The following is a 226,612-nucleotide window of genomic DNA, read 5'->3' as shown; positions in this document are numbered from 1 at the left end:
GGGCGCTTGTCTTGCACGTGCTGGTATTTGGCATGCTGTTCGTCAGTTTCGCCTTCACACCGGAGCTGCCGCCGGCCAAGCCGATTGTCCAGGCGACCTTGTACCAGCTGAAATCGAAAAGTCGGGCGACCACCCAGACCAATCAGAAGATTGCGGGTGAGGCGCAGAAATCCGCCGCGCGCCAGACCGAAGTCGAACAGATGGAACAGAAAAAGATCGAACAGGAAGCGATCAAAGCCGCGGAACAAAAGAAGGAAGATGCGGCTCAAAAAGCCGAAGAATCCAAGAAGGCCGACGAGACGAAGAAAGCGGATGAGGCAAAAAAGGCTGATGAAGCCAAGAAAGCCGATGAAGCGAAGAAGACCGCCGAAGCCAAAAAGGTCGAAGAGAAACAATTGGCTGATATAGCCAAGAAGAAGTCTGAAGAAGAAGCCAAGAAAGCGGCTGAGGAAGAGGCCAAGAAAGCGGCCGCTGAAGAAGCGAAGAAAAAGATCGTCGAAGACGCGAAGAAGAAAGCCGCGGAAGACGCCAAGAAGAAATCTGAAGCTGAAGACGCGAAGAAGAAAGTCGCCGAAGACGCGAAGAAGAAAGCTGCTGCCGATGCTGCGAAGAAAAAATCGCAGGAAGCGGCGCGTAAATCCGTCGATGAGAAAAAGGCTCAGGCCCTGGCAGATTTGCTTTCCGACACGCCGCAGCGTCAGCAGGCCTTGGCGGATGAACAGGGTGATGAAGTCGCGGGTAACTTCGACGATCTGATTCGCTCGCGCGCTTCTGAAGGTTGGGCGCAGCCACCGTCGGCCCGCAAGGGCATGAAAGTGATCCTGCAAATCAACATGCTGCCTGACGGAACAATCTCCGGCGTATCGGTTGCCAAATCCAGCGGTGATGTACCGTTCGACAGTTCAGCGGTAGCGGCGGTAAAAAATATTGGTCGATTGACCGAAATGCAGGGTCTGAAGTCAGCTGATTTCGCACCCTATCGCTCATTCAAGATGACATTCACACCTGAGGATCTAGCCTTGTGAGAAACCTTCTTCGAGGACTGCTTGTAGTCATGTTCTGCTTTGCAGGACTGGCCACCGCAGATGAAAAAAATATCCTGGTCAGCAGTGGTAGCTCCCAGGCAACTCCGATCGCAGTCGTTCCGTTCGGCAACCAGGGCGGCAGCGTGCTGCCGGACGACATGGCCGAAATCATCGGTAACGACCTGCGCAACTCAGGTTACTACGCGCCGATTCCAAAACAGAACATGATCAGCCAGCCAAGCCAGGCCAGCGAAATCATCTACCGTGACTTCAAGGCGCTGGGTGCCCAGTACGTCATGGTCGGCAGCATTGCTCCTGCGGGCGGTCGCCTGCAGGTCCAATACGCACTGTTCAATGTCGCCACCGAGCAGCAAGTGCTGACCGGCAGCGTGTCGGGCAGCGTCGATCAACTGCGCGACATGTCGCACTACATCGCGGACCAGTCGTTCGAAAAACTTACCGGTATCAAAGGTGCGTTTTCGACTCGTCTGCTGTACGTGACGGCCGAGCGTTTTTCCGAGAAGAACACTCGCTACACGCTGCAACGTTCGGACTATGACGGTGCCCGCGCTGTGACCCTGCTGCAATCGCGCGAGCCGATCCTGTCGCCGCGTTTCGCACCGGACGGCAAGCGCATCGCTTATGTCTCGTTCGAGCAGAAACGTCCGCGTATCTTCATGCAGAACATCGACACCGGTCGCCGTGAGCAGATCACCAACTTCGAAGGCCTGAATGGCGCGCCAGCATGGTCGCCGGATGGTCAGCGTCTGGCGTTCGTGTTGTCGAAAGACGGCAACCCCGACATCTATGTGATGAGCCTGGGTTCGCGTCAGATCACACGTGTTACCAACGGTCCTGGCATCAATACCGAACCGTTCTGGGGTAAAGATGGTTCGACCATCTACTTCACTTCGGACCGTGGCGGCAAGCCACAGATCTATAAAACCAGCGTCGGTGGTGGCGGTGCGGAACGTGTGACCTTTATCGGTAACTACAACGCCAACCCTAAGCTTTCGGCTGACGAAAAGACCTTGGTGATGATCCACCGTCAGGATGGTTTCACTAATTTCAAGGTGGCGGCCCAGGATTTGCAGCGCGGAAGCGTAAAAATCCTCACTGATAGCACTCTGGACGAGTCGCCTACTGTTGCGCCCAACGGCACCATGGTAATCTACGCCACCCGCCAGCAGGGCCGGGGAGTCTTGATGCTCGTGTCCATTAATGGACGCGTAAGGCTCCCGCTTCCTACCGCACAAGGCGAAGTCAGAGAACCTTCCTGGTCCCCTTACCTGAACTGACGCGGCGCTACACGCTTTACTTAACACACTGGGGTTCATTAGGAGTTTCACGATGGAAATGCTGAAGTTTGGTAAATTTGCTGCGCTGGCTCTGGCCATGGCTGTAGCTGTAGGTTGCTCGTCCAAAGGCGGCGACAATGCCGGTGAAGGCGCTGTCGATCCAAACGCTGGTTACGGCGCTAACACTGGTGCTGTTGACGGCTCCCTGAGCGAAGAAGCTGCACTGCGCGCAATCACCACCTTCTACTTCGAATACGACAGCTCGGACCTGAAGCCAGAAGCCATGCGCTCCCTGGACATTCACGCCAAAGACCTGAAAGCAAACGGCGCTCGCGTTGTTCTGGAAGGCAACACCGACGAACGTGGTACTCGTGAGTACAACATGGCACTGGGCGAGCGTCGTGCGAAAGCCGTTCAGCGTTACCTGGTACTGCAAGGTGTTTCCCCAGCTCAGCTGGAACTGGTTTCCTACGGCGAAGAGCGTGCAGTTGCTACCGGCAACGACGAGCAGTCCTGGGCTCAAAACCGTCGCGTCGAACTGCGTAAGTAATTCGTCATGCGAACGTGCCGTCGTGCTGTAACTGTTTTGGCTCTCAGCCTTGCACCGCTTGCGGTGTGGGCTGCGGTTCCTGTGGTCGATAACGACTCCGGCTATAACAATAGCGGGACTAGTAATCCGCCTGCAGGTTACGGTACGAACGGCGCCTATGCCGGGGGAGGGGTTTCGGCCCCTGTCTCGGCACAGGGCGAGCTGTTCAACCAACTGCAATCCATGCAGGAGCAGATTTCACGCCAACAAGGTGTGATCGAAGTTCTGCAAAATGATGTAGCGCGCATGAAACAGGAGAACCTGGAGCGATATCAGGATCTTGATCGGCGCATAGGAACCGGCGTTGCACCAGCCGCGACTCCTGATAATTCTTCCACCGGTGGCAGTTTGAATGCCCCCGGTGCAGCAGCTGGCGCAGGAGCAGGAGCAGGAGCGACAGTCGCTCAAGCACCTGCCGCGGGTAGCGAGCCGGCTGATCCAGCGAAGGAAAAACTGTATTACGATGCAGCCTTCGACCTGATCAAAGCCAAGGATTTCGACAAGGCCAGCCAGGCTTTTACCGCATTCCTGCGCAAGTACCCGAACAGCCAGTACGCGGGTAATGCTCAGTACTGGTTGGGCGAAGTGAATTTGGCCAAAGGCGATCTGCAAGGTGCAGGTCAGGCATTTGCCAAGGTTTCGCAGCTGTACCCCAAGCATCCAAAAGTGCCTGATTCGCTGTACAAGCTGGCTGATGTAGAGCGCCGCCTCGGTCACACCGACAAGGTCAAAGGCATTCTGCAACAGGTCGTGTCGCAATACCCGGGCACTTCCGCCGCTCAGTTGGCCCAGCGTGATCTGCAAAAAATGTAAGGGCTGCTTGATCTGTTTCGAAGAAACCCGCGCTTGTCGCGGGTTTTTTCGTTAGAATTCACGCCCTTTTTATGAAACACGCTTTTTGGGATCTGCGCGGTGGCGGGGTTCCTTGAAGTGCCTGACGGAGGCGGACAGCCTGTTTAGCTGTTATGCCCGTGGCGACTATGCAAGACACATTGAGAATCACCGAAGTTTTCTACTCGTTGCAGGGTGAAACGCGGACTGCGGGGCTGCCCACTGTTTTTGTGCGCCTGACCGGTTGCCCATTGCGTTGCCAATACTGCGACAGCGCCTACGCGTTCACGGGCGGCACCCTTCGCCCGCTCGATGACATCCTCGAGCAAGTGGCCGGTTTTCGTCCGCGCTACGTCTGTGTCACGGGCGGCGAGCCCCTGGCGCAACCCAACGCCATCCCCTTGCTCAAGCAGTTGTGTGACGCCGGTTACGAGGTCTCGCTGGAAACCAGCGGTGCCCTGGATATCTCGGCGGTCGATCCACGGGTCAGTCGCGTCGTCGACCTGAAAACCCCGGGTTCGAAAGAAGCACATCGCAATCGTTACGAGAACATCGAACTGCTCACGCGCAACGATCAGGTGAAGTTTGTCATCTGCTCGCGGGAAGACTATGACTGGGCTGTGTCCAAACTGATTCAGTACGGTCTGGATCAGCGTGCCGGCGAAGTCCTGTTCTCGCCAAGTCACCATGACCTGAACGCGCGGGACCTGGCTGACTGGGTGGTGGCGGACAATCTGCCAGTGCGCCTGCAATTGCAGTTGCATAAATATCTTTGGAATGACGAGCCGGGGCGCTGAGATGACTGAGCAACTGAACACTACTGAAAAACGCGCAGTCATCCTGCTGTCTGGTGGCCTGGACTCGGCAACGGTCGTGGCCATGGCCCGGGCTGAAGGCTATAGCTGCTACACCATGAGCTTCGACTACGGTCAGCGTTCCCATGCCGAGCTGTATGCCGCCGAACGCATCGCTCGCGACCTGGGCGTGGTTGAGCACAAAGTAATTGGTCTGAACCTGAACGGTATTGGTGGTTCTGCGCTGACCGACAGCAGTATCGATGTACCGGAAGAGGCGGGTGAAGGTATCCCTGTAACTTACGTGCCCGCACGCAATACCGTGTTCCTCTCGCTGGCGTTGGGTTGGGCCGAAGTCCTTGGGGCGCGTGACATCTTCATCGGTGTGAATGCTGTGGATTATTCCGGTTACCCGGATTGCCGCCCCGAGTTCATCGAGTCCTTTGAGCGCATGGCGAACCTGGCGACCAAGGCCGGCGTTGAGGGCAATGGTTTCCGTATCCAGGCGCCCCTGCAAAACCTCAGCAAAGCGCAGATCGTCGAGGTGGGTGTGAAGCTGGGGGTCAATTACGGCCTGACCGTTTCCTGCTATCAAGCTGACGATAACGGCCGTGCCTGCGGTAAATGCGACAGCTGCCGACTGCGTGCAGAAGGCTTTGCGGCGGCCGGAATCAGCGACCCAACACCTTATTTTTGATTTATTTCAAATTAGGTGTTGAATAGTCCTTAAAAATCAGTATTATACGCGCCACCACACAGCGGGTCGTTAGCTCAGTTGGTAGAGCAGTTGGCTTTTAACCAATTGGTCGTAGGTTCGAATCCCACACGACCCACCATTTTTGTAGCAGTTTTAAAAGTCTGGAAGGCCCACGCAAGTGAGGATTTCCGGATTTTTTTTTGCCCGCGATTTGAGCTTGCCCAGTTCCGGGCTGCAACCCGTGACGCAAGTCAGAATCACCTTTTGCATCCACGGGATATTCTGTAGCCTTGCGCAGCTTCAACGTTGTCCGTGCCTGATAAAACTCACTTTCCCGGCGGTACCCTGAAGGGTCCGGAGCCGGGTGTATACTCGACTTTCGCGCGAAAGCGCCTGCAGGTCTTGCGAACATGACGCAGATTTCCGAACGCCTTCTGGTTCAAGCCCACCTCGACGCCAAGCAGCCCAAGCCGCTGACTGCCGAGGAGGAAGCTTATTACCGCGCCGCCATTGCTGCCGAGCTCAAAGCTCAGGACGCGGTGCTGGTTGCTCACTTCTATTGCGATCCGGTGATTCAGGCCCTGGCCGAAGAAACCGGTGGTTGCGTTTCCGACTCACTGGAGATGGCCCGCTTCGGTAGCGCTCACCCGGCCAAGACTGTGGTAGTCGCCGGTGTGAAGTTCATGGGCGAGACCGCCAAAATCCTCAACCCTGAAAAACGCATCCTGATGCCGACCCTGGAAGCGACCTGCTCGCTGGACCTGGGTTGCCCGGTGGACGAGTTCTCGGCGTTCTGTGATCAGCACCCGGAACGTACCGTGGTGGTGTATGCCAACACGTCGGCGGCAGTCAAAGCCCGGGCGGATTGGGTGGTGACTTCAAGCTGCGCGCTGGAGATCGTTGAAAGCCTGATGGATAACGGCGAAACCATTATTTGGGGCCCGGACAAACACCTGGGCACCTACATCCAGCGCCAGACCGGCGCGGACATGCTGCTGTGGGACGGTGCCTGCATCGTTCACGAAGAGTTCAAATCCAAACAGCTCGAAGACATGAAGGCGCTGTACCCGGATGCAGCGATTCTGGTGCACCCCGAGTCGCCAACCTCGGTGATCGAACTGGCGGATGCCGTCGGTTCCACCAGTCAGTTGATTGCGGCAGCGCAGAGTCTGCCAAACAAGACCCTGATCGTCGCCACCGACCGCGGCATCTTCTACAAAATGCAGCAGCTGTGCCCGGACAAGGTCTTCATCGAAGCGCCAACGGCCGGTAACGGCGCAGCGTGCCGCAGCTGCGCACATTGCCCGTGGATGGCGATGAACACCCTTGAGCGCCTGCTAAAGAGCTTGAAGGAGGGGGCAAATGAGATCGTTGTGGATCCGGCGTTGATTCCGCAGGCGATTCGCCCGCTCAAGCGCATGCTCGACTTCACTCAGGCTGCGCGGATGAAATTGGCCGGCAACGCCTGATCGTCGACAGTGATCCCAAAAAAAACGCCCCGATTCGATCGGGGCGTTTTTGCATCTGGCGGATTATTTGGTTTTCTTCGGAATCCGTACCAGCTGGGTATTGGAGTACATGTCATGCCAGCTGCGTTTCTGTTTGTCGAACAGGGGCCAGAAGAAACCCAGCCCGACACACAGCCAGGACGCGATCGACACCACAAAGCGCAGCAACGCCTGCCACAGGCTGATGGATGAGCCGTCGGCATTCTGCACGCGGATGCACCAGACCTGCATGCCCAGAGTCTGGCCGGACCAGGTCCAGAACTTGGCGAAGAAACCGAACAGCACGAACAGCAGCACCGTCGACAGCAATGGATCTCCATCCAGCGCACCGGCCTCGGTCAACGTGCGCATTTTGTTTTCGCCGATGATCGCCATCTGGATCATCTTGTAGAGGCCGCTGGTGACGATCAACAAAGCAATGCACAGCAGAAAGTCATAGAACATCGCTGCCAGACGACGACCCAAGCCAGCGGCAGGAAATTCGCCCTGGGGTTTCAGCAGGTGTTTCGACATGGCAGGGCTCTCGGCGGAAAAAGAAGCCATTTTACGGATTTACGCGCACAAAAAAGCCCCTGATGTCAGCATCAGGGGCTTTTTCGTTACAGAAGGTCAGGCTTCTGCTTGTACTTCGTCAGCCTGCATGCCTTTCTGGCCTTGCACAGCAACGAAAGTCACTTTTTGGCCTTCTTTCAGGCTCTTGAAGCCGTTGCCCTGAATAGCGCGGAAATGCACAAACAGATCCGGACCGCTTTCTGGAGTGATAAAACCAAAACCTTTCTCGTCGTTAAACCACTTGACGGTGCCGCTCTGACGTGTGGACATTTCTTATTCCTTTGACGCAAAAATTAATGACAGTCTCCTTCTTGTGAAAGAGTACTGGGGCTGGTTGCAGGAGAGTAAGAAGACGTCGAACGGGATGTAGCTAACTTGTAGGCTACTGCCCAGGTCACGATCCCAAGCGACCCATGCAAACACAGTGAACAAACTCTACGCCAACTTCGGGAGAAAAAACAAGCCCTGTGGAGGGCCCGTATTTGCTCGCGTTGGTGGCGTTCATGCGCCAACTAGTGCTGGCTTATGCGATAGAGGTGTTCAATTGTTTTCGAACGTTATAAACCAAGTTCGCAATCGAAGATATACACTGTTTTATGGCGGTTGCGTTACACATTAGTGCACTGTTAACGCAACCGCGTTACTTATAGAAACAGTCAATCAGCCGCGGTAGTAGCGTTGTGGAACAAATGGCATTTTGCTTACAAGCAAAGGCACCTTTTTCCCACGAACAATCGCCCAAACGGGTGTGTCGACAGCGATGTAAGCGCTGTCGAGGTAACCCATGGCCAGAGGGCCGCTCAGGGTCGGGCCGAAGCCGCCACTGCACACTGCACCAATGATGTCGCCTGCTTCATTGACGATTTCTGCACCTTCGCGCACCGGCGTGCGTTCCTGAGGCAACAGGCCAACGCGCTTGCGGCTGACGCCGGCTTGTTGCTGTCCGAACACGGTGTCAGCACCAGGGAAACCGCCAGCCCGCGCGCCGTCAGCGCGACGTGGCTTGGAAATGGCCCACAGCAGGCTAGCTTCGATCGGCGTGGTTTCGGTGTTCATGTCGTGGCCATAGAGGCACAGGCCGGCTTCCAGGCGCAGGGAGTCGCGAGCACCAAGGCCGATCGCCGCCACCTCCGGCTCGGCCAGCAGGGCGCGAGCCAGGGCTTCGGCGTTGGCGGCGGGTACGGAGATTTCAAAACCGTCTTCACCGGTGTAGCCCGAACGGCTGACAAAGCAGTCCACGCCCAGCAACTTCACGCGGGCGAACTGCATGAAGGTCATCTTCGCAACTGTAGGCGCCAGGCGCGCGAGTACGGTGACCGCGGCCGGACCTTGTAGCGCCAGCAACGCACGTTCTTCGAACAACGGCTCGATGGTGCACTGGTCGCCAATGTGCTTTTGCAGATGCGCCAAATCCTGATCCTTGCACGCGGCGTTGACCACCAGGAACAGTTCGTCATTACCGAGGTTGGCGACCATCAGGTCGTCGAGGATGCCACCGGTTTCGTTGGTGAACATCGCATAGCGCTGCGTGCCCGCCGGCAGGTCGATGATGTCGACCGGCACCAGGGTTTCCAAGGCCTTGGCGGCATTAGCGCCGGTCAGGCGAATCTGACCCATGTGCGAGACATCGAACAGCCCGGCCTGATCACGGGTGTGCTGGTGTTCTTTCATCACGCCCAACGGGTATTGCACCGGCATGTCATAGCCGGCAAATGGCACCATGCGGGCGCCGAGTTCGATGTGCAGTGCGTGCAACGGGGTTTTCAACAGTTGTTCGGTGGACATATTCAGCTCCTGAAAAAGTGTGCAGATGCAGATGAGCGCGCATCAGCACTCGATAATGTTGACCGCCAAACCGCCACGGGCGGTTTCCTTGTATTTGCTTTTCATGTCGGCGCCGGTCTGGCGCATCGTGCGGATGACCTTGTCGAGGGAGACGAAGTGCTGGCCGTCGCCGCGCAGGGCCATGCGCACCGCATTGATGGCTTTCACCGAACCCATGGCGTTGCGCTCGATGCAAGGCACTTGCACCAGCCCGCCGATCGGGTCGCAGGTCAGGCCGAGGTTGTGTTCCATGCCAATTTCAGCGGCGTTTTCCACCTGCTGCACGGTGCCACCGAGGACTTCGCACAGGGCGCCGGCGGCCATGGAACACGCCACGCCAACTTCACCCTGACAGCCGACTTCAGCACCGGAGATCGAGGCGTTTTCTTTATAGAGAATGCCGATCGCGGCCGCAGTCAGCAGAAAGCGTACGACGCCGTCTTCGTTGGCGCCGGGGATGAAGCGCATGTAGTAATGCAAAACAGCGGGGACGATCCCTGCCGCACCGTTCGTAGGCGCAGTCACCACGCGCCCGCCGTTGGCGTTTTCTTCGTTGACCGCCAGTGCATAGAGGTTGACCCAGTCCAGCACCGACAGCGGATCGCGCAGGGACGATTCCGGGTTTTTGCACAGTTGCCGATGCAGCGCTGCCGCACGGCGTTTGACCTTCAAGCCACCGGGCAAGATGCCTTCGTTACGGCAACCGGCGTCGACGCAGTCCTGCATCACTTGCCAGATTTTCAGCAGGCCGGCGCGGGTTTCCGCTTCCGGGCGCCAGGCACTTTCGTTGGTCAGCATCACCTGGCTGATGGACAAGCCGTAGGTGGCGCAGTGACCGAGCAGGTCCTTGGCGCTTTTGAACGGGAAGGTCAGTGGCGTGGCGTCTTCGACGATGCGGTCGGCGCCAGCGGCGTCTTCATCGACCACAAAACCGCCGCCGACCGAGTAGTACTCGCGGCTGCGGATTTGCAGGCCGGCAGCGTCGAAGGCGCGAAAGATCATGCCGTTGGGGTGATAGGCCAACGGTTTGCGAATCATCGCCAGGTGCAGTTTTTCATTGAATTCGATGGCGTGCTCACCGAGCAGGTTCAGACGACCGCTGCTGCGGATTTCTTGCAGGCGCGCGGCGACTGTTTCGGTGTTCACGGTGTCAGGGTGTTCGCCTTCCAGGCCCAGCAACACAGCCTTGTCGCTGCCATGGCCTTTACCGGTGGCGCCGAGTGATCCGTAGAGCTCGACTTTGACGCAGGTGGTCGCCGCCAGCAGCTCTTCACGGCGCAAACCTTCGGCGAAACGCGCAGCAGCACGCATCGGGCCGACGGTGTGCGAGCTGGAGGGGCCGATGCCAATCTTGAACAGGTCGAACACGCTTAACGACATGGTTGTTCTCCGGTTTCTTGTTATGAGGAGCACCCCGAACCTGTAGGAGCGAGGCTTGCCCGCGAAGCTTTTAGCGGCCCTGATGGCCTCTTCGCGGGCAAGCCTCGCTCCTACAGGTCATGGTGTCCGGTGGGGGCGAGCGAACCCGCCCCCTATGGTTTAAGCGTAGCTTTCGATCGATGGGCAGGCGCAGACCAGGTTGCGATCGCCAAACACGTTGTCGACCCGACCGACCGGCGGCCAGTACTTGCCTTCGATCAGCGACGCAACCGGATACACCGCTTGCTCACGGCTGTACGGATGCGTCCACTCGCCAACCAACTCCGCCGCGGTATGCGGGGCGTTTTTCAACGGGTTGTCGTCCTTGTCAAACGTGCCGTTTTCCACCGCGCGGATTTCTTCGCGGATGCGGATCATGGCGTCGCAGAAGCGGTCCAGTTCTTCTTTGGATTCGCTTTCGGTCGGCTCGATCATCAGCGTGCCGGCCACCGGGAACGACATGGTCGGGGCGTGGAAGCCGAAGTCGATCAGGCGCTTGGCGACGTCATCGACGCTGATGCCGCTGCTGTCTTTCAGCGGACGCAGGTCGAGGATGCATTCGTGCGCCACCAGGCCGTTGCTGCCGGTGTACAGCACGGGATAGTGCTCTTCGAGGCGGCGGGAAATGTAGTTGGCATTGAGGATCGCCAGTTGCGACGCGCGCTTCAGACCCGCGCCACCCATCATCCGAATGTACATCCAGGTGATCGGCAAAATGCTCGCGCTGCCGAACGGTGCCGCGCAGACCGCGCCTTCCTTGCGTGCCATCTGCGCATGACCCGGCAGGAACGGCGTCAGGTGCGATTTCACGCCAATCGGGCCGACGCCCGGGCCGCCACCGCCGTGCGGAATGCAGAAGGTCTTGTGCAGGTTCAGGTGCGACACGTCGCCGCCGAATTTACCCGGCGCACAGAGGCCGACCATGGCATTCATGTTGGCGCCGTCGATGTACACCTGGCCGCCATTGTCATGAATGATGCCGCAGATGTCGCGGATGCCTTCTTCGAACACGCCGTGCGTCGACGGATAGGTGATCATCAGCGCGGCGAGATGCTCGCGGTGCTCGATGGCCTTGGCGCGCAGGTCTTCGATGTCGACGTTGCCGCGAGCATCGCAGGCGGTCACGACTACGCGCATGCCGGCCATGTTGGCGGTGGCCGGGTTGGTGCCGTGGGCCGACGAGGGGATCAGGCAGATGTCGCGACGGTCTTCGCCACGGCTCTGGTGATAGGCGCGAATGGCCAAAAGGCCGGCGTATTCACCTTGCGAACCGGCGTTCGGTTGCAGCGAGATCGCGTCGTAGCCGGTGGCGGCGCAGAGCATCGCCTCCAGTTCATCGGTCAGCTGCTGATAGCCGGCGCTTTGCTCGGCCGGGGCGAACGGGTGCAGGGCGCCGAATTCAGCCCAGGTCACCGGGATCATTTCGCTGGCGGCGTTGAGTTTCATGGTGCAGGAACCCAGCGGGATCATGGTGCGATCCAGCGCCAGGTCCTTGTCGGCGAGCTTGCGCAGGTAGCGCATCAGCTCGGTTTCCGAGTGGTAACGGTTGAACACCGGGTGGCTGAGGATCGGCGATTGGCGCAGCAGCGCGGCCGGGATCGTGCTTTCAACATTCGCAGCCAATGCAGCGAAATCCGGCAGGGTTTTGCCGTCGGCCAGCAGGGCCCACAGGGTTTCGACGTCGGCCTGGCGGGTGGTTTCGTCGAGGGACAGGCCCAGACGTTCGCCATCGACCACGCGCAGGTTGATCTGCTGAGCGCGAGCCTTGTCGTGCAATGCGGCAGTGTTGGAGCCGGTCTTGATCGTCAGCGTGTCGAAGAAGCTCGCTTGCTCGACCGTCAGGCCCAGTGCATTCAAGCCTTTCGCCAAAATGGCGGTCAGGTGATGAATGCGATTGGCAATCTGGGTCAGGCCTTTCGGGCCGTGGTACACGGCGTACATGCTGGCGATATTGGCCAGCAGCACCTGGGCGGTGCAGATGTTGCTGGTGGCTTTCTCGCGGCGGATATGTTGCTCGCGGGTCTGCATGGCCAGGCGCAGGGCCGGCTTGCCGAAACGGTCGACGGAGACACCGACCAGACGGCCCGGCATGTCGCGCTTGAACGCATCCTTGGTGGAGAAATAGGCCGCGTGCGGGCCACCGAAGCCCAGTGGCACACCGAAGCGTTGCGCGCTGCCGATGGCGACGTCAGCACCGAACTCGCCCGGCGGGGTCAGCACGGTCAGGGCCAGCAGGTCGGCGGCCACCGCGACCAGCGCGTTGGCGGCGTGGAAGCGTTCGGTCAGTTCGCGGTAATCGAACAGGTCACCGTTGCTGGCCGGGTATTGCAGCAGGGCGCCGAAAAATGGCGTCACGTCAGTCAGTTCACGCTCGTCGCCAACGATTACGTCGATGCCCAACGGCTCGGCACGGGTGCGCAGCACGTCGAGGGTTTGCGGGTGGCAATGCACCGACGCGAAGAACGCGTGGCTGCCCTTGTTCTTGCTCAGGCGTTTGCAGAAGGTCATCGCTTCGGCGGCGGCGGTGGCTTCATCGAGCAAGGAAGCGTTAGCGATCGGCAGGCCGGTGAGGTCGCTGATCAGGGTCTGGAAGTTCAGCAGCGCTTCGAGACGGCCCTGGGAAATTTCCGGTTGGTACGGGGTGTACGCGGTGTACCAGGCCGGGTTTTCCAGCAGGTTGCGCAGGATCGGCGACGGCGTGTGAGTGCCGTAGTAGCCCTGGCCGATGTAGGTCTTGAACAGCTGGTTTTTGCCGGCGATGCTTTTGATCATCGCCAGGGCGTCGGCTTCGCTCAGACCATCGTCCAGTCCGAGGACGCTGGTGCCTTTGATACTGTCGGGGATGACGCTGGCGCTCAGGGCTTCCAGGGAGTCAAAACCGAGGCGGTTAAGCATGGCTTGCTCGTCGCCGGAGCGCGGGCCGATGTGGCGCGCGATGAATTCGTTGGCGGTCGATAGATTTACTTGAGTCATGTCAGCGCTCCTCAGGCTTCGGCGTTGGCTTTGATCAGACGGTCGTAAGCGTCTTGATCCAGCAGTTGGGCGACAGCCGAGGCATCGCTTGGCTGAAAGCGGAAGAACCAGCCTTCGCCCAGCGGATCTTCGTTGATCAGTTCAGGGCTGCTGTCCAGCGCCGGGTTCACTTCCAGCACTTTACCGTCCAGCGGCATGTACACGCCGCTGGCGGCTTTTACCGATTCCACGGTGGCGGCTTCAGCGCCTTTGTCGTAGGACTGCAGCTCAGGCAGTTGTACGAAAACCACGTCGCCCAGGGCGTTCTGTGCGAAAGCGGTGATGCCGACTGTGACGGTGCCGTCAGCTTCGGTACGCAGCCATTCGTGATCTTCAGTAAAACGCAACTCGCTCATGGAAACTCCTAAGGGGGGCCAGACTCGTCTGGTGGACGCGATGAAATGCTGGGCAAAGCCCTGCTTTATGAGTGGTTACTAAGCAAAATCGCGGCCAATGTTTTTTAATCGTTAAAAATCAACGTCTTAGGTGCTTTTGTAGCAAGCGTGACAGGGATATCTGTAGCGAAATCGATACAGCTAGGAGCAAAGAAAAAAGCCTAAGTGGATCAAAGCCTTGCACAGCGGTGATCGGAAGGATGTGTAGCGATATCGTTCCACTGTAGCGCTTTCAGTACAGGTGGAGGTCGCTTTCAATGCGCGCTCTTACGGCTTATTGGGAATGCCGTACTTGCGCAACCGATGGGCAATCGCCGTGTGAGATGTTTGTAGGCGGCTGGCCAGTTGGCGGGTCGAGGGGTAGCTGACGTAGAGTTTTTCCAGCAGGGTTTTCTCGAACTCTTCCATCGCCTGTTCGAGGCTGTCGACGTCGCTGTCGCTCTGGCGCGCCACCGAGGTGCCAGCGATATCGAGGTCGCCGATATCGACCAGGCTGCTTTCGCAAATGGCCGCGGCACGGAAGATCACGTTCTGCAATTGCCGCACGTTACCCGGCCAGCGATTGCCCAGCAGTGCCGGATAAGTGCCCGGCGCCAGGCGACAGACCGGGCGCTGGATCTGCGCGCAGGCTTGCTGCATGAAGTAGCGGGCGAGCATCAGGATGTCCTGGCCGCGTTCGCGCAGGGGCGGGACTTCGACGTTCAGGACGTTGAGGCGATAGAACAAATCTTCGCGGAACGAACCTTCGCTGACCATTTTTTCCAGATTGCGGTGCGTGGCGCTGAGGATCCGCACATTGACCTTCACCTCACGATCCCCGCCGACCCGGCGGAAGCTGCCGTCGTTCAAGAAGCGCAGCAATTTTGCCTGCAAGTACGGCGACATCTCGCCGATCTCATCAAGAAATACCGTGCCCTGGTTGGCCAGTTCCATCAGCCCCGGTTTGCCGCCCCGTTGCGCACCGGTGAAGGCGCCGGGGGCGTAGCCGAACAGTTCGCTTTCGGCGAGGTTCTCCGGCAATGCCGCGCAGTTCAGCGCCAAAAAGGGCGAACTGTGTCGAGCGCTGATGGCGTGGCAAGCGCGGGCCACCAGCTCTTTGCCGGTGCCGGTTTCGCCCTGGATCAACAACGGCGCATCGAGGGCAGCAACGCGCTGGGCGCGGGCCTTGAGGGAACGAATCGATGGAGACTCACCGAGCAGCGCATCGAAGCCTTCGGCATGGTCGTGGTGCAGTGCCGAAAGGCGTTCGCCGATACGGTTCGGTTGATACAGGGTCAGCAGGGCGCCGGCGTCGGTAATCGGTGTGGCGTCCAGCAGCAGCGTCTGGCCGTTGACGGTGACTTCCCGCAGCGGCAGGCGGAAGCCGTTTTCCAGCAAGGCTTCGAGCAGTGCCGGGTCGGCGAACAGGTCAGCAATGCTTTCGCCATCAGGCTCGCGCCCGTACAAGGCAATCAGTGCCGGGTTGGCCAGCAACACCTTGCCGGCACTGTCCAGCGCCAGGACCGGGTCGGTCATGGCCGCGAGCAACGCATCAAGCTGCAGGTGCCGACGCTGACCGGGAAGAATGTCGACCACCGTCACCGCTTGCACGCCGCGCACGCTGAACAACGCATCGCGCAGCTCTTCGAGGACTTCCGGGCTCAAGGTCGGGGCGTCGATATAGACGTTGGGCGGGACCATTTCCACCGCATCCAGATTGAGATTGCGCCCACCGAGCAAGGCCAGGACTTCCTGGGTAATGCCGACGCGGTCGATGAAGCTGACGTGGATACGCATGGGGCGTTTTTTGGTTCTGGAGTGCGAAGGGTGGCCAGTATGCCTTGGAGGAGGGCTGGGGTGAAATCTTGAGAGTGGAGTTTGCTGGAAGATTGACCCCTCACCAACCCTCTCCGCTCAGGGGTGGCCCCGCCATCGCTATTCCAACATCTTGCCGAGCAACCAACTCCCCGCCGGCCCCGGCGGATGCAGCCGCGACCACAGTGCATCGACGAACACCGGTTTCGGCCAGCCGCGCACGTCCAGTTCCTCCAGCGTCCCTGCACCAAACCGCTCCACCAGCCACCGGGGCAACGGCGCCCAGCCGAATCCACCCTGGGCCATTTCCAGCAGCATCAGATAACTCGGTGCCGACCAGACGCGTCCCTTCGCACGGCTTTCATACGGATTGACGATCGTCGCCAGACGCAGTTCCCGATGGTGTTGCAACACGTCTTGATCGATGTGGCTCAGCGCCGCCAACGGATGCTCACGAGACACGAACAGGGCAATCTCCGTCCGTTCCTCCACGGTCGAACTGACCAGGTCCGGCGGGTAACGGTCTTGTTTTTCGGCGAAGGCGACATGCGCTCGACCGCGTTGCACCAGCGCCACCAGGTCATCGCATTCAGCGATCAAGCATTCAAGCTCCAGGTCCGGATAACGCTGCTCGAAAGCGCTGAGCGCCGCTTCGAAACGGTCGGATTGATAAGTGTCGGAAATCGCCACGGTCAATTTTGGCTCAACCCCTTGAGACAGTTGGCTGGCGGTCATTTCCAGTCGGCTGGTGGCGGCCAGAATTTCCTCGGCCCGTTGCAGCATCACGTACCCGGCCGGGGTCAGGCTCGGCTTGCGGCTGCTGCGGTCGAAGAGGGTCAGGTTCAGATCGATTTCAAGGCTCGCCACCGCAGCGCTGATGGTCGACTGACTGCGACCCAGTTTGCGTGCCGCGGCAGAAAACGAACCTTGAGTCGCCGCTTGCACAAACGCCTGCAACACTTCTTGAGACGCCATGAACTATCGCCTTGATCGATGGTTATTGGTTATGAAGTATCGGTGCGAGGCTGGATCATGGCAACCACCGTCACTCAGGAGACTCTGGTCATGAACGTCAACAAATCCATCACTGAACGTATTTTCCAGGCCATCTGTTTCGAAGTGCTGGCCATCCTGATCTGTACGCCGCTGCTGGCGTGGATCATGGACAAACCGATGCTCGAGATGGGCGTCGTCACCCTGGTCATCGCCGCCCTTGCCCTGGCCTGGAACGTGGTCTTCAACGGCCTGTTCGACCGAGTGCTCAAACGCTTTGCCATCGTGCACAACGCCTGGGTGCGTGTCGCCCATGCGCTGCTGTTTGAAGGCGGTCTGGTTGCGGTCGGTGTGCCACTGATCGCCTGGTGGCTGAAGATCAGCCTGTGGCAAGCGTTCTTGTTGGACATCGGTGTGTTGCTGTTTTTCCTGCCGTACACCTACGTCTACCACTGGACATATGACGTGGTGCGGGAGCGGGTCCTGATGCCTCGCGCAGTTCGTTGAACGCGGTCATTTTTGTGGCGAGGGCGATACGTCGTTCCGACAAGCCCTCGCCACAGGTTTCAGGTTACAAAAACATCCCGCCCGACGCTTCGACGCGCTGCCCGTTGATCCACTGGCTACCCGGAGCCAGTAGCAACGCAATTGCGGCACCGATGTCGTCCGGCTGACCAACGCGACCCAGCGCGGTATTGCCGGCGACGTAGCTGTTCACGTCGCTGTTATCGCGCACCGTGCCGCCAGCGAAATCGGTTTCGATCGCGCCAGGCGCCAGGGTGTTCACGGAAATACCGCGCGCACCGAGTTCCTTGGCCTGATAACGCGTCAGCACTTCCATCGCGCCTTTCATCGCCGCGTAAGCGCCGTAGCCCGGCAAGCTGAAGCGGGTCAGACCGCTGGAAACGTTGAGGATGCGGCCACCGTCAGCCATCAATGGCAGCAGGTTCTGGGTGAGGAAAAACGGCCCTTTCAGATGGATGTTCATCAGCAAATCGAACTGGGCGACGGTGGTGTCAACGAAGTTCGCGGTCAGTCCGATGCCGGCGTTGTTGATCAAAAAGTCGAAGTGCTCGCGATCAAAACGGCTGCGCAATACATCGGCGACCTGCGTGGCGAAATCTGCGAAGCCTTCACTCTGGCCAACGTCGAGTTGCAGCATGGCGGCGCGACCGCCGAGGCTTTCGATCTGCGCGACCAGTGCGTGTGCCTCATCGGCCTTGCTGTTGTAGGTACCGATGACGTCGATGCCTTGGGCTGCCAAGTGCAGGGCTGCGTTTTTGCCAAGGCCGCGGCTGGCGCCGGTGATCAGTGCGATTTTACGGTTCATGGGACTTCCTCAAGAGCAGTGAGTGATGATGGTGAGGAAGTTTATTTGTCCGCCCTGAAGTGATAAACAAGCTTGAATCGGAATCACTGGTCGGTTAATCCGAACAATAGAAGGTCGGCTCATGAACAAACTGGAACTGCTGCGCACCTTCGTTCGTGTCAGCGAGATGTCGAGTTTTACCCTCGCCGGTGAAAGCCTGGGTTTGCCGAGGTCCACCGTGTCCGAGCACGTCCAAGCCCTCGAATTGCTGGTAGGCACGCGTTTGCTGCAACGCACCACGCGCAAGGTTCAGGCAACTCAGGACGGCCTGGTGTTGTACGAGCGCAGCAAGGATTTGCTGTCGCACATGGACGAAATCGAAGGATTGTTTCGCCAGGACGAGGCATCGCTCGTTGGGCGGATTCGCATCGACATGCCGAACATTCTGGCCCGTCGGGTGGTGATGCCGCGTCTGCCCGAGTTCATGGCTCAGCACCCCAATCTCGAGCTGGAAATCAGCAGCACCGACCGCCGGGTCGATTTGCTCAGCGAAGGGTTTGATTGCGTGGTGCGAGTCGGCGTGCAGCCGGATCAATCGGTGGTCGCTCGTCACGTATGCGATTTCGCGATGGTCAACTGCGCCAGCCCCGCGTATCTGCGGCGTTATGGCGTGCCTGAACGGCTCGAAGACCTGGCGCAGCATCGGCTGGTGCATTACGTCGGCGTACTGGGTTCGCGGTCAGAGGGTTTTGTGTACGAGCAAGAGGGCACGTTGCAACGAGTGCCGATGGCGGGCAGCGTCACGGTCAACAGCACCGATTGTTACGAGTCGGCGTGTCTGGGCGGCTTTGGTTTGATTCAGGCGCCGCTGATGGGCATGCAGCCCCACCTGCTCAGTGGCGAGTTGGTGGCTGTGCTGCCCCAGCTCAACGCTCCATCCATGGAGGTTTCGCTGCTCTATGCCCGGCAACGGCATTTGCCGTTGCGGGTGAGAGCATTTATGGATTGGTTGGGGCAGGTGATCCAGTCAACCACCTGACCTTAGAACAGCTGGGTGAACAACCAATACAAACTGCCCGACAACAGAATCGCCGCCGGCAAGGTCAATACCCAGGCCATCAGCAGATTGCGGATGGTCTTCATCTGCAATCCGCCGCCATTGGCGACCATGGTCCCGGCCACCCCCGAAGACAATACGTGCGTGGTCGACACCGGCAGACCGAACATGTCGGCGGCGCCGATGGTCAGCATGGCGACTGTTTCCGCCGAGGCGCCTTGCGCATAAGTCAGGTGGGTCTTGCCGATCTTCCCACGCTCTGCGTCACTAGTGTCCGGTAAACATGCTTCATAGTTGAAGGCTGCCTTGGGCAGCCTTCAACTTTTCTCGCTCCTGCCTTCGTCGATCCCTCAATACTGGGGTTCCGGGCCGTTCAAACAGGACATGAACTATGCGAACCGTCAGTTCGAACAACGAGCCGGTAAATCCTGAGCGACGATGGAGTATTTGCAGTAACAGATAGCTGATCAAGGCACTGTAAATCTGCAAACGCACCGCATTTTCGGAGTAGGCATAAAAGCGTTTGAGCTTCAGATGTTGTTTGATCCACTTGAAAAATAGCTCGATCTGCCAACGATCTTTGTACAAGGACGCGATTTCTTCAGCTGTCCTCGTGAAGTCGTTGGTCACCAGAACTAACGGCGTCGCATGCCCCTCGCGCTCAACCACGACGCGTCTTACCGACTTTTCCCAATAGTCGTTCAGGCGTTTGCCGGCCAAATGCTTTTTGCCAAACTGGACGACTTCATCGGTCATGACCGAGCTTTGCTCAGTCACGGTCGAGTGCTCATGCAGCACTTTGATATTGGCGTTTTTCTTCAGGCGGGTGACGAAAAAAGCACCTTTGGTCTGCAACTCGTGCCACCAGTTGTAATCGCAGTAGCCCTTGTCGAAAACATACGTCATGCCGGTCTGGATCGGCATTTCCAGTGCATCGCTCAGGTCGTTGACGTTGGCAGGCGTAATGTTCACGTACACCGGGGCCAGCTGCGCCAGATCCAGCCCGACATGCACTTTGAGGCCTTGGGTGATGCGGGTTTTCGTCGCGGCTGTCCAGCCATCGAAGTGAGGTCCGCGCAAGGTGATCGACGTGGAGTCAATCAGGCTAACCATGGCCCCGACCTCCTTGCGCTGCTGGCGGCTGACGGCGCTCATCAGGTACCCACAAAGGTCCTGTAATGGCCGGTAGTCACGCTTGTTCAAGGCATCGGACATTGTCGAGCGGGCAATAGGGCCGGCATTAAGATGGTAGCTATGCGGGCCGAAATTTTCGGAGATAGTCGCCAAGGATCGCAGGCTTGAGGCTCGGGTCAAATGGCCGCTGATCAGTGTCACCAGCAATTGCCAGGTCGTGCAGCGTTTGACGTAGCGATCAGCTTGGTGTGTTTCGATGGATTGCTGGAAAAACTGGCGCGGGATCGCACTGAGTAGTTGGCTTAAACGGGTGCTGGAAAACATAAGTCAAAATCGAGTCTGAAAAAACCGATTATGCCTCACAGCCGCCAACAGCAAGGGGGAGCAAGCTCCCCCCTCGCTTTTTACCGGACACTAGTGACGCGGAGCGTGGGAACGATCAACGGAGGCGGCTCAGTAATCCTGGCGCTTACGAAACGCCCAACGCCCGGCGATCACGGTAAACGTCGCGACCAATGCCACCAGAATCCAGAACCCCTCCGGATCACCGGAAAGCGGCACCCCACCGACGTTCATGCCAAAGAACCCGGCGATGATGTTGATCGGCAGCGCCAGCACCGTCACCACGGTCAGGGTGAACAGTGTGCGGTTGCTCTGTTCGTTGAGGTTGGCGGCGATTTCTTCCTGCAACAGTTTGATCCGTTCGCCCAGCGCTGTGAGGTCGTTGATGATCAGCGCGAACTCCTCGGTGGACTTGCGCAGCTCCTTGACGTCTTCCTTTTGCAACCACTGCGGCGGGCGATTGAGCAGGCGCAGCAATGAGCCCGGTTCCAGCGCCAACAAGCGTTGCAGGCGCACCAGCACTCGACGATTGGCACCCAGTTCGGCGCGATTGGTCGACAGCCGCGAGGACAGCAACTCATCTTCGATCTGATCGACGCTGAGGCTGGTCTTGCGCACGATCTGGGTCAGCACTTCGCCCTGATCGCGCAGCAGATGCACCAGCAATTCCAGCGGCGAGCGAAAACACTCACCGGCCTTCACTGAGGAACGCAACTTGTCTACCGAGTGCAGCGGTTGCAGGCGTGCGCTGATGATCAGCCGACTGCGGGCGCAGACCCACAGCGTCGAGACATCCGAGGAGACCATGCTGCTGAGGTTGAACACCACATCGTTGACCACTGCCAGCAATGCCGAATCCACATGCTCGATGCGCGTCGAACGTGAGCCCTCATGCAGCGCTTCGAAAAATTCGTCCGGCAATTCCAGATGGCTCTTCATCCAGCGTTCGCATGCAGCGTGGGCCAGGTTCAGGTGCAGCCAGAGAAATTCATCGTTGTCGCCGGGCTGTTGCAGACATTGCAGCGCCTTGGCCGAATCGATCTCCCGGCCGCGCTCACCGGGGCGAAAGCTGAAACCGTACAGCAGACCGAACAGGTCCGGGTCGCGATGGCAATGGTCGATGCTGTGGTTCATGAGGTCTCGCAAGGGGAGGCGCCTGTCGCGGGTTTCACAGGTTCACTTGAGCCGCATCATCGCAAGGATTTTTGATAATTTTGTGACAGCCTCATGGCGCTGAAAAAGTCACTCTACCGGTGGTCGGAAGCGCTCAAGAAAGGCGCTGGCACGCCGATGATGTTGATGATGAATTTCGCGGTGCGGTCTTGGGCCAGCGTCGCTGACAGGGATGTCCGGACACCTTGCACGCCTGCCGGGCGTGCCTTATCCCTGTCGTGAGATCACTCGATGTTTTTGCAAAAATCCCTGAGAGCACAAATCCTTGCCTTGTTGAGCGGCAGCCTGTTGGCCATGTTGCTAATCGCCCTGGCCTGCTTTCACTTTCTGTCCAGCGGTGTTCAGAACTACGCGAATCTGATCGAAGGCCCGCTGCATACCTCGCAATTGATCGATGAAGCCAACCTGCAATTCAAGGTTCAGGTTCAGGAGTGGAAAAACGTTCTGCTACGCGGCAAGCAGCCTGCGGACCTGGACAAATACTGGAAGCAATTCGAGGAGCGTCAGCGCGATGTGCAGGGCATCCTCGGTGAATTGGCCGGGCAGAAAGGCATTGAGCCGCAACTCAAGACTCGCATCGAACGCCTGCGGGACGAACATCGCCTGTTGGGTACGGCTTATCAAAAGGGCCGTGACGCCTACGTGGCGGCAGGGGCCGACCCTACGGCTGGCGATACGGCGGTCAAAGGTGTGGACCGTGCCGCCAGCGATCAGATGACCGAGTTAGTCAGCGAATTGCGCAAGCAGGGTGTCGAGCAATCGAAGCTGATCAGCGCCGACGCCGATCGCACCGTGTTGCTGGGGATCATTGTGATGCTCGCCTCGGGTCTGCTGATCGGCCTGTTGAGCCTGTGGCTGGTCAATCGCAACCTGGTGGAACCGATTCGCAAACTGATCGAATACGTGGCGCAACTCAGCCAGGGCAAGTTTGCTGAACGCGTGGCCAGCAGCCGACAGGATGAGTTGGGCAAGTTGGCGGTAGCGGCCAACACCCTGCGCGATTTCCTCGCCGAAACCTTCAGCCGTTTGCAGCGCAGTGCCAAGGATCTGGACAGCGCCAGCGGTGAACTGAATTCCATCGCCACCCTGATGGCGAGCGGCACCAACGAGCAGTTCAACCGTACTGATCAGGTGGCCACGGCGATGAACGAAATGTCCGCCACCGCGCAAGAAGTCGCGCGTCACGCAGCCGATGCCGCGCGTGCAGCCGACGATGCCGACCAGTCCGCTCAGCAGGGCGAAAAAGTCATGCAAGGCACCATCCACACCATCACCCAAATGCGTGGCGAAATCGCCAACACCGCCATGGTCATCCGTCGTCTGGAAACCGACAGCGGGCGCATCGGCAAGGTACTGGAAGTGATTCGCGGCATCGCCGAGCAGACCAATCTGCTGGCGCTCAACGCCGCCATCGAAGCGGCCCGTGCCGGCGAAGCAGGGCGCGGTTTCGCCGTGGTGGCCGATGAAGTCCGCAGCCTGGCTCAGCGCACGGCGGCGTCGATCATCGAAATCAACCAGATCATTCAAACCGTGCAAACCGGAGCGGTGGATGCGGCCCAGGCCATTGAAAGCGGTCAGTCGCGCAGTGAAGAAAGTGTCGAGCAAGTGACCCAGGCTGGCGCCATGCTGGAGCGCATCACCCATGCGGTGGAAGCCATCCGCGACATGAACCGCCAGATCGCCACCGCCGCCGAAGAGCAGACCTCGGTGGCCGAAGATATCTCGCGCAACCTCACAGAAATCACCAGCATCGCCAGTACCAACCTGGACAACGTGCAGCGCACCGAAGCGGCCAGCCACAACCTGCATGGGTTGTCGGGGCAGTTGAATGAAGTGACGGCGCGTTTAAGCGCGTAAAGCGATGCAAAAGCGGCGGACGTCGCGGCGGCTCAGTCGCAGATTGCGACGACTTCGGGCTCGTTGCAGACGGCAACGGCGGCGTTGTTGCAGGCGTTGCAGGAGTCCGATTCCAGCGCTTCGGGTTCTTTGGTCAGTACGACCGCTTAAATCCGTGCTGGAAGGCTGAAGGTAAATGTCGTGCCCTGTTGCTCGGTCGATATCACGTCCAGTTTTCCGCCATGGGACTGCGCAATCTGACTGGCAATGTACAACCCCAACCCGAGGCCCGCCTGCGGTGTACCGCTGGCCGGTCGCGAGTAGGGCCGGAACAGATGAGGCAGCGCATCCTCGGCAATCTGCCCCTGATTTTTCACACTCAGCACGAACTGACCTTCCTTGATCTGAGCGCCGATATCGATAGAACCGTCGGGATCTCCGTGGGCAACCGCGTTCGCCACCAGATTGGACAATAACTGCGCGACCCGCTCGCGATCGCAATGAATGCTGTGCAGGTCGCCGATGGACGACTTGATGGTGCGGTCGGGATGGACGCTCTGTACTTCTGAAATCACATGCCGCACCGCATCCTCAAGATCCGGGCACGGCTCAATGTTGACAGGAATGCCACGTCCCAAAGAGCCGCGAGCGAAATCCAGTACGTCGTCGACCAGTCTGCTTGCTCGTTGGGCGCTGGTGAGGATATGCCGCACCCGTTGCTCATTCGCCGGGTCAGGGAGTTTGCGCAAGAGCATTTCAGCGCCGGCGCTGATGGCGAACAAGGGATTGCGCAGGTCATGTCCGAGCACGGCGATGAACTGTTCGCGCAGGTCGGCGGTTTCGCGTTCCTGCCTCAGCGCTGCTTCGGTTTCTTGCAGGTTTTCTTCGGCCTCGATCTGCAGCGCCAGCATGCGGGCGAAGGATTCCATGGTGCTCTGGATCGTGCTGGATTTGAGTGGCGCAGGGTTGGGGTCGAGGGCGCAGATGGTGCCGAAAAAGCGTCCGTCGGTGCGGAAAATCGGCACGGAGATGTAACTTTCGAACTGATAGAGGCGAGGTGTGTGGTGGTCGCGGTAGAGCGGGTCTTCACTGGCCTTGTCGATGACCACCGAATGATGCGCCTGACGAATTTCATGGCACAGCGTCGTGACCACATCCAGTTCGCCACCGACTTGCAATCCGAAATCCAGTTGATCAAGCACAGCGCAAGCGGTCCAGGAGTCTTCGGTAACGCGAGCCACTGCGGCGAAGCGCAGGCCGGTCAACTCACGGATCACCTGAAGAATTGCCGGCACCGCGCCGATCCGACCGATCGTGGCGATGTCTGCAGCCGCTGCTTGCCCCATTTCAATCAACCTCTGCATGAACAGTATGGTGAGATTCTAGCGGGCTGGCGCTGCGTTGGCGCGACTTGATTGTCTGAATCGGACATGCAAAAAAGCCGCACGATCCGAAGATCGTGCGGCTTTTCGCGGTGTGATTACTTGTCTTGTTTGTTGCTCAGGACTTTGCCGGTCTTGGCGTCCACATTCACGTCCCACTCAACGTTTTTGGCGTCACGAATTTCCACCTGGTAGACGTAAGCGCCAGTGGCGGTCTGTTCCAGTTCGGTATCGGTGATGTTCGCTGCGGTGCTGCCTGGGTGTTCAGCGAGGGCGGCCTGGTTGAGTTTTTCCAGGTCCATGATGGTGCCAGCCTTGAGCAGACCCGGGATCAGGTCAGGACGAACATCAGCCTGGGCCAGGCCAGCGGTGAGAGTCAGTGCCGCGGCAGTGAACAGGGCAGTCAGGGTTTTCATGAGGTTCTTTCCTTGGGTGATCTGTTTAAGTGGGATCAGGCTAACCGGCGCAACTTAATTCACCCTTAATTCCTTCGAGAGCTTCTCGGATTGTTCAATAACCGTTGTTCTGCAGCAACTGCGCAACACTGGCAGCCGCCGGGCGTTTGTAGAACTTGAGCAGTTCGCTGGCGCGGTTGGTGAAGATGCCGTCGACGCCGGCGTCCGTGACTTTCTGGTAATCCACGGCATCGTCGAGGGTGTAGACATGCACCAGCAAGCCCTGATCGTGGGTGTACTGGTTCATCCAGGGTTCCACCAAGTCCGAGTAGCTCTGATCGCCACCCTTGGTCAGCGCGGCAGAAGGGCCGGTACCGATTGCGCCCTGGGCTTTGGCGTACTCGACCCATTGCTGGAATTCGGCTTTGTCTTTCGGTTGTTGTTTGGCGTAATAAGTGGCTTTGTCTTTGTCCCCGGAGTCAGCAAACGTCACCTTGGACTTCGGCTCGATGCTGCCTTCGCCGACCCACAGCAGGAGGATTTTTGGCACTTTCGGCATTTCCTTCTCGAGCAGTTCGAGGCTGCTCTTCTCGAAGGTTTGCAGCACGACTTTACCTTTGCCCTGGCCAACCGCCAGATTGCTCTTCGCCAGTTTCGAACCGGCCGGGCTCAGCCAGCCGCGGTCCTGCAATTTATCCTTGAGGTCGCGCTCGATCCCGGGGAATTGCTTCGGCTCTTTGGTTTCGATGTACAGGCCCGGCTTGTGCAGCGGGTTGCCTTGGGCGATGTCGATGATTTCATCGAGGGTCAGGATTTTCAGGCCAGCGTACGAAGGACGCGCGCGATCCGGGTAGGCGGTGTTGAACCAGCTGCCAGCATCGAGGGTTTTCAGTTCGGCAATAGTGAACTGGTTGGCCGGGCTGTCCTTGCGCTCAGGGAATTTGCTGGCGACGTCGGTGGTGCGTTGCAGGTTGTTGTCGTGCAGGGCGAAGAGCACGCCGTCCTTGCTGCGTTGCACGTCCATTTCCAGGTAATCGGCACCCAGGTCGCGGGCCAGTTTGTAGGCGGCGGCGGTGGATTCCGGTGCATCGAAAGACGCGCCACGGTGGGCGATCACTGCCGGATGCGGGATGCCCGTGCGGGTTGCCAGTGCAGTGGGGCTTGGCTCGCTGGCGGCCTGTGCCTGGCCGAGGCCCAGCATCAGACTCAGCAACAGGGCGCTCTTGGTGAAGGTAACAGGCATGGTCGAGGTCCTTTCGCAGATTTACAAAGACGTATCTTTTAACAACTGAGCGCCGCTTGCGCTATCGCCAGACCGACATAAACGTGTTTAAAGCTGATTTTTTCCGCGCTTTTGTGCGGTTCTTTGCAGTATTCTTGGCCTCGGAAATTTCCCCTGCAGAGGGAAATCCATTCGCTTGCCCTGCGTGTAAACCATCGATCACCGGTCCTTTACGACCTTTTGTGAGGTTTATCATGCGCATCACTTCCGAACTCATCTGCCAGGCCGCCGACCAACTCAGAGGCTTCGTCGGCCTCAATCGCAAGACCGGCCAATACATCGTTCGTTTCAGCGAAGACTCCTTCGGCATGGACGTGGCTGACGACGGCATTATTCCCACCTGTGAATTCGTCTGGGCCTCGGGTTCCGGGCAGGCCATGACGCTCAAGCGTGAGTTGATTCAGTTGTTGCTGGATCAGAACATTGATGACCGGATCAACATCACCGAACCGTTGCGGGTGTACATGAATCGGCGGGAGGTACCGGAGATTTCGGCGGTTCGCAGTCTGGTGCAGAGCTGAGTTTTGCGGTGGTCGCAGTGGTCTCTTCGCGGGCAAGTCGGATCGCCGCACCGCTCGCTCCAGGATGTAATGAACCCTCGTAGGAGCGAGGCTTGCCCGCGAAGGCGATCTCAAGAATGCGCAACCGGTTACTGCTGAAACCGATAATCCCGCTCAACCTTGCACACCCGCGTATGACACGCCGAATACCAGGTCGACCGCCCGCGCTCGCGAATCTCACGGTGCTCGGGATGATGTTTCCACGCCAGAATCGCCGCTTCGCTGGCCCAGTAGGACACCGTAATCCCGAGCCCATCTTCACCCCGAGCCGACTCCACACCGAGGAAACCGGGTTGCTCGCGGGCCAGTTCGACCATACGCCTGGCGGCCTGCTCGTAACCGTGATCACCGTCGGTGCGCAGGGAGGTAAAAATCACCGCGTAGTAAGGCGCTGGCGGCGTCTTGGCGATCATGATTTCTGCCTTGTGCAGGCTGCGATCAACGCACGGACCAGCGGCGGCAGTTTGCCCTTGAGCGCTGCGCGTTCAGGTTGGAACAGCGTCGCGACGAAGAATGGATGCCCGCGCAATTCCACCGCCCGCAAGTCGCCCGAAGAATCGTGTCCAACGGCGCACAGCTGTTGGGTCAATAACTCACGTTCGAACGTCGGATTAACGCCGTAGCGGCAGCGATACCCTTCGACAATCTCGGCGCTTTCGTACGCTTCGGCGATCAACGAGCCTTCAACCAGATGAATGCGGTCGACGGCCTCCACCAGCGAACAGGTCAGTGGCGTGAGCAGCGCTCGCGCCGCATCGGGCGATGTCTCGCCATGTTCGGCATCGTCCCAGCCCAGAACATGTCGTGCGTATTCGAGTACGGCGTGTTGAAACCCGCCACAGGTGCCAAGGAATGGTCGCTGCTGTTCACGGGCAAAACGAATCGCCCGCAACGCACCGTCCATTTCGCGGTAAGGGCTGGCGGGCACGCACCAAAAACCGTCGAATTCAGCCAACGGCGTATCGGCGCTGATGTGGTCGGTGGCCAACCACTGGAATTGCACGTCTCGGTGTGCGTGTTCGGCGGCCATGCCGAGGGCGATGGGAATGGCTTGGTGAGCGGTGACGTGCGGGTCGTAATCGCCGATCAGGGCGATGCGGATTGGGCGGGTTTCCATGTGTGCGCTCCACGCTTGTTGATTCCTGGCACCCACTATAGATTGGCGTTCACGCACTCAATATTGGCGTTACCCCAATTGATCAATGCACCAACGCACTATCGACTTGATTTCCCCGACCTGTCCCTGATCCTCGCGCTGGTACGCGGCGGCTCTCTGGCGCGGGCGTCGACGCTGTTGAAAGTCGACGTCTCGACGGTGTTTCGCGCCGTGCGCCGACTGGAAGCCGCGCTGGGCCAGCAACTGTTCGAAAAGAGCCGCGCCGGCTACTTGCCCACCACCTTGGCGCAGACCCTGGCCGAACAGGCTGAGCGGGCCGAACAAGCGCTGGAGGCGGCGCGCATTGGCGTGGAGCAGGGCGGTGAAGTCATCAGCGGCACCGTGCGCCTGACCTGCACCGATTCGGTCCTGCAAGGTTTGCTGTTGCCGGCGTTAGCGCGGTTCATGCCGTCCTACCCGGCGCTGACTATCGAGTTGAGTACTTCCAACGACTTCGCCAACCTCAGCCGCCGGGATGCGGATATCGCCTTGCGCCTGACCCGCACACCGCCCGAGCACTTGGTTGGTCGGCGATTGGCCCAGGTGTCGTATCGAGTCTGTGTCAGCGCGGCGTATCTGAAATCGGTCAATTGCGAAGACCTGGCCTCGCTGACCTGGATCGCCCCGGACGACTTCCTCCCCGATCACCCCACGGTCGCGTGGCGCCGTCAGCAATTGCCCGGCGTCACACCGGGTTATCGCTGCAATAGCATGTTGTCGGTGACTGAGCTGGTGCGGGCGGGGCTCGGTGTCGCGGCATTGCCGGACTTCCTCATCGGTGACGGGCTGCAACCGTTGAGCGAGCCGCTACACGGTTACGACACAGCGCTCTGGTTGCTGACCCGCCCGGACTGCCGCGCCTTGCGCTCGGTGGTGGCGTTGTTCGATGAGTTGGGGCGGGCGTTGAAATTGCCTTGATGTTCAGACCTTCGGCTGATCCTTACCCACGAAGTGCTTATGCATTTCCGAGGTCAGGCTTTCGATGCGTTCGGTGAGGGCCTTGGTCATTTCAGTGAGCCGGGTGTTTTGCTCGAGCAATTCCAGCAGTTGCGCGGTGTTCTGCGCCGCTTGCGCCTGACGTTCACTGTTGGCCACGGCGAGGGATTCTCGATGCAGGGCGTCGGCATCGGACTGGGCTTTGTCCCGCGCCGCCTGACGGGTCTGGGCCAGCAGAATCAATGGCGCGGCATAAGCCGATTGCAGGCTGAACGCCAGGTTGAGCAGGATGAACGGGTAGAGATCGAAGTGAGCGACGCCGAACAGATTGAGGCAAACCCATATCACCACGATCAGCGTCTGCGCGCCAAGAAAGGTCGGCGTGCCGAAGAATCGCGCAAAGGCCTCGGCGCGCAGGGCAAACTTGTCGTTGCCGAAGGTAGGCGCCAAGTGTGCGTGGGGGCGATGAAAACGCAGATGGTCGACGGGGGCGGCGGGTTTAGTGTCGCAAGTCTTGGTGGTCATGATGCTTCTCTGCATGGCGCTGGGACTGAGGCTCACTATAGCCTCAGCGCCAGTTTCATTCTGAAACACATTGCGGTGTTTTATTCAGAGCGACCTGGGATCGGTAAATCGATAGACCTTGTCATTTATTGCAGCTCGATTCAGTGCTGATAACAGGCCAGGAACATGTCCAGCGCCGACTCGACAACAGTGCTCTGCATTTCGGCTGACAAGCCGGGCAAACCCATGGAAATCTGCGGCCAGAACGCAAAGGATTTGAGCATTCCCTGAATCTGTTTCGCGGCGAATTCGGGGGCGACCGGTTTCAAACGCTTATCGGCCTGGGCGGCGCGGATCCACACGGTCAGGCCTTCTTCACGTTCGCCCATTCGGGCAACCATGTTCTGCGCGCGCTCGGGGGAATGGATGGTGGCGGCGATGGCCACTCGCGCCAGGTCGAGAAAATTGTCATCGCCCAGCATCTGCATTTTCGCCATTAGCATCAGGCGCATCTGGTCGCGCAGCGGCAGGTCAGGGTGGTAGGGCGTTTCCTGTTCTGCCGTCACCCGCGCCCACAATTGATTGAGGATTTCGGCGAACAACTCTTCCTTGCTGGGGAAATGGTTATACACCGTGCGCTTCGACACGCCGGCGGTAGCAGCGATTTTGTCCATGCTGGTGATGTCGAAACCGTTGGCACGGAATTCGGCAATCGCCGCCTGAATGATGGCTTCGCGTTTTCGGTCGGTGAGACGCTGTGGAGCTGTCATAAGTACGCTTCTGCAGGAAGAAGTGAGAATTACACTTGGCAGTTTACTTGTGATCGGCTTTGCTGCAACCTAGAAACTACACTGTGCAGTGTAATGTTTTGTTAATCCTGCGCAGTGAACAATAGAATCTCCGGCTGATGCGTGCGTGCCTTGGCCATTATCGTCCCAAGCGGAGAACCGCGAATCATGTGGTTTTCCTGGAGTCATTCAGTCATGGCCACATCACCCTCCCCATCGGATAACGCCTCTACGCCTGAAGCTTCCCGTCAGGTAGAAGGACTCTTTCGAAACCATGCGCAGGTAAAGCGCGAGGGCTTTCGCAAAACCCTGCGCATCATGTGGAGCATGATCTTCCACAAACCGCGTAACACCCGCCCGACCGCACCCATCCCGGTGCAAACCCTGACTCAGGCAGCGTTGATCGCCGCACCTAACCACAGCGTTTACCGACTCGGTCATTCCACCGTACTGCTGAAACTGCGGGATAAATTCTGGATCACCGACCCGGTCTTCGCCGAACGCGCCTCACCCGTGCAATGGGCCGGCCCCAAGCGCTTCCACCAGCCGCCGATCAGCCTCGAAGCGTTGCCGCCAATTGAAGCCGTGATCCTGTCCCACGATCACTACGACCACCTCGATTATCAAGCCGTGCTCAAACTGGCGGACAAGGCCAAGTACTTTCTGACGCCGCTGGGCGTGGGCGACACCTTGATCAAGTGGGGCGTCGACGCCATCAAAGTGCGCCAACTGGACTGGTGGCAGGGCACAGAAGTTGACGGCATCCAGTTCATCGCCACGCCATCGCAACACTTTTCCGGTCGCGGTCTGTTCGATGGCAACAGCACATTGTGGGCCTCGTGGGTGATGATCGACGGCGACACGCGGATCTTCTTCAGCGGCGACAGCGGCTACTTTGATGGCTTCAAACGCATCGGCGAACAGTACGGCCCATTCGACCTCACGCTGATGGAAACCGGTGCCTACAACGTCGAATGGCCGCATGTTCACATGCAGCCGGAGCAAACCCTGCAGGCGCACATTGACCTCAAAGGTCGCTGGTTACTGCCGATTCACAACGGCACCTTCGATTTGTCGATGCACGCCTGGTACGAACCTTTCGACCGGATTCTGGCATTGGCCTGGGAGCGCAATGTGTCGATTACCACACCGCAAATGGGCGAGGCGTTCAACGTCATGTATCCGCAGCGGGGGAGCGCGTGGTGGTTGGAAATGGAAAATACGATGAAGGAAGAAGGGCGTATAGCTTGTAGTGGCTACAAATCTGGATGAAGTTTCCTACATTGCTGGTTCCTTGTGGATGACAGCCGTTTCCCACGGCTTCGGTAGGCTATGCAGCGAGTGAAATGACTCACTCGTGATTAGCCATAACAAGGAAGCTGCAAATGAAGGACGTTTTAAAAAGCCGCATGACGGTACTGGCGCAGATCATTCTGCTATCGGCCACCGGGTCTGCATTTGCTGACAGCAAGGCAACGGCATCAACCACTCAGACGCTCGAATATGCGAGCGTCAGCGAGCTCGCTGAACGGATGGAGCGCAACGAACTCACCTCCGTAACACTGGTGGAATATTTGCAGGCGCGCATCGACACGTTGGATAAGCAAGGGCCGATGATCAACGCGATTATTGAGCTCAACCCTCATGCCATCGACATTGCCACCGCTTTAGACCAGGAACGTCAGGACGGCAAAGTTCGTGGTCCGCTGCACGGCATTCCAGTTCTGCTTAAGGACAACATCGACACTGCGGACCCGATGCAAACGAGCGCGGGCTCATTGGCCATGGTCGGTCAGCCTGCGGCAAACGATGCGTTTGTCGTCAAACAGCTGCGTGATGCGGGCGCCATCATTCTCGGCAAAACCAACATGAGCGAATGGGCTTATACCCGAGAACAGGGCTTGCCCCACGGCTGGAGTGGTCGAGGCGGCCAAGGTAAAAATCCCCACGTACTTAGCGGTGAAATCTGTGGTTCCAGTTCCGGTTCTGCTGCAGGTGTAGCCGCTGGCTTCGCACCGTTGGCCATCGGCACTGAAACCAACGGTTCGATCACTTGCCCGGCTTCGGCTAACGGTGTAGTTGGCGTCAAGCCAACGTTGGGACTGTTCAGCCGATCGGGCATCGTTCCAATCACGCGTCTGCAGGACACGCCTGGCACCCTCACTCGCACCGTTCGTGACGCCGCACTGATGTTCAATGCTCTGCAGGGCGTTGATGCCATGGATGCCGCAACCAGCGATGCTCCGATGGGAGTCGACTACACCACGCTGCTCGCCACGGATGCATTGAAAGGCAAGAGAATCGGTTACCCGACCGAGTATGTAGGCACGAACGGCAGCGTGCTTAGACCAGGGTTTGAATTCCTGATGGCATTGGCCACACTGGAAGAACAAGGCGCTACCCTGGTGCCGTTGAAAGTCCAACTGCCGGATATCGATGGCTACTTCAACACCCTCATGGCGGGCATGAAACATGAACTGCCCGAGTACCTGGCCAGCCGCTCAGGGTTGCCGATCCAGACGCTTCAACAGTTGATCGACTTCAACGAACTTAATCCGGGCGCTGAAGGCTACGGGCAGCAAATGCTTAAAAACATCAACGAACTGGACATGACCCACGCACAGGCAACCGAACTGTTCGGCACCCTCAATGCCAGCTTCAAGGCTGCCATTGATGAGCAATTGGCTGAGCATAATCTGGATGCATTGTTCGCCGATGCCGATGGCTACTCGCAATTCAGTGCGGCGGTGGCAGGCTACCCTGGCATTACCGTCCCGTCGGGCATGAACAGCGATGAGCTGCCGACCTCCGTGTTCTTTTTCGGTGCGCGTTGGAGTGAGCCCCAACTGCTGGCGTTGGCTTACAGCTATGAACAAGCTTCGTTAGAACGCCAAAATCCGGCTTTTAAAGAGCAGTAAGGTCTGAGGCCAGGCTGGTGATGTTGGCGTTACGGGTCTGGCAGCGCGCTCGAGCAGGGAAAGTCATCTCACCCTTCTAAAGGCGTAATCAAGTTACGCCTTCAGAACGCTTAATCCTCTGCCGTCGGGCCGCTCGCCATCGAGCGGCCCGCGATCTTCGCCACGGTCAGACCACGAGCGTTTCCACCGAGTATTTCATCCAGTTCCCCCGCTGACAGCCCAAGCCTTTGCGCCGCTTCAGCCTTACCCAACTGACCGGAGTCGAGGAGCATACCGATCTTCATCAGGTATTCGACTTTGGTCCTCATCTCCCCCGCATCGGCATCACCTGAAGGCGGATTACCGCGCCTGTCGCATTCATCGATCCCATTCATCTGCTGACATCTCACTCGACCATCGCGTAGTCCGCCCGACCCACCGGATCAGGCGTCGACCCTTTCACATTCATCCCTCTCCCCGGCGCAAATCCCGGGAAGAACACCAGACCCTCCGATTCAAACCGATACGCCAACGCCAGTCGGGTGACATCCAATACATCGCGTTCTGCCTCAAATCGCTGAATGGCGTCCACGGAGACACCGGATTCCTCTGAGAGCTCCTCCACACTCCAACCCAGCATCGCTCGGGCCTGAGCGCAATGCGCGGGGGTGAATTGGAAAAGGGTGATACGTTCCAGGGTGATTTTCATCGCAAGAGAGGCCATGGTGTTCTCCGGGCTCGAGAGTGTTGATCTAAAATATACTGTGTTTTTGTACAGTTGTTTTGAGTCCGGATCAAACTCATTTTTTGATCGGTTCTATTTTTTCTCTCAAGCAGGAGCGTCGGAGCGACTACGCTATTTCTATGCGGGATCCTGAAAGCTCAGTGGTTTTCAGCCCCCGTCAGCAGCAATGTTTGAACGTCAGCTTTCTGATTTTCAACACAAGGAAAGGTGGCGGTTCAAAGGCAAGCAGGTGGTATGCGTCACAGGGAAGGCAATCATGAAAAGATTACGTCTGCTGTGTGCCCTGATCGGTTTTACAAGTCTGCCGGTTCTGGCCGATATGGAATCGTCAAACAAAGATGCCTTTGTCACCCACCTGATAAATCAGATGACCCAGGAGGAAAAGATCGGCCAACTACGGCTGATCGCTATTGATGAAAAGATGACTCCCGAAAGGATGCGCCAAGAGATCACCGCCGGGCGAATCGGGGGTACGTACGGCTCTGTGAGCCGTTACGTAAACAGACCCATGCAGGACGCGGCTCAACAAAGCCGCCTGAAAATACCGATGTTTTTCGGCTGGGACGTGATACACGGCCATCGAACCATTTTTCCCATTGGCCTGGCGCTGGCCTCCAGCTGGGATATGGACGCCATTGAGTTGAGCGGTCGAACGGCGGCGAAGGAAGCCAGTGCGGACGGTATCGATTTGACCTTTGCACCGATGATAGATATCGCCCGTGATCCTCGCTGGGGGCGTACATCCGAAGGCTTCGGTGAAGACACCTATCTGGTTTCGCGCATTGCCAAAGTGATGGTTCAGGCCTACCAGGGCAAAAGCCTGAATGCACCCGACAGCATCATGGCCAGCGCCAAACACTTCGCGTTGTATGGTGCTGTCGAGGGTGGACGCGACTACAACAGCGTTGATATGGGCCTGGCCAGAATGCACCAGGACTACCTGCCACCTTATCGTTCGGCGATTGAGGGCGGCGCGGGAGCGGTGATGGTGGCGCTTAACTCGATAAATGGCGTGCCAGCCGCTTCCAATGCATGGTTGATGCAAGACCTGCTTCGCAAAGCATGGGGCTTCAAGGGGCTGGTCATCAGCGACCACAATGGGATCAACGATCTGGTTCAGCATGGTGTTGCGAAGAATTACCGCGAAGCGGCCAGGCTCGCGATCAGGGCCGGTGTTGATATGAGCATGAACGACTTCTCCTATGGTCCGGAGCTACCCGGGCTGCTTGAGTCTGGCGATGTTTCCCAGAGCAATATCGATAACGCAGTGCGGGAAGTCCTGGGCGCCAAGTATGACATGGGGCTGTTCGAAGACCCTTACCGGCGCATCGGCGTTGCCAGTGAAGACCCCGCTGATAACAATGCCGAAAACCGTCTGCACAGAGCACCGGCCCGTGAGGTGGCACGCAAGACATTGGTGCTGCTGAAGAATGAAAACGGGCTCTTGCCGCTAAAAAAAGAGGGTGTGATCGCGCTCATAGGCCCGTTGGCAAAAAGTACCGTCGACATCATGGGCAGTTGGTCTGCAAGCGGCGTGCCCTCGCAATCGGTGACGATCTACGACGGGCTGAAAAACGCTATGGATAAGGGCTCGCTGATCTATGCCCGAGGCGTCAATCTCACGGAGGATCAAGAGGTTATCAAATACCTGGGAGCGTCCGAAATCGAGAACGACGCGCGTCCGGCAGCAGAAATGATTGACGAAGCGGTCAAGGATGCACAACAAGCCGATGTTGTGATTGCAGTAGTGGGTGAGCCCCGCAGTATGTCTCATGAAGCGGCCAGTCGAACCAGCCTCGATCTGCCAGGACGCCAGAGTGAATTGATCACCGCCCTGAAAGCCACCGGCAAGCCGCTGGTACTGGTATTGATGAACGGTCGGCCACTTTCCATCGGCAAAGAGCAGAAGCAGGCCGATGCAATTCTGGAAACCTGGTACAGCGGCTCTGAGGGAGGCAACGCCGTTGCCGATGTCTTGTTCGGTGACTACAACCCCTCCGGCAAGTTACCCATCACCTTTCCACGCTCCGTGGGGCAGATCCCCAATTACTACAGCCATTTGAACACCGGCCGCCCCTACCTGCCGGGTGGGCCTCGCAACTACACGTCTCAATATTTCGATCAATCCCCTGGTCCGCTTTATCCCTTCGGCTATGGGCTGAGTTATACCGATTTCAGCCTGACCGACATGGCCCTGTCTTCGACCACACTGAACAAGACCGACAAGCTCGTCGCCAGCGTCATGGTGAAGAATATCGGCCAGCGCGACGGCGAAACAGTGGTTCAGCTGTATATCCGCGATGTCGTTGGCTCCCTCAGCCGTCCGGTCAAAGAACTGAAGAACTTTAAAAAAATCATGCTCAAGGCCGGAGAAGAGAAAGCGGTCCACTTCAGCATTGATGAGAACGACTTGAAGTTCTTCAACGCTCAGTTGGAATACGCCGCCGAGCCGGGCGAGTTCCAGGTGCAGATCGGTCTGGATTCTCAGGATGTGAAGGAGCAGAGTTTTGAGTTGCTGTAAGAATAAGGCAGTGGCTAAGACCGATCAGTAAAGAAAATGAAGTGCCAAGCGCAGTACCTGTGGGAGCGTGGCTTGCCCGCGAAGAACGATGACGCGTAATACCTGAAAAACCGCGGTGCATTCTTCGCGGGCAAGCCACGCTCCCACAGGTTCTGCACTAGGCGCGTGATTGGCTTTAGTGGTCGCGAGGTCCCTATTTCGCCCCCTCCAACCAGACGGTCGGCGCCTGCCCCAGTATGCGGCGGAACATTGTCGAGAACGCCGCCGGGCTGTCATAGCCAAAATCCAGGGCAATCCGCGTCACCGGTTCGCCCACCACCAGCCGCGCCAGAGCCAGCACCACGCAGGCCCGCTGCCGCCATTGGCTGAAACTCAGGCCAGTCTGTTGGCGGAACAGGCGATTGAAAGTACGCAAGCTTATAGGCAACTGATCGGCCCATTGCTGGGGCGACTGATGAGCGTCGGGCCGCTGCACAAAGCCCTGGCACAACGCGAGCAACCGCGCATCGACGGGCAGCGGAATGTGCAACGGCAGGTGAGTACTGCGCCCAAGTTCATGCAGCAGCAAGCCGATCAACGTACCGTCGCGCCCGCGCTCGTCATACTCCAGCGGGATTTCTACCGCCTCCATCAGCAAATGCCGCATCAACGGCGAAACGCTGATCACCTGGCAGCGATCCCCCAGATCCACCACCGCCGGTTCGATATACACACTGCGCGTGCTCACCCCCAGCATCAGCACCTCATGCGCCACCCCCGGCGGAATCCACACCGCCCGTTGTGGCGGCACCACCCAGCTGCCGTCGTGCGTGCTGACCTGCATCACCCCGGTGGCGCCGTATAACAATTGCGCCCGTCGATGCGTATGACGAAGTAACGAATGCCCGTGGGAATAATCCGTACCGATGGCCACCACCGGCCTTGGCGTGTGGTCCAGCAGATCAATCGAAACATTGCGCATCGAACAGCCCCAACGGTTGGCGTAAACGCAAACATTATTGGCTGACTTGCTGAAGCAGGCCAAGGCGCATTCGTTCTATCGTCGACCGCTCTCACCCAATGGACGACACGCAATGTTCTATCTCCTGCTGGCACTCTTCGGCTGCATGACCGGCATCACCGCGGTGCTGTTCGGCTTCGGCGGCGGCTTCGTCGTCGTGCCATTGCTGTACCGCTCGCTCATGGCCAGCCACGGCACAGACAACCCCGTCGGACAATCGGCAATGCACATTGCCGTGGCGACTTCGACCTGCGTCATGATCGTCAACGTAACGATCGCCACCGGCAAACACCGCCGCGCGGGAAACCTCATTCGCCATTACCTCTGGCCGTTGGGCGGGTTCATCGGCTTGGGCGCGATCGTCGGCGCCGTCTCGGCGATGTGGGTGAGTGGCGAAGTGATTCGCTATGCCTTCATCGCGTACCTGGGCGTGACCATCGCGGATTGTCTGTTACGACGCGGCTTTCTTACAGCGTCCGACACCGCAATCCCACGGCGATTGGGAAGGGCAGAAGTGTCTGGCGGCGGTGTAGGAATTGGCGCCATCGCCACGTTTCTCGGCGTGGGCGGCAGCGTCATGACCGTGCCGCTGTTGCGGCGTTGTGGGTTGAGCATGTCCCAGGCGACGTCCATGGCCAATCCGCTAAGTTTGCCCGTGGCGCTGGCTGGGACGCTGACTTACATGGCGATGGCCGGGTTCACCGAGTTTGACCTGGGGCCGTGGTTTATCGGGTATGTGGATGTGCTGGGGTTTGCGGTTTTGACGGTGGGATCGTTGGTGGGGATTCGGTTGGCCATGCCGTGGATTGGGCGGATACCGGATCGAATCCATGCGCGGGTGTATATCGGTTTGCTGGTGCTGGTGCTGCTGAGCATGTGGGCCAACTAAATCACCCCTCTATTTAGGGGTTGGTATTGGTAGGTTTTTTCGCAAGAATGAGTCTTTGCGCTGAGCACAATTCTTCGCGGGAGGATGTCATGTCCATCATCGAAAGTGACTGGAAGAAATTCAAGGAACTGCACAAACTTGCGCTCGATCGTTTCTGCCTGGGTGTGCTGGCTGATGCCAAGACAATTGCCCAGCATGACGCGCTCTCGGCTCATGCCAGGTATGGAATGATTTATCGCCTGATGCGTGATCGGGACAAGGACATCGTCCAGACTTTCGACCCCTACAGTCGTTCCAGTGCACCCATAGCTTTGCGATGGATGGTCAAGCACGACTTGCTGACCGATGCGGAGCTGTCGGTTCTTAGCGAAGCAATGTTAGAAGAGGTCGCTGACGTTGTTCGTCAACCCTATAAGCTTGAATGGGCTGAAGAGATCGTGCGAGAGGACTGAAAACGGTTATCAACCAGCCCTTTATAAGAGAACGATGGATGTGGATCTTCAATTGCACCGAAGCGGCAAGTAACTTCTTCAGCCGCGTGCACAAGGGTAAAAAAATCAGCCCGGTGCACAAACCGCCATCGTCCGTCATTGAAGATGATGTGCCTGATGAGTCCGCCGAACAGTGGCTGGTTCACGCTGTCACTGTTCAACGCAAGCATGTGTTGTACGTCATTCACGTAAAAACTCGTTATTGCATGATTTTTGCGGACGCGAAAAAAGCGGACATCAAAGGTTTCCTTCAACGTTTTTCCGAGCGTTGGATAAACGGAGTGATTCAGCATGCGGTGCAACACGACATACTTCGTTGGTTCAACGACCAACTGATAGCGGAGCGATTCCAAGAGAGTTGTCGCGAGTACGTGTTATACAAACGCGGACATCGCGGTGCGCAGAAACACATCAATGACATCGCCTGGGTGTTTGAGGGATGTGCTGCCGAACGAGGTTCTTTACCCCCTGACGAGTTCTCGGCAGGCCGCTTCGATACCGACATGAACAACTACCTGAGAGGCGGTAAAGAACACAAGAATTACTTCTACCCGGATGAGGAAATGATCGTTCACTGGTTAAGCCGTTACGGCGGCCTTGATGAGCTGGGCATTCAAGCCGCCCGTGAGCGGCACAAGGCAGCGAAACGAGAGATTCGGGAGGTCGTAAGGCAGCTTCAGCAAGCGCATGAGCCGTTGCAGTAAAGCTGTGGAACAGACTACTTACTCTCTAACCCTGGTGCATCCCGAACAATAAAGTGATCCAGGTTCTCGATATTCGCACTGAACACCCCGAACGTCTGCTCGGGGTTTTTCTTGCTCGGCACCTGCTTCAACTCCGGCGTCACGCCATAAAAAAAGCAAAACAACTCTTTTTCGCTCTCGATAGCGTGCTTGATCTCTTCCAGAAACGCTTTGCGCTTGCGGTAGTTGTCGATCAGCTTTTTGCTCAGGTAAACGTTGACCGAATAAGGCTTCTTCTTCGCCTCGTCCGCTTGCTTGAGCCAGACCTTTTGTTCGAAGTCGATGCGAAAGCTTTGCGTGTAGTCCTTGATCTCCTTGATCTTGCCCCAGTAAATCAGCCCCTTGTTGTCCTGCAGGAACTCGATTTTCTTGAAGAAAGAACTGTAGGGCGCCGTGTGCTCGCCAATCTTCAGCGGCATGCGCTTGAGCAGATCCTTGTCCTCGAAGTTCGACACAAAACACTCCACCGGGTGGGCGAAGACACTGGTCTTGTCCGGCGCCGACTCGCGAATCGGGTGCTCGACATCACTGACCGCTGAAGATTGTTTCGAGTCGTCCCGCATCACATCCGCCGCCACCGCTGGGCTCAACGGCTTACGCACATACTCGCGCCGAATCAGCAGCAACTCCGATGGGAAATGCTCCTCGCGATTGTCATTCGATTCCGCACCGTCTGCATCCACACCTGACGCCGACGCCTTGAGGCTGACATAAGGACAATCCGCAACATGGCGGGTGCTGGGCGTGTTCTTGAAGTGCGGGGTGCGGATGTAATTCACATTCTTGGCGTTGAACGTCGTCAACACATTCGCCGCATCAAACGCCGCCCGGCAGGCATCGTTGGGGCACTGGAAGTGTTCCTTGGCGGAATCGAACTCCATCGTCTCGTCGAAATTCAAATCGCGCACGTCATAGATCGACAGCTTGTCGTCGAGGCTGAGGCAGTAGGCGAAGTCGAATTTCATGGTGGGCTGGGGTCCTTGCAGGCGCGAGCTTGCTCGCGATGGTTGCTAACGATAACGCATAAAACCTGACACCTCGCGGCGTTCTCAGGTTTTCGTCGCAACGCCGCCCGGAGCAAGCTCGCACCTACACCCGTCAGCGCAATCCAATCCTGCCCACCCGGTGCTCAACCCTGGCGGATATCCACCAACCGGGGCTTGGCAATCGACAGGTAATCCTGCGTATCGAGCACCATTGATGCATCCAGCCGACCGGCGTTGAAGGCGATTTCGCCGTAGCCCGTGGTCAGGGATGGGTCGACGATCAATTGAATCCGCTCATCGAAGGTAAACGGAGGGATGGCGCCGATCTTGCACCCGGTCAGTTGCATGGCAGTTTGCGCGTTCACCAGCTCGGCTTTTTTTCCTCCCAGGGCCGCTCCGACTTTTTTCATGTCGAGCCTCTGGTCCCCTGGCAGTATCACCAGGGCATAGGGTTCGGCCTGACCCTTTAGCGCGCAGAGCATGGCTTTCGCGCCTTGGCCGGGTTCGGTGCCACGGAGTTCGGCGACCCGCGCCGACTGGCCCTCGGCATCGTGCATCAACACCCGATAGGAGGCGGCGTGGGCATCGAGTAGCGCCACCAGGCGATCAAACATGAGCTGCATGGGCTTTCCTCAGGTTTTCAGCAACAGGTCGTAGGACAGTTTGCTGATCAGGATCACCAGCAACACCAGAAACAGCGCCCGGACAAAGGGCACGCCTTTACGCACCGCCAGCCAGGTGCCGGTCAACGCGCCCAGGATGTTGAAGGCCGCCATGGGGAGGGCGATCAGGTACAGCACGTTACCTGTCGGGATGAAGAACATCAGCGCCGCCACGTTGGTCGCGATGTTCACCAGCTTGGCCGACGCCGAGGCGTGCAGGAAGTCGAAGGCGAAGCAGCGGATAAACAGGAAGATCAGGAAGGAACCGGTGCCAGGGCCGAACAGCCCGTCGTAGAAACCGATGGCGCCGCCGATGACGACCGCCAGCCACTTCTGCCGGACACCGATTTCCGTGGGGGCGTGCAGGGCGCCGAAGTCCTTTTTCCAGAAGGTGTACATCGCCATCAGCACGATCAATACCAGCACCGCCGGGCGCATGACTGACTGGGGCACGAACGATACCGTGGCCGCGCCGAAGAAGGCCATGACAAAGGCGGCGCAGGCGGCTGGAATCACCAGGCCCCAGTCGATCACCACCTTGCGCACGAAGGACCGGGCCGCGAAAGCGGTGCCGAACGCGGCCGCGACCTTGTTGGTCCCCAGCAGCGCTGCCGGTGGTGCGGCGGGTAGCACGTTGAACAACGCGGGTATCTGGATCAGGCCGCCGCCGCCCACCGCCGCATCGATCAGGCCGGCGGCGAAGGCGAATACACAAAGAATGACAATATCGACCATGAACATCAGGCTCTTGCGATGAAGGGTTGTTGGGGGTTCAGCGCCAGCACGCGGGCCGGGTCGTTGACCCCGAAAACGCGCAGCAGCCAGCGGTCGCGCCCATCGTAGCGCGGGGTAAAACCTTCCCTGGCATGCAGGGTTTGCTGGTTCTTGAAGATCAGCATATCCCCCGGTTGCAGCAGGATGGGGTGTGCGACATCGGGGTGATTGGCGGCGGCTTCAAACAGCTGCAGGGCCAACTTCGCAATGGAACTGGTGGCTGTGACACTGGCCTTGTTGTAACGGCAAAACAGCTCGTCGGTTGCGCTTTTGTACAGCAGGGGCACGTTTTCCAACACATTGCCTGCCTTGCCGAAGGACACCGGTCGGTGAATGGCGAACTGCGGTTGTGACAAAGCTGTTTCAACCCAGGCGGGCAACATGGCCAGCACCTCGCTAATGGCAACGATGCGGGTCGGCACATCCGGCTCGCAGCGCAGACCGGTCAGGCACAGGTACTCCGGACAGGCCGACAACGTTGAGACAGGTTCGCAGGTCAAGGGCAGGTGCGGGTTGTCGACGTGCATGCACAGGTCCATGCGCGACCCATAGGAGCTCTTTTCGGCTTCACGCTGGTGCTTGGGCGACACGTGGCGGAACACCGTGTCGTCGTTTTCACCCTCGTAGGCCACCGGATGGGTTTGCAGGGTCTGCAGCACCGCCAGGATAGCGCCGGCCACTACCGGCAGTTGCTCGATACCCAGCGCCATGTCGTAGGGGGTGGCGGGCAGGTGCGAGTCCAAGGGCAGTCCCCTGACGATCATTGCCTTCTCGGGGGCCTTGGGGAAGTTGCGCAAGCGATCGATTTTTTCACCACACAGGATGCTCTCAAGCAGCTGCCCCAAGGCCGGCATGCGACGGATACCCGAGGCGCTGTCGGTCACGGCCAGGGAGGTGAGGCCGGCGTGAAGCGCGTGCTGCTCTTCGAACGAGACATGAATCTGCGGTATCGCCTGTCGGGTTGAACTCGCTGAGTGACTGCGCTGCCAGTCACGAATATGTTCACCCTCAGTGGGCGTTGATGTCCCGATTATTGCTTCCAGCTTTGCCACGTCCATTTGCTCCCGTTTGCCTACATCCCTGTAAATTGAGCGCGAAGGTTAACGGAAGGGCCTTTTTTGTGTTGCAATACCGCGTTGCAATAAATGCAATGAGGTGATCAATGGCTCTGGATAAGTTATGGGCGCTTGAAGCCTTCGCGACCGTAGCGCGCAAGCGCAGCTTCGTCGCGGCGGCACGCACGCTGGGGCGCTCCCCCAGTGCGTTGACCCGCGCCGTTCAGGGCCTGGAGGAAAGTGCCGGGGTCAAGTTGTTTAATCGCTCCTCCAGCGCCGTAAGCTTGACGGAGGCGGGCGAACGCTTGCTGCCCCACGCCTGCAAAATGCTGGAATTGCAACGTGAGGCGGATGAAGACCTGGCCGGTCTCAGCGGCATGGCGAGCGGCTGGGTGCGTTTTTCCGCCCCCGAGTCCCTCGCTCACAGCGTTTTGCCGCAATTGATCGCGCAGTACGCGGAGGGTTATCCAGACGTGAACGTCGACGTGATCTTCACTGACGAGATCCTCGACCCGGTCAAGAGCAAGCTGGACTTCTCGATTCGCGGCGCGTTTGCGCAATCCAGTGACCTGATCGGCTATCCACTCTGGAGTTACGCGCGTCATCTGTACGCCAGCCCCGGCTACCTGCAGCGGCGCGGGACGCCTGAGGCCATTGAAGCGCTGGAGGCCCACTCGCTGATCCTGCACACGGCACCGCGCATCCTCAAGGAATGGAATTTCCGCAGTGAGCAGCAGGCCATCAGCGTTCGGGTCCATCCAGGGTTTCGTTTCAGCTCAGGCGTTGCGGTGTTCCAGGCCGCCCTCGCGGGCATCGGCATCGCCCGCCTGGCGGACTGGCTGGCGGAGCCCGAAGTGCAAGCGGGGCGCCTGCGCCGGGTCTGCCCCGAGTACCGGCTCACCTCCAGCAACGGTGACAGCCCGCAGATGCACGCGGTGTACCCGGCCGGGAACTTGCCGCTGCGGGTGAAGGCACTGCTGGAGGTGGTTCGCGGGTTTGGTCACAGCCTTGAGCGCAAAAATGGACCTTAAACTGCGGAATTTTGAAGGAGCACAATCGGGCCCTTGAATGGGGAAGAGCGGGAGGCGGGGCGGGTTGCACTGACTGTTTTCAATACACCGCAAAATCTGCGGCAACACACCAAACCTGTGGGAGCGAGCCTGCTCGCGATTCCCAAGATCAACACCGCAACTAAGCCAGGCACGAACCTGTGGTGAGGGGATTTATCCCCGTTGGGCTGCGGAGCAGCCCTAAAACTCAGCATGCGCGGTGAATCAGACATACCAGATTGTCTGCTTGGCGACTGCTCCCAAGATGCAACATAAACAAAATCCGCTGCCTGAAACCCAAGCAGCGGATTTTTTTGTGGGTGAAAAATCAGAATCCGCGCATCACCCGTGATGCTTTTCGCCACCAGGACTCTCGCCGATTGAATGGATCATCCGCCAACACGCACGGCATATCCCGCAACCGAATCCAAGGCTCATCCCGCCAATGCAACATGCAGAGCGACATTTGTGGCCAATCCAGCACGCTCAACGTTGGCCGCTCCACCGTCCGCGATGACCGCGCATCACGCAGCGCTGGTACTACCTGGTGCGTCAGCCACTCGCGTAGCAACCGATTCTCCGGGCAGTAGTGATAGACCAGCAACGCATACACACCCGACTCGCTTACCATCAAGCGTTCTTCCGCAACGTTATGGGCGTAGACATACATCATTTGCCGCTGATCAGCATCGAGCTTGCGCGTCGTGCGTTCATCAAGGTTCTTGCCCATCAAGCGCCCCAAGTCATGAGCAGAAAACCACGCCTGGTTCTCCACCAGAAGGACAGGAAGATAAATGTTATGACGGATGAACAGGGTCGATAGGAGTGGTTCAGGCATGGCGCACCTCCTGAAGCGGAGGTACGAGATCTAGTCGATGGGTACGGCAATTCACCTTCATCATGAAGGATGGGAATTCAGGCATTTCCATTACCTCTGGCTGCTTTCTTAGGGCATTCGTTATGGGTGTCGGGAGCTAAGAAACCCACCAGAGACGGGCCGGACATATTCCCCTTTCGGGTCTTGTATTCGCCCACTCCCGACATAACGGGGATTTTCTCGCAGGCGTAGAGAAACCGCAGACGAAAAAAAGCCGCATGACTGTCGGGTGCGGAGGGCCGCTCTGGTTGAGGCGTTTCTTAGGCGCCGAATCGAAAGCCTAGGGGGTCAAAGCAATACGGTCAACCCAATAAAATCGATCATCGAATTTGAGTCAGAAGCTTGTAGGCCTAAGCATCCGAACCGAGGGTAATGCGGATTTCGTTGCGTAATAATTCTCTGTCTTTCGTGTGGCATTCCCAAACAATCGCCACTCTCCACCCGAGGGCTTGCAGCGCTTGTTGAGCCGCCAGATCTCGTTCAACATTTCTCGCGAGTTTAGGGAGCCAAAAATCGAGTCTGCTCTTCGGTGTGTACGCATATTTGCATCCAGGATGCCGGTGCCAAAAGCATCCATGCACGAATATGCACAACCGGTGCTTGGGAAACACCAAGTCAGGTTTTCCCGGCAGATCCTTCCTATGCAGACGATAGCGAAGCCCCATCTCATGACACACCGATCGGACGAGCATTTCAGGCTTCGTGTTTTTGCCCTTGATCATCGACATGATCTTGGAGCGGCGTTCTGGGGAGACGATGTCTGCACTCATCCAATATAGGCACCCGCGCTAGTCTATAGATTCGATTTATTGATCGAGACTCTTGAGCGAACAGCAAACATGCCTTCCGACCTCCCAGATTGAAGGACGTCCTCACTCGCCTGCCGACACAGGGGCAAGTGGAATAGGCGAACTGTTACCGCGTCGCTGACAACCGGCCTAGTTACGCAAGGCGGTATGCCCGCCCGGACGCTCATGATGAGTTCTCACGCACGCGGCTGTCGACCTATGGCAAGAGTGTATTAGCAGATAATTTAACGGATCTTTGAAAAGGCTGAAAAGATATCGTTTTCTGACGGCGACGAAATATATGCAAGCAACGAAGGGCTTGTAATTCGTGACCATTCGGGAAAGGGGTTTTGCAAGGTTACCGGCGCTATGCCACTATCCCGATCCCTGACTTGGATGCAGGCGATATTCCTGATTCGAGTCGTCTTCCGAATACAGTAGGGATGCTAATGGCTGATTACATTATTGACCCAGCGTACGACAAATGTCGCGCGTTCATTGATGGTTGGCGCCTGAAAGGCAGGAGTTGGGAAGATATTGCCAAACTCGGCCGAATGGGAGAGTCACTTGATAAAGTCAATGACTGGCTCCTTTTACAGGAGGAAATGGACGACTGGCCTTCGCTAGGCAATAGCCCGGAAGAGCGCTTTGAATGCTGGAAGGAGATCGTTAGGCACAAGGAGCAGGCGGAACAGCAATCTGTCGCCGCGGCGAGCCCCTTGATCATTGTAGGGGCGGAAGAGGCCGAGCCCGGCATGGCAGTGCCACAAGACGGGCGAAGTGCATGGCAGCTCTACAGAAAATATCTGATCGCGCAGGGCTGGAAGGGAACCTCGGTCGATAATATTCAGAGATCTGCCGTGCGCGTCCTGCAGCACCTTCGGCAGACAACAAAAGATCGCATGCCTGTAAAAGGGCTGGTGGTCGGACATGTACAGTCTGGCAAGACAGCCAACATGGCGGGCCTGATTTCCATGTCAGCCGACTATCGATGGAACCTGTTCGTCGTGCTCACCGGGACACTTGAGAACCTGCGGGTACAAACCAGCAAGCGTCTAGTCGGCGACTTGTTCCAGCATGATGCAAACGTTAGTTGGAAGGCGATCGAGCATCCGTCGAGGAACAGCCCTTATGGGGCCCGTGCACAGGACATGCAGTTCGACGCTGGCCGACGAGACCGCCACCTTGTTGTTTGTTTGAAGAACCCGGCCCGGCTGAGGCATCTTATTGACTGGATCGAGGCGCACTCTTTGGGGATGTCGCAGATGCGGCTCGTAGTGATTGATGACGAGGCGGATCAGGCGGGTATCAATTCGAATGACGTTTCGAAGGATGAACGTACGGTCATTAATGAACTCATTCTGCGGTTGATCAGTTTGCCGCTTCAATGCGTGAACTACGTCGCGTTCACAGCCACACCTGCCGCCAACTTTCTGAATGAAGGACCTGGCGATACTCTGTATCCCACCGACTTCATCGCGGCTCTGCCGCAGGCGGACGAACATTTCGGTCCTGTGCAGATTTTCGGTTACGCCGAACATAACAAGGAGCCGCTTGGAATCGTTCGTGAAGTCTCCAACGAAGATCTGAAACAGATTGGTAGGCTTCACAAGGGAGAAAACCTGACACTGCCGCAGGCGCTACAAGAAAGTCTGATTTGGTACCTATGTTGCGTCGCCGTGATGCGATTGTCCGGCGCTGCAAAGCCCGTAAGCATGTTGATCCATACCAGCGCGAGGCAGCTTCATCATGATTACATGAGCGAAGCGGTACAGGCGGCGCTCGAAACGTGGTCGGAGTATGGTGATGATGAATTGGCCGATACTTTAATACCTGTGTGGGATAGGATTTCGTCAGGTCTGGATGTTGCGCAGTTTGCCGAGCGTTTTCCCGACTACGGACGGCTCTCCGAGCTTTGTGAACTGCCGACGTTTGATAATTTCTTTGCAGAAATCCGGACACTTCTCGATACAGTGACGGCTATCCAGCTGGATGCAGACTCCAAACGGACGTACCACCGCGGTATCCACGTGTGTGTCGATAACTGCGCCAATAACGGGGTGACAGATGAGAACGAAGTTCGGCGGTTGTTCTACCCTGACACGGCGCAAGGCCTTGATTTTTGTACGGCGTTCATTGTCATCGGCGGCGGGACGCTTTCCCGAGGGCTGACAATTGAAAATCTGGTCAGTACCTTTTTCCTGCGCGGCTCCGCGCAAGCAGATTCCCTCATGCAGATGGGGCGCTGGTTTGGTTACCGTAAGGGCTATGAACTGCTGCCTCGTATCTGGATGTCCGATGATACGAGAGTGAAGTACGAGTTCATGACAGTGGCGGAGGAGGAGCTTCGTGACGATCTGCAGCGCTTCATGCATGGCGGCGCCAAGCCTGAGGAGTTCGGGCCTCGCGTCCGTGTACATTCGCGGCTCGCCTGGATTCGCCCAACAGGCGCGAACAAGATGCAGCGCGCTATCAAGGCAGAATTCGACTTTTCGGGAATAAACCGGCAAACAACCGTTTTCCATGACGGCGATGATGCTGCCGCGGTGCTCGATGCCAATTTGTCGTCAACGGAGAGATTTCTGAGTTCGGCAGGTACAAACCTAGAAAAGTCCGAATTGAAGGGAGGCAACAGCCTTGTTTGGCGTAACGTTGACGTCAATCGGGTAGCCGATTATCTGGAAGGCCTGTCGTTCCATCCCGGGAATCAATTCTTCTCCGACATGAAAGCCTTTCTGAAATGGCTCGATGAGCACGCTGAGAACGCCAGCTACACGAATTGGAACGTCGTGGTGGCGGGCAGCACACCTAAGCCGGAAAACAGCTGGGAGGTTTCTGGCAAGACTGTTGGTCGGGTCAACCGTAGCCGCTTCGCTGACAAACGTTCGGATGATGGCGTGTCCATTGGTGCACTGCGAGATCCGAAGGATCTGCTGGCTGATGCCCAGGGCCTTGAAGAGCGTGACTTTTCGAAGGCAGGTTTCACTAATTTCGAGGTGGCAAAGCTTCGCTGCAAAGGTGGTGTCGGAACAGTACCTCAACTGCTGATCTACCTCATCGACAAAGACAGTCCCTATGATCGTTCTAGAAAAGTCGCCGCTGCGCCGCGCCGAGAGAGGGATTCGCTCAATGCCAAGGCGCACATCGTAGGCATCAGCCTTTATCTGCCAGGTTCGCAAGGCAAGCAGAAAAACTACGTCACTCACGTCACGGTCAATATCCCGGAAACCTTCACAGTATCGGAAGATAATCTCGAAGAAACGATAGACGGGATCTGACCCATGAAGTATCACAGCCTTCAACTGCAGCCCATGCAGGAATCTGGTGCATTCCTTCTTCGCGCGCTGCAGAACGAAGAAACGCCTCTTCTGGATCTGCTGGTACGTGAATCCATTCAGAATGCGCTCGACGCAGGACGCAACGGAAATCGAGCACTTCCGGTTTCGGTGGATTTCCATATTCGCGAGCATTCGCTGGACGCCATTGCCTCGACGTTCAGTGAAGGACTGAACCTGCAGATGCTCGAGAAACGTTATCCGCGTACTCCGAAACTGCTTGAAATTCGCGATTCGGGTACCGAGGGGCTGACTGGGCCGATGACCTTCGATAGCGTGGAAGCGAACGGTCAGCATGGCAACTTCCTGAAGCTTGCGTTCGAAATCGGTCGGACTCGCGCGGACGACGGTGCGGGCGGCTCGTGGGGATTGGGCAAGACCTGTTACTTCCGCATGGGCGCTGGCCTAGTTATCTACTACAGCCGGATCAAGACGGTCGAAGGGTATGAAGAGCGGCTGGTGGCTTCGCTGGTCGAAGATGAAAACCGTGTCGACCGCCTGCAGCTCACGACGCAAACCGGCATTGCCTGGTGGGTGGCGAATGATAGCTTGCGAGCAATCACTGCGCCGGAGCACATTCACGAAATCTTGGAGGCATTCGGTGCTCAGCCTTTCACCGGTAAAACAACTGGAACGGCAATCATCATTCCACTGCTCAAGGAAAACCTTCTGCCCGTGTTCGACGAAGAAAGAGGGCCGGCGCCATGGTGGTGCAGCAGTTATGAAGATTACGTGAATGTTGCGATCCAGCGCTGGTTCAATGCGCGGCTGGATAACCCCTTCTTCGCCAGTGGTAGATATCTGAGCGCATCGGTGAATGGCAAGGAGATCGCTAGTGCGGACATGTTGCCGATATTTCGAGTGAGTCAGTGCCTGTATGACCGCGCAGTAGGAGAGGCGCCTGAGGAGGAAGATTATCTGACGGCTAGAGGCGTCAAGAGTAATGATCTGCTCTGCAGACCTGTTCAGTTGCGCGGTGAATTTGTAAGTGGCAGTCAGGCGGGCTGGCTGCTTGCCTTGGCGATAACCCCGCGCCAGTTGCAAATGGATGCGCCAGACAACGCGCCCAGCCCAGAAACCTGCATCTTCTCCAAAACAGACAGCGGTGCGCCACATCGACCCATCATGACCTTCATGCGCTCGCCCGGTATGAACATCTGTTGGGATGACAGTATTGATTCGCGAGGCTGGGCCGGTGGATTCGCCGGTTTTGCGGACGGGCGATACGTTGTGGGGCTCTTTCTACCCGATTCGGAACAGCAGCTCCAGCCATCCGAAGCTCGAGGGTTACGTTCGACCATACAGAATCTCGAAGGGTATCTGAGGAGTTGCGAGCGTGCGGATCATGCAGAGTGGGTAGACGTAAACGGAGGGCGAGTCGTTGAAAAGATTCGTGCCCAGTGTGGCCGGGCCTTGAAGGATTTCGGCGTACCGTCCCAGCCCAGCGTGGCCGTCAAACCTTCGATGCGGATGTCACGCAAACTTGCCGAGCTCGTGCTGCCGAGCCGTGGGTTTGGTGCGGATGGGCGGTTTGGCAAAGCGGCGCCCCGTGCGGCCATCGGACAAGCTTCCAGAGGAGGTGCGGTGCCTACGCCCGAACTGGAGATAATGGAGGTTAGGCATACAGCATCCGCCATCGTCATGAAGTGGTGTTTGAGATGGGGGATGCTGCAGCCAAACATACCCAGGGAAATCACCGTTTCTGTAGATTCCGAAGTCGGGCCAATCACCTTTAATAACTGGCTCGATAGCGGACTCGGCACGTTCCCGTTTCAACTGGACTCACCCCGCATTAGTAGTGTGATCCCTTCTGTAAAAAGCACGGAAACTGCGAATGGAACCGGTGTCATGCTGAGGGTTGGTTCTGCGTTTATTCAACCGGGGCTCGTGCTGGAGGGGGAACTCCACGTCAGGATGACTGACTCAGGTGGCAAGTTGTTGCGGCCGGTGATCGGAGTTCGGATTTCGGATACAAATGGAGCGGCGGAGTGAGTACTCGACTGCCGCTATATCGAATGCTGAATGCGCCACTCGGCGGTGGAAGCGAGTCGGAAGTGAACTATGTCTTCCGGTCACATGACGGTCTTGATCCGGGCGCGACGGCGGTGAGTAACGATCAATATGCCTTGGGTAAGGATAGTGACTGGAACCCGGCTGAACATCCCTTGATGGTTGAATGTTTGATCGAGCGGGCGCCGCTTCTGGAGGCCATCTTTGGTCCCGACGGTGTAGCGAGCACGGACGCTAAGGTGTTGCTGGCGCTGGAATGGGCATCTGCAGATTCCTGCTGGCGAACGCTTGGGTCCGTTCATGACCTGCGGCACGACGAAGAGGGCGGGGCTGTGCTGCTCGACATCGAACTGGAGCCCGGGACTGTCAGAGGTAGCGGTTTTCTGTCGGTTCAAGCGTTTCTAGGCCAATACAAGGCAGCGTTCGCTCCCGGATTTGCGCATCAGCCAGGTTCACGACTAGGTCCGTTGGCACAACCAATCGAAATCGTCATTGACGGCGACGGCTCCCTTTTTCCGGTGCTAGAAGAGTCTTTGGGCGCAGAGGGACCACTGTGGCAGTTGAGAGCTTGTTGGAGTGATCCGCAGGACGAGCCATTCTCCAGCGACTACGTGGCCCTTGTACTTAACAACGCACATCCGCATTTCGAACAATTGCGCGACCGCCGGGCTTTAAATATCGAGCAGTCGCCGTTGATGCGTCAGGTGTTCGCAGCTTGGCTTGCGCTGGTCATTGCCCAAGTCAAGGAAGACATGGGCGCACAGTTCGATGCGTATCAGGGCGCGCCCGATGCCGATGAAGGTATCGCGAGTATCGCAGACGCAGTGCGCTCATTCATTCGATTGGGGAATCTGAATACAGGCTCACTTCCGGATTTGTTCATATCTACGCAATGCTGGCTTGATCACCGGGTCCGGGAACTGGAGAACGCGGCATGAGTTTCCCGACACTGAACCTTAAACTGTCGCAGCGCCACTTTGACGAGATGGTCAAAAGCGATGCGTTTCTCCCCGATATGTCCAACCCGGAACTGGAAAAAGTACGCCGCCAACTACTTGCCATTGTGTCGCTGTATGATCCAACTGCAAGGAGCAACGCTTCAGGTCCTGGCGCCTATGACATGAAAGTTGGCCTTGCCCTGTACCGAGTATTGGCAGAGGCTGGCATGGACATCCGCACCGCCGCAGATGATGGCTGGTGGCGCTTTCTTACCCTGCGCGTTCTGCCGGATTTGGTGAAAAGTCGTTGGGGCGGCACCCCGCCTGTGCGGTTCTGGAAGGGGCGAAGCCGCATCTGGTTACGGGCGATGTGGTGGACCGTTCACCTGACGTGGCAGGGCTCCGAGGAAAGCACTCGAAAAATACTGGAGAGTGTGACCACGGATACGGTCGTACAACTGGTCGAACGGCCTGGCAAGGGCGGTTTCAGGATTGATCTGACGCGGCTGATTTTCAGGATGCGAAGGTTGCGCAAACCATCTCAGGATCAGTTCAGGGCAATCATGAAGCTAAATACGGCGCAGATTGTGCTAAAGGAGCCCGTGTTCTGCGCAGGCGGTTTGTCTGGCTACGTCGACGCACTGTTTGCCGACGTGGGATGCGCACCCATCGATTTGAATAGTGATCATGACTGATTTACTGAAAGAGATTCAGGAAGGCTTCGCTAACCTTGACCAGAGTGGCCGTATTCTGCCCATCAAGGCGATGCCCGCAGCGTGCCCAGCGTGGGTCTTTCGTGAAGGTGACAGGTTCGGCGTTGCCGTTGAGTGCTCCGAACCCTTGGAGATTTCAGAAGGGTTCGCCGGCGCCAAGCTCCGGACAGTGGAACGGGTTGTCGCGGGAAAGCATCAGAGGTTCCTGCGGCTGGAGTCGTCCATTGAATGGCTCCGCAACGAGTTCGGTCTGATCTGCGAGCATATGATCAGCGTTGAATCCGGGATTGCTGTACGTCAAGCGCTGCTGGCAGACCCGTTAGCATGGTGGCAACGGTGGCGGCATTTGCTGGGCAATGCGTTGGTCGACAAGCATGGCTATGACGTGCTTGCTGAACTGCTGGCCTTGGAAGTGCTGGTCATCAAGGGAGCTACCTATGAGTGGAGCGGCCCCTTCGGCGGCGTAGTTGATATTAAGACTCCAACGACGGATTACGAGGTTAAGTCAACGATCAGTCGCTACGGGGCCGTGATCAACATCTCCGGGCAGTTCCAGCTGGCCGCCTCATCCGGTAAGCCGTTAAAACTGGTCCACTTCAGGTTCGAGCCGGTCAATGATGGTCTGTCGATCGATCTCATCTGTGATCGTCTCATTGCGCTCGGCGTCGACGCAGCCATGCTGGAGGGCGCGTTGCAGCGGCTCGGGATGGAGGCAGGATGTTCCGCTCGGAAAGAGGAATACAACCTGCTCGAGGCACGGTCCTATACAGTTGATGACAGCTTTCCCCGAATAACGCCTGCGAGTTTTATAGGTGGAGTGCTCCCAGAAGGCGTTGTTCAGTTTGAGTACAGAGTTGATCTTTCCGGTCTGAAGTCTCAGCCTTATTAGAGATTGACTTTAGTTTCGTCCCAAGTGGCGATTCGACGCTCCAGCCCGACTGTATTGAGGATGTGATCGTCGCGAGCGCGGCTGAAGTGCGCTGCTGTTCTAATCCTGGTAGAGTGTCGCGACTCGGCTGCCTACGCGGTTGCCATTCTTGATTTTTTGACCAATGATGCCCATGACTCAATACCAGAACCTTCTTTTCCCGCCGAGGGCGATCGCTGAGCCAGCTGTTGCAGTTGAGGACGCGATCCAGATCGTCGACCTTTTCGCTGGCCCTGGCGGTTTGGGTGAGGGTTTTTCATCCTCCGGTGATGGCCGTCATTTCGATATCATTGTTTCTGCCGAAATGGATCCTGTCGCCAGGAGGACGCTTAGACTGCGAGCTTTCTACCGCTTGCTCAAGCGCGAGTACCCTAAAGGACTCAAGGGTTACTACCAATACTGCAATGGCGAGGCAGCAGAGCCTAGCACCCCTGAAACAGCAGAGTTCTGGAGCCGGGCCGATCAGGAGGCACGGCAAATAACATTGGGTTCGGATGCAGGCGACAAGGAGTTGAATGGTCTCATCAACGACAGATTGAAAAAGGACGGGCGTCCGTGGGTCCTAATTGGCGGTCCTCCATGCCAAGCGTATTCACTCGCTGGTCGATCCAGAAACCAAGCCAAGCAGGGTTATGTTCCCGAGAATGATCATCGGCATTTTCTGTATAAAGACTATTTACGCATCATCAAGGATTATCGCCCTACTGTTTTCGTTATGGAAAATGTGAAGGGGATCTTGTCTTCAAAAGTTGGAGGTAAAGGGATCTTTGCTCAAATTTTGGAAGATTTGGTGGACCCTACAAAAGCATTAGATAACGCAGAAGGCGGCCAAAAATACAAGATTTGTTCTCTGGTTTCCGAAGAGTCATTCAGCTCTGCAGATTGCATGGACAGGGTAAATCCGAAGTCTTTTATTATCGAAGCAGAAAAATACGGAATTCCACAAGCTCGCCATCGTGTCATCCTTCTGGGGATAGCGCTCGACGAGCACGGTAATGTTCCGCCCCATGACCTTTTGAAAACAACCGACCCCGTATCGGTGAGGCAAGCTATTGGTGGTCTGCCCAAGCTTAGAAGCAAGCTGTCAAAGCGTTCGGATTCTCAAGAAGCTTGGTATCAAGCTGTTGCTGACGAAGTAGATGATTTGCTGCATCACGCAGAACTTGAAAGTGGCGAACTGATTGCGCCTCTGCGAGCTACTCGTCAAGCACTTTTCAATGCGCCAAAGAGTTCAGGTGGCGAACGAGTGCTAAAGGAGCAGGGTCAAGGTAGTACAGGTATACCATCCTTGGATGCTTGGTATCAGGATCCCAATATCAAGTATTGGATGAGTCACGATGCCCGCAGCCATATGCTGTCGGACCTGCGGCGATATGCGTTTGCGAGTACCTTCGCTGAGCACAACAAATACTCGCCCAAGGGGCATCAGCAATTTTCTCTTCCTGGTCTCGCTCCCGCTCACAAGAATTGGGAAAGCGGTAAGTTTAGTGACCGTTTCAGGGTGCAGCTTGCAGGGCTTCCTGCAACTACTATCACTAGTCATATCTCGAAGGATGGGCACTACTTTATTCACTACGACCCTGCGCAATGTCGAAGCTTGACCGTTCGCGAGGCCGCGCGACTTCAGACATTCCCAGACAACTATTATTTCGAAGGGAATCGAACCCAGCAATACCACCAAGTGGGTAATGCGGTACCGCCATTGTTGGCAAACAAAATAGCGAAAACTGTTTATGATGTTGTCTGTCGGCGGGTTGCCGAGTGCCTAGATGTTGCGGGTAAATGACCTGCGCAAAATGAATCACTCTTTAGTGCTGTAGAGTACTGATCGCATTTGGTCCCGAGTACGTAAAGCGCCTTTGCGAACACTTGCTATGATATCTAAGAGTTTCATCGCAGGGATCGCCAATGAAGCGCTTTATTCAAGAATAACCTCGAGACAAAGGTATCCTGCTTCCTGAAAGTCTCGACGACTACGTCAGCGATGCCAACCTGGTGCGCGTAGCAGAGTCTTCGTTGATGAACTTGACTGGTCAAAATGGGTTTGAAAGCGTTATACCAACCGACACTCGCCGACCTTCTTAGCGTCCCTCGGTCTTGTTGAAGATCTCCATCTACGGTTATCTCACCTCAGCCAGTCAAGCCGAAGTTTGGAGTGGGATGCAGAGACGCTTACATTGCTGTAGGCGTTTTAGTGGAGAAGGTTGAGTTGAGTAAGTATTTTCCTATTCAATAAAAAAGCCCCGATCAGATTGGCAATGCTGTTCACTTAAGGATTGTTGACTAATCCTCAGGCAGCAGGAAAATCCGGAATCTGATAAGGATTCCGGATTTTTTATGTCTGTTGCTCAGGATTTAAGCGCTGTTCTGGACTTCGCTGAACAGCCACTCTCACGCCTTGAGGTGTTCACCGATCACATTCCTCATGATTGGATCACCGCTGCGGCCGCTCTGGCGGACAAAGCGACTATCCGACGTCGACGCTTGCCTTCGGACATGGTCCTTTGGCTGGTAGTGGGGATGGCGCTTTTCAGAGGCGAGCCAATAGTTGAGGTCGCTCGCCGACTCAATATCTGCGCCGACGGCCTTGCCAATGAGGTGCTTTTGGCCAAAAGCGGCCTCTCTCAGGCGCGCCAGCGCCTGGGCAATCAACCTGTGGCTTGGCTATTTCAACAGTGCGCCAATGTCTGGGGATACGAGCGCTACCCGCAAGACGACTGGCACGGTCTTCAAGTCTTTGCCGTCGATGGTGCCTTGTTCCGAACAGCGGAAACGCCACAATTGCGGGAACACTTTGGCTCAGGAAACACCTCCTCTGATCGCCAGACTCCGTACCCGGTGCTGCGTCTTGTTGCGTTGATGAACGCCCGTTCTCACATCATCGCCAATGCTGCCATCAGCCCCTACCGTAAGGGGGAAATCCCACTGGCCAGGGACTTTGTAGAGAGCATACCCAGTCACTCGGTGACATTACTGGACAAAGGTTTTTTCAGTGCAGATTTGTTGTTGAGTATTCAAAACGTTGAGGAAAACAGGCATTGGATGATCCCGGAACGCAAGGGGACGGTTCGAACGGAGGTTGAACATTATGGCGATGGCGATTATCTGGTGCAGATGAAGGTCTCGCCGCAGGCGCGTAAAAAGAATCCGGTTTTACCTGAGTACTGGCAGGTACGGGCCGTTACCTACGAGGTCGAAGGAAAAGAAAAGACCGTCTTCACCTCACTGCCGGCTTCACACTTCAGCGCCGAAAAGGTCGCGACCCTTTATCACGAGCGGTGGGAAATCGAGTTGGGTTTCAGGGATATCAAAAGCTCGATGCAAGACAATGCCTTGACCCTGCGCAGCAAGACCGTGGATCTGGTGTATCAAGAGTTGTGGGGACTGTTACTGGCTTACAACGTGGTACGTCGGGAAGCCAGTCAGGCTGCTGTTGCTCACAAGCGAGCGCCGAGCGATGTGAGTTTCAAATTTGCCTGTCGGCACATCGCCAGCCATCTGGTGGTCATGGCTGGAGCAGTGTCGCCGTCACACACACCAAGACGTCTGGAGGAGCTTCGCGGCAGCATCGGTGTGCTTTTCATAACAAAACGCCCCAGACCGGCAAGGCCCAGGGCGGTGAAGATGTCAAAAACCCGGTATCCAGTTAACCGCAAGGCTGCTCCGCTTAAGTGAACAGCATTGCGATCAGATTGGGGCTTTTAGTATTTTGATTTGTCGATTTAATCGTCAAATCGCGGCAAGCTCAAGGGAATCAATCCCAGCTCAACGCACCGCCGGTTTGGTATTCAATAACCCGCGTCTCAAAGAAATTCTTCTCTTTCTTCAAGTCCATAATTTCGCTCATCCAAGGGAACGGATTCGTCGTCCCTGGATACTCTTCCTTCAAACCAATCTGGCTCAAACGACGGTTAGCGATGAACTTCAGATAGTCCTCCATCATCGCCGCATTCATCCCCAACACCCCACGAGGCATAGTATCCCGAGCGTATTCAATCTCCAGCTGAGTCCCCTGCAGAATCATCTGGCTCGCTTCTTCCTTCATTTCAGCATCCCACAAGTGTGGGTTTTCGATTTTGATCTGGTTGATCACGTCGATGCCGAAGTTCAGGTGCATGGACTCGTCGCGCAGGATGTATTGGAACTGCTCGGCGACGCCGGTCATTTTGTTGCGGCGGCCCATGGAGAGGATCTGGGTGAAGCCGCAATAGAAGAAGATGCCTTCCAGAACGCAGTAGTAGGCGATCAGGTTGCGCAGCAACTCTTTGTCGGTGTCGACGGTGCCGGTTTCGAACTTTGGATCGGAGATCGAACGGGTGTATTTCAGGCCCCAGGTGGCTTTTTTCGCGACCGATGGGATCTCGTGGTACATGTTGAAGATCTCGCCTTCATCCATGGCCAACGATTCGATGCAGTACTGGTAGGCGTGGGTGTGGATCGCCTCTTCGAACGCCTGGCGCAGGATGTACTGGCGGCATTCCGGGTTGGTGATCAGGCGGTATACGGCCAGCACCAGGTTGTTGGCAACCAGGGAGTCGGCGGTGGAGAAGAAGCCGAGGTTGCGCATGACGATGCGGCGCTCGTCGTCGGTCAGGCCTTCCGGGTCTTTCCAGAGGGCGATGTCGGCGGTCATGTTGACTTCTTGCGGCATCCAGTGGTTTGCGCAGCCGTCCAGGTACTTCTGCCAGGCCCAGTCGTACTTGAAGGGGACGAGCTGGTTGAGGTCGGCGCGGCAGTTGATCATGCGCTTTTCGTCGACAGCCACACGGGCGGAGGCGCCTTCAAGTTCGGCGAGGCCTTCGGCGATGTCGAGGTTGTCCAGGGCAGCTTTGGCACGGGCGATGGCGGCGGAGTCGGACGCGGTTACAGCGCGGGCTTCTTGAGCAGCGACGCCACCAGCAGTGTCGAGGCGGTCCATGTTGGCTTCAGTTGCGTGGCCGGCGTTGGCGCCTTTAACCACGGTTTCGCCGCTGTCTTCTTTGTCGAATTCGTCCCAGCTCAGCATGACGTGTCGTCTCCTGCGTGAGGGCCAGATGCCCGTGTGAAAACTGATAAGTTGGTTTTTCACACGACCGTACTGGCCGCATTGGATCTAAAGGAAATCGTTTTTTGCAGCAGTACAACGCAGGCAATAAACAGAATTTTGTACGGGTGTTCTGAGGCCACTGACGGGCGCAGAAAATGTGAACAGCTTCTGCGTGGGCTTCAGACTGGCTTGTTTCCCCTGTAAGGGAATATTGCAGGCCCGATTTACGCCGCATTATAGGGAAATTTTCGGCCGCGTGGTGCGACGAAGTGGCACTGAGAAGGGGAGGTAGGGGGCGTTTTTTGGCCGGAGTGAGGGTTTACAGGGCTTTGGCTGGATGTCGCGAGTGAAGATTTTTTTTCATAAATTTTGGCTAGCCATTTTTTTGTTCAAAAAACAGCCAAAAAACCGCGTAATTCACTACATGTTGTGTTTTGAGTCGCTTTTCTAAGGCTCCAGACACAACTAAACCCGACCGAAGTCGGGCTGTTAAGTCTCGCTTGATGATCAGCTGAGGCGAGCGGCACCCACGTGATCTGCGCCATCGGCAGCGACTTTGGCTGCGCCGGTGCGATCAAAACCGTCAGAAGCGACAGCCGCTTGCGTGGTGTAAGCACCCGAGCCAGTGCGGTCGTAGCCGTCAGCGGCGAAGGTGTTAGCGGCCAGGACAGAGAGGGTCAGGGCGAGGATCAATTTGGCTTTCATGGTAGTGGCTCCAGGTTCGTTGGCGTTTTGTGCCTTGGGTGTGGAATTCATATTACGCCAGATAATTTGATTAAAAAGCGCAAATAAATGCTTAAAACAATCGTATAAATCGATATGTAAGGTTCGGCGCTTCGTCTGCCTTAAACAGCGGGCGGGAGGGTCGAACCTTGGGAAAGTGAGAGCGGTTGATCAGCCGTTAGAGCAGCCGTTACCCATAACGCTGTAGCGCAGAATGTGGCGTTGACCTTTGGAATCGTCGTATTCCATTTTCGCCGGAACAACTTCGCAGACGTTCGGGATTTCGCTCATGGAGATAACTTTGGCGATGTCCAGATGAGTGGAGTAAGTGTATTCCTCGATGGCGGGTTGTTGCTGCGCGACATCAGTCGGGACCTCGTCTGCCATGGCGGTTGCGCACAGGCTGCTGAGGGCCAGAACTAATAAAGCTTTCATTTCAAATTTACCTTTTAGAGGTCGAGTGGGGTCACGCAACCTTTTTGGGGTTGCGTGTGGAACTTAAGTACTAGGTTTTGGATTAACTGCCTTCGTGGGGGCTGAAACTTGGTTAATCACGTTGCCTTGTTGGCGAGGCTGATTCTAGGCGGGGGGGCTGCATTCATATAGGTGGGCTTTTGATAAACACTATTGGCATATCCTGTAACAATCCCCGGAAAGCGATCTTTGGCTCGCTGATGAAGCCAATGATCGTTCCCACGCTCCTGCGTGGGAACGCCTCAAGGGACGCTCCGCGTTCAGTGACGCGGAGCGTCACGGGCTGCATTCCCACGCAGAGCGTGGGAACGATCAATGAAAGCCCCTGAAGTCACCGCCCTTGAGCGCCTCGACGCGGTATAGCCACATTTTGTAGGGGCTTGTTACTACCATCGTCGAATGGTTCTATAGGCCCAGCCCGGCTAAAACAGGGTCATACAAAAACAACTATTCCACCGAGGTAAGAAAGATGAGTGCGGCTTCTCTGTATCCCGTTCGTCCCGAGGTTGCGGCCAACACGCTGACTGATGAGGCGACCTACAAGGCCATGTACCAGCAGTCCGTCGTCAACCCGGACGGCTTCTGGCGCGAGCAAGCCAAGCGCCTCGACTGGATCAAGCCTTTCACCACGGTGAAACAGACTTCCTTCGACGATCACCATGTCGACATCAAATGGTTCGCCGACGGCACCCTGAACGTTTCCTACAATTGCCTCGACCGTCATCTGGCCGAGCGCGGCGACCAAATCGCGATTATCTGGGAAGGGGATGACCCTGCTGAAAGCCGCAACATCACCTACCGCGAGCTGCATGAAGAAGTCTGCAAGTTCGCCAACGCCCTTCGCGGCCAGGATGTGCATCGCGGCGACGTGGTGACTATCTATATGCCGATGATCCCCGAAGCCGTGGTCGCCATGCTGGCGTGTACCAGGATCGGCGCGATTCACTCGGTGGTGTTCGGTGGTTTCTCGCCGGAAGCCCTGGCTGGCCGGATCATCGACTGCAAATCCAAAGTGGTGATCACTGCCGACGAAGGCATTCGTGCCGGCAAGAAGATCCCACTCAAGACCAACGTCGACGATGCGCTGACTAACCCGGAAACCAGCAGCATTCAGAAAGTCATTGTGTGCAAGCGCACCGGTGGCGACATCAAGTGGAACCAGCATCGCGACATCTGGTACGAAGACCTGATGAAAGTGGCAGGCACTGTGTGCGCGCCGAAAGAAATGGGTGCTGAAGAAGCGCTGTTTATCCTTTATACATCCGGTTCGACCGGTAAGCCGAAGGGCGTGCAGCACACCACCGGCGGTTACTTGTTGTACGCGGCGATGACCCACGAGCGCGTATTCGACTACCGTCCGGGCGAAGTCTACTGGTGCACCGCCGACGTCGGTTGGGTTACTGGCCACACTTATATTGTCTATGGCCCTCTGGCCAATGGCGCGACCACCTTGCTGTTCGAAGGTGTGCCGAATTACCCGGACATCACCCGGGTGGCGAAAATCGTCGACAAGCATAAGGTCAACATTCTCTACACCGCCCCTACCGCAATCCGCGCGATGATGGCCTCGGGCAAGGCTGCCGTTGAAGGCTTCGATGGCAGCAGTTTGCGTTTGTTGGGTTCGGTCGGTGAGCCGATCAACCCGGAAGCGTGGGATTGGTATTACAAGAACGTTGGCCAGTCCCGTTGCCCGATCGTCGACACGTGGTGGCAGACCGAAACCGGCGCGACCCTGATGAGCCCGTTGCCAGGTGCGCACGCGCTCAAGCCGGGTTCTGCTGCACGACCATTCTTCGGCGTGGTACCCGCGTTGGTGGATAACCTGGGTAACATCATCGAAGGCGTTGCCGAGGGCAACCTGGTAATTCTCGATTCGTGGCCAGGTCAGGCGCGCACGCTGTATGGCGACCATGACCGCTTCGTCGATACCTACTTCAAGACGTTCCGCGGTATGTACTTCACCGGTGACGGTGCGCGTCGTGATGAAGACGGTTACTACTGGATTACCGGTCGCGTGGATGACGTGCTCAACGTGTCCGGTCACCGCATGGGCACCGCCGAGATCGAAAGCGCGATGGTCGCCCACCCGAAAGTTGCCGAAGCGGCCGTGGTCGGTGTGCCACACGACATCAAGGGGCAGGGCATTTATGTCTACGTCACTCTGATCGGTGGCGAAGAACCGAGCGAACAACTGCGCCTGGAACTGAAAAACTGGGTACGTAAAGAGATCGGTCCGATTGCCTCGCCGGATGTCATCCAGTGGGCACCGGGTCTGCCGAAAACGCGTTCGGGCAAAATCATGCGCCGGATTCTGCGCAAGATTGCTACGGCTGAATACGATGGGTTGGGGGATATCTCCACCCTGGCGGATCCGGGTGTGGTGCAGCATTTGATTGATACGCACAAGACCATGAACGTCGCTTAACCTGCCGTTCCTGAGTCATCGAAGCCCTGTCAGGTGTTGAGCCTGGTGGGGCTTTTTGTTGCTTGATGTTTTTGTGTTGGTAGTGCGGGCCTCTTCGCGGGCAAGCCTCGCTCCTACAGGGATTGAGGTATACATAAATGTGGTGATCAAATCCTGTAGGAGCGAGGCTTGCCCGCGAAGGCGATCTGTCAGACGCCACATCAACAACGCCCAATAATTATCGGCTTCATCTGTAGGCCTATTCCCACTGTTACCCATCACCTTTCAAGTAACTGAATGTGTAACCGCGCGCTCCCATACGGGGCATTGGGAAACGCGAAGCCCCGTCATTTGGCCTCTCCAGTCCACATAAAAATAAGACACAACGCTGCGCTTGCCGGATTAGAAGGGTTTGCCAATAATAGGCCCGCAATTTGCAGGATAGATCGGTTAACTGTCTTTTTCTCCTGCATGAAATTGCAAGGCTGTCAACGCGCTCAAGCGGCTTTCTCGGTGCTTCTGTAATTAGTTGTCGCATTGAAGAAATATCGGCTTCGGGCCTGTCGTTAGAATGCCGATCACTCGCTCGTTGTTGCTCGCGTTGAAACAAACGCGCGATTCCTACGACGCAGCACCGCTTTTCGGTTCCACTCATCTGCATATTGGGCTGTCGCTCACTCTGCCGTTTTAGCCCTTTACCGATGGAGTCCCAAGATGAAGAAACTCGTGCTGCTTGGCGCCCTGGCACTGTCCGTGCTGTCCCTGCCGACTTTCGCCGATGAAAAGCCTCTGAAAATTGGTATCGAAGCGGCTTACCCTCCGTTCGCTTCCAAAGCGCCGGACGGCAGCATCGTTGGTTTCGACTACGACATCGGCAACGCTCTGTGTGAAGAGATGAAGGTCAAGTGCGTTTGGGTCGAGCAAGAGTTCGACGGTCTGATCCCTGCACTCAAAGTGCGCAAGATCGATGCGATCCTGTCGTCCATGTCGATCACTGAAGACCGTAAGAAGTCCGTGGACTTCACCAATAAGTACTACAACACCCCGGCTCGTCTGGTCATGAAGGCCGGCACTCCAGTCAGCGACAGCCTGGCTGAGCTCAAGGGCAAAAACATCGGCGTGCAACGTGGTTCGATCCACGAGCGTTTCGCCCGTGAAGTCCTGGCCCCGCTGGGCGCCGAGATCAAGCCTTACGGTTCGCAGAACGAAATTTATCTCGACGTCGCTGCCAGCCGCCTCGACGGCACCGTGGCAGACGCTACGCTGCTGGATGACGGTTTCCTGAAAACCGACGCCGGCAAAGGTTTCGCCTTCGTTGGCCCAGCCTTCACCGACGTCAAATACTTCGGCGACGGCGTGGGTATCGCGGTTCGCAAGGGTGACGCGCTGAAAGACAAGATCAACACCGCGATCACTGCCATTCGCGAGAACGGCAAGTACAAGCAAATCCAGGACAAGTACTTCGCCTTCGATATCTACGGCAAGTAATACGTCCCGGTGACAAGTCCGAATGGCGCAAGCAACAGGATCTCTGAGGTTTGCGCCATTTTTTCATCCCAACTTTCGAGGACCTGAATCATGTTGAAAGGCTACGGGGCTGTCATCCTCGATGGCGCATGGCTGACGCTTCAGCTCGCCTTGTCGTCCATGGTCTTGGCCATTGTTCTGGGTCTGATCGGCGTTGCGCTGCGTCTGTCCCCAATTCGCTGGCTGGCCTGGCTGGGCGACCTGTATTCCACGGTGATCCGCGGGATTCCCGATCTGGTGTTGATCCTGCTGATTTTCTACGGCGGTCAAGACCTGCTCAACCGCGTTGCACCGATGTTCGGTTTTGACGACTACATCGACTTGAACCCGTTGGCCGCCGGTATCGGCACCCTGGGCTTCATCTTCGGTGCGTACCTGTCGGAAACCTTCCGCGGCGCCTTCATGGCGATTCCGAAGGGCCAGGCTGAAGCCGGCATGGCGTACGGCATGAGCAGTTTTCAGGTGTTCTTCCGGGTGTTGGTGCCGCAGATGATTCGCCTGGCGATTCCGGGCTTTACCAACAACTGGCTGGTATTGACCAAGGCCACCGCGCTGATTTCGGTGGTGGGTCTGCAAGACATGATGTTCAAGGCCAAGCAGGCGGCAGATGCTACCCGCGAGCCTTTCACCTTCTTCCTCGCAGTGGCGGCGATGTACCTGGTGATCACCAGTGTCTCGTTGCTGGCATTGCGTCACCTTGAGAAGCGCTACTCGGTAGGCGTAAGGGCGGCTGATCTATGATCTTCGACTACAACGTCATTTGGGAGGCCTTGCCGCTGTACTTCGGCGGCCTGGTGACCACCCTCAAATTGCTCGCGCTGTCGCTGTTTTTCGGCCTGCTGTGCGCCTTGCCGCTGGGCTTGATGCGCGTCTCGAAGAACTCGGTCGTCAACATGAGCGCCTGGCTCTACACCTACGTGATCCGCGGCACGCCGATGCTGGTGCAGTTGTTTTTGATCTACTACGGTCTGGCGCAATTCGAAGCGGTGCGTGAAAGCGTCTTTTGGCCGTGGCTGTCCAGCGCCACGTTCTGTGCGTGCCTGGCGTTCGCGATCAATACCAGCGCCTACACCGCCGAAATCATCGCCGGCAGCCTGCGGGCTACACCGAACGGTGAGATCGAAGCCGCCAAGGCGATGGGCATGTCGCGCTACAAAATGTACAAGCGGATCCTGCTGCCGTCGGCCCTGCGCCGGGCGCTGCCGCAGTACAGCAACGAAGTGATCATGATGCTGCAGACCACCAGTCTGGCGTCGATCGTGACCCTGATCGACATCACCGGCGCTGCGCGCACGGTCAATGCTCAGTTTTACTTGCCGTTCGAGGCGTACATCACGGCGGGCGTGTTCTACCTGTGCCTGACCTTCATTCTGGTGAAGCTGTTCAAACTGGCCGAGCGCCGCTGGCTGGGCTATTTGGCCCCGCGGAAGCACTGATATGGAACGCATCGATCATTCATTGCCGTGGAGCCACCTGGGTAGCGAACGCCAGATTTCGGTGTTCTGTTTCGGTAATAGGGAGCGCAGTGGCGGGCGCAAGGCCTATATCCAGGCCAGCCTGCACGCCGATGAATTGCCGGGCATGCGCACAGCCTGGGAGCTGAAAAAACGCCTGACCGAACTCGAAGCTCAAGGCTTGCTGAACGGTGTGATCGAACTGGTGCCGGTGGCCAATCCACTGGGCCTCGGCCAACTGCTTCAGGGCAATCATCAAGGGCGTTTTGAGGCGGGCAGCGGCAAGAACTTCAACCGGGATTTCGTCGAGCTGAGCGCGCCAGTGGCCGCCGAGCTGGAAGGGCGCCTGGGTGATGATCCGCACGCCAATATTCAGCTGATCCGTCAGACGATGAGCGATGTGCTCGCCGCATTGCCGCCCGCCGCCAGTCAGTTGCAAGGCATGCAGCGCATTTTGCTCAGCCATGCCTGCACCGCTGATGTCGTGCTGGATCTGCACTGCGATTGCGAAGCGGCGCTGCACATGTACGCCTTGCCGCAACACTGGCCGCAGTGGCGTTCGCTTGCTGCGCACCTGAACGTGAAGGTGGGTCTGCTGACGGAAGATTCCGGCGGTAGCTCATTCGACGAAGCTTGCTCGCTGCCGTGGTTGCGTCTGTCGCGTCAGTTTCCTGATGCGCAGATTCCCCTGGCCTGCCTGGCGACGACCATTGAATTAGGTGGTCAGGCCGACACCGGTCGCGCTGAAGCCTGTGCTTACGCCGAAGGCATTCTGGCGTTCCTCGCCGAACAAGGCTTGATCAGCGGCGAATGGCCAAAACCTGCACAAGACGCGTGCGAGGGCATGCCGTTCGAAGGCACCGAATTGTTGTTCGCGCCGCACCCTGGCGTGATCAGTTATTTGCGTAAACCCGGTGAATGGATTGAAGCCGGCGACGAGATTTTCGAAGTGATCGATCCGTTATCGGATCGGGTCAGCACGGTGTGTGCTGGTACGTCCGGGGTGCTGTTTGCCATTGAACGGCTGCGTTATGCCCAACCCGGTTTCTGGCTGGCCAAGGTGGCGGGGCGCGAAGCGCTGCGTCACGGGCGCTTGCTCAACGACTGACTGACTGTTTTTGTGAGAACCGACCGCATGTACAAACTTGAAGTCCAAGACCTGCATAAACGCTATGGCAGTCACGAAGTGCTCAAGGGCGTGTCCCTGAAAGCGGCGGCTGGCGATGTGATTAGCATCATCGGCTCCAGTGGCTCCGGCAAAAGTACTTTCCTGCGCTGCATCAACCTGCTCGAGCAGCCGCACGCGGGCAAGATTCTGCTCAACAACGAAGAGCTGAAACTGGTCGCCAACAAGGACGGCGCACTGAAGGCAGCCGACCCGAAACAGCTGCAACGCATGCGTTCGCGCCTGTCGATGGTGTTCCAGCATTTCAATCTGTGGTCGCACATGACCGCGCTGGAAAACATTATGGAGGCGCCGGTCCACGTGCTCGGCATGTCCAAGGCCGAAGCCCGCGAGAAGGCCGAGCACTACCTGAACAAGGTCGGCGTGGCACATCGTAAAGACGCTTACCCTGGCCACATGTCCGGCGGCGAACAACAGCGTGTCGCGATTGCCCGTGCGCTGGCGATGGAACCTGAGGTGATGCTGTTCGACGAACCGACGTCGGCGCTCGACCCGGAACTGGTCGGCGACGTGCTGAAAGTCATGCAGGCCCTGGCGCTGGAAGGCCGGACCATGGTGGTGGTGACGCACGAAATGGGCTTCGCCCGTGAAGTGTCGAACCAGCTGGTGTTCCTGCACAAAGGTGTCGTCGAAGAAAGCGGCAACCCGCGTGAGGTGCTGGTCAATCCACAGTCCGAACGCTTGCAACAATTCCTCTCGGGCAGCCTGAAATAATCAGGACTGCCGTTGTGCACAGGGATAGTGCATGCTTCCCAATTTAGAGGCTGACCCCGATCCCCTGTGGGAGCTGTGTTGGTTTTGAGATTTACGTTCATTTACGGGCTAGCATTGGCCCATGCCTTCATCACTGTTTTCGTTTCGGATTGCCCGCCATGACTGCCCATCGAATTGGTTTCCTGATCTGGCCCAGCACTAAAGCACTGACGCTTGCGCTGGCTGAGGAGGCCTTGCGTGTTGCCCAGCGTGTGCATCCGGACGTTGTCTACGAACTGTCGTTTTTGCAGGCCGAACCGCCGACCGAAGGTGCCTGGCAATTGCCGGGTGAGCCGTGGGCCGGCAAGCTCGAAAACTTCCAGAAACTGTTCCTGCTCGCCGACGAGCCACCGACCTCACTCGCGCCGGCGCTCAGCAGTTCGCTGAAACAACTGGTGCGTGCTGGCTGTGTGATCGGTGCTTTGTCTGCCGGTGTTTACCCGTTGGCTCAACTGGGTTTGCTCGACGGTTATCGCGCTGCCGTGCATTGGCGCTGGCAGGACGATTTCACCGAACGTTTCCCGAAAGTCATCGCCACCAGTCATCTGTTCGACTGGGATCGCGATCGCCTGACTGCGTGCGGTGGCCTGTCGGTACTCGATCTTTTGTTGGCGGTGCTGGCCCGTGATCACGGCGCCGAACTGGCGGGTGCCGTGTCCGAAGAGCTGGTGGTCGAGCGCATCCGCGAAGGCGGCGAACGCCAACGCATTCCTCTGCAGAACCGCCTCGGTTCCAGTCATCCGAAGCTCACCCAGGCGGTGTTGCTCATGGAAGCCAACATCGAAGAACCGCTGACCACCGACGAAATCGCCCAGCACGTGTGCGTGTCCCGTCGGCAGTTGGAGCGGATCTTCAAGCAATACCTCAACCGCGTGCCGAGCCAGTATTACCTGGAATTGCGCCTGAACAAGGCCCGGCAGATGTTGATGCAAACCAGCAAGTCGATCATCCAGATCGGCCTGTCGTGTGGCTTCTCTTCGGGGCCGCATTTCTCCAGCGCCTACCGCAACTTCTTCGGTGCTACGCCGCGGGAAGATCGCAACCAGCGGCGCAGCAGCAGCCCGTTCGAATTGTCGTCGGTGCCGTCCGAGCGTGGGTGATTCCTTACAAACGCGCCTTACTCGTCGACTTCGGACCCCTGCGAAGACGATATCTGCATCTCGCCGCGATTGATCACTTCTTCCACGCCGAAGTCCACGCCCGTATTCTGGTAGTAGTCGATCAGTCGTAGCAGGGCTTGCTCGGTAAACGGATTACCTCGAAGGCTAATGTTCTCCGCCACGTCCACCGGTAATTCCATGATGTCGCTCGGCACGTCGGTGATTGCGTTGCCGCTCAGGTCTGCCCAATCCAGCTCGGTGAACTTCAACAGGCCGTTGGGCATGTCGCTGATTCCGGTGTCGTGCAACAGGACTGTATCGAGGTCCGGCATCTGGCTCAGATCAGGTGTCTGCCCCAGTGGGTTGGAGCTCAAGTCGAGGTGGTCGAGGTGTTCCATTCCTGCCAACGCGTTTGCCGACTCCGCTGACAAACTGATGCGGCAATCGTGCAGCGTCAGCGAACGTAAGCGGCCCATTGTGAACACGGCGTCAGGAATGTTGCCCAGGTCACACTCGCGCAGCCGCAGACTTTTCAGATTGGGGAACGACTTCAGGAATTGTCCAATGCGCGTCACGCCGTCGGAACTTTCCAGTTCCAGCGCCGACACATGCTTGAAGTCAGCATTGAGGGTGGGAAGCTCCCCGTTGATCCGCGGGCTGATGATCAGTTCGAAGGTTGGCTCAAGTGCGTCGCCGAAATCATCCTGGTCCGTCTCAATACGCCAGCATCGCTCCAATAACTGTTTGAATTCGTCACGGTTGGTGTGCTCGATAAGCCGTTGCTGTTCACTGAACGGTTCACCGGTTTGTGGGTGCAGAGGCGGCAAGTCGGCTGTCCACGCAGCCAGATCGATGCTCAGCTGGGCGAGCTCCGCTTCCAGCCTTGTCAGCTCTATTCGGCCGTCTGCCAATGTGCCCGGCAGCTCGTACACATAGCCGCTCGCCTCTTCGTCTTCCAGGCTTGGAAACAGCGCCCTGGCTCGCGCTATATCTGCATCGGGTGCGCAAACGCTCAGATCGTAGGAGGTCTCGAAGTACTGCTGCTTGATCAGTTCTCGTGCCTGGTCGCTGAGCGGATTCTGCGAAAGGTGCACGCCGCGTTGCTCATACACCGGGCTGTCGAACAATCCGGGAGGCAACTCACTGATGTTGTTGTTCATCAACATGAGGGTGTTGAGCCTGGCATGTTGCAAGGTACTGGCGGGTATTTCCGTCAGGCCGGTATCGCTCAGATCCAGATGAACGAGGTCGGGCATTGTTTCGATGCTGGGTACGCCTTCCACCGGATTCCGGTAGAGATCCAGCATGACCAATTTTTTCATTGAGGACAGTTTTGACCAGGCGACGGCATCGAAATTGATTCCGCAATCGCTGAGGATCAATGTTTCCAGATTCACCATTTGCCCGATGGCATCGGGAAGCGTACCCAGGGTAAAACGGCGTAATTCCAATCGGCGAAGACCGGTGAAGTGCTGCAAAAAGCCGGGCACCCCATGCACGGCATGACTGCCGTCGAGGGCGAGCGACGACACGTGGCTGAACTCGGCCGTCAGGTTCGGCAGGTCGCCCGGGATCGCTTCAGTGAATCGCAGCACATACCGCTCGGTGCCGTCCGGTGCATCCAGTTCCCGATCGGACTGCCGTCGCCAGCTGCGCTGGATTTCCTGGGCCAGTAACCGCCGATTGTGTCGCACAGCCTGTTGCTCCAGATCGCTCAGCGGGAGCCCGGTTTCACGGTGGACGGTGGGGGCGTCACTTGTCCATCGCTCAAGATCTCCATGCAGTACGTGAAGTTCACTGGCCAGGCGTGACAGCTCCATGCGAGCGCCGTCGGGGTGACGTTGTAGCTGGGAGACGACGGAGCGCAGCTGTTCCTGAGTCAGGCTGGGATAAACTTCGCGAACCCTGTCATCGAGCGTCGGTGTAGATCGGTGGCTGCGACCGTAACCCTGCGTGCCACCGGGCAGGCGCATGGTCGTCGGGTCATAGAAGGGTTTTCGACGTGGGTTTTTTGCGAACAGCGTACGCAACTGCGGCCTATTCACCGCGTGCTCGACAATGCGTTGCTTCAACACTTGGCTGTCTTCGGCGCCGAGACCCAGCGCAGTGCGCTCCGCCTCCGGCAACGCCTGCAGGAGGGCGTGATAAAAATCGCCGGGTTGCTCATTGTTTTCATGGACCTGATAAGTGCCGTCGTCTGCCCGAACTATTGTTCTGACGGTCGGCGCTTCGGGCTGGCCAATGCTGTCGCGCAGTGAGCCGTCATAAGAAAAATCCTTGACTTCGATGCGCAGACCAGCGGGCCAGCCAGGCAACGATTCAAGGCTATGCAAAGCCAGTCGATGAGTGTCCGTCGTTTCCATGTCTTCCAGATAAAACCCTTCATAGGCTCTGGCGATACGCACGGCCTCCATGGCTTTGACTGCAACGTCCTTGAGGCGTTGAGGGATTCGACCGTTGTGCAACTGCTTTAGCTCGGTGCCGGATGCGTTGCTCACCAGTTCTTGTGCAATATCTGTCGGTAGTCTCTGAAATTCGCCGAGCAGAAGCTGGACCTGACGGTCATCGGTTTTTTCAAGTTCACGGTAGCGAGATTCGAACAGCGACAGGCGATGGTTCAGTGCCTGATAGCGTTCGGGATGGTCACTATCGGCCTGATCGATCAATGCCTGAATATCACGATCGATTTTGAAGCGCTTGATCGTGTCGGTCAGTAGCGAAGGCGGGCGATGGTTCTCGACGTGAATCTCGCGCACTACATTGTCGTGGAAGCCACTGATTCGCAGGACTTCTTCGCGCTCGGCTCTGTTGAACGACTCGACGCTGTGGCCGAGGCGGCGCATCACGGTTTCCCGGTCCCACGTCAAGGGTTGGTCCAGCGCTGTCTGCCAGGCGCCATGATCGTTGTGACGCAGGGGTGGCTGATAAGCATCGGTCCGGTGCGGATGCTGGATTTGAAACCGGCCAGTCTCGCTATCCGGTTTTACGGCATAAAGCTTATCTTCGAGGCGCAGCAGCGCTTTGCCCTGATGCTGATAAAGGCCTAGCTGATTGGGTTTGACTTCGGTTGGCAACATGACTGATTGCTCGTAAGGCGCGAGATCCGGCTTCCAGTACCGGGTTTGGCCTCCAGCAGTTTCGACGGGTTTGAGCGGCGAAATCAGCGCTACTGCTTCGCGAGATAACAGGCGGTTGAACGCACCGGCAGCCATGGCGCCGCCCACCGCGAATGTTCCGAGCTGAGTCACCGTCTCAACGATGCTCATCAAATGCCCGAAAGCTTCGGTTTTCAGGCTTTCTGTCCAGTCGACAATACCTTCGAAGGTGTCGTCCAGTACCTGATAGGCCATGTAGGCCAGCATCAACTCACCCATCAACGGAACAAATGGCAGGGCAATGAACGATGCCACTTCAAGAGTTGCAGTGGCGATTTTGCTGAAGGCGTCCCACCACGCCCATCGAGCGTTTCGATCGGCGCGGGCGGTGGAGACGGCGAGGGTGCGGGCATCATTGAGGATCTTGTTCAGTTGCTGGTGATAAAGGTGAGTCCATAGATTGGTTTTGATCGGGCTCACCGAAAAATCCAGTTTGGGCTTGTCGACCGGTGTGCCCAGCCAGCTGGGCAGGGGATCGCCGTGCTCGCGCTGATGCCAGGTGACGGTGCTGAGACGGTGGTCGAGATCGGCGAAAAAGTAAGCTCTTTCCTGATGACCGACGAATCGGCTGAAGAACGCCTGGTAAGCGGGGGAGCGCAGCTTGCGGGTCAGCTCTGTCAAGAATGCCTGTGCGTCAGGGTACTGTTTAAGCGGATGCTGCGGGTCGTCGGGGATATAGACGATGATCCGCCTTGCCTGCCGTGAGCACTCAAGTCTGGGCGAAAAAATGACGATGCCAGTCAACAATGAAGACATCATCGTCAGGTAATGACACTCCATTGGCTGGCCATCCAGCCGCATACCCGCGCGATCTTGTGCGATGCCGAGAATCGAACGGTAAGCGTCGATCGGCAGGTCCTTTCGAATGTGGGCCAGTTGCAGGGCCGTTTGCAGGGCAGCTTTTTGCGTCTTGATGACCTTCGATTTCACTACCGCGCCGGCCACGGGATTGGTCACCCCCAGATTATCGATGAGGTACGCCTCGTACTGACCACCGATATCCAGTTCCCGACATAACCGAGTGAAGCTCTGAATAGAAAGTTGGCGTTTAATCGCCGGCAACGTATTGAAGTGACCGGTGGGCGAGGGCTCGGTGATAAGCGTCGAAGCGGGCTCGTAAGCGTCCGGCTCGGTTTCTGAAGGCTGAAAATTGTGCAGGGCTGCATCGAGCAGCGATACCGTCCAGGCGCGCGCGGCGCCGGATTTGATCGGGAACCACGGGATGTTCTGAGGAACGTACAGACGCAGGAAAGTGGTCTTGACGTCCAGGTCGAGGCCGAAGCGGGATTTCAATGCGTCGCTCAGAAGCGGTTCGGCGAAGTCCCGGGCGTTTTGCAGTTTATTCAGCATCGCCTCCAGGCGATTGTGCAGGGTCAAGTGTTCCCCGCTGGCCAATTTCAGCGATTGATGTTGCTGACGGGTTGCAGTGGCATGCCAGTCAGGAAATTCCAGCGAGGCGTTCTTTAGCGCGCTGAGCGTCACAGGCGATGCTTTTAATACCCAGTCGGGCAGATTTTTGAACGCGTGGTGATAGTGCGCGTCCGGATGAGCGGCAAGCTCAAATTCGTGCAGATTCATCGCTAGTCCTTTAGCGTTTGGATAGAACCCAAGCAAAACAGACGATGAAGCAGGGCGTGCGGTACATATTTACCGCACAGCTCGACAACCCTGCCTATAACCTGTGCCGGCAGTTTAAACTGCGCCTTTGCGACGCTATTTGTCGCATTGCCGTAAACCCGGCTGAAACCGGGGTTTGCGCTATAAGAAGTTGTCGCTTGGCGGCAAGGCCGGGCTGAGAACTGTCCTTACAATCCTCACCAAGCTCGCCAGTTTCAGGCGGGTGTTCCTCATCAGGAGACTCCGATGTCCGTTGAGCACGCTGCGGTACAACGCGCCGATTTCGACCAGGTAATGGTTCCCAACTACGCGCCTGCCGCTTTCATCCCTGTGCGTGGCGCCGGTTCCCGCGTCTGGGACCAGTCTGGCCGCGAGCTGATCGACTTCGCCGGCGGGATTGCCGTTAACGTATTGGGCCATGCGCACCCGGCGCTGGTCAGTGCCTTGACCGAGCAGGCGAACAAGCTGTGGCACGTGTCCAACGTCTTCACCAATGAGCCGGCCTTGCGCCTGGCGCATAAGCTGATCGACGCTACATTTGCCGAGCGCGCGTTCTTCTGCAACTCCGGCGCCGAAGCCAACGAGGCCGCCTTCAAGCTGGCCCGTCGTGTCGGTTTCGATCGTTTCGGCAGCGAGAAGTACGAAATCATCGCCGCGCTCAACAGCTTCCACGGTCGTACGCTGTTCACCGTGAACGTCGGTGGTCAGTCGAAGTATTCCGATGGCTTCGGTCCGAAGATCACCGGTATCACCCACGTGCCGTACAACGATCTGGCTGCTCTGAAAGCGGCTATTTCCGACAAGACTTGCGCTGTGGTCCTGGAACCGATCCAGGGCGAGAGCGGTGTCATCCCGGCTGAGCTCGAGTACCTGCAAGGTGCCCGCGAACTCTGCACCGAGCACAACGCGCTGCTGATCTTCGACGAAGTGCAAACCGGCATGGGCCGCAGCGGCAAGCTGTTCGCCTACCAGCAGTACGGCGTGACCCCGGACATCCTGACCAGCGCCAAGAGCCTGGGCGGTGGTTTCCCGATCGCGGCAATGCTGACCACCGAAGACCTGGCTAAACATCTGGTCGTCGGCACCCACGGCACCACGTATGGCGGCAACCCGCTGGCGTGCGCTGTCGCTGAAGCCGTGATCGACGTGGTTAATACCCCTGAAGTGCTGGCCGGCGTCAATGCCAAGCACGACAAGTTCAAGGCTCGCCTGGAACAGATCGGTAAGAAGTACGGCCTGTTCACCCAGGTCCGTGGCATGGGCCTGTTGATTGGTTGCGTGCTGAACGATGCCTGGAAAGGCAAGGCCAAGGACATCTTCAACGCCGCTGAAAAAGAAGGCCTGATGATTCTGCAAGCCGGCCCCGACGTGGTTCGATTCGCGCCAAGCCTGGTGGTTGAAGACGCCGATATCGATGCCGGTCTGGACCGTTTCGAACGCGCCGCGGCCAAACTGACTCAAGCCTGATAGACCGTCGACGCCTGACATTTCAGGCGTCGAACCCATTTTTATGCCGGACCCGCTCTCTGTAGGAGCGGAGCTTGCTCGCGAAGGGGTCGTGTCAGCCACCGTCATCAACGGCTGACACACCGCCTTCGCGAGCAAGCTTCGCTCCTACAAGGGTTCGGCTTATTTCCCCCAAAAGAGTTTTGAAAAGGAGTGACACCATGCTGGTGATGCGCCCCGCGCAAATGGCTGATCTGGGCGAGGTACAGCGTCTGGCTGCGGACAGCCCGATTGGTGTCACTTCCTTGCCGGATGACGTTGAACGCTTGAGCGACAAGATTGCAGCAAGCGAAGCCTCGTTCGCCGCCGAAGTCAGCTTCAATGGTGAAGAGAGCTATTTCTTCGTCCTCGAAGACACCGCCACCGGCAAACTGGTGGGCTGTTCGGCCATCGTTGCGTCGGCCGGTTATTCCGAGCCGTTCTACAGTTTCCGTAATGAAACCTTTGTGCACGCCTCCCGCGAGCTGAAGATTCATAACAAGATTCACGTGCTCTCCCAGTGCCACGACCTGACCGGCAACAGCTTGCTGACCAGTTTTTACGTGCAGCCTGAGCTGGTGGGTTCAGCCTGGTCGGAACTCAACTCCCGTGGTCGCTTGTTGTTCGTGGCCAGCCATCCGGAGCGCTTTGCCGATTCGGTGGTGACCGAGATAGTCGGTTACAGCGATGAAAAGGGTGATTCGCCGTTCTGGGATGCCATTGGCCGCAACTTCTTCGACCTCAACTACGCCGCTGCCGAGCGTCTGTGCGGTCTGAAGAGCCGGACGTTCCTGGCCGAGCTGATGCCGCATTACCCGATCTATGTGCCGCTGCTGCCGGACTCCGCTCAAGAAGCGATGGGTCAGGTGCACCCACGGGCGCAGATCACCTTCGACATCCTGATGCGCGAAGGCTTTGAGACCGATCACTACATCGACATTTTCGACGGCGGTCCGACCCTGCACGCCCGTGTCTCGGGGATCCGTTCGATCGCCCAGAGCCGCGTAGTCCCGGTGAAAATCGGCGAGCCGGTCAAAGGCGCCGGCCGTCAGTACCTGGTGGCCAATGCGCAGTTGCAGGATTACCGCGCGGTATTGCTTGAGCTCGATTACGCGCCGGGCAAACCCGTGACCCTGGATCTTGAAGCGGCCGAAGCCCTGGGTGTCGGTGAAGGTGCCAGCGTGCGCCTGGTGGCGGTTTAACGCCTGCTGCCATGCCTGGAAAGAATGCCTGGAAAGAATCCTGGAAAGCAGCGAGTTTCACGGGTGGCGCAAGCGGCCCGTTTGAGGAGATAGCATGATCGTTCGTCCCGTACGCAGCAGCGATTTACCCGCTCTGATCGACCTGGCCCGCAGCACCGGCACCGGCCTGACCACGTTGCCGGCCAATGAAGAACGTCTGGCCCATCGGGTCGGCTGGGCCGAGAAGACCTTTCGCGGCGAAGCCGGGCGGGGCGATGCGGACTACTTGTTCGTACTTGAAGACGATAACGGCCGCGTGGTGGGCATTTCCGCCATCGCCGGTGCCGTCGGTCTGCGTGAGCCTTGGTACAACTTCCGGGTTGGCCTGACCGTCAGCGCTTCCCAGGAACTGAACATCTACCGCGAGATACCGACGCTGTTCCTGGCCAACGACCTGACCGGCAATTCCGAGCTGTGCTCGCTGTTCCTGCACGCCGACTACCGCACTGGCCTCAACGGTCGCATGTTGGCCAAGGCGCGGATGCTGTTCATCGCCGAGTTCCCGCAACTGTTCGGCAACAAGATCATCGCCGAGATGCGCGGCATGTCTGACAAAGCCGGACGTTCGCCGTTCTGGGAAAGCCTGGGTCGGCACTTCTTCAAGATGGAATTCAGCCAGGCCGATTACCTGACCGGTGTGGGCAACAAGGCGTTCATCGCCGAACTGATGCCGAAATTCCCGCTGTATACCTGCTTCCTGTCGCCGGATGCGCGCAACGTGATCGGCCAGGTTCATCCGGACACCGAGCCGGCCCTGGCCATGCTCAAGAGCGAAGGCTTCAGCTATCAGGGCTACGTCGACATCTTCGACGCCGGTCCTGCGGTGGAGTGCGAAACCGACAAGATCCGCGCAATTCGCGACAGCCAGGCGCTGGTGCTGGCCATCGGCACGCCGGGTGACGACGCCACACCGTTCCTCATTCATAACCGCAAGCGCGACGACTGCCGGATCACTGCTGCGCCTGCACGTTTCGCCGCCGGCACGCTGGTGGTCGATCCGCTGACCGCCAAACGTCTTCAACTCAACGCCGGCGATCAAGTGCGCGCCGTCCCGTTGTCCGCTGCCAGGGAGTCTAAATAATGAATTCGCTATACATCGCAGGTGAATGGCTGGCCGGCCAGGGTGAAGCCTTTCAGTCGCTGAACCCGGTCACTCAGCAAGTATTGTGGACGGGCGAGGGCGCTACCACCGCTCAGGTTGAATCGGCCGTGCAAGCCGCGCGCCAGGCATTCCCGGGCTGGGCGCGACGTACCCTGGAAGAACGCATCACAGTGCTGGAAGCCTTTGCCGCCGCGCTGAAGAACAACGCTGACGAACTGGCTCGCACCATCGGTGAAGAGACCGGCAAACCCTTGTGGGAAGCGGCGACCGAAGTCACCAGCATGGTCAACAAGATAGCGATTTCGGTGCAGAGCTACCGCGAACGTACCGGCGAGAAGAGCGGCCCACTGGGCGACGCCACCGCCGTGCTGCGCCACAAGCCACACGGTGTGGTCGCGGTGTTCGGGCCTTACAACTTCCCTGGCCATTTGCCGAACGGTCACATCGTGCCGGCGCTGCTGGCCGGTAACAGTGTGCTGTTCAAGCCAAGCGAGCTGACGCCGAAAGTCGCCGAGCTGACCGTCAAGTGCTGGATCGAAGCCGGCCTGCCAGCAGGCGTATTGAACCTGCTGCAAGGTGCTCGCGAAACCGGTATCGCCCTGGCGGCGAACCCGGGCATCGACGGTTTGTTCTTCACCGGTTCCAGCCGCACCGGCAATCACCTGCACCAGCAGTTTGCCGGTCGTCCGGACAAGATCCTCGCGCTGGAAATGGGCGGTAACAACCCGCTGGTCGTTGATCAGGTCGCAGACCTCGATGCTGCCGTTTACACCATCATCCAGTCGGCGTTCATTTCTGCCGGTCAGCGTTGCACGTGTGCCCGCCGCTTGCTGGTGCCGCAGGGCGCCTGGGGCGACACACTGCTGGCGCGTCTGGTGGCGGTCAGCTCGACGATTGAAGTTGGCGCGTTTGATCAGCAACCGGCACCGTTCATGGGCTCGGTGATTTCCCTTGGTGCTGCGAAAGCCCTGATGGATGCGCAAGAGCATCTGCTGGGCAACGGCGCCGTGGCGCTGCTGGAAATGACTCAACCCCAAGCTCAAGCCGCCTTGCTGACCCCAGGCATTCTGGACGTGACGGCCGTGGCTGATCGTCCTGATGAAGAGCTGTTCGGCCCGCTGCTGCAAGTGATCCGCTACGCTGATTTTGAAGCGGCGATCGCTGAAGCCAACGACACCGACTATGGCCTGGCGGCCGGTCTGCTGTCGGATTCCGAAGCACGTTATCAGCAGTTCTGGCTGGAAAGCCGTGCTGGCATCGTCAACTGGAACAAGCAGCTGACCGGTGCGGCGAGCAGCGCGCCATTCGGCGGTGTCGGCGCCTCGGGTAACCACCGCGCCAGCGCCTACTACGCGGCAGATTACTGCGCGTACCCGGTCGCTTCGCTGGAAACGCCGAGCCTGACCTTGCCGACGGCCCTGACCCCCGGCGTGCGGATGTCGTAAGACCGCTTTCGCGGGCAAGCCTCGCTCCTACAGGATTGTGCAAAACCTGCAGGAGCGAGGCTTGCCCGCGAAGTCCGCAACCCGGTCGCACTGAACAGATAGTTACTGATGCCTATAACAACAGATTCTCGTGGAGCCTCGCTGATGAAATCCTATGAAGTCAATTTTGACGGTCTAGTGGGGCCGACCCACAACTACGGCGGCCTGTCCTACGGCAATGTCGCGTCCCAGAGCAACAGCCAGCAGTCTTCGAACCCGAAGGAAGCCGCGCTGCAAGGCCTGGCGAAAATGAAATCGCTGATGGAAATGGGCTTTCAGCAGGGCGTGCTGGCACCACAGGAGCGCCCGGACGTGGCAGCCCTGCGTCGCTTGGGTTTCAGCGGCACCGACGCTCAGGTGATCGAGCAAGCTGCCAAAGAAGCCATGCCGCTGCTGGTTGCCAGTTGCTCGGCATCGAGCATGTGGGTGGCCAACGCCGCCACCGTCAGCCCGAGCGCCGACACCGCGGATGGCCGTGTGCATTTCACTGCGGCCAACCTGAACTGCAAATATCACCGCAGCATCGAACACCCGACCACCAGTCGCGTGCTGGGGGCAATGTTTGCTGACCAGAAGCACTTCGCACACCACGCCGCATTGCCAGCCGTGGCGCAGTTCGGGGACGAAGGTGCAGCCAACCACACCCGTTTCTGCCGTGAGTACGGCGAAGCTGGCGTCGAGTTCTTCGTGTTCGGTCGCAGCGCGTTCGACACCCGTTACCCGGCACCGCAGAAATACCCGGCCCGCCAGACCCTCGAAGCCTCCCAGGCGGTTGTCCGCCTGCACGGCTTGAGCGATGACGGCGTGGTCTACGCCCAGCAGAACCCTTCGGTGATCGATCAGGGCGTGTTCCACAACGATGTGATCGCGGTGGGTAATGGCGAGGTGCTGTTCTATCACGAGGATGCGTTCCTCGACACCGATCAGATGCTCGCTGAATTGCAAAGCAAACTCGCCAAAGTAGGTGGGAAATTTCAGTCGATCTGCGTACCGCGTTCCGCGGTAACCGTGGAAGACGCCGTTCGTTCCTACCTGTTCAATAGCCAATTGCTGTCGCGTCCTGACGGCTCGATGCTGTTGATCGTGCCGGAAGAATGCCGTGGCAACGCGCGTGTCTGGCAGTACCTGCAAGGCTTGACCAGCTCCGGCGGGCTGATTCGCGAAGTGAAAGTGTTCGATTTGAAGCAGAGCATGCAGAACGGCGGTGGCCCGGCGTGCCTGCGACTGCGCGTCGCGCTCAACGAAACCGAACTGGCGGCCGTCAACCCAGGGGTTATCATGACGGCACCGTTGTACGGCACGCTGACCGAATGGGTCGACAAGCACTACCGCGACCGCATGACCGAAAACGATCTCGCGGACCCGCAATTGCTGCTTGAGTGCCGGACGGCACTGGATGAACTGACGCAAATCCTTAAACTGGGCGCGGTTTATCCATTCCAGATCAATTGAAAGTCGAGAGCGTAAAACATGAGCGATACCCTGCAGCTGATCCTTGAAGACACCGACGGCACGCAACTGGAAACTTCCTGCACCCGCGTCGCGGTCATGTGGCAAGGCAAAGAGCTGTGGATTCAGCAGGATGGCCGCGGCCAACTGCTGATCGGCGTGGACGTCGAAGAAGGTGACGCTGAATACGCAAACCTGCTGCTGCGCCCATTGGCGACTAATCTGGTAAGTCTGCAACTGGAAATGGAACCGGCTGAAGTCGGTGACGAAGACCACGTGCACGGCCCGGATTGCGCACACGACCACTAAGGAAATCGCTCTATGCTCGCCCTCGGCAAACTGCTTGAACTGACCCTCGCCGGCCGCGAACCGGCGGAGAAGACTCAACTGACTGTCGAAGGCGTGCGCATGCGCTGGTTGAGCGAAGGTGCGCTGGAAGTCCGGCCACCGCAAGCGAGCGACCAAGGCCTGGACCTGCTGCTATCGGCCGGCATCCACGGCAACGAAACAGCGCCGATCGAATTGCTCGATCGCCTGTTGCATGACATCGCCCGCGGCGACTTGAAACCGCGCACACGTATTCTGTTCCTGTTCGGCAACCCGGAAGCGATTCGCAAAGGTGAGCGTTTCATCGAGCAGGACGTCAACCGGCTGTTCAACGGCCGTCACGAACAAAGCAGCGGCTCCGAAGCCCTGCGCGCTTGTGAACTGGAGCGGCTGGCGGCGAGCTTCTTCAGCTTGCCGGGCCGTAATCGTCTGCACTACGACCTGCACACGGCAATTCGCGGTTCAAAAATCGAGCAGTTCGCACTGTATCCCTGGAAAGAAGGCCGTCAGCATTCTCGCCTGGAACTGGCGCGGCTGCGCGCTGCCGGCATGGAAGCGGTGCTGCTGCAAAACAAGCCGTCCATCGTTTTCAGTTCCTACACCTACGACAAGCTCGGTGCGGAGTCCTTTACCCTCGAGCTGGGAAAGGCGCGGCCATTCGGGCAGAACGACGGGGTCAACGTTGATCTGCTGGAAACCCGCCTCAAACAGATTATCGAAGGCAGCGAGCCGGCCCAGACCGAAGAGGCGCTGGACGGTTTGCAGCTGTTTAGCGTGGCGCGAGAAATCATCAAGCACAGCGATAGCTTCCGCCTGAACCTGCCAGTGGACATCGAGAACTTTTCGGAGCTGGAAGTGGGTTATCTGCTGGCCGAAGACATCGCCCAAACCCGGTGGATCATTGAGGAGGAGGGTGCCCGGATCATCTTCCCGAACCCCAAGGTCAAGAACGGCCTGCGCGCCGGCATTCTGATTGTGCCGACCACCGACGAAAACCTCGCCTGATTGATCGTTCCCACGCTCCGCGTGGGAATGCAGCCCGGGACGCTCTGCGTCCCAACAGCGGGCGCAGAGCGTCCATTGAGGCGTTCCCACGCGGAGCGTGGGAACGATCAAGGTATGGTGTTTTAGACCGCTACCGCACGAGGCTCATTACGACGCAATGCACGCATCTTGTGCAGCGTATCCGCGCACGTCTTCGCCGCTTCCTGACCTTTATGCACGAAATGCTCGAAGAAGAACTTCTGATGTTCTTCGCCGGCATGGAAGTGGTGCGGGGTCAGGACTACCGAGAACACCGGCACTTCGGTTTCCAGCTGGACCTGCATCAGGCCGCTGATCACCGATTGGGCGACGAATTCATGGCGGTAGATCCCGCCGTCGACCACCAGACCCGCCGCGACGATGCCGGCATAACGACCGGACTTGGCCAGCAGCTTGGCGTGCAGCGGAATTTCAAAGGCGCCGCCGACTTCGAAGAAGTCGATCTCCGACTCCTGATAACCCTGAGCAATCATTTCGGCCACAAAGCCCTTACGGCTCTGATCGACGATTTCTTTGTGCCAGCAGGCCTGGATGAACGCAACGCGCTCGCCCTGATGGTTTTTGCTTTTGCTATCGATTGCGGTGGGTTGCATGTTCTGACTCCTGTTTATGTAAAAAACAGGGCATATGAATCGAATGGGATTTAAGGGTACGCACGCTCGCACGAATGCCTGCGGACGGCCCTTTGGCGCCAATCCCGTTCTCTCTTCATCCGGACTATGACCGTCGGCCCCGGGATCACACCGGGTCTGCTGACCTTGCCGCCATCACAGCCATTGCCGTGCCTGTCGCCAAGCGCTCGCGGGCTATGCGCATCGCGCGCAATTACCGCCGGTGGGGAGTTGCACCCCGCCCTGAGAACGTTTTGCCGCCAGATTGTTTGGCGGCGAAGCGTTTTTAACACATATTTCTCACCTGTGCATTGCTGCTATCTGATGATTGCTATCGACTTTTTCGTCAGTTCAGGAAACCTTTTCCTACTCAAGGGTTGATTATTCGACGGCATGACCGCAGTAATTCCTACCTGAAAGGGATTTTCCCCTGCAAACCGAGGCCAGATTCATGAGCGTTATCGATCTTCGCAGCGACACCGTCACCCAACCGACCGCAGGGATGCTAGACGCGATGGTCGCAGCAGCCACCGGGGATGACGTTTACGGTGAAGATCCGACGGTCAATCGTCTCGAAGCTGAACTGGCAGAAAGGCTGGGTTTTGCTGCGGCGCTGTTTGTCCCGACAGGCACCATGAGCAATCTGCTGGGCTTGATGGCCCACTGCGAGCGCGGTGACGAGTACATCGTCGGCCAGCAGGCTCACACTTATAAGTATGAAGGCGGTGGTGCAGCGGTACTCGGTTCGATCCAGCCGCAGCCACTGGAAGTGCAGGCGGATGGTTCGCTGGACTTGGCGCACGTTGCGGCCGCGATCAAACCGGATGACTTCCACTTCGCCCGCACCCGTTTGCTGGCGCTGGAAAACACCATGCAAGGCAAAGTCCTGCCGCTGGAGTATCTGGCCCGGGCCCGCAGTTTCACCCGTGAGCACGGGCTGGCGCTGCACCTTGACGGCGCGCGGCTGTACAACGCGGCGGTCAAGCTGGGTGTCGATGCCCGAGAGATCACTCAGTATTTCGATTCCGTCTCGGTCTGCCTGTCCAAGGGCCTGGGCGCGCCGATCGGTTCGGTGCTGTGTGGCTCGGCCGAGTTGATCGGCAAGGCGCGGCGCCTGCGCAAGATGGTCGGCGGCGGTATGCGCCAGGCCGGAATTCTGGCGGCCGCAGGTTTGTACGCGCTGGATAACCACGTGCAGCGTCTGACCGACGACCACGCCAATGCCCAATGGCTGGCCGAAGGCCTGCGAGCCGCGGGTTACGAGGTCGAGCCGGTGCAGACCAACATGGTTTATGTGCAGATGGGCGACAAGGCTGAGGCCATCAAGGCCTTTGCTGCCGAACGCGGGATCAAACTCAGCGCTGCCGGCCGCCTGCGCATGGTCACGCACATGGACGTCAGCCGCGCTCAAATCGAGCAGGTCGTCGCGACATTCGTCGACTTTTCTCGCAACTGACCGAGTTAGCGGACCAATTGACTGTTTGTAACGTACAAACACACTGTACCTAGTCACTAACGCCGATATAATGCGGCCCTTTGCCGTCGCTTCGTCTGTTGACGTTTCGCACAGGCCTTTGGCCGCAGCCTCCGTGGAAGAACCTAATGAAAAGCGCAGAAATCCGTGAAGCCTTCCTTCGCTTCTTCGAAGAGCAAGGTCACACCCGTGTAGCCTCCAGCTCTTTGATTCCGGGCAACGACCCAACCCTGCTGTTCACTAACGCGGGGATGAACCAGTTCAAGGACTGCTTCCTGGGCCAGGAAAAGCGCACGTACACCCGCGCGGTCAGCAGCCAGAAATGCGTGCGCGCGGGCGGCAAGCACAATGACCTGGAAAACGTCGGGTATACCGCCCGTCACCACACGTTCTTCGAAATGCTGGGTAACTTCAGCTTCGGTGATTATTTCAAGCGTGACGCCATCACCTACGCCTGGAACTTCCTGACGTCCGACCAGTGGCTGAACCTGCCGAAAGAAAAGCTTTGGGTCACCGTCTACGCCAGCGATGACGAGGCGTACGACATCTGGACCAAGGAAATCGGCGTTCCGGCCGAGCGCATGGTTCGCATCGGCGATAACAAAGGCGCGCCATACGCTTCCGACAACTTCTGGACCATGGGCGATACCGGCCCGTGCGGTCCTTGCACCGAGATTTTCTACGATCACGGCGCCGACATCTGGGGCGGCCCACCGGGCTCGCCGGAAGAAGACGGCGACCGTTACATCGAAATCTGGAACAACGTGTTCATGCAGTTCAACCGCACCGCCGATGGCGTGTTGCACCCGTTGCCAGCACCGTCGGTTGATACCGGCATGGGCCTGGAACGGATCAGTGCCGTGCTGCAGCACGTTCACTCGAACTATGAAATCGACTTGTTCCAGAGCCTGCTGAGCGCATCGGCCAAGGCCATCGGTTGCAGCAACGACAATCAGGCTTCCCTGAAAGTCGTCGCCGACCACATTCGCTCGTGCGGTTTCCTGATTGCCGACGGCGTGCTGCCGTCCAACGAAGGTCGTGGCTACGTGCTGCGCCGGATCATTCGTCGCGCCTGCCGTCACGGCAACAAGCTGGGCGCCAAGGGCAGCTTCTTCTACCAGATCGTTGCGGCACTGGTCGCCGAGATGGGCGAAGCCTTCCCTGAGCTGAAATCCCAGCAAGCGCACATTGAGCGCGTGCTGAAAGCTGAAGAAGAGCAGTTCGCCAAGACCCTGGAGCAGGGCCTGAAAATCCTCGAGCAGGATCTGGCCGAGCTCAAGGGTGACGTGGTGCCGGGCGATGTCGTGTTCAAGTTGTACGACACCTACGGTTTCCCGATGGACCTGACCGGCGACATCGCTCGCGAACGCAGCCTGACCATCGACGAAGAAGGCTTCGAGCGCGAAATGGAAGCCCAGCGCGTCCGTGCCCGTTCCGCCAGCTCCTTCGGTATGGACTACAACAGCCTGGTCAAGGTGGATGTGGCCACCGAATTTACCGGTTACAAAGCCACCAGCGGTTTGGCGAAAATCGTTGGCCTCTATAAAGAGGGTCAGTCGGTCGACGTACTCAGTGAAGGTGAAGAGGGTGTGGTCGTTCTCAATCAGACTCCGTTCTACGCTGAGTCCGGCGGCCAGATCGGTGACTGCGGGTATCTGCAGGCCGGCAACAGCCGTTTCGACGTGCGCGATACCACCAAGACTGGCGGTGCGTTCCTGCATCACGGTGTGCTGGCGTCGGGCAGCCTGATGATTGGTGCGCCGGTTGACACCCACGTTGAAGCCGAAGTGCGTCACGCGACTACGCTGAACCACTCGGCGACTCACTTGCTGCACGCGGCATTGCGTCAGGTGCTGGGCGATCACGTTCAGCAGAAAGGCTCGTTGGTCGACAGTCAGCGCCTGCGCTTCGACTTCAGCCACTTCGAAGCTATCAAGCCTGAGCAGTTGAAGGCGCTGGAAGACATCGTCAACGCCGAGATTCGCAAGAACTCCGCCGTTGAAACCGAAGAAACCGATATCGAAACCGCCAAGCAGAAGGGCGCCATGGCGCTGTTCGGCGAGAAGTACGGCGACAGCGTGCGCGTACTGAGCATGGGCGGTGATTTCTCCGTCGAGCTGTGCGGTGGTATCCACGCCAACCGTACTGGCGACATCGGCCTGCTGAAAATCATCAGCGAAGGTGGTGTAGCCTCCGGCGTGCGTCGTATCGAGGCGGTCACCGGCGCCGCGGCGCTGGCATACTTGAATGCTGCTGAAGAACAACTCAAGGAAGCGGCCAACCTGGTCAAGGGTAGCCGCGACAACCTGATCGACAAGCTGTCGGCAGTGCTGGAGCGCAACCGTCTGCTGGAGAAGCAACTCGAGCAGTTGCAGGCCAAGGCTGCCAGCGCGGCGGGCGACGATCTGTCGGCTTCCGCCCTGGACGTCAAAGGCGTGAAAGTGCTGGCCGTGCGTCTGGACGGTCAGGACGGCAAGGCGCTGCTGGCGCTGGTCGATCAACTGAAAAACAAACTCGGCCGCGCAGTGATCCTGCTCGGCAGTGTCCATGAGGAAAAGGTCGTTCTGGTTGCAGGCGTAACCAAAGACCTGACTGGCCAACTCAAAGCCGGTGATTTGATGAAGCAAGCCGCTGCGGCAGTGGGCGGGAAGGGCGGTGGTCGTCCAGACATGGCGCAGGGCGGTGGTGTAGACGCTGGCGCACTGGATTCGGCATTGGCCCTGACTGTTCCATTTGTAGAGCAGGGTTTATAAGGCAGTGTGTCCGGTCCGCAGTCTAGTGGCGGGCCAGCATGCTGTTTGAGTGATTATTTGGGCGCCCTTCATGGGCAGAGGCGGCTTTGAAATGGCTTTGATCGTACAGAAATTTGGAGGCACCTCGGTCGGCACTGTCGAGAGAATCGAGCAGGTCGCCGACAAGGTTAAAAAATTCCGCGAGGCCGGCGATGACCTGGTGGTTGTGCTGTCTGCAATGAGCGGCGAAACCAACCGTCTGATCGATCTGGCCAAGCAAATCAGTGGCGACGGCCAACCGGTTCCTCGTGAGCTGGATGTGATCGTCTCCACCGGTGAGCAGGTAACGATTGCGCTGTTGGCCATGGCGCTGATCAAGCGCGGCGTGCCAGCGGTGTCTTACACAGGCAGTCAGGTGCGGATTCTGACGGACAGCGCTCACAATAAAGCGCGTATCTTGCAGATTGATGAACAGAAGATTCGGGGTGACCTGAAGGCCGGTCGTGTGGTCGTTGTCGCCGGTTTCCAGGGCGTCGACGAACACGGCAACATCACCACCCTCGGCCGTGGCGGTTCCGACACCACGGGTGTGGCACTGGCGGCAGCCTTGAAGGCTGACGAATGCCAGATCTACACCGATGTCGACGGCGTCTACACCACCGACCCGCGTGTGGTGTCCGTGGCTCAGCGCCTGGACAAGATTACCTTCGAAGAGATGCTGGAAATGGCCAGCCTCGGTTCCAAGGTGTTGCAGATCCGTGCGGTGGAGTTCGCCGGTAAGTACAACGTTCCGCTGCGCGTACTGCACAGCTTCAAGGAGGGTCCGGGCACCCTCATTACTATTGATGAAGAGGAAACCATGGAACAGCCGATCATTTCCGGCATCGCTTTCAACCGCGATGAAGCCAAGCTGACCATCCGTGGCGTGCCAGACACCCCGGGCGTTGCATTCAAGATTCTCGGCCCGATCAGTGCCGCGAACATCGAAGTCGACATGATCGTGCAGAACGTTGCGCACGATAACACCACCGACTTTACCTTCACCGTGCACCGCAATGACTTCCAGGCAGCGCAAACCGTGCTGGAAAACACCGCTCGCGAGATCGGTGCCCGTGAAGTCGTTGGCGATATCAAGATTGCCAAGGTGTCGATCGTCGGTGTCGGCATGCGTTCCCACGCAGGCGTGGCCAGCCGCATGTTCGAATCCCTGGCCAAGGAAAGCATCAACATCCAGATGATCTCGACCTCGGAGATCAAAGTCTCCGTAGTGATCGAAGAGAAGTATCTGGAACTGGCTGTGCGCGCTCTGCACACGGCTTTCGAACTGGACGCACCGGCCCGACAGGGCGAGTGATGCGTTTACCGAAGGGCGCGGTCTGACCGCGCCCTTTGTTTTTTTGAATGGTGCGACCCGAGGCTGTTCTTTTGCTCGCGCTAGTCAATACTCAGGCATGTAGGGCTGCGATCGCTCCGGTTGTAGGTCGAGTGCCTTTTTTTGCAGACTGTTGTCCCTGAAATGAAATGCGTGAGGAGAAAGGTATGCTGATTCTGACTCGTCGGTGCGCAGAAAGCCTGATTATTGGTGATGGCGAAATCACCGTGACCGTGCTCGGCGTTAAAGGAAATCAAGTGCGTATCGGTGTCAACGCCCCGAAAGAGGTTGCTGTCCACCGTGAAGAAATTTACCTGCGTATAAAGAAAGAGAAGGACGAAGAACCAAGCCATTAATTTTTATCGTTTTTTATGTTTGCAAACGGGGAAGAAGCTGGTTAACATACGCCCCGTGTTGCGGAGAGCTGGCCGAGTGGCCGAAGGCGCTCCCCTGCTAAGGGAGTACACCTCAAAAGGGTGTCGGGGGTTCGAATCCCCCGTTCTCCGCCATTATTTGCGTAGTACGTTGTAATCTGGCTTCTTCGGTAAGTTGTTGAAATTACTAGAAAAAAGCGCTTTACAAAAAGATTCGACGGCCTATAATGCGCGGCAACAAATGCACTCGTAGCTCAGCTGGATAGAGTACTCGGCTACGAACCGAGCGGTCACAGGTTCGAATCCTGTCGAGTGCACCATTTAAGAGTTGTTTGCAGTAATGTGAATGACTTGGCTTCAACCAGTTGTGATCTGGTATAAAAATACAAATGCACTCGTAGCTCAGCTGGATAGAGTACTCGGCTACGAACCGAGCGGTCACAGGTTCGAATCCTGTCGAGTGCACCAAACACCAAAAAGCCCGCGTTTAACGCGGGCTTTTTGCCGTCTGGGATTTGGCTTTTCCTTTGGTGCACCCTCTCTCATCGAACTCGACGTGTGCGCTACGACCTCGCTTGGTGTCGTAACGGTAACTCGTGGCTGAATTACGAATACTGATCTTGTCTGGCTTGCCCAGGGCGCTCTCGACGTCCTGCTGACTCATGCCGGCGACAACTCGCTGATTGATGATGGCTTCGCGGCGTTCCCTGGCGCTGATCAGGTTTCCACATTTGTCCTCGGTCTTGCCAACGACAGTCGGATCTCTCCTTTTGATTTTCATACCTGATGTTTCACGAATCTCGGCTTCCGGCATGAGAGCGGTTGTGCTGCCTGGCGTGAAGGTGCGCACATCCTGAAGCGAAAGGCTGTCTCCGGCCGTACAGCTCAACGTAGTGAACGTAATGCGCCCATCGGCTGCTTCGCAGCGGTGAACGGTCGTGGCTAGCGCCCAGGGCGACGGGCAGAGCAGGGCGATTAATAAAAAATAATGTGCATTGGATGGCATTAAACGTCCTCCATGACGGTCCATCTCAAGGGTAGTCGCTGCATTTTTCGCTGTGGTGTGTTTTCTTTTCAGGATGAGTCGTCGCAGTTTGATGGATCAGGACAGCGATCAGGTTTGTCTTGCAAGCGCTTGTTTCAGCCGAGATTTTTTAACGTTTAAAACCGTCGGGCGGTGTATCATTGCGCCCGTCAGCCCCGCCGGGGCTTGTGGAATACCTCCATGGACTTACCCAGTAGTTACTCAGTTCCCCGTTTTTCCAATCATGAATTGACTGATTGATCCTTCCGGCGTGCCCCGCTGCTGGGAGTGGAGTTCGCCTATGTCTGAAGTTGAAGTAAAGAAAACGCAGGAAAGCCTGCAGGACCGCCTCGCTCAAGTTGTTGAGCTGCTGCAGCGTCAGCGGGTGGTCGAAGACCTGACTCATCGCCAGGAAGGTCCGCATCACGACCGGGTCGAGAACCTGGTTCACCGGCAAAACCTCGTCGAGTTGCAACGCAAGCTCGATGATTTGCACTCCGCCGACGTCGCCTACATCCTTGAAGCCTTGCCGCTGTCCGATCGTCTGATGCTCTGGCAATTGGTCAAGGCCGATCGCGACGGCGACATTCTGCTCGAAGTATCCGATTCTGTTCGTGAAACGCTGATCGCCGACATGGACGATCACGAGCTCCTGGCTGCGGCCAAGGACATGGACGCCGACGAACTTGCTGACCTGGCCTCCGAGCTGCCGCGAGACGTCGTCCACGAGCTGATGGAAACCCTGGATGGTCAACAGCGTGAGCGCGTACGCTCTGCGTTGTCCTACGACGAGGATCAGGTCGGTGCGCTGATGGACTTCGAGATGGTGACGATCCGTGAGGATGTCAGTCTCGAAGTGGTTTTGCGTTACTTGCGGCGTCTCAAGGAGCTGCCGAGCCACACGGACAAATTGTTCGTGGTCGATTACGACGGTGTCCTCAAGGGCGTGTTGCCAATCAAGCGATTGTTGGTAAACGACCCGGAAAAACAGGTTTCTGAAGTCATGGCCAACGACCCGGTGAGTTTTCACCCGGACGAAGACGCCTATGACGCGGCTCAGGCGTTCGAACGTTACGACTTGGTCTCGGCGCCTGTAGTCGACAAGAACGGCAAGCTGATCGGCCGTTTGACCATCGATGAAATGGTCGACCTGATTCGTGAAGAGAGCGAAAACGAAGTTCTCAACATGGCGGGTCTGCGCGAAGAAGAAGATATTTTTGCGTCAGTCTGGAAATCCCTGCGTAACCGTTGGGCCTGGCTGGCCGTGAACCTGATTACCGCGTTTATCGCATCCCGGGTGATCGGTCTTTTCGAAGGCTCCATCGAGAAACTGGTGGCGCTGGCGGCATTGATGCCGATCGTGGCCGGTATCGGTGGCAACTCGGGTAACCAGACGATCACCATGATCGTTCGGGCCATGGCGCTGGATCAGGTCAGCACCGGCAATACTTCGCGCCTGATGCGCAAGGAATTGGCGGTAGGTCTGATCAATGGCCTGGTCTGGGGCGGTGTGATCGGCGTGGTCGCCTACCTGCTGTATGGCAGTTGGTCTCTGGGTGTGGTGATGACGGCCGCCATGACGCTCAACTTGTTGCTTGCGGCATTGGCGGGAGTGTTGATTCCCATGACCCTGGCGCGGCTGGGGCGCGATCCTGCGATGGGCGCCAGTGTGATGATCACCGCCATGACGGACAGTGGCGGATTTTTCATCTTTCTCGGGCTGGCGACAATCTTCCTGCTCTGACTTGCTGACGTTAAAAGCCCGCCAATCGGCGGGTTTTTTATACCCGAATTTCAGGCAAAAAAAAGCCAGCGATTAAGCTGGCTTGAGCATTCGGAATGAATCAGGAAGCGTCTGCGGCCATTTCGGCATCATGCGCAATCAGCGAAACAAGAGCGTTCTGCTGACGGTGGGAGAGTTGGCGGAAGCGTTGCAGCAGTTCACGTTCGTGCAATGACAGCTCCGGGCTGTCCAGGCGCATGCTCAATTCTTCGCCCAGCGCGCCTTCCTGAATAAGGCTCTGCTCAAGGCGAGCGATAATTTCGGAGTTCATGCTGCGATGATGATTGCGAGCCACTTCGGCAATGCGTTCACGCATTCCGTCTGGCAGACGTACGACGAACTTGTCAGCCGTACGGCTGGAATAAATTGCCTGTTTCAATGGGCGCATATATTTAACCGGTTAGTTCAGGGGAGCGGTTCTCGGGATTGGCCGCAGGATGTCTGTTAGGACAAGCGCTCTGGCCAAATGTTCAACCTGAATTGATAGGGGCTCGCATCATGCCTCAAAGCAGCCAGTTCATTGGCGTCAATTCTGTGACAAATATTGAACTGAATAAAGGCGTTATGCCAGCACCCATTATCAGAAATGCGGACTGGTTTGAAAAGTTTGCTCTGGTCCGTTTGACTGACCGCATCCTCTTGGCCGACAGGAGATGTCCGAAGACGCCTGAAGGTGCATGCTGTGCGGATTCGATCAGTGTTCCTTATTTGTACAGGATAGTGGCAAATGGCCGATTTACTAGGGGCAGACGTGCAGTGGGAGGCTATTTCAGGATGGATGGCAGGCTGATCTACTTGATGGGGCCTTCTGGGTCCGGCAAGGACAGCCTCATCGAAGCCGCTCGAGAGCCTTTGCAGATGCTCAATTGTGATGTGGTGCGTCGGTTCATCACGCGGTCGGCCGAATCCGTGGGTGAGGATGCGATCGGAGTTTCCCGGGAAGAGTTCGAGCGACACAGAGTCGAGGGCGATTTCGCACTGTGCTGGAACGCGAATGGCCTGGATTACGGTATTCCGATCGAAATAGATCAATGGCTCAACGACGGCCGACATGTCCTCGTCAACGGCTCCCGCGGCCATCTGGCAGAGGCGCTGCACCGATATCCAACCCTGTTGCCGGTTCTGTTGACGGTCAAGAATAAAGTCCTGCGAGGACGACTGCTGCGCCGTGGTCGCGAGAGTCTTGCGGAGATTGAAGCGAGGCTCCATCGCAATGGGTTATTCCCGGCCGAGGGTTCAATGGGTGGCACTCAGCTCCATCCACTCGACAATTCAGGCGAACTGTCCACCACAGTTGCCAATCTGCTGAACCTGTTGAGGGTTAACGCAGTACCGGATCGAACTTGATCTTGCGCCCGGCAATCAGTGCCAGCACAAACAGTGCACCGAATACGCCGCTGGCGATCAGGGGCAAGGTAATGACGGTGTCCTGTACTACTGACAGATGAAGAATGCCGCTCAGTAAGGCGAGGATGAAAAATCCAGCGGCGGATTTGGACATGCGGTGCTCCTGATGGGGTGATTCAAAATACCAAACGTTCGGAAGATTGAGCTGGCACTAGGATGCCTTCCTGGCTCACCTCTTGGCTGACAAAGCTGCGCTCATCGCTCATTACCGCCAATTGAGGCGCTTTTTGCAGTTGAAGGTAATGCGGCATGCGTTGGGCAACTGGCTCAGCACCGCTCTCGGGGACAAAATGAAAGCCCAACAGAATCGCCAGGGTGATCGCGTTCGAGAGTAAAAGTACGCTGTACATGAGGCTGGCCTCCGTTGTTCTGTGAGCACAACTCAAGCAGCCCGCATGCCAAGAGTCTAACGGCAATTAAATCCTTTAAAAACAACGAACTACGTTATTTGTTCGAAGTGCCTGCATTGCATTTTGCAATGATGGTTTTTTGGGGTGATGCAATTTGCACGGTAAACAAAGCCACGCCCCGCCAAGGCGTGTGCCTACACTTAAAAAGCCCAAAGGACGACATGACAAAAGCAGGCCTGCCCGTTAACATGCACGCCGTCCATTGCACCGCGTTTTCTTCGTGGGCGACATGTGTCTCAGTAGCTCAATTGGATAGAGCATCCCCCTCCTAAGGGGAAGGCTGGCAGTTCGAACCTGCCCTGGGACACCATTAATCCGAGCCTCTTCGGTCACCTGTCTGATAGGCATTTACTGCTCGTCAGCAGGTAGCACCAAGAGGCAAAAAAGAGCCCCGCCGGGCGATTTTCCGGCGGGGCTTTTTTACGCGCAATCACCCGACGATCTATATGGATAGTCTTTGCTAAGGAGCAGGGGCCGAGTGCTTGGGAGTGGTGGTCATACGTCGCCTTGGCGAGGGGAAACGCCTTGAGTTCAAGTGGGGTGTGGGTGCGCCTTAACAAATCAGGATAGTCCCGATTTTCAATAACACCTTCAAAATATTTAGCGCGTACTGAGCGGCCTGACTTCTTAAGGGAACGCCACTACTGGCCGATAACCCGAACAGTCATGGTCTTCTTCTTAATTGCCTGGAAATCTTCGATGCTGTCGTATCACCAAAAGCGTTTTTTGATCGTCGATGATTTCTCGGATTTTCGCAGTTCCATCAGGTCCATGCTGCGCGAGCTGGGCGTCAAGGATGTCGACACCGCCGACACCGGTGAGCAGGCGCTGCGTATGTGTTCGCAGAAGGCCTACGATTTCATCCTGCAGGACTTTCACCTGGGCGATGGCAAGAAGAACGGTCAGCAGGTGCTTGAAGACTTGATGATCGAGAAGCTGATCAGTCATGAAGCCGTGTTCGTCATGGTCACTGCCGAGACCAGCCAGGCAATGGTGCTCAGTGCGTTGGAACACGAACCCGATGCGTACCTGACCAAACCGTTCAACCGTTCCGGCCTGGCTCAACGTCTGGAGCGGCTGGAGCAACGCAAGACGTTGCTCAAGCCGATCCTGCAAGCCCTTGATCGGGGCAAACCGGTTGAAGTGCTCAATGCCTGCATCGCCCTGTGCAAGCAAGACATCCGCTACTCGCCGTTGTGCCTGCGCTATCGCGCCGATGCCCTGCGCGACCTGAATCAGAACGAGGCGCTGGAGCGTCTCTACGACAGCATCATTGCTGATCGGCCTTTGCCGTGGGCGTTTGCCGGTCTGGGCAAATTGCTGTTCAAGCGCGGCCAGGTCGTTCAGGCCAAGGGCGTCTACGAAAAAGCCCTGAAAGTGTTCCCGATGATGCCGGCGCTTTACGACGGCATGGCCGATGTGTTGGTCGCTGAAGGAGACACCAAGGCTGCCCAGAGCGTGCTGGAAGAGGCGATCCGCTTGTCGCCGCTGGCGGTGCGCCGGCAAGCGCTGCTGGGCAAGTTGGCGATGGCCAACGAAGATTTTGACACCGCCTCCAAAGCCTATCGTCAGGCCGTGGCGCAGGGCGCGCAGTCACGTTTCAAGGATGCGGAGAGCAACCTGGGCCTGGCCCACGCTTTGATCAGCAAAGGCAGCGAAAAAGGCCTGGATACTCGGACCCGGCTGGAAATCAACACGACGCTGAGTGCGGTGGCCAAGGAAAACCCTACCGATCCAGGTCTGCAGATTCGTGCGCGGCTGATGAAAGCCACCAGCCTGCTGCTTAACGATGCCGAAACCGCCGAGAAGCTTACCGAGCAGGCAATGATGCGCCTCGATGGCATGGAGCAGTTCATGAGTGCCGAAGCCGCGTTGCTGGTGGCCAAGCAACTGCAAATGCTCGGGCAGGCCAGCGCCGGAGCCTCGATGCTGAAAAACTGCGCGGAAATCTACGGCGACGACCCGGCGGTGATGAAGGGCATCGCCAAGTTGACCGACGATCCGAGCATTCTCAATTCCGGCAACGCCGCTGCCGACCTCAACCGTCAGGGCGTGCGGGTATACAAGACCGGCAACCTGGTGGAAGCGCGGCAGGTGTTCCGCAAAGCCTTGGCGATGCAGCCGAAGAACATCAGTATCGCGCTGAACATGGCGCAGTCGCTGCTGCACGGCACCGACACCAGTGCTCCTTCGGCGGAGCTGGAGGAATGTCGGGTCTGCCTGAAAATGGTCGGCCTGATGCCCGACACCGATGCGCGTTATTCCCGTTATCAGAAGCTGCGAAGCAAGGCGTTTGGCGAATGAACGACCGCGAACAGGCACTCGATTTTTCTACGGTGATTGCCTCCACCGTGCACGACATGAAGAACTCCCTGGCCATGTTGATGCAGGCCCACAGCCAATGGCTGGCGCGCTTGCCGGATCCGCAGCAGTACACCCCGGAGCAGGGCGTCATCGACTTCGAGTTCGCCCACCTCAACGGCATGCTGGTGCAGTTGCTGGGTCTGTACAAACTCGGCGTCAACCAGATGCCATTGCAGCCGGCCTACCATGAGCTGGATGACTTCATCGAAGCGCAATTGGCAGCGCACCAAGAAGTGTTCGCCAGTCGCGGCATTATGGCGACCTATGAAGTGGACCCGTTGAGCCCGCTGGGCTTCTTCGACCGGGAGCTGATTGCTTCGGTGCTGGCCAACATCATCAACAATGCCATTCGTTACGCCCGCCACGCGGTGTTGATCAGCGTCAGCGATGAAGCCGGGCAATTGGTGCTGACCGTCAACGACGATGGCGAGGGTTATCCTCCCGAGATGATAGTGCGTCAGGCCGATTACGTGCAGGGCATCAACCACAGCAGCGGAAGCACTGGCCTGGGCCTGTACTTTGCCGGGCGGATTGCCGCACTTCATCAGCGCAATGGCGTGGGCGGACGCACCGAAATCAGCAATGGCGGCCCGCTGGGTGGTGGAGTGTTCAACCTCTATCTGCCCTGACCGGTTCTTTTTGTTGGCCGCTGCTTGATATTCCGAACACGCGGAGCCTATTTTGTCCGGGTCGCCGTTCGCGGCTTGCCTAACAAAAAGGATTGCGTCATGACAACCGATGGCCATTGTTCACTCGCGGAGCGATTGACGGGCATTGATGAGATTGAATGTGTCACGCCGGACTTGAATGGCGTACCGCGCGGCAAAGTAATGACCGCCGAAGGCTTTCTGGAAGGGCGGCGTTTGCAGATGGCACGGGGTGTGCTGCTGCAATGCATCATGGGCGGATATCCGCCAGCGCGTTTTTACGGCAGCGATGATGGCGACTTGGCGCTGGTGCCCGATCCCGCACAGATCCATCGCTTGCCCTGGAGCGCACAGCCACGAGCTTTCGCCATTTGCGATGCGGACGAGCTGACCGGCGAAAGTTCGTCTCTGTCGACCCGCGGCCAACTCAAAGCCGTGATCGCGCGTTATTCAGCCCTCGGCCTGGCGCCGGTAGTGGCGACCGAGCTCGAATTCTTTGTGTTTGCGCCCAACACCGACCCCGCTCAACCGTTCCAGCCGCCGCTGGGCCTGGACGGTCGTCGCGAGGACGGTCAATTGGCGTTCAGTGTCAGTTCCAATAACGGCTTGCGGCCGTTCTTCAGTGAAGTCTACGCATGCATGGCGGCCCTGGGCTTGCCGCGCGATACCTTCATGCACGAGATGGGCGTCAGCCAGTTTGAGATCAACCTGCTGCATGGCGATCCGCTGCTGTTGGCCGACCAGACCTTCCTGTTTAAACATCTGCTTAAAGAAGTCGCGCTCAAGCATGGCCTGATCGTGGTCTGCATGGCCAAGCCGCTGGCGCACACGCCGGGCAGTTCGATGCATATTCACCAGAGCATCGTCGAGATCGGCAGCGGACGTAACGTGTTCAGTGACGAGGCCGGTGAGCCGACCGCGACCTTCCGTCATTTCATCGCGGGTCAGCAGGCCGGCATGGCGGATTTCACTGCGTTGTTCGCGCCGAACGTGAACTCTTATCAGCGCTTGTGTCATCCCTTCGCATCGCCGAATAATGCCTGCTGGTCCCACGACAACCGTGCGGCCGGTTTGCGTATTCCGGCCAGTTCGCCCGCCGCTCGTCGGGTCGAGAACCGCTTGCCAGGGGCCGATGCAAATCCCTATCTGGCGATCGCCGCCAGTCTTGCCGCAGGGTTGTATGGCATTGAACACAAACTGGAGCCGAGCGAGGCGATCCAGGGCGAGTTTGAAGTGCCGGATAATCTTGCGTTGCCGTGTACCTTGCATGCCGCTATTGAGCGTCTGAAACGTAGCCAATTAGCGAAGGAACTGTTTGGCAAGGAGTTCATCGAAGGCTACGTCGCTTCGAAGACCATGGAGTTGACCAGCTTCTTTGATGAAATTACTCCCTGGGAGCGCCGTGTCCTGGCCGCTCAGGCCTGACGTTCCATCGTCTTCGGGCTATCTTTTCGGGTAGCCCGATTCTCACTGCAAGGAGCCGCTCGGAACGCCGATGCGCCAAATCTGGAAACCCTTTCGAGCGCTTTATTTTGCCTCGCTGATGATGTTGATCGGCTCTGGCCTGTTGAGTACTTACCTGGCCTTGCGCCTGGCCGCCGACCATGTCGACAGCTTGTGGGTCGGTGCGTTGATGGCGGCTAACTATTTTGGCCTGGTGCTGGGTGGCAAGATCGGCCATCGGCTGATTGCCCGGGTCGGGCATATTCGAGCCTATTCGGCTTGCGCGGGGATTGTCGGCGCGGCGGTGCTGGGCCATGGTCTGGTGGACTGGTTGCCCGCTTGGCTGTTTTTGCGGGTCATTGTCGGCCTCGGCATGATGTGCCAGTACATGGTCATCGAAAGCTGGCTCAATGAGCAGGCGGAAGCCAAGCAACGTGGCATCGTTTTCAGCGGCTACATGATCGCCTCGTACCTGGGGCTGGTGTTGGGTCAACTGATCCTGGTCATGCACCCGGCGCTGGGCCTTGAACTGTTGATGTTGGTCGCTCTTTGCTTTGCCCTGTGTCTGGTGCCGGTGGCCCTGACCCAGCGGATTCACCCGGCGGCGTTGCACCCCGCGCCGATGGAGCCGCGGTTTTTTATCAAGCGCGTGCCGCAATCGTTGAGTACGGTGCTGGGGGCGGGGCTGATCGTCGGTTCGTTCTACGGTCTGGCGCCGCTGTACGCCTCGCAGCAAGGCTTGTCCACGGAGCAGGTCGGTCTGTTCATGGGTAGCTGCATTTTCGCCGGTCTGGTGGTGCAGTGGCCGCTGGGTTGGCTGTCCGATCGTTATGACCGGGCGCTGCTGATCCGCTGTTTTGCATTCAGCCTGGCACTGGCTGCTTTGCCACTGGCGATCATTAAGCAAGTGCCGCTGGAGGTGCTGTTCATCGCCGGTTTCCTCTGTTCGTTAGTTCAGTTCTGCCTGTATCCGTTGGCGGTGGCGTTTTCCAACGACCACGTCGAGGGTGATCGTCGGGTGTCCCTGACGGCGATGCTGTTGGTGACCTACGGTGTCGGCGCCAGTATTGGACCGCTGGTGGCCGGGGTGCTGATGAAGCTGTTCGGCAGCCACATGCTCTATGCCTTCTTCAGCTTTTTCGCGTTGGTGCTGGTGTGGCGGATTCGCCCGAAAGCGGTCACCAACCTGCATCAGGTGGACGATGCACCACTGCATCACGTCGCCATGCCGGACAGCATGTCGAGTTCACCGTTGGTGGCTTGCCTTGACCCGCGTGTCGATGAACAGGTGGTGCAGGACCAGATGCAAAGCCCGATCAGCCCTGAGCCGGACCCAGAACCTGAACCAGAACCTGAACCTGAACCTGAACCCGATCCGCCGCCCGAAGACCCTGACGCGGGTCGCGAGCAAAGTTTTACCGAGGCCAGGCCTTAGATCCAGCGCATAAAAAAACGGGCAGTCGCCGCAAGGGACTGCCCGTTTTCTATTGAAGCGGCGTATTACATGTCGTCTTTGTCGAAGCGCCGCGCTTCGCGCTGAAGCTGATAGACGAACCGCTCGACCTGGCGCTGCACCAGCCCGCTCATGTTGTGAAAGCGTACGCCGGCGAAGGTGATGGAGATCCTTTCTTCGAAGTGCAGGTAACGCAATTCGACCGGAGCCGTCATGTTGCCAAAGGGCAGGGCGGCGACGAAGCGGTCGTAGACCTGACCCAGTTGCAGGCTGCCAGTGATGTCGCCTTCGAAGCGCAACTTGCAGCCGGTGGCCGAGATGTCCAGGAGCTTGCCACTGATCGGCGACTTGAGTTTTTCACCACCCAGATCGACGTTGACCAGTTGTGCCAGCTTCAGTGCAGCACGGAATGCATTACGGCGCTGATGGTAAACCACCTCGGAGGGCAGGGCGCCACGGTAGCAGCGACCGCCACCGGATTCGTCGATGGTCAACGGGCCGTTGCTTTCCCAGGCAATACGCACGCCGTCGTGAAAGCCTTCGACCTTGAACGGTTCGCCGGCCAGCAGGAAACGTTCACCGTCGCGGGGAATCATTTCGTCCAGGGCCATCGTGTTGCTGTCACGGTCGATGTCCACCAGATAACTCTGGAAGCGCTGGCTGCGCTCATGGAACGTGATGATCAGCGGATCATGGCTGTCTTGCAGCTGGCGCAGGTTGCCGGAGATCTCAAGGGGCGTGGTGAGCACCTTGGGTGGCTGCGGAGCATCTTCCGCGCTTAAGGCATTGAACACGGTTCATCAATCTCCAGACAAAATATGACTACGGCTAGCCAGCATTTTGCCAGCATGTTTCGCGTCTTGATAGTGCGCGATTTTCAGCAGGCTCAAGCCTGACTGAGCGGTCGTGGCTTCGCAAGCATGGAGGTTGACCCACGTGCGTCATAGAGCGCTGGCGGCTCGCCGCCGTTGAGGATTTTCAGCTGATTGGCCGTCGAGGCCTGTTGCACCAGAATCGACTGGCCATTCTTGATGTTGGCCGCCTGGCACTGCGCCAGAAGATCGGTCAGCACATCGCTCTGCTCCAGTAACTGATCGCCAATGCTCGAATGGCTGGCGAGTTGCTCCAAGCCGTTGCGGTTGGTCGGCAGATTGAGGCTGGCGAGGATTTCACTGCGCTTGCGGCCATGCTGATCGAGCAAAATGATCAATGCCTGTTTCTGCGCCAGAATCTCTTCGAGAAGTGGCATGTCACGACCGTGCAAGGCGAGGGACTCGGTTTGCAGTAACGCCAGCAAATGCTGTGCTGGAGCGAAATCGTCAGTGATCAGTTGCAGTAAATTAGAGTCGTGCATGGCTGGCCTTGGGTTTTAAGCGTCCAAAAGCCTGGCGCGGGCCTTGGCCTAGCGCTGGGCTTCGAAGTTGAGCAGTTTGCTGGCTACACGGTTGCTGTCGACTTTGTAGCTGCCATCGGCAATCGCTGCTTTCAACTCGGCCACGCGGGCGTTGTCGACGGCAGGCTGATCGCGCAGCTTATCAGTGACCTTCTGCAACTGTTGAGCCTCATTGCTGAGATGTACCGATTCCCCGCTTTTAGCGGTACTGACCTGCTCGGCCGGGGTATTCAGCGGCGCGGATTTGCCGGCTTCGGCGGTTTCCTTCGCGGCGCTGGTACGTGTACTGCCGGTAAGTGACGGGGAACTGTTTAAACGGCTGAAATCGATGACCATGATAAAAAAACCTCTGGGTATTTGGACGCTTGCCATGTTTTCGGCCATACCCGGAAAAACTTTAGGCCCAGTTATCAATGAGCTTGCGCGCGTCAGCGCTTGCCCTGCCTGGGGCACAGTTTAGGGAACAGTCGGGCAGCGCGCCACATCTTCACCCACAGAGAGCTCGCGAACAGATTCCTACATGGACACTTCCACCTGACCTGGCGCGATAACTTGCGCCTTGATCACCCGCTGGGAATTGAGGTTTTTCACTCGAATCTGTTCGCGCAAGCCGCCGTTGGAGAGCGCTTCACCCGGCATGCGCACGCTGAGCGTACCGCTGCGGGCGGTAATCACCACTTGGTCGCCCTTGCTAATGACTTCTGCCTGTTCCATGTGCACCAGGGTCATGACCTGATCGGCGACCATTGGTCGGGTAAGTTTCTGCCCGATCGCCTGGTCGACAGAAGTCAGGTAACCCTGGTTGATCAGGCTGATGTCACGCTCGCGCAAGGTCACATCTTCGGGCTCGACGATACCGGCGCGTCGCAGCGGGCGGGTGGTGGTCACAATGTCGCGAAACAGGCGCACTTGAGCGGGTACGAAGACGGTCCAGGGCGACGCGCCCTCGCAGCGAACTTTGACCGTAACGCGGCCTAATGGCTTGGCCGGGCTCTCCAGGGTCGCTGTCAATTCCTTGTCGCACAGGGGCATCCGCAGTCGAGGATCGAGCGGGTTGACCTGGATTTCGTAGCGGCCTTGCGTTTGACTGGTCGCCAGATAGTCTTCTACGGTGAATTCAAGAAAGCCCTGAGTGACGCCGATAAGCATGTCAGGCAAGGTAACCGCGTCAGCAAGGGCAGGGCTGCCAGCGTTGAACAGGCAAACGGCCGACATCGCGCACATTAATGTGCGGGCATTTGATGTCAGGCGTCGGAAAAATGTCGGTTCTGTGTTCATAAGAGTTAAAAAGCAAGCGCCGTGCCGTTTAGTGATGAATGCGCGTCGCAACACACTTAAGCGTTGGTGTAGGAGTCTGTGCATGGCTGGTGTAATGGATGCGGTAAACCAGCGCACGCAACTGGTAGGGCAGAATCGCCTTGAGCTGTTGTTGTTCCGTCTTGACGGTCAGCAGCTGTATGGGATCAACGTGTTCAAGGTTCGGGAGGTGCTGCAATGCCCCAAACTGACGCTGATGCCAAAATCCAGTCCTGTCGTGTGCGGTGTGGCAAGTATTCGGGGGGCGACCATTCCGATTCTTGATCTGGCGATGGCGACCGGTTCCGGTGCGCTGAAAGATCAAAGCAATCCCTTCGTGATCATCACGGAGTACAACACCAAGACCCAGGGTTTCCTGGTGCGATCGGTGGAACGCATCGTCAACATGAATTGGGAGGAGATTCATCCGCCACCCAAGGGCACGGGACGCGATCATTACCTGACGGCTGTGACTCGGGTCGACAATCAGTTAGTCGAAATCATCGACGTCGAGAAAGTGCTGGCAGAAGTGGCGCCGACACCGGAAGCGATTTCGGTTGGTGTGGTGGATGTCGAGACTCAGCACAAGGCGTTGTCCTTGCGGGTGCTGACGGTCGATGACTCGTCGGTGGCGCGCAAGCAGGTGACCCGTTGCCTGCAGACGGTCGGTGTCGAAGTGGTGGCGTTGAACGACGGTCGGCAAGCGCTGGATTACCTGCGCAAGCTGGTCGACGAGGGCAAGAAGCCGGAAGAAGAGTTCCTGATGATGATTTCCGACATCGAGATGCCGGAGATGGACGGGTACACCCTCACGGCCGAGATCCGCAGCGACCCTCGCATGCAAAAGCTTCACATCATCCTGCATACTTCGTTGTCGGGTGTATTCAATCAGGCGATGGTCAAGAAGGTCGGTGCAGATGACTTCCTTGCCAAATTCCGTCCTGATGACCTGGCATCCCGGGTAGTCAACCGGATCAAAGCAGCAGACATCAGCTAGGGGCCTTTTGCCCCTGGCGGTTAACACGATTTAAGAGGCGGCATCTTTGTCTACGGGTAATTTGGATTTCGAACAGTTCCGGGTCTTCCTGGAAAAAGCCTGTGGCATTTTGCTCGGTGAAAACAAGCAGTACCTAGTCTCGAGCCGTCTCAACAAACTGATGGAACAGCAAGGCATCAAGTCCCTGGGTGAGCTGGTCCAGCGCATCCAGACCCAGCCACGCAGCGGTTTGCGCGAGATGGTAGTGGATGCCATGACCACCAACGAAACCCTGTGGTTTCGTGACACCTATCCGTTTGAAGTCTTGAAGAACAAGGTGCTGCCCGCAGCGATCAAGGCCGCCCCTGGCCAGCGTCTGCGGATCTGGTCGGCGGCGTGTTCGTCGGGTCAGGAACCGTATTCGCTGTCGATGTCGATCGATGAGTTCGAGCGCGTGAACATGGGCCAGTTGAAGATGGGCGTGCAAATCGTTGCCACCGATCTGTCCGGCACCATGCTGACCAACTGCAAGACCGGCGAGTACGACAGCCTGGCCATCGGCCGTGGTCTGTCGCCCGAGCGTCTTCAGCGTTACTTCGACCCGAAAGGGCCGGGGCGCTGGGCGATCAAGGCGCCGATCAAGAGCCGGGTGGAGTTTCGCTCGTTCAACCTGCTGGACAGCTACGCGAGCCTCGGCAAGTTCGATATCGTGTTCTGTCGCAACGTGCTGATCTACTTCTCCGCCGAGGTGAAGAAGGACATCCTGTTGCGCATCCACAGCACGTTGAAGCCTGGCGGTTATCTGTTCCTCGGTGCTTCCGAGGCGCTGAACGGTTTGCCGGATCATTACCAGATGGTCCAGTGCAGCCCGGGGATCATTTACCAGGCGAAGTGATTCGTTGACGGTATAAAAAAACGGGAGTCCTCAGGGGCTAATGCCAGTCAGTTAAGCTGACTGGCATTTTTCTTTCTGATCGGATACTTCGGTGATTTAAGCCGGATGGCCCGAGGATAAATACGCTCCTCTCGCCGATGCGGCAGGACATAGTGCGGGGCTGAGGCATGCAACTCAGCCAGGTACTTGGGGATGTTCCCGGAACGGTCGGCGGAGACGCTGTTGATAAACCCGAGAATCGCCCAGGTGCAGGCGGTAAAACTCATTTCGCATGGGTAAATACCTGGACAGTGACGACTCATCTCCACCATCTGATAGCGCAACAAGTTGTAGCCCAACAACACCCCCCACAGCTCCTGCTCGATCATCTCGGGCGTCTTGCTACGCAACGTATAACTGCTGTTGAGCAAGGTCTGTTTCATCTCCCGAAACCCTAATTCGACTTCCCATCGCTGGCTGTACAGGTCGACGATTTCGTCGGATGGAAAGCGCAGCGGGTCGGCCATTGAGGTCAGGATCTGACACACCTTGCCTTTGACGGTTTTGCTCAGAAGTCGCGCGGTCAGGCGCTCCGGCAGCCCCGGCCATTGCTTGCGGGCCTGCGGCGAAGTGTTTAATGAGACAACCGCATCCTGGCGCCCCAAACGCTGAAGCACTTCGTACTGCGAGCCTTTTTTCAGCGGCATCAGCCAGTGACGTTCGATCCCTGCCTGCTGCCATTGATGCAGTAAACCTAACGAATAAAAACCACGATCAAATAGCGTCAACGAGTGATCGGGCGTGGTCTCGATCAGTTGCTCCGCCAGCTTCATCTCGTTGCTGCGATAGCCGTCAAACGCACTGCCGATCAGCAAATGGCTGGTCAACTCCATCTGGCAGACCATGCGCACCTGCGGAAAACCAGTGTCGCCATGCTGGTTACTGGCGGAGTCGTAACGTGCACGGTTTTCCGGCGTATCGGGTGTTCGCCAGACGACACCGTCGACACCCAGTAAGCGCAAACCGGCCCAAGTCGGATGAGCGGCCGCCTCATGCCAACTTTTCTGAGTCAGATGGAAGACCTGTCGTACAGCCTCGCTGCCCAATCTCTGACGGGCTTGAACCACCGCGCTGGGTGCCACCAACGGGTGCTGGCCCGGCAGCATGATATTCATGCGGCTGACCACATCCCACGCCGACATGCGCCGAAAGAACGCCATGGAGATCACGCACCAAAGCATCATTTCAAACGGCAAGCGCCGCTTGCGTAAAGTCGCAACGCCTGCCTGTTCAAGTGCCTGCTCGACCAAAGAAGGATCGAGCAAGGAATTCAATCCCTCAATTGAGTTGGGGGTGGAGACGATGTTGTGGGTCAGTTCCAGTGCCCGAGCGAGACGCATAAAAAAATCCGATGCCAATACAGGCATCGGATTTTGATTTCTTGCGGCCAAAGGTCAAGCAAAAGGGCTTAACTGATCGGCATTAGTCCTCAGGGGCTCCCGTTTTTTTTGCCTGCGATTTTTGGGAGGCGAGCGGCAGAAAAGCGGCAGGCGGCGGAAATCGGTTGCCGCTTTTCTGGCATGGCCACGTTGCCATTGCCCGCAAAGCCCCGGTTTACGGCCTTTTTTTAATTGGCACGACGCTTGCTATGTCCATATTACGAAAAATCAGGTCACCCGAAGGTTTCCGACATGAGCATCAGCTTCGATAAAGCGCTCGGTATCCACGAACAAGCCCTGGGCTACCGCGCTCAGCGTGCCGAAGTCCTGGCCAACAACATCGCCAACGCCGACACCCCGAACTACAAGGCTCGGGATCTGGACTTCTCGAAAGTGCTCGCCGAGCAGAACGAGAAAACCAAAAGCGGTTCTTTCGCCTTGAACATGACCAATAGCCGTCATATCGAAGCCGAAGGCCTGGGCAATGGCGGCGAGTCGCTGCTGTATCGCACGCCGATGCAACCGTCGATCGACCAGAACACCGTGGACGCCCAGCTTGAACAGTCGAACTACGCGGAAAACGCGGTCGGCTTCCAGGCCAGCTTCACCCTGCTCAACAGCAAATTCAAAGGGCTGGTCTCAGCCCTGCGCGGAGAGTAAGCCATGTCTCTATCCAGTGTTTTCAACATTGCCGGTAGCGGCATGAGTGCCCAGACCACTCGCTTGAACACCGTCGCCAGTAACATCGCCAACGCCGAGACCGTCTCCTCGAGCATCGACCAGACCTACCGTGCCCGTCACCCGGTATTCGCCACCATGTTCCAGGGCGGCCAGAGCGGCGGCAGCGATTCGTTGTTCCAGAACCAGGACGCGGCCGGTCAAGGCGTGCAAGTGCTGGGCGTGGTCGAAGACCAGAGCAACCTTGAGGCGCGCTACGAGCCGAACCATCCGGCGGCCGACGCCAAGGGCTACGTCTACTACCCGAACGTCAACGTGGTGGAAGAAATGGCCGACATGATTTCCGCGAGCCGCTCGTTCCAGACCAACGCCGAAATGATGAACACCGCCAAAACCATGATGCAGAAGGTCCTGACCCTCGGTCAGTAAAAAGGGGCGACTCAGATGAGTGTTACCGATACCACCAGTGGCATTAGCCTCAAAGACATCCTGGCCAACTCCTCGGTCAAGACCAACACCAGCGCCGATGGCCTGGCGTCCGCGACTAACAGCGCCACCGGCAAGAAGGCGCTGGGCAAGGACGCGTTTCTGCAGTTGCTGGTGACACAGCTGAAGAACCAGAACCCGCTGGAACCGCAGGACAATGGCGCGTTCGTCGCCCAGCTGGCGCAGTTCAGCAGCCTGGAAGGCATTACCACACTCAATACCACCGTGAGCGGCCTCGCGAGCAACTACAACTCGTCCCAGGCGTTGCAGGCTTCGTCGCTGGTGGGGCGTTCGGTCATCGCGCCGGGCGACAAGGCCGTGGTCGATACCGCCAAGAGCTTCAACGGTACGGTCGTGGTGCCTGCCTCCGTGGACCCGGTTACGCTCAAGATTACCGATGCCGACGGCAAGATCGTCCGCACCATCAACATGGGCAGCCAGAAAGCCGGCAACGCCAGCTTCATCTGGGACGGCAAGAACGATGCCGGTGAAGTGGCCAAGGCCGGTACATTCACCTTCGCCGCCACCGCGACCTACGACAGTAAAGCGACCTCGCTGGTCACTAGCCTGCCGGCGACCGTCAGCAGCGTGACCATCAGCCAGACCGGCGGTGAGTTGATGCTCAACCTGGCAGGCCTGGGCAGCATCGCTCTGTCCAAAGTACAAACCATTGGTATGTAGAGCCGACTAACACGGCACAAAGGAGTGGAATATGTCTTTCAATATCGGCCTTAGCGGTCTCTATGCAGCCAACAAACAACTGGACGTGACCGGCAACAACATCGCCAACGTCGCGACCACCGGTTTCAAATCGTCCCGTGCAGAATTCGAAGACGTTTACTCGGCCACCAAGCTGGGTACCGGCAGCAAAACCATCGGTAACGGCGTGCGCCTGGCCAACGTTTCCCAGCAGTTCACCCAGGGCGACGTCAGCAACACCGGCAACGTGCTGGACATGGGTATCAACGGTTCCGGCTTCTTCGTGCTGAGCGAGAACGGTTCGATGTCCTACACCCGTGCCGGTACGTTCAAGGTCGACAAGGACGGTTACGTCACCAATAGCGATGGCTCTGCGCGTCTGCAGGGTTATGGCGTGGATGCCAATGGCAAGATCCTCAATGGCGTTTTGACTGACCTGCGCATCGATACGTCGAACCTGGCGCCAAAAAACACCTCCACGGTTTCGTCGACGATCAACCTGAACTCCACAGCTCCCATCATCAACCAGACTATCAATCCGTTTGACCCGTCCAAGGAAGCGTCCTTCACCAAGCAGTTCAGTACCCCCATTTACGATACCCAGGGTAACAAGCACGTCATGGACCAATACATGGTCAAGACTGGTGACAACACCTGGAAGACCTACACCCTGATCGAGGGTCGCAACCCGGATGGCAGCGATCCTACCGATCCTCTTACTCCTCCTGTCGCTTCGACCATGAACTTCGACAGCTCCGGCAAGCTGACTTCGGTCACCACACCGGTTGTTCCAGCGACCGTTCCGCCATCTGTGATAACCAGCCCTGACCTGAAAGTCACGGGCTGGGTTCCGGGTACCGTGACCAATGGTGTGTGGAAAGCCAACGGCGCTGCCTCCGGCGTCGTTACGGTCTCCATGGACAAAACCACGCAGTACAACGCTGACACCGCGCGTTCGATTCCTTCGCAGAACGGCTACGCCACCGGCCAGATCACCAACCTGACCATCGACACCAGCGGTGTCATGCTGGCCAACTTCAGCAACAGCCAGACCAAGCCCATCGGCCAGATCTCGCTCGCCAGCTTCACCAACGAACAAGGTTTGCAACCGGTAGGCGGCACCAGTTGGAAAGAAACCTATTCGTCGGGTATCCCGGGCTACGATGCGCCGAACACCGGTACCTTGGGCGAGATCCACTCCAACTCTCTGGAAGAGTCCAACGTCAACCTGACCAATGAACTGGTCGACCTGATCAAGGCGCAGAGCAACTACCAGGCGAACGCCAAGACCATCTCAACCCAAAGCACCATCATGCAAACCATCATTCAGATGACCTGATTAGTTTCACCCGGCTCCATTAAAAAGCCGACGCCCCAGGGCGTCGGTTTTTTTGTGCGCGGTAATACAGTGCGGATTTGGCTGTTCACCAATCATCGGGTCGTTTGGTGCGCAATTTGCTGTATCTGCGAGCAAGAGGTGGTAACCGTCAAACTTTCGTCCGGTCTGCCTCACAGTGCAGCAACAGGCTGCGCTGACATGGATGTCATAAAAAAACTCAAGGGATGGAATACCTGTGAAGAGTCATAAAGCTGTCAGTGCGCCGGTCCTGGCGTTGCAACTGACAACAATAGAGTGCTGCCATCCGAGCGGCGTTCTACCCGCGTTATCAAGTTTCTGTTGCCTATCGGTCAGGGCGTTGGCGCTGCGCCTAAGCGCTTCCAGTCGCCGCCGCACCGAGGGTGCTGTATTGCCTGCTCAATCCAACAAGTAATCACGCCCAGTGCACGTTCAGAGAGGGTTAACCCCAGAGTGCCTGGCGTTTCTGCGTAGTTTCTGACACACACACAAGGAAGATGTAATGGCAGTTATAAATGGCACCAACGCGGCAGATACCCTGGTGGGCACTGCAGGTGATGATCAGATACGGGGTCTGGCCGGCGATGATGTTTTGAATGGCGGCGCCGGCAATGATCTGTTGATGGGCGGTGACGGGGCTGACCAGATCAACGGCGGTGCGGGTATCGATACCGCGAGTTATGAGGATGTAGTCAACGCCATCTCCGTGACGCTGAACCTCAAGACGGGTGTACACACCGGTGCGGCCAAGGGCGATACGTTTACCGATATCGAAATATTCAAAGGCACGAACTACGCCGACACATTTATCAGTGGTGCCGCGGCCGATACCTTCGATGGCAATCAGGGCAACGACATCCTGGATTACTCGACGTCCGCCCAGGCCATCAACATTCTTTCCTCCATTGGTGGGGTAGGCACCGGCACAGGAGGTGATGCCCAAGGCGACTCGTTCACCAACGTGGAAACCATCGTCGGCTCGGCTTTCAACGATACGTTCACGCTCAACGGTGGCGGGCTGGCGCTCAATGGTGGTGCGGGCAATGATGTCTACGTCATCAACGGTACTGCCTACGCAGGCATCGTGGAAGCCGCCGGCGGCGGAGATGACGAGGTTCGCACCACTCAAAACAACATGACGCTGGCGGCCAACGTCGAGCGCCTGACCTTCACCGGCACGGGCAACTTCAAGGGCGTCGGCAACGCCGGTGACAACATCATCACGGGCGGCGCGGGCGACGATCTTTTGATTGGCGGCGCGGGTGCCGACCAGTTCATCGGCGGCGCCGGTTTTGACACGGTCAGTTACGAAGATGTGGTGAGCGCCATTCCCGTGACGCTCAACCTCAAGACCGGTGTACACACCAGTGTTGCCGTGGGCGATACCTTCAGCGGGATCGAACTCTACAAGGGCACGAACTACGGCGACACCTTCGTCAGCGGCGCCGCAGCCGATACCTTCGACGGTCTTCAGGGCAACGATACCCTGAGCTACTCGACGTCTGACCAGGCCATCAACATTCTTTCCTCCGTTGGTGGGGTAGGCACCGGCACAGGAGGCGATGCCCAAGGCGACTCGTTCACCAACGTGGAAACCATCGTCGGCTCGGCTTTCAACGATACGTTCACGCTCAACGGTGGCGGGCTGGCGCTCAATGGTGGTGCGGGCAATGATGTCTACGTCATCAACGGTACTGCCTACGCAGGCATCGTGGAAGCCGCCGGCGGCGGAGATGACGAGGTTCGCACCACTCAAAACAACATGACGCTGGCGGCCAACGTCGAGCGCCTGACCTTCACCGGCACGGGCAACTTCAAGGGCGTCGGCAACGCCGGTGACAACATCATCACGGGCGGCGCGGGCGACGATCTTTTGATTGGCGGCGCGGGTGCCGACCAGTTCATCGGCGGCGCCGGTTTTGACACGGTCAGTTACGAAGATGTGGTGAGCGCCATTCCCGTGACGCTCAACCTCAAGACCGGTGTACACACCAGTGTTGCCGTGGGCGATACCTTCAGCGGGATCGAACTCTACAAGGGCACGAACTACGGCGACACCTTCGTCAGCGGCGCCGCAGCCGATACCTTCGACGGTCTTCAGGGCAACGATACCCTGAGCTACTCGACGTCTGACCAGGCCATCAACATTCTTTCCTCCGTTGGTGGGGTAGGCACCGGCACAGGAGGCGATGCCCAAGGCGACTCGTTCACCAACGTGGAAACCATCGTCGGCTCGGCTTTCAACGATACGTTCACGCTCAACGGTGGCGGGCTGGCGCTCAATGGTGGTGCGGGCAATGATGTCTACGTCATCAACGGTACTGCCTACGCAGGCATCGTGGAAGCCGCCGGCGGCGGAGATGACGAGGTTCGCACCACTCAAAACAACATGACGCTGGCGGCCAACGTCGAGCGCCTGACCTTCACCGGCACGGGCAACTTCAAGGGCGTCGGCAACGCCGGTGACAACATCATCACGGGCGGTGCGGGCGACGACCTGTTGATTGGCGGCGCCGGTGCCGACCAGTTCATCGGCGGTGCGGGTATCGATACCGTCAGCTATGAAGATGTATCGAACGCCACGTCCGTTACGCTGAACCTGAAAACCGGTGTTCATACCAACGTGGCCCAGGGCGACACCTTTGTCGGCATCGAAGTGTTCAAGGGCACCAACTGGGGCGATACATTCATCAGTGGCAGCAGCGTGGATACGTTTGACGGTTCTGCGGGTGCCGATACCTTGAGCTATTCCACCTCCGGTCAGGCCATTAACATGAACGTGGTCAACGGTGCAGGCGTTGGTGTGGGCGGCGATGCTCAGGGCGATGTCTACAGCAACATGGAATCGATTGTAGGTACGGACTACGACGACACCTTCACCGTGACTGCCGGATCAATGTCATTTAGTGGTGGTGCCGGCAACGACGTTTATGTCGTCAGCGGAACGGGCTCGATGAGCGTCGTCGAAGCGGCCGGCGGCGGTATCGACGAGGTGCGGACCAGCCAGGTCAATGCAACACTGGCCGCGAATGTTGAATTCCTGACTTACACCGGCACAGCCAACTTCACCGGTCGTGGCAATACAGGTGACAACATCATTACCGGTGGCGTCGGCAATGATGTGTTCATCGGGGGAGCGGGCGCGGATCGGTTCATCGGCGGAGCCGGCATGGACACCGTGAGTTATGAGGATGAAAACACCGGTGTCGGTGTAACCCTCAATCTGAAGACCGGCGTGCACACAGGTCTGGCCCTGGGGGATACCTTCGACAGCATCGAGTCCATTCGGGGGTCGGCGTATGGCGATACCTTCTTCGCTAGTGAGGCGGCCGACATCCTGGATGGCGGTGCCGGTAGCGACAGACTGGATTACTCCGGTTCGAACCAGGCCATCAACATTTCCGTCGCCAGTGGCGCCGGCACAGGGTTGGGTGGGGATGCTCAAGGCGACCAGTTCAGCAATATGGAGTGGGTCATCGGCTCGGCTTACGCTGACCGGTTCACCGTAAACGCTGGAACGATGGGCATCAATGGCGGGGCAGGCAACGATGTTTACATCGTCGACGGCACGGGTGTTCTCAATGCCATCGAAACGGCAGGCGGTGGCGATGACGAGGTGCGTACCAGTCAGGTCAGCGGATCGCTGGGTGCGGAAATCGAACGTCTGACTTATACCGGCAGCGGCAACTTCACCGGGCGGGGCAATGCCGGTGACAACATCATCAGCGGTGGCGCGGGCAACGATGTGCTCATGGGTGGAGCGGGTGCTGACCAGCTCATCGGTGGTGCCGGTATCGACACCGTCAGCTATGAAGATGACACCACCGGGGCTGGGGTAACCCTCAACCTGAAGACCGGTGAGCATACCGGCCTGGCACAGGGCGACACTTTCAGCGGTATCGAGGCGTTCCGTGGTTCAGCCTATGGCGATACATTCGTCGCCAGTACCGCGGTCGATACCCTCGATGGCGCCGGCGGCATCGACAAACTGGATTATTCCGGTTCCGCGCAAGCCATCATTATGTCCGTCACCAATGGTGGCGGCGTCGGAGTGGGCGGTGACGCGCAGGGTGATATGTTCAGCAACTTCGAGAACATTATCGGTACCAGCCAGGACGATCAGTTCACCGTCACGGCGGGCGCGATAACCTTCAGCGGCGGCGCGGGCAATGATGTCTACATCGTTAACGGCACTGCCACCCTGACCGTCATCGAAACCGTCGACGGCGGCGATGACGAAGTACGCACCAATCAGGCCACTGGCGTGCTGAATGCCGGTGTCGAGCGCCTGACCTATACCGGTGTGGGGATTGGCAACTTCAGGGGTGTGGGTAACGCGAGCGACAACATCATTACCGGCGGCACTGGCAATGATCTGCTCATGGGCGGCGCCGGTGCGGATCAATTGATCGGTGGTGCGGGCACTGACACCGTCAGTTATGAAGACGAATACACCGGCGCCGGTGTGACACTGAACCTCAAGACCGGTGTGCACACCGGGATCGCTGCCGGGGACACCTTTTCCGGGATCGAGGCGTTCCGTGGCTCGTCTTACGGCGATACCTTCATTGCCAGTGCTCAGGCCGATGTCCTTGATGGTGTCGGCGGCATCGATAAACTGGACTACTCCAGTTCTGCCCAGGCCATCGTCATCACGGTCGCCAATAACGGCGGCACGGGTGTGGGGGGCGATGCACAAGGCGATGTGTTCAGTAACTTCGAGAACATTATCGGGACAGCCTTCGACGATCAGTTCACAGCCACGGCCGGGCCGATCACCTTCAGCGGTGGATTGGGCAACGACATCTACTTCGCCAATGGCACCTCTACAGTCCAGGTGAACGAACTGGCGGAAGGGGGGGACGACGAGGTACGTACCACTCAGGCCAGCTACACCCTGAACGCGGAAGTGGAGCGTCTGACCTATACCGGCACGGGCAACTTCACCGGTCGCGGCAACGCTGGTGACAACATCATCACCGGCGGTGCGGGCAATGACGTCCTGTTCGGTGGCGCGGGTGCGGATCAGCTGATTGGCGGAGCAGGTTTTGACACCGTCAGTTATGCCGACAGCAACTCGGCGATCATCAGTACCAAAACCGGCGTTGCCGGTGGGGGATCAGCAGCAGGGGATACCTACAGCGGTATCGAACAGATCACCGGATCCAACGCTGGCGATATCTTCATTGGCGGTGCTGGCGCGGATCGGTTCGATGGCGGCTCAGGTGTCGATTTCCTGACTTTTGCCTATGAAAGCTCGGGCGTCACCCTTGATCTGAGTGCTCCGTTGTTGACGGGCGTGGCAGCAGGCGATGTATACACCTCTATCGAAGCCTTCCAGGGTTCGAGCTATGCCGACACCTTCACCGGCAGTGCCGGCGCGAAAGAAAGCTTTGTCGGCGGCGGCGGTGCGGATGTCCTGATCGGCGTGGGGCGCGGTGACGCTGCGTGGTACGTCAACAGCTCTGCAGCAGTTCAGGTCAATCTGCTGACCGGTGCGGGCACCGGGGGCGATGCCGAGGGTGATGCGCTCAGCAACATTGATAACCTGGTCGGCTCCGTGTTCAACGACACGCTGACGGGTAATGCCATGGCCAACATGATCGAGGGCGGAGATGGTAACGACATCATCGACGGCGGTGACGGCAACGACATCCTGTACGGTCATAGCTTCACCGATACCGGTGCTCTGACAGGCACGTTCTCGACCGTCAATCAGGCCGATATCATTCATGGTGGTAACGGTAATGACTACATCATTGGCTATGTGCGTGATGCCGGCTCGATCTACTACGGTGATGCCGGCGATGACAGCATCACGGTTCTTTCGGGGATTGCCGACGGAGGGGACGGGAACGACGAGCTGATTGCGATCGGTCAAGGCTATGAACTGCGTGGTGGAGCGGGTGCCGACAAGTTGTACATGAGCGGCTCGGGTGATGGCTATGGTGGTGAAGGAGGCGATCAGTACTTCGTTTCCTCGAAAACCATGGTTGCCATTTTCGATGACGGTACCACGGGTATCGACATTGTCACCCTGAAGAACATCCAGAGTGTCAGTGATGTCCGGATCATGCAAAACGATCAGGGCGCCTACATCTTCAACGCCGCCGACCTGCAAAGCGGCAACCTGGACTCCGGCGTGTTCCTGAAGGACTGGTACAACGGCGCCAACACCATCGAAACGTTCTACACCAACAATGGTGAGTCTTTCACCATTCCGGTGGTAGGCCAGGCATCGGCTGAGCTGTCGATGGTCTGATGGCTAGGCGGTAGTTAAAAAACGGCGAAACCTGAAATCCAGGTTTTCGCCGTTTTTTTCGCCCGGTTATTTTTCCCCAGACAAAAGAAAACCCCCGACAAACCAGAGGCCTGTCGGGGGTTTCGAGTAAGCGCCTTGCAGCGCCTACCGGCTCAGCTTATTGGCAAGCTTCGCAATCCGGCTCGTCGATGGCGCAAGCCTTCGGCACTGGAGCAGGACCGGCAGGCGCTGCCAGGACCGAATCTTCACCGTGGTTGCCGCCGCTGGAGACAGCGTTCAGCTTGCCGGTGTTGATGGTCGACTTCTCGGTGCTGGTCGCGGCCAGGGCACGGAGGTAGTAAGTGGTTTTCAGGCCACGGTACCAAGCCATGCGGTAAGTCACGTCCAGCTTCTTGCCCGATGCACCGGCGATGTACAGGTTCAGGGACTGAGCCTGGTCGATCCACTTCTGACGACGGCTGGCCGCGTCAACGATCCACTTGGTGTCCACTTCGAAGGCGGTCGCGTAGAGCTCTTTGAGTTCTTGCGGGATGCGCTCGATTTGCTGAACCGAACCGTCGTAGTACTTCAGGTCGTTGATCATGACCGAGTCCCACAGACCGCGAGCCTTCAGGTCGCGAACCAGGTACGGGTTGATCACGGTGAATTCGCCCGACAGGTTCGATTTCACGTAGAGGTTCTGGTAGGTCGGCTCGATCGACTGAGATACGCCAGTGATGTTGGCGATGGTCGCGGTCGGTGCGATGGCCATGATGTTGGAGTTACGAATGCCTTTCTGAACACGGGCGCGAACCGGTGCCCAGTCCAGGGATTCGTTCAGGTCAACGTCGATGTACTTCTGGCCACGTTGCTCGATCAGGATCTGTTGCGAATCCAGTGGCAGGATGCCTTTGGACCACAGCGAACCCTGGAACGTCTCGTAGGCGCCGCGCTCGTCGGCCAGGTCGCAGGAAGCCTGGATCGCGTAGTAGCTGACCGCTTCCATCGACTTGTCGGCGAACTCGACGGCAGCGTCGGAACCGTAAGGAATGTGCTGCAGGTACAAAGCGTCCTGGAAGCCCATGATGCCCAGACCGACCGGACGGTGCTTGAAGTTGGAGTTCTTTGCTTGTGGCACCGAGTAGTAGTTGATGTCGATAACGTTATCGAGCATGCGAACGGCGGTGTTCACGGTACGTTCCAGCTTGGCGGTGTCGAGCTTGCCGTTGGTGATGTGGTTCGGCAGGTTGATCGACCCCAGGTTGCAAACGGCGATCTCGTCCTTGTTGGTGTTCAAGGTGATCTCGGTGCACAGGTTCGAGCTGTGAACCACGCCGACGTGCTGCTGCGGGCTGCGCAGGTTGCACGGATCTTTGAAGGTCAGCCATGGGTGGCCGGTTTCAAACAGCATGGACAGCATTTTGCGCCACAGGTCTTTGGCCTGGATGGTCTTGAACAGCTTGATCTTGCCCGGGTACTCGGACAGCGCTTCGTAGTACTCGTAGCGCTCTTCGAAAGCCTTACCGGTCAGGTCGTGCAGATCCGGAACTTCGGACGGCGAGAACAGGGTCCACTTGCCGTCATCGAAGACGCGCTTCATGAACAGGTCAGGGATCCAGTTGGCAGTGTTCATGTCGTGGGTACGACGACGATCATCACCGGTGTTCTTGCGCAGTTCGATGAACTCTTCAATGTCCATGTGCCAGGTTTCCAGGTAGGCACAGACAGCGCCTTTGCGCTTGCCACCCTGGTTAACGGCTACGGCGGTGTCGTTCACTACTTTCAGGAATGGAACAACGCCCTGGGATTTGCCGTTGGTGCCCTTGATGTACGAACCCAAGGCACGAACCGGCGTCCAGTCGTTACCCAGGCCGCCCGCGAATTTGGACAACATGGCGTTGTCGTGGATCGCGTGGTAGATGCCCGACAGGTCATCCGGCACGGTGGTCAGGTAGCAGCTCGACAGCTGTGGACGCAGGGTGCCGGCGTTGAACAGGGTTGGGGTCGAGGACATGTAGTCGAAGGACGACAACAGGTTGTAGAACTCGATCGCACGGTCTTCTTTGTTCTTCTCTTCGATCGCCAGGCCCATGGCCACACGCATGAAGAAGATTTGCGGCAGTTCGAAGCGGATACCGTCCTTGTGGATAAAGTAACGGTCGTACAGGGTTTGCAGGCCCAGGTACGTGAACTGCTGATCGCGCTCGTGGTTGATCGCCTTGCCGAGCTTTTCCAGGTCGAAGGTAGCGAGGACCGGGTTCAGCAATTCGAATTGGATACCCTTGGCGATGTACGAAGGCAGGGCCTTGGCGTACAGGTCGACCATTTCGTGGTGGGTCGCGCTTTCGGCGACTTCCAGGAAGCTCAGGCCTTCGGCACGCAGGGTGTCCATCAGCAGGCGAGCGGTCACGAACGAGTAGTTCGGCTCACGCTCGACCAGCGTACGGGCGGTCATCACCAACGCGGTGTTGACGTCGGTCAGGGCCACGCCGTCGTACAGGTTTTTCAGGGTTTCGCGCTGGATCAGGTCGCCGTCGACTTCTGCAAGGCCTTCGCACGCTTCGGTGACGATGGTGTTCAGGCGGTCCATGTCCAGAGGCGCAAAGGTGCCGTCGGCGCGGGTGATGCGGATCGACGGGTGAGCGTTGACCGCTTCCTCGGCCGGTGCGTGGGCGGCGCGTTCTTTCGAACGACCGTCACGGTAGATCACGTAGTCGCGCGCAACTTTCTGCTCGCCGGCACGCATCAGGGCCAGTTCGACCTGGTCCTGGATTTCTTCGATGTGGATCGTGCCGCCCGATGGCATGCGACGCTTGAAGGTCGCGGTGACTTGTTCGGTCAGACGGGCAACGGTGTCGTGGATTCGCGACGAAGCGGCAGCGGTGCCGCCCTCAACTGCAAGAAACGCTTTGGTGATGGCGACGGTAATCTTGTCATCGGTGTAAGGAACGACAGTGCCGTTACGCTTGATCACGCGCAGCTGGCCAGGCGCGGTGGCGGACAGATCCGAAGTCGAATCAGCGGCCTGCGGCAAGGTGCCCTGCGGGTTCTCGCGAGTTGTGTCGGTTTGCATGGGTGTCTCCACATTCTCTATGTTTGTTTGGGCACCATCACGGTGCCCACCGTTCCGTCCTGAAGCACTACAACCGGCGAGTGCCGGGCATACCAACTTCGGGACAGTCAGGAAGGGGGGCTATTGAGCGCCGCTTCCATGCCGAAGTCTTTGGTATCAAGCCATGTGCCTGAGACCGAGTTCCTTGCCTGGGTGACAGTTGGGGACTGCAACACCCGTACCGTTTCTCCCCTTGGGGCTGAAAAACAGCAGCCATCCGCACGCGCGGTTTGGTCTTTCAAAAATTCGTTTGGTTCAACAGGAAAGAGGCAATAAAAGCGCTTGAAATTGGTGTCTGGTTTGTGTTTGGTTTTTTACGCAAAACCCTACATGTAGGGTTTTTTTCGCGCCGGGCTACAAGATAATGCGTTTTGGGGGGGGATTGCAACGTACTACCTGTGGATAAACCTGTGCGTAAATTGTGTGTGAAAGGTGGAACGAGCGTGTAGGCCGCGACGTAGCTGGAGCGGACCGTTTTTCACTGATTTTCAATGATTGAAAACGGCCAGTTGGATTTTTAAGGGCGCGAACCCTATCACAAAAAACCGGGTTGTCCGAACGCATTTACCGGCTTGTGTTCTCAGCGAGCGACGTTTATACAATCGGCCAGTGCGTACGCATTCTTATCCTCCCCAATCATTACAAAAAGACGGGCGGATCCTTCCTTATTAGTGTTGTTGGCAAGCAGAGGTCACCGTGGAACAAGAAGCCTGGCAGGTATTGATTGTCGAGGACGACCAGCGTCTGGCTGAACTGACCCGCGATTACCTCGAAGCCAATGGCCTGCGCGTATTGATCGAGGGCAATGGCGCCTTGGCCGCGGCACGGATCATCAAGGAGAAACCGGACCTGGTGATCCTCGACCTGATGTTACCGGGTGAGGATGGCCTGAGTATCTGCCGCAAGGTCCGCGACAAGTATGACGGCCCGATCCTGATGCTCACCGCCCGCACCGACGACACCGACCAGATTCTTGGCCTCGACCTGGGCGCCGACGACTACGTGTGCAAACCGGTTCGCCCACGTCTGCTGCTGGCGCGTATCCAGGCCTTGTTGCGACGCAGTGAAGCCCCTGAAGTGGCGCCGGAAAAACAACGGCGTCTGCAGTTTGGCCCGTTGGTGGTGGACAACGCACTGCGCGAAGCCTGGCTGAATGACAACGGCATCGAACTGACCAGCGCCGAGTTCGATCTGCTCTGGCTGCTGGTGGCCAACGCCGGGCGCATCCTGTCCCGAGAAGAGATTTTCACCGCGCTACGCGGTATTGGCTATGACGGCCAGGACCGTTCCATCGACGTGCGTATCTCGCGCATCCGCCCCAAGATCGGCGATGACCCGGAGCATCCGCGGCTGATCAAGACCATCCGCAGTAAAGGTTATCTGTTCGTTCCGCAAGCCTGCACGCTGTGAACTCGATCTTCCTGCGCATTTACGGCGGCATGTGCGCGGCGCTGATTCTGGTGGCGGTACTCGGCGTGCTGGCCTTGCACTTGCTCAACCAGGTGCGCAGCGAGCAATACCGAGAACGCCTGGCCCACGGCACGTTCTCGCTGATGGCCGACAACCTGAGCCCGATGAACGAGACCGAGCGCCACCGTGCCTTGCTGGTGTGGGAGCGGTTGCTCGGGATTCCGTTGGCACTGAAAACCTTCGCCCAGACCGACCTCGACCTCACTCAGCGCACTCGAGTGCTGCGTGGTCAGGCGCTGGTGGAACAGACCGGCCCGCATGCAGCGAAGGTTTACCGGTTGGTCAGCGACAAGGAACAGGTGGTGCTGACGGGGGAAGTCCAGCAGATCAGCGAGCAACTGGCCCGGGCGACTATTTACCTGCTGGCCGATGAACTGGTGCGCTATCCGGTGGCCGAGCAGCCCGAACGCCTGGCGCAGTTGAAGCGCGATAAAGGGTTTGGTTTCGACTTGCGGCTGGTGACGATCGAGCAGGCGGACATGGACGAGGACCAGAGTCGCCGGGTGTCCGAAGGCGACACGGTGATGGCGCTGGGCAAGGGCGGCGATTCGATCCGGGTGTTTGCCGGCATGGTCGGTACGCCGTGGGTGCTGGAAATCGGTCCGTTGTATCAGATGAACCCTTATCCGCCGGAGTGGCTGGTGTTGATCGCCGCCCTAGGGTTGAGCCTGATCGGTTTGATCGTCTATCTGCTGGTGCGGCAACTTGAGCGCCGTTTGCGTGGTCTGGAAGCGGCCGCTACGCGCATTGCCAAAGGCAGCCTGGAAACCCGCGTTCCGGCGCGCGGCGCGGACTCGGTGGGACGGCTGGCCTCGGCGTTCAACGGGATGGCCGAGCACTTGCAGCAGTTGCTGGCGATCCAGCGTGAGTTGGTGCGTGCGGTGTCTCACGAGCTGCGCACACCCGTGGCGCGACTGCGTTTTGGTCTGGAAATGATCGGCACGGCCACCACGCCGCAGGCGTTGGAAAAATACTGTGAAGGCATGGACCACGACATCGAGGACCTCGATAAGCTGGTGGACGAGATGCTCACTTACGCGCGGCTGGAGCAGGGTTCACCGGCGCTGAATTTTCAGCGGATCGATCTGGATGTGTTGGTCAATCAGGTGATTGAAGAACTGGCGCCGTTACGCGCCGACGTCACGGTGCAGCGCGGGTTGTGCCTGTCCGCCGCTGACAACGATGATGCGTGGGTCGAGGCCGAGCCGCGCTACCTGCACCGGGCGCTGCAGAACCTGGTGAGCAATGCCATGCGCCACGCTCAATCACGGGTGACCATCAGCTATCAGGTAGGGCAGCAGCGCTGTCGGGTCGATGTCGAGGATGACGGGCCGGGCGTGCCGGAAATGGCCTGGGAGAAGATTTTCACGCCGTTCCTGCGTCTGGATGACAGCCGCACCCGCGCCTCGGGCGGGCATGGGTTGGGGTTGTCCATCGTGCGGCGAATCATCCACTGGCATGATGGCCGGGCGTTGATCAGCAAGAGCAAAAGCCTGGGCGGGGCGTGTTTCAGTCTGAGCTGGCCGAGGAATCAGGAGAAGCGTTGAGATCTCGATTGGCTGGTCTATCGCCTTCGCGGGCAAGCCTCGCTCCTTGGATTGCGTTGTTTCTGTAGGAGCGAGGCTTGCCCGCGAAGAGCCCTCCCAAACACTGAGGATCCTCAGGCCTTGATACCGACCACACTCAACAACTGCCCATCCATGACCCCGAACTGCGCATCCAGCTCAGTGCCACTGCGCCACTCGCTGGACAGATCCGTCAGCAACCGCAGTCGCACTTCACCGCTCTCGGTCCACTCCAGCACTTCGGCGTGCTCGAAATAGAAGCGCTGCTGAACGATCGGATAAAGCGCCTTGAACAGGCTTTCCTTCACCGAAAACGTCAGGGTCACCAACATCGCCAGCTGATCGCGACGGTCGGCGGTCATGCGTTGCAACTCAGGCGGGGTGAGGATTTCCCCGGACAGGCGTTCGGCCCGTTCAGGGTTGAGCAGATTCTCCAGGTCCATCCCCAAGCCGCGCCAGTGGGCTTTTTTAGCGACAATCGCCGCGGCCCGGCCGGTGCTGTGGGTGATCGAGCCCGTGATGTGCGTCGGCCACACCGGCGCCCGGTCTTCACCAATGGCCGGGACAAAACTCAAGCCTTCCAATTGTTGCAACGCCGCCCGAGCGCACACCCGCCCGGCGAGGAACTCAGCCTGACGCTTGGCAACCGAACGCTGGATGGTGGCCGGCGGCTCGATGGCGCTGCGCTGGAAATCATCGCTGGCCAGTTGCGAGGTATCGAAGTGAGTGCTCAACAGCACCGTACCGGGCAGCGCAAATGGCAGCGGCCAATGGGCATCGAGTGGGGTGCAGCAGGCGGGTAGGGCGGGGGCGCGATTCATGTGGGCATTTTGCCGGGTTGCCTTTGTGCTGGGTAGCCCCACACTGATCGTACAACAGCTTGGTCGATTTGATTCAGCTCAGGTTCAGAGTGCGTTCAGGGTGAGTTCAGGGCCAATTGCGTAACCTTGCCCGTACCTAAAAAGCATGCAGCGCATGAGGAAATTCCCTAATGACTGGCTTTAAGAACCTGCTTCTGGCGTTTACCGTCCTGAGCGCGAGTACACACAATGGCATTAAACTCCGTCAGGAAGACCTCATGGGCCGCTACGATCTGTCCTGCCACAGCCAGTCGCCGTGTTAGCCATCGTGAAGCGTCGTTGTACGTCTGGAGATGTTGATTTGTCCGGGAGAGCGTTATGAAACTGCTGGTCGTCGAAGATGAAGCGCTGTTGCGCCATCACCTGCAAACCCGCCTGACGGATAGCGGCCACGTGGTCGAGTCCGTGGCCAATGCCGAGGAGGCGCTGTACCAGACCGAGCAGTACAACCATGACCTGGCGGTGATCGACCTCGGCTTGCCGGGCATGGGCGGGCTCGACCTGATCCGTCAACTGCGCTCGCGCGCCAAGACCTTCCCGATCCTGATCCTCACCGCGCGCGGCAACTGGCAGGACAAGGTCGAAGGCCTCGCCGCCGGCGCCGACGATTACGTGGTCAAGCCGTTCCAGTTCGAAGAACTCGACGCGCGCCTGAATGCCTTGCTGCGCCGCTCCAGCGGTTTCACCCAGTCGACCATCGTCGCCGGGCCCTTGCTGCTGGACCTCAACCGCAAACAGGCGTCCCTCGATGAACAACCGCTGGCGCTGACCGCGTATGAGTACCGAATCCTCGAGTACCTGATGCGTCATCACCAGCAAGTGGTGGCCAAGGACCGCTTGATGGAACAACTCTACCCGGACGACGACGAGCGCGATCCGAACGTGATCGAAGTGCTGGTCGGTCGTCTGCGCCGCAAACTTGAAGGCCCGGCCGGCTTCAAACCGATCGATACCGTGCGTGGCCTCGGCTACCTGTTCAATGAGCGCTGCACTTGATTCGTTCCCTTCGTGTCCGCTTGATGCTCGCCGCCACCCTCCTGGCGGTGCTGTTCATGCTGGCGTTGCTGCCAGCCATGCAGGGCGCATTCAGCCTGGCGTTGCAGGATTCGATCGAGCAACGCCTGGCGTCGGACGTCACCACGCTGATCTCCGCCGCCCGGGTGGAAAACAACCGCTTGCAGATGCCGGCGCAGTTACCTGATGAGCGTTTCAACCTCACTGACAGCCGTTTGCTCGGCTACATCTATGATCGCGAAGGGCACCTGGTCTGGCGTTCGAAGGGCACCCAGCAAGAAAACATCAATTACAAACCGCGTTACGACGGACGCGGTAACGAGTTTGCGAGGATCAGCGAAGTCAACGGCCAGGAGTTCTTCGCCTATGACGTCGAGGTCAAACTGCTGGGCGGCAAGAGCGCGGCGTTCAGCATCGTCGCGCTGCAACCAGTGCGCGAATACGAAGACACCCTCGAAGGCCTGCGGGAAAACCTGTATCTGGGCTTCGGCGCAGCCTTGCTGGTGTTGCTCGCGTTGCTGTGGATTGGTCTGACCTGGGGCTTGCAGGCCTTGCGCCGGCTCAGTCAAGAACTGGACGAAATCGAAAGCGGCACCCGCGAAAGCCTCAGCGAACAACACCCGCGCGAACTGCTGCGCCTGACCGGCTCCCTCAACCGCTTGCTGCACAGCGAGCGTGAACAACGCAGCCGATATCGCGATTCCCTCGACGACCTGGCCCACAGCCTGAAAACCCCGCTGGCCGTGTTGCAAGGCGTCAGCGAAGACATGGCCCAGCGCCCGGCAAATCGCGATCAGGCCTGGGTGCTGCAATCGCAGATCGAGCGCATGAGCCAGCAGATCAGCTATCAACTGCAACGCGCCAGCCTGCGCAAAAGCGGTCTGGTGCGCCACCAGGTGCGCTTGCGCCCGGTGCTGCAAAGCCTCTGTGACACCCTGGACAAGGTCTACCGCGACAAGCGCGTGCGGGTTGCTTTCGATTTGCCGGAACAGTGTTATGTGCCGATCGAGCAGGGCGCCTTGCTGGAAATGATGGGCAACCTGCTGGAAAACGCCTATCGCCTGTGCCTGGGCGAAGTGCGCATCAGTGTGCGCGAAATCCATGGCGGGATTGAATTGTGCGTTGAGGATGATGGGCCGGGCGTGCCACCGGATCAGCGTGCGCGGATTCTGCAAAGGGGCGAACGGCTGGACCGGCAGCATCCGGGGCAGGGGATTGGGCTGGCGGTGGTCAAGGACATCATTGAGAGCTATAGCGCGAAGCTGACGCTGGGGGATTCGCCGATGGGTGGGGCGGCGTTTCGGATTCATTTTCCGGTGGTGTGACCGCTGCCACTGATCTTCCCACGCAGAGCGTCGCAGAGCGTGGGAACGATCATTAAGCGGTGTTTAAAACACATCTCCAGACACTCACTCAGGCTACACATCCTTGCGCCATTGCCTACGACTACGCCAGAATCCGCCGGCTTGTGCGCCTTGGGTCTGGGCTCTATCGTTTGCGGGTCGCTGCCAATTCAGCGTCCGGATTTGACCGTCCGATTCAATCAAGGCGTACCAGTGTCCAAGAAAAGCTTCAGGCTTTTTTGCGGTGGCTGTGCGCGGGACACCTTCGGGTGTGCCGGATACCTTGATTTCCGGTCGGTCAACCCGCGCACAGCTGCCACCTTTTCGTTTGACCGCGAACGGTGGCAGCTCCGCTAATCAAGGAGCATCACCATGTTCAAAGCCACGCCCAACCCTCCGGAAACCGACGACGTTTCCCCCTACGAAACCCCCGATTCCAAAATACTCAACGAAGCCGCCGACCGCGCCCTCGATTACTACCTCAACCCGGCTGCCCACATCAAAGCCACCCCGCGAACACCCAGCACGATGTTCATCGTCAACCCGGAGCTCGATACCGAGACCCTGCTGGCCCACGCTTGCGAGTCGCTGGCCTCGGCCAATGTCATGACCATGGATCTGGCGGATCATATGGAGGGGCCGAGTCGCAATTCGCTGTTGGGTATTGCGCAAATCATCATGCTGGGGGAGCTGGCGGTAAATCGGGCGTTGGATAACATCGATCCACAGTAAACGATCGGTGCGCCTTCAGTTCTCTTTCGCGCGATAAGCCCCAGGCGTCACCCCCGTCCACTTCTTGAACGCCCGATGAAACGCCGAGGGCTCGGAAAACCCGAGCTGCTCGGCAATCTGTTGCAACGACAAATCCGCCCGCCCCAAGTGATAAATCGCAATGTCCCTTCGCAGCTGATCTTTCAATTCCTGAAAACTCGACCCTTCTTCCCGCAAATGCCGACGCAAGGTCTGTGGGCTGATGTGCAAGTGCGCGGCCACCGCTTCCAGGTCCGGCCAGCGTGAACTGTCGCGTCTGAGCAACCGGCGTAGTTGGCTGCTCAAACTGTCGCCGTCATCCGGACGTGACAACAGGTCGGCGGGGGAGCGTTCGAGGAAATATTTGAGTGTTCGTTCGTCCTGTAACAGCGGCATGTTCAGGTAGCGACTGTGAAACAGCAGGCCGCTCTGCGCGGCGGAAAACTCCAATGGGCAGGAAAACAGCAAATCGTATTCGGCGCCGTGTTCGGGCCTCGGGTAGCTGAACGTCGCCTGCTCCAGCCGAATGCGCTGGCCGATCAGCCAGCTGCCGAGTCGATGCCAGACCATCAGCTGGCTTTCGGTGAGGAAGTGGTCCGGGTCGCAGAACTTCGAGTCATCCAGGCTCAGGCGGATCATCTCGCCTTCGCGGGTCAGGGTCAGACGTGGACCTTCGGGGAACAGGCTATAAAACAACAGGCCGCGATTGAGCGCTTTCTCCAGACTGCGGCAGTGAATCACCGCATGGCACATCATCGCGAAGCTGCCGGTTTTGCTCGGTGCCGGCCCGAAGCCCAGGTATTCGTCGTCCAGTGCCAGCCACAACCCCTGAATCAACCGGGTGAACTGCTCAGGCGCGATGCGCGCACGGGGTTCATCGAGCAATTCGGGGCTGATCCCGAGTTGCTGCAACAGGTTCGAATAGTCATAACCCAGCCTTCGCGCACCACCGAGGGCTGCACGGGCGAAATGACTGGCGATGGTGCGCTCGCGCATAAAAGGCAGATCCGTCCATTGAACGGCGGATGGTAGCCGTGAGGCCGACGATGAACAAGGCGGATATCCGCCAAATTGTAGGACGCGATTTGGCTGATGGGCGGGAATCCGCCACATCGATGTCATCGAGCAGTGACCAGGAAAAACCTGTAACCCTTGATGTCAAAAGGCTTGCAGGCTTTTTGACGAAGGTGGCACGGGCCTTGCGATACAACCAGCAGATGCCTGCCGTTGCGCAGCTCGACAAAACAAATCCCTCCAGTGCAGGAGGGTTCGCAAATGAGGTGTCGTTGACAACAGATGGATGTTGTCGCGGGACGCTCTTGAGGAACTTTGCAATGACGACTCGTCAGCCACTGTACAAATCCCTGTATTTCCAGGTGATCGTTGCTATTGCCATCGGCATCCTGCTCGGTCACTTCTACCCGCAGACCGGTGTGGCCCTCAAGCCGCTGGGTGACGGGTTCATCAAACTGATCAAAATGATCATCGCCCCGATCATCTTTTGCACCGTCGTCAGCGGTATCGCGGGCATGCAGAACATGAAATCGGTCGGCAAGACCGGCGGTTACGCGCTGCTGTATTTCGAAATCGTTTCGACCATCGCATTGCTGGTCGGTCTGGTGGTGGTCAACATTGTGCAGCCGGGTGCCGGCATGCACATCGACGTCACTACGTTGGATGCCTCCAAAGTCGCGGCCTATGTGGCGGCCGGTGCTGATCAAAGCGTCGTTGGCTTCCTGCTGAACGTGATCCCGTCCACCATCGTCGGCGCGTTCGCCACGGGCGATATCCTGCAAGTGCTGATGTTCTCGGTGATCTTCGGTTTCGCCCTGCATCGCCTGGGTGCCTACGGCAAGCCGATCCTGGACTTCATCGATCGCTTCGCCCATGTGATGTTCAACATCATCAACATGATCATGAAACTCGCGCCACTCGGTGCCTTCGGTGCCATGGCGTTCACCATCGGTGCCTACGGTGTGGGTTCGCTGGTGCAACTGGGCCAGCTGATGTTGTGCTTCTACATCACTTGCCTGTTGTTCGTTCTGGTGGTGCTGGGCGGTATCGCTCGCGCTCACGGCTTCAGCGTGCTGAAAGTGATTCGCTACATCCGTGAAGAGCTGCTGATCGTGCTGGGTACTTCTTCTTCGGAATCGGTACTGCCACGCATGCTGATCAAAATGGAGCGTCTGGGTGCGAAGAAATCCGTTGTAGGTCTGGTGATCCCGACCGGTTACTCGTTCAACCTCGACGGTACTGCGATCTACCTGACCATGGCGGCGGTGTTCATTGCCCAGGCAACCGACACCCACATGGACATCACTCACCAGATCACCCTGCTGGTGGTGTTGCTGCTGTCCTCCAAAGGCGCTGCCGGTGTGACCGGTAGTGGTTTTATCGTGTTGGCTGCCACCCTGTCCGCCGTTGGCCACTTGCCGGTAGCTGGCCTGGCGCTGATCCTCGGTATCGACCGCTTCATGTCTGAAGCCCGTGCCCTGACCAACCTGGTCGGTAACGCGGTTGCCACCTTGGTTGTGGCCAAGTGGGTCAAGGAACTGGACACCGACGTGATGCACGCCGAACTGGCTTCTGGCGGTCGCGGTATCTCCGACGAGCGTGAAGAAGACGACCTGGGTGTGGCTGAAGGCCCAACCCCAACCAACGTCAGATAAGACGACTTCACTGAAAAAACCCGCTTCGGCGGGTTTTTTCATGGCTGCGAATTGAGCACAACGGTCACTGCGCCTGGCGCATAAGGTGATTGCTGCAATGCCAATGGCTGCCTAGTCTGGAGGCATCGTTTACGGAGAACACCCATGCTCGGTCCACTGGCATCACTCAAGGTTCTGGATTTCTCGACACTGCTGCCGGGGCCGTTCGCCTCACTGTTGCTGGCGGACATGGGCGCCGAGGTGCTGCGCATCGAATCACCGACTCGCATGGACCTGCTGCGAGTTCTGCCGCCCCATGATCAGGGTGTTTCCGCCAGTCACGCCTACCTCAATCGCAACAAACGCAGCCTGGCGCTGGACCTCAAGCAACCTGAGGCGTTGGAGGTGATCAAACAGTTGCTGCAGGACTACGACATCGTGCTGGAGCAGTTCCGCCCCGGTGTGATGGAACGATTGGGCTTGGGATATGAAGCCTTGAAGGCGATCAATCCGAAACTGATCTACGTGTCGATCACCGGTTACGGCCAGACCGGTCCTTACAAGGACCGCGCCGGCCACGACATCAACTACCTGGCGCTGGCGGGGCTGGCGAGCTACAACGGCCGCGCCGACAGCGGACCGCTGCCGTTGAGTATGCAAGTGGCGGATATCGCCGGTGGCTCGTTGCACGGGGTGATCGGGTTGTTGGCGGCGGTCATCGCCCGGCAGCAATCAGGGTTGGGGCAACATCTGGATGTGAGCATGACCGACTGCGCGTTCAGCCTGAACGCCATGGCCGGTGCCGGGTATCTGGCCTGTGGTGAGGAGCCGGGGAGGGAGGATCAGATGCTCAATGGCGGCAGCTTCTACGACTATTACCGTTCGCGCGATGGGCGTTGGTTGTCGGTGGGTAGTCTGGAGCCGGCGTTCATGCAGCAACTGTGTACGGCGCTGGGACGGCCGGAACTGGCAGCCCAGGGCCTGTCACCCAAACCCGCCGAGCAACAGGCGCTGAAGAATGCGTTGAAGGTTGAATTCGAGAAACATGACTTTGCCGGGTTGTGCGAGCTGTTTGCCGGGGTTGATGCGTGTGTGGAGCCGGTGTTGAGTGTGGGCGAAGCGTTGCGGCATCCGCAGTTGAAGGCGCGGCAACTGGTGACTGAAGTGCCGCGGGGGGATGGTTCTACGCAGGCGCAGATGGCCTGTCCGTTGAGGTTTTCAGACGGGTTGCCTGAGCCGCGGCACATCGGTGCAGCGCTGGGGCAGCATACGGATCAGGTGTTGGGGGAGTTGGGGTATAGCACTGAGCGGATCGAAGCGTTGCGGCGTGCCAAGGTCGTCGTATAGATCGTTCCCACGCTCCGCGTGGGAATGCCGCCCTGGACGCTTCGCGTCCACTGTGGCGCAGAGCGTCACGGGATGCATCCCACGCAGAGCATGGGAACGATTATGCGGTCACTCGACCCGCATCTCCCCACTGAACACCAACGTGCTCCGACAGCGCCGACACAAATACCGCCGCCCCTGGCGCACCAAACCATGACGCTGGGCCGAAAACGGGAAATCACTGCCCGCACACGGGCATTTGTAGATGTAGCGGGTCACGCTGCGGCGTTTGACGTCGTACGTGTGGCAGCGATTGGGCGGCAGTTCGTACACGCCGCGCATGATCAGTTGCCACTCTTCACCGTGGGGCGTAATGCGGTCGCCGAACAGTTGATGGGCGATCAGGTGCGCGACCTCGTGGGCCACGGTTTGCTTGAGGAAGTCCTCGGTGTTTTCCCGGTACAGCTGCGGATTGAAGCGCAGCAGGTTCTCGTGCAAATGCGCGACACCGGCTTTTTGACCGCGCAGCTTGAGGCTCACCACGGGGCGTTTGAAAGGTCGTTTGAAAAAGGATTCAGCGAGTTGGTAACAGTCTTCGATGCGGGTATTGAGTTGCTCGGGCATGCTTGATGGATCTCCAGAGACGTCGAGTATGCCGCAACCTTCGGGACTTGCGAATCGCTCAGGCGCCGAATGGTCGTCGCTCATTAGAAGGCCGCCTTGCGGCGGCCTGTGTTGGCAGATCTTGTTTTTGGGTGATGTGTTGCTAGTTCGTATAGACCGGCCCCACGCCGAGTCCCCAGACAATCACCGTGAACGCCATGATAGCCACCAGCACTACCAGGCCTACGGCAAGCACCGAACTTGAAAACAGAAATCCCTCGTCTGATGGAATGTTCATGAAAGTAGGTAGCCCCACATACAGCAGGTACACCGTGTAGCAGATGGCCGCGGTGCCGACGACCATCCCCAGCCACATGTGTGGGTACAGCGCCGCCAGACCGCCAATAAACAGCGGTGTCGCGGTGTAGGTTGCAAAGGCAACGCAGCGTGCCAGGCTCGGGTTGGCGTCATAGGTGCGAGCCATCCAGTGGATGAACGCGCCCATTACCGCAACACCGCCGAGCATCGCCAGGTACGACATGACCGTCATCCATAGCGCACTCTCCACCGTCAGCATCACCGGTGCTCGACTGCCAATGACCCAGCCGACCTGAGTGGTGCCGATAAACGCCGACACCGCGGGGATTGCCGCCAGAATCAGGGTATGAGTGAGATACATGTGGCTGATGCTTTCCTCCTGGTCGCCACGGATCTCTTTCCATTCTTGGTCAGGGTGGGTGAAGAGCCCCACTACGTGATGGATCATGCCAGTCACTCCTCTTGTTTTACCGTCGCCCCCCAGTGGAGCGCCTACGGGCCAAAGTGGCCGAGTAAGGAAAGGTCTGGATATGTGTGTGACCTTAAGTCGCAGTATAGAAAGGTCTTCACGGCGCAGGTTGCAGGGTGTTAGAGCAAATCGCACTGTAAACACACCTGTTAATCGCCGCAGGGTCTGTCGCTTAGAGGCTCTTCGCCCCCGAAGCGTTTTTGCGTAAAATGCTGACCTTTCGTCATACCTCACGGATTTCGCGTCATGGGTACTCTTACGGTCAACCAGAACAAACTGCAAAAGCGCCTTCGCCGTCAGGCCGGTGAGGCTGTTGCCGATTTCAACATGATTGAAGACGGCGACAAGGTCATGGTCTGCCTGTCCGGTGGCAAGGACAGCTACACCCTGCTTGACGTGCTGATGCACTTTCAGAAGGTCGCTCCGATCAAGTTCGAGATCGTGGCCGTGAACATGGACCAGAAGCAGCCGGGTTTCCCTGAGCACGTGCTGCCGGCCTACCTCAAAGCGCTGGGCATCGAATACCACATCGTCGAGAAAGACACCTATTCGGTGGTCAAGGAACTGATCCCGGAAGGCAAGACCACCTGCTCGCTGTGCTCGCGCCTGCGTCGCGGCACGCTCTACACCTTCGCCGACGAAATCGGCGCGACCAAAATGGCCCTCGGTCATCACCGCGACGACATCGTCGAGACCTTTTTCCTGAACATGTTCTTCAACGGTTCGCTCAAAGCCATGCCGCCCAAGCTGCGGGCCGACGATGGCCGCAACGTGGTGATCCGCCCGCTGGCCTACTGCAACGAAAAAGACCTCCAGGCCTACTCGGACTTCAAGCAATTCCCGATCATCCCGTGCAACCTCTGTGGTTCTCAGGAAAACCTGCAACGGCAGGTGGTCAAGGACATGCTTGAGGAGTGGGAGCGCAAAACCCCGGGCCGGACCGAAAGCATCTTCCGCAGCTTGCAGAACGTGATCCCGTCGCAACTGGCGGACCGCAATCTGTTCGACTTCACCAGCCTGCGTATCGACGAAACCGCCATGTCGCGGTTCGTTAACGTAGTCAACCTCTGACGCTTTCTACCGCTCAGACCTACGGCGCTCGCGGGCGCCGTTTTCATTTCATTCCTCAGGAGAGGGCATGCGCGATTACAAGTGGCTGCACGAATACTGTCTGAACCGCTTCGGTTCAGCGGCTGAACTGGAAGCCCACCTGCCCGTTCCGAAAACCCCGGCGCAATTGCGCAAGATCAGCGACGACCGCTACCTCTCGACCATGGCGCTGCGCGTATTCCGCGCCGGGCTCAAGCACAGCCTGGTGGACGCCAAATGGCCAGCGTTCGAAGAAGTGTTCTTCAAGTTCGACCCGGAAAAAGTTGTGCTGATGAGCGCCGAACACCTTGAGCGCTTGATGCAGGACGCGCGGATCATTCGCCATCTGGGCAAGCTCAAGAGCGTGCCGCGCAATGCGCAGTTCATTCTGGATGTGGCGCATGAGAAGGGCAGTTTCGGCGCGTTGATCGCCGATTGGCCGGTCACGGATATCGTCGGTCTGTGGACCTACCTGAAAAAACGTGGGCATCAATTGGGCGGGTTGTCGGCACCGCGATTCTTGCGGATGGTGGGCAAGGATACGTTTGTGCCGAGCTACGACGTGGTCGCGGCGTTGAATGCGCAGAAGATCGTCGACAAGGTACCGACCAGTCTGCGGGATCTGGCCACGGTGCAGGGCGTGTTCAATCAGTGGCATGAAGAGAGCGGTGGGCGGCCGATGAGCCAGATTTCGATGATGCTGGCGTACACAGTGAATCATTAACACCGAGTCGCGCCATTCGCGGGCAAGCCTCGCTCCTACAGGGATGGTGGTGCCCTTGTAGGAGCGAGCGGTGCGGCGATCCGACTTGCCCGCGAAGGCGTCAGTTCAGGCGACTCTAATCTCGCCCTCGCCAGCCAACTTGCGATTGAGCTGAAACCGCCACCGCACATACAGCAGCGCCGAGCAGAATACCGCCAGGCTCGCCCCCATTTCCAGCAAACCAAACACCTGCCGGTTCGGGTCATACGCCGCCAGTGCGCCCTTGATGAAATACAGGTTCACCACAAAACACATCCATGAATGCCCGCGCGCGCTGCCGACAATCATCCCCGGCGCCAGCAACAGCAGCGGCACCAGTTCGATCAGCAGAATGACCCACGGCCGGGCGCCGTGCAGGTCGGCAACCACCAGGTAGTAGGCGCAGAGCAGCCCCACCAGACCGACAAAGCACAGCAGGCTGACGACGCGCATCGCTCGAACCCTGGGTTCGAGCCATTCGATGGAGGGCAGAATCTTCGGCTTCTTGGCCACGTTAGCGCTCCAGTTTCTGTGCAGTCTTGGCCAAGCGCAGGCCCAGGGCCCGGCACAGCGCGACTTCATGTTCATTCAAGCCGCTTTTGCCATCGGCCCCGGCGTGATGGCTGGCGCCGTAAGGCGTGCCGCCGCCACGGGTTTCCAGCAGAGCCGATTCGCTGTATGGCAGGCCGGTGATCAGCATGCCGTGGTGCAGCAATGGCAACATCATCGACAGCAGCGTGGTTTCCTGGCCGCCGTGCAGACTCGCGGTGGAGGTAAAGACCCCGGCCGGTTTGCCTACCAGTGCGCCGGTCAGCCACAGGTTGCTGGTACCGTCGAGAAAGTACTTGAGCGGCGCGGCCATGTTGCCGAAGCGGGTCGGGCTGCCGAGGGCCAGGCCCGCGCAGTTCTTCAGGTCGTCCAGGCTGGCGTACAGCGCGCCTTCGTCCGGAATGTCCGGCGACACGGCTTCGCACTCGGTGGAAATCGGCGGCACCGTGCGCAGGCGCGCTTCCATCCCGGACTGCTCGACGCCCCGGGCAATCTGCCGGGCCATTTCATTGGTCGAGCCGCTGCGGCTGTAATACAGAACCAGAATGTACGGCGCGCTCACGGCAACAGCTCCAGCACGTTCTCCGGCGGCCGGCCGATGATGGCTTTGTCGCCGACTTCGAGAATCGGTCGCTCCATGAGTTTCGGGTTTGCGGCGATGGCGGCAATCAATTGCGCCTCGCTGAGGCTGCTGTCGGCCAGGTTGAGGGTTTTGTACTCGTCCTCACCGGTACGCAGCAGTTGCCGGGCGCTGATGCCCAGCTTGGTCAGCAGGCTCTGGATTTGCGCGGCGTCCAGCGGCGTCTCCAGGTAGCGGACCACCGTCGGGGTCAGGCCACGGGTTTCGAGCAGTTCGAGCGCACCGCGGGATTTCGAGCAGCGCGGGTTGTGATAAAGCGTCAGATCGGTCATGTGCGGTTCGCATCTTGCGTAAGGTGACGGCTATTCTAACTGTGCAGCGCGTAATCCAGAACCTTGGGAGGCGATGGGTCGCAGGCGCATTCAATTTTGAACAAGGATCACGACATGACTAGGCGACTGGCAGCGGCATTGGCGATCATGGGCACGTTGATGCTGGGGGGCTGCGGTAACGACTATGGCGTCGACCAGAACGGCCAGAAAGTCGCCGCCGAACGTTTGGACAAACAATGGCTGGTACTCAATTACTGGGCTGAATGGTGCGGGCCCTGCCGAACCGAGATCCCGGAATTGAACACCTTGGCCGATCAACTCAAGGACAAGAAGATTGGGGTGTTCGGGGTCAACTTCGACAACGTGCAGGGTGAAGAGCTGAAAAGCGCCAGCGAGAAGCTGGGGATCAAGTTCACCGTGCTTGCTGCGGATCCGGCGGAGCTTTTTGAATTGCCGCGCAGTGAGGCGTTGCCGGTGACTTACATCATCGATAACAAAGGCAAGGTAAGGGAACAGCTGATGGGTGAGCAGACGGCGGCGGGGGTGATGGCGAAGTTGGAGGCGTTGCGGGCTACTAACTGATGATCGTTCCCATGCTCCGCGTGGGAATGCCGCCCGGGACGCTCCGCGTCCCTGTGACGCAGAGCGTCACTTGATGCATTCCCACGCAGGAGCGTGGGAACGATCAGCTAGAGGGATCAACCCTCTTCAAGCCACCAACGCAACGGTTTCCCTTCCGCCGGCCAAAAGCGCATCTGCTCGATCGGCGAGACGTCCCAACGGTGAACGTTTTCCAACGCCTGGAGGAAACGCTTTTCCTGCTCCATCAACGCCGGCGCACACAGTTTGCGGGTGCTGCCGACTTTGCCGAAGCTCAACTTGTCGCCTTCCAGGGTGTACGGCGCGAACCAGTGGTTGCAGCCGCCGTTGCCATAGGCCCGCCCGTCTTCACCGAGGGTGACGGTCAGGTGGCTGTAGTCCATCAACGGACGTTCGCCGATCCACTCCAGAATGTAGCTGCGGTTCTGTTGCAATTGAACCGGCTCGGCGGCGCAGCCCAGCAGGCTGGCGCCAACCATCGCGGTCAGAGCAAGGCGTTTCATCACGCGGGCTCCTGGCATTTCGGGCACCGGTGCTTCTCGGCGACGGTGGTCCAGCCCAACTCGGCGATTCGTGCAGTGGCAGCCGGCTTTTCAGCCTTGTTGCCCAGCTTGGCATCGACCGCGAACTCGAAGCTCAGCTCTTTGGCGCAGCTGTCGCAGTTGACTTTCCAGGTGTGGATCGCCAGTTCGCCGAACACCGGACCACTGGCCACCGCGACCCATTGGCCGGGCGGGTTGATCAGGTGGCGAACCGTTTCGACGGTCAGGCGCATGGACAAGTCCTTGGCACCCTTGAGGGTCACTACCAACACGTCGTTATTACGAATCGAGCCGCCGTTGCCGGTGACTTGATAACGCCCCGGCACAAGGGCGCGGCATTCGGTGAGGGTGTGTTGCGGGTTCATCAGGCTATAGCGGAAATCGTGTTCGACCATGGGTCCTCCAAATATGCGCGGCATGCTAGCACGGACATCAGCGCAGCATGGCACGGGCATATGACCTTCGATCTGGTTCAGTCAGCCTTCACCAGATTCACAGGCGCGCCCACCGCCCAAGCCGCGATGTTCTGCAGGGTGGTCGCGGCAATCGCGCCCAGCGCTTCGCGGGTCAGGAAGGCCTGGTGAGCGGTGACGATCACGTTCGGAAAGGTCAGCAGCCGCGCCAGCACATCGTCCTGCAGCGGCAGGTCGGAACGGTCCTCGAAGAACAGCTGCGCCTCCTCTTCATACACATCCAGCCCCAAATAACCCAGTTGACCGTCCTTCAATGCGTCGATCAGTGCCGGTGTGTCCACCAGACCGCCGCGTCCTGTGTTGATCAGCATCGCGCCGGGCTGCATGTGCGCCAGCGACTCGCGGTTGATCAAGTGTTTGCTCTGCTCGTTGAGCGGGCAGTGCAGGCTGATGATCTGCGACTCGGCCAGCAGTTGCGGCAGGCTCAGGTAACGAGCACCGAGGGCTTCGACTTGCGGATTGGGGAAGGGGTCGTAGGCCAGCAATTGGCAGCCAAAGCCGTTCATGATTTTCGCGAAGGTCGCGCCGATTTGTCCGGTGCCGACCACGCCGACGGTCTTGCCCACCAAGTCGAAGCCGGTCAACCCGTGCAGGCTGAAATCCCCTTCGCGCGTGCGGTTGTAGGCGCGATGCAGGTGTCGGTTGAGCGCCAGGATCAGCGCCACTGCGTGTTCCGCCACCGCGTGGGGCGAGTAGGCCGGGACGCGCACAATCGACAATCCCAGAAGCTTCGCCACCGCCAGGTCGACATGGTTGTAACCGGCCGAGCGCAGGGCGATCAGGCGTGTGCCGCCGGCGGCCAGTCGTTCGAGCACCGTTGCACTGAGGTCATCATTAATGAAAGCGCAGACCACCTCGTGATACTCCGCCAGCGCCACCGTATCGAGACTCAGCCGCGCCGATTGAAAGTGCAGCTCGATGCCGGCCGGTAGCTCGGCACTGAGAAAACTGTCGCGGTCGTAGGTCTGGCTGCTGAAAAGAATCGTGCGCATGCGGTCCTCCATTTGACTCGGTCACGCTTTTTGCTACAGAGTCCGGTGAGCTTAGCGCTGAAGGTATTTGGCGCCGTTGCGCTGCATCAGGCATTTATACGGGCATGAGCGGCCAGGCGATTGATGGCCCGGTCGAGGTCTTCCAGCGCGCTGGGGGCTTTCGGGTCCTGTTGCTTGAGCAGCGTTTCGCTGCGCTGGCAGGCGGCGCGCAGTTGCGGGACGCCGCAATAGCGCGTTGCGCCATGCAGGCGATGGACTCGCTCGATCAGGGCGTTCTGGTCGTTGTTTTCCCGGGCAAAGCGAATCGCTTCGCGGTCGGCTTCCAGCGACGCCAGCAGCATCGCCAGCATGTCTGCCGCCAGATCAGCCTTGCCGGCCGCCAGGCGCAAACCTTCCTCGTGATCGAGCACCTGCAACTCATGACCGCCGCCGTGGCTGTCGCTGGAGCGCTCCGGCCCATGATTGCGCAGCGCCAGGCCGGTCCACTTCAGCACCACTTGGGCCAGTTGCCGTTCGCTGATCGGTTTGGTCAGGTAGTCGTCCATACCACTTTGCAGCAGCGCGCGCTTTTCGTTGGCCATGGCGTGGGCGGTGAGGGCAACGATCGGCAGCGGCGTGCAATGCCGTTCATTTTCCCACTGGCGAATCGCTTCGGTGCTTTGACGCCCGTCCATGCCGGGCATCTGAACGTCCATCAGCACCAGATCGAAGGTTTCGATCTGCACCGCTTTGACTGCTGCGTAACCACTTTCCACCGCGAGTACTTTGGCGCCCATGTCTTCGAGCAGAGTTTGCACCAGTAACAGGTTGGCCGGGTTGTCGTCGACGCAAAGCACCTTTGGCGCACGGCTGGACACCGGTCCGCCGGGTTCGCTGCGCTGCTGACGCGGGTTGACCAGGTCGGACAAGGCCCGCCGCAGCTTGCGGGTGCAGGCCGGCTTGGCCTGGAGCTGGCTGTGCGGGTTGGGCACCGAGAGGTGGAACAGCGTCTGTTCGGTGGTCGGGCACAATACCAGCACCTTGCAGCCCAAGTGTTCGAGGTCCCAGATGTGCTGGTTGAGGCGCTCCGGTGGCATGTCATTGCTGGTGATGCCGAGCACCGCCAGGTCGATCGCCTGATCGGTCTGATGTGCGCTGGTCACGCCATTGGCCAGGCTTTCCAGGGTATTGAACGGGGTGACTTCGAGGCCGCAGTCTTCCAGTTGATGTTGCAACGCCTGACGGGCCAGTTCGTGATTTTCCAGTACCGCCACCCGGCGGCCGAGCAACGGCGGACCGGGCAGGTCTTCGGCATCGTCGCGGGTTTTGGGCAGGCTCAGGCTGATCCAGAATTCCGAGCCTTCGCCAGGCGTACTGTCGACACCGATCTCGCCGCCCATCTGTTCGATCAGGCGTTTGGAAATCACCAACCCCAGACCGGTGCCGCCCGGTTGCCGGGACAGCGAATTGTCGGCCTGACTGAAGGCCTGAAACAAGGCGCGCACGTCCTGGTTCGACAGCCCGATGCCGGTGTCCTGAATGCTGATGCGCAGTTGCACGCTGTCTTCATGCTCTTCTTCGAGCATGGCCCGGGCGACGATGGTGCCTTCGCGGGTGAACTTGATCGCGTTGCTGACCAGGTTTGTCAGGATCTGCTTGAGCCGCAGCGGATCACCCACCAGCGACAACGGCGTATCGCGATAAACCAGGCTCACCAGCTCCAGTTGCTTGGCGTGGGCGGCCGGGGCGAGGATGGTCAGCGTGTCCTGGAGCAGGTCGCGCAAGTTAAACGGAATATTGTCGAGCACCAGTTTGCCGGCCTCGATTTTCGAGAAGTCGAGAATTTCGTTGATGATTCCCAACAGGCTGTCGGCGGATTTTTCGATGGTGCCCAGATAGTCGAGTTGGCGCGGGGTCAGCTCGCTTTTTTGCAGCAGGTGCGTGAAGCCGAGAATGCCGTTGAGCGGCGTGCGAATTTCATGGCTCATGTTGGCCAGGAACTCGGATTTGATCCGGCTCGCTTCAAGGGCTTCCTTGCGCGCCAGGTCGAGTTCGATGTTCTGGATCTCGATGGTTTCCAGGTTCTGGCGCACGTCTTCGGTGGCCTGATCGATGCTGTGCTGCAATTCTTCCTGCGCATTCTGCAGGGTCCCGGCCATGCGGTTGATGCCGGACGCCAGTTCATCCAGCTCCTGGCTTCCGAGGGGCGGCAGACGGGTTTCCAGATGACCGTCCTTGAGTTGCGCCACCGCTTGCTTGATCTGACTCAGCGGCCGATTGATGGTCCGGCCCATGCGCAACGCCAGCAATGCCGCACCGGCCAGGCCTGCGCCGATCAACAGCAGGCTGGCGAACAGGCTGCGGTAACCGCGCAGCAGCATGCCGTTGTGGGACAGTTCGATTTCGACCCAGCCCAGCAGGCGGTCGGCTTCATCGGGAATCACGTCACCGGCCAGATTGCGGTGCTTGCCGAACACTGGCAGCAAGTAACGTGTAGCGTCATTGCCGCTGCGGCGCAGCATCTGCGGACTGTTGCCGACTGGTGCCTGATTGAGCATGGTCGGGCCGGCGTGGGCCAACAGGGTACGGTCGGACGCGAGGAACGAAACGGTGCGCACGTCTGTTTGTTCGAGGGATTGGGTGGCAATGCGTTCCAGCAAGTCGGTGTTCTTTTGGCCCATGGCCGGGGCCACCAGGGGCGCCAGTTGTTCGGCAATCATCTCGCCACGCTGCATGAGCTGGGTTTGCAGGTCGGATTGCTGCATCCAGGTGAAATAGCCGCCCAGAACCAATGCCATCAGGCTGGTCGGCAACAGGGTCAGCAATAGCACGCGGCCTTTAATTCCCAGTTTCTTGAGCACGCATCTCTCCTGCATCCAGCTATTTAATGACCTGCACGTACGTCCGGCACGCGCCACTTGCGCAGTGTAGCGATTTGCAGGCATGCAATCTTCGTAAAATTGATGTCGGCATTCGTCGGCTCGATCGCCACTTTTACGTCATGGGCAAAGCTTGGGTTGCCCACAGCGAGGCAATCTTGAATAATCGCCAACTGAGAATTATTTGCAGATACTCATGACTCCCCTCTCTGTTGCCCACCCCCGAATTCTTTCCATCGAAGACGACCTCGTGCTCGGTGCTTATGTTCATGAGCACCTGGGACGTTACGGTTTTCAGGTGACCTGGTGCCAGAACGGTCAGGAAGGTCTGACCATCGCCCGCCAGCAAGCCTTCGATCTGGTGTTGATGGATATTCTGCTGCCGGGCCTGGACGGGCTGAACGTGCTGACACAGTTGCGCCAGAGCCATTCCACCCCGGTGGTGCTGATGTCGGCGCTCGGTGCCGAGGCAGATCGCATCAGTGGCTTTCGACTAGGCGCCGATGATTACCTGCCCAAACCCTTCAGCATGGTTGAGTTGCGGGTGCGCATCGAAGCGATCCTGCGGCGGGTTGCGCTCGACCGCCGGCCAGCGCCGGCACCGATTGCCCCTTTGACGGGCAATCTGCGTTTCGACGATGAACGCTGTGATGTCTTTTATGGCGAACACGCTGCCGGTCTGACCCGCAGCGAGTACCGGTTGCTGGAAACGCTGAACCGCAGCGGCGATGAAGTCCTGAGCAAAGCCTTCCTTTATCAGCATGTCTTGCAGCGAGGTTATGCGCCCCATGACCGCAGCCTCGACATGCACATCAGCCAGATCCGTCGCAAGCTCAAGGCCATCGGTTACACCGAGCGGGAAGTGCGCACGGTCTGGGGCAAGGGGTACGTATTAAGTGCTGTCGATGAAATGGTCTGACTTGCCAGGCAGGCATTCGCTGTTCTGGAAGCTGGCCTGTTTGTTGGTGGCGTTCTGTTTGCTGATGATCTGGCTCAGTTGGTCCTGGGGCCGCTACATGGAACAGAAAAACCTGTTCCTGTCCGACGAGGCCCGGGGCACGCTGACCCGCTACGCCGCTGAGGTCGAGCAGGCATGGAATAAGCGCCAGAGTGCAGACGTCGATGTCTGGTTGCAGAGTATCGGCCTTCGCGAGTCGACGTGGGTCGGTGTGATTGGGGGCGATTTGCAGTCATTGAGCAGTTACCCGCTGACGGAAAAAGAAATCCAGCGCCTGACCTTTTTGCGCGGCCTGGACTGGCCGATGAGTCGCCATACCAAAGGCCTGCCGTGGCTGCGCGTGCCTTTTCCCAGCGATCCGTCCGCCGGCAGTCTGGTGATCGAACTGCCCCAGCGTTTTATGCCCGGTCGCTACCGGGTGTTCTGGCGGGTGATCACCAACGGCGTGATTCCCGGACTGTTCACCTTACTGTTGTGCGTCGGTCTGTATCGGTTGCTGGTCGTGCCGTTGAACAGTCTGCGCGAACAGGCCAATGCCTGGCGTGCCGACCAGCTGAGCGTGCGCCTGTCGAGCCAAACCACCAACCGCTCGGATGAGTTGGGTGAACTGGGGAGGGCCTTCGATCACATGTCAGAGCGCCTGCAAAGCACGGTGGCCCTGCAACAACAACTGCTGCGCGACCTGTCCCACGAATTACGCACGCCCTTGAGTCGCCTGCGGGTGGCCAGCGAAAGCGAGCAGGGGTTGACGCAATTGCGCGAACGCATTGGCCGAGAGGTCGATGGCATGCAACGGCTGGTGGAGGACACCCTGCAACTGGCCTGGCTTGACACCGAGCGCGCCCCATTGCCCGACGAAGCCATCCAGATCCAGGCGTTGTGGGAGATGATTACGGAAAATGCCTGCTATGAAAGTGGCTGGCCAGCGAGCCAGTTGCAGTGTGCGGTGGATGCGTCCTGCTGGGTGCGCGGCAATCTCAATACGTTGGCCCAGGCGCTGGAAAACATCCTGCGCAATGCCATTCGTCATTCACCGCCGGGCGGCGTTGTGCGTCTGGAAGGGCAGCGCGATGGCGAATTCTGGCATGTGTGGCTGGAGGATCAGGGCGGCGGGGTGGCTGAAGAAGATCTGGAGCGGATCTTCTGTCCGTTCATTCGGCTCGATGGCTCGCGGCCGGGGGATGGTGGGTTCGGGTTGGGGTTGAGCATTGCGCGCAACGCGGTGCAACGTCAGGGCGGGAGTTTGTGGGCTGAGAACACTGAGGCCGGGTTGCGGTTGAATATGACATTGTTGTCGCACGACTTGTTGACCGAGTCGCGGCCTTCGCGGGCAAGCCTCGCTCCTACGTGATTTGCAGTGCACAAGGAGCGAGGCTTGCCCGCGAAGAGGCCCTCCGAGCCACTCTGACTCTGATCATGCCGGAGCGTTCCCGTTATTTTGTATGACCTTTCCTAAAGAGTATCGCCGACACCTTAAGCCTGACTTGACGGAATAGACTCGCGTTTTTCCTCGTCCTCCAGGAGTTTGGCATGAATGCATCCAGCGTCCCCGGCGACGCAGCCGACGACCGTTTCAATGAAGTGCTTGCGCTGATTCAAAGTGCCAAACAGCAGGCCATGCAGGCAGTGAATACCCAGTTGATCGAGCTGTATTGGCAGGTCGGTGCTTACATCAGTCGCAAGCTGGAGCAGGCTGAGTGGGGCGATTCTGTGGTCAACCAACTGGCTGAGCATCTGGCTCAGACCCAACCAGGGTTGCGCGGGTTTACCCGGTCGAACTTGTTTCGCATGCGCCAGTTCTATGAGACTTATCACGCTGAAGAGAAAGTCGCACCACTGGTGCGACAATTGTCCTGGTCGCACAACCTGATCATTTTCAGCCTACGTCCGTTTGGCAGTTCAGGAAAAATGGTCGAAGCGCGAACTAGAGCGTCAGTTCAAAACCGCACTGTTCGAACGAAGCGTGACCCAACCAGCAAAAATCTCAGCAGTGCTGAAACAAGCCCATCCGGCAGCGCTTGAGATATTCCGCGACGCCTACATGCTCGAGTTTCTCGACCTGCCGGGTGGCCATGCCGAAACTGATCTGCATAAAGGGTTGATGGCGCGCCTCAAAGAATTCCTGAGCGAGCTCGGCCGCGATTTCTGCTTTGTTGGTTCCGAGTATCCGCTTCAAGTGGGTGGGTGTGATTTTGCCCTGGATCTGCTGTTCTTCCACCGTGGCCTTAATTGTCTTGGGGCCATTGAGCTTAAGGTCGGTCGTTTTAAACCGGAGTATTTGGGCAAGCTGAACTTCTATTTGGAAGCGTTGGATCGCAAGGAGCGCAAACCCCACGAAAACCCGGCCATTGGTGTGTTGCTTTGTGCCAGCAAGGATGACGAGGTGGTCGAGTACGCCCTTAACCGCAGCCTGTCACCAGCGTTGATCGCTGAATACCAGGTTCAGCTACCGGACAAACAGTTGTTGCAGGCCAAGTTGCATGAGTTCTATGCATTGAATGTCGGGCAAGGGGAAGAGTACTGATATAGCCCCTTATTCCCATAAACCATAAGCACCGCACTTTGCGTGATATGGCCTGCCGACGTTTGCCGGTATGATAGGCGCCCCCGCAGTCTGGATTGCGAATACGCCATGACCTTGCAGTACCCAACCATCGCCGATTGCGTCGGCAATACCCCGCTGGTCCGTTTGCAGCGCCTGCCTGGCGCCACCAGCAATACTCTTTTGCTCAAGCTCGAAGGGAATAACCCGGCGGGTTCGGTCAAGGACCGGCCGGCGTTGTCGATGATCACTCGCGCTGAGTTGCGCGGGCAGATCCACGTCGGCGATACGCTGATCGAAGCGACCTCGGGTAACACCGGGATCGCGCTGGCGATGGCCGCCGCGATCAAGGGTTACAAGATGATCCTGATCATGCCGGACAACTCCAGCGCCGAACGTAAGGCCGCCATGACGGCTTATGGCGCCGAGCTGATTCTGGTCACTCAGGAAGAGGGCATGGAAGGCGCCCGCGACCTCGCCCAGCGAATGGAAGCGGAAGGCCGCGGCAAGGTGCTGGATCAGTTCGCCAACGGCGACAACCCCGAAGCGCACTACACCACCACCGGCCCGGAAATCTGGCGGCAGACCGAAGGCACCATCACCCATTTCGTCAGCTCCATGGGCACCACCGGCACCATCATGGGCGTCTCGCGCTACTTGAAAGAGCAGAACGAAAGCGTGCAGATCATCGGTCTGCAACCGATGGAAGGCTCGGCGATTCCGGGCATCCGTCGCTGGCCGCAGGAATACCTGCCGAAGATCTACCAGGCCGAGCGCGTGGACCGGATCGTCGACATGGCGCAAAGCGAAGCCGAAGACGTGACCCGTCGTCTGGCCCGCGAAGAAGGCATCTTCTGCGGCGTGTCCTCGGGCGGTGCCGTGGCAGCCATGCTGCGTCTGTCCCAAGAAGTTGAAAACGCGGTGATCGTCGCGATCATCTGCGACCGTGGCGACCGTTACTTGTCGACCGGCATTTTCGACGCGCCCAACTGATGGCCAAGCAAGAGAGAGGCCTGCGCTTCCAGCCCACGGGCGGCAGCAAGGCCCCGCAAATCCCGACGGGTAAAAAGCAGCGCTTGAGCATCGAGCGCCTGGCCAATGACGGTCGCGGTATCGCTTTTTTTGAAGGTCGCACCTGGTTCGTCATCGGCGCTTTGGCCGGTGAAGAAGTCGAAGCGCGCGTGTTGGGCGCCCACGGCAAAGTGGTCGAGGCGCGTACCGAGCGGGTCTTTCAGGCCAGCGAATTGCGCCGCCCTGCACCGTGTCCGCATGCCGGTCGCTGTGGTGGCTGCAGCGTGCAGCATCTGCCGCACAACGAACAACTCGCCCTGAAACAGCGCATGCTCGCCGAGCAATTGTCGAAGGTTGCAGGTGTCGTACCCGAAGAATGGGCCGCGCCGTTGAGCGGTCCCGAATTCGGTTACCGTCGTCGCGCCCGAGTGGCGGTGCGCTGGGACATGAAAGCGAAAAAACTCGAAGTCGGTTTCCGCGCGGCTGGCAGTCAGGACATCGTTGCGATCAACGAATGCACGGTGCTGGTACAGCCCTTGCAACCGATCATGACCCGCTTGCCGGAGATGTTGCGGCGCTTGAGCAAACCTCAAGCGCTGGGGCATGTGGAATTATTTGCCGGATCAAAGTTGGCCGTTTTGCTGCGGCACATGGCGCCGCTGTCCGACGCCGACATGACGATCCTCAAGGATTTCTGCGCCTTCCATGAAGCCCAACTGTGGCTGCACGGTGACGGCGAACCGCAACCGGTCGAGGCTGACCAGTCGTTGGGTTATCGACTTGAACAGTGGGACTTGAACCTGGCCTGGCGGCCGGGGGATTTCATTCAGGTCAATGCCGGGGTCAACGAAGCGATGGTTGCCCAGGCGCTGGACTGGCTCAAGCCTGCGTCGGATGAGCGGGTTCTGGATCTGTTTTGTGGTTTGGGTAACTTTGCACTGCCGCTGGCCAAGGTCGTTCGTGAAGTGGTGGCGGTGGAAGGTGTGCAGGCGATGGTCGAGCGGGCCGCTGCAAACGCTGCTAGCAATAATCTGAATAACGCAAAGTTTTTTCAGGCCGATTTATCCCAGCCTTTGACCGATGCCGAATGGGCGCGCGAAGGCTTTTCTGCGGTACTCTTGGACCCACCGCGTGACGGTGCTTTCGAGGCCGTGCGCAAGCTGGCGTCTCTGGGCGCCAAGCGGTTGGTGTACGTGTCGTGCAACCCTGCAACGCTGGCGCGCGATACGGTCGAATTGATCAAGCAGGGCTACCGGTTAAAACGTGCCGGGATTCTCGATATGTTTCCTCAGACGGCACATGTCGAGGCCATGGCGTTATTTGAAGCGAGCTAGGACGGCTCGTCTGGTCCGACTGGCCCGCCCGTGCCGCGCTCGCATTTGCCCCGCGAGCGTTCACGGGTAACGAAAGGTCAGCGATTTGACGCATTGAATCTGCGTCGTAGGGAAGGTAAGCAAGATGGTACAGGTGAGAGCACACCAGCCGATCAACACCGACGGCAGTATCAATCTCGAGGCTTGGCTCGATCACGCGGTCAGTGTCGATCCGGCACTGGATCGCGAAGCCTTGAAGGAAGCGTGCGAGTTCGCTCGTGCGTCTGAACAACAGGCCAATGCGGCGAAAAATCTATGGTCCGAAGGGACCTCGAGTTTCCGCACGGGCCTTGAGATCGCCGAGATTCTTGCCGACCTCAAACTCGATCAGGATTCGTTGGTTGCCGCGATCCTGTATCGCGGCGTGCGCGAAGGCCAGATTGAGTTGCCGGCGATCAGCCAGCGGTTCGGTCCGGTGGTCGCCAAACTCATCGACGGCGTGTTGCGCATGGCGGCGATCAGTGCCAGCCTCAGCCCCCGTCAATCCCTGGTGCTGGGCACTCAGGGCCAGGTCGAAAACCTGCGCAAGATGCTGGTCGCCATGGTCGACGACGTTCGCGTTGCGCTGATCAAACTGGCCGAACGCACCTGCGCGATCCGTGCGGTGAAAACTGCCGATGACGAGAAACGCAACCGCGTCGCTCGCGAAGTCTTCGATATCTACGCGCCTTTGGCTCACCGTCTCGGTATCGGTCACATCAAGTGGGAACTTGAGGACCTGTCCTTCCGTTACCTTGAGCCCGACCAGTACAAACAAATCGCCAAGTTGCTCCATGAGCGGCGTCTGGATCGCGAGCGCTTTATCGCCGACGTGATGAACCAGTTGAAGAATGAGCTGACCGCCACCGGCGTCGATGCCGACATCAGCGGCCGCGCCAAACACATCTATTCGATCTGGCGCAAAATGCAGCGCAAGGGTCTGGAGTTCAGCCAGATCTACGACGTGCGTGCCGTTCGCGTGCTGGTGCCGGAAATGCGCGACTGCTACACCGCGCTCGGTATCGTCCACACCCTGTGGCGGCACATCCCGAAAGAATTCGACGACTACATCGCCAACCCGAAAGAGAACGGCTACCGCTCGCTGCACACCGCGGTGATCGGCCCGGAGGGCAAGGTGCTGGAAGTGCAAATTCGCACCCACGCCATGCACGAAGAAGCCGAGCTGGGCGTTTGCGCGCACTGGCGCTACAAGGGCACCGACGTCAAATCCGGTTCCAATCACTACGAAGAGAAAATCTCCTGGCTGCGTCAGGTCCTCGAGTGGCACGAAGAGCTCGGCGACATCGGCGGCCTGGCGGAACAGTTGCGGGTCGATATCGAGCCGGACCGGGTCTACATCTTTACGCCGGACGGTCACGCCATCGACTTGCCGAAGGGCTCGACACCGCTGGACTTCGCCTACCGCGTGCACACCGAAATCGGTCACAACTGCCGCGGCGCCAAGATCAACGGGCGCATCGTGCCGCTCAACTACAGCCTGCAAACCGGTGAACAGGTCGAGATCATTACCAGCAAGCACGGCACCCCGAGCCGCGACTGGCTGAACTCGAACCTGGGTTACATCACCACCTCGCGGGCACGGGCGAAGATCGTTCACTGGTTCAAATTGCAGGCGCGCGATCAAAACGTCGCGGCCGGTAAAACCTTGCTCGAGCGCGAACTCAATCGCCTCGGCCTGCCAGCGGTGGATTTCGACAAGCTGGCCGAAAAGGCCAACATGAAAACCGCCGAGGACATGTTCGCCGCCCTCGGTGCCGGCGATTTGCGCCTCGCACAACTGGTCAATCTGGCGCAGCAACTGGTCGAGCCGGAACGCGGCAACGAGCAACTGGAACTGATTCCGCGCAAGGCCACCGGCTACAAACCGGGCAAGCGCGGTGATATCCAGATCCAGGGCGTCGGCAACCTGATGACCCAGATGGCCGGCTGCTGCCAGCCGCTGCCGGGGGATGCGATCGTCGGTTACATCACCCAGGGCCGGGGCGTGAGCATTCACCGTCAGGACTGCGCCTCGGTGCTGCAACTGGGCGGGCGCGAGCCTGAGCGGATCATTCAGGTCAGCTGGGGCCCGGTGCCGGTGCTCACCTATCCGGTGGACATCATCATCCGTGCTTACGACCGGTCCGGTTTGCTGCGTGACGTCTCGCAAGTGCTGCTCAACGAGCGGATCAACGTGCTGGCGGTGAACACCCGCTCGAACAAAGAGGACAACACCGCGTTGATGTCCCTGACCATCGAGATTCCGGGCCTGGATGCACTGGGGCGGTTGCTGGGGCGGATTTCCCAGTTGCCGAACATTATCGAAACCCGCCGTAACCGGACGCCGTGAAACCGATGTACAGCCTTGAAGACTTGCTGCACCTGATGAGCCGTCTGCGCGACCCGCAGTTCGGCTGCCCGTGGGACATCAAGCAAACCTACGAAACCATCGTCCCGCACACCCTTGAGGAAGCCTACGAAGTCGCCGACGCCATCGAGCGCGGTGACTTCGATCACTTGCAGGGTGAGTTGGGGGATTTGCTGTTCCAGGTGGTTTATTACAGCCAGTTGGCCCGGGAAGAAGGGCGCTTCGAATTCGCTGGCGTCATCGACAGCATCACCCGCAAGTTGATCCGTCGTCATCCTCATGTGTTTCCTACCGGCGATCTGTACGCGCCGCTGGATGTCCCGCGGTTGAGTGAAGAACAGGTCAAGCAACGCTGGGAAGAGATCAAGGCCGAAGAACGCGCCGAGAAATCATCCGCGCCTGAACAACTGTCTTTGCTCGATGACGTACCCGCCGCATTGCCGGCGCTGTCCCGTTCCGCGAAGTTGCAGAAGCGTGCAGGGCAGGTCGGTTTCGACTGGCCGGACGCCTTGCCGGTGCTGGACAAGGTCCGCGAAGAGCTTGATGAAGTGCTCGAAGCCATGGCCGACAATGACTCGGCAGCGATTGCCGACGAAGTCGGTGATCTGTTGTTTTCCGTAGTCAATCTGGCGCGTCATCTCAAGGTCGATCCGGAAACTGCACTGCGTGGCGCCAACGGCAAGTTCGAAAGACGCTTCCGTTTTATCGAACAGGCATTGCGCGATACCCACCGTCCCATAGAAGATTGCACCCTCGAAGAGTTGGACGCCTTGTGGGGCGAAGCCAAACGTCAGGAAAAGAATTTGCCCAACTGCGGTTGAGCAGTTGCCTAAGTGAGTAATAAGCACCATGAGCATTTCCCTTCGCGACCAGTTGCTCAAAGCAGGGCTGGTCAACCAGAAGCAGGCCAAACAGGTCGGCAAAGAGAAGCAGAAGCAGCAGCGTCTGGCCCACAAAGGTCAGATCGAACTCGATGACTCCCAGCAGCGTGCCGCCCAGGAAGCCATGGCCGAGAAGGTCAAGCGCGACCAGGAGCTGAACCGCCAACAGCAGGAGAAGGCAGAAGCCAAGGCCCGCGCCGCCCAGATCAAGCAATTGATCGAAGTTTCGCGTCTGCCGAAGCTGACGACCGAGGATTACTACAACTTCGTCGACGACAAGAAGGTCAAGCGCATCTCCGTTAACACGCTGATGCGCAACCAGCTCAGTAATGGTTTCCTGGCGATCGTGCACCACGCCGGCGGTTACGAAGTGATCCCCCGTGAGGCGGCCCTGAAGATCCAGGAGCGCGATCCGCAGCGGATCGTGCAGCTGAACGTCAAGACCGAAGAAGTCGCTGCCGAAGACGATCCGTACGCGGCCTATCAGATCCCTGACGATTTGATGTGGTAAGCCGTTAAAGGCTGCAACAACGACGTGCTGTTCACTTAGTATCGGGGCTTCAGGCGGACCTACACATTGGTGGCGGGTGCTGATCGGGGGCTTTGATTGGGTGTATATCCGTCATTTAGGTGATGGCTGAGGGCGGTTTCGCTTTTACAGCGAGTCACTTGGAAATACGGAGTGCCGCCCAACCCCAAGTAACCAAGGGATCTTGCCCCTTTCGTTCGGTGCCTCGCCTAGGCTCGGCATGCCCTCGCTCCGGTCCTGCTCCGTGGGCCCGCCGCCATCGGCCATCCATGGCCGGGGGCGGCTAACCCGGCATCCATGCCGGGTTGACGGAGAAGCTCAGGGCGTGAGGGGGCGTGCACCGCAAAAGCCAGCGCGAGGCGGCCTACCGGCCGGCCTGGCTTCAAGTGAACGCATTTCCCTGTAGGAGCTGTCGAGAAGCGAGGCTGCGATCTTTTGATCTTTTGATCTTTTGATCTTTTGATCTTTTGATCTTTTGATCTTTTGATCTTGCCGTTGCTGTTGCTTTGCTTTGGCTTCAGATCTGCTGCCCCTTTCCCAGAGGCCGAACGCAGGCGTTGCGCAGGGGGCACCGCGGCAAGGATGCCGCGGTAGCCGCCACCGGCCATGGATGGCCGATGGCGGCGGGCCCCCGGAGCAATGCCGGAGTGAGGGCATGCCGAGCCTGGGCGAGGCACCGAATGGCGGGGCAAAGCGCTTTGGTTACTTTCGCGCTTTTCGAAAGTGACTCGCTGTAAAAGCGAAACCGCTAGCCGCCGTTACCGCAGAAACGGATATGTACCCCAACCTTAAGTGAACAGCATTACGCTCATGGCGGGGTTTGTCGTTTTCAATGCCGTCATTGCTTATGCGGATTGGAGCTCTCGTTGCTGCTCCAGTTTTTCCAGTTCGGCCTTGTAGCTGTGGGCGTCGGTTTCGGAGTGGAACATCCCCACCAGCATGTCTTGTTGGTACACATCCCAAATCCGGATACCGGCGGCTACGCCTTCATGGGACATATGTGAATCGTCGCGTTCAGTTACTTTTACAGTCATCTGCTAGCTCCAATCTCTGTTATCTGCAGCAAGGCATGTGCAGGACTCTGTTATATGTTTGGTTAGCTGGCTAAGTAAACGACTGAGTTTGGTAACGGACTTCTGCAAAAACGGAGAAAGTCCTGCAGCCCGCCAAATACGCGACATTCGGTCGCAGGGCATTGAGTTTTATGACAAAAGCTTCATGTTCGCGAGGATGAAAACGGCGGATTGAAACCGGTACCTGTAGGAGCCAGGCTTGCCGGCGAAGGCGTCCTTGGGTGCGCCTTCGCCGGCAAGCCTGGCTCCTACAAAAGCAAAAGCAAAGGCACAAAAAAAACGCCCCGAACCAGTCGGGGCGTTTTTAGGTGCAGTGAAGCAGCGGGGAATTACTTACCCTGCCAGCGCTTCAGTACCAGCGTTGCGTTGGTGCCGCCGAAGCCGAAGCTGTTGCTCATCACGGTATTGATGGTGGCGTCTTCGCGAGTCTTGGTCAGGATCGGCATGTCAGCCATTTCCGGGTCCAGTTCGTCGATGTTGGCGGAACCCGCCATGAAGTTGCCTTCCATCATCAGCAGGCAGTAGATCGCTTCGTGAACGCCGGCGGCGCCCAGGGAGTGACCGGAGAGGCTCTTGGTGGAGCTGATCGCCGGAGCCTTGTCGCCGAATACCGCACGCACGCCTTCCATTTCCTTGGCGTCGCCAACCGGAGTCGAGGTGCCGTGGGTGTTCAGGTAGTCGATTGGGGTATCCACGGTGGACATGGCCATCTGCATGCAGCGGATGGCGCCTTCGCCGCTTGGAGCGACCATGTCGTAGCCGTCGGAGGTCGCGCCGTAACCAACGATTTCCGCGTAGATTTTTGCGCCGCGGGCCAGAGCGTGTTCCAGCTCTTCGACCACCACCATGCCGCCACCGCCGGCGATGACGAAACCGTCACGCTTGGCGTCGTAGGCGCGGGAGGCCTTTTCCGGGGTTTCGTTGTACTGGGTGGACAGGGCGCCCATGGCGTCGAACAGGAACGACTGGCTCCAATGTTCTTCTTCACCGCCGCCGGCAAATACGATGTCCTGCTTGCCCAGCTGGATCTGCTCGACCGCAGTACCGATGCAGTGAGCACTGGTGGCGCAGGCGGAGGAGATCGAGTAGTTCACACCCTTGATCTTGAACGGCGTGGCCAGACAGGCGGAAACGGTGCTGCCCATGGTCCGCGTTACACGGTACGGGCCAACGCGCTTCACGCCTTTCTCGCGCAAGATGTCCAGCGCTTCCATCTGGTTCAGCGTGGAGGCGCCACCGGAACCGGCGATCAGGCCGGTACGCGGGTTGGAGACTTGCTCATCGGTCAGACCGGAGTCGGCGATGGCGTCTTTCATGGCCAGGTAGGCGTAAGCCGCCGCGTGGCCGACGAAGCGATAGATCTTGCGATCGATCAGCTCTTCGAGGGGAAGGTCAATGGAGCCGGAAACCTGGCTGCGCAGTCCCATTTCCTTGTATTCCGGGTTGAACCGGATGCCAGGGCGGCTTGCACGCAGGTTAGCGGAGACGGTCTCTTTGTCATTGCCCAGGCACGATACGATGCCCAGACCAGTGATAACGACGCGGCGCATGCGGATAACCCTTAGAAGTTTTCAGTGGAGGTGAAAACGCCGACCCGAAGGCCTTCGGCGGTGTAGATCTCGCGGCCGTCGACGCTGACCGAACCATCGGCGATGGCCAGGTTCAGCTTGCCCTTCAGCACGCGCTTGATCTGAATGTTATAGGTCACTTTCTTGGCGGTGGGCAGGACTTGGCCGAAGAATTTTACTTCGCCCGAACCCAGTGCGCGGCCACGGCCCGGCAAACCTTGCCAGCCGAGGAAGAAACCGACCAGTTGCCACATGGCGTCGAGGCCCAGGCAGCCTGGCATCACCGGATCACCTTCGAAGTGGCAGGCGAAGAACCACAGGTCCGGGGTGATATCCAGCTCGGCGACCAATTCACCTTTGCCGTACTTGCCACCCTCTTCGCTGATATGGGTGATGCGATCCACCATCAGCATGTTGGGGGCGGGCAGTTGCGCGTTACCTGGGCCAAACAGCTCACCGCGACTGCAGCGCAGCAGGTCTTCCCGAGTAAAGGCGTTTTGTTTGGTCATGCGAGCTCCTCAATAATCCCATGCGGCAGGTGGGGCAAATCTTCCCGGCCGATCGAAGCGTTCATGCCTCGAGCCAGCAGCCTACTCATAGACTATTGCGTTGTGGTGAAAGTCACAGCACCAAGGACATGAATGTACACTTGTGCACTGAAATTATTATTCAAGCCCCTTTTCGGGCCTGTTCGGGTGCCTAAGACTGCCGCACTTTCGCCTTTCACGCCAGTCGCAGATAGCCGAAAGGCCTGCACTACTGTACCCAGCGCTGCAGAATTTGCTGCAGATCAGTGCGTTTGAAGGGCTTGGCCAGGTAATCGTTCATTCCCGCCGATAAACAGGCTTCACGGTCGCCCTGCAAGGCGTTGGCGGTCAGGGCAATGATCGGCAAGTCAGCGCAGCCGGGCAATTGGCGAATCTGTCGGGTGGCTTCATAGCCATCGATGATGGGGAGTCGGCAGTCCATCAGAATGGCGTCGAAAATCAGACTCTCGGCACTGCGCACCGCCTGCGCCCCATCGGTGGCGACGCTGACAGTAAAGCCCAGACTGCGCAACATTGCTTCGATGACCGTCTGGTTGACTGGATTGTCTTCCACCAGCAACACGTTGCGCCCTTCGCCATCACCAGTGCCGGTCTGAGTACGTGGCACCAATACCGGCAGCGTCTGTTTATAGAGTGCCAGCGGAATTTCCAGGGTGAACACCGAGCCGCGACCTTCCTCGCTCTGGGCGCGCAAAGTACCGCCCATGCGTTCCGCCAGCGTGCGAGCAATCGGCAGGCCCAGCCCGGTGCCACCGTAACGCCTCGAGATAGAACTGTCGGCCTGCTGGAAGGCGTTGAACATCAATTCCAGGCTCTCGGCCGAGATACCAATCCCGCTGTCGCGCACGGTGCAGGTGAACCACAGCAGTTCATGATCCAGCGACTGCCATTGCGGTTCGATGCTGACACGGCCTTGTTCGGTGAATTTCAGCGAATTGCCAATCAGGTTGACCAGGATCTGCCGAATGCGCGTCGGATCGCCCTGAACCTGCAACGCGCGCATGTCCTCGGGGATCAGTAGCGTGAGGTTTAACCCGCGTTGCACGGCACTGTGCGTGAACGACTGGGCGCAACTGCCGATCAGGTCCGCGAGGTTGAACGGAATGTGCTCCAACTCCAGTTCCGAGCGCTCGATGCGCGAGAAATCGAGAATGTCGTTGATGACTTTGAGCAGGTGTTCGGTGGACTCCGAGGCGAGCGCCGCGTATTCGACCTGTTCCTCGGTCATCGCGGTAGTTTCCAGCAGTTGCAGCATGCCCAGCACGCCATTCATCGGCGTGCGCAGTTCGTGGCTCATCATCGCGAGGAAATCGGATTTGGCGTTATTGGCCTTTTCCGCTTCCTCGCGCGTCTGGATCAACTGCGCCATCGCTTGATGCTGTTCGCGACTGGCTTGTTCGAGGCCGTCGGCGAGGTTGTTGATGTGTTGCGACAGCGCGCCCAGTTCGGTGTCGTCGACAATCGGCAGCGTCGTCTTGTAGTCGCCGTCCTGAATCGCCTTGACCGCGTTGCCGATGTCGCGGATCGGTTGCGAGAGGCTGCCGGCGAGTCGCCGGGCGATCAGGAAAGTAAACACCAGGGCAAACAGCGCCAGGATCCCGGCCTTGAACAGGATTTCCTGTTGACGCTGGCTGAAGGCGTCATTGGAAAGGCCGACGATCACCCGTCCCAGGTAGTCCTCGGCGGGGGCCGTGTTGGCGACTTTGCTGCCCTGGAAAAAATCATTGTGCAGCGCGATTCGTTGCAGCCGCACCGGGGCCTGGAACACTTCAACCTGGTGCGAGCGGTTGTGGGTTTCCGACGGTTGCTCGACGTACACCAGAATCCGGTTGGCGCTGTCCTGGACCTCCAGAAAGCGCACATTGGGCGTGGCCAGGGTGGCTTTGAGCAAACTGTCGAGCACCTCGTTATTGCCCGAGATCACTCCGTATTCGGTGGCCGGTGCCAGTTGGTTGGCGATCAGCTGCCCGGTGTGGTTGAGCTCCTGGCGCAGGTCCTGGATCCGCACGAAGGTGAAGAAGCTGATCAACAGCAACGTCAGCAACAGGGCAGGGCCGAGGCTGATGATTTGCGTGCGGGTGTTGATGTCCCAACGGCGACGGAAGGTCATGGGCGCTTTTCTCCTTCGGCCAACTGTGTTGCGACAGAGGTTTCATTCATCTGTTCAATGCCTAATGAACGAGCCACTTGTGGGTTACTTAAGACTTTGAAGTGTTGCGGGTATTGAGTACGTGGCCACGTGGCGGGCGGCCGGTCGAGCAGTTCGTCGAGTATCGCCAGCCAATCGCTCTGATCGCTGTAGGTACTGGCCAGGCTCCCCGCCCTGACAAACCCGGCGTTAGGACCGATCAGTGCCAGTTGCCGTGCATAACTGCTGAGCAACAGGTTCTTCGCGGTTTTCGGGTTGTACAAGTCGGGATCATCAAGGCCCAGCAACACGTCGCTGTTTTTCAGCAAGGTCTGCAGCGACCGGCTGTCGTTGGTGTTATCCCAGCGCTCGGTGACCACCTCAAGGCCCAGGGAGTGGGCGGCCTGATGCAGTTCTTTCAAGAGGAATTCGCTGTGGCTGTCGAAGAGCACGCCGACCCGTTTGGCCTGAGGCAGGAGCAGTTGGGTCAGGCGCAATTGTCGCTCCAGGGGCGGGTCGCTCCAGAGCAGGCTGAGGCGCGGGGGCAGGGTGGCGCCCAGATGCTGACGGGCTTGCAGGCGGCTGATGCGCAGCACCAGCGTCGCCGGGCCTTGGGCGTCTTGCAGGCGCCAGTCGAGGCTCGGCAGGTCGAGCAGAATCAAACGGGTGCTGGTGGGCAGTTTACCCGGCGCCGGCAGACTGGCCAGTGGCTGGAAGCGCACGTTATCGGCAGGCCGCAATTCACTCAGGGCCTGGGTGAAGGATTGCATGCCCGGGCTGTTCTCGGCGCCGGTCAGCAAAATATCCGCGGAGGTGGCCTCCAAGGGACTCAGCAGGCCGGCAAACACCAGGCACAACCCGGCCAGCAGGCGGCCAAGGATTGGCGTCTTCGGTGTCGGGCGATGCAGCATCTTAGAACGCCAGCTCCGCGCTGAAGTAAAGCACCCGGCGCTCGTCGTAGTTATTGTCGACGAAGGTAGTGGGCTGGCTGTCGAGGCGTTGCTGGAGCACCCCGGCCAATTCCAGGCTCGCCTTGCCCAGGCCGATGCGTTTGGCGATGCGTGTGTCGACCCGTTCGAAGCGGTAACCGTTCAAGGCATCATCACCGTAGTAGAAGAGCGCACTGTTCCAGCCATGGCCCCAGTTGCGCAGCCAACCGGCGGAACCGCTGTTTCGAGCAGTCTGTTGCGCATCCTGTGGGTTGCTCGCCTCGACGTCGACATAGGCATACGTCAGGCGCAGGCGATCGGCGCTGCTGATTCGCCAGTCGAGCTGGGTTTCGGTCCCGGAGAAGCGCGAGCTGTTCGCGTTGCTGGCGATGTACTGATTGTTGCGCAGCGGTTCGCTGATCATCCCGGTAATTTCGTCGTAAAACAGCTTCACATCGACCGCCAGTCCCCACTCGGCAAAGTAGCCGTTGTAGCCCAGTTCCCGGGAGCGCATGTGCTCCTGTTCGAGGTCGCCGGGGCCGCGGGTCTTGACGAAATAACGGGCACTGGACTGGCCATAGGCACTGGGCCGCAGGTTTGTCACCCGATAACTCCAGTTGACGTTGTTCTCGAACATGTCCGGCGAGCGGATGGCTTCCGAGTACACCGCCCGCAGGCCATGGCGCGGGTTGATCAGGTAGTTGATCGCCACCCGAGGGGTGAGCGAACTGCCGATCAATTGCGTGTCTTCGAACATCGCTCCGCCCTGCAGCAACCAATGCTCGGTGGCGCGCCACTCGAGTTGGCCGAACGCCCGCCAGGTGGTGTCGTCGAGGGTGCCATTGAAGTAAGTCTCGGAATCTGCCCGGTCGTAACGATAATTCATGCCGCTGACCAGCCGCAGATTATCGGACAGGCTGAGGGTGTCCTGCACTTCGAGGTCGTAGCGCGACTCCCGGGCGCTTTGGTCGATGTCACCGCAGAGGGTTTGTCGGGCGCCGTTTCTCCACTGGTCCAGCACTTGATTGGCCAGTGCACGCTGGGCCGGGTCACCTGCTGGCGCGCCGGGGCCGGTGTAACGCTCCATGTTGCGCGCCAGGCGTTCGGTGTAATTGGGGTTGAGCTGCCAGAGCTCGGTCAACTGCGGGCTGAACGAAACCTCGGCATCGCAGGCACGCCAGGTTTGCTGACGATCCCAGTGTTGCGCCGAGCCTTGGATATAAAGGCTGTGATCGGGATCGATGTCGAGGTTCCAGCGCAGCGAGCCAGCGTAGTCCTTAGCGATGACGTCGGAATTGTTCCCGGCAGCGGTAATCCCCGAGAAAACCGGGCGGTAGGTATACGGCCGCTGGTTGGTCCCGTCCTTGGCATTCAATTGCCAATCGATGCTCTGGTTTTCAGTGAGCGTCTGGCTGACCGCGAGGTTGAAGCGATTCAGGCGGCGGCTGTCGCGGTAATCGGCGCCGTTACGGTCCGAGTCGAAGCCGTCGTCTTGTTGACCGGACAGCGACAGGCGCAGGTCGCCGCCGTCCCAGCCCACACCCTGGTTGGCGTAAAAGTCGTCGATGCCGCGCTGCCCGCGAGTGACTTTCAGCCGCGTGCCGTGGCTGTCGGCCGGATTGCGCGTGATGATGTTGACCACCGCCATCAGCGCATTGGCGCCATAACTGACGGTGTTCGGGCCGCGGAAAACTTCGATGCGTTCAATGTCTTCCATGGCCACCGGAATGTCACTCCAGTCCACCGTGGCCAGGCCTGCGCGGTACACCGAGCGGCCATCGATCAACACTTGCATGCGTCGCGCTTCGGTCGCGTTGGTGCCGTGATAGTTCACCGCCGCCTGGTTACCGCTGATGTTGCCGACCATCATCCCCGGCACCAGTCGCAGCAACTCGCTGATGTCCCGGGCGCCACTGGCGTTGATCAGTTCGCTGTCGATTACCGTCATACTCCCCGGCACCGCGGCCGGCGATTGCTTGAGTCGCGTCGCGGTCAACACTTGCGGCAGCGGCTCGCTGTCGAGGAACAAGTCGTCGGCGAGCAATGGCGAGCTGAAAATCAGCGCCAGTACCAGCGGCGAGCGAGATGAAGGGGAGCCAAACGACACAACACATCCTTGATAGCGAACAATTGGCGCGCATGTTAACCGAGCGCAATGACTTTTCCAGTCACGTTGTGGGCATTTTCCTCGGTTTTCTTGGTCTTCTTCCTATAAGTGCCAGTAATTGATGCGGGGGCTGGCCGCCACTGGGCCGCTCCGTATAATGCCGTCATCGCCACTGGTATGGATTAACGGATTGCATATGACTGAACAGCGCCCAATTGCGGTCCTGGGAGGCGGAAGTTTTGGTACCGCCGTGGCTAATCTGCTGGCCGAGAACGGGCATCAGGTGCGGCAGTGGATGCGTGACCCTGAACAGGCCGAAGCCATTCGGGTCAATCGCGAGAACCCGCGTTACCTCAAAGGCATCAAGATTCTCCCGGCCGTCGAGCCTGTCACTGACCTGCTGGCCACCCTGGAAGCTTGCGACCTGTGCTTCGTCGCGCTGCCGTCCAGCGCGCTGCGCTCAGTGCTGGCTCCTCACGCCGCACGTTTGAGCGGCAAGTTGCTGGTGAGCCTGACCAAAGGCATCGAAGCCCACACCTTCAAGCTGATGAGCGAAATCCTCGAAGAGATCGCCCCGCAAGCGCGCATCGGCGTACTGTCCGGACCGAACCTGGCCCGAGAAATCGCCGAACACGCGCTGACCGCCACGGTGGTCGCCAGCGAAGACGAAGAACTCTGCCAGCGGGTCCAGGAGGCGTTGCATGGCCGGACCTTTCGCGTGTACGCCAGCGCCGACCGCTTCGGCGTGGAATTGGGCGGCGCGTTGAAAAACGTCTACGCGATCATTGCCGGCATGGCAGTGGCGCTGGGCATGGGCGAAAACACCAAAAGCATGCTGATCACCCGGGCGTTGGCGGAAATGACCCGCTTTGCGGTGAATCAGGGCGCCAACCCAATGACCTTCCTTGGTTTGGCGGGCGTCGGCGATTTGATCGTCACGTGCTCGTCGCCGAAAAGCCGTAACTACCAGGTCGGGTTCGCCCTCGGCCAGGGCTTGAGCCTGGAAGACGCGGTCACGCGCCTGGGCGAAGTCGCCGAAGGGGTCAACACCCTCAAGGTGCTCAAGGCCAAGGCTCAGGAGGTGGGCGTGTATATGCCGCTGGTCGCCGGGCTCCACGCCATCCTGTTCGAAGGGCGCACGCTGGAGCAGGTGATCGGTCTATTGATGCGTGCCGAGCCGAAAACCGACGTCGATTTCATTTCCACCAGTGGTTTCAACTGAGTACTCAATGACAGGGGCAGGGAGCAAGACATGAACGATCCGAAAGAAGAAGCCAAGTACGAATCCATCCTGCTGAGGGTGTTGTGGATGATTGTCTACGTGCTGGTGTGGCAAGTGGCGCAATTCATCCTCGGCGCCGTGGTGTTGGTGCAGTTGATCTATCGTTTGATCTATGGTGCCCCAAGCGCCAGCCTGATGAATTTCGGCGACAGCCTGAGCCAGTTTCTGGCACAGATCGGTCGTTTCGGCAGTTTCCACAGCGACCAGAAACCCTGGCCGTTCGCCGACTGGCCGACGCCGCGTACACCGGAAGGTGAAGCGCCGCACGTCGTGGCGCCAGCCCCGCATCCAGCCCGAGATGAGGAACCCAAGCTATGAAACTCTGGGTATTGCGTCATGGTGAAGCTGAACCACACGGCAAACGTCCTGATTCCGAGCGGGCACTGACGGCCCACGGTCGTGAAGAAGTGCTGCGCACTGCCGCCGAGTTGATCGGCAAGCCGCTTACTGCGATCTATGCCAGTCCTTTCCTGCGAGCGCAGGAGACCGCGTTGCTGGTACGTGAAGCCTTGGGCTTCCAACCGGAGATTCGCACGGTCGAGTGGCTGACCCCCGACAACCGCCCGCAAGCGGTGGCAGAGCAGCTGGTGTCTGTCGATTACGCGCTGCTGGTCAGTCATAACCCACTGGTCGGCAACCTGTTGGGTTACCTTCAGCACGGTCATGTGCAGGACCTGGAAGCGGTCCCCACCGCCGGCCTTGCCGAACTCGAAGGCGACTTGCCGCTGGCCGGGGGCATGAAACTCAACGGCATAAAACACCCCTGATCCTGCTTTTGTGGGAGCGTGGCTTGCCCGCGATGGCATCCACTCGGTCTGCCTGATGCACCGCAGCGCCTGCATCGCGGGCAAGTCGAATCGTCGCACCGCCGCTCCCACAGGGTCTGCGGTGCTGCCGATTGCTGTATGAAATAGTCAGCCGAGCAACTGCTTGGTTGACTACGCTTGCTCCAGAGCAAAAATAAAGGAGCGAGTCGCATGCCTGCTGCTTTTCGATTGCCGCTGGACGTCTTCTACGAACGTGAAGCGCGTCATCCCCATCAGCGTTTTTTGGTCCAGCCCACGGGCGGCGGCGAGGTCGAAGCGCTGACCTGGGAAGACGTCGGGCATCAGGCCCGTTGCGCCGCGCATTGGTTGCGGGCGCGCGAATTGCCCCAAGGCAGCCACATCGCCCTGATCTCGAAAAACTGCGCGCACTGGATCATCGCCGACCTGGCGATCTGGATGGCCGGCCATGTGTCGGTGCCGCTCTACCCGAACCTCACCGCCGAGACCGTGGCCCAAGTTCTTGAGCATTCGGAAGCGGCGCTGGTGTTCATCGGTAAACTCGATGACTGGCCTGGCATGTCTCGCGGGGTCAGCGCTGATCTGCCGACGATCAGCCTGCCGTTGCATCCGCCCGGCACGTTCGATTTCTGCTGGGCCGACCTGCAAAAAAGCTCACCGATCCAGGACGATCCCAAGCCGTCCGCCGACCAGTTGGCGACCATCATTTACACCTCCGGCACCACCGGCATGCCCAAAGGCGTGATGCACAGCTTCAGCAACCTGGGGTTTGCCACCACGCGCGGCACGCAGTTGTTCGGCCTGAATGAGTCGGATCGGCTGCTGTCCTACCTGCCGCTGTGCCATGTCGCTGAGCGGATGTTCGTCGAGCTGGCGTCAATCTACACCGGGCAAACGGTATTTTTTGCCGAGAGCCTGGACACCTTCCTCGCCGATTTGCGCCGTGCACGTCCGACCGCGCTGTTTGGCGTGCCGAGGATCTGGACCAAATTCCAGATGGGCGTGTACAGCAAGATCCCGGCAAAGCGTCTCGACTTCCTGCTCGGTCTGCCGATCATCGGCAAGCGGATAGGGCACAAAGTCCTCGTCGGGCTCGGGCTGGATGCCTTGCGCATCGCCTTGTCCGGTGCCGCGCCAGTGCCGCAGACCTTGCTGCTGTGGTACCGCAAACTGGGCCTGGATGTGCTGGAGGTCTACGGCATGACCGAAAGCTGCGGCTATTCCCACGTTTGCCTGCCGGGCCAGAACAAACCCGGCTGGATCGGCAAGCCATGCCCAGAGGTTGAGGTGTGGATCGCCGAGTCGGGCGAGGTCATGGTGCGCAGTGGTGCGACGATGCTCGGGTATTTCAAGGAGCCTGAGAAAACCGCCGAAACCATCACCGAGGACGGCTTCCTGCGCACCGGCGACAAGGGCGAGGAAGACGCCGAAGGTAACCTGCGCCTGACCGGGCGCCTGAAAGAGATTTTCAAGACCAGCAAAGGCAAATACGTCGCCCCGGCACCGATCGAAAATCGTCTCGCGGTGCATTCGCGCATCGAACAGGTGTGCGTGGTCGGCGATGGCCTGAGTGCGCCGCTGGGGTTGTGCGTGCTCTCGGCGGTCGGTCAGCAGGACGCCAGCGGAACGGCGCGCGCAAGTCTGCATTCAAGCCTCGAAAAACTTCTGGAGGAGGTCAACGGCGTCCTCGATAAACACGAACGCTTGCTTCGCTTGGTGGTGGTCAAGGACAGTTGGGCGGTGGAAAACGGCTTCCTGACGCCGACTCTGAAGATCAAGCGCAACGTGATCGAAGCCGCGTACGGTGCCCGTTTCGAAGAATGGAGCGAGCGCAGTGAAGCGGTGCTGTGGCAGGATTGAGCCACGAATAAAGCCAACAAAGGAAAACAACGATGAGTCTGTGGCGTACCACTCCCAACGTCGAGCAACTGAACGCAATCCAGAAAAACACCATTGGCGAAGTGCTGGATATTCGTTTCGAAGCCTTCGACGAAGAGTCCCTGACCGCGAGCATGGTCATCGACCACCGCACTCACCAGCCTTACGGTTTGCTGCACGGTGGCGCCTCGGTGGTGTTGGCCGAAACCGTCGGCTCGATGGCCAGTTACCTGTGCATCGATGCCAGCAAGTTTTACTGCGTGGGCCTGGAAATCAACGCTAACCATTTGCGTGGCTTGCGCAGTGGACGGGTCACGGCGGTGGCCAAGCCGATTCATATTGGCCGCACGACGCATGTTTGGGACATTCGGCTGAGCAGCGATGAAGGCAAGGCCAGTTGTGTGTCGCGGTTGACGATGGCTGTGGTGCCGTTGGGTGAGAATCCGCCCGCCCGCTAAGCAACACCCTGTTCCGCTACAAGGATCGGCATCACCCTGACCGGACTGTCATCATTCCTGGCACTTACGGTCATTGCTGTAGGCCCCAGTCTTACGGACAATCAACCCCTGTTCTAGCTCATGGATCGACCGGTATGTCGCAGCAGATATTTTTCGCCCACGCCAACGGTTTCCCCTCGGGCACCTATGGCAAGTTGTTCGCGGCGCTGGCGCCCGAGTATCAGGTGACGCATCTGGAGCAGCACGCACACGACCCGCGTTTTCCGGCGGACGACAACTGGTACAACCTGGTGGACGAGCTGATTCATCACCTCAAGCAGCAACCGGAACCGGTCTGGGGCGTCGGCCATTCCTTCGGTGGCGTGCTGCACCTGCACGCGGCGTTGCGGTGCCCCGAGCTCTATCGCGGCGTGGTGATGCTTGATTCGCCGGTGCTGACCCGTGCCGATCAATGGGTGATCCGGGCGGCCAAACGCTTTGGTTTCATCGATCGCCTGACTCCGGCCGGCCGTACATTGGGGCGGCGCGAAGAGTTCGCCGATCTGGAAGCGGCTCGACTGTATTTCGCTGGCAAAACCCTGTTTCGCGGCTTTGATCCGGAATGTTTCGACGCTTACCTGCAACATGGTTTGCACAAGGTCGGCGACACGCTGCGTCTGCGCTTCGACCCGGCCACGGAAATCAGCATCTACCGCGGCGTGCCGCACACCAGCCCCGGCCGCGCACGTCAGCTGAAAGTGCCATTGGCGGTGGTTCGTGGGCACAAAAGCCGAGTGGTGATGCGTCATCACGCCAGTTCCGTCGGACGCATGCCGTTGGGCGAGTCTCTGACCATGCCCGGCGGTCACATGTTTCCCCTCGAGCGTCCCCAGGACACGGCCACGCTGCTGAAAAATCTGTTCAGCCGCTGGGAAGGTCGCCGCCAACAGGATTGCGCATGAGCAACGTCGTTGAAGAAGTTCGCCTTAGCCTGCCGCACATCGAGCTGGCAGCGCACCTGTTCGGCCCCGAAGACGGCATGCCGGTGATCGCTTTACACGGCTGGCTGGACAACGCCAACAGTTTTGCCCGACTGGCGCCGAAGCTCAAAGGCTTGCGCATCATTGCGCTGGACATGGCCGGTCACGGTCATTCCGGGCATCGTCCGGCCGGTGCCGGGTACGCGCTGTGGGACTACGCCCATGACGTGCTGCAAGTCGCCGAACAACTGGGCTGGAAACGCTTCGCGCTGCTGGGGCATTCGATGGGCGCCATTGTTTCGCTGGTGCTGGCCGGTTCGTTGCCGGAGCGAGTGACCCATCTGGCGTTGATCGACGGCATCATTCCTCCTACAGACAAAGGTGAAAACGCTGCCGAGCGGATGGGCATGGCCCTGCAAGCGCAACTGGATTTGCGCGAGAAGCGCAAACCGGTCTACAAAACGCTCGACCGGGCCATCGAGGCGCGTATGAAAGGCTTGGTTGCTGTCAGTCGCGAAGCCGCGGAACTACTGGCCCAACGTGGATTGATGCCGGTGCCGGGTGGTTATACCTGGCGCACCGATAACCGCCTCACGTTACCGTCGCCACTGCGTCTGACCACCGAACAGGCGATGGCCTTCGTCCTGCGTGTCAGTTGTCCTGCAAAGCTGGTGATGGCTGCCGACGGCATGCTCGCCAAACATCCCGAGTTGCTGGAGCGTCTACCCTTTAGCCGTGAACAGCTGCCTGGCGGCCATCATTTGCACTTGAATGACGAACCCGGCGCCGACCTTGTCGCAGACTGTTTCAATCGGTTCTTCGCCGTTCCTTGACTTGCGCCGGGCAACTGTCGAGGCTGGGCGGGTTGAAATGGGAGACAACCATGATAGATCTCTACACCGCTGCGACCCCGAATGGCCACAAGGTCTCTATCGTGCTCGAGGAACTCGGCCTGCCCTACACGGTGCACTCCTTGAGTTTCGACAAAAAGGAACAGAAGTCCAAGGACTTCCTCAAGATCAATCCCAATGGCCGGATTCCGGCGATTGTCGACCGCGCCAACGGCGATTTTGCCGTGTTTGAATCCGGCGCTATCCTGATTTACCTCGCTGAACTGAGCGGCAAACTGCTGCCCAAAGACCCCAGGGGGCGTTCAGTGGTGCTGCAATGGCTGATGTTCCAGGTGGGAGGGATCGGCCCCATGCAAGGCCAGGCCAACGTGTTTTTCCGTTACTTCCCGGAGAAGCTCCAAGGCGCCATCGACCGCTATCAACATGAAACCCGTCGCCTCTATGAAGTGCTCGACACGCGTCTGCAAGCCGTGGAGTTTCTGGCCGGTGAGTACAGCATTGCCGACATCGCTACTTTTCCGTGGGTTCGTGGCCACGAGTGGTCCGGTGTCGCGGTGGACGGCCTGCCGGCATTGCAACGCTGGATGGCGACCCTGGAGGCGCGTCCGGCGGTGCAGCGTGGTTTGCTGGTTCCCGAGCGCATCGATGATGCCAGTGTCGTCAAAGGTGCCCAGGCCATGCTGATCCGATGAGCCTATCCATGCGTTCACTCAGTCTGCTGGCGCTGTGTTGTATCAGTCCCCTGTTGTTTGCCGCCGATGTCCCGGGCAGCCAGGACCTGTCGATCGTGCCGCGTATGGCCGATGCGCAGATCGTCGACTATCGTCCGGTCGCCGAACTTGAGCGGATCTATCCATTGGGTTCGATCCGCAAAATCAGCGGCCAGTTGCGCTTCGACGGCCAGGTCGGCGCGCGAGGGCAAACCACTTCGGTGACCTACGAGTTGCCACCGGAGCACTCCTCCACAGAAGCATTTACTGCCGCTCGCGAAGCCTTGCAGAAGCAGGGCGCCGAGTTGCTGTTTTGGTGCCAGGCCCGTGATTGCGGCGAAAGCAGCCTGTGGGCTAACGATGTCTTCGGCAATGCCAAACTCTATGGCGCTGATGATCAGCAAGCGTTTTTGCTGTTGCGCCTGGCGGCCCCGCAGGACAACACGCTGGTGGCGCTTTACGGCATCACGCGCGGCAATCGCAAAGCTTATCTGCACGTCGAACAGTTCGACGCCGCTGCGCCGCTGGGCGATTTGCTGCCGACTTCTGCAACCTTGCTTCGGGAGCTCAAAAGCACCGGTGAGCTCGATTTCCCCAAACTGACCGGCGAGCCTGACGATACCTGGCTGCGCCTGATCTCCCGTGGATTGAATCTGGACACCACGTTGCGGGTCAGTGTTTCCGGGCCGAAGGCCGAAGCCTGGCGTCAGGCACTGATCGGACAGGGGGTGCGTACCGCCAGGATGGAAGCCGGCAGCGTCGAGGGCGCAGGCTTGCACATCGAACTGTTGCGATAAGCTTTATCGGGCGAACGTGCAAGCCGCGTTCGCCTACTCTTCTGCCGACTGACTTTTTTCGAGATTTAAATGATCAATAACGATCGACTGTTGGTGCAGATCCTGCTCCTGGTGCTGTTTGGCGCGAGCTTCTGGGTGATGGCGCCATTCTGGTCGGCGCTGTTCTGGGGCGCGGTGCTGGCGTTTGCCAGTTGGCCGCTGATGCGTTTGCTGACCCATTGGCTTAATGGCCGCGAGTCTCTGTCGGCGGCATTGCTGACGCTCGGCTGGATGTTGGTGGTGGCGGTGCCGTTGGTGTGGCTGGGGTTCAACCTCGCGGACCATGTACGCGATGCCACGGCGTTCATCAAGGATGTGCAAGTCGATGGGCTGCCGCAAGCGCCGACCTGGCTGGGAAGTGTGCCCTTGGTGGGTGAGCGGCTGGTGGGGATCTGGAACAGCATCGATCAGCAGGGCGCGGCGATGATGCTGGCGGTCAAACCTTATCTGGGCCAGGTCGGCAATTGGTTACTGGCGCGCAGTGCGCAGATTGGAGGCGGGATTCTCGAGCTGACGTTGAGTATCGTTTTCGTGTTCTTTTTCTACCGTGACGGGCCGCGTCTGGCGGCGTTTGTTCATGGGTTGCTGGAACGGCTGATTGGTGACCGTGCCGGGTATTACATTGAATTGGTGGCGGGCACGGTGCAGCGGGTGGTGAACGGTGTGATCGGGACGGCGGCGGCCCAAGCGGTTCTGGCGTTGATCGGGTTTTTGATTGCCGGGGTTCCCGGGGCGCTGGTACTGGGCGTTGTTACATTTTTGCTGAGCCTGATTCCGATGGGACCGCCACTGATATGGATTCCGGCCACGGCGTGGTTGGCCTGGAAGGGTGAGTACGGGATGGCGGTGTTTCTCGGGATTTGGGGGACGTTCATCATCAGTGGCGTCGACAACGTGCTCAAACCGTACCTGATCAGTCGGGGCGGAAATTTGCCGTTGGTGATTGTGCTGCTCGGGGTGTTTGGCGGGTTGATTGCCTTTGGGTTTATTGGCTTGTTCATCGGCCCGACATTGTTGGCAGTGGCCTACAGCTTGCTGACCGACTGGAGCAAGAGTCAGGCTCGGGTTGAGGATCGCCGGCCCTAAGATTTTTGTTGGAACTTAGGGCCTCTTCGCGGGCAAGCCTCGCTCCTACGGGTTTAGACCGTAGGAGCGAGGCTTGCCCGCGAAGCTTTTGACTTATGTGGCCTCGTTCAGGTATTTGCCCGGTCGCCACAATGTCGAGCGAGTACTGCTTGCTCAGGTTGGCGATCATTTTGTTCAGGACTTCGGTCACGTTTGACTGATCGGTGGCGCTGTCCGTGTTTCTAGTTGTCGTGGGTATATGGGGTTTGTACCGAACGGTACACAGAGTTGTGATCAGGCACGGGGCAGGCGAATCACTGCTGTCAGGCCACCACCGGACGTTTCTTCCAGCCTCAACTGTCCACCCAGGCGTTCGGCCGCTTCGCGGGCGATGGTCATGCCCAGCCCGACGCCACCGGAGTTGCGGTTACGCGATCCTTCCAGACGAAAGAACGGCTCGAACACCGCTTCACGTTTATCCGCCGCGATGCCCGGCCCATGGTCGATGACCCGGATCACCAGGGTTTCGCGAGTGTCTTGGAGCGTAATCACTGCCTGCCCGGCATAACGCAGGGCATTGTCCAGCAGGTTGTTGATGCACGAGCGCAAAGCCATCGGCTGCACTTGTAACGGTGTGCAGTGGCCGCTGGTGAGAACATCGGCGCCCTGGTCCTGAGCGTTTTCACTCAGGGATTCGACCAGCGCCTGCACATCCATCCATTGCATCGCTTCGCTGGTGCGCTGTTCGTGCAGGTAGGTGAGGGTGGCGTCGAGCATGCTGATCATGTCGTCCAGGTCCTGACGCATCTGGCCTTGCAGTTTGTTGTCGTCGATCTGCTCCAGCCGCAGCTTGAGCCGCGACAGCGGCGTGCGCAGGTCGTGGGAGACGGCGCCCAGCATCCGCGAGCGTTGCTGCACTTGTTCACGAATGCGTTGCTGCATCTTATTGAAGGTGTGCGCCGCTTGCCGTGCTTCCCGTGGGCCGGATTCATCCAGAGGCGGGCTGTCGAGGTTTTCGCTCAGCCGCTCGGCAGCATCGCTCAGTCGCTGGATCGGCCGGCTCAACAGTTTGGCGCCGTACCACGCGGCGATGATCAGCGAGACCAGTTGAAAGGTCAGCGGCACCAAAGGGCCGCCGAACCACGGCCGCGGTGGCCGATTTTCGAAGCGCGGGCCCACCGGCGGGCGCTGCCCGTCGAAGTTTTCGGAAAATTCCGGCGGCGGTGGGGGCGGCGGTGGGCCGTAATAGCGAAACCAGAAAAACGCCAACAAGTGCGCCAGGATGATCGCCACCAGCAGCATGCCAAACAGGCGGCCGAATAGCGTATCGAAGCGTGCACGCATCAGCCGATATCTCTGGCGTCGAACAGATAACCCTCACCGCGAACGGTTTTGATCAGCTGCGGCGCTTTCGGGTCATCACCGAGTTTCTGGCGCAGGCGCGAGACCAGCAAATCGATGCTGCGATCAAAGGCTTCGATCGAGCGACCGCGAGCGGCGTCCAGCAGTTGTTCGCGGCTGAGTACCCGACGCGGACGTTCGATGAACACCCAAAGCAAACGGAACTCGGCGTTGGACAGCGGCACCACCAGGCCATCAGCGGCGATCAACTGACGCAGCACGCTGTTCAGGCGCCAGTTGTCGAAACGGATGTTGGCGCGCTGTTCAGTGCGATCGTCACGCACTCGCCGCAGGATGGTCTGGATGCGCGCCACCAATTCTCGCGGTTCGAACGGCTTGGCCATGTAGTCGTCGGCACCCAGTTCCAGGCCGATGATCCGGTCGGTCGGTTCGCAGCGGGCGGTAAGCATCAGAATCGGGATGTCCGACTCGGCGCGTAGCCAGCGGCACAGTGACAAACCGTCTTCGCCGGGCAGCATCAGGTCGAGCACCACCACGTCGAAATGCTCCGCTTGCAGCGCCAGACGCATCGCAGCGCCATCGGTGACGCCGCTGGCGTGAATGTTGAACCGGGCCAGGTAGTCGATCATCAGTTCGCGGATCGGGACGTCATCGTCGACGATCAGGGCGCGAATGCTCCAGCGTTTGTCGTCGCCGGGCGCTTTTTGATCGTCGTTCACAGGTGTGTTGTGCATGCGTGCGTTCATCTGCCAAGTAGGCTGCCAACCACAAAGATGGGCTGCGAGGTTGTGGTTTCAGCATAGGCGTCCGGCCCGGAGGCGGGAAGTGCTGTAAGGACGTGTTGCGGCTGCCGAAGGTAACGTTGAAGGGTGTTGCAGGCGTGTCATGTGTGTATCTGACTCGACACAATTGACGCAAGGGCTAGTATTGCTTGAGCCGCCTCGACGAATTACCGATCATCGGGTCCCGCAGAGGCGCTGGTTCCGCTACAATGCGCGCCGATTTCGACCTGCCTGAGAGCCCACTCATGTCCGCCTGCCAGACTCCTATCATCGTCGCCCTGGATTTCCCCACCCGTGACGCCGCACTGAAGCTGGCCGATCAGTTGGACCCGAAGCTGTGCCGGGTCAAAGTCGGTAAAGAACTGTTCACCAGCTGCGCTTCGGAAATCGTTGGCACCCTGCGTGACAAGGGTTTCGAAGTGTTCCTGGACCTCAAGTTCCATGACATCCCGAACACCACCGCCATGGCCGTCAAGGCGGCTGCGGAAATGGGCGTGTGGATGGTCAATGTGCACTGCTCCGGTGGTTTGCGCATGATGGCCGCGTGCCGCGAAGTGCTCGACCAGCGCACCGGTCCGAAACCGCTGCTGATCGGCGTGACCGTGCTGACCAGCATGGAGCGTGAGGATCTGGCGGGTATCGGTCTGGATATCGAGCCGCAGGAGCAAGTGTTGCGTCTGGCAGCGTTGGCGGAAAAAGCCGGGATGGATGGTTTGGTGTGCTCGGCTCTGGAAGCCCAGGCCCTGAAATTGGCACACCCGTCGCTGCAACTGGTAACCCCGGGGATTCGTCCGGCGGGCAGCGCCCAGGACGATCAGCGCCGCATTCTGACGCCGCGTCAGGCGCTGGATGCCGGTTCAGATTATCTGGTGATCGGCCGTCCGATCAGCCAGGCAGCGGATCCGGCCAAGGCGTTGGCGGCCGTAGTCGCCGAACTGGCTTAAGCAGCGCCTCCAAAACCATTCGCGGGCAAGCCTCGCTCCTACAAGTCATGGGTCGTGCACGGATTATGCGACCGACCCATGACTTGTAGGAGCGAGGCTTGCCCGCGAAGCTTTTAAACCTTCAACACCAACTTCCCGAAGTTCTCACCGCTGAACAACTTCATCAGCGTCTCCGGGAACGTCTCCAGTCCTTCAACAATATCTTCCTTGCTCTTGAGCTGCCCCTTGGCCATCCAGCCGGCCATTTCTTGCCCGGCGGCGGCGAACTGCGCGGCGTAGTCCATCACCACAAAGCCTTCCATCCGCGCGCGGTTGACCAGCAGCGCCAGGTAGTTGGCCGGGCCTTTGACCGCTTCCTTATTGTTGTACTGGCTGATGGCGCCACAGATCACCACCCGCGCCTTCATGTTCAGACGGCTCAACACTGCGTCGAGGATATCGCCGCCGACGTTATCGAAATACACATCGACCCCTTTCGGGCATTCGCGCTTGAGGCCGGCATGGACGTCTTCGTTTTTGTAATCGATGGCACCGTCAAAACCCAGTTCGTCGATCAGGAACTGGCATTTGTCCGCCCCCCCGGCAATGCCGACTACGCGGCAACCTTTGATCTTGGCGATCTGCCCGGCAATGCTGCCTACCGCACCCGCAGCACCTGACAACACCACGGTGTCACCCGCCTTAGGCGCGCCGACATCGAGCAGGGCGAAATAAGCTGTCATCCCGGTCATGCCCAGCGCCGACAGATAACGCGGCAGCGGCGCCAGTTTCGGATCGACCTTGTAGAAACCTCGTGGCTCGCCGAGAAAGTAATCCTGCACACCCAGAGCACCGTTGACGTAGTCCCCGACCGCAAAGCCCGGATTATTCGAGGCAACGACTTTGCCTACACCCAATGCGCGCATCACTTCGCCGATACCGACTGGCGGGATGTAGGACTTGCCCTCGTTCATCCAGCCACGCATGGCCGGGTCCAGGGACAGGTATTCGTTTTTGACCAGAATTTGACCCGCAGCCGGTTCGCCGACCGGTACTTCTTGATAGGTGAAGGTCTCGCGGGTCGCCGCGCCCACCGGACGTTTGGCAAGCAGGAACTGGCGATTGGTCTGGGTAGTCATGACAGGCACTCAAGATGAATGAAGACTTGTTGATAGACCTTCATGAACGATGCCGCAAGTTTGGCTAATGCGGCGAATGCACATCGATCCAGTGCAGTGATAGTCGAACTGGCGGTTTTATCACTGTCACTCATGGGCGCCCAACCGGCCTTCTGATAGTGCTGCCGTGCCGCAGGCCCCTGTGGCTAGACTGAGAACACGTGATCCCCCGCATCTTCTCTTCAAGGACATAACAATGAGCATGACGTTTTCTGGCCAGGTCGCCGTTGTGACGGGCGCCGCCAATGGTATTGGCCGCGCGACCGCCCAGGCGTTCGCCGCTGAAGGCTTGAAAGTGGTAGTGGCCGACCTGGACGCGGCAGGTGGTGAGGGCACGGTGGCGCTGATTCGTACCGCTGGCGGTGAAGCCACCTTCGTGCGCTGCAACGTCACGCTGGAAAGCGATGTAAAAAATCTGATGGACGAGGTGGTCAATACCTACGGCCGTCTCGACTATGCCTTCAACAATGCCGGCATCGAGATCGAGAAAGGCAAGCTGGCCGAAGGCACGGTCGATGAGTTCGACGCGATTATGGGCGTCAACGTCAAAGGCGTCTGGTTGTGCATGAAGTACCAGTTGCCATTGCTGCTGGCCCAAGGCGGCGGTGCGATCGTCAACACCGCTTCGGTAGCCGGCCTTGGGGCTGCGCCGAAGATGAGCATTTACGCGGCGTCGAAACACGCGGTGATCGGCCTGACCAAGTCGGCGGCCATCGAATACGCCAAGAAAAAGATTCGGGTGAACGCGGTGTGTCCCGCCGTGATCGACACCGACATGTTCCGCCGTGCCTATGAAGCCGACCCGAAGAAAGGCGAGTTCGCCAATGCCATGCACCCGGTCGGGCGCATCGGCAAGGTCGAGGAAATTGCCAGTGCGGTGCTGTACCTGTGCAGCGACGGCGCAGCGTTCACCACGGGGCATTCACTGGCGGTGGACGGTGGCGTGACAGCGTTCTGAAACCAGGCGCTGCAACGTAGGAAAAAACCCGCATTTGTGCGGGTTTTTTTTCGGTTCCTTAAAGGGGCCGGACAATGTGTTTCAAATGGTTAGAACCGAGGGATTTGGCGGCGTTATCGCACAGCTCATCGACCGCTCCTGTGATTAACTGTTTCCCGCAAAACGGACAGGAGTTTGCTTGCTCATGGAGTTGAGAATCGATCGACGGGCATTGGTGCCGGTCGTACAGCAAATCGTCGACGCGCTAGCCTGCTGGCTTCGCCGTGGCGAGGTGCCGCCAGGGACGCGTTTGCCTTCCGTGCGGCAAATCGCCCGGATCAATTTGCTCAGTCAGTCCTGCGTCGTTGAAGCCTGTGAGCGTCTGGTGGCTCAAGGGGTGCTGGCGTCGCGTCATGGCGCCGGTTTCATTGTCGCCACTCCAGCGCTGGTCGCTCAGGGACCACAGGATTGCCCCTGGTTCGAGGGGGCAGAAGTGACACAGGGCGGCACCTCGGGCGAACTCAAATTGGGGTGTGGCGGACTGCCCGAGAGCTGGCGCGAAACGGACGACTTGAGCTACGCGATCTGTCAGGTCAGCCGCACCGACATGGCTGGTTTGTTCAACTACAGCACGCCGCTGGGCCTGCCAGTCTTGCGCCAGCAGATCCACAAACGCCTGAAACAGCTGGATATCGTGGTGGAGGAAAGCCAGATATTGACAACGGCGGGTGCCAGTCAAGGGCTTGACCTGATTGTGCGGACCTTGTTCAAGCCGGGTGATTGCGTGGTGGTGGAGAATCCCGGTTATTGCTTGCTGTTCGATCTGCTCAGGCTGCACGGTGTCAGCATGATCGAGGTGCCGCGAACCCCGCGCGGGCCGGACATTGAAGCGCTTGAGGCGTTGCTGGTGAAGGACCGACCTCGCGGGATCTTCATCAATAGTTTCTATCACAACCCGACGGGCAGCTGCCTTGCGCCGGCGGTGGCTCAGCGGGTTCTGCAACTGGCCAAAACCTATGGCCTTCTGGTTATCGAAGACGACGTCTATGCGGATTTGCACAGCGGCCCCGGTACGCGTCTCGCCGCGCTCGATATTGATGACAACGTGATCTACGTCGGCAGTTATTCCAAAACCCTCAGCAGTTCGTTGCGGGTCGGTTTTGTCGTGGCTGGCGCCGGGGTTATCTCGCGGCTGGCCGAGGTCAAGATGATCAGCAGCATGGGCGCTTCACGGTTTTGTGAGTCGGTGCTGGCAAGCCTGTTGGCCAACGGTGCCTACCGCAAATTGGTACAGCGCCAGCGCCAGCGCTTGAGCAATGACAGGGAGGCGGCGTTGCAAGTGCTTGAAGACGCCGAGTGGGAGGTCTTCGGCAAGCCGGTCGGAGGCCTGTTCATCTGGGCACGATCGCGAAGGTCCGACTACGCTCAGGTGCGGACTCAGGCACAGCGCTTCGGTGTGCTGTTATCTTCTGCGACGGCATTCAGTCCCACCGGAGAGGCCAATGACTGGCAGCGCATCAATGTGGCTTATGCCTGTGATCCGCGAGCCCGGGCATTTTTTCAGGCCACCGCTCTGGATCGACCTCAAACGTTCTGAAAACGACGGGAGCGTAGCTTTTTGCCATTATTCCGACGCCAGAGACTTGTGTTGATACAGGCCCGTTGCGAATCTGCGTCAACAGACTATGTCAGGGGACTAAGTGCAATGATTTCGGCCGTGCAAGGACGTTTTGCCAACCTCGGTATGGCGAAAAAACTGGGTGTCGGGTTTGTACTGGTGCTGCTGTTGACCGCCGTGGTGGCGGCCATCGGCGTATGGTCCCTGCAAACCATCAGCCAGCGTTTCGACGGGCTCAAGCAGATGTCGTCGCTCAACAGCGGTTTGCTCAAGGTGAGACTGCTCGAGCAGGAATACGCCTTGCACGGCAACCCCAAAACCGCCGATGCCCTGCACGAAGGCGTTGACGGCCTGATCGCCCTGGCGACCCAACTGAAAGCAGCGTCTGCGGCCAACGTGCCGGTGATGAATGACGTCGAGCAGTCCTTGGGGGCTTATCGCAAGGCCTTTGACGAGTTCGTCTCGCTGAGCCAGGCCAAAGACCTGGCGCTGGAGATGGCCAGTTGGTCGGTGTCCAGCGTGGCCAATAATCTCGACGTGCTGCAGGCCGGGCTGGCCGATGACGGCGCTTATACCTTGAAGGAATCCGAAGGCAAGGACGGCGGGCAGTTCATCGAACAAGCCAATCAGGTCAGCCAGGTGTCGCGGTTGATGTTGCAAGCCATGAACGAAGCACGTGTGCGCCTGGACCTGAGCCGCAAGGGCGACGACAGCGCAGGGCAGGGCAAGATTGAGCAGGCCGACCAGGCACTGAACCAGGCCGAGCAGCTGAAAACCACGGTCAAGGATGAGGGTTACCAAACTGTCCTCAATGAAGTGGTCGGGCACATTGGCGGATTCAGCGAAAAACTCGCCGAGTACACCGGCCTGCTGGCGCAGGAAAAGATCGTCTATCAACAGCTGCACCAGCGCGCTGCGCAGGTGGTGGAACGGGTGGATCAGGCCTATGTCGCCGAAGACCAGTCGATGCAGACGGAGCTGAAAAAGAACTCGCTGCTGATCATCGGTTCGTCGGCGCTGGCGCTGCTGGTCGGGCTGATTGCGGCCTGGGTGATTACCCGTTTGATTGTGGCACCGCTGCGCAGTGTGATCCGTGTTGCTCAACAAATTGCCTCTGGCGATTTGAGTGCGACGGTTGAAGTGACCCGCCGTGACGAGATCGGGCAGTTGATGCAGGCCATGCAGCAGATGGGCGCTGGGCTGAGCAGTATTGTCAGCGGTTTGCAGGCGGGCATCGAACAGTTGGCCAGTTCAGCGCAGTCGCTGTCGGCGGTGACTGAGCAGACCAATCTTGAAGTCAGTAGCCAGAAGGAAGAAACCGAACAGGTGGCTACCGCGATGAATCAGATGACCGCCACCGTGCATGACGTTGCACGTAACGCGGAGGAGGCTGCCCAGGCGGCGCAAACGGCTGACGGTAAGGTTGAAAGTGGTCAGCAGGTGGTGCGCCAGAGCATGGCGCGGATCGAGCAGTTGGCGGATTCAGCCACCTCGGCCAGTTCGAGCATCGAAAGTTTGAGTGCGCAAATCCAGAACATCGGTACGGTGCTGAGTGTCATCAAGAGTGTGGCCGAACAGACCAATCTGTTGGCCCTCAACGCCGCCATTGAAGCGGCTCGAGCCGGCGAGCAGGGCAGGGGCTTTGCGGTGGTGGCCGATGAAGTGCGGGCACTGGCCAAGCGCACTCAGCAATCGACCGAGGAGATCGAACGACTGGTGAGTGCCTTGCGCTCGGCGGCTCAGTCTTCTGTTCAGCAGATTCAGAGCAGTGGGGAGTTGGTGAAGCTGGCGGTGAGTGATGCGTTGCAGACTGAGAGTGCGCTGGGGAGTATTGCGGCGGCAGTGTCATTGATTCAGCAGATGAATCAGCAGATTGCAGCGGCTGCCGAGGAGCAGAGTTCAGTGGCTGAGGAGATTAATCGCAGTGTCACGAGTATTCGGGCCAGTGCGGATCAGTCTTCGTTGGCGATGCAGGGGAATGCGGCTTCCAGTATTGAGTTGGCGCAGTTGGGGGTTGAGTTGAAGGGGATGGTGGGGCACTTCAGGCTCTAGATGTACATGGGCGAAGGCTGCCTGATCGCCGACCTGTCTTTCCTGGGTGTACACGCCAAACTCAACGCAAAAAAAAGCCACCTGTTTCGGTGGCTTTTCTGCTTTCTCTGATCAGTCGTAGATCACTTTTTTCTTCCAGTCCGCATCGGCCTCGACGTCTTTGAGGCCTTCGGTCAGCTGGTTCATTTCGCCTTCTACCGGGGCGATGTTGTCCATGACTTGTGCGTTGGCGCGAGCTAGGAGTTTTTCCAGGTATTCCAACTGTTCGGCGTAGATTTGGGGTTCCTGTTGTTTTCGCAGGTATTGCACGCCGCGTTCGAACGCCAGGCGGGCCTGGCCGGGCTGGTTCTGTTGCAGGGCGTGCTGGCCGAGGTTGTTGAAGAATTCGATATGCAGCAGGACCAGGAAGTGGCGAACTTCGCGGATCCAGCGTTTGGCTTCGTTGGTGGGCAGGAAGCCGTCCTGTGCGGCGCGGGTGATTTGGCCGTGCAGGGCTTCGAGCAGGAAGCGTACGTCCTTGGCTTTGGCTTCGGTCTGGATCGGTGCCGGCGGGTTGTTGACAGGGATTGATTCGCCCTGGCCGACCAAGGCGCTCAATTCACCAATCCGTGCCTTGAGGTTGGAGCTGGTTTTTTCCAGATGGAGCAGGCGTTGGCAGACGTTCAGTTCCAGTCGGGTCAACAGCAGCTTGAGCGCCGGTGTCATCAACTGGCCGGGAAAGGTCTCGGTGATTTCGCCGCAACGACGCAGACGATCGTTGAGCTCAACCTTGGCGCGGGCCTTTTCCAGCTTATTGTTTTCCACCACATGGTTCATGTAGCCAATGGCGATCAATAGTGCGATCCCGGCTACGACTAGCAGGGTGATCATGAGTGGTGTCACCGGTAAGACCTCTTTATGGGGTTCGCGTGCGAGTGTAGTGGCTTGGCATTGGGACGCATAGCGCCGCTCGGCGAGTTGAATCGGCTACTGTACTGCCTGTATCGGCAGCGTTCCTGCTTATATAAGTAATAGCGTGCGAGGTGCACATTGCCATCATCTTTCGTGGGCGGACTATAACGTCTTGGTGGATGTCAGAATATAGGCGTCAAACGCCGGGCGACGGAAAAGCCGGATTAGTGTCTCAAAGCAGGGCGAAGTCATTGATTTAAATAAATTTATATCTGGGGGTTGACGACCCCTCAATCCATCCATAGAATGCGCGCCACTTACAGCGTAAAGCACACAGCGAAACGCAGTTGGGAGTGAATGTTGTACGTGTGTCCCCTTCGTCTAGTGGCCTAGGACACCGCCCTTTCACGGCGGTAACAGGGGTTCGAGTCCCCTAGGGGACGCCATATGCGGGAATAGCTCAGTTGGTAGAGCACGACCTTGCCAAGGTCGGGGTCGCGAGTTCGAGTCTCGTTTCCCGCTCCAATTTTAAACAGCGTTGCTTTCGGGCAGGGCTGAGTGAAACCAGAACCGGTATCTTCGGATGCGGATTTGGGCACTGAAATACACACCATGTGTTTCAGTTAGCGTGTCCCCTTCGTCTAGTGGCCTAGGACACCGCCCTTTCACGGCGGTAACAGGGGTTCGAGTCCCCTAGGGGACGCCATTTGCGGGAATAGCTCAGTTGGTAGAGCACGACCTTGCCAAGGTCGGGGTCGCGAGTTCGAGTCTCGTTTCCCGCTCCATATTTAACGAAAACGCCGCTCAGCAATGAGCGGCGTTTTTGTTTGTGCGTCATCCATAAAAAAGGACCTTAAGGTCCTTTTTTTGTTTGTATTGGAATCAAGACGATCAAAGCGTCGGACCCGCCTGAACAGCGGGTCCGAAAGAGAATCAGAGTTTCGGCAACTGCCCGATGCGCCCCATCATCTCGGTCACGATCTGCAGGTCCAGCAGGAACTGGTCGACGGTCTTGAACTCGTTGTCGGTGTGGCCGGTGTACTTGACCTCCTGCCTGGCCAGACCGAATTGCACGCCATTGGGCAGCTCATGGACCGAGGTGGCGCCGGCAGAGGTGCCGTATTTGTGTTCCATGCCAAGGTTCTCGCTGGCCACGGCCAGCAGGGCCTTGACCCATTCACCCTCAGGGTTGCGGTACATCGGCTCGGCGATCGAGTAGTCGAAGGCTGGCGAAATGTGGGTCTTCTTGCTCCAGGCGCCAAGCTTATCGGCGATTTCGGCCTTGAGCACTTCGGGGGACTTGCCCTTTGGCACCCGCAGGTTGACCGCGAGTTTGAAGGCTTTGTCATCCATGCCGACGTAGGTCAGGGACGTGGTCAGCGGGCCCATGAACGCATCGGAGAAACCAACGCCCAACTTGCCACCCTTGTAGTCCAGGCCCCAGTTGTCGGCGGCGTAACGGGCCGCGTCAGTGATGTGGTTGTGCTTGAGCGCGACCTTGCTGTCCAGACTGTGGATGAAGTCCAGCATCCTCGCCACCGGGTTGACGCCGGATTCTGGCTCGGAGGAGTGGGCAGAGACGCCGGTGAAGGTCAGTTTGACGTCTTTGCCGACGACCTTGGCGCTCACTTCGAAATCGCTGCCGTTGCGCTTGGCATAATCAGCACCGGCCTTCTGCAGGCTGGCGGCCAGTTCGGCGGGCTTGTCAGTCAGCAGGGTGACCACCGAAGCGGACGGAATCTGGTTGGTCGCCAGGCCACCGGTCATCGAAATGATTTCCGCGCCTTTGCCCTCGGCTTTGCGCTTAAGGAAATTGGCCATCACCGTGCCGTAGCCTTTCTCGGCGATCACCACCGGGTAGCCGCCATCCAGCGCCAGGTTGTAGTTGGGTGTCGGGTTGTGTTCGAAGTAATACGGGATGGCGTCACCGGTGGTTTCTTCGGTGGTGTCGACCAGCAGCTTGAAATTGCGCGCCAGCGGCAGCTTCTCTTCCTTGATCACCTTCATCGCGTACAGCGCCACGACGATGCCGTTCTTGTCATCTTCGGTGCCCCGGCCATACATGCGGTCACCGATCAGCGTTATCTTGAATGGATCGAGTTTGGTGCCATCCTTCAGCACCCAGTTCTCCGGCGTCACCGGCACCACATCGGCGTGAGCATGAATGCCCACGACTTCGTCGCCGCTGCCTTCGAGGGATATTTCATAGACGCGGTTGTCGATGTTGCGGAAGTTCAAGTTGAACGATTTCGCCAGGTCTTTGATCTTGTCGGCGATCTTCAGGAATTCCGGATTGTCGTGCTGAGCGACACCTTCCTTGCGGAAGGTCGGGATTTCCACCAGTTCGCGCAGCGTTTCGAGGGCCTGCTTGCCGTACTTCACGCGCGTGTAGAGGCTCAGCAGGCGATGGATTTCGTTCTGCTGTTCAGCGGAAAGCGGCTTGTTGTCGAGGAAGGTACTGATGGCCGGGCCGAGATCGTTGGTTTTGGCTAGGTCGCTTTTGGCCAGGCCTCCCAGGAACTGCCTGAAATCCGTTACCGATGCGTCACTGAAAGTTTTGAGGATGGCCGCGCTCTGTTGCGGGGTGATGTTGGCGTGCGCTGTCAGGGTGAACGACGAAAAGCTGGCCAGTATCAGGGTTGACGCAGCCAAGTGCTTGAGTGAGAAATTCATTGCTGGGGGCATTCCTTTGCAGGCAGTTTGTGAGAAGTTTCTGATCGATGAGACAGAAACTTTTCCAAACTAACACCACGAGGGAGCGGTAGGGGAGTCCCTGAAGTGGGATCTGTCGCACAGAAATGCAAAAGCGGCGCAGAAACGTAAAAGGCCCGCCAGTCTGACTGAGCGGGCCTTTTCCACGGGCGCAGGGTTTACATCGACAGAATCAAGCGTCCAGCGAACAGGATCAGAATCACCCCCATGGTGCGTTCGAACCAGTGCCCCATGCGCATGAACAGCAAGCGCACCCGGGTGCTGGAAAAGAATAGCGCGACGATGACAAACCACAGCGCGTTCACGAAGCACATCCAGACCCCATACAGCGCCTGAATCTTCAGAGGTGTCGTAGCGCTGATGATGGTGGTGAAGATTGCCAGGAAAAACAGTGTGGCCTTGGGGTTGGTGGCGTTGGTCAGGAAGCCCGTGGTAAAGGCCTTCAGCAACGTTTGCTCGATAACCGGCTCGTCTGCGCTCTTGTCGCCCTCCAGTACGGTTTTGGGTTTGCTGCGCACTAGGCTGACGCCGAGGTACAGAATGTAGGCACCGCCCACCACCTTGGCCACCGTCAATAGCCAGGGCGTCGTGTGCATCAACGCGCCGACGCCGAGCAGCGTGTAAAGCACATGCACCGAAATGCCTGCGCCGATGCCCAGCGCCGTGCAAATCCCGACCAATCGACCGAAGCGCACGCTCTGACGGATGGTCACTGCGAAGTCCGGTCCGGGTGCGACCACGGCCAGAAAGTGGATAGTTGCCAGCGCCAGAAACTCGCCCAGGTAATTCGAAAGCATCTCAACTCCAGAAAGTAAGGGGTGAAGCATTGCCGCGATAGCCGACAAAGAACGAAAGGCTCAAGCGCGGATCGGCCACACCCGGTGTCACTGAGTGCATGCAGTGCGAATTGAACATGATGAAATCACCGGGTTCGGGAAGAATCTCCAGGGCCGGAGTGCCCAGCAGAGCCGGATCGATGCCGTAACTGTCGCCACGCATTTCGTCGAACTGATCCGCAGAAATGTCGTGGTCCCACATCTGCAGTGCACCCCCCTCGGTGGGCATGTTCAGGTAAACATTGCAGGCAAACTGCGCTTCCAGGCTTCTGGCCTGGTAACTGTCCGGAGCGTCCTTGGCGAAAATATCGTGGTGGGCCAGAAAGCAGATCCCGGGTTTCACCACCCGGGACAGCCCGACATACATCTTGCGGCCGTAGAGATTTTCCAGGTGCGCCCCCGCCGGCCAGGACTCATCGAGCATGCAGCGCAGGGTGTCGACGGGGGACGAAAAGGGCGCACACCGGTTGCGCAATTCCGCAATGTTGCGGGTGGCGCGTTCGAAATAATCTTCGATCAGCAGCGGCTGGTTTTCCGCTTCATAAAACGCCATGCCGATACGGCCGATGCTCGGCGCATTGATATAGCCTTCGAAGCCCGGGGCGAGGATCTTGTCGCCAATCTGAATAGCCAGCGGCTTGGGCAACAAGCCTTTGACGCGGATGGCGAGGACTTCTTCGTTGGCCAGTTTTTTTATGCACGTCTCATCGAGACGCTCGACGTCAAGCATCATGTCTTAGGTCCATCTATCAGATAGTCAACAGAACCCGCGAACGCGGGCTCCCCCGGCTCAGGCGATGACGAGAGCGGCATCGCCCATGTGCTCAATCCACGCTGTAGTGGACTGACAGCGTGCCTTTCTTCTGCGAAAGGGACGCGATCGTGACCGTGCCCAAATCCTTCAGACTACGGACATGGGTGCCGCCGCAACCGTAGGCGGGCAGTTCACCGAAACCGATTTCCCGGGCGCCTTCGCGCAGTGACGTAAGACGCGGCAGGTCATGGGCGATCCATTGCTCAATGCCGTACTGAATGGTCTGGGCATCAACGTCCTGTGCTGAATCCGCCGGTTTGAACTGCACACGTCCTTCGCCCGGCCAGTGATGAGCCTTGATCGGCATCCAGCCCATGGCCTGGACGAAGTGGCCGATCAGATGGCCGGCAGAATGCATACGGGTATTCAACTGGCGGCGTTGGTCGTCGACCCGAATCTGAGTCATGCCGAGTTTTACCGGGTGGTCGACGAAATGGATGATCCGGTCCGGATCCTGAACCACGCGCAGCACCCGGCTTTCGCCGATCCAGCCGGTGTCAAAGGGCTGTCCACCGCCCTGGGGGTGAAACAACGTGGCGCGCAGCACCACGGCAAATTCGTTCTCGTGGGGCGTGCAATCCAGGACTTCCACATTAGCCTTGAGGTCATCACTATGGAAAAAGAGGCGAAGCGTCATATTCCATGCCCTATTAACAATTCTATTTTTTATTATATGAAGCGTGGAATTGCGTGATAATCCGTTCAAACATCAAAGGACTGTTGCGTTGTGAGCATAAATCTTCCACTGCCGCTGCTTGGTGAAATGGCGATTTTCGTCAAGGTTGTCGAGACCGGCAGCTTCTCCGAGGCAGCTCGCCAGTTGGGTGCTTCACCCTCGGCGGTCAGTCGCAGCATTTCGCGTCTGGAGAAGGCGCTCGCCACTCGTTTGCTGCAACGAACCACGCGCAAGTTGCGCTTGAGCGACGGTGGCGAAGAGGTGTTCAAGCGTTGCCAGGAGATGGTCAGTGCAGCCAAGTCGGTGATGGAAATCAGCGGTCAGTTCACCCAGGAGGCTGAAGGGCTGGTGCGAGTCAGCGTTCCCAAAGCCGTGGGGCGATTCGTGATTCACCCGCATATGCCGGAATTTCTGCGCCGTTATCCCAAAGTGGATGTGGAGTTGTTACTTGAAGACCGCCAGGTGGATTTGATCGACGACAATGTTGATCTGGCGATTCGTATTACTGATCGGCCACCCGCTGGACTGGTAGGGCGGCAATTGCTGACCATCGATCATTTACTCTGTGCAACCCCGCAATACCTGGCCGAACACGGCACACCGACTCATCCTCACGATTTGCTCAACCACAGCTGCATCTACCTGGGCGAAACCCCGAGCGATGCGCGCTGGAAATTCAAGAGAGGCACCAAGGCTGTAACCGTTGGTGTACGCGGACGTTATGCGGCCAATCACACCGGCGTGCGGTTAGGCGCGGTGTTGCAGCACATCGGGATTGGCAGCCTGCCGTACTTCACCGCGCGTTATGCGCTGGAGCAGGGGCTGATCGTGCAGGTGCTGCCGGACTGGACCTTTCTGGCGTCATACCACGGCGGTGCCTGGCTGCTGCATTCGCCAACCCGTTATCTGCCACCGAAGTTACGGGTGCTGATCGACTATCTGGTGGAGTGCCTGGAAAAGGAACCGACCCTGAGCAAGCCAGGCAAGTTGAGTGATTCGGGCAAGGTCGCGGCGGCGTATGAGTTGCCGGAGAGTGATGGGTTGCTCTGAAGCGAAGATCAAAAAAAGGCCCGCCTGTTCAACCATGCGGGCCTTTTGCATTTCTGACCGTGGATCAGTGCTTGCTGTCCTGGTTCGACATCGCCAACAGCTGTTTTTCCTGGTTCCAGTCAAACGGTTCGTCGTTTTGTTCGGCTTCGAAGCGACGTTCTTCCAGCGCCTGGTACAAGTCGATTTCATCGTCGGGCATGTAATGCAGGCAGTCACCGGCGAAGTACCACAGCAGGTCGCGCGGAACCAAGTGGGCGATTTGCGGATAGCGGGTGATCACCTGGCACAGAATGTCCTGGCCCAGGTATTGGCTTTCGATCGGGTCGACCGGCAGCAATGCACGCAGTTCGTCGAAGCGCTCCAGGAACAAGGCATGGCTTTCTTCGGGAACCTGTTCGGCCTCACCCACGGCGACCAGGATGCTGCGCAAGTGGTCAAGCAAGACGAGATGGTCGGCAACGACATTGGACACGAGATAAGTCCTCAAGAGCAAAACGGGCGCAGGAGTATAAAGCCCCTGCGCCCGTTTTTACATGGCAGAGAGTACAGGAACATGGATCAGCGGACCTTTCCGTCTGCCAGCGCCAGCTCCTCTTTGTCGAAATCATCGACATCGATCACCTTGCGCCGCGCCGCTTCGGCGTCACGCAGGGTTTGCGCTTCCACTGGCTGCAACACCCCAGCTTCCAGTGCAGCATCGATGGCGTGTTCTCCTGCAGCCGGTTTGACCTGACCGCTTTTCAGCGCCACACGCAGCTTTTTCTGCAACGGTTGCGCAGCGTTCAGCAGATTGCAGGCGTGTTGCAGAGCGCCGACAGCATCTTCGGCCGATTGCGGACGGTAGCAACCGCCGAGCAACTCTTCCAGGGTTGGATCGCCTTTGGCGCGGCCGATGACGGCGGCCACTTCGGCGCCGAGTTTATCCGACGGCCCTTTGTGACGACGACCGAACGGGAACACGATCACCCGCAGCAGGCAACCCAACACCTTGTTCGGGAAGTTGGTCAACAGTTCATCCAGCGCACGCTCCGACTGACCAAGGCTTTCTTCCATGGCCCAGGTAAACAGCGGCGCCATGTGTTCCGGTGAATCGAGGTCGTGGTAACGCTTGAGCGCGGCAGAGGCCAGGTACATGTTGCTGAGCACATCCCCCAAGCGAGCCGATAGACGTTCGCGTCGTTTCAGTTCACCGCCCAGCAGCATCATGCTCAGGTCGGCGAGCATGGCGAACGCGGCAGCCTGCCGATTGAGGGCGCGGAAGTAACCCTGGCTGAGCCTGTTGCCCGGCATGTGTTCGAAATGGCCGAATCCAAGGTTCAGCACCAGGGTGCTGGCGGCGTTGCCCACGGCAAAACCGATGTGCTTGAGCAGCAGACCATCAAATTCGGTGAGGGCCTGATCCTTGTCCTCACGACCGGCGAGGGCCATTTCCTTAAGCACGAATGGATGGCAGCGAATCGCGCCCTGACCGAAGATCATCAGGTTGCGCGAGAGGATGTTCGCGCCTTCCACGGTGATGAAGATCGGCGCGCCATTCCAGTTGCGACCGAGGTAGTTGTTCGGTCCCATGATGATTGCCTTGCCGCCATGAACATCCATGGCGTGACTGATGCACTCGCGGCCGCGTTCAGTGAGGTGGTACTTGAGAATCGCCGACAGCACCGATGGTTTTTCACCGAGGTCCACCGCGTTGGCGGTGAGCATCCGCGCAGCGTCCATCATCCAGGCGTTGCCGCCGATGCGCGCCATCGCTTCCTGTATCCCTTCGAAGGCCGACAGTGGGACATTGAATTGTTCACGGACTTGAGCGTACTGGCCGGTCACCAGGCTGGTGAACTTGGCGGCGCCGGTGCCGACCGCAGGCAGCGAAATCGAACGCCCTACAGACAGGCAGTTCATCAGCATCATCCAGCCTTTGCCGAGCATTTCCTGGCCGCCGATGAGGAACTCGAGTGGTACGAATACATCTTTGCCGGAGTTCGGTCCGTTCATGAATGACGCGCCCAACGGCAAGTGGCGGCGGCCGATTTCAACACCGGCGGTATCGGTCGGGATCAACGCCAGACTGATACCCAGGTCTTTCTCCTCACCTAGCAGGTGATCCGGGTCGTAGGCCTTGAAGGCCAGGCCGAGGAGGGTGGCGACCGGACCCAGCGTGATGTAACGCTTTTCCCAGTTCAGGCGCAGGCCCAGGGTTTCTTTGCCTTCCCATTCACCTTTGCAGATCACGCCGGTGTCGGGCATGGATCCGGCATCAGAGCCGGCCAGTGGACCGGTCAATGCGAAGCACGGGATGTCGTCACCGCGCGCCAGTCGGGGCAGGTAATGGTTGCGTTGTTCGTCGGTGCCGTAATGCAGCAGCAATTCCGCGGGGCCGAGGGAGTTGGGGACCATCACGGTGGACGCGAGGTCGCCGCTGCGGGTCGCCAGTTTCATCGCCACTTGCGAGTGGGCATAGGCGGAGAAACCCTTGCCGCCGAACTCCTTGGGAATAATCAGGGCGAAGAACCCGTTTTCCTTGATGAAGGTCCAGGCCTCGGGAGGCAGGTCCATGGTTTGACCGATCTGCCAGTCACTGACCATGGCGCAGAGTTCTTCGGTCGGGCCGTCGATAAAGGCCTGTTCCTCTTCGCTCATCTGCGCTTTTGGATAGGACAGCAGTGTGTTCCAGTCCGGGCGACCGCTGAACAGTTCGCCGTCCCACCACACGGTGCCGGCATCGATCGCATCGCGCTCGGTTTCCGACATCGGCGGCAGGGTTTTCTGGAACCAGCTGAACAGCGGCGCACTGAAATATTTACGGCGCAGGTCGGGGAGCAACAAGGGCGCAGCGACAGCCGCGATCAACGCCCAGAGAACCAGCAGCAACCCGCCTGGCGCGCGGCTGAAAGCGCCCATCGCCACGACATAAACGGCAACGACGCACAGGGCGGGCAGAGGGGCGATACGACGGTGGGCTAAATACGCAATCCCGACAACCAGAACCAGTATCCACAACAGCAGCATATTTAATCCTCCGTGAAACCAAGGCAAAACCAACCTTCAGAGCTTAGACGGCATCCGCAAAACAGGGTGGTCAGAGCAATGTGATTGAAATCGTGGGAAACCTTCGATGAGTTTTGTAGGACCGGTTGGCACCGGGCCGCGCAAATCGTTCAGTGGGCGGGCGGCAAAGCGTCCATGTTTGGCCGAAACGTCGTTATCTCTGTGCTGAACCTGTCGCTAGACTCGTGGCTTCCCCAGGAGATTGTTCTCATGCACGAGTATCTGCGTCCCGGCCGCTTCATCGATAGTGACCACCCGTCAGTGGTGGAGTTCGCCGAAAAACATCGCGGCAGCAGGCGTGACCCGCTCAAGCAGGCGATTAATCTCTATTACGCTGTGCGCGAAGCCGTGCGTTACAACCCTTATACCTTCAGTCGCGACCCAGACACCTTGCGCGGCAGTTATGCGTTGGCAGCGGGGGAGAGTTATTGCGTGCCCAAAGCCACACTGCTGGCAGGCGCAGCCCGGCATTGCGGGATTCCCGCGCGGATCGGCCTGGCGGATGTGCGCAATCATTTGTCGACGCCACGGTTGCTCGAGCTGCTCAAGAGCGACGTGTTCGCCATGCACGGCTATACGGAGCTGTACCTGAACGGTCGCTGGGTCAAAGCCACGCCAGCGTTCAACCAAGGCCTGTGCGAACTGTTCAACGTCGCACCGCTGGAATTCGACGGAATCAACGACAGCGTATTCCATCCGTTCAATCGCGACGGCGAGCAGTTGATGGAGTACCTGGTCGACCACGGCCAGTTCACCGACGTGCCTGAAGCATTCTTTTTCGAGCACCTGGAGAAGTGTTATCCGCATCTGTTCAGCGACACACTGCCAGTGTTGCTGGGTGACCTGCAGAGCGATTTGAGTCGCGCCTGATCCGGCGTATGCTGCCTGCGCATTCATCCATAAAGAGGCGGTCATGCTGAAGATCTGGGGTCGGAAAAACTCATCGAATGTCAGAAAACCGTTGTGGGCCGCCGAGGAACTGGGCCTGGCTTATGAAGCCATCGATGCGGGCGGCGCCTTTGGTGTAGTCGATACGCCGGAGTACCGCGCGATGAACCCCAATGGTCGCGTGCCGGTGATTGAAGACGATGGCTTTGTGCTTTGGGAATCGAACGCCATTGTGCGTTACCTGATGGCTCGTCACGCCAATGGCACAGCCTGGTATCCAGAGGATCTGCAGGCCCGCGCCACCGCCGATAAATGGATGGACTGGACCACGTCAAGTTTTGCCGGCCCGTTCCGTACGGTGTTCTGGGGCGTGTTGCGCACGCCGGCAGATCAGAAGGACTGGTCCGCCATCAAGGCTGCAATCAAAGAATGCGACGGCTTGCTGTCGATGGTCGACCAGGCGCTGGCGACCCAACCGTACCTGTCCGGCGATGAGATCGGCATGGGCGACATTCCTTTGGGCAGTTTCATTTATGCCTGGTTCGAGTTACCGATCGAACGCGCGCCGCAGCCTCATCTCCAAGCCTGGTACGCACGCCTGAAACAGCGTCCGGCGTATCAGAAAGCGGTGATGACCGCGTTGACTTAATACTCACTATCGACACACTTGACTGTACTTGTTTGGCGGCGACAAGCACCATTGCGCTCACGCGCCGCGGTTGTATGCGTCGCCGCCCGCCCTTATTTGTCCCTTTCTTCCCTTCTTGGTGCGTAAATCCGATATGAGTTCCGCTCTGTCCATCCGGCAGCTAACCAAAACCTACGGCAACGGTTTCCAGGCCTTGAGTGGTATCGATCTGGACGTCGCCGAAGGTGACTTTTTCGCCTTGCTCGGCCCTAACGGCGCCGGCAAATCCACAACCATCGGCATTCTCTCGACCCTGGTGAACAAGACCAGCGGGACGGTGAATATCTTCGGTCACGACCTGGACAAGAATCCTGCGCAGCTCAAGCGCTCCATCGGCGTGGTGCCCCAGGAATTCAACTTCAACCAGTTCGAAAAGACCTTCGATATCGTCGTGACCCAGGCCGGTTACTACGGCATCCCGCCGAAAATCGCCAAGGAGCGCGCCGAGCAGTACCTGACCCAGCTCGGCCTGTGGGACAAGCGCGATACGCCGTCGCGTTCACTGTCTGGCGGCATGAAGCGTCGCCTGATGATCGCCCGTGCGCTGGTTCACGAACCGCGCCTGCTGATCCTCGACGAACCGACGGCGGGTGTGGACATTGAACTGCGTCGCTCGATGTGGACCTTCCTCACCGAGCTGAACAGGAAAGGCATCACCATTATCCTCACCACCCACTACCTGGAAGAGGCTGAGCAGTTGTGCCGCAACATCGGCATCATTGACCACGGCACCATCGTCGAGAACACCAGCATGAAACAGTTGCTCGGCCAACTGCATGTGGAAACGTTCCTGCTAGACGTCCAAAACACGCTGCAAACCGCGCCGCAGTTGCTCGGTTACCCGACCAAGCTGCTCGATAGCCACACCCTTGAAGTTCAGGTCGACAAGGCCATGGGCATCACCGCGCTGTTCACCCAATTGGCGCAGCAGAACATCGAAGTGCTGAGCCTGCGTAACAAAACCAATCGCCTCGAGGAGTTGTTCGTGTCCCTGGTGGAGAAAAATCTGTCGAAGGTGGCGGTATGAGTTCCGAGCTGCAACCCAACCTCGTTGCCCTCAATACCATCGTTTACCGAGAGGTCAAACGCTTTACCCGGATCTGGCCGCAGACGCTGCTGCCACCGGCAATCACCATGGTTCTGTACTTCGTGATCTTCGGCAATCTGATTGGCCGGCAGATCGGTGACATGGGTGGTTTCACCTACATGGAGTACATCGTGCCGGGGCTGATCATGATGTCGGTGATCACCAACTCCTACGGCAACGTGGTCTCGAGTTTCTTCGGCAGCAAGTTCCAGCGTTCCATCGAAGAATTGATGGTGTCGCCGGTATCGCCGCATACGATTCTGATCGGCTACACCCTGGGCGGCGTGCTGCGCGGCTTGATGGTCGGGATCATCGTGACCCTGCTGTCGCTGTTCTTCACCCATTTGCAGGTGCATCACCTGGGTGTGACCATTCTGGTCGTGGTGCTGACGGCGACGATTTTCTCGCTGCTGGGCTTCATCAACGCCGTGTTTGCACGCAACTTCGATGACATCTCGATCATCCCGACGTTTGTGCTGACACCGCTGACGTACCTGGGCGGGGTGTTTTACTCGATCTCCTTGCTGCCGCCGTTCTGGCAGACCGTGTCCCTGGCCAATCCGGTGCTGCACATGGTCAACGCGTTCCGCTATGGCATTCTTGGCGTTTCGGACATCAGGATCAGCGTGGCGATCACCTTCATGCTGGTGGCGACCGTCGTGTTGTATATCGGTTGCGCACGGCTGCTGGTCAGCGGTCGCGGGATGCGTACCTGATCAATACCGTGGCGCGCCCTTCGCGGGCAAGCCTCGCTCCTACAGGTCTTGCGCGAACCCTGTAGCGAGCGGTGCGGCGATCCGACTTGCCCGCGAAGGCGTCAGTCCAGACACCGCAATAAAAACGGCCTCCCATGTGGAGGCCGTTTTGCGTTTACTGCATCCGGTTTTTCTTGCGCCGCCTCCACTGCCGCCCAACCCACCAGCGCCAGTACATCATGGTCAGGCAATAGGCGAGGGCACCCAGTACCAGCCCCATCACCACTGAACCGAGCAAAAACGGCTGCCAAAGGGTTGAGAGTTCGCCGCTGATCCATTCCCAGGTCAGTTCATCCGGCAAATGGCGTGCAGGGACGTCCATCAGCCAGGCGCCGGTCTGGTAAGTGCAGTAGAACACTGCTGGCATGGTGATCGGGTTGGTCAGCCAGACCAGACTGACCGCAATCGGCATGTTGCCTCGAACCATGATTGCAAGTATGGCGGCCACCAGCATCTGCAACGGAATTGGCAGAAATGCCGCGAACAGACCAACAGCCATGGCCCGTGCGACGGAATGGCGGTTGAGGTGCCAGAGGTTCGGGTCATGCAGCAGAGTGCCGAGAAAGCGTAAGGATTTGTGTTCCCTGATGCTGGTCGGGTCTGGCATGTAACGTTTGAATAAGCGCCGGGGCATAAGGCTTCTCGGTCGGTTAAGGCGGCAAGTATGTCTGGATTCTATGAGCCGCCCATTCAGACTTTGTGACAATTAATAACGATGCCCGTGCGGTTAGCCGGCTATGCCTAGGAGGGGACTCTCAAGGACGGGCGTATGCGCACAGGGATGATGGCGCTGGCGTTGGGTCTGCTGATCCTGCGTTTTTTACCGGTATTACCGCCGGTCTGGTTTTGGATGTTGCTGCCGGTGATCGGTTTGATGGTGCTGCCGTTTCGCATCTATCCACTGGCATTTTTGCTGTTCGGCTTCAGTTGGGCTTGCGCGCAGGCGCAGTGGGCACTGGATGATCGACTGCCGATCAGCCTCGATGGCGAAACACGCTGGGTTGAAGGGCGGGTGGTGGGATTGCCCCAGAATAATGAGGCCGTCGTGCGTTTCGAACTGGCGGACGCGCGGTCTCGACACGGTAAGTTGCCGCAACTGATTCGCCTGGCCTGGTACGACGGACCCCCGGTGCACAGCGGCGAACGATGGCGACTGGCAATCAAGTTGAAGCGTCCTGCCGGGTTGCTCAATCCCCATGCCTTCGATTACGACGCCTGGCTGCTGGCGCAACGCGTTGGCGCAACCGGGACGGTCAAGGATGGCGAACGGCTAATGGAAACCCGGTGGGCCTGGCGCGACGGCATTCGACAGCGTTTGCAGTCCGTGGATGCTCAGGGGCGAACCGGTGCGCTGACAGCGTTGGTGCTGGGGGATGGCGCCGGATTGAGTCGCGAAGACTGGCAGGTGCTGCAAGACACCGGCACCGTCCATCTGTTGGTGATTTCCGGACAGCACATCGGGTTGCTGGCCGGGTTGGTGTATCTGCTGATCGCCGGGATGGCCCGTTATGGCCTATGGCCCATACGCTTGCCTTGGCTGCCTTGGGCCTGTGGACTGGCGTTCGCGGCCGCTCTCAGTTACGGGCTGCTGGCCGGATTCGAAGTCCCGGTGCGGCGGGCCTGCGTGATGATCGGCCTGGTGCTGTTGTGGCGGCTGCGATTTCGTCACCTCGGTGCCTGGTGGCCATTGTTGTTGGCGCTCAATGGCGTTTTGCTGCTGGACCCGTTGGCGAGCCTGCAACCGGGTTTCTGGTTGTCATTCGCGGCGGTGGCGGTGTTGATTTTCACCTTTGGTGGTCGGTTGGGCTCATGGCGTTGGTGGCAAACGTGGACCCGCGCCCAATGGCTGATCGCGATCGGTCTGTGCCCATTGCTGCTGGTGCTTGGGTTGCCGATCAGTCTCAGCGGGCCAATGGCCAATTTGCTGGCGGTGCCGTGGATCAGTCTGGTCGTGCTGCCTCCGGCGTTGCTGGGGACGTTGTTTTTACCCCTTCCTTATGTGGGCGAAGGGCTGCTGTGGTTGGCAGGCGGTTTGATCGACCTTTTGTTCAAGGGCCTTGCGTTGATGGCCGGCTACGTGCCCGCGTGGGTGCCGGTGGCGATCCCGTTGTGGACATGGGCACTCGGCACACTGGGTGCCTTTCTTTTATTAATGCCTCGGGGTGTGCCGTTTCGCTCGATGGGCTGGCCGATGCTGCTGTTGCTGGTTTTTGCGCCCCGGCAAATTTTGCCTGAAGGCATCGCCGAAGTCTGGCAGTTGGATGTCGGCCAGGGTCTGGCGATTCTGGTGCGCACCCGTCATCACACGTTGTTGTATGACACTGGACCACGTTTCGGCGATTTTGACCTGGGCGAGCGGGTGGTGCTGCCTGCGTTACGCAAACTGGGCGTGGATGGGCTCGATCTGATGCTGATCAGTCACGCCGACGCCGATCATGCTGGCGGCGCCCGGGCCGTTGCCAATGGTCTGCCGGTGAAGCGGGTCGTCAGTGGCGATCCCCTTGCGCTGCCTGCAGAGCTGCAGGCAGAGGGCTGCGAGAGCGGCAAGCAATGGGTCTGGGACGATGTAAGGTTCGAGCTCTGGCAATGGTCATCAGCCAACGACAGCAATCAAAAATCCTGCGTCCTGCAGATAGAAGCCAACGGTGAGCGCATGTTGCTGACCGGTGATATAGACGCCGCAGCCGAGCGAGCCCTGCTCGACAGCCCGCTGGCGGTACCTACGGACTGGCTGCAGGCGCCGCATCACGGCAGCCGCAGCTCATCTTCAATGACGCTGCTCAACGGGCTGCAACCCAAAGCGGTGTTGATCTCCCGCGGCCAGGGCAATTCATTCGGTCATCCCCATCCTACGGTCATGGCGCGCTATCAAAAGCGCGGCATGTTGATCTATGACAGTGCCGAACAGGGCGCCATCCGTCTGCAACTGGGACGCTTCAAGCCGCCGTGGACGATGCGTCAAGAACGGCGTTTCTGGCGCTCTGCGCAATAACCCGGAGTTATTAAAGCCCGACCGGATGCGACATCACGGTCTTCGGTGCGCTCACCCCCTATGTTAGAGTGGCGCACTTTTTCGAGGGGACTGTCACTGTGTGGGAATTGGTCAAATCCGGCGGATGGATGATGATACCGATCATTCTGAGTTCCATCGCGGCCATGGCGATCGTCGCCGAGCGTCTCTGGACCCTACGAGCCAGCCGTGTGACCCCGGAGCATTTGCTCGGGCAGGTCTGGGTGTGGATCAAGGACAAACAACTCAATAAAGACAAACTCAAGGAACTACGCGCCAACTCTCCGCTAGGCGAGATCCTGGCTGCCGGTCTGGCCAACTCCAGGCATGGTCGCGAGATCATGAAAGAGTGCATCGAAGAGGCTGCCGCGCGGGTCATCCACGAGCTCGAACGCTACATCAATGCGCTGGGCACCATCGCCGCCATGGCCCCGTTGCTGGGTCTGTTGGGGACGGTATTGGGCATGATCGATATCTTCAGCGCATTCATGGGCTCGGGCATGACCACCAACGCCGCCGTATTGGCCGGTGGTATCTCCAAGGCGCTGATAACCACCGCTGCAGGCCTGATGGTCGGTATCCCGTCGGTATTCTTCCACCGTTTCCTGCAGCGCCGGATCGATGAACTGGTGGTGGGCATGGAGCAGGAAGCGATCAAGCTGGTCGAGGTGGTGCAGGGCGACCGTGATGTTGACCTGAATGGGGGCAAAGCGTGAAATTCCGCCGCAAGCAACGGGAGAATGTGGACATCAACCTCGCGTCGCTGATCGACGTGGTGTTTATCCTGCTGCTGTTTTTCGTCGTGACCACCACGTTTACCCGTGAAACCCAGTTGCGCGTTGATCTGCCGGAAGCGGTCAGCGGTTCGCCAGCCGAAGACCAGCAGGTCAAACATCTGGACGTTGCCATCAGTGCCGAAGGCGTTTTTTCGGTGAACAACCAATTGTTGCCGAAAAACGATCTGGCCACTCTGATGGACGCACTGCAGAAGGAATCCAGTGGCGACACCAACCTGCCGCTGTCCATCAGCGCTGATGGCAAGACTCAGCATCAGTCCGTCATCACCGCCATGGACGCCGCCGGCAAGCTTGGTTTCAGCCACCTGCGCATGACCACTGTCGAGGCGGCGCCGCCCGCGCCCTGATGGCCATGTCCGATCGCTTGCTCAACGCGTGGTACCAAGGTCATCCGGCCCTGAAGTTGTTACAGCCGCTTGAGTGGCTGTATCGGCGCGTGGTCATGAGCAAGCGCAAGCGCTTCCTGGCGGGTGAAGGGGAGATCTATCAGCCACCTGTGCCGCTGATCGTAGTCGGCAACATCACCGTCGGCGGCACCGGCAAGACGCCGCTGATTCTGTGGATGATCCAGCATTGCCAGCGCAGCGGTTTGCGGGTCGGCGTGGTTAGCCGGGGTTACGGCGCCAAACCGCCGCAACTGCCGTGGCGGGTTGAGGCGGATCAAAGCGCCGAGATCGCAGGCGATGAACCGCTGCTGATCGTCCAGCGCACCGGCATCCCGTTGATGATCGATCCGGACCGCAGCCGTGCAGTCAAGGCGCTGCTGGCGAGTGAACCGTTGGACCTGATCCTCTCCGACGACGGCATGCAGCATTATCGGTTGGCCCGCGACCTGGAACTTGTGCTGATCGACGCCGCCCGCGGCCTGGGCAACCAGCGTTGCCTGCCCGCCGGGCCATTGCGCGAACCGGTCGAGCGCCTGCAAAGCGTCGACGCGGTGCTCTACAACGGCGCAACTGCCGATCGCGACAGCGGTTTTGCCTTCCAGCTTCAACCCACCGAACTGGTCAATCTGCACAGCGGCGAACGGCGTTCCCTCGACCACTTTCCCGCTGGCCAGGCCCTGCACGCCGTGGCCGGGATCGGCAATCCGCAGCGTTTCTTCAAGACCCTCGAAACGCTACACTGGCAGCCAGTCCCGCATGCGTTTGCCGATCACGCCGACTACAGCGTGCAAGCCTTGAATTTCAAACCGTCATTGCCGTTGGTGATGACCGAAAAGGACGCGGTGAAGTGCCGTGCCTTCGCCGCCGCCGATTGGTGGTACCTGGCGGTCGATGCTGCGCCATCGCCGGCCTTCGTGGCCTGGTTCGATACGCAGCTGATGCGCCTGTTGCCGGCTCGTCTTTTGCCTTAAATCCGTTTTTATCCAGGGAATGCTCATGGACACCAAATTGCTCGATATCCTCGCTTGCCCGGTCTGCAAAGGCCCGCTCAAGCTCAGTGCCGACAAAACCGAGCTGATCAGCAAGGGCGCAGGTCTCGCCTACCCGATTCGCGACGGCATCCCGGTGATGCTCGAAACCGAAGCCCGTACCCTGACCACCGACGAGCGTCTGGATAAATGACCACAGCCTTTACCGTTGTCATTCCATCGCGTTACGCCTCCACCCGCTTGCCGGGCAAGCCGTTGCTGCTGATCGCCGGCAAGCCGATGATCCAGCACGTCTGGGAACAGGCGAGCAAAAGCAGCGCCCAGCGCGTGGTGGTCGCCACTGACGATGCGCGCATCGTTGAGGCCTGCAAAGGGTTTGGCGCCGAAGTGGTGCTGACCCGCGAAGATCACAATTCCGGTACCGATCGCCTGGCCGAAGTCGCCACGAAACTGGGCCTGGCGCCGGACGCCATTGTGGTCAACGTTCAGGGCGACGAACCGTTGATCCCGCCGAGCGTGATCGATCAGGTGGCTGCCAACCTGGCCGCTCACACCGAAGCGCGCATGGCCACGTTGGCCGAGCCGATCGAAGACGTGGAAACCCTGTTCAACCCCAACGTGGTCAAGGTTGTCAGCGACCTCAATGGCCTGGCGCTGACCTTCAGTCGTGCCACGTTGCCGTGGGCTCGGGACGCGTTTGCCAACAGCCGCGAGCAATTGCCGGAAGGCGTGCCGTATCGTCGCCACATCGGCATTTATGCCTACCGCGCCGGTTTCCTGCATGACTTCGTCAGCTGGGGCCCATGCTGGCTGGAAAACACCGAATCCCTGGAACAGCTGCGTGCGCTGTGGCACGGCGTGCGGATTCACGTCGCCGACGCGCTGATCGCACCGCCCTCCGGCGTTGACACCGTTGAAGACCTCGAGCGCGTTCGTCGCCTGCTGGAGGCCTGATGCGGGTTTTGTTCGTTTGCCTGGGCAACATCTGCCGTTCACCCACGGCCGAAGGCGTGCTGCGACACAAACTGTGCGAAGCGGGGCTGGCCGATCAAATCGAAGTCGCCTCCGCCGGCACCGGTGACTGGCACGTTGGCAAGGCCCCGGACAAGCGCAGCCAGGCTGCGGCGAAACTGCGCGGTTATGACCTGTCCGCTCAGCGCGCCCAGCAAGTGAATCGTGCGGATTTCGCCACCTACGACCTGATTCTGGCGATGGACAACAGCAATCTGCGCAACCTCAAGGCCCTGCAACCTTTCAAGGGTAAGGCCGAACTGGATCTGTTCCTGCGTCGCTATCAGTCGGAAATCGATGAAGTGCCCGATCCGTATTACGACGGCGACCAAGGCTTTGAGCAGGTGCTGGACCTGATCGAGCGCGCCAGTGATTTGCTGGTGATCGAATTGAAGGGACGGTTATGAGTTTGCAGGTACAGGCCCGGGTTTCGCTGAAACCGTTCAACAGTTTTGGTGTCGACGTTCAAGCCCGGTTATTTGCCGAAGCCCATAGCGATGCTGACGTGCGTGAAGCCCTGGCCTATGCGGCGGAACATGACGTGCCGCTGCTGGTGATTGGCGGGGGCAGCAACCTGCTGCTGACGGCCGATATCCAGTCGCTGGTGCTGCGCATGGCCACGCGCGGGATTCGCATCCTGAGTGATGACGGCAGCAAGGTCGTTATAGAAGCCGAGGCGGGTGAGCCGTGGCATCCGTTCGTGCAGCACACGCTGGCGCAGGGTTTGTCCGGTCTGGAAAACCTCAGCCTGATCCCCGGCACCGTCGGCGCGGCACCGATGCAGAACATCGGCGCCTATGGTGTGGAGATCAAGGATGTTTTCGCCGGCCTGACGGCTTTGGATCGCAAGAGCGGCGAACTGCGGGACTTCACCCTGGAAGAATGCAACTTCGCCTACCGCGACAGCCTATTCAAACAGCAACCGGGGCGCTGGTTGATCCTGCGGGTACGATTCATCCTGGACCGCGCCGCGCACCTGCATCTGGAGTACGGCCCGGTTCGTCAGCGCCTGACCGAGCAAGGCATCGATCACCCGACCGCCACCGACGTCAGCCAGGCGATTTGCAGTATCCGCAATGAAAAGCTCCCGGACCCGGCGGTGCTGGGCAATGCCGGCAGCTTCTTCAAAAATCCGTTGGTGCCCGCTGCACTCGTTGCACAACTCAAGGCGCAATACCCGGACTTAGTGGCCTACGCACAACCCAACGGACAAATGAAACTGGCGGCAGGCTGGCTGATCGAACGGGCTGGCTGGAAAGGTTTCCGTGATGCCGATGCCGGCGTGCATAAATTGCAGGCGTTGGTGCTGGTCAACTACGGCAACGCGACCGGTCTGCAATTGCTGAACCTGGCGCAACGCATCCAGAAAGACATTTCAGAACGTTTTCATGTCGACCTGGAAATGGAGCCCAATCGGTATTGAAGCTATGCTTTCAAGACTGATTTCAAAGCCCTGCACACCTTCAACTGTGCAGGGCTTTTTTGTTAATACCGGGTTAACTTAGCCAACTAACGATGCAAACGTTTGCTCCATCAAAAGCTATGCGGGCGGGCCCATGATTACCCTGAAGCTCAATGCTCAAGACCATCAACTCGATGTCACCGCGGACATAGCGCTGCTCTGGGCGATCCGCGACCTGCCGGTTCGCTATCAGCTGCAAGGTTGGCAGAAGGCGCAGGCCTGATGGACAGCGTTGATCTGAACGTCCTGCGCAGCGTGCTGGAATGGCGCCGCGCCGGTCAGCGGGTGGTGTTGTACAGCGTGGTCCAGACCTGGGGCACCGCGCCTCGGGCGCCTGGCGCCATGCTGGCCTTGCGTAAAGACGGCGTGGTGATTGGCTCGGTGTCCGGCGGGTGTGTCGAAGACGATTTGATTGCCCGGCTGCACGACGGTCGTATTCCAGCCGATGGGCCGCCGGTGCAGTTGATCACTTACGGCGTCACCCGTGAGGAGGCGGCACGTTTCGGTTTGCCGTGCGGTGGCACCTTGCGCCTGACCGAGGAGCGAGTCGGCGACCCGGCTTGGGTCGCCGAGTTGCTGGCGCGTTGCGAGGCGCATGAAATCGTTGCGCGAGCGCTGAATATCGAGAGCGGTGAAGTGGTTTTGCAACCGGCCAACAAAAATGATGTGCTGACGTTTGACGGGCAGACCTTGCGCGCCATCTACGGCCCGCGTTGGCGCTTGTTGCTGATCGGCGCCGGGCAACTGTCCCGTTATGTCGCCGAGATGGCGCGGCTGCTGGATTTTGAGGTACTGATCTGCGACCCGCGCACCGAGTTCGTTTACGGTTGGGAAGAGCAACACGGGCGATTTGTATCGGGCATGCCCGATGAAGCGGTGCTCAACATCCAGACAGACGAGCGTACGGCCATCGTCGCACTGACCCACGATCCTCGACTGGATGACATGGCACTGCTCACGGCCCTGGACTCCAAGGCGTTTTATGTTGGTGCACTGGGCTCGCGGATCAACAGCTTGAAGCGCCGGGAGAATCTGGCTCAGCTAGGCTTGTCACAGCAGGCCATCGAGCGGCTGCATGGCCCGATTGGTTTGCACATTGGCAGCCACACTCCGGCGGAAATCGCCTTGTCGCTACTGGCCGAGATCGTGGCGATCAAGAACGGCGTCGAGCTTAAGCAGAAGAAGCTGTTGCAGGAGGTTGTATGAGTGAACCCATCGGCGTCATCGTCCTGGCGGCGGGGCAGGGCAGTCGGTTTCGGCAAGCAGCAGGTGCCGAGAAGGACAAGCTTCTGGCGGATTGTACGGGGCGTGATGGAACTGTTTGTTCGGTGATCGAGCAAGTGCTGGTGAATTTGCCGGGCTCCCTTGAGAAGTGCGTCCTGGTGACCACCGACGATCGCCCGCAAGTGAGTCGTATGGCCCAGGCCTATGGCTGCGAGATTGTGCTGATCGAGTCGACGGGGATGGGAGACAGCATCGCGGCCGGGGTGGCGGCCTGTCCGCAACTTAGTGGCTGGCTGATTGTGCTGGGAGATATGCCGTTTATCTTGCCGTCGAGTATCGAGCGGGTGGTGGCGGGAATTACCGATGACGCCGTCAGTGTGCCGGTGTATGGGGGGGAATATGGGCATCCGGTGGGATTTGGGCGCAGCTTTGGTCCGGCGTTGATGGCATTGTCCGGTGATCGTGGGGCCAAGGCGTTGTTTGCGCAGGCTAGGGTGGTCGAGGTGGCGGTGGACGATCCAGGGGTGTTGTGGGATGTGGATGTTCCTGAGGCGCTGATCTACCGGTAATGATCGTTCCCATGCTCTGCGTGGGAATGCAGCCCGGGACGCTCCGCGTCCCTTTCGCAGCCGAACGCGGAGCGTCCGTAGAGGCATTCCTTTGCTGTGCGTGGGAACGATCGGCATAAAAAAGCCCCGCCTGGATCACCAAGCGGGGCTTTTCAATGGCCGATGGAATCAGACGAGAGGTTTAGGCTCGTGTTCTTTTTCCAGGGCTTGCTCGTGTTGCTCTACCGCTTCCTGAACGGAGCGCGGCGCTTCGTCGATCACCGATGCAGCCGGTTCAGTTGGAGCAGGAACTGCCTCAACCTCTTCAGCAACAACCGGTGCTGGCTCATAAGCTTCGACCGCTTCAACCGGAGCAGCAACGGTAGCCAGTTCAGCTTCCTTCTGCAGACGCTCGGCTTCACGCTGGCGGCGACGCACTTCACGAGGGTCATTCGGCGCACGGCCACTTGGCGTCAGCGCGCTGACAGGGGCGGCTTCGACTTCCGGTGCAGCCACTTCGGCAACAACCGGCGCTTCAACCACCGGAGCAGGCTCGGCAGCAGCAACCACTGGCTCGGAAACCATGGCCTCGGCTTCTGGCGCTTCGGCGGCTGCTGGCTCGGCAACCCAGTTGAACGCGGTTTGCTCTTCGCGAACTTCACGGACAGCTTCGGTCACTGTTTCGGTTGATGTTTCGACAACCGGTTCTGCGGCAACCACTGGCTCAGCTTCGTATACAGGCTGTGCTTCACGAACCGGGGCCACTTCGATTTCCGGAGCGGCGGTGGCTTCGACCGGAGTCGTTGCTTCAACCACTGGCGCTTCCACTGGAGCAGTTTCCAGGGTGGCAGCAGTAGCGCGTTCGGCTTGCTCGTTAGCCTGTGCTTCGGCTGGAGCGCTGATCACGGTGCTGGCAACGGCTGCGGTAACAGCCAGGCCGGCGGCCAGATCGGCAGCGCTTGGCGCTTCGTTGGTGTCGGTAGCGTCGTTACCTTCGGCGGACTCGGATTCTTCCGAACCTTCGATCACATTACCGTTGGCATCACGCTGACGCTCACGACGGTTGCTGCGACGACGCTGGCCACGGGAACGGCGGCGTGGACGATCGCCTTCGGCGCCTTCCTGACCGTCTTCCTGCAGTTGCTCTTCGTTGGTAGTCAGCTCTTCTTCAGCGACTGCGGCAGCGGCTTGTTCGGCACGTGGCTGACGTTCTTCACGCGGTGGGCGTGGAGCACGTTCTTCACGTGGCTGACGAGCTGGACGCTCTTCAGCGGTAGCAGCGGCGGCCGGAGCGCCATCCAGAGGTTCACGCAGTTCACGAACCGGACGCTCTTCACGATCGCCGCGTGGCTTGCGATCTTCGCGAGGAGCGCGCGGTGCACGTTCCTCACGAGGAGCACGTGGAGCGCGTTCTTCGCGGGCTACTGTTGGAACTGCTGGAGTTTCTTCGCGGGGTTCACGTGGTGCGCGTTCTTCACGCGGTGCACGTTCCTCACGAGGCTTGCGCTCTTCATCGCGGCGACCGTTACGGTTGCGGCTCTGCTGACGACCGTTGCGACGCTCTTCGTTGCGGGCCGGACGTTCGGCGGCCGGTTTTTCAACCACAACCGGAGCAGCAGGTTCTTCCTTGGTCGCAAACAGGCTGACCAGCGACTTCACCAGGCCTTTGAACAGGCTTGGCTCAGGCGCGGCGGCCGGTGCAGCCACCGGAGCGGCGACGACTTCGGTCGGAACCGGGGCGTTGGCGCGGGCCGGAGCCGTCTTGACCGCGGCTTCCTGGCGAACCAGGGTGCGGGTCGCAGCGGCTGGCTGGACTTCTTCGACGTCGGCAGCGGCAGCAGCGATTTCGTAGCTGGACTGATTGATGCTGGCTTCCGGGCTGTCATCGCGCAGACGCTGAACTTCGAAGTGCGGCGTTTCGAGGTGATCGTTCGGCAGAATGACGATGCGGGCACGGGTGCGCAGTTCGATCTTGGTGATCGAGTTGCGTTTTTCATTGAGCAGGAACGCAGCCACCGGAATCGGCACTTGAGCACGAACTTCGGCGGTGCGGTCTTTCAGGGCTTCTTCTTCGATCAGGCGCAGGATCGCCAGCGACAGCGATTCAACGTCACGGATGATGCCGGTACCGTTGCAACGCGGGCACACGATGCCGCTGCTTTCGCCCAGCGATGGACGCAGGCGCTGACGGGACATTTCCAGCAGGCCGAAGCGCGAGATGCGACCGACTTGCACGCGAGCGCGGTCGGCTTCCAGGCATTCGCGGACTTTCTCTTCCACGGCGCGCTGGTTCTTGGCAGGGGTCATGTCGATGAAGTCGATGACGATCAGGCCGCCGATGTCGCGCAAGCGCAACTGGCGGGCGATTTCTTCGGCGGCTTCAAGGTTGGTCTGCAGGGCGGTTTCTTCGATGTCGCTGCCTTTGGTGGCGCGCGCCGAGTTGATGTCGATGGACACCAGGGCTTCGGTCGGATCGATAACGATAGAACCACCGGAAGGCAGTTCAACGACGCGCTGGAAAGCGGTCTCGATCTGGCTTTCGATCTGGAAACGGTTGAACAGCGGAACGCTGTCTTCGTACAGTTTGATCTTGCTGGCGTACTGCGGCATCACCTGGCGGATGAAGGTCAGGGCTTCGTCCTGGGCTTCAACGCTGTCGATCAGCACTTCGCCGATGTCCTGGCGCAGGTAATCGCGGATGGCGCGGATGATCACGTTGCTTTCCTGGTAGATCAGGAACGGCGCGGAACGATCCAGCGAAGCTTCTTTGATGGCGGTCCAGAGTTGCAGCAGGTAATCGAGGTCCCACTGCATTTCTTCGCTGCTGCGGCCCAGGCCTGCAGTGCGAACGATCAGACCCATGTCGGCTGGCGCAACCAGACCGTTCAGGGCTTCACGCAGTTCGTTGCGCTCTTCACCTTCGATGCGACGGGAGATACCGCCGGCACGCGGGTTGTTCGGCATCAGAACCAGGTAACGACCGGCCAGGCTGATGAAAGTGGTCAGGGCGGCGCCCTTGTTGCCACGTTCTTCTTTTTCGACCTGAACGATGACTTCCTGGCCTTCGCTCAGGACGTCCTTGATGTTGACGCGGCCTTCGGGGGCCTTCTTGAAGTATTCGCGGGAGATTTCTTTGAGGGGCAGGAAGCCGTGGCGCTCAGAGCCGAAATCGACAAAGGCAGCCTCAAGGCTTGGTTCGATGCGAGTAATCCGGCCTTTATAGATGTTGGCCTTTTTCTGCTCGCGTGCACCGGATTCGATGTCCAGGTCGTAGAGGCGCTGGCCATCTACCAGTGCAACACGCAACTCTTCGGGTTGAGTTGCGTTAATCAGCATTCTTTTCATGTAGTACCGTCGGTTTCCGGGCTGCCGGAAACGGCGTTCGGCACACACGACTTCTCATGGTCGGTGTCAGGTGCGTCAGGAGTGGTTGGACACTCCAGTGTCTAGCGAACCCGACCAATTGGGCCGGCGTCGCGACGTACGCGTCCTGCTTGCTGTGGCTACTTAAGCACTCAGTCAGGAGGAGGAATCAACCAGCGGCTGTGGACGAGATGAAGCGTCTTGATAAAGCCTATTGCTACACAGTCCGGCGGTTGTGCATCTCCACCCTACACGTATCCCTGATAATTCGGGTGCTGCCGCGCGCAGAATCCGCAGCGGGTTGGCATTTACCGTGAGCTCCGAAAGGGGAGGTCACGCATCATGGCTAATTTAGGCGTTGTTTCCGAAGCGTTCGCTCGGGGTTGTTCGTAGCTGACTGCACTTTGTGAACTGGCCGTGAATATTTGCTCGCAAGGCGAGTGAAAACTCTGCTTTGCGGCATGCTTCAGGCCTCATGTCACCTGCGCTCGTTACAACTGCAAACTCTACCGTTTCGTAGCGAAAGCCCCGTAGGACGGCCTCTCGTCCTCGTGAATTGCGTTGGTCAGGGCCGGTTTTTGACCGTTAGTCCGCTGTCCAGGCCACTTTTGGCGGCGTTCGCGACTATAGCAGCAATGATTAAGTGCTTCAATTCCATAAAAAATTGTTATCATTCGCGCCATGACGACTACTGCCCCTTCGACCCCAGCCGTACAACTGCTAGAGGTCTCGCCGGAATATGCCGGCCAACGTATTGATAACTTCCTTCTCGCTCGGCTCAAAGGCGTGCCCAAGACCTTGATTTACCGCATTTTGCGCAAGGGCGAAGTGCGGGTGAACAAAGGTCGGATCAAGCCCGAATACAAGCTGCAGGCGGGCGATATCGTGCGCGTGCCGCCGGTTCGCGTGCCTGAGCGAGACGAGCCTGTGCCATTGGCCCAAGGCCTGCTGCAGCGCCTCGAAGCCTCGATTGTCTTCGAGGACAAGGCGCTGATCGTGATCAACAAGCCTTGTGGCATCGCGGTTCATGGCGGCAGCGGCCTGACTTACGGGGTGATCGAAGCCTTTCGTCAGTTGCGTCCGGATTGCAAGGAGCTCGAGCTGGTTCACCGTCTCGACCGTGACACCTCCGGCCTGCTGATGATCGCCAAGAAGCGCAGCATGCTGCGTCACTTGCACACGGCATTGCGCGGCGATGGCGTTGATAAGCGCTATATGGCGTTGGTTCGCGGTAACTGGGCGGCCTCGATCAAGCAAGTTCGTGCGTCGCTCGGCAAGAGCAATCTGCGCTCCGGCGAGCGCATGGTCGAGGTCGACGAGGAGGAGGGCAAGGAGTCTGTGACCGTGTTCAAGGTCCTGCGTCGCTTTGGCGACTTTGCGACCCTGATCGAAGCGAAACCGATCACCGGCCGGACTCACCAGATCCGCGTCCACACCCTGCACGCCGGGCATTGCATCGCTGGCGATACCAAGTACGGTGATGAAGGTTTCAGTAAAGAAATTCGTGACCTGGGCGGCAAGCGCCTGTTTCTGCACGCCTATATGCTGACCGTGCCGCTGCCCGATGGCGGTGAGCTGAAATTGCAGGCGCCCGTGGATGAAATGTGGGCCAAAACCGTGGAGCGCCTGAGTGCACCCATCTGACTACAAGCTGCTGATTTTCGACTGGGACGGCACATTGGCTGATTCCATTGGTCGGATTGTCGAGGCCATGCACGTTGCGTCCGAACGCTCCGGTTTTCAGTTGTGCGATGACTTTGCTGTCAAAGGCATTATCGGCCTGGGCCTGCCGGAAGCGATTCGTACCTTGTACCCGGACATTGGCGATGCGGAGCTGATGGCTTTTCGCGAGCACTACGCCGATCACTACATTGCGTCAGAAGCCGTGCCTTCGCCGTTGTTCGAAGGCGTTGTCGAGTCGATGGAGGCGTTTCGTGCCGATGGTTATCACTTGGCGGTCGCAACCGGTAAAGCTCGTCGCGGGCTGGATCGGGTGCTGAAGGCGCATGGCTGGGAGGGTTATTTCGATATCACCCGCGCGGCCGACGAAACCGCCAGCAAACCCCATCCGCTGATGCTTGAGCAGATCCTCGCCCATTGCGAGGTTCGCCCGGAGCAAGCGCTAATGGTCGGCGATTCGTCCTTTGACTTGCAGATGGCACGCAACGCCGGCATGGACTCGGTGGCGGTCAGTTACGGCGCCCAATCCATCGAAGCGCTGAAGCTGTTCGAGCCGCGGCTGGCCATTGATCGTTTTTCAGAATTGCATGCCTGGCTGAATCAGCGGGCTTAATACGTTTTTGCTGGGGAGAAGTCATGACCGACGAATGGAAGGCGCCCGCCAAGGCGAGCGCAGAGAGCGGTGACGAGAAAAGCTGGAAGCTGCTGGAAAAGACCCTGCTGGCCAGCGTGCAGGAGCAGCGCCGGTCCCGTCGCTGGGGGATTTTCTTCAAATTGCTGACCTTTGTGTACCTGTTGGGTGCGCTGGTCCTGTTCACGCCGCTGATGGATATGGAAAAAGCCGCCACTCGCAGTGCCCATTACACCGCGCTGATCGACGTGACCGGCATGATCGCCGACAAGGAGCCTGCCAGCGCTGACAACATCGTCGGCAGTCTGCGTGCGGCTTTCGAGGACGAGAAGGTCAAAGGTGTCATCCTGCGAATCAACAGTCCGGGCGGCAGTCCGGTGCAGTCGGGTTACGTGTATGACGAAATTGTCCGTCTGCGCGGCTTGCACCCGGATATCAAGGTGTACGCGGTGATCTCGGACCTTGGGGCTTCCGGTGCTTACTACATCGCCAGCGCGGCCAATCAGATTTACGCCGACAAGGCGAGTCTGGTCGGTTCTATTGGTGTGACGGCGGCCGGTTACGGCTTTGTTGGCACCATGGAGAAGCTCGGCGTCGAGCGTCGGACTTACACGTCGGGCGAGCACAAGTCGTTCCTCGACCCGTTCCAGCCGCAAAAGCCTGAGGAAACTCAATTCTGGCAGGGCGTGCTCGATACGACACACCAGCAGTTCATCAATAGCGTGAAAAAGGGCCGTGGCGACCGTCTCAAGGATAAAGAGCATCCGGAGCTGTTCTCCGGGTTGGTCTGGTCTGGCGAGCAGGCACTGCCGCTGGGTCTGATCGATGGTCTGGGGAATGCCAGTTCGGTGGCGCGTGATGTGATCGGCGAGAAAGAGTTGGTGGATTTCACCGTTCAGGAATCGCCGTTCGATCGCTTCTCGAAAAAGCTCGGCGCCAGCGTGGCTGAGCATCTGGCGATGTGGATGGGCTTCCAGGGGCCTTCGTTGCGCTGATTCTTCTGGCTGCATGAAAAACCGACCCTCGTGGTCGGTTTTTTACATTCAGGGGATTTGCACGCCTTCGGTCAGCAACATGTCGACCAGGCGAATCAATGGCAGGCCTATCAGGCTGGTGGCGTCAGGGCCTTCGGTGCTTTGAAACAGGCTAACCCCTAAACCTTCGGCTTTGAAGCTGCCAGCGCAATCGTAGGGCTGTTCGGCGTGCAGGTAGCGTTCGATGCGCGATGGGTCGAGTGTGCGCATGTGTACGGTGAAGGGCACGCAGTCGACTTGGCAGGCGCCGGTCTGGCTGTTAATCAGTGCGAGACCGGTGAGGAAGGTCACGCGGGTGCCACTTGCAGCCAGCAGCTGCTCGCGGGCCTTTTCGAAGGTGTGCGGTTTGCCGATGATCCGGTCGCCGAGTACCGCGACCTGGTCGGAGCCGATGATCAGATGAGCGGGGTGGCTGCCGGCCAATGCGCGTGCTTTTTCCTCGGCGAGGCGCTTTACCAGCTCGATGGCGGACTCGTCCGTGCGATGGCTTTCGTCGATATCCGGCGAGCTGCAGGTAAACGGCAGCTGCAAGCGGGCCAGCAATTCCCGGCGATAAACCGAGCTTGAAGCGAGTAATAAAGGCAGCATGCGCATCTCCAGAAGACAGGTGCGAATTCTAGCGAGGCTTCCAAGTGACGGACAGGGCTGAATTTCCTTTGACATGGCTGGGTGCATCCCTATAATGCTGCGCCTATGTTGAATGACCCGATTCCACCTCACGTTGACCCGCGCAAATTGGCTGATCGTGGCACCACCCTTCAAGGTGAACTGCTGCTGGCCGATTTGGAGAGACTCTGCGACCCGCTTTCCGACACTGTCGGTACGGTGCAGGCTAAATTCGTTTTTGAACGAGATGAACGTAAGTCTGTGGTAATCCACAGCTTTATCGACACCGAAGTCAAAATGGTTTGCCAGCGTTGTCTTGAGCTGGTCACCCTGCCGATCCATAGCGAATGCAGTTATGCTGTGGTGAAGGAGGGTGCGAATACCCAGTCGTTGCCGAAAGGTTATGACGTGCTGGAACTGGGCGAAGATCCATTGGATCTGCAGTCACTGATCGAGGAGGAGCTTCTGCTCGCCTTGCCCATTGTGCCTGCTCATCATCCGGAAGAATGCCAGCAGCCGGCGGGTCTCGATGAGCCCGAACCGAGCGAGGACGAGGTAACGCGGTCCAACCCGTTCAGTGTATTGGCGCAGTTAAAGCGTGACCCAAACGTTTAGGAGTTAATCAATTATGGCTGTTCAGCAGAACAAAAAATCCCGCTCTGCCCGTGACATGCGTCGTTCGCACGACGCCCTGACGGCAAGCACTCTGTCTGTAGAAAAAACCACCGGTGAAATTCACCTGCGTCACCACGTATCGCCAGAAGGCGTATACCGTGGCCGTAAAGTGATCGACAAGGGCGCTGACGAGTAATCACTTGTCTGCTCAAGTCATCGCGATTGACGCAATGGGCGGGGACTTCGGTCCCCGCAGCATTGTTCAGGCCAGCCTTGCTTGCCTGTCTGCTACGCCCTCGCTGCACCTGATCCTCGTCGGTCAACCCTCTCTTCTTGAAGAATTGCTCTCTGGCCAATCGGCTGTAGATCGCTCGCGCCTGTCGATTGTGGCGGCGTCCGAAGTCATCACCATGGACGAAAAGCCTGCTCAGGCCTTGCGCGGCAAACCCGATTCGTCGATGCGCGTGGCGCTGGAGTTACTACGAGACGGCAAGGTCCAGGCCTGTGTCAGTGCCGGCAATACCGGCGCGCTGATGGCGTTGTCGCGGTTCGTGCTCAAGACCTTGCCGGGCATTGATCGGCCAGCGATGGTTGCGGCGATTCCGACGCAGAAGGGTTACTGCCAGTTGCTCGACCTGGGCGCCAATGTCGATTGCAGCGCCGAGCATCTGCTGCAGTTTGCGGTGATGGGGTCGGTAGCGGCGGAAACCCTGGGCATCGTTCGTCCACGCGTGGCGCTGCTGAACATCGGAACTGAAGACATCAAGGGCAATCAGCAGGTCAAGCTGGCGGCGACGTTGTTGCAGGGCGCTCGGGGCATCAATTACATCGGTTTTGTCGAAGGTGATGGCGTGTACCGTGGCGAGGCGGATGTGGTGGTATGTGACGGTTTTGTCGGCAATATCCTGCTCAAGTCCAGCGAAGGACTGGCGACTATGATTGCCGGGCGCATCGAAGCCTTGTTCAAGAAAAACCTCGCGTCGAAAGTGGTCGGTGCTCTGGCATTGCCACTGATGAAGCGCTTGCAAGCCGATCTGGCGCCTGCACGACATAACGGCGCAAGCTTCCTTGGTTTGCAGGGGATTGTGGTCAAAAGTCATGGTTCAGCGGGGGTTCAGGGCTTCCAGAGTGCGATTCAGCGCGCCTTGATCGAGATCCAGGAAAACCTGCCGGAACGCATTCATGGTCGTCTGGAGGATTTGTTGCTTTAGGCGTTTTCGTCGGACAATGCTTAAATGTGACCGCTCAGTTCAATTTGCCATCCAACTGTCAGTTTCTTGCGTTCCTCCAAGCGGGACGTCAATTCTCCGACGACAAGATCATTAGGGGCTTGTTACATGTCTGCTTCCCTCGCATTTGTCTTTCCGGGACAGGGTTCGCAGTCCCTCGGCATGCTGGCCGAGTTGGGCGCGCAACATCCGGTTGTCCTCGAAACGTTCAAAGAAGCTTCCGATGCTCTGGGTTACGACCTGTGGGCACTGACCCAGCAAGGGCCGGAAGAGCAACTCAATCAAACCGATAAAACCCAACCGGCCATTCTGACCGCCTCAATCGCCTTGTGGCGTCTGTGGCTGGCTGAAGGCGGCGCGCGTCCGGCTTATGTTGCCGGTCACAGCCTGGGCGAATACAGCGCTTTGGTCGCCGCAGGCAGTCTGAGCCTGGGCGACGCGGTAAAGCTGGTTGAGCGCCGCGGTCAGTTGATGCAGGAAGCCGTTCCGGCCGGGCAGGGTGGCATGGCCGCCATTCTCGGTCTGGACGATGCTGATGTGCTGGCAGCCTGTGCCGAAGCGGCGCAAGGCGAGGTGGTCAGTGCGGTCAACTTCAACTCCCCTGGCCAAGTGGTCATCGCCGGTGCCAAGGCCGCGGTCGAGCGCGCCATCGAAGGCTGCAAGGCTCGTGGTGCCAAGCGCGCTATGCCGTTGCCGGTCAGCGTGCCGTCCCATTGCGAGCTGATGCGTCCGGCGGCCGAGCGTTTCGCCGAGTCGATCGCGGCGATCGACTGGCAGGCGCCGCAGATTCCCGTGGTTCAGAACGTCAGCGCCAGCGTGCCGGCGGATCTGGAAACCCTCAAGCGCGATCTGCTTGAGCAGCTTTACAAGCCTGTACGCTGGGTCGAATCGGTTCAGGCGCTGGCTGCCACAGGTGCTACCCAGTTGGTCGAGTGCGGCCCAGGCAAAGTACTGGCTGGTCTGAACAAGCGTTGCGCCGAAGGCGTGTCGACATCCAACCTCAATACCCCCGACGCCTTCGCTGCCGCCCGCGCAGCGCTGGCCTGAATCAGGAGAAGCCTGCATGAGTCTGCAAGGTAAAGTTGCATTGGTCACCGGCGCGAGCCGCGGTATCGGCCAGGCTATCGCCCTGGAATTGGGTCGTCAGGGGGCCATCGTTATCGGCACCGCGACATCTGCCTCGGGTGCCGAGCGCATTGCCGCTACCCTGAAGGAAAACGGTATTCAAGGCACTGGTCTGGAACTCAATGTCACCAGCAACGAATCTGTCGCGGCGGTGCTGGCGAGCATTCAGGAGCAGTTCGGAGCGCCGGCGATCCTGGTCAACAATGCCGGTATCACCCGCGATAATCTGATGTTGCGCATGAAAGATGACGAATGGCATGACGTTGTCGATACCAACCTGAACAGTCTGTTCCGCCTGTCCAAGGGCGTTTTGCGCGGCATGACCAAAGCCCGTTGGGGACGAATTATCAGTATTGGCTCGGTTGTGGGTGCCATGGGCAACGCAGGCCAAGTAAACTACGCAGCCGCCAAGGCCGGTCTGGAAGGTTTCAGCCGTTCACTGGCGCGTGAAGTCGGTTCGCGTTCGATTACGGTAAACTCGGTGGCTCCTGGGTTCATCGACACCGATATGACCCGCGAACTGCCCGATGCACAGCGTGAAGCCTTGCAGACGCAGATTCCGCTGGGCCGTCTGGGGCAAGCTCAAGAGATCGCGTCTGTGGTCGCTTTTCTTGCATCCGACGGTGCGGCTTATGTTACTGGGGCTACAATCCCGGTGAACGGCGGGATGTACATGAGTTAAATGTGACGGGTTGCTTCAAAAAAATGTCATACGAGCTGTCTAAAATCCGTTATAAAGCTGCAATCTATTTATAGGCGGAGGGCCGCCGGGTTTGAGGAGTGAAGCTTTCAGTTGAAAAACTGAAAAGTCTTTCTATACACTTACCCACCGGCCAGCTGCCTGAATTTGTCCATTAGGAGTGAAAACAAGGTATGAGCACCATCGAAGAGCGCGTCAAGAAAATCGTTGCTGAGCAACTGGGCGTTAAAGAAGAAGAAGTGGTCAACACTGCTTCCTTCGTTGAAGACCTGGGTGCCGACTCCCTTGACACCGTTGAGCTGGTGATGGCTCTGGAAGAGGAATTCGAGACCGAAATCCCTGACGAAGAAGCTGAGAAGATCACTACTGTACAAGCCGCAATCGATTACGTTACTAACCACCAGGCTTAATAGCTTGTAATCGTTGCTTGCTGTCATGGAAAAACCGCACTGCCATCACGGCGTGCGGTTTTTTCTTTAGGCCTGATGCAAAGTCGTCATTTGAAAAAGGAGAGTGCTGTGTCGCGTAGACGCGTCGTAGTCACCGGTATGGGTATGTTGTCGCCACTGGGCACGGATGTGCCGAGCAGTTGGCAGGGCATTCTGGCTGGCCGCAGTGGCATTGGTCTGATCGAACACACCGACCTTTCTGCCTATTCCACCCGTTTTGGCGGCTCGGTAAAGGGCTTCAATGTCGAGGAATACCTGTCGGTCAAGGAAGCTCGAAAGCTCGACCTGTTTATTCAATACGGTCTGGCCGCAGGTTTTCAGGCAGTTCGTAACGCCGGTCTGGAAGTCACCGACGCCAACCGTGAGCGCATCGGCGTGGCCATGGGGTCGGGTATTGGCGGACTGACCAATATCGAAGAAACCAGCCGCACGCTGCATGATTCCGGCCCACGACGGATTTCCCCGTTTTTCGTGCCTGGCTCGATCATCAATATGATTTCCGGTTTCCTGTCCATCCACCTGGGTGCACAGGGACCTAACTACGCCATCGCCACTGCGTGTACCACCGGTACGCACTGCATTGGCATGGCGGCCCGCAACATCATGTACGACGAAGCCGACGTGATGATTGCCGGCGGTGCCGAGATGGCGGCTTGCGGTCTGGGCATGGGCGGCTTCGGAGCCTCCCGCGCACTGTCGACCCGCAACGACGAGCCGACCCGCGCCAGCCGACCATGGGACAAGGGCCGTGATGGCTTCGTGCTCTCCGATGGCGCCGGTGCGCTGGTTCTGGAGGAGCTGGAGCACGCCAAGGCCCGCGGCGCGACCATCTACGCCGAGCTAATCGGCTTTGGCACCAGTGGCGATGCCTACCACATGACTTCGCCTCCGGCCGATGGCGCGGGTGCTGCGCGTTGCATCACCAATGCATTGCGCGATGCCAAGATCAATGGGGATCAGGTTCAGTACGTAAACGCTCACGGCACCTCGACGTCGGCGGGCGACCTTGCCGAAGCCTGTGCGATCAAGTCGGTGTTCGGCGATCACGCTTACAAACTGGCGGTCAGTTCGACCAAGTCCATGACCGGCCACCTGTTGGGTGCGGCGGGCGCGGTCGAAGCGATCTTCAGTGTGCTGGCGATCAACAGTCAGGTAGCGCCGCCGACCATCAACCTCGATGAGCCAGACGAAGGTTGCGACCTCGATTTCGTACCGCATACCGCGCGCAATATGAATATCGATGTGGTGCTGTCCAACTCCTTCGGGTTTGGCGGTACCAACGGCTCGCTGGTGTTCCGCCGGTTCGCTGACTGATGGACAGCTGGGTCGACGGTCAGCCGGCTGACGCTTTGTCGCTGAAGGATCGCGGCCTGGCTTATGGTGATGGTCTGTTTGAGACCATCGCTGTGCGCAACGGCACTCCGGTGTTGCTGGATCGGCATCTGCTGCGTTTGGTCACAGGTTGCCAGCGGTTGGCAATTAATCTCGACCATGCGGCTGTGTGCACTGAGTTACTGACCTATGCCCAAGCGTTGGGCGAAGGTGTGCTCAAGCTCATTGTCACGCGTGGCGAAAGCGCGCGCGGTTATGCGCCCGATTCTTCGGCTCAGGCGCGACGCATTATGCTGGGCAACCCTCCTGCGGTTTATCCTGCCGCCAATGCGGAGCAGGGTGTTCGCCTGTTCCCCTGTGCGACGCGGCTTTCCAAACAGCCTCTGCTCGCCGGACTCAAACACCTGAACCGTCTTGAACAGGTCATCGCCCGTTCCGAATGGCAAGACACCGATCATGCCGAAGGCTTGATGCTTGATCAGGCCGGGCGCGTCATTGAAGGCGTGTTCAGCAATCTGTTCCTGATCCGCAATGGCGTGCTGATCACGGCTGATTTGAAGCGCTGTGGCGTGGCCGGCGTGATGCGTGCCGAATTATTGTTTCAAGCCGAGTCATTGGGGATCCCCACCCAAATCACCGACATCACCCTCGATCAGCTGCAATGGGCTGATGAAGTCTTTGTCTGCAACAGCGTGTATGGCGTTTGGCCTGTGTGCGCCTATGCAGCACTGAGCTGGCCGGTTGGTCCGCTCACCCGTAAACTCCAAACCATTGCCCGCGCGCTACTGGATGCTTGATACGTGAGACGTAAATTCTTGCTGCTGCTGGAAACCGGATTGGTTCTGGCGGGGCTGTGTCTGGGCGCTTCCGCCTGGAAAATCCATTCGGCGCTGGAACAACCGCTGAACATCACCCAGGAAGAATTGCTGGAAGTGCCAAAAGGCACGACACCCACCCGTACCTTCTATCGACTTGAAGCTGATGGCGTCATCAAGGATGCTTTTTGGCTTCGCGTGTATTGGCGCTTCAATCTCGCTAAACAACCGTTGCACAAGGGTGAATACCGCCTGCAGCCCGGCATGACTGTCGAGGGCTTGATTGACCTGTGGAAGCGCGGGGAAATGGTTCAGTACAGCCTGACCCTGGTCGAAGGCTGGAATTTCCATCAGGTCCGTGCGGCGCTGGCCAAGGATGAAAAACTCGAGCAGACCCTGAACGGTTTGAGCGATAGCGAGGTGATGGATAAACTCGGCCACACCGGGATTTTTCCGGAAGGGCGGTTCTTCCCTGACACCTATCGCTTCGTGCGTGGCATGACCGATGTTGAGCTGCTGAAAAAAGCCTACGACCGCCTCGACGAAGTCCTCTCCAAGGAGTGGGGCCAGCGCTCGGCTGACGTGCCGTACACCGAACCCTATCAGGCGCTGATCATGGCCTCGCTGGTGGAAAAGGAAACCGGTGTGCCGCAGGAGCGCGGACAAATCGCTGGCGTGTTTGTGCGGCGCATGGAAATGGGCATGTTGTTGCAGACCGATCCGACCGTGATCTACGGCCTCGGTGATCGTTACAACGGCAAATTGACTCGCGCCCATCTCAAGGAAGCGACCCCGTACAACACCTACATGATTTCGGGCCTGCCGCCGACCCCGATCGCCATGGTTGGCCGCGAAGCGATTCATGCAGCACTGAATCCGGTGGCTGGCAATAGCCTCTATTTCGTGGCTCGTGGTGACGGCAGTCACGTGTTCTCCGATGATCTGGGCGCGCACAATAACGCTGTGCGTGAGTTCCAGCTCAAGCGCCGCGCCGACTACCGCTCCAGCCCCGCGCCGACCACGGCGCCAGAGGCGACGGATGAGCAGGCACCGATTCCGGCCGCACCGCCCGATACCGCCCCCGAGGATCCGCCGCAAGTGCCGCAGCAAGAGCCTGCTGAAGCGGCGCCACCCGAGCCGCAAGCGCCTGCCCGGGAGCCGTCACAGGAGCCGGCGCAAGAACCTGCTCAAGAACCCGCTGCTGCACCTGTGCCCGAACCGGATGCAACCGCGCCGCAAAGCCCGCAATGACTCTGACTAAGGACTGCCTGTGACTGGCTTGTTTATTACTCTGGAAGGCCCGGAAGGCGCCGGCAAGAGCACCAATCGCGAATACCTGGCCGAGCGCCTGCGCGCTGCGGGGATCGAGGTCGTGCTGACCCGCGAACCCGGCGGCACGCCGTTGGCCGAGCGGATCCGCGAAGTGCTGCTGGCGCCGGCTGACGAAGTCATGAACCCGGACACTGAATTGCTGTTGGTGTTCGCCGCGCGAGCCCAGCATCTGGCCGAGGTGATTCGCCCTGCGCTGGCCCGCGGCGCAGTCGTCTTGTGTGATCGCTTCACCGATTCGACCTACGCCTATCAGGGGGGCGGTCGCGGCCTGTCGCTTGAGCGCATCGCGACCCTGGAAACCTTCGTCCAGGGCGATCTGCGCCCGGACCTGACGTTGATTTTCGATCTGCCGGTGGAAGTGGGCCTGGCCCGCGCCAGCGCTCGCGGTCGTCTGGATCGTTTCGAACTCGAAGGTCGAACCTTTTTTGATGCGGTGCGCAGTGCTTTCCTCAAGCGTGCCGAAGCGGATCCTGCGCGTTATGTCCTGGTCGATGCCGCCCAGCCGCTGGCGCAGGTTCAGCAGTCACTGGATGCCTTGCTGCCGCGTTTGCTGGAGTTGACTCGTGGCTGAAGCCTATCCGTGGCAGGACAGTCTCTGGCAGCAGTTGGCCGGTCGCAAGGAACATGCTCACGCCTATCTGCTGCAGGGGCCGGCCGGGATCGGCAAGCGTGCGCTGGCCGAGCGCTTGATGGCCAGTTTGCTGTGTAAGCGTCCATCCGCCCAGGATGCTTGCGGCGAATGCAAATCCTGTCTGTTGCTGAAGGCCGGCAGTCACCCCGACAACTACATTCTGGAACCGGAAGAAGCCGATAAGGCGATCAAGGTCGATCAGGTTCGTGATCTGGTCAGTTTCGTGGTCCAGACCGCGCAGATGGGCGGCCGCAAAGTGGTGCTGATCGAGCCGGCCGAGTCGATGAACATCAACGCCGCCAACGCCTTGCTTAAAAGCCTTGAAGAACCTTCCGGCGATACTGTTTTGCTGTTGGTCAGCCACCAGACCAGTCGTCTGTTGCCGACTATCAAGAGCCGTTGCGTGCAGCAGGCCTGTCCGCTGCCGAGCGAAGCCATGAGTCTTGCGTGGCTGGCGAAGGCGTTGCCGGACTGCTCGGAAGAAGAGCGCGTCGAGTTACTGACCCTGGCCGCCGGTTCGCCACTGGCCGCCGTCAACTTGCAGGCCCAGGGCGTACGTGAGCAGCGAGCGCTGGTGGTCGATGGCGTGAAGAAGTTGCTAAAGCAACAACAGTCGGCAACACAATTGGCCGAAGGCTGGAATGCGATTCCGCTGTTGCTGCTGTTCGACTGGTTCTGCGATTGGTCGAGCCTGATCCTGCGCTATCAACTGACTCAGGATGAAGAAGGGCTGGGGCTGACGGACATGCGCAAGGTGATTCAGTACCTGGCGCAGAAAACCGGCCAGGACAAAGTCCTGAATATCCAGGACTGGATCCTCGCCCAGCGCCAGAAAGTGATGAGCAAAGCCAACCTCAATCGGGTGCTGTTGCTGGAGGCGCTGTTGGTGCAATGGGCGGGTTTGCCTACCCAGAAGTGAGCGTCTGAGCCTAGACTCTGAACATCAGCAGTGGAGGTCAGCATGAATGAAGCCGTCAATCAGGGGCCGCGTAACGGCATTTTGTCCCTGACGATCAAGGACAAGTCCGTGCTTTACGCGGCCTACATGCCATTCATCAAAAACGGTGGACTGTTTATCCCGACCAACAAAAATTACAAGTTGGGCGATGAGGTATTCATGCTGCTGAACCTGATGGATGAACCGGAAAAGATTCCGGTCGCCGGCAAGGTCACCTGGATCACTCCCAAAGGTGCGCAGGGCAATCGGGCCGCGGGAGTCGGCGTGCAATTCAACGACGGCGACAACACTGCGCGCAGTCGAATCGAAACCCATCTGGCCGGAGCCCTGAAGTCCGACCGTCCCACTCATACGATGTAAGTTGCAGCCCTTTTATGCTCGTAGATTCCCATTGCCACCTAGATCGACTCGACCTCGCCGCCCACGACGGCTCGCTGGATGCTGCACTGGATGCGGCCCGTCAGCGCGGGGTAGGGCATTTTCTGTGTATCGGCGTCAGCGTCGAGAACGCCGCGGACGTCAAAGCCCTGGCCGAACGTTACAACGACGTCGACTGTTCAGTTGGCGTACATCCGCTGGATGTGCAGCCGGGTGCAGCGCCGGCGCTGGATTGGCTATTGCGCGAGCTCAACCACCCGCGCGTGGTGGCGATCGGGGAAACGGGCCTGGATTATCACTACGAGCCAGAAGCGGCGGAGTTGCAGCAAGAGTCGTTTCGCCTGCATCTGCAAGCGGCGCAGCAGACGGGCAAACCGGTGATCATCCACACCCGTGGCGCTCGCGCCGATACATTGAGCCTGTTGCGCGAAGCGGCGCTGCCCCAGGCTGGCGTCCTGCACTGCTTCACCGAAGACTGGGACATGGCTAAAGCGGCGCTGGACATGGGGTATTACATTTCCTTGTCCGGGATTGTCACTTTCCGCAATGCCGACGCTCTGCGTGACGTGGCCAGTAAAGTGCCGGCTGACCGATTGCTGGTGGAAACCGACTCGCCCTACCTGGCGCCTATTCCTCACCGCGGCAAGCCGAACCTGCCGCAGTACGTGCGCGACGTAGCGGAATTTCTGGCAATGTTGCGAGGTGAGTCCTACGAGCGGTTTGCCGAGCAAACCACCGAGAACTTCAAGCGACTTTTTCCGCTGGCGCATGTAAAAGGTTAAATCGCAGGCAAAAAAAACCCGGGTTCTGGGGGGTGAATCCGGGTTAAGACCATTAGGAGTAAAACAAAGGCACACGGTCCGTTGGTACCTATATCGGCGCGACACTTGGGGGAGATGCCCCGCCGACATTTGAAGTATTGATCAGTATTGCGCCGAGTCCAGTTAACCGGTCGAGATTTTTAAACAAATTTGGAATACGGGCGCTTCGGTTGAGTTCTCATCAATCTGCAAGACTGTCGGAATTCATCAAGAAACACATATATGGTCGGATGATCCGTGCATTTTTGCGCAAGTTAGGCATAATACGCGGCTTCGAATTTTGACCCCTACAGACCTTTTCTTATGCATAAAGAACCTCGTAAGGTCCGTGAGTTTCGTCGCCGCGAGCAAGAAATTCTCGATACCGCGCTCAAGCTGTTCCTCGATCAAGGTGAAGACAGTGTCACCGTCGAGATGATTGCTGATGCCGTCGGTATCGGCAAAGGCACGATCTACAAGCACTTCAAATCCAAGGCCGAGATCTATTTGCGCCTGATGCTCGATTACGAGCGCGATTTGAACGAGCTGTTGCATTCGGCCGATGTCGACAAGGACAAGGAAGCCCTGTCCCGTGCCTACTTCGAATTCCGCATGCGCGACCCTCAACGCTATCGGTTGTTCGATCGCCTGGAAGAAAAGGTGGTCAAGGGCAATCAGGTGCCGGAGATGGTCGAGGAGCTGCACAAGATCCGCGCCTCGAATTTCGAACGCTTGACCCTGCTGATCAAAGGCCGGATCAGCGAAGGCAAGCTCGAAGACGTGCCGCCATACTTCCATTACTGCGCGTCCTGGGCGCTGGTGCATGGCGCTGTGGCGCTGTATCACTCGCCGTTCTGGAGCAATGTGCTGGAAGATCAGGAAGGCTTCTTCCAGTTCCTGATGGATATCGGCGTGCGCATGGGCAACAAGCGCAAGCGCGATACCGACACCCCGAGCAGCTGAGTCCATACAGTTCGCCTTATCGCGCCATGATATTCACACCATGGCGCAGTACCGCAGGAATATACTCAGGCTTAGGTATTGCTAAAACTTGATTTGTGAGTCAAGTTTCAGTGGTCCGAATATTCTTCCGCCGGAGTGATCCATGATCGTTGACCGTCAAGGCAGGCGTTTTCGCAATTTGCGAATCAGTCTGACTTCAGCCTGCAATTACGCTTGTACCTACTGCGTGCCCAACGGCAAGCGTTTGGTGGCTGCGCAGGATGAATTGTCGGCTGAGGCCATGGCGCGTGGCGTGGCTTATCTGATCGAGGCCGCTGGCATAGAGCGTTTGCGCATCACCGGCGGCGAACCGCTGGTCAGCCCCAAACTCGAAGCCTTTATGACCGCCGTCGGGCAGATGGGCCTGGCGGACATCAGCCTGACTACCAACGGTCAACTGCTGGCGAAGAAGCTGCCACTGCTGGTGGACGCCGGCATTCGTCGCATTAACGTTTCCCTCGATACCCTGGATGCCAGCGCTTTTCGCAGCATTGCCCGTGGCGGCGATCTGGCGACTGTGCTCGACGGTATGGATCAGGCCAGCGCAGCCGGCCTGAAGATCAAGGTCAATATGGTGCCGCTGCGTGGGCAGAACCTCGATCAAGTGATGCCACTACTCGATTACTGTCTGGAACGCGGCTATGAGCTTCGGTTCATCGAGCTGATGCGCATGGGCCACCTGGCAAGCGACTCCAATGCTTTCCTGCAGCAGTTCGTGAGCCTTCAACAGTTGCTGAGCCTGATCGGTGAGCGCCACGAGTATCTTCAGGCCGATGCGCCAGTCGACGCCACAGCCGTGCGCTACGAGATCCCAGGGCAAGGCCACTTCGGTGTGATCGCCAACGAAAGCGTGCCGTTCTGCCGTACCTGCTCGCGCTTGCGTCTGTCGTCCACGGGCTGGCTGCATGGTTGCCTGTCGTCGAGCAACCGCCACTATGTCGGCGATCTGCTGGACAAACCCCGTCATCAAGCGTTGCCCGCCTTGCAGAGACTCTTGGTGAAAGCCTTGGGTGATAAGCAGGAAGTGGCATTCTCGGGTGGTGCGACAGTCATGAAGATTATTGGCGGCTGATAGAACGCAATCGCGGGCAAGCCACGCTCCCACAAGTTTGCACAATCCTGTAGGAGCGAGGCTTGCCCGCGAAAGCAATCTGTCAGGCGCTGATGTTCCCGAGCTGGCGCGGAAGCTGCATCCCATGGCCATTCGCCGGTTTTCCGTCACCGGCCTCTGGAGGGTAGGATGCGTAGCCTGGTTTTGCTGCTGGCCGTTTTGGCGCTTGGTGGCTGCATGAATGTCAGCGATCTGGCTGAAGGGACTCGCTACCACCTGAGCGACGCGGGGCTGCTCGACCATAGCGACAGTCGTCGTGTGAATAACCTGCGCATTCAACCGGACTCATTCGTCTATATCGCCCAAGGCGCCTTTGTGCCGCCAGGCAGTGCTGTCTACCCACGACCTAACGTGATAGCCGAAGTCGCCTTCGATGGCTTTGTCGAATACTTCCCTATGGTCCGCCGCGCCCGTGCCCCGGAAGGGCTTGATCAAGCCATGGGCGAAGCCCGTGCCGCCGGTGCCCATTACCTGCTGTATACCCGGTTCGCCAGGTCCGACGACCGTATCGGCAACTCGGACGAGTGGCTGGATCAGGAAGCCCTGGATCGCCTCGGTATCGACAGTGGCGTGATTCAGATCATGTTGATCGAGACCAGTACCCAGTATTTGATTGATACTGCACGGATCAAGAGTCGTGGCGGTTTACTGACGTTCCACGACAAAAAGCCAGAAGACCTGATGGGCCCGCCGCTGGAACAATACGCGCGCAGCCTGCTGGGGCTCAGCGACCAGTAATTCAAAAGGAGAACGCCATGAGTGGCCCGCAAAAAGCCAACGATCTGTTGGGGCAAATCCCCAAAACCAAAGGCTTGCCGCCGGTCCACCTGTGGAACCCCGACTTTTGCGGCGACATCGACATGCGTATCGCCCGTGACGGCACCTGGTATTACCTGGGCACGCCGATCGGGCGCAAGCCGATGGTCAAGCTGTTCTCCACCATCATTCGCCGCGATGGTGACGACTACTTCCTCATTACCCCGGTCGAGAAAGTTGGCATCAAGGTCGACGATGCGCCCTTCGTGGCGATTGCCGTGGATGTCGAAGGCGAAGGTGAAACCCAACTCCTGCGCTTCACCACCAATGTCGATGAGACCGCCGAGGCCGGCGCCGAACACCCCATGCGCGTAGTGATCGACCCGGTAACGCAGGAGCCTGCGCCCTACGTGCATGTGCGTACCAACCTTGAAGCCCTGATTCACCGCAACGTGTTCTACCAACTGGTGGAACTGGCCGTCACCCGCGAGATCGACGGGCAACGCTGGCTAGGTGTGTGGAGCGGCGGCGAGTTCTTTCCCATCGGGCTTGAGCCGTAACTCGCTGAGTTGCTGAGTTGCTGTGTTCTGGAAAACGGACCGCTATTAAGCGGGCCGCTGTCATTGGGCTTACAAACCCTTGCTCTTGAGCCGAGCGGCATGGTCAAGGTAGAGCTTGACCGGGTTCACATTCCAGCTGTCGACCCCTGCAATCTGATTGACTGCGTCAAAATGGTCCATCGGGTAATCCGAGCGAATCACTTTCCCCAGGTGCGAACTGTATTGACCGACCAGCCCGTCGTTGGCGTTTTTCTCTTTGTAAAATAGCTTCGACAGCACGATACAGTTCAAGTGGGACGGATCGAGGGGTTGCAGGCTTTGAAAGTTTTGTACGATCCCGCTCCAAGAGTAGTAATACACGCTGTTTTCAATTTCGTTGCCTTCCTCACCCCAATGTTTCGGTATCCCTTGCGGGTACTTGAGATTGAAAGCGGCCAATCCTGCGCTGGTCAGGGATTCGAAAGCCGCTTGAGCGTCCTGAGGGTTTTCCGGATGGCCGCTGATCAACGAAATGAAGGTGCCGACTGCTTTGAACAGGGCTAAAACGAGCGCTTCGGGCAACTCTCCAGGCGTCAGCGCCTTATGCAATTGGTCGGCAATCTCGGAGCCATGATTGGGGCAGCTGACGGAAGTGACTGATGCGACCTTTTCCGGGTGTAGCGCCGCTACGTAGCGTGCGGCCAGTGGACCTTGGCTGTGGCCGATCAGATTGACCTTGGCGGCTCCCGTTTCCTGCAAAATACGGTTGACGTGTTCGAGCAGTTTTTTACCGCGCTCCTCGTTTCCGTTAACGGCTGGAATGTTAACGGCAAACACTTTTGCCCCAGCATATTCCAAGGCTTCCTTGATCTCGAAGAAGTAGGGATAGCCGGCAATTTTATCGAAGCCAAAAAGGCCGTGGACTAAAACAATCGGGTATTGCGTAGACGCATCCATGTTCATGCTTATACCTGTCGATAGCAGACTTTAGTGGTACAGATGCTATTGACTGCTTGATCTGTCGTGGCTAACCGTAGGTCACAATAGGCGTTCGTTCAAATTGATCGCCTGGACGCCGTGAAACAGAAAAATTCAAATTGACACCAAATCGTATGATGATTAGCGTGGGCATCCATCGCGAACGGCGTTGTGTCGTCCCTGCACAGAGGTGTCCATGTCCAGCAGTTTTCATGCGTCGACGGTCGATTGGCTGGGTTGCTGGATCGCCACGGGCCAGGTTAAGCCGGGTGAGACCCTCAAGGTCGAAGCCGACCTGGGCGAGCAGCTCGGTGTCAGTCGCACCGTTATCCGCGAAGCCATCAAAACCCTGGTCGCCAAAGGTATGCTCGAAGTCGGGCCAAAGGTCGGCACGCGGGTGTTGCCGGTGCGACGCTGGAACCTCTTCGATCCGCAAGTCGTTGGCTGGCTGTCGCGCAGCGGTTTACCGGAAAACTTCGTCGACGACTTGCTCGACCTGCGCCGCACCATCGAACCGATGGCCGTGCGCTGGGCGTGCGAGCGCGCTTCCGTCGAGCAGGTTCAAGCCATCCTTCAGGCTTACAACGCATTGGAGAGGGCAGTGGACAGCGGCGTCGATTACAACCGTGCCGACCAGTTCTTCCACGAGTGCATCCTCGCCGCGAGCCACAATCAATTCATCGAACAAATGGTTCCGGCCCTCGGCGCGTTGCTGGCGGTGTCTTTCGAGGTGTCCGCCGCCGACCCGGACGAACTGCGCCGCACGCTGCCGATTCACAAAGACATGGCCGACGCCATCGCCGCCCGGGATGCCGCGCGGGGTGTCTGGGCCTGCATGACCCTGATCGATAACGCCGACCTGGCCATCAAGCGCTTCTACCCGCAAGTCATGGCCGACAAGAAGGCCAGCTGACAACAATAAGAAAGCAGGAGATTTCATGACGTGGACTGCCGTTACCGAACACCGCGCGCAACTCGGCGAAAGCCCGTTCTGGGACGCGCCGACCCAGGCGCTGTTCTGGGTTGATATTGCTGGTAAACAGGCGCTGCGGCTGATTGGCGCCAACGTGCAGATCTGGCAGATGCCCGAGCACGTGTCTGCCTTCATCCCCTGCGAAAGCGGCGATGCACTGGTGACATTGAACAGCGGTGTGTATCGACTCGATCTGGATTCCCCCGGGCTGGAACCACGACTGACCTTGCTCTGCGTCGCCGATCCGCAACCCGGCAATCGCGCCAATGAAGCCCGCTGCGATGCTCAGGGCCGGCTCTGGCTCGGCACCATGCAGAACAACATCGGCGAACAGGGCGAAGATTTGCCCATCGTGCGGCGTTCCGGTGGCTTGTTTCGCATCGATCGCGATGCGCGTGTCACGCCGTTGCTTCGAGGGCTGGGCATTCCTAACACGTTGCTGTGGAGCGCAGACGCAACCACCGTGTATTTCGCCGACAGCCTCGACAGCACGCTCTGCCAGTATTACATCCGCACCGACGGTAACCTCGATCCGGCCCAGGTCTGGTTCGGGCCCCATGAACGCGGCGGCCCTGATGGCTCGGCGATGGATGCCGAGGGATATATCTGGAACGCTCGCTGGGATGGCAGCTGTCTACTCAGGCTGACCCCGGACGGGCAGGTTGATCGCGTGATCGAACTACCGATCAGCCGCCCCACCAGTTGCGTGTTCGGCGGTGAGGACCTGAAAACCCTCTACATCACCAGTGCCGCGAGCCCGCTCCACCATCCGTTGGACGGCGCGTTGCTGTCGATTCGAGTCGATGTGCCCGGAAAAGCCTGTCAGAGATTTATCGGTTAGATCCCAAAATATGGGATGTAAAATTATATATTGAGATTATTTGACGGTCGGGTTTATAGTCGGCCCCACCAGTGACACGCACTCACACTTAAAAAAACAAAACAGGTGAAGTGATGCAGCGATTTTCCAAAAAGCCTTTTGACCGGACATCGACAGATGCCCGGTTTTTGCCGTGCCTTCGAAAAGGAGTCTTGATCCATGGCTGAACCCCTTTCGTTGCCACCGGTGCCCGAGCCGCCGAAGGGTGAACGACTGAAAAACAAGGTCGTACTGCTGACCGGTGCCGCTCAGGGTATCGGCGAGGCGATAGTCGCGACGTTCGCTTCCCAGCAGGCCAAGCTGATCATCAGCGATATCCAGGGTGAGAAAGTCGAAAAGGTCGCCGCCCACTGGCGGGACAAAGGCTTGGATGTTCAGGCGATCACGGCCGATGTGTCCAGGCAGCAGGACCTGCACGCCATGGCCACACTGGCGATCGAGCTTCACGGGCGGATCGACGTGCTGGTCAATTGCGCCGGGGTCAATGTGTTCCGTGATCCGCTGGAAATGACCGAGGAAGACTGGCGCCGCTGCTTCGCTATCGACCTGGACGGCGCTTGGTACGGCTGCAAAGCGGTGCTGCCGCAGATGATCGAGCAAGGCATCGGCAGCATCATCAACATCGCTTCGACCCATTCCACTCACATCATTCCCGGCTGCTTCCCGTACCCGGTGGCCAAACATGGCTTGCTCGGCCTGACCCGCGCCCTGGGCATCGAATATGCACCGAAGGGCATTCGCGTCAACGCCATCGCGCCGGGCTACATCGAAACCCAACTGAACGTCGATTACTGGAACGGCTTTGCCAACCCGCATGCCGAACGTCAGCGCGCCTTCGATCTGCATCCGCCACGTCGCATCGGGCAGCCGATCGAAGTCGCGATGACGGCCGTTTTCCTGGCCAGCGATGAGGCGCCGTTTATCAATGCCTCGTGCATCACCATCGACGGTGGTCGCTCGGTCATGTACCACGACTGAATTAATCGGATTTCAGGCGCTGAACTACGCCCGAAATCCAATCATCATACGATATGACTATTAGCTGTACGGTTTGATTGGCTTTCAAATAACGCTCAAAAAAAATAATAAGGAGTCAGCTTATGAATCGTCGTCGTGGGATCCGTTCCCTGTGCTGTGCCGCTTTGGCGGTCACCGCGGTCAGCCTGAGCAGTTCGTTGCTGGCGGCCGAGGAAGTGAAGATCGGTTTTCTGGTCAAGCAGGCGGAAGAACCCTGGTTCCAGACCGAGTGGGCGTTCGCTGAAAAGGCCGGTAAAGAGAAGGGCTTCACCGTCATCAAGATCGCCGTGCCGGACGGTGAGAAAACCCTCTCGGCCATCGACAGCCTGGCGGCCAACGGCGCCAAGGGCTTTGTGATCTGCCCACCCGATGTCGGCCTCGGCCCGGCCATCGTCGCCAAGGCCAAGGCCAACGGTTTGAAAGTGATTGCCGTCGATGACCGTTTTGTCGATGCCAGCGGCAAGTTTATGGAAGACGTGCCTTACCTCGGCATGGCCGCGTTTGAAGTCGGCCAGAAACAGGGCAATGCCATGGCCACCGAAGCGAAGAAACGCGGCTGGGACTGGAAAGAAACCTACGCGGTGATCAACACGTTCAACGAGCTCGACACCGGCAAGAAACGCACTGACGGATCGGCCAAGGCGCTGGAAGATGCGGGCTTTCCGAAAGACCACATCCTCTTCACTGCGCAGAAAACCCTCGACGTACCCGGCAGCATGGACGCCACCAACTCGGCATTGGTGAAACTGCCAAGCGGCGCGAAAAACCTGATCATCGGCGGCATGAACGACAGCACCGTGCTGGGCGGCGTGCGCGCCACCGAAAGCGCCGGTTTTGCCGCGGCCAATGTGATCGGCATCGGCATCAACGGCACCGACGCCATCGGCGAATTGAAGAAGGCCAACAGCGGCTTCTTCGGCTCGATGCTGCCGAGCCCGCATATCGAGGGCTACAACACCGCGAGCATGATGTTCGATTGGGTCACCACCGGCAAAGAGCCACCGAAATACACCGCGATGGACGACGTGACACTGATCACTCGCGAGAACTTCAAGCAGGAACTGGAAAAGATCGGCCTCTGGAACTGAGGCGCGGTTGATTTCATCGGCGGCCTTGGTGACGGGGCTTGCCTGATCTGTGTGATGAGGTGGTTATGGCGCAAACAAAAATACAACAACACAGTGGCTGTTCTTTTAGTGGCAGTGGCAGCTTGCGCTTCAACGGGATCGGCAAGACCTTTCCCGGGGTGAAGGCGCTGGATGGCATCAGCTTCGTCGCCCATCCGGGGCGGGTTCACGCCTTGATGGGCGAGAACGGTGCCGGCAAATCCACGCTGCTGAAAATCCTCGGCGGTGCTTACACCCCGAGCAGCGGCGACCTGCAGATCGGCGAGCGGACGATGGTCTTCAAGTCCACCGCCGACAGCATCGGCAGTGGCGTCGCGGTGATCCATCAAGAGCTGCACCTGGTCCCGGAAATGACCGTGGCAGAGAACCTGTTTCTCGGTCATCTGCCGGCCAGTTTCGGCCTGATCAATCGCGGCGTATTGCGGCAACAGGCATTGGCCTGCCTCAAAGGCCTGGCCGATGAAATCGATCCGCAAGAGAAAGTAGGGCGCCTGTCCCTGGGGCAGCGGCAACTGGTGGAAATCGCCAAGGCCTTGTCCCGTGGTGCACATGTGATCGCGTTTGACGAACCGACCAGCAGCCTGTCGGCGCGGGAAATCGATCGGTTGATGGCGATCATCGGTCGTCTGCGCGACGAAGGCAAAGTGGTGCTTTACGTCTCCCATCGCATGGAAGAAGTGTTCCGCATCTGCAACGCGGTGACGGTGTTCAAGGACGGTCGTTACGTGCGCACTTTCGAGGACATGAGCGAACTGACTCACGACCAGCTGGTGACCTGCATGGTCGGTCGCGACATCCAGGACATCTACGATTACCGCCACCGTCAACGTGGCGCGGTGGCGCTCAAGGTTGATGGTTTGCAGGGGCCGGGTTTGCGTGAGCCGGTGAGTTTCGAGGTGCACAAAGGCGAGATTCTCGGGTTGTTCGGCTTGGTCGGCGCCGGTCGTACCGAGCTGTTCCGGATGCTCAGCGGCCTTGAGCGCAACACCGCCGGACGCCTGGAATTGCGCGGTCATGAACTGAAGCTGCGTTCACCCCGCGATGCGATTGCCGCCGGGATTCTGCTGTGCCCCGAGGACCGCAAGAAGGAGGGCATCCTGCCGCTCGCCAGCGTCGCCGAGAACATCAACATCAGCGCCCGCGGTGCTCATTCCACTTTCGGCTGCCTGTTGCGTGGCCTGTGGGAAAAGGGCAACGCCGACAAGCAGATCAAAGCACTGAAAGTGAAGACGCCCAACGCGGCGCAGAAAATCATGTACCTGTCCGGCGGCAATCAGCAGAAGGCCATTCTCGGTCGCTGGCTGTCGATGCCGATGAAAGTCCTGCTGCTCGACGAACCGACTCGCGGCATCGACATCGGCGCCAAAGCCGAGATTTACCAGATCATCCACAACCTGGCCGCCAGCGGCATCGCGGTGATTGTGGTGTCCAGCGACCTGATGGAAGTGATGGGTATTTCCGACCGCATTCTGGTGCTCTGCGAAGGCGCAATGCGCGGCGAACTGTCTCGCGAACAGGCCAATGAATCCAACCTGCTGCAATTGGCTTTGCCGCGCCAACGCGCTGACGGCGTGGCGAACTGAGAGGTGACTATGACAATCCAAAACAACGCTTTGCCGACCCCGCGAAAACCTCTGGACCTGCGACGCTTTCTCGATGACTGGGTGATGCTGCTGGCGGCCGTCGGGATCTTCGTGCTCTGCACCTTGCTGATCGACAACTTCCTTTCGCCGCTCAACATGCGCGGTCTGGGCCTGGCGATTTCCACGACGGGGATCGCCGCTTGCACCATGTTGTATTGCCTGGCGTCCGGGCACTTCGACCTGTCGGTGGGTTCGGTGATTGCCTGTGCCGGCGTGGTCGCCGCGGTGGTGATGCGCGACACCGACAGCGTGTTTCTCGGTGTTGTTGCGGCGCTGTTCATGGGGCTGATCGTCGGGTTGATCAACGGGATCGTGATCGCCAAGCTGCGGGTCAATGCGTTGATTACCACGCTGGCGACCATGCAGATCGTTCGCGGCCTGGCTTACATCTTCGCCAATGGCAAAGCGGTGGGCGTGTCGCAAGAGCAGTTTTTCGTCTTCGGTAACGGCCAGTTGTTGGGTGTTCCGGTGCCGATTCTGATCACCATCGTTTGCTTCCTGTTTTTCGGCTGGTTGCTGAACTACACCACCTACGGGCGCAACACCATGGCCATTGGCGGTAACCAGGAAGCGGCACTGCTGGCCGGGGTGAATGTTGACCGGACCAAGATCGTCATCTTCGCCGTGCACGGAGTGATCGGGGCGTTGGCCGGGGTGATTCTGGCGTCACGCATGACGTCCGGTCAGCCGATGATTGGTCAGGGTTTTGAGCTGACGGTGATTTCTGCCTGCGTGTTGGGCGGGGTGTCTCTGAGTGGCGGGATCGGCATGATTCGGCATGTGATTGCCGGGGTGCTGATTCTGGCGATTATTGAGAACGCGATGAACCTGAAGAACATCGATACGTTTTACCAGTATGTGATTCGGGGTTCGATCCTATTGCTGGCTGTCGTCATTGACCGGTTAAAACAACGCTAAACCCCCCGCTAACCTGATCGTTCCCACGCTCTGCGTGGGAATGCCTCATCTGACGCTCCGCGTTCGGCTTTTGGGGACGCAGAGCGTCCCGGGCCTGCATTCCCACGCGGAGCGTCACTAGTGTCCGGTAAACATGCTTCATAGTTGAAGGCTGCCTTGGGCAGCCTTCAACTTTTCTCGCTCCTGCCTTCGTCGATCCCTCAATACTGGGGTTCCGGGCCGTTCAAACAGGACATGAACTATGCGAACCGTCAGTTCGAACAACGAGCCGGTAAATCCTGAGCGACGATGGAGTATTTGCAGTAACAGATAGCTGATCAAGGCACTGTAAATCTGCAAACGCACCGCATTTTCGGAGTAGGCATAAAAGCGTTTGAGCTTCAGATGTTGTTTGATCCACTTGAAAAATAGCTCGATCTGCCAACGATCTTTGTACAAGGACGCGATTTCTTCAGCTGTCCTCGTGAAGTCGTTGGTCACCAGAACTAACGGCGTCGCATGCCCCTCGCGCTCAACCACGACGCGTCTTACCGACTTTTCCCAATAGTCGTTCAGGCGTTTGCCGGCCAAATGCTTTTTGCCAAACTGGACGACTTCATCGGTCATGACCGAGCTTTGCTCAGTCACGGTCGAGTGCTCATGCAGCACTTTGATATTGGCGTTTTTCTTCAGGCGGGTGACGAAAAAAGCACCTTTGGTCTGCAACTCGTGCCACCAGTTGTAATCGCAGTAGCCCTTGTCGAAAACATACGTCATGCCGGTCTGGATCGGCATTTCCAGTGCATCGCTCAGGTCGTTGACGTTGGCAGGCGTAATGTTCACGTACACCGGGGCCAGCTGCGCCAGATCCAGCCCGACATGCACTTTGAGGCCTTGGGTGATGCGGGTTTTCGTCGCGGCTGTCCAGCCATCGAAGTGAGGTCCGCGCAAGGTGATCGACGTGGAGTCAATCAGGCTAACCATGGCCCCGACCTCCTTGCGCTGCTGGCGGCTGACGGCGCTCATCAGGTACCCACAAAGGTCCTGTAATGGCCGGTAGTCACGCTTGTTCAAGGCATCGGACATTGTCGAGCGGGCAATAGGGCCGGCATTAAGATGGTAGCTATGCGGGCCGAAATTTTCGGAGATAGTCGCCAAGGATCGCAG

General features: G+C 58.6%; 203 protein-coding genes, 9 tRNA genes, 7 pseudogenes and 1 riboswitch (2 of these 220 cut by a window edge). Of the genes and pseudogenes, 142 read left to right on the top strand and 77 right to left on the bottom strand.

The genetic code is table 11. From position 1 onward, the window contains the following. The 8 genes from tolA to nadA form a co-directional block, all read left to right on the top strand. Window positions 1–1,025, top strand: the 3' portion of a protein-coding gene (gene tolA, locus ACYZT0_RS19305) for a cell envelope integrity protein TolA (protein WP_462042558.1). Its footprint begins 55 nt before the window's first position; 1,025 of the gene's 1,080 nt are visible here — the last part of the coding sequence; its start codon lies beyond the left edge, outside the window; the stop codon is at window positions 1,023–1,025. 29 nt (window positions 1,026–1,054) lie between these two features. Beyond that, window positions 1,055–2,323: a Tol-Pal system beta propeller repeat protein TolB gene (gene tolB / locus ACYZT0_RS19300; protein ID WP_462042557.1), complete on the top strand. Its 1,269-nt coding sequence runs from the start codon at window positions 1,055–1,057 to the stop codon at window positions 2,321–2,323. Between the two features lie 52 nt (window positions 2,324–2,375). Beyond that, window positions 2,376–2,873, top strand: a complete 498-nt coding sequence (gene pal, locus ACYZT0_RS19295) for a peptidoglycan-associated lipoprotein Pal (protein WP_131059800.1) — start codon at window positions 2,376–2,378, stop codon at window positions 2,871–2,873. A 6-nt stretch (window positions 2,874–2,879) separates the two neighbouring features. Further along, window positions 2,880–3,725 carry a tol-pal system protein YbgF gene (gene ybgF, locus ACYZT0_RS19290; RefSeq protein WP_462042556.1) on the top strand — a complete coding sequence of 282 codons (846 nt, stop codon included), beginning with the start codon at window positions 2,880–2,882 and terminating at the stop codon, window positions 3,723–3,725. A gap of 167 nt (window positions 3,726–3,892) precedes the next feature. Beyond that, window positions 3,893–4,540, top strand: coding sequence for a 7-carboxy-7-deazaguanine synthase QueE (queE, locus tag ACYZT0_RS19285; protein ID WP_282375498.1), 648 nt, complete (start codon window positions 3,893–3,895; stop codon window positions 4,538–4,540). A gap of 1 nt (window position 4,541) precedes the next feature. After that, the gene (queC, locus tag ACYZT0_RS19280; RefSeq protein WP_462042555.1) at window positions 4,542–5,234 is read left to right on the top strand and encodes a 7-cyano-7-deazaguanine synthase QueC; all 693 of its coding nucleotides are present in this window, start codon (window positions 4,542–4,544) and stop codon (window positions 5,232–5,234) included. A 63-nt stretch (window positions 5,235–5,297) separates the two neighbouring features. Then, window positions 5,298–5,373 (top strand) — tRNA-Lys (locus ACYZT0_RS19275). A gap of 271 nt (window positions 5,374–5,644) precedes the next feature. Continuing rightward, the gene (nadA, locus tag ACYZT0_RS19270) at window positions 5,645–6,703 is read left to right on the top strand and encodes a quinolinate synthase NadA (protein ID WP_462042554.1); all 1,059 of its coding nucleotides are present in this window, start codon (window positions 5,645–5,647) and stop codon (window positions 6,701–6,703) included. Window positions 6,704–6,766: 63 nt separating this feature from the next. Here nadA and ACYZT0_RS19265 read toward each other — a convergent pair whose 3' ends face one another. From ACYZT0_RS19265 to ACYZT0_RS19230, 8 genes are all read right to left on the bottom strand, one after another. Next, window positions 6,767–7,255, bottom strand: coding sequence for an RDD family protein (locus ACYZT0_RS19265; RefSeq protein ID WP_462042553.1), 489 nt, complete (start codon window positions 7,253–7,255; stop codon window positions 6,767–6,769). 96 nt (window positions 7,256–7,351) lie between these two features. Next, complete coding sequence (locus tag ACYZT0_RS19260) at window positions 7,352–7,564, bottom strand: cold-shock protein (RefSeq protein WP_003227496.1); 213 nt, start codon at window positions 7,562–7,564, stop codon at window positions 7,352–7,354. A gap of 390 nt (window positions 7,565–7,954) precedes the next feature. Continuing rightward, the gene (gene gcvT, locus ACYZT0_RS19255; protein ID WP_462042552.1) at window positions 7,955–9,079 is read right to left on the bottom strand and encodes a glycine cleavage system aminomethyltransferase GcvT; all 1,125 of its coding nucleotides are present in this window, start codon (window positions 9,077–9,079) and stop codon (window positions 7,955–7,957) included. Window positions 9,080–9,121: 42 nt separating this feature from the next. Next, entirely contained in the window at window positions 9,122–10,498 is a 1,377-nt protein-coding gene (locus ACYZT0_RS19250; protein WP_462042551.1) for an L-serine ammonia-lyase, read from the bottom strand. 159 nt (window positions 10,499–10,657) lie between these two features. Continuing rightward, entirely contained in the window at window positions 10,658–13,510 is a 2,853-nt protein-coding gene (gene gcvP / locus ACYZT0_RS19245) for an aminomethyl-transferring glycine dehydrogenase (protein ID WP_462042550.1), read from the bottom strand. Between the two features lie 11 nt (window positions 13,511–13,521). Beyond that, complete coding sequence (gene gcvH / locus ACYZT0_RS19240; RefSeq protein ID WP_462042549.1) at window positions 13,522–13,905, bottom strand: glycine cleavage system protein GcvH; 384 nt, start codon at window positions 13,903–13,905, stop codon at window positions 13,522–13,524. Between the two features lie 306 nt (window positions 13,906–14,211). Then, the gene (locus ACYZT0_RS19235) at window positions 14,212–15,720 is read right to left on the bottom strand and encodes a sigma-54-dependent transcriptional regulator (RefSeq protein ID WP_462042548.1); all 1,509 of its coding nucleotides are present in this window, start codon (window positions 15,718–15,720) and stop codon (window positions 14,212–14,214) included. Between the two features lie 138 nt (window positions 15,721–15,858). Then, on the bottom strand, window positions 15,859–16,713 hold the full coding sequence (locus ACYZT0_RS19230; RefSeq protein ID WP_462042547.1) for a LysR family transcriptional regulator: 855 nt from the start codon (window positions 16,711–16,713) through the stop codon (window positions 15,859–15,861). Between the two features lie 90 nt (window positions 16,714–16,803). On the opposite strand from ACYZT0_RS19230, the gene ACYZT0_RS19225 reads away from it, so the two are divergent. Next, on the top strand, window positions 16,804–17,238 hold the full coding sequence (locus tag ACYZT0_RS19225; protein WP_462046604.1) for a multidrug/biocide efflux PACE transporter: 435 nt from the start codon (window positions 16,804–16,806) through the stop codon (window positions 17,236–17,238). Window positions 17,239–17,302: 64 nt separating this feature from the next. Here the strand turns inward: ACYZT0_RS19225 and ACYZT0_RS19220 are convergent, their stop codons facing one another. Continuing rightward, window positions 17,303–18,061, bottom strand: coding sequence for an SDR family NAD(P)-dependent oxidoreductase (locus ACYZT0_RS19220; RefSeq protein ID WP_462042546.1), 759 nt, complete (start codon window positions 18,059–18,061; stop codon window positions 17,303–17,305). A gap of 121 nt (window positions 18,062–18,182) precedes the next feature. On the opposite strand from ACYZT0_RS19220, the gene ACYZT0_RS19215 reads away from it, so the two are divergent. Then, entirely contained in the window at window positions 18,183–19,079 is an 897-nt protein-coding gene (locus tag ACYZT0_RS19215; protein ID WP_462042545.1) for a LysR family transcriptional regulator, read from the top strand. Between the two features lie 2 nt (window positions 19,080–19,081). On the opposite strand, the pseudogene ACYZT0_RS19210 reads toward ACYZT0_RS19215, so the two are convergent. The 3 genes and pseudogenes from ACYZT0_RS19210 to ACYZT0_RS19200 all read right to left on the bottom strand — a co-directional run. Beyond that, window positions 19,082–19,348: pseudogene (locus ACYZT0_RS19210) on the bottom strand (inorganic phosphate transporter); the annotation flags it as partial. Between the two features lie 37 nt (window positions 19,349–19,385). Beyond that, window positions 19,386–20,555, bottom strand: a complete 1,170-nt coding sequence (locus ACYZT0_RS19205) for an IS4 family transposase (RefSeq protein WP_462041955.1) — start codon at window positions 20,553–20,555, stop codon at window positions 19,386–19,388. Window positions 20,556–20,684: 129 nt separating this feature from the next. Continuing rightward, a complete protein-coding gene (locus ACYZT0_RS19200) occupies window positions 20,685–21,707 on the bottom strand; it encodes a transporter (RefSeq protein WP_462042544.1) in 1,023 nt (340 codons plus the stop codon). A 270-nt stretch (window positions 21,708–21,977) separates the two neighbouring features. Here ACYZT0_RS19200 and ACYZT0_RS19195 point away from each other — a divergent pair, with 270 nt between their 5' ends. Next, the gene (locus ACYZT0_RS19195; protein WP_462042543.1) at window positions 21,978–23,603 is read left to right on the top strand and encodes a methyl-accepting chemotaxis protein; all 1,626 of its coding nucleotides are present in this window, start codon (window positions 21,978–21,980) and stop codon (window positions 23,601–23,603) included. A 146-nt stretch (window positions 23,604–23,749) separates the two neighbouring features. Here ACYZT0_RS19195 and ACYZT0_RS19190 read toward each other — a convergent pair whose 3' ends face one another. The 3 genes from ACYZT0_RS19190 to ACYZT0_RS19180 all read right to left on the bottom strand — a co-directional run bounded on the left by ACYZT0_RS19190 (window position 23,750) and on the right by ACYZT0_RS19180 (window position 26,602). Next, window positions 23,750–24,928 carry a GAF domain-containing sensor histidine kinase gene (locus ACYZT0_RS19190; RefSeq protein WP_462042542.1) on the bottom strand — a complete coding sequence of 393 codons (1,179 nt, stop codon included), beginning with the start codon at window positions 24,926–24,928 and terminating at the stop codon, window positions 23,750–23,752. A 134-nt stretch (window positions 24,929–25,062) separates the two neighbouring features. Continuing rightward, window positions 25,063–25,380: a PepSY domain-containing protein gene (locus ACYZT0_RS19185; RefSeq protein WP_462042541.1), complete on the bottom strand. Its 318-nt coding sequence runs from the start codon at window positions 25,378–25,380 to the stop codon at window positions 25,063–25,065. 94 nt (window positions 25,381–25,474) lie between these two features. Beyond that, window positions 25,475–26,602, bottom strand: a complete 1,128-nt coding sequence (locus tag ACYZT0_RS19180) for a glycerophosphodiester phosphodiesterase (protein ID WP_462042540.1) — start codon at window positions 26,600–26,602, stop codon at window positions 25,475–25,477. 233 nt (window positions 26,603–26,835) lie between these two features. Between ACYZT0_RS19180 and ACYZT0_RS19175 the strand changes: the two genes are divergently transcribed. Beyond that, window positions 26,836–27,162: a DUF2025 family protein gene (locus tag ACYZT0_RS19175; protein ID WP_462042539.1), complete on the top strand. Its 327-nt coding sequence runs from the start codon at window positions 26,836–26,838 to the stop codon at window positions 27,160–27,162. Window positions 27,163–27,290: 128 nt separating this feature from the next. Here ACYZT0_RS19175 and ACYZT0_RS19170 read toward each other — a convergent pair whose 3' ends face one another. Next, complete coding sequence (locus ACYZT0_RS19170; protein ID WP_462042538.1) at window positions 27,291–27,614, bottom strand: antibiotic biosynthesis monooxygenase family protein; 324 nt, start codon at window positions 27,612–27,614, stop codon at window positions 27,291–27,293. After that, window positions 27,611–28,318: a CTP synthase C-terminal region-related (seleno)protein gene (locus ACYZT0_RS19165; RefSeq protein ID WP_462042537.1), complete on the bottom strand. Its 708-nt coding sequence runs from the start codon at window positions 28,316–28,318 to the stop codon at window positions 27,611–27,613. The genes ACYZT0_RS19170 and ACYZT0_RS19165 overlap by 4 nt, the downstream gene beginning before the upstream one ends. Window positions 28,319–28,333: 15 nt before the next feature. On the opposite strand from ACYZT0_RS19165, the gene ACYZT0_RS19160 reads away from it, so the two are divergent. Beyond that, a complete protein-coding gene (locus ACYZT0_RS19160; protein ID WP_462046603.1) occupies window positions 28,334–29,275 on the top strand; it encodes a LysR family transcriptional regulator in 942 nt (313 codons plus the stop codon). Window positions 29,276–29,278: 3 nt separating this feature from the next. Here ACYZT0_RS19160 and ACYZT0_RS19155 read toward each other — a convergent pair whose 3' ends face one another. After that, window positions 29,279–29,818, bottom strand: a complete 540-nt coding sequence (locus tag ACYZT0_RS19155) for a DUF1003 domain-containing protein (RefSeq protein WP_462042536.1) — start codon at window positions 29,816–29,818, stop codon at window positions 29,279–29,281. A 140-nt stretch (window positions 29,819–29,958) separates the two neighbouring features. Next, window positions 29,959–30,567 (bottom strand): TetR/AcrR family transcriptional regulator, encoded by a 609-nt coding sequence (locus ACYZT0_RS19150; protein ID WP_462042535.1) that lies wholly within the window; start codon window positions 30,565–30,567, stop codon window positions 29,959–29,961. Window positions 30,568–30,780: 213 nt separating this feature from the next. Between ACYZT0_RS19150 and ACYZT0_RS19145 the strand changes: the two genes are divergently transcribed. Both ACYZT0_RS19145 and ACYZT0_RS19140 read left to right on the top strand, forming a co-directional pair. Further along, a complete protein-coding gene (locus tag ACYZT0_RS19145) occupies window positions 30,781–31,857 on the top strand; it encodes an MBL fold metallo-hydrolase (protein ID WP_462042534.1) in 1,077 nt (358 codons plus the stop codon). Between the two features lie 113 nt (window positions 31,858–31,970). Then, window positions 31,971–33,503: an amidase family protein gene (locus ACYZT0_RS19140; RefSeq protein ID WP_462042533.1), complete on the top strand. Its 1,533-nt coding sequence runs from the start codon at window positions 31,971–31,973 to the stop codon at window positions 33,501–33,503. Window positions 33,504–33,613: 110 nt separating this feature from the next. On the opposite strand, the gene ACYZT0_RS19135 is transcribed toward ACYZT0_RS19140, so the two are convergent. Next, window positions 33,614–33,811 (bottom strand): hypothetical protein, encoded by a 198-nt coding sequence (locus tag ACYZT0_RS19135; protein ID WP_462042532.1) that lies wholly within the window; start codon window positions 33,809–33,811, stop codon window positions 33,614–33,616. 77 nt (window positions 33,812–33,888) lie between these two features. Then, complete coding sequence (locus ACYZT0_RS19130; RefSeq protein ID WP_462042531.1) at window positions 33,889–34,206, bottom strand: helix-turn-helix domain-containing protein; 318 nt, start codon at window positions 34,204–34,206, stop codon at window positions 33,889–33,891. 277 nt (window positions 34,207–34,483) lie between these two features. Here ACYZT0_RS19130 and bglX point away from each other — a divergent pair, with 277 nt between their 5' ends. Continuing rightward, window positions 34,484–36,748 (top strand): beta-glucosidase BglX, encoded by a 2,265-nt coding sequence (gene bglX, locus ACYZT0_RS19125; RefSeq protein WP_462042530.1) that lies wholly within the window; start codon window positions 34,484–34,486, stop codon window positions 36,746–36,748. Between the two features lie 193 nt (window positions 36,749–36,941). On the opposite strand, the gene ACYZT0_RS19120 is transcribed toward bglX, so the two are convergent. Beyond that, complete coding sequence (locus ACYZT0_RS19120; RefSeq protein ID WP_462042529.1) at window positions 36,942–37,709, bottom strand: AraC family transcriptional regulator; 768 nt, start codon at window positions 37,707–37,709, stop codon at window positions 36,942–36,944. Window positions 37,710–37,821: 112 nt separating this feature from the next. Between ACYZT0_RS19120 and ACYZT0_RS19115 the strand changes: the two genes are divergently transcribed. The 3 genes from ACYZT0_RS19115 to ACYZT0_RS19105 all read left to right on the top strand — a co-directional run bounded on the left by ACYZT0_RS19115 (window position 37,822) and on the right by ACYZT0_RS19105 (window position 39,832). Then, complete coding sequence (locus tag ACYZT0_RS19115) at window positions 37,822–38,637, top strand: sulfite exporter TauE/SafE family protein (RefSeq protein WP_462042528.1); 816 nt, start codon at window positions 37,822–37,824, stop codon at window positions 38,635–38,637. Between the two features lie 89 nt (window positions 38,638–38,726). Continuing rightward, entirely contained in the window at window positions 38,727–39,089 is a 363-nt protein-coding gene (locus ACYZT0_RS19110; RefSeq protein WP_462042527.1) for a hypothetical protein, read from the top strand. 38 nt (window positions 39,090–39,127) lie between these two features. Then, a complete protein-coding gene (locus ACYZT0_RS19105; protein ID WP_462042526.1) occupies window positions 39,128–39,832 on the top strand; it encodes a DUF6933 domain-containing protein in 705 nt (234 codons plus the stop codon). A gap of 14 nt (window positions 39,833–39,846) precedes the next feature. On the opposite strand, the gene ACYZT0_RS19100 is transcribed toward ACYZT0_RS19105, so the two are convergent. The 4 genes from ACYZT0_RS19100 to ACYZT0_RS19085 form a co-directional block, all read right to left on the bottom strand. Beyond that, window positions 39,847–40,836 (bottom strand): hypothetical protein, encoded by a 990-nt coding sequence (locus tag ACYZT0_RS19100; protein WP_462042525.1) that lies wholly within the window; start codon window positions 40,834–40,836, stop codon window positions 39,847–39,849. A gap of 164 nt (window positions 40,837–41,000) precedes the next feature. Continuing rightward, entirely contained in the window at window positions 41,001–41,480 is a 480-nt protein-coding gene (locus ACYZT0_RS19095) for a YbaK/prolyl-tRNA synthetase associated domain-containing protein (RefSeq protein WP_462042524.1), read from the bottom strand. A gap of 9 nt (window positions 41,481–41,489) precedes the next feature. Next, the gene (locus ACYZT0_RS19090; RefSeq protein ID WP_462042523.1) at window positions 41,490–42,254 is read right to left on the bottom strand and encodes a sulfite exporter TauE/SafE family protein; all 765 of its coding nucleotides are present in this window, start codon (window positions 42,252–42,254) and stop codon (window positions 41,490–41,492) included. A gap of 5 nt (window positions 42,255–42,259) precedes the next feature. After that, on the bottom strand, window positions 42,260–43,351 hold the full coding sequence (locus ACYZT0_RS19085) for a TauD/TfdA family dioxygenase (RefSeq protein ID WP_462042522.1): 1,092 nt from the start codon (window positions 43,349–43,351) through the stop codon (window positions 42,260–42,262). Between the two features lie 104 nt (window positions 43,352–43,455). Between ACYZT0_RS19085 and ACYZT0_RS19080 the strand changes: the two genes are divergently transcribed. Beyond that, window positions 43,456–44,379 carry a LysR family transcriptional regulator gene (locus ACYZT0_RS19080; protein WP_462042521.1) on the top strand — a complete coding sequence of 308 codons (924 nt, stop codon included), beginning with the start codon at window positions 43,456–43,458 and terminating at the stop codon, window positions 44,377–44,379. A 346-nt stretch (window positions 44,380–44,725) separates the two neighbouring features. Here the strand turns inward: ACYZT0_RS19080 and ACYZT0_RS19075 are convergent, their stop codons facing one another. After that, on the bottom strand, window positions 44,726–45,235 hold the full coding sequence (locus tag ACYZT0_RS19075; RefSeq protein ID WP_462042520.1) for a BRO-N domain-containing protein: 510 nt from the start codon (window positions 45,233–45,235) through the stop codon (window positions 44,726–44,728). Between the two features lie 389 nt (window positions 45,236–45,624). Continuing rightward, a complete protein-coding gene (locus ACYZT0_RS19070) occupies window positions 45,625–46,044 on the bottom strand; it encodes a very short patch repair endonuclease (protein ID WP_462042519.1) in 420 nt (139 codons plus the stop codon). A gap of 467 nt (window positions 46,045–46,511) precedes the next feature. On the opposite strand from ACYZT0_RS19070, the gene ACYZT0_RS19065 reads away from it, so the two are divergent. The 8 genes and pseudogenes from ACYZT0_RS19065 to ACYZT0_RS19030 all read left to right on the top strand — a co-directional run bounded on the left by ACYZT0_RS19065 (window position 46,512) and on the right by ACYZT0_RS19030 (window position 57,661). After that, window positions 46,512–49,340, top strand: coding sequence for a Z1 domain-containing protein (locus ACYZT0_RS19065; RefSeq protein WP_462042518.1), 2,829 nt, complete (start codon window positions 46,512–46,514; stop codon window positions 49,338–49,340). 3 nt (window positions 49,341–49,343) lie between these two features. After that, on the top strand, window positions 49,344–51,389 hold the full coding sequence (locus ACYZT0_RS19060; protein WP_462042517.1) for a hypothetical protein: 2,046 nt from the start codon (window positions 49,344–49,346) through the stop codon (window positions 51,387–51,389). Then, on the top strand, window positions 51,386–52,345 hold the full coding sequence (locus ACYZT0_RS19055; protein WP_462042516.1) for a hypothetical protein: 960 nt from the start codon (window positions 51,386–51,388) through the stop codon (window positions 52,343–52,345). The genes ACYZT0_RS19060 and ACYZT0_RS19055 overlap by 4 nt, the downstream gene beginning before the upstream one ends. Further along, window positions 52,342–53,040 (top strand): hypothetical protein, encoded by a 699-nt coding sequence (locus ACYZT0_RS19050; protein WP_462042515.1) that lies wholly within the window; start codon window positions 52,342–52,344, stop codon window positions 53,038–53,040. The genes ACYZT0_RS19055 and ACYZT0_RS19050 overlap by 4 nt, the downstream gene beginning before the upstream one ends. Continuing rightward, a complete protein-coding gene (locus ACYZT0_RS19045; protein WP_462042514.1) occupies window positions 53,033–53,947 on the top strand; it encodes a PD-(D/E)XK motif protein in 915 nt (304 codons plus the stop codon). The genes ACYZT0_RS19050 and ACYZT0_RS19045 overlap by 8 nt, the downstream gene beginning before the upstream one ends. A 172-nt stretch (window positions 53,948–54,119) precedes the next feature. Continuing rightward, complete coding sequence (locus ACYZT0_RS19040) at window positions 54,120–55,772, top strand: DNA cytosine methyltransferase (protein WP_462042513.1); 1,653 nt, start codon at window positions 54,120–54,122, stop codon at window positions 55,770–55,772. 161 nt (window positions 55,773–55,933) lie between these two features. Continuing rightward, window positions 55,934–56,154 (top strand): annotated as a pseudogene (locus tag ACYZT0_RS19035) (transposase); the annotation flags it as partial. Window positions 56,155–56,323: 169 nt separating this feature from the next. After that, window positions 56,324–57,661 carry an IS4 family transposase gene (locus ACYZT0_RS19030; protein WP_462042512.1) on the top strand — a complete coding sequence of 446 codons (1,338 nt, stop codon included), beginning with the start codon at window positions 56,324–56,326 and terminating at the stop codon, window positions 57,659–57,661. A 79-nt stretch (window positions 57,662–57,740) separates the two neighbouring features. On the opposite strand, the gene ACYZT0_RS19025 is transcribed toward ACYZT0_RS19030, so the two are convergent. From ACYZT0_RS19025 to ACYZT0_RS19015, 3 genes and pseudogenes are all read right to left on the bottom strand, one after another. Continuing rightward, window positions 57,741–58,991, bottom strand: coding sequence for a ribonucleotide-diphosphate reductase subunit beta (locus ACYZT0_RS19025; protein WP_150657174.1), 1,251 nt, complete (start codon window positions 58,989–58,991; stop codon window positions 57,741–57,743). Between the two features lie 531 nt (window positions 58,992–59,522). Beyond that, window positions 59,523–59,717 (bottom strand): annotated as a pseudogene (locus ACYZT0_RS19020) (hypothetical protein); the annotation flags it as partial. 189 nt (window positions 59,718–59,906) lie between these two features. Beyond that, the gene (locus ACYZT0_RS19015) at window positions 59,907–60,170 is read right to left on the bottom strand and encodes a DUF2790 domain-containing protein (RefSeq protein WP_038979415.1); all 264 of its coding nucleotides are present in this window, start codon (window positions 60,168–60,170) and stop codon (window positions 59,907–59,909) included. A gap of 508 nt (window positions 60,171–60,678) precedes the next feature. On the opposite strand from ACYZT0_RS19015, the gene acs reads away from it, so the two are divergent. From acs to argR, 7 genes are all read left to right on the top strand, one after another. Beyond that, a complete protein-coding gene (acs, locus tag ACYZT0_RS19010; protein ID WP_462042511.1) occupies window positions 60,679–62,634 on the top strand; it encodes an acetate--CoA ligase in 1,956 nt (651 codons plus the stop codon). Between the two features lie 693 nt (window positions 62,635–63,327). After that, window positions 63,328–64,101: an ABC transporter substrate-binding protein gene (locus tag ACYZT0_RS19005; protein ID WP_149631275.1), complete on the top strand. Its 774-nt coding sequence runs from the start codon at window positions 63,328–63,330 to the stop codon at window positions 64,099–64,101. A 90-nt stretch (window positions 64,102–64,191) separates the two neighbouring features. Next, window positions 64,192–64,881 carry an ABC transporter permease gene (locus ACYZT0_RS19000; protein ID WP_462042510.1) on the top strand — a complete coding sequence of 230 codons (690 nt, stop codon included), beginning with the start codon at window positions 64,192–64,194 and terminating at the stop codon, window positions 64,879–64,881. Next, window positions 64,878–65,576, top strand: a complete 699-nt coding sequence (locus tag ACYZT0_RS18995; RefSeq protein ID WP_462042509.1) for an ABC transporter permease — start codon at window positions 64,878–64,880, stop codon at window positions 65,574–65,576. Before ACYZT0_RS19000 ends, ACYZT0_RS18995 begins: the two co-directional genes overlap by 4 nt. Window position 65,577: 1 nt before the next feature. Continuing rightward, complete coding sequence (locus ACYZT0_RS18990; RefSeq protein WP_462042508.1) at window positions 65,578–66,702, top strand: M14 family metallopeptidase; 1,125 nt, start codon at window positions 65,578–65,580, stop codon at window positions 66,700–66,702. A 27-nt stretch (window positions 66,703–66,729) separates the two neighbouring features. After that, the gene (locus ACYZT0_RS18985) at window positions 66,730–67,494 is read left to right on the top strand and encodes an ABC transporter ATP-binding protein (protein ID WP_008154324.1); all 765 of its coding nucleotides are present in this window, start codon (window positions 66,730–66,732) and stop codon (window positions 67,492–67,494) included. Between the two features lie 158 nt (window positions 67,495–67,652). Next, window positions 67,653–68,633 (top strand): transcriptional regulator ArgR, encoded by a 981-nt coding sequence (argR, locus tag ACYZT0_RS18980; protein ID WP_462036053.1) that lies wholly within the window; start codon window positions 67,653–67,655, stop codon window positions 68,631–68,633. A gap of 17 nt (window positions 68,634–68,650) precedes the next feature. Here the strand turns inward: argR and ACYZT0_RS18975 are convergent, their stop codons facing one another. Further along, on the bottom strand, window positions 68,651–73,366 hold the full coding sequence (locus ACYZT0_RS18975) for a dermonecrotic toxin domain-containing protein (protein ID WP_462042507.1): 4,716 nt from the start codon (window positions 73,364–73,366) through the stop codon (window positions 68,651–68,653). 285 nt (window positions 73,367–73,651) lie between these two features. Here ACYZT0_RS18975 and ACYZT0_RS18970 point away from each other — a divergent pair, with 285 nt between their 5' ends. The 7 genes from ACYZT0_RS18970 (at window position 73,652) to astE (ending at window position 81,498) form a co-directional block, all read left to right on the top strand. Continuing rightward, a complete protein-coding gene (locus tag ACYZT0_RS18970; protein ID WP_462042506.1) occupies window positions 73,652–74,872 on the top strand; it encodes an aspartate aminotransferase family protein in 1,221 nt (406 codons plus the stop codon). 200 nt (window positions 74,873–75,072) lie between these two features. After that, a complete protein-coding gene (gene aruF, locus ACYZT0_RS18965; RefSeq protein ID WP_462042505.1) occupies window positions 75,073–76,092 on the top strand; it encodes an arginine/ornithine succinyltransferase subunit alpha in 1,020 nt (339 codons plus the stop codon). A 94-nt stretch (window positions 76,093–76,186) separates the two neighbouring features. Further along, window positions 76,187–77,212, top strand: coding sequence for an arginine N-succinyltransferase (gene astA, locus ACYZT0_RS18960; protein ID WP_462042504.1), 1,026 nt, complete (start codon window positions 76,187–76,189; stop codon window positions 77,210–77,212). Continuing rightward, window positions 77,209–78,678: a succinylglutamate-semialdehyde dehydrogenase gene (gene astD / locus ACYZT0_RS18955; protein WP_462046602.1), complete on the top strand. Its 1,470-nt coding sequence runs from the start codon at window positions 77,209–77,211 to the stop codon at window positions 78,676–78,678. The genes astA and astD overlap by 4 nt, the downstream gene beginning before the upstream one ends. A gap of 144 nt (window positions 78,679–78,822) precedes the next feature. Then, complete coding sequence (gene astB / locus ACYZT0_RS18950; RefSeq protein ID WP_462042503.1) at window positions 78,823–80,169, top strand: N-succinylarginine dihydrolase; 1,347 nt, start codon at window positions 78,823–78,825, stop codon at window positions 80,167–80,169. Between the two features lie 18 nt (window positions 80,170–80,187). Beyond that, window positions 80,188–80,475 (top strand): hypothetical protein, encoded by a 288-nt coding sequence (locus ACYZT0_RS18945; RefSeq protein WP_033056735.1) that lies wholly within the window; start codon window positions 80,188–80,190, stop codon window positions 80,473–80,475. A 12-nt stretch (window positions 80,476–80,487) separates the two neighbouring features. Then, window positions 80,488–81,498 carry a succinylglutamate desuccinylase gene (gene astE / locus ACYZT0_RS18940; RefSeq protein ID WP_462042502.1) on the top strand — a complete coding sequence of 337 codons (1,011 nt, stop codon included), beginning with the start codon at window positions 80,488–80,490 and terminating at the stop codon, window positions 81,496–81,498. A 122-nt stretch (window positions 81,499–81,620) separates the two neighbouring features. On the opposite strand, the gene ACYZT0_RS18935 is transcribed toward astE, so the two are convergent. After that, on the bottom strand, window positions 81,621–82,130 hold the full coding sequence (locus ACYZT0_RS18935; RefSeq protein ID WP_461977792.1) for a 6,7-dimethyl-8-ribityllumazine synthase: 510 nt from the start codon (window positions 82,128–82,130) through the stop codon (window positions 81,621–81,623). Window positions 82,131–82,232: 102 nt separating this feature from the next. Beyond that, a riboswitch (FMN riboswitch) is annotated at window positions 82,233–82,403 on the bottom strand. Between the two features lie 196 nt (window positions 82,404–82,599). Here ACYZT0_RS18935 and ltaE point away from each other — a divergent pair. The 7 genes from ltaE (at window position 82,600) to ACYZT0_RS18900 (ending at window position 88,568) form a co-directional block, all read left to right on the top strand. Beyond that, a complete protein-coding gene (gene ltaE, locus ACYZT0_RS18930) occupies window positions 82,600–83,604 on the top strand; it encodes a low-specificity L-threonine aldolase (protein WP_462042501.1) in 1,005 nt (334 codons plus the stop codon). Between the two features lie 146 nt (window positions 83,605–83,750). Then, window positions 83,751–86,375 carry an alanine--tRNA ligase gene (alaS, locus tag ACYZT0_RS18925; protein WP_462042500.1) on the top strand — a complete coding sequence of 875 codons (2,625 nt, stop codon included), beginning with the start codon at window positions 83,751–83,753 and terminating at the stop codon, window positions 86,373–86,375. Window positions 86,376–86,466: 91 nt separating this feature from the next. Then, entirely contained in the window at window positions 86,467–87,708 is a 1,242-nt protein-coding gene (locus ACYZT0_RS18920) for an aspartate kinase (protein WP_129437628.1), read from the top strand. A gap of 185 nt (window positions 87,709–87,893) precedes the next feature. Continuing rightward, window positions 87,894–88,082, top strand: a complete 189-nt coding sequence (csrA, locus tag ACYZT0_RS18915) for a carbon storage regulator CsrA (protein ID WP_002554426.1) — start codon at window positions 87,894–87,896, stop codon at window positions 88,080–88,082. Window positions 88,083–88,144: 62 nt separating this feature from the next. After that, window positions 88,145–88,235: transfer RNA gene (locus tag ACYZT0_RS18910), tRNA-Ser, on the top strand. A gap of 108 nt (window positions 88,236–88,343) precedes the next feature. Beyond that, a tRNA-Arg gene (locus tag ACYZT0_RS18905) sits at window positions 88,344–88,420 on the top strand. A gap of 71 nt (window positions 88,421–88,491) precedes the next feature. Next, window positions 88,492–88,568: transfer RNA gene (locus tag ACYZT0_RS18900), tRNA-Arg, on the top strand. A gap of 19 nt (window positions 88,569–88,587) precedes the next feature. Here ACYZT0_RS18900 and ACYZT0_RS18895 read toward each other — a convergent pair. After that, window positions 88,588–89,106 (bottom strand): cell envelope protein SmpA, encoded by a 519-nt coding sequence (locus tag ACYZT0_RS18895; protein WP_462042499.1) that lies wholly within the window; start codon window positions 89,104–89,106, stop codon window positions 88,588–88,590. Window positions 89,107–89,425: 319 nt separating this feature from the next. Here ACYZT0_RS18895 and mgtE point away from each other — a divergent pair, with 319 nt between their 5' ends. Then, window positions 89,426–90,868 carry a magnesium transporter gene (gene mgtE / locus ACYZT0_RS18890; protein ID WP_462042498.1) on the top strand — a complete coding sequence of 481 codons (1,443 nt, stop codon included), beginning with the start codon at window positions 89,426–89,428 and terminating at the stop codon, window positions 90,866–90,868. Window positions 90,869–90,968: 100 nt separating this feature from the next. On the opposite strand, the gene ACYZT0_RS18885 is transcribed toward mgtE, so the two are convergent. Continuing rightward, window positions 90,969–91,295: an Arc family DNA-binding protein gene (locus tag ACYZT0_RS18885; RefSeq protein ID WP_003178899.1), complete on the bottom strand. Its 327-nt coding sequence runs from the start codon at window positions 91,293–91,295 to the stop codon at window positions 90,969–90,971. A 386-nt stretch (window positions 91,296–91,681) separates the two neighbouring features. On the opposite strand from ACYZT0_RS18885, the gene phnN reads away from it, so the two are divergent. Then, entirely contained in the window at window positions 91,682–92,254 is a 573-nt protein-coding gene (phnN, locus tag ACYZT0_RS18880) for a phosphonate metabolism protein/1,5-bisphosphokinase (PRPP-forming) PhnN (RefSeq protein WP_462046601.1), read from the top strand. Here the strand turns inward: phnN and ACYZT0_RS18875 are convergent. Then, window positions 92,229–92,408, bottom strand: a complete 180-nt coding sequence (locus ACYZT0_RS18875) for a PA3371 family protein (protein WP_282375604.1) — start codon at window positions 92,406–92,408, stop codon at window positions 92,229–92,231. The two genes, phnN and ACYZT0_RS18875, sit on opposite strands and share 26 nt — an antisense overlap. A 22-nt stretch (window positions 92,409–92,430) precedes the next feature. Beyond that, on the bottom strand, window positions 92,431–92,664 hold the full coding sequence (locus tag ACYZT0_RS18870; protein WP_462042497.1) for a hypothetical protein: 234 nt from the start codon (window positions 92,662–92,664) through the stop codon (window positions 92,431–92,433). A 293-nt stretch (window positions 92,665–92,957) separates the two neighbouring features. Between ACYZT0_RS18870 and ACYZT0_RS18865 the strand changes: the two genes are divergently transcribed. From ACYZT0_RS18865 to ACYZT0_RS18845, 5 genes are all read left to right on the top strand, one after another. After that, window positions 92,958–93,034: transfer RNA gene (locus tag ACYZT0_RS18865), tRNA-Arg, on the top strand. 389 nt (window positions 93,035–93,423) lie between these two features. Further along, window positions 93,424–95,028, top strand: coding sequence for a response regulator (locus ACYZT0_RS18860; protein WP_462042496.1), 1,605 nt, complete (start codon window positions 93,424–93,426; stop codon window positions 95,026–95,028). Then, window positions 95,025–95,717 carry a sensor histidine kinase gene (locus ACYZT0_RS18855; RefSeq protein WP_462042495.1) on the top strand — a complete coding sequence of 231 codons (693 nt, stop codon included), beginning with the start codon at window positions 95,025–95,027 and terminating at the stop codon, window positions 95,715–95,717. Before ACYZT0_RS18860 ends, ACYZT0_RS18855 begins: the two co-directional genes overlap by 4 nt. A 201-nt stretch (window positions 95,718–95,918) precedes the next feature. Then, on the top strand, window positions 95,919–97,160 hold the full coding sequence (locus ACYZT0_RS18850) for a glutamine synthetase family protein (protein ID WP_462046600.1): 1,242 nt from the start codon (window positions 95,919–95,921) through the stop codon (window positions 97,158–97,160). A gap of 70 nt (window positions 97,161–97,230) precedes the next feature. Beyond that, window positions 97,231–98,613 (top strand): MFS transporter, encoded by a 1,383-nt coding sequence (locus tag ACYZT0_RS18845; RefSeq protein ID WP_462042494.1) that lies wholly within the window; start codon window positions 97,231–97,233, stop codon window positions 98,611–98,613. A gap of 65 nt (window positions 98,614–98,678) precedes the next feature. Here ACYZT0_RS18845 and ACYZT0_RS18840 read toward each other — a convergent pair whose 3' ends face one another. The 4 genes from ACYZT0_RS18840 to flgA form a co-directional block, all read right to left on the bottom strand. Beyond that, window positions 98,679–99,425: a flagellar brake protein gene (locus ACYZT0_RS18840; protein WP_462042493.1), complete on the bottom strand. Its 747-nt coding sequence runs from the start codon at window positions 99,423–99,425 to the stop codon at window positions 98,679–98,681. A gap of 92 nt (window positions 99,426–99,517) precedes the next feature. Further along, on the bottom strand, window positions 99,518–99,985 hold the full coding sequence (locus tag ACYZT0_RS18835) for a flagella synthesis protein FlgN (protein WP_462042492.1): 468 nt from the start codon (window positions 99,983–99,985) through the stop codon (window positions 99,518–99,520). Window positions 99,986–100,033: 48 nt separating this feature from the next. Then, window positions 100,034–100,360, bottom strand: coding sequence for a flagellar biosynthesis anti-sigma factor FlgM (flgM, locus tag ACYZT0_RS18830; RefSeq protein WP_282375616.1), 327 nt, complete (start codon window positions 100,358–100,360; stop codon window positions 100,034–100,036). Window positions 100,361–100,540: 180 nt separating this feature from the next. Further along, window positions 100,541–101,302 (bottom strand): flagellar basal body P-ring formation chaperone FlgA, encoded by a 762-nt coding sequence (flgA, locus tag ACYZT0_RS18825; protein ID WP_462042491.1) that lies wholly within the window; start codon window positions 101,300–101,302, stop codon window positions 100,541–100,543. An 82-nt stretch (window positions 101,303–101,384) separates the two neighbouring features. Between flgA and ACYZT0_RS18820 the strand changes: the two genes are divergently transcribed. Together ACYZT0_RS18820 and cheR are read left to right on the top strand one after the other, a co-directional pair. Then, entirely contained in the window at window positions 101,385–102,317 is a 933-nt protein-coding gene (locus tag ACYZT0_RS18820) for a chemotaxis protein CheV (protein ID WP_282375618.1), read from the top strand. 46 nt (window positions 102,318–102,363) lie between these two features. Then, window positions 102,364–103,191: a protein-glutamate O-methyltransferase CheR gene (cheR, locus tag ACYZT0_RS18815; RefSeq protein ID WP_008147958.1), complete on the top strand. Its 828-nt coding sequence runs from the start codon at window positions 102,364–102,366 to the stop codon at window positions 103,189–103,191. Window positions 103,192–103,238: 47 nt separating this feature from the next. Here cheR and ACYZT0_RS18810 read toward each other — a convergent pair whose 3' ends face one another. After that, entirely contained in the window at window positions 103,239–104,570 is a 1,332-nt protein-coding gene (locus ACYZT0_RS18810; RefSeq protein WP_462042490.1) for an IS4 family transposase, read from the bottom strand. A 291-nt stretch (window positions 104,571–104,861) separates the two neighbouring features. Between ACYZT0_RS18810 and flgB the strand changes: the two genes are divergently transcribed. The 5 genes from flgB to ACYZT0_RS18785 all read left to right on the top strand — a co-directional run bounded on the left by flgB (window position 104,862) and on the right by ACYZT0_RS18785 (window position 114,091). Beyond that, window positions 104,862–105,269 carry a flagellar basal body rod protein FlgB gene (flgB, locus tag ACYZT0_RS18805; protein WP_403145088.1) on the top strand — a complete coding sequence of 136 codons (408 nt, stop codon included), beginning with the start codon at window positions 104,862–104,864 and terminating at the stop codon, window positions 105,267–105,269. Window positions 105,270–105,272: 3 nt separating this feature from the next. Next, a complete protein-coding gene (gene flgC, locus ACYZT0_RS18800) occupies window positions 105,273–105,716 on the top strand; it encodes a flagellar basal body rod protein FlgC (RefSeq protein ID WP_007937507.1) in 444 nt (147 codons plus the stop codon). A 15-nt stretch (window positions 105,717–105,731) separates the two neighbouring features. Beyond that, window positions 105,732–106,454 (top strand): flagellar hook assembly protein FlgD, encoded by a 723-nt coding sequence (flgD, locus tag ACYZT0_RS18795; RefSeq protein WP_462042489.1) that lies wholly within the window; start codon window positions 105,732–105,734, stop codon window positions 106,452–106,454. Window positions 106,455–106,485: 31 nt separating this feature from the next. Next, window positions 106,486–107,811: a flagellar hook protein FlgE gene (gene flgE / locus ACYZT0_RS18790; protein WP_462042488.1), complete on the top strand. Its 1,326-nt coding sequence runs from the start codon at window positions 106,486–106,488 to the stop codon at window positions 107,809–107,811. A 520-nt stretch (window positions 107,812–108,331) separates the two neighbouring features. Then, window positions 108,332–114,091 (top strand): hypothetical protein, encoded by a 5,760-nt coding sequence (locus ACYZT0_RS18785; RefSeq protein WP_462042487.1) that lies wholly within the window; start codon window positions 108,332–108,334, stop codon window positions 114,089–114,091. A gap of 157 nt (window positions 114,092–114,248) precedes the next feature. On the opposite strand, the gene ACYZT0_RS18780 is transcribed toward ACYZT0_RS18785, so the two are convergent. Then, on the bottom strand, window positions 114,249–117,143 hold the full coding sequence (locus tag ACYZT0_RS18780; RefSeq protein WP_462042486.1) for a ribonucleoside-diphosphate reductase subunit alpha: 2,895 nt from the start codon (window positions 117,141–117,143) through the stop codon (window positions 114,249–114,251). A 735-nt stretch (window positions 117,144–117,878) separates the two neighbouring features. Here ACYZT0_RS18780 and ACYZT0_RS18775 point away from each other — a divergent pair. Both ACYZT0_RS18775 and ACYZT0_RS18770 read left to right on the top strand, forming a co-directional pair. After that, window positions 117,879–118,592 carry a response regulator gene (locus ACYZT0_RS18775; protein WP_462042485.1) on the top strand — a complete coding sequence of 238 codons (714 nt, stop codon included), beginning with the start codon at window positions 117,879–117,881 and terminating at the stop codon, window positions 118,590–118,592. Continuing rightward, a complete protein-coding gene (locus tag ACYZT0_RS18770) occupies window positions 118,589–120,199 on the top strand; it encodes an ATP-binding protein (RefSeq protein ID WP_462042484.1) in 1,611 nt (536 codons plus the stop codon). Before ACYZT0_RS18775 ends, ACYZT0_RS18770 begins: the two co-directional genes overlap by 4 nt. A 113-nt stretch (window positions 120,200–120,312) precedes the next feature. On the opposite strand, the gene ACYZT0_RS18765 is transcribed toward ACYZT0_RS18770, so the two are convergent. Further along, a complete protein-coding gene (locus ACYZT0_RS18765) occupies window positions 120,313–121,038 on the bottom strand; it encodes a 4'-phosphopantetheinyl transferase family protein (RefSeq protein WP_462042483.1) in 726 nt (241 codons plus the stop codon). 357 nt (window positions 121,039–121,395) lie between these two features. On the opposite strand from ACYZT0_RS18765, the gene ACYZT0_RS18760 reads away from it, so the two are divergent. The 3 genes from ACYZT0_RS18760 to ACYZT0_RS18750 all read left to right on the top strand — a co-directional run bounded on the left by ACYZT0_RS18760 (window position 121,396) and on the right by ACYZT0_RS18750 (window position 124,166). Then, on the top strand, window positions 121,396–122,073 hold the full coding sequence (locus tag ACYZT0_RS18760) for a response regulator (protein ID WP_462042482.1): 678 nt from the start codon (window positions 121,396–121,398) through the stop codon (window positions 122,071–122,073). Beyond that, on the top strand, window positions 122,070–123,416 hold the full coding sequence (locus ACYZT0_RS18755; RefSeq protein WP_462042481.1) for an ATP-binding protein: 1,347 nt from the start codon (window positions 122,070–122,072) through the stop codon (window positions 123,414–123,416). The genes ACYZT0_RS18760 and ACYZT0_RS18755 overlap by 4 nt, the downstream gene beginning before the upstream one ends. Before the next feature lie 390 nt (window positions 123,417–123,806). After that, on the top strand, window positions 123,807–124,166 hold the full coding sequence (locus ACYZT0_RS18750) for a DUF6124 family protein (RefSeq protein ID WP_462042480.1): 360 nt from the start codon (window positions 123,807–123,809) through the stop codon (window positions 124,164–124,166). Between the two features lie 15 nt (window positions 124,167–124,181). Here ACYZT0_RS18750 and ACYZT0_RS18745 read toward each other — a convergent pair whose 3' ends face one another. Beyond that, window positions 124,182–125,180 (bottom strand): AraC family transcriptional regulator, encoded by a 999-nt coding sequence (locus tag ACYZT0_RS18745; RefSeq protein WP_462042479.1) that lies wholly within the window; start codon window positions 125,178–125,180, stop codon window positions 124,182–124,184. Between the two features lie 338 nt (window positions 125,181–125,518). On the opposite strand from ACYZT0_RS18745, the gene ACYZT0_RS18740 reads away from it, so the two are divergent. Together ACYZT0_RS18740 and ACYZT0_RS18735 are read left to right on the top strand one after the other, a co-directional pair. Next, window positions 125,519–126,853 (top strand): dicarboxylate/amino acid:cation symporter, encoded by a 1,335-nt coding sequence (locus ACYZT0_RS18740; RefSeq protein ID WP_462042478.1) that lies wholly within the window; start codon window positions 125,519–125,521, stop codon window positions 126,851–126,853. Between the two features lie 144 nt (window positions 126,854–126,997). Next, window positions 126,998–128,179: a CaiB/BaiF CoA transferase family protein gene (locus ACYZT0_RS18735; RefSeq protein ID WP_462042477.1), complete on the top strand. Its 1,182-nt coding sequence runs from the start codon at window positions 126,998–127,000 to the stop codon at window positions 128,177–128,179. A 108-nt stretch (window positions 128,180–128,287) separates the two neighbouring features. Here ACYZT0_RS18735 and ACYZT0_RS18730 read toward each other — a convergent pair whose 3' ends face one another. Both ACYZT0_RS18730 and ACYZT0_RS18725 read right to left on the bottom strand, forming a co-directional pair. After that, window positions 128,288–128,782, bottom strand: coding sequence for a SprT family zinc-dependent metalloprotease (locus tag ACYZT0_RS18730; protein WP_462046599.1), 495 nt, complete (start codon window positions 128,780–128,782; stop codon window positions 128,288–128,290). A gap of 142 nt (window positions 128,783–128,924) precedes the next feature. Further along, window positions 128,925–129,527 carry a Yip1 family protein gene (locus tag ACYZT0_RS18725; RefSeq protein ID WP_449646217.1) on the bottom strand — a complete coding sequence of 201 codons (603 nt, stop codon included), beginning with the start codon at window positions 129,525–129,527 and terminating at the stop codon, window positions 128,925–128,927. A 267-nt stretch (window positions 129,528–129,794) separates the two neighbouring features. On the opposite strand from ACYZT0_RS18725, the gene ttcA reads away from it, so the two are divergent. Beyond that, window positions 129,795–130,619, top strand: coding sequence for a tRNA 2-thiocytidine(32) synthetase TtcA (gene ttcA, locus ACYZT0_RS18720; protein WP_462042476.1), 825 nt, complete (start codon window positions 129,795–129,797; stop codon window positions 130,617–130,619). Between the two features lie 67 nt (window positions 130,620–130,686). Continuing rightward, the gene (locus ACYZT0_RS18715; protein WP_074879137.1) at window positions 130,687–131,361 is read left to right on the top strand and encodes a DNA-3-methyladenine glycosylase I; all 675 of its coding nucleotides are present in this window, start codon (window positions 130,687–130,689) and stop codon (window positions 131,359–131,361) included. A gap of 105 nt (window positions 131,362–131,466) precedes the next feature. On the opposite strand, the gene ACYZT0_RS18710 is transcribed toward ACYZT0_RS18715, so the two are convergent. From ACYZT0_RS18710 to arsC, 3 genes are read right to left on the bottom strand one after another with little or no spacing between them, the layout of a single operon-like run. After that, window positions 131,467–131,892: a DUF2069 domain-containing protein gene (locus ACYZT0_RS18710; protein ID WP_462042475.1), complete on the bottom strand. Its 426-nt coding sequence runs from the start codon at window positions 131,890–131,892 to the stop codon at window positions 131,467–131,469. A gap of 1 nt (window position 131,893) precedes the next feature. Continuing rightward, window positions 131,894–132,490: an NAD(P)H:quinone oxidoreductase gene (gene wrbA, locus ACYZT0_RS18705; protein WP_462042474.1), complete on the bottom strand. Its 597-nt coding sequence runs from the start codon at window positions 132,488–132,490 to the stop codon at window positions 131,894–131,896. Then, the gene (gene arsC, locus ACYZT0_RS18700; RefSeq protein ID WP_462042473.1) at window positions 132,487–132,840 is read right to left on the bottom strand and encodes an arsenate reductase (glutaredoxin); all 354 of its coding nucleotides are present in this window, start codon (window positions 132,838–132,840) and stop codon (window positions 132,487–132,489) included. The genes wrbA and arsC overlap by 4 nt, the downstream gene beginning before the upstream one ends. Before the next feature lie 114 nt (window positions 132,841–132,954). Here arsC and ACYZT0_RS18695 point away from each other — a divergent pair, with 114 nt between their 5' ends. Then, entirely contained in the window at window positions 132,955–133,422 is a 468-nt protein-coding gene (locus ACYZT0_RS18695) for a TlpA disulfide reductase family protein (protein WP_462042472.1), read from the top strand. Window positions 133,423–133,538: 116 nt separating this feature from the next. Here ACYZT0_RS18695 and ACYZT0_RS18690 read toward each other — a convergent pair whose 3' ends face one another. The 4 genes from ACYZT0_RS18690 to ACYZT0_RS18675 all read right to left on the bottom strand — a co-directional run bounded on the left by ACYZT0_RS18690 (window position 133,539) and on the right by ACYZT0_RS18675 (window position 138,287). Next, on the bottom strand, window positions 133,539–133,943 hold the full coding sequence (locus ACYZT0_RS18690) for an META domain-containing protein (protein WP_462042471.1): 405 nt from the start codon (window positions 133,941–133,943) through the stop codon (window positions 133,539–133,541). After that, a complete protein-coding gene (locus ACYZT0_RS18685) occupies window positions 133,943–134,377 on the bottom strand; it encodes a hypothetical protein (RefSeq protein WP_461977866.1) in 435 nt (144 codons plus the stop codon). Before ACYZT0_RS18685 ends, ACYZT0_RS18690 begins: the two co-directional genes overlap by 1 nt. A 77-nt stretch (window positions 134,378–134,454) precedes the next feature. After that, on the bottom strand, window positions 134,455–135,447 hold the full coding sequence (locus ACYZT0_RS18680) for a 2-hydroxyacid dehydrogenase (protein ID WP_462042470.1): 993 nt from the start codon (window positions 135,445–135,447) through the stop codon (window positions 134,455–134,457). A gap of 86 nt (window positions 135,448–135,533) precedes the next feature. Next, window positions 135,534–138,287 carry a response regulator gene (locus tag ACYZT0_RS18675; protein ID WP_462042469.1) on the bottom strand — a complete coding sequence of 918 codons (2,754 nt, stop codon included), beginning with the start codon at window positions 138,285–138,287 and terminating at the stop codon, window positions 135,534–135,536. Between the two features lie 214 nt (window positions 138,288–138,501). On the opposite strand from ACYZT0_RS18675, the gene ACYZT0_RS18670 reads away from it, so the two are divergent. The 8 genes and pseudogenes from ACYZT0_RS18670 (at window position 138,502) to ACYZT0_RS18635 (ending at window position 147,928) form a co-directional block, all read left to right on the top strand. After that, on the top strand, window positions 138,502–139,224 hold the full coding sequence (locus ACYZT0_RS18670) for a response regulator transcription factor (protein ID WP_462042468.1): 723 nt from the start codon (window positions 138,502–138,504) through the stop codon (window positions 139,222–139,224). Continuing rightward, window positions 139,211–140,614 carry a histidine kinase sensor domain-containing protein gene (locus ACYZT0_RS18665; protein WP_462042467.1) on the top strand — a complete coding sequence of 468 codons (1,404 nt, stop codon included), beginning with the start codon at window positions 139,211–139,213 and terminating at the stop codon, window positions 140,612–140,614. Before ACYZT0_RS18670 ends, ACYZT0_RS18665 begins: the two co-directional genes overlap by 14 nt. A gap of 179 nt (window positions 140,615–140,793) precedes the next feature. Beyond that, a pseudogene (locus tag ACYZT0_RS18660) lies at window positions 140,794–141,787 on the top strand (PDDEXK nuclease domain-containing protein). A 108-nt stretch (window positions 141,788–141,895) separates the two neighbouring features. Beyond that, window positions 141,896–142,798 carry a cysteine synthase CysM gene (cysM, locus tag ACYZT0_RS18655; RefSeq protein ID WP_076028278.1) on the top strand — a complete coding sequence of 301 codons (903 nt, stop codon included), beginning with the start codon at window positions 141,896–141,898 and terminating at the stop codon, window positions 142,796–142,798. Further along, window positions 142,798–144,150, top strand: coding sequence for a 23S rRNA (uracil(1939)-C(5))-methyltransferase RlmD (gene rlmD, locus ACYZT0_RS18650; RefSeq protein ID WP_462042466.1), 1,353 nt, complete (start codon window positions 142,798–142,800; stop codon window positions 144,148–144,150). Before cysM ends, rlmD begins: the two co-directional genes overlap by 1 nt. A gap of 124 nt (window positions 144,151–144,274) precedes the next feature. Next, complete coding sequence (gene relA, locus ACYZT0_RS18645) at window positions 144,275–146,518, top strand: GTP diphosphokinase (RefSeq protein ID WP_462042465.1); 2,244 nt, start codon at window positions 144,275–144,277, stop codon at window positions 146,516–146,518. A gap of 5 nt (window positions 146,519–146,523) precedes the next feature. Beyond that, on the top strand, window positions 146,524–147,357 hold the full coding sequence (mazG, locus tag ACYZT0_RS18640; protein ID WP_462042464.1) for a nucleoside triphosphate pyrophosphohydrolase: 834 nt from the start codon (window positions 146,524–146,526) through the stop codon (window positions 147,355–147,357). Window positions 147,358–147,385: 28 nt separating this feature from the next. Then, window positions 147,386–147,928 carry a DUF2058 domain-containing protein gene (locus ACYZT0_RS18635; RefSeq protein WP_462042463.1) on the top strand — a complete coding sequence of 181 codons (543 nt, stop codon included), beginning with the start codon at window positions 147,386–147,388 and terminating at the stop codon, window positions 147,926–147,928. An 863-nt stretch (window positions 147,929–148,791) separates the two neighbouring features. On the opposite strand, the gene ACYZT0_RS18630 is transcribed toward ACYZT0_RS18635, so the two are convergent. The 6 genes from ACYZT0_RS18630 to ACYZT0_RS18605 all read right to left on the bottom strand — a co-directional run bounded on the left by ACYZT0_RS18630 (window position 148,792) and on the right by ACYZT0_RS18605 (window position 156,299). Then, window positions 148,792–148,980 (bottom strand): hypothetical protein, encoded by a 189-nt coding sequence (locus ACYZT0_RS18630; protein WP_462042462.1) that lies wholly within the window; start codon window positions 148,978–148,980, stop codon window positions 148,792–148,794. Window positions 148,981–149,348: 368 nt separating this feature from the next. Continuing rightward, window positions 149,349–150,569, bottom strand: a complete 1,221-nt coding sequence (fabB, locus tag ACYZT0_RS18625; RefSeq protein ID WP_462042461.1) for a beta-ketoacyl-ACP synthase I — start codon at window positions 150,567–150,569, stop codon at window positions 149,349–149,351. Window positions 150,570–150,580: 11 nt separating this feature from the next. Beyond that, window positions 150,581–151,096 carry a 3-hydroxyacyl-[acyl-carrier-protein] dehydratase FabA gene (fabA, locus tag ACYZT0_RS18620; RefSeq protein ID WP_042560484.1) on the bottom strand — a complete coding sequence of 172 codons (516 nt, stop codon included), beginning with the start codon at window positions 151,094–151,096 and terminating at the stop codon, window positions 150,581–150,583. 247 nt (window positions 151,097–151,343) lie between these two features. Beyond that, on the bottom strand, window positions 151,344–153,245 hold the full coding sequence (locus ACYZT0_RS18615) for an ATP-binding protein (RefSeq protein WP_462042460.1): 1,902 nt from the start codon (window positions 153,243–153,245) through the stop codon (window positions 151,344–151,346). Next, a complete protein-coding gene (locus ACYZT0_RS18610) occupies window positions 153,242–154,174 on the bottom strand; it encodes an ABC transporter substrate-binding protein (protein WP_462042459.1) in 933 nt (310 codons plus the stop codon). Before ACYZT0_RS18610 ends, ACYZT0_RS18615 begins: the two co-directional genes overlap by 4 nt. A 1-nt stretch (window position 154,175) precedes the next feature. After that, a complete protein-coding gene (locus tag ACYZT0_RS18605) occupies window positions 154,176–156,299 on the bottom strand; it encodes a TonB-dependent receptor plug domain-containing protein (RefSeq protein ID WP_462042458.1) in 2,124 nt (707 codons plus the stop codon). Window positions 156,300–156,495: 196 nt separating this feature from the next. On the opposite strand from ACYZT0_RS18605, the gene ACYZT0_RS18600 reads away from it, so the two are divergent. The 10 genes from ACYZT0_RS18600 (at window position 156,496) to ACYZT0_RS18555 (ending at window position 165,144) form a co-directional block, all read left to right on the top strand. Next, window positions 156,496–157,521, top strand: a complete 1,026-nt coding sequence (locus tag ACYZT0_RS18600) for an NAD(P)H-dependent glycerol-3-phosphate dehydrogenase (protein WP_282375661.1) — start codon at window positions 156,496–156,498, stop codon at window positions 157,519–157,521. Window positions 157,522–157,551: 30 nt separating this feature from the next. After that, complete coding sequence (locus ACYZT0_RS18595; RefSeq protein ID WP_462031833.1) at window positions 157,552–157,899, top strand: DUF4389 domain-containing protein; 348 nt, start codon at window positions 157,552–157,554, stop codon at window positions 157,897–157,899. Continuing rightward, window positions 157,896–158,348 carry a phosphohistidine phosphatase SixA gene (gene sixA, locus ACYZT0_RS18590; RefSeq protein WP_462042457.1) on the top strand — a complete coding sequence of 151 codons (453 nt, stop codon included), beginning with the start codon at window positions 157,896–157,898 and terminating at the stop codon, window positions 158,346–158,348. Before ACYZT0_RS18595 ends, sixA begins: the two co-directional genes overlap by 4 nt. Window positions 158,349–158,558: 210 nt before the next feature. After that, on the top strand, window positions 158,559–160,226 hold the full coding sequence (locus ACYZT0_RS18585) for an AMP-binding protein (RefSeq protein WP_462042456.1): 1,668 nt from the start codon (window positions 158,559–158,561) through the stop codon (window positions 160,224–160,226). Between the two features lie 32 nt (window positions 160,227–160,258). Further along, window positions 160,259–160,702, top strand: coding sequence for a hotdog fold thioesterase (locus ACYZT0_RS18580; RefSeq protein ID WP_462042455.1), 444 nt, complete (start codon window positions 160,259–160,261; stop codon window positions 160,700–160,702). 134 nt (window positions 160,703–160,836) lie between these two features. After that, a complete protein-coding gene (locus ACYZT0_RS18575; RefSeq protein ID WP_449645240.1) occupies window positions 160,837–161,643 on the top strand; it encodes an alpha/beta fold hydrolase in 807 nt (268 codons plus the stop codon). Beyond that, a complete protein-coding gene (locus ACYZT0_RS18570) occupies window positions 161,640–162,494 on the top strand; it encodes an alpha/beta hydrolase (protein ID WP_462042454.1) in 855 nt (284 codons plus the stop codon). The genes ACYZT0_RS18575 and ACYZT0_RS18570 overlap by 4 nt, the downstream gene beginning before the upstream one ends. 50 nt (window positions 162,495–162,544) lie before the next feature. Continuing rightward, a complete protein-coding gene (locus tag ACYZT0_RS18565; RefSeq protein ID WP_462042453.1) occupies window positions 162,545–163,204 on the top strand; it encodes a glutathione S-transferase family protein in 660 nt (219 codons plus the stop codon). Window positions 163,205–163,212: 8 nt separating this feature from the next. Continuing rightward, window positions 163,213–164,019 carry a DUF4892 domain-containing protein gene (locus ACYZT0_RS18560; protein ID WP_462042452.1) on the top strand — a complete coding sequence of 269 codons (807 nt, stop codon included), beginning with the start codon at window positions 163,213–163,215 and terminating at the stop codon, window positions 164,017–164,019. 69 nt (window positions 164,020–164,088) lie between these two features. Continuing rightward, window positions 164,089–165,144 (top strand): AI-2E family transporter, encoded by a 1,056-nt coding sequence (locus tag ACYZT0_RS18555; RefSeq protein WP_462042451.1) that lies wholly within the window; start codon window positions 164,089–164,091, stop codon window positions 165,142–165,144. Between the two features lie 93 nt (window positions 165,145–165,237). Here ACYZT0_RS18555 and ACYZT0_RS18550 read toward each other — a convergent pair. The 3 genes and pseudogenes from ACYZT0_RS18550 to ACYZT0_RS18540 all read right to left on the bottom strand — a co-directional run. After that, window positions 165,238–165,367, bottom strand: a pseudogene (locus tag ACYZT0_RS18550) (histidine kinase); the annotation flags it as partial. Between the two features lie 50 nt (window positions 165,368–165,417). Beyond that, entirely contained in the window at window positions 165,418–166,467 is a 1,050-nt protein-coding gene (locus ACYZT0_RS18545) for a sensor histidine kinase (protein ID WP_462042450.1), read from the bottom strand. Then, on the bottom strand, window positions 166,467–167,219 hold the full coding sequence (locus ACYZT0_RS18540; RefSeq protein ID WP_462042449.1) for a response regulator: 753 nt from the start codon (window positions 167,217–167,219) through the stop codon (window positions 166,467–166,469). Before ACYZT0_RS18540 ends, ACYZT0_RS18545 begins: the two co-directional genes overlap by 1 nt. A gap of 293 nt (window positions 167,220–167,512) precedes the next feature. Here ACYZT0_RS18540 and pyrF point away from each other — a divergent pair, with 293 nt between their 5' ends. After that, a complete protein-coding gene (pyrF, locus tag ACYZT0_RS18535) occupies window positions 167,513–168,211 on the top strand; it encodes an orotidine-5'-phosphate decarboxylase (RefSeq protein WP_461969457.1) in 699 nt (232 codons plus the stop codon). A gap of 113 nt (window positions 168,212–168,324) precedes the next feature. Here pyrF and ACYZT0_RS18530 read toward each other — a convergent pair whose 3' ends face one another. Together ACYZT0_RS18530 and ACYZT0_RS18525 are read right to left on the bottom strand one after the other, a co-directional pair. Further along, a complete protein-coding gene (locus tag ACYZT0_RS18530) occupies window positions 168,325–169,329 on the bottom strand; it encodes an NADP-dependent oxidoreductase (protein ID WP_461977921.1) in 1,005 nt (334 codons plus the stop codon). Beyond that, entirely contained in the window at window positions 169,326–169,463 is a 138-nt protein-coding gene (locus ACYZT0_RS18525) for a hypothetical protein (protein WP_462042448.1), read from the bottom strand. Before ACYZT0_RS18525 ends, ACYZT0_RS18530 begins: the two co-directional genes overlap by 4 nt. 101 nt (window positions 169,464–169,564) lie before the next feature. Here ACYZT0_RS18525 and ACYZT0_RS18520 point away from each other — a divergent pair, with 101 nt between their 5' ends. From ACYZT0_RS18520 to ACYZT0_RS18505, 4 genes and pseudogenes are all read left to right on the top strand, one after another. Continuing rightward, on the top strand, window positions 169,565–170,326 hold the full coding sequence (locus tag ACYZT0_RS18520; protein ID WP_046054395.1) for an SDR family oxidoreductase: 762 nt from the start codon (window positions 169,565–169,567) through the stop codon (window positions 170,324–170,326). Between the two features lie 184 nt (window positions 170,327–170,510). Next, window positions 170,511–171,902 carry an aminotransferase-like domain-containing protein gene (locus ACYZT0_RS18515; RefSeq protein ID WP_462042447.1) on the top strand — a complete coding sequence of 464 codons (1,392 nt, stop codon included), beginning with the start codon at window positions 170,511–170,513 and terminating at the stop codon, window positions 171,900–171,902. A gap of 108 nt (window positions 171,903–172,010) precedes the next feature. After that, window positions 172,011–173,114, top strand: a pseudogene (locus tag ACYZT0_RS18510) (HAMP domain-containing protein); the annotation flags it as partial. After that, a complete protein-coding gene (locus ACYZT0_RS18505; RefSeq protein WP_462046598.1) occupies window positions 173,094–173,975 on the top strand; it encodes a methyl-accepting chemotaxis protein in 882 nt (293 codons plus the stop codon). The pseudogene ACYZT0_RS18510 and the gene ACYZT0_RS18505, both read left to right, overlap by 21 nt. A gap of 111 nt (window positions 173,976–174,086) precedes the next feature. On the opposite strand, the gene ACYZT0_RS18500 is transcribed toward ACYZT0_RS18505, so the two are convergent. Continuing rightward, window positions 174,087–174,845, bottom strand: coding sequence for a hypothetical protein (locus ACYZT0_RS18500; protein ID WP_462042446.1), 759 nt, complete (start codon window positions 174,843–174,845; stop codon window positions 174,087–174,089). 391 nt (window positions 174,846–175,236) lie between these two features. Between ACYZT0_RS18500 and ACYZT0_RS18495 the strand changes: the two genes are divergently transcribed. From ACYZT0_RS18495 to ACYZT0_RS18480, 4 genes are all read left to right on the top strand, one after another. Continuing rightward, a tRNA-Glu gene (locus tag ACYZT0_RS18495) sits at window positions 175,237–175,312 on the top strand. A gap of 3 nt (window positions 175,313–175,315) precedes the next feature. Continuing rightward, window positions 175,316–175,391 (top strand) — tRNA-Gly (locus ACYZT0_RS18490). Between the two features lie 105 nt (window positions 175,392–175,496). Continuing rightward, window positions 175,497–175,572 (top strand) — tRNA-Glu (locus ACYZT0_RS18485). Window positions 175,573–175,575: 3 nt separating this feature from the next. Then, window positions 175,576–175,651, top strand: a tRNA-Gly gene (locus tag ACYZT0_RS18480). A gap of 148 nt (window positions 175,652–175,799) precedes the next feature. On the opposite strand, the gene ACYZT0_RS18475 is transcribed toward ACYZT0_RS18480, so the two are convergent. The 4 genes from ACYZT0_RS18475 to ACYZT0_RS18460 form a co-directional block, all read right to left on the bottom strand. Then, window positions 175,800–177,539, bottom strand: coding sequence for a dipeptidase (locus tag ACYZT0_RS18475; RefSeq protein WP_462042445.1), 1,740 nt, complete (start codon window positions 177,537–177,539; stop codon window positions 175,800–175,802). Between the two features lie 197 nt (window positions 177,540–177,736). Next, the gene (locus ACYZT0_RS18470) at window positions 177,737–178,375 is read right to left on the bottom strand and encodes a LysE family translocator (RefSeq protein ID WP_462042444.1); all 639 of its coding nucleotides are present in this window, start codon (window positions 178,373–178,375) and stop codon (window positions 177,737–177,739) included. 1 nt (window position 178,376) lies between these two features. Further along, on the bottom strand, window positions 178,377–179,147 hold the full coding sequence (locus tag ACYZT0_RS18465; RefSeq protein WP_462042443.1) for a 2OG-Fe(II) oxygenase: 771 nt from the start codon (window positions 179,145–179,147) through the stop codon (window positions 178,377–178,379). Window positions 179,148–179,238: 91 nt separating this feature from the next. Beyond that, on the bottom strand, window positions 179,239–179,865 hold the full coding sequence (locus ACYZT0_RS18460) for an alanyl-tRNA editing protein (protein WP_462042442.1): 627 nt from the start codon (window positions 179,863–179,865) through the stop codon (window positions 179,239–179,241). 90 nt (window positions 179,866–179,955) lie between these two features. Here ACYZT0_RS18460 and ACYZT0_RS18455 point away from each other — a divergent pair, with 90 nt between their 5' ends. Next, entirely contained in the window at window positions 179,956–180,954 is a 999-nt protein-coding gene (locus ACYZT0_RS18455; RefSeq protein ID WP_462042441.1) for a LysR family transcriptional regulator, read from the top strand. A 64-nt stretch (window positions 180,955–181,018) separates the two neighbouring features. Here ACYZT0_RS18455 and ACYZT0_RS18450 read toward each other — a convergent pair whose 3' ends face one another. Together ACYZT0_RS18450 and ACYZT0_RS18445 are read right to left on the bottom strand one after the other, a co-directional pair. Next, window positions 181,019–181,426, bottom strand: coding sequence for a PA2817 family protein (locus ACYZT0_RS18450; RefSeq protein ID WP_007905217.1), 408 nt, complete (start codon window positions 181,424–181,426; stop codon window positions 181,019–181,021). Between the two features lie 86 nt (window positions 181,427–181,512). Beyond that, window positions 181,513–183,960, bottom strand: a complete 2,448-nt coding sequence (locus ACYZT0_RS18445; RefSeq protein WP_462042440.1) for an acyl-CoA dehydrogenase — start codon at window positions 183,958–183,960, stop codon at window positions 181,513–181,515. A gap of 249 nt (window positions 183,961–184,209) precedes the next feature. On the opposite strand from ACYZT0_RS18445, the gene ACYZT0_RS18440 reads away from it, so the two are divergent. From ACYZT0_RS18440 to ACYZT0_RS18425, 4 genes are all read left to right on the top strand, one after another. Continuing rightward, on the top strand, window positions 184,210–184,869 hold the full coding sequence (locus tag ACYZT0_RS18440) for a transglutaminase-like domain-containing protein (protein WP_462042439.1): 660 nt from the start codon (window positions 184,210–184,212) through the stop codon (window positions 184,867–184,869). Window positions 184,870–184,912: 43 nt separating this feature from the next. Continuing rightward, the gene (locus ACYZT0_RS18435; RefSeq protein ID WP_462042438.1) at window positions 184,913–185,536 is read left to right on the top strand and encodes a glutathione S-transferase family protein; all 624 of its coding nucleotides are present in this window, start codon (window positions 184,913–184,915) and stop codon (window positions 185,534–185,536) included. 133 nt (window positions 185,537–185,669) lie between these two features. Next, complete coding sequence (locus ACYZT0_RS18430) at window positions 185,670–186,602, top strand: ABC transporter ATP-binding protein (protein WP_462042437.1); 933 nt, start codon at window positions 185,670–185,672, stop codon at window positions 186,600–186,602. Continuing rightward, window positions 186,599–187,378 (top strand): ABC transporter permease, encoded by a 780-nt coding sequence (locus ACYZT0_RS18425; protein WP_140676293.1) that lies wholly within the window; start codon window positions 186,599–186,601, stop codon window positions 187,376–187,378. Before ACYZT0_RS18430 ends, ACYZT0_RS18425 begins: the two co-directional genes overlap by 4 nt. 154 nt (window positions 187,379–187,532) lie before the next feature. Here the strand turns inward: ACYZT0_RS18425 and ACYZT0_RS18420 are convergent, their stop codons facing one another. Further along, entirely contained in the window at window positions 187,533–188,051 is a 519-nt protein-coding gene (locus ACYZT0_RS18420) for a DUF2062 domain-containing protein (RefSeq protein WP_462042436.1), read from the bottom strand. A 135-nt stretch (window positions 188,052–188,186) separates the two neighbouring features. Between ACYZT0_RS18420 and ACYZT0_RS18415 the strand changes: the two genes are divergently transcribed. From ACYZT0_RS18415 to ACYZT0_RS18365, 11 genes and pseudogenes are all read left to right on the top strand, one after another. Beyond that, the gene (locus tag ACYZT0_RS18415) at window positions 188,187–190,409 is read left to right on the top strand and encodes a DNA internalization-related competence protein ComEC/Rec2 (RefSeq protein WP_462042435.1); all 2,223 of its coding nucleotides are present in this window, start codon (window positions 188,187–188,189) and stop codon (window positions 190,407–190,409) included. A 98-nt stretch (window positions 190,410–190,507) separates the two neighbouring features. After that, a complete protein-coding gene (locus ACYZT0_RS18410) occupies window positions 190,508–191,143 on the top strand; it encodes a MotA/TolQ/ExbB proton channel family protein (protein WP_046049059.1) in 636 nt (211 codons plus the stop codon). Then, window positions 191,140–191,571, top strand: a complete 432-nt coding sequence (locus tag ACYZT0_RS18405; RefSeq protein ID WP_056742736.1) for an ExbD/TolR family protein — start codon at window positions 191,140–191,142, stop codon at window positions 191,569–191,571. The genes ACYZT0_RS18410 and ACYZT0_RS18405 overlap by 4 nt, the downstream gene beginning before the upstream one ends. After that, entirely contained in the window at window positions 191,571–192,581 is a 1,011-nt protein-coding gene (gene lpxK / locus ACYZT0_RS18400; protein WP_462042434.1) for a tetraacyldisaccharide 4'-kinase, read from the top strand. The genes ACYZT0_RS18405 and lpxK overlap by 1 nt, the downstream gene beginning before the upstream one ends. A gap of 25 nt (window positions 192,582–192,606) precedes the next feature. Further along, entirely contained in the window at window positions 192,607–192,792 is a 186-nt protein-coding gene (locus tag ACYZT0_RS18395; RefSeq protein WP_007945752.1) for a Trm112 family protein, read from the top strand. Next, a complete protein-coding gene (gene kdsB / locus ACYZT0_RS18390) occupies window positions 192,789–193,553 on the top strand; it encodes a 3-deoxy-manno-octulosonate cytidylyltransferase (RefSeq protein WP_462042433.1) in 765 nt (254 codons plus the stop codon). Before ACYZT0_RS18395 ends, kdsB begins: the two co-directional genes overlap by 4 nt. Further along, window positions 193,553–194,017, top strand: a complete 465-nt coding sequence (locus ACYZT0_RS18385) for a low molecular weight protein-tyrosine-phosphatase (protein WP_462042432.1) — start codon at window positions 193,553–193,555, stop codon at window positions 194,015–194,017. Before kdsB ends, ACYZT0_RS18385 begins: the two co-directional genes overlap by 1 nt. Beyond that, window positions 194,014–195,033, top strand: coding sequence for a UDP-N-acetylmuramate dehydrogenase (murB, locus tag ACYZT0_RS18380; RefSeq protein WP_462042431.1), 1,020 nt, complete (start codon window positions 194,014–194,016; stop codon window positions 195,031–195,033). Before ACYZT0_RS18385 ends, murB begins: the two co-directional genes overlap by 4 nt. Window positions 195,034–195,166: 133 nt before the next feature. Beyond that, window positions 195,167–195,250, top strand: a pseudogene (locus tag ACYZT0_RS18375) ((2Fe-2S)-binding protein); the annotation flags it as partial. A 44-nt stretch (window positions 195,251–195,294) separates the two neighbouring features. Beyond that, a complete protein-coding gene (locus ACYZT0_RS18370) occupies window positions 195,295–196,278 on the top strand; it encodes an XdhC family protein (RefSeq protein WP_462042430.1) in 984 nt (327 codons plus the stop codon). Further along, on the top strand, window positions 196,275–196,865 hold the full coding sequence (locus ACYZT0_RS18365; RefSeq protein WP_462042429.1) for a nucleotidyltransferase family protein: 591 nt from the start codon (window positions 196,275–196,277) through the stop codon (window positions 196,863–196,865). Before ACYZT0_RS18370 ends, ACYZT0_RS18365 begins: the two co-directional genes overlap by 4 nt. 168 nt (window positions 196,866–197,033) lie before the next feature. On the opposite strand, the gene rne is transcribed toward ACYZT0_RS18365, so the two are convergent. Continuing rightward, the gene (gene rne, locus ACYZT0_RS18360; protein WP_462042428.1) at window positions 197,034–200,189 is read right to left on the bottom strand and encodes a ribonuclease E; all 3,156 of its coding nucleotides are present in this window, start codon (window positions 200,187–200,189) and stop codon (window positions 197,034–197,036) included. A 699-nt stretch (window positions 200,190–200,888) separates the two neighbouring features. Here rne and rluC point away from each other — a divergent pair. The 3 genes from rluC to sppA are packed head-to-tail and all read left to right on the top strand — an operon-like array spanning window position 200,889 to window position 203,513. Further along, the gene (gene rluC, locus ACYZT0_RS18355) at window positions 200,889–201,851 is read left to right on the top strand and encodes a 23S rRNA pseudouridine(955/2504/2580) synthase RluC (RefSeq protein ID WP_046049069.1); all 963 of its coding nucleotides are present in this window, start codon (window positions 200,889–200,891) and stop codon (window positions 201,849–201,851) included. Further along, entirely contained in the window at window positions 201,838–202,500 is a 663-nt protein-coding gene (locus ACYZT0_RS18350; RefSeq protein WP_462042427.1) for an HAD-IA family hydrolase, read from the top strand. The genes rluC and ACYZT0_RS18350 overlap by 14 nt, the downstream gene beginning before the upstream one ends. Window positions 202,501–202,523: 23 nt before the next feature. Then, on the top strand, window positions 202,524–203,513 hold the full coding sequence (sppA, locus tag ACYZT0_RS18345; protein ID WP_462042426.1) for a signal peptide peptidase SppA: 990 nt from the start codon (window positions 202,524–202,526) through the stop codon (window positions 203,511–203,513). Between the two features lie 48 nt (window positions 203,514–203,561). Here sppA and ACYZT0_RS18340 read toward each other — a convergent pair whose 3' ends face one another. Next, on the bottom strand, window positions 203,562–204,140 hold the full coding sequence (locus tag ACYZT0_RS18340) for a Maf family protein (RefSeq protein WP_462042425.1): 579 nt from the start codon (window positions 204,138–204,140) through the stop codon (window positions 203,562–203,564). Between the two features lie 105 nt (window positions 204,141–204,245). On the opposite strand from ACYZT0_RS18340, the gene ACYZT0_RS18335 reads away from it, so the two are divergent. From ACYZT0_RS18335 to ACYZT0_RS18255, 17 genes are all read left to right on the top strand, one after another. After that, window positions 204,246–204,773, top strand: a complete 528-nt coding sequence (locus ACYZT0_RS18335) for a YceD family protein (RefSeq protein ID WP_004371317.1) — start codon at window positions 204,246–204,248, stop codon at window positions 204,771–204,773. A 13-nt stretch (window positions 204,774–204,786) separates the two neighbouring features. Further along, window positions 204,787–204,969 (top strand): 50S ribosomal protein L32, encoded by a 183-nt coding sequence (rpmF, locus tag ACYZT0_RS18330; protein WP_008152339.1) that lies wholly within the window; start codon window positions 204,787–204,789, stop codon window positions 204,967–204,969. A 4-nt stretch (window positions 204,970–204,973) separates the two neighbouring features. Then, window positions 204,974–205,984, top strand: a complete 1,011-nt coding sequence (plsX, locus tag ACYZT0_RS18325; RefSeq protein WP_462042424.1) for a phosphate acyltransferase PlsX — start codon at window positions 204,974–204,976, stop codon at window positions 205,982–205,984. 126 nt (window positions 205,985–206,110) lie between these two features. Beyond that, window positions 206,111–207,049, top strand: coding sequence for an ACP S-malonyltransferase (gene fabD / locus ACYZT0_RS18320; protein ID WP_462042423.1), 939 nt, complete (start codon window positions 206,111–206,113; stop codon window positions 207,047–207,049). A gap of 16 nt (window positions 207,050–207,065) precedes the next feature. Next, window positions 207,066–207,809: a 3-oxoacyl-ACP reductase FabG gene (fabG, locus tag ACYZT0_RS18315; protein ID WP_462042422.1), complete on the top strand. Its 744-nt coding sequence runs from the start codon at window positions 207,066–207,068 to the stop codon at window positions 207,807–207,809. Between the two features lie 191 nt (window positions 207,810–208,000). Further along, complete coding sequence (gene acpP, locus ACYZT0_RS18310) at window positions 208,001–208,237, top strand: acyl carrier protein (protein WP_003442511.1); 237 nt, start codon at window positions 208,001–208,003, stop codon at window positions 208,235–208,237. Between the two features lie 108 nt (window positions 208,238–208,345). Next, complete coding sequence (gene fabF, locus ACYZT0_RS18305; RefSeq protein ID WP_282375707.1) at window positions 208,346–209,590, top strand: beta-ketoacyl-ACP synthase II; 1,245 nt, start codon at window positions 208,346–208,348, stop codon at window positions 209,588–209,590. Next, on the top strand, window positions 209,590–210,405 hold the full coding sequence (gene pabC / locus ACYZT0_RS18300) for an aminodeoxychorismate lyase (protein WP_462042421.1): 816 nt from the start codon (window positions 209,590–209,592) through the stop codon (window positions 210,403–210,405). Before fabF ends, pabC begins: the two co-directional genes overlap by 1 nt. Before the next feature lie 3 nt (window positions 210,406–210,408). After that, the gene (gene mltG / locus ACYZT0_RS18295) at window positions 210,409–211,674 is read left to right on the top strand and encodes an endolytic transglycosylase MltG (RefSeq protein ID WP_462042420.1); all 1,266 of its coding nucleotides are present in this window, start codon (window positions 210,409–210,411) and stop codon (window positions 211,672–211,674) included. 19 nt (window positions 211,675–211,693) lie between these two features. After that, complete coding sequence (tmk, locus tag ACYZT0_RS18290) at window positions 211,694–212,326, top strand: dTMP kinase (protein ID WP_462042419.1); 633 nt, start codon at window positions 211,694–211,696, stop codon at window positions 212,324–212,326. After that, entirely contained in the window at window positions 212,319–213,305 is a 987-nt protein-coding gene (locus tag ACYZT0_RS18285; RefSeq protein ID WP_462042418.1) for a DNA polymerase III subunit delta', read from the top strand. Before tmk ends, ACYZT0_RS18285 begins: the two co-directional genes overlap by 8 nt. Before the next feature lie 42 nt (window positions 213,306–213,347). Beyond that, the gene (locus ACYZT0_RS18280) at window positions 213,348–213,704 is read left to right on the top strand and encodes a PilZ domain-containing protein (protein ID WP_462042417.1); all 357 of its coding nucleotides are present in this window, start codon (window positions 213,348–213,350) and stop codon (window positions 213,702–213,704) included. Between the two features lie 14 nt (window positions 213,705–213,718). Then, on the top strand, window positions 213,719–214,504 hold the full coding sequence (locus ACYZT0_RS18275; RefSeq protein WP_462042416.1) for a TatD family hydrolase: 786 nt from the start codon (window positions 213,719–213,721) through the stop codon (window positions 214,502–214,504). A gap of 342 nt (window positions 214,505–214,846) precedes the next feature. Beyond that, entirely contained in the window at window positions 214,847–215,485 is a 639-nt protein-coding gene (locus ACYZT0_RS18270) for a TetR/AcrR family transcriptional regulator (protein ID WP_008152317.1), read from the top strand. Window positions 215,486–215,627: 142 nt separating this feature from the next. Next, a complete protein-coding gene (locus ACYZT0_RS18265) occupies window positions 215,628–216,596 on the top strand; it encodes a GTP 3',8-cyclase MoaA (RefSeq protein ID WP_462042415.1) in 969 nt (322 codons plus the stop codon). Window positions 216,597–216,764: 168 nt separating this feature from the next. Then, on the top strand, window positions 216,765–217,373 hold the full coding sequence (locus ACYZT0_RS18260; protein WP_462042414.1) for a DUF4823 domain-containing protein: 609 nt from the start codon (window positions 216,765–216,767) through the stop codon (window positions 217,371–217,373). A 17-nt stretch (window positions 217,374–217,390) separates the two neighbouring features. Next, entirely contained in the window at window positions 217,391–217,951 is a 561-nt protein-coding gene (locus ACYZT0_RS18255) for a DUF1285 domain-containing protein (protein WP_462042413.1), read from the top strand. Window positions 217,952–218,020: 69 nt separating this feature from the next. On the opposite strand, the gene ACYZT0_RS18250 is transcribed toward ACYZT0_RS18255, so the two are convergent. Then, window positions 218,021–218,893, bottom strand: a complete 873-nt coding sequence (locus tag ACYZT0_RS18250) for an esterase/lipase family protein (protein WP_462042412.1) — start codon at window positions 218,891–218,893, stop codon at window positions 218,021–218,023. 211 nt (window positions 218,894–219,104) lie between these two features. Here ACYZT0_RS18250 and ACYZT0_RS18245 point away from each other — a divergent pair, with 211 nt between their 5' ends. The 6 genes from ACYZT0_RS18245 to araH all read left to right on the top strand — a co-directional run bounded on the left by ACYZT0_RS18245 (window position 219,105) and on the right by araH (window position 225,466). Then, complete coding sequence (locus ACYZT0_RS18245; protein ID WP_462042411.1) at window positions 219,105–219,821, top strand: FadR/GntR family transcriptional regulator; 717 nt, start codon at window positions 219,105–219,107, stop codon at window positions 219,819–219,821. Between the two features lie 25 nt (window positions 219,822–219,846). Then, window positions 219,847–220,722 (top strand): SMP-30/gluconolactonase/LRE family protein, encoded by an 876-nt coding sequence (locus ACYZT0_RS18240; protein WP_462042410.1) that lies wholly within the window; start codon window positions 219,847–219,849, stop codon window positions 220,720–220,722. Window positions 220,723–220,920: 198 nt separating this feature from the next. Next, window positions 220,921–221,739 (top strand): SDR family oxidoreductase, encoded by an 819-nt coding sequence (locus ACYZT0_RS18235; RefSeq protein WP_462042409.1) that lies wholly within the window; start codon window positions 220,921–220,923, stop codon window positions 221,737–221,739. 122 nt (window positions 221,740–221,861) lie between these two features. After that, on the top strand, window positions 221,862–222,866 hold the full coding sequence (locus ACYZT0_RS18230) for a substrate-binding domain-containing protein (RefSeq protein WP_462042408.1): 1,005 nt from the start codon (window positions 221,862–221,864) through the stop codon (window positions 222,864–222,866). A 65-nt stretch (window positions 222,867–222,931) separates the two neighbouring features. Then, window positions 222,932–224,488 (top strand): L-arabinose ABC transporter ATP-binding protein AraG, encoded by a 1,557-nt coding sequence (araG, locus tag ACYZT0_RS18225; protein WP_462042407.1) that lies wholly within the window; start codon window positions 222,932–222,934, stop codon window positions 224,486–224,488. 9 nt (window positions 224,489–224,497) lie between these two features. Continuing rightward, entirely contained in the window at window positions 224,498–225,466 is a 969-nt protein-coding gene (gene araH, locus ACYZT0_RS18220) for an L-arabinose ABC transporter permease AraH (RefSeq protein WP_462042406.1), read from the top strand. Between the two features lie 138 nt (window positions 225,467–225,604). Here the strand turns inward: araH and ACYZT0_RS18215 are convergent, their stop codons facing one another. Further along, window positions 225,605–226,612: the 3' portion of an IS4 family transposase gene (locus ACYZT0_RS18215; RefSeq protein WP_462041955.1), read on the bottom strand. Its footprint extends 162 nt past the window's final position; the window shows 1,008 of its 1,170 coding nt (coding positions 163–1,170); the start codon falls outside the window, past its right edge; the stop codon is at window positions 225,605–225,607.

It is taken from the genome of Pseudomonas sp. ZS1P83 (assembly GCF_054897825.1).
Note: the sequence above shows the minus strand (reverse complement) of the source record. Positions and strands in the feature narration are given on the sequence as shown.

What these genes read in the sequence shown, in the direction of transcription:
- tolB (WP_462042557.1), top strand. Translation starts at nt 1,055, where the DNA reads ATGTTCTGCTTTGCAGGACTGGCCACCGCAGATGAAAAAAATATCCTG.
- pal (WP_131059800.1), top strand. Translation starts at nt 2,376, where the DNA reads ATGGAAATGCTGAAGTTTGGTAAATTTGCTGCGCTGGCTCTGGCCATG.
- ybgF (WP_462042556.1), top strand. Translation starts at nt 2,880, where the DNA reads ATGCGAACGTGCCGTCGTGCTGTAACTGTTTTGGCTCTCAGCCTTGCA.
- queE (WP_282375498.1), top strand. Translation starts at nt 3,893, where the DNA reads ATGCAAGACACATTGAGAATCACCGAAGTTTTCTACTCGTTGCAGGGT.
- queC (WP_462042555.1), top strand. Translation starts at nt 4,542, where the DNA reads ATGACTGAGCAACTGAACACTACTGAAAAACGCGCAGTCATCCTGCTG.
- nadA (WP_462042554.1), top strand. Translation starts at nt 5,645, where the DNA reads ATGACGCAGATTTCCGAACGCCTTCTGGTTCAAGCCCACCTCGACGCC.
- ACYZT0_RS19265 (WP_462042553.1), bottom strand. Translation starts at nt 7,255, where the DNA reads ATGTCGAAACACCTGCTGAAACCCCAGGGCGAATTTCCTGCCGCTGGC.
- ACYZT0_RS19260 (WP_003227496.1), bottom strand. Translation starts at nt 7,564, where the DNA reads ATGTCCACACGTCAGAGCGGCACCGTCAAGTGGTTTAACGACGAGAAA.
- gcvT (WP_462042552.1), bottom strand. Translation starts at nt 9,079, where the DNA reads ATGTCCACCGAACAACTGTTGAAAACCCCGTTGCACGCACTGCACATC.
- ACYZT0_RS19250 (WP_462042551.1), bottom strand. Translation starts at nt 10,498, where the DNA reads ATGTCGTTAAGCGTGTTCGACCTGTTCAAGATTGGCATCGGCCCCTCC.
- gcvP (WP_462042550.1), bottom strand. Translation starts at nt 13,510, where the DNA reads ATGACTCAAGTAAATCTATCGACCGCCAACGAATTCATCGCGCGCCAC.
- gcvH (WP_462042549.1), bottom strand. Translation starts at nt 13,905, where the DNA reads ATGAGCGAGTTGCGTTTTACTGAAGATCACGAATGGCTGCGTACCGAA.
- ACYZT0_RS19235 (WP_462042548.1), bottom strand. Translation starts at nt 15,720, where the DNA reads ATGCGTATCCACGTCAGCTTCATCGACCGCGTCGGCATTACCCAGGAA.
- ACYZT0_RS19230 (WP_462042547.1), bottom strand. Translation starts at nt 16,713, where the DNA reads ATGGCGTCTCAAGAAGTGTTGCAGGCGTTTGTGCAAGCGGCGACTCAA.
- ACYZT0_RS19225 (WP_462046604.1), top strand. Translation starts at nt 16,804, where the DNA reads ATGAACGTCAACAAATCCATCACTGAACGTATTTTCCAGGCCATCTGT.
- ACYZT0_RS19220 (WP_462042546.1), bottom strand. Translation starts at nt 18,061, where the DNA reads ATGAACCGTAAAATCGCACTGATCACCGGCGCCAGCCGCGGCCTTGGC.
- ACYZT0_RS19215 (WP_462042545.1), top strand. Translation starts at nt 18,183, where the DNA reads ATGAACAAACTGGAACTGCTGCGCACCTTCGTTCGTGTCAGCGAGATG.
- ACYZT0_RS19205 (WP_462041955.1), bottom strand. Translation starts at nt 20,555, where the DNA reads ATGTTTTCCAGCACCCGTTTAAGCCAACTACTCAGTGCGATCCCGCGC.
- ACYZT0_RS19200 (WP_462042544.1), bottom strand. Translation starts at nt 21,707, where the DNA reads ATGAACCACAGCATCGACCATTGCCATCGCGACCCGGACCTGTTCGGT.
- ACYZT0_RS19195 (WP_462042543.1), top strand. Translation starts at nt 21,978, where the DNA reads ATGTTTTTGCAAAAATCCCTGAGAGCACAAATCCTTGCCTTGTTGAGC.
- ACYZT0_RS19190 (WP_462042542.1), bottom strand. Translation starts at nt 24,928, where the DNA reads ATGGGGCAAGCAGCGGCTGCAGACATCGCCACGATCGGTCGGATCGGC.
- ACYZT0_RS19185 (WP_462042541.1), bottom strand. Translation starts at nt 25,380, where the DNA reads ATGAAAACCCTGACTGCCCTGTTCACTGCCGCGGCACTGACTCTCACC.
- ACYZT0_RS19180 (WP_462042540.1), bottom strand. Translation starts at nt 26,602, where the DNA reads ATGCCTGTTACCTTCACCAAGAGCGCCCTGTTGCTGAGTCTGATGCTG.
- ACYZT0_RS19175 (WP_462042539.1), top strand. Translation starts at nt 26,836, where the DNA reads ATGCGCATCACTTCCGAACTCATCTGCCAGGCCGCCGACCAACTCAGA.
- ACYZT0_RS19170 (WP_462042538.1), bottom strand. Translation starts at nt 27,614, where the DNA reads ATGATCGCCAAGACGCCGCCAGCGCCTTACTACGCGGTGATTTTTACC.
- ACYZT0_RS19165 (WP_462042537.1), bottom strand. Translation starts at nt 28,318, where the DNA reads ATGGAAACCCGCCCAATCCGCATCGCCCTGATCGGCGATTACGACCCG.
- ACYZT0_RS19155 (WP_462042536.1), bottom strand. Translation starts at nt 29,818, where the DNA reads ATGACCACCAAGACTTGCGACACTAAACCCGCCGCCCCCGTCGACCAT.
- ACYZT0_RS19150 (WP_462042535.1), bottom strand. Translation starts at nt 30,567, where the DNA reads ATGACAGCTCCACAGCGTCTCACCGACCGAAAACGCGAAGCCATCATT.
- ACYZT0_RS19145 (WP_462042534.1), top strand. Translation starts at nt 30,781, where the DNA reads ATGGCCACATCACCCTCCCCATCGGATAACGCCTCTACGCCTGAAGCT.
- ACYZT0_RS19140 (WP_462042533.1), top strand. Translation starts at nt 31,971, where the DNA reads ATGAAGGACGTTTTAAAAAGCCGCATGACGGTACTGGCGCAGATCATT.
- ACYZT0_RS19135 (WP_462042532.1), bottom strand. Translation starts at nt 33,811, where the DNA reads ATGAGGACCAAAGTCGAATACCTGATGAAGATCGGTATGCTCCTCGAC.
- ACYZT0_RS19130 (WP_462042531.1), bottom strand. Translation starts at nt 34,206, where the DNA reads ATGGCCTCTCTTGCGATGAAAATCACCCTGGAACGTATCACCCTTTTC.
- bglX (WP_462042530.1), top strand. Translation starts at nt 34,484, where the DNA reads ATGAAAAGATTACGTCTGCTGTGTGCCCTGATCGGTTTTACAAGTCTG.
- ACYZT0_RS19120 (WP_462042529.1), bottom strand. Translation starts at nt 37,709, where the DNA reads ATGCGCAATGTTTCGATTGATCTGCTGGACCACACGCCAAGGCCGGTG.
- ACYZT0_RS19115 (WP_462042528.1), top strand. Translation starts at nt 37,822, where the DNA reads ATGTTCTATCTCCTGCTGGCACTCTTCGGCTGCATGACCGGCATCACC.
- ACYZT0_RS19110 (WP_462042527.1), top strand. Translation starts at nt 38,727, where the DNA reads ATGTCCATCATCGAAAGTGACTGGAAGAAATTCAAGGAACTGCACAAA.
- ACYZT0_RS19105 (WP_462042526.1), top strand. Translation starts at nt 39,128, where the DNA reads ATGTGGATCTTCAATTGCACCGAAGCGGCAAGTAACTTCTTCAGCCGC.
- ACYZT0_RS19100 (WP_462042525.1), bottom strand. Translation starts at nt 40,836, where the DNA reads ATGAAATTCGACTTCGCCTACTGCCTCAGCCTCGACGACAAGCTGTCG.
- ACYZT0_RS19095 (WP_462042524.1), bottom strand. Translation starts at nt 41,480, where the DNA reads ATGCAGCTCATGTTTGATCGCCTGGTGGCGCTACTCGATGCCCACGCC.
- ACYZT0_RS19090 (WP_462042523.1), bottom strand. Translation starts at nt 42,254, where the DNA reads ATGGTCGATATTGTCATTCTTTGTGTATTCGCCTTCGCCGCCGGCCTG.
- ACYZT0_RS19085 (WP_462042522.1), bottom strand. Translation starts at nt 43,351, where the DNA reads ATGGACGTGGCAAAGCTGGAAGCAATAATCGGGACATCAACGCCCACT.
- ACYZT0_RS19080 (WP_462042521.1), top strand. Translation starts at nt 43,456, where the DNA reads ATGGCTCTGGATAAGTTATGGGCGCTTGAAGCCTTCGCGACCGTAGCG.
- ACYZT0_RS19075 (WP_462042520.1), bottom strand. Translation starts at nt 45,235, where the DNA reads ATGCCTGAACCACTCCTATCGACCCTGTTCATCCGTCATAACATTTAT.
- ACYZT0_RS19070 (WP_462042519.1), bottom strand. Translation starts at nt 46,044, where the DNA reads ATGAGTGCAGACATCGTCTCCCCAGAACGCCGCTCCAAGATCATGTCG.
- ACYZT0_RS19065 (WP_462042518.1), top strand. Translation starts at nt 46,512, where the DNA reads ATGGCTGATTACATTATTGACCCAGCGTACGACAAATGTCGCGCGTTC.
- ACYZT0_RS19060 (WP_462042517.1), top strand. Translation starts at nt 49,344, where the DNA reads ATGAAGTATCACAGCCTTCAACTGCAGCCCATGCAGGAATCTGGTGCA.
- ACYZT0_RS19050 (WP_462042515.1), top strand. Translation starts at nt 52,342, where the DNA reads ATGAGTTTCCCGACACTGAACCTTAAACTGTCGCAGCGCCACTTTGAC.
- ACYZT0_RS19045 (WP_462042514.1), top strand. Translation starts at nt 53,033, where the DNA reads ATGACTGATTTACTGAAAGAGATTCAGGAAGGCTTCGCTAACCTTGAC.
- ACYZT0_RS19040 (WP_462042513.1), top strand. Translation starts at nt 54,120, where the DNA reads ATGACTCAATACCAGAACCTTCTTTTCCCGCCGAGGGCGATCGCTGAG.
- ACYZT0_RS19030 (WP_462042512.1), top strand. Translation starts at nt 56,324, where the DNA reads ATGTCTGTTGCTCAGGATTTAAGCGCTGTTCTGGACTTCGCTGAACAG.
- ACYZT0_RS19025 (WP_150657174.1), bottom strand. Translation starts at nt 58,991, where the DNA reads ATGCTGAGCTGGGACGAATTCGACAAAGAAGACAGCGGCGAAACCGTG.
- ACYZT0_RS19015 (WP_038979415.1), bottom strand. Translation starts at nt 60,170, where the DNA reads ATGAAAGCTTTATTAGTTCTGGCCCTCAGCAGCCTGTGCGCAACCGCC.
- acs (WP_462042511.1), top strand. Translation starts at nt 60,679, where the DNA reads ATGAGTGCGGCTTCTCTGTATCCCGTTCGTCCCGAGGTTGCGGCCAAC.
- ACYZT0_RS19005 (WP_149631275.1), top strand. Translation starts at nt 63,328, where the DNA reads ATGAAGAAACTCGTGCTGCTTGGCGCCCTGGCACTGTCCGTGCTGTCC.
- ACYZT0_RS19000 (WP_462042510.1), top strand. Translation starts at nt 64,192, where the DNA reads ATGTTGAAAGGCTACGGGGCTGTCATCCTCGATGGCGCATGGCTGACG.
- ACYZT0_RS18995 (WP_462042509.1), top strand. Translation starts at nt 64,878, where the DNA reads ATGATCTTCGACTACAACGTCATTTGGGAGGCCTTGCCGCTGTACTTC.
- ACYZT0_RS18990 (WP_462042508.1), top strand. Translation starts at nt 65,578, where the DNA reads ATGGAACGCATCGATCATTCATTGCCGTGGAGCCACCTGGGTAGCGAA.
- ACYZT0_RS18985 (WP_008154324.1), top strand. Translation starts at nt 66,730, where the DNA reads ATGTACAAACTTGAAGTCCAAGACCTGCATAAACGCTATGGCAGTCAC.
- argR (WP_462036053.1), top strand. Translation starts at nt 67,653, where the DNA reads ATGACTGCCCATCGAATTGGTTTCCTGATCTGGCCCAGCACTAAAGCA.
- ACYZT0_RS18975 (WP_462042507.1), bottom strand. Translation starts at nt 73,366, where the DNA reads ATGAATCTGCACGAATTTGAGCTTGCCGCTCATCCGGACGCGCACTAT.
- ACYZT0_RS18970 (WP_462042506.1), top strand. Translation starts at nt 73,652, where the DNA reads ATGTCCGTTGAGCACGCTGCGGTACAACGCGCCGATTTCGACCAGGTA.
- aruF (WP_462042505.1), top strand. Translation starts at nt 75,073, where the DNA reads ATGCTGGTGATGCGCCCCGCGCAAATGGCTGATCTGGGCGAGGTACAG.
- astA (WP_462042504.1), top strand. Translation starts at nt 76,187, where the DNA reads ATGATCGTTCGTCCCGTACGCAGCAGCGATTTACCCGCTCTGATCGAC.
- astB (WP_462042503.1), top strand. Translation starts at nt 78,823, where the DNA reads ATGAAATCCTATGAAGTCAATTTTGACGGTCTAGTGGGGCCGACCCAC.
- ACYZT0_RS18945 (WP_033056735.1), top strand. Translation starts at nt 80,188, where the DNA reads ATGAGCGATACCCTGCAGCTGATCCTTGAAGACACCGACGGCACGCAA.
- astE (WP_462042502.1), top strand. Translation starts at nt 80,488, where the DNA reads ATGCTCGCCCTCGGCAAACTGCTTGAACTGACCCTCGCCGGCCGCGAA.
- ACYZT0_RS18935 (WP_461977792.1), bottom strand. Translation starts at nt 82,130, where the DNA reads ATGCAACCCACCGCAATCGATAGCAAAAGCAAAAACCATCAGGGCGAG.
- ltaE (WP_462042501.1), top strand. Translation starts at nt 82,600, where the DNA reads ATGAGCGTTATCGATCTTCGCAGCGACACCGTCACCCAACCGACCGCA.
- alaS (WP_462042500.1), top strand. Translation starts at nt 83,751, where the DNA reads ATGAAAAGCGCAGAAATCCGTGAAGCCTTCCTTCGCTTCTTCGAAGAG.
- ACYZT0_RS18920 (WP_129437628.1), top strand. Translation starts at nt 86,467, where the DNA reads ATGGCTTTGATCGTACAGAAATTTGGAGGCACCTCGGTCGGCACTGTC.
- csrA (WP_002554426.1), top strand. Translation starts at nt 87,894, where the DNA reads ATGCTGATTCTGACTCGTCGGTGCGCAGAAAGCCTGATTATTGGTGAT.
- ACYZT0_RS18895 (WP_462042499.1), bottom strand. Translation starts at nt 89,106, where the DNA reads ATGCCATCCAATGCACATTATTTTTTATTAATCGCCCTGCTCTGCCCG.
- mgtE (WP_462042498.1), top strand. Translation starts at nt 89,426, where the DNA reads ATGTCTGAAGTTGAAGTAAAGAAAACGCAGGAAAGCCTGCAGGACCGC.
- ACYZT0_RS18885 (WP_003178899.1), bottom strand. Translation starts at nt 91,295, where the DNA reads ATGCGCCCATTGAAACAGGCAATTTATTCCAGCCGTACGGCTGACAAG.
- phnN (WP_462046601.1), top strand. Translation starts at nt 91,682, where the DNA reads ATGGATGGCAGGCTGATCTACTTGATGGGGCCTTCTGGGTCCGGCAAG.
- ACYZT0_RS18875 (WP_282375604.1), bottom strand. Translation starts at nt 92,408, where the DNA reads ATGTCCAAATCCGCCGCTGGATTTTTCATCCTCGCCTTACTGAGCGGC.
- ACYZT0_RS18870 (WP_462042497.1), bottom strand. Translation starts at nt 92,664, where the DNA reads ATGTACAGCGTACTTTTACTCTCGAACGCGATCACCCTGGCGATTCTG.
- ACYZT0_RS18860 (WP_462042496.1), top strand. Translation starts at nt 93,424, where the DNA reads ATGCTGTCGTATCACCAAAAGCGTTTTTTGATCGTCGATGATTTCTCG.
- ACYZT0_RS18855 (WP_462042495.1), top strand. Translation starts at nt 95,025, where the DNA reads ATGAACGACCGCGAACAGGCACTCGATTTTTCTACGGTGATTGCCTCC.
- ACYZT0_RS18850 (WP_462046600.1), top strand. Translation starts at nt 95,919, where the DNA reads ATGACCGCCGAAGGCTTTCTGGAAGGGCGGCGTTTGCAGATGGCACGG.
- ACYZT0_RS18845 (WP_462042494.1), top strand. Translation starts at nt 97,231, where the DNA reads ATGCGCCAAATCTGGAAACCCTTTCGAGCGCTTTATTTTGCCTCGCTG.
- ACYZT0_RS18835 (WP_462042492.1), bottom strand. Translation starts at nt 99,985, where the DNA reads ATGCACGACTCTAATTTACTGCAACTGATCACTGACGATTTCGCTCCA.
- flgM (WP_282375616.1), bottom strand. Translation starts at nt 100,360, where the DNA reads ATGGTCATCGATTTCAGCCGTTTAAACAGTTCCCCGTCACTTACCGGC.
- flgA (WP_462042491.1), bottom strand. Translation starts at nt 101,302, where the DNA reads ATGAACACAGAACCGACATTTTTCCGACGCCTGACATCAAATGCCCGC.
- ACYZT0_RS18820 (WP_282375618.1), top strand. Translation starts at nt 101,385, where the DNA reads ATGGCTGGTGTAATGGATGCGGTAAACCAGCGCACGCAACTGGTAGGG.
- ACYZT0_RS18810 (WP_462042490.1), bottom strand. Translation starts at nt 104,570, where the DNA reads ATGCGTCTCGCTCGGGCACTGGAACTGACCCACAACATCGTCTCCACC.
- flgB (WP_403145088.1), top strand. Translation starts at nt 104,862, where the DNA reads ATGAGCATCAGCTTCGATAAAGCGCTCGGTATCCACGAACAAGCCCTG.
- flgC (WP_007937507.1), top strand. Translation starts at nt 105,273, where the DNA reads ATGTCTCTATCCAGTGTTTTCAACATTGCCGGTAGCGGCATGAGTGCC.
- flgD (WP_462042489.1), top strand. Translation starts at nt 105,732, where the DNA reads ATGAGTGTTACCGATACCACCAGTGGCATTAGCCTCAAAGACATCCTG.
- flgE (WP_462042488.1), top strand. Translation starts at nt 106,486, where the DNA reads ATGTCTTTCAATATCGGCCTTAGCGGTCTCTATGCAGCCAACAAACAA.
- ACYZT0_RS18785 (WP_462042487.1), top strand. Translation starts at nt 108,332, where the DNA reads ATGGCAGTTATAAATGGCACCAACGCGGCAGATACCCTGGTGGGCACT.
- ACYZT0_RS18780 (WP_462042486.1), bottom strand. Translation starts at nt 117,143, where the DNA reads ATGCAAACCGACACAACTCGCGAGAACCCGCAGGGCACCTTGCCGCAG.
- ACYZT0_RS18765 (WP_462042483.1), bottom strand. Translation starts at nt 121,038, where the DNA reads ATGAATCGCGCCCCCGCCCTACCCGCCTGCTGCACCCCACTCGATGCC.
- ACYZT0_RS18760 (WP_462042482.1), top strand. Translation starts at nt 121,396, where the DNA reads ATGAAACTGCTGGTCGTCGAAGATGAAGCGCTGTTGCGCCATCACCTG.
- ACYZT0_RS18750 (WP_462042480.1), top strand. Translation starts at nt 123,807, where the DNA reads ATGTTCAAAGCCACGCCCAACCCTCCGGAAACCGACGACGTTTCCCCC.
- ACYZT0_RS18745 (WP_462042479.1), bottom strand. Translation starts at nt 125,180, where the DNA reads ATGCGCGAGCGCACCATCGCCAGTCATTTCGCCCGTGCAGCCCTCGGT.
- ACYZT0_RS18740 (WP_462042478.1), top strand. Translation starts at nt 125,519, where the DNA reads ATGACGACTCGTCAGCCACTGTACAAATCCCTGTATTTCCAGGTGATC.
- ACYZT0_RS18735 (WP_462042477.1), top strand. Translation starts at nt 126,998, where the DNA reads ATGCTCGGTCCACTGGCATCACTCAAGGTTCTGGATTTCTCGACACTG.
- ACYZT0_RS18730 (WP_462046599.1), bottom strand. Translation starts at nt 128,782, where the DNA reads ATGCCCGAGCAACTCAATACCCGCATCGAAGACTGTTACCAACTCGCT.
- ACYZT0_RS18725 (WP_449646217.1), bottom strand. Translation starts at nt 129,527, where the DNA reads ATGATCCATCACGTAGTGGGGCTCTTCACCCACCCTGACCAAGAATGG.
- ttcA (WP_462042476.1), top strand. Translation starts at nt 129,795, where the DNA reads ATGGGTACTCTTACGGTCAACCAGAACAAACTGCAAAAGCGCCTTCGC.
- ACYZT0_RS18715 (WP_074879137.1), top strand. Translation starts at nt 130,687, where the DNA reads ATGCGCGATTACAAGTGGCTGCACGAATACTGTCTGAACCGCTTCGGT.
- arsC (WP_462042473.1), bottom strand. Translation starts at nt 132,840, where the DNA reads ATGACCGATCTGACGCTTTATCACAACCCGCGCTGCTCGAAATCCCGC.
- ACYZT0_RS18695 (WP_462042472.1), top strand. Translation starts at nt 132,955, where the DNA reads ATGACTAGGCGACTGGCAGCGGCATTGGCGATCATGGGCACGTTGATG.
- ACYZT0_RS18690 (WP_462042471.1), bottom strand. Translation starts at nt 133,943, where the DNA reads ATGAAACGCCTTGCTCTGACCGCGATGGTTGGCGCCAGCCTGCTGGGC.
- ACYZT0_RS18685 (WP_461977866.1), bottom strand. Translation starts at nt 134,377, where the DNA reads ATGGTCGAACACGATTTCCGCTATAGCCTGATGAACCCGCAACACACC.
- ACYZT0_RS18680 (WP_462042470.1), bottom strand. Translation starts at nt 135,447, where the DNA reads ATGCGCACGATTCTTTTCAGCAGCCAGACCTACGACCGCGACAGTTTT.
- ACYZT0_RS18670 (WP_462042468.1), top strand. Translation starts at nt 138,502, where the DNA reads ATGACTCCCCTCTCTGTTGCCCACCCCCGAATTCTTTCCATCGAAGAC.
- ACYZT0_RS18665 (WP_462042467.1), top strand. Translation starts at nt 139,211, where the DNA reads ATGAAATGGTCTGACTTGCCAGGCAGGCATTCGCTGTTCTGGAAGCTG.
- cysM (WP_076028278.1), top strand. Translation starts at nt 141,896, where the DNA reads ATGACCTTGCAGTACCCAACCATCGCCGATTGCGTCGGCAATACCCCG.
- rlmD (WP_462042466.1), top strand. Translation starts at nt 142,798, where the DNA reads ATGGCCAAGCAAGAGAGAGGCCTGCGCTTCCAGCCCACGGGCGGCAGC.
- relA (WP_462042465.1), top strand. Translation starts at nt 144,275, where the DNA reads ATGGTACAGGTGAGAGCACACCAGCCGATCAACACCGACGGCAGTATC.
- mazG (WP_462042464.1), top strand. Translation starts at nt 146,524, where the DNA reads ATGTACAGCCTTGAAGACTTGCTGCACCTGATGAGCCGTCTGCGCGAC.
- ACYZT0_RS18635 (WP_462042463.1), top strand. Translation starts at nt 147,386, where the DNA reads ATGAGCATTTCCCTTCGCGACCAGTTGCTCAAAGCAGGGCTGGTCAAC.
- ACYZT0_RS18630 (WP_462042462.1), bottom strand. Translation starts at nt 148,980, where the DNA reads ATGACTGTAAAAGTAACTGAACGCGACGATTCACATATGTCCCATGAA.
- fabB (WP_462042461.1), bottom strand. Translation starts at nt 150,569, where the DNA reads ATGCGCCGCGTCGTTATCACTGGTCTGGGCATCGTATCGTGCCTGGGC.
- fabA (WP_042560484.1), bottom strand. Translation starts at nt 151,096, where the DNA reads ATGACCAAACAAAACGCCTTTACTCGGGAAGACCTGCTGCGCTGCAGT.
- ACYZT0_RS18615 (WP_462042460.1), bottom strand. Translation starts at nt 153,245, where the DNA reads ATGACCTTCCGTCGCCGTTGGGACATCAACACCCGCACGCAAATCATC.
- ACYZT0_RS18610 (WP_462042459.1), bottom strand. Translation starts at nt 154,174, where the DNA reads ATGCTGCATCGCCCGACACCGAAGACGCCAATCCTTGGCCGCCTGCTG.
- ACYZT0_RS18600 (WP_282375661.1), top strand. Translation starts at nt 156,496, where the DNA reads ATGACTGAACAGCGCCCAATTGCGGTCCTGGGAGGCGGAAGTTTTGGT.
- ACYZT0_RS18595 (WP_462031833.1), top strand. Translation starts at nt 157,552, where the DNA reads ATGAACGATCCGAAAGAAGAAGCCAAGTACGAATCCATCCTGCTGAGG.
- sixA (WP_462042457.1), top strand. Translation starts at nt 157,896, where the DNA reads ATGAAACTCTGGGTATTGCGTCATGGTGAAGCTGAACCACACGGCAAA.
- ACYZT0_RS18585 (WP_462042456.1), top strand. Translation starts at nt 158,559, where the DNA reads ATGCCTGCTGCTTTTCGATTGCCGCTGGACGTCTTCTACGAACGTGAA.
- ACYZT0_RS18580 (WP_462042455.1), top strand. Translation starts at nt 160,259, where the DNA reads ATGAGTCTGTGGCGTACCACTCCCAACGTCGAGCAACTGAACGCAATC.
- ACYZT0_RS18575 (WP_449645240.1), top strand. Translation starts at nt 160,837, where the DNA reads ATGTCGCAGCAGATATTTTTCGCCCACGCCAACGGTTTCCCCTCGGGC.
- ACYZT0_RS18570 (WP_462042454.1), top strand. Translation starts at nt 161,640, where the DNA reads ATGAGCAACGTCGTTGAAGAAGTTCGCCTTAGCCTGCCGCACATCGAG.
- ACYZT0_RS18565 (WP_462042453.1), top strand. Translation starts at nt 162,545, where the DNA reads ATGATAGATCTCTACACCGCTGCGACCCCGAATGGCCACAAGGTCTCT.
- ACYZT0_RS18560 (WP_462042452.1), top strand. Translation starts at nt 163,213, where the DNA reads ATGCGTTCACTCAGTCTGCTGGCGCTGTGTTGTATCAGTCCCCTGTTG.
- ACYZT0_RS18555 (WP_462042451.1), top strand. Translation starts at nt 164,089, where the DNA reads ATGATCAATAACGATCGACTGTTGGTGCAGATCCTGCTCCTGGTGCTG.
- ACYZT0_RS18545 (WP_462042450.1), bottom strand. Translation starts at nt 166,467, where the DNA reads ATGCGTGCACGCTTCGATACGCTATTCGGCCGCCTGTTTGGCATGCTG.
- ACYZT0_RS18540 (WP_462042449.1), bottom strand. Translation starts at nt 167,219, where the DNA reads ATGCACAACACACCTGTGAACGACGATCAAAAAGCGCCCGGCGACGAC.
- pyrF (WP_461969457.1), top strand. Translation starts at nt 167,513, where the DNA reads ATGTCCGCCTGCCAGACTCCTATCATCGTCGCCCTGGATTTCCCCACC.
- ACYZT0_RS18530 (WP_461977921.1), bottom strand. Translation starts at nt 169,329, where the DNA reads ATGACTACCCAGACCAATCGCCAGTTCCTGCTTGCCAAACGTCCGGTG.
- ACYZT0_RS18525 (WP_462042448.1), bottom strand. Translation starts at nt 169,463, where the DNA reads ATGAGTGACAGTGATAAAACCGCCAGTTCGACTATCACTGCACTGGAT.
- ACYZT0_RS18520 (WP_046054395.1), top strand. Translation starts at nt 169,565, where the DNA reads ATGAGCATGACGTTTTCTGGCCAGGTCGCCGTTGTGACGGGCGCCGCC.
- ACYZT0_RS18515 (WP_462042447.1), top strand. Translation starts at nt 170,511, where the DNA reads ATGGAGTTGAGAATCGATCGACGGGCATTGGTGCCGGTCGTACAGCAA.
- ACYZT0_RS18505 (WP_462046598.1), top strand. Translation starts at nt 173,094, where the DNA reads ATGCAGGCCATGCAGCAGATGGGCGCTGGGCTGAGCAGTATTGTCAGC.
- ACYZT0_RS18500 (WP_462042446.1), bottom strand. Translation starts at nt 174,845, where the DNA reads ATGATCACCCTGCTAGTCGTAGCCGGGATCGCACTATTGATCGCCATT.
- ACYZT0_RS18475 (WP_462042445.1), bottom strand. Translation starts at nt 177,539, where the DNA reads ATGAATTTCTCACTCAAGCACTTGGCTGCGTCAACCCTGATACTGGCC.
- ACYZT0_RS18470 (WP_462042444.1), bottom strand. Translation starts at nt 178,375, where the DNA reads ATGCTTTCGAATTACCTGGGCGAGTTTCTGGCGCTGGCAACTATCCAC.
- ACYZT0_RS18465 (WP_462042443.1), bottom strand. Translation starts at nt 179,147, where the DNA reads ATGATGCTTGACGTCGAGCGTCTCGATGAGACGTGCATAAAAAAACTG.
- ACYZT0_RS18460 (WP_462042442.1), bottom strand. Translation starts at nt 179,865, where the DNA reads ATGACGCTTCGCCTCTTTTTCCATAGTGATGACCTCAAGGCTAATGTG.
- ACYZT0_RS18445 (WP_462042440.1), bottom strand. Translation starts at nt 183,960, where the DNA reads ATGCTGCTGTTGTGGATACTGGTTCTGGTTGTCGGGATTGCGTATTTA.
- ACYZT0_RS18440 (WP_462042439.1), top strand. Translation starts at nt 184,210, where the DNA reads ATGCACGAGTATCTGCGTCCCGGCCGCTTCATCGATAGTGACCACCCG.
- ACYZT0_RS18435 (WP_462042438.1), top strand. Translation starts at nt 184,913, where the DNA reads ATGCTGAAGATCTGGGGTCGGAAAAACTCATCGAATGTCAGAAAACCG.
- ACYZT0_RS18430 (WP_462042437.1), top strand. Translation starts at nt 185,670, where the DNA reads ATGAGTTCCGCTCTGTCCATCCGGCAGCTAACCAAAACCTACGGCAAC.
- ACYZT0_RS18425 (WP_140676293.1), top strand. Translation starts at nt 186,599, where the DNA reads ATGAGTTCCGAGCTGCAACCCAACCTCGTTGCCCTCAATACCATCGTT.
- ACYZT0_RS18420 (WP_462042436.1), bottom strand. Translation starts at nt 188,051, where the DNA reads ATGCCCCGGCGCTTATTCAAACGTTACATGCCAGACCCGACCAGCATC.
- ACYZT0_RS18415 (WP_462042435.1), top strand. Translation starts at nt 188,187, where the DNA reads ATGCGCACAGGGATGATGGCGCTGGCGTTGGGTCTGCTGATCCTGCGT.
- lpxK (WP_462042434.1), top strand. Translation starts at nt 191,571, where the DNA reads ATGGCCATGTCCGATCGCTTGCTCAACGCGTGGTACCAAGGTCATCCG.
- ACYZT0_RS18395 (WP_007945752.1), top strand. Translation starts at nt 192,607, where the DNA reads ATGGACACCAAATTGCTCGATATCCTCGCTTGCCCGGTCTGCAAAGGC.
- kdsB (WP_462042433.1), top strand. Translation starts at nt 192,789, where the DNA reads ATGACCACAGCCTTTACCGTTGTCATTCCATCGCGTTACGCCTCCACC.
- ACYZT0_RS18385 (WP_462042432.1), top strand. Translation starts at nt 193,553, where the DNA reads ATGCGGGTTTTGTTCGTTTGCCTGGGCAACATCTGCCGTTCACCCACG.
- murB (WP_462042431.1), top strand. Translation starts at nt 194,014, where the DNA reads ATGAGTTTGCAGGTACAGGCCCGGGTTTCGCTGAAACCGTTCAACAGT.
- ACYZT0_RS18370 (WP_462042430.1), top strand. Translation starts at nt 195,295, where the DNA reads ATGGACAGCGTTGATCTGAACGTCCTGCGCAGCGTGCTGGAATGGCGC.
- ACYZT0_RS18365 (WP_462042429.1), top strand. Translation starts at nt 196,275, where the DNA reads ATGAGTGAACCCATCGGCGTCATCGTCCTGGCGGCGGGGCAGGGCAGT.
- rne (WP_462042428.1), bottom strand. Translation starts at nt 200,189, where the DNA reads ATGAAAAGAATGCTGATTAACGCAACTCAACCCGAAGAGTTGCGTGTT.
- rluC (WP_046049069.1), top strand. Translation starts at nt 200,889, where the DNA reads ATGACGACTACTGCCCCTTCGACCCCAGCCGTACAACTGCTAGAGGTC.
- sppA (WP_462042426.1), top strand. Translation starts at nt 202,524, where the DNA reads ATGACCGACGAATGGAAGGCGCCCGCCAAGGCGAGCGCAGAGAGCGGT.
- ACYZT0_RS18340 (WP_462042425.1), bottom strand. Translation starts at nt 204,140, where the DNA reads ATGCTGCCTTTATTACTCGCTTCAAGCTCGGTTTATCGCCGGGAATTG.
- ACYZT0_RS18335 (WP_004371317.1), top strand. Translation starts at nt 204,246, where the DNA reads ATGTTGAATGACCCGATTCCACCTCACGTTGACCCGCGCAAATTGGCT.
- rpmF (WP_008152339.1), top strand. Translation starts at nt 204,787, where the DNA reads ATGGCTGTTCAGCAGAACAAAAAATCCCGCTCTGCCCGTGACATGCGT.
- fabD (WP_462042423.1), top strand. Translation starts at nt 206,111, where the DNA reads ATGTCTGCTTCCCTCGCATTTGTCTTTCCGGGACAGGGTTCGCAGTCC.
- fabG (WP_462042422.1), top strand. Translation starts at nt 207,066, where the DNA reads ATGAGTCTGCAAGGTAAAGTTGCATTGGTCACCGGCGCGAGCCGCGGT.
- acpP (WP_003442511.1), top strand. Translation starts at nt 208,001, where the DNA reads ATGAGCACCATCGAAGAGCGCGTCAAGAAAATCGTTGCTGAGCAACTG.
- pabC (WP_462042421.1), top strand. Translation starts at nt 209,590, where the DNA reads ATGGACAGCTGGGTCGACGGTCAGCCGGCTGACGCTTTGTCGCTGAAG.
- ACYZT0_RS18280 (WP_462042417.1), top strand. Translation starts at nt 213,348, where the DNA reads ATGAATGAAGCCGTCAATCAGGGGCCGCGTAACGGCATTTTGTCCCTG.
- ACYZT0_RS18275 (WP_462042416.1), top strand. Translation starts at nt 213,719, where the DNA reads ATGCTCGTAGATTCCCATTGCCACCTAGATCGACTCGACCTCGCCGCC.
- ACYZT0_RS18270 (WP_008152317.1), top strand. Translation starts at nt 214,847, where the DNA reads ATGCATAAAGAACCTCGTAAGGTCCGTGAGTTTCGTCGCCGCGAGCAA.
- ACYZT0_RS18265 (WP_462042415.1), top strand. Translation starts at nt 215,628, where the DNA reads ATGATCGTTGACCGTCAAGGCAGGCGTTTTCGCAATTTGCGAATCAGT.
- ACYZT0_RS18260 (WP_462042414.1), top strand. Translation starts at nt 216,765, where the DNA reads ATGCGTAGCCTGGTTTTGCTGCTGGCCGTTTTGGCGCTTGGTGGCTGC.
- ACYZT0_RS18255 (WP_462042413.1), top strand. Translation starts at nt 217,391, where the DNA reads ATGAGTGGCCCGCAAAAAGCCAACGATCTGTTGGGGCAAATCCCCAAA.
- ACYZT0_RS18250 (WP_462042412.1), bottom strand. Translation starts at nt 218,893, where the DNA reads ATGAACATGGATGCGTCTACGCAATACCCGATTGTTTTAGTCCACGGC.
- ACYZT0_RS18245 (WP_462042411.1), top strand. Translation starts at nt 219,105, where the DNA reads ATGTCCAGCAGTTTTCATGCGTCGACGGTCGATTGGCTGGGTTGCTGG.
- ACYZT0_RS18240 (WP_462042410.1), top strand. Translation starts at nt 219,847, where the DNA reads ATGACGTGGACTGCCGTTACCGAACACCGCGCGCAACTCGGCGAAAGC.
- ACYZT0_RS18235 (WP_462042409.1), top strand. Translation starts at nt 220,921, where the DNA reads ATGGCTGAACCCCTTTCGTTGCCACCGGTGCCCGAGCCGCCGAAGGGT.
- ACYZT0_RS18230 (WP_462042408.1), top strand. Translation starts at nt 221,862, where the DNA reads ATGAATCGTCGTCGTGGGATCCGTTCCCTGTGCTGTGCCGCTTTGGCG.
- araG (WP_462042407.1), top strand. Translation starts at nt 222,932, where the DNA reads ATGGCGCAAACAAAAATACAACAACACAGTGGCTGTTCTTTTAGTGGC.
- araH (WP_462042406.1), top strand. Translation starts at nt 224,498, where the DNA reads ATGACAATCCAAAACAACGCTTTGCCGACCCCGCGAAAACCTCTGGAC.